Raw genomic sequence first — 185,420 nt, forward strand, 5'->3', positions numbered from 1 at the left:
TGAAACGGAACGCACAGGGATCGGCGGCGGCGACGCGCCTGTGCAATGAAGTGTCATAATTTGTGTGTTGGTTTTTCAGGCCCATGAGGACCAATTGAGCGTTCATGGCGACGATACGAATTCGGAGCGGCTCCCCTGACCCCTCTCACTCCCGGGAGATGCGGCGCGCGCTCGGCTTGAACGGGTTCGCCCCCCGCATCGCTGAAACCGGGAAGCGGAGGTTTCGGCCCTTTCCGGGGACGTTCGACCACCCGAACGCCCCGGATGTTTCCTCATCCTCCACACGTTGCCGGGCGGGGCCGGTCGGGATCGGAGAGTCAAAAGCCTTGCAATCCGGCCCGTCCATCCCGACAAACACCCCGGATCGATGAAGTCCTTCATCCGTCCCGAAGATTGCAGCACGAAGAACGAGCGGGCCTCAGGGACCCTCGCCCGGCGCGCTGCCCAAGCGAAACCTGGTAGCCATTCTCAATGCTGAAGATCGCCTTTCCCTATATCGCCCAACCCCATCAGACGTTGCATTCCCTCCCGATCGCTATGGAAATCGCCTCGCGGCACCCCGATACGGAAGTGCATGTCGCCTGCACGACGGAAGCTCATCTGGATTATGCCAAGACGCTGAGCGCGCTCTACCCCCAGGCGAAGGCGCGATTCGACCTCCTGCGCATGCCGGATTTCCTGCGTCGTGGCATCGAGCGGTCAGGACCGGGAGTGCTGGGCAAGATGGCGAGCCTGTTTTTCAACCGCGATTATTTCTCGCGCTTCGAAGCCATCGTCGTGCCTGAGCGGACTTCGCTCTATCTCCGCCGGATGGGCATTCGCAAGCCGCGTCTTATCTGGACCCGTCATGGAGCGGGCGATCGCGCGATCGGATTCGCCCGCGACGTCAAGGAATTCGATTTCGTGCTGCTTTCGGGCAAGAAGATCGAGGAACGCCTTCTGTCCCAGGGGGCGATCAGTCCCGGGCGCTACTATCGGGGATCCTACGCGAAATTCGACATCGTCCGACGCATGGCGCGCGCGCGTCCGGCTCTCTTCGACAACGACCGTCCGACTGTCCTCTATAATCCGCATTTTTCGCCCAAACTCTCCTCCTGGCCGGTCATGGGCGAACAAGTGCTCGATTATTTCGCGAAACAGGACCGCTACAACCTCATTTTCGCTCCTCATTATCGCCTTTTCGACAAGCATCGTCAGGAAGGCGAGCAGCTGGTCAGGCGTTTTTCGCATCTCGATCACATGCTGATCGATCCAGGCAGCCCGCGCAGCATCGACATGACCTATACGATGGCAGCCGATCTCTATCTTGGGGATGTCAGCTCACAGGTTGCGGAATTTCTCGTCCGCCCCCGTCCCTGCCTGTTCCTCAACGCCCATCACACAGCCTGGAAAAACGACCGGAACTATCATTTCTGGCATCTCGGGAACGTGCTCGACACGCTGGACGGCTTCGGATCGGCGCTCGATTCTGCTGTGACAAATCATGACGAATTTCTTGAGGCGCAGCGGCAATATATACTAGAGACCTTCGAATTCAGCGACGACGGTCCGACCGCCCCCGGGGCAGCCGATGCCATCGTCGATTATCTTCGCAATGCGGCCTAACAGTTTCACCCGCGAATTCCGCGGATCTTTCGAGACGGCATCCGGTTCGCCGCACACAGAAAAGCAGAGCAGACACACAGAAATGACGCCCGACCTTACGCCTGTTCCTACCGCATCGAACCAGAAGCGCCGCCATGGCGATTTCCCGACGTTCGCCGCTGCTCTGGATTACGCGGCGGAGGGAACGGCGGGATTCAACATCTATAACGGTCGCGGCCAGCTTCTGGAGGCCCTGCCCTATCGCACGCTGCGGGTTCAGGCGATCGAGACGGCACAGCGTCTCCTCGGCACCGGTCTGGAACGCGGCGATCGCGTCGCCATCGTTGCGGAAAGCGATGGCGATTTCGCCCGCATCTTTTTCGGCTGCCAGTATGCGGGGCTCGTTCCGGCACCTCTGCCTCTTCCCATCGCCTTCGGCGGACGGGATGCCTATATCGGCACGCTCAGGGGAATGATCTCGGCTTCCGGCGCGCGTGCTGTCGTCGTGCCCGATCTGATCAACTCCTGGACGCAGGATATCGTGGACGGCCTCGATCTGGCCTTCGGCGGTTCGCCCGCTTCCCTGCTCGCCTGCCCGCTCCTCGACCGCGCCCTTCCGCAGATCGACGAGAACGATCTTTCCTATCTCCAGTTCTCGTCCGGCAGCACGCGCTTCCCCATGGGCGTGGCCGTGACGCAGAAGGCCGGAATGGCGAATGCGCGCTCGATCGCCCGCGATGGTCTGCAGGTGACGGAAACCGGAGACCGCTGCGTGTCCTGGCTGCCGCTCTACCATGACATGGGGCTGGTCGGGTTCTTCCTGACCCCCATGACATGCCAGCTCACGGTAGATCTCCTCCCGACGCGGGAATTCGCCAGGCGTCCGCATGTCTGGCTGGACCTGATCAGCCGCAATCGCGGCACCATCGCCTACAGCCCGAGCTTCGGATACGAACTCTGCGCCCGGCGCCCTGTCACCGGGACGCTCGATCTGTCCTGCTGGCGGATCGCGGGGATCGGGGGCGACATGATCCGTCACCACATTCTCGAGACCTTCGCAGAGCGTTTCGGTGCCTTCGGCTTCGACGCAAGAGCCTTCGTGGCCAGCTACGGCATGGCCGAGGCCACGCTCGCCATCAGCTTCGCGCCGCTCGACACCGGCATCGTGACGGATACGATCGATCTGCGTCATCTCGAAACAGACGGCATTGCGCGCCCCTCCGACGATCCCTCTCACGCGCTGCGCACTTTCGTTCTCTGCGGCGCGGCACTCCCCGAGCACGAGATCCAGGTGCGCAGCCCGGACGGCGCGCTCCTCCCCGACCGTCATGTCGGCATGGTCTATGTGCGCGGACCGAGCCTCATGCGGGGCTATTTCGGACGCCCGGCCGAGACGGAAGAGGTTCTCGACAACGAAGGCTGGCTCAATACCGGCGATCTCGGCTATGTGCTCGACGGCCAGATCGTCATCACGGGGCGTGCGAAGGACCTGATCATCATCAACGGACGCAATATCTGGCCGCAGGACCTCGAATGGTCGGCCGAGCACGAAATTTCCACCCTGCGCTCGCGCGATGTCGCGGTTTTCGCGGTCGAGGAGGAAGCGGGCGAACGCGTTGTCGCGCTCATCCAGTGTCGCGCGTCGAATGACGAGGACAGATCCCGGCTGAAGGAGGAAACGATCGGCCTGTTCCGTCGTCAGCACGGGATCGAGGTGGACGTGATCCTCGTTCCCCCTCATACGCTGCCTCAGACATCCTCCGGCAAGCTGACCCGTGCGAAAGCCAAGGCGATGCTCCTCGCCGGTCAGTTCGAGATCGCCTCGAGCGATACCGCGGCCTGAGCCTCGTCGTCAGGCCGGACCCGGCTTTCCCGCGGGTCTGGCCATCCGGTTACAGCTATCGCATAAGCTGACATCATCTGCTCGCGCATCGCGCCCGAACGCAGTCTAAGCGGAGAGTTCCTATGACCGATACGGTCGAATCCATCTCGTCCATGATCGTGGAGAAATTGCTGGCCAACCCGAAAGTGCCGCGCGATATCGATGGAAACAGCAAGATCGTCGAAGACCTCGCCTTCGACTCCCTCGCCGTCATGAATTTCGTCATGGAGATCGAGGACGAGCTCGACGTCTCGGTTCCTCTCGACAAGCTGGCCGATATCCGGACGATCAACGATCTCGCCACCTGCCTTGCGGCACTCAAGTCGGGCGCTCACTGACCGTGACGGACATCTTTGCCAAATATGCGGGTCTCAAGGCCGCAGCGGCCGGGCTGACCGCCCACTCGCCGCGCAACCCCTTCGGCGTGGTCATCGACCATCCCGTCTCCGCGACGATCGGCGTCATCGAAGGGCGTGAAACCCTTCTGTTCGGCACGAACAACTATCTCGGTCTCAGCCAGTCGAAAGCGGCGGCAGAGGCCGCCATCGAGACCGTGCGCCGCGAAGGCGTCGGCACAACAGGCTCGCGTATCGCCAACGGGACCTTTGCGCTGCATCGTGCGCTCGAGACGCGTCTTGCGGAGATCTTCCGGCGTCGCCACTGCATGATCTTCTCGACCGGATACCAGGCCAATCTGGGGGCGATCTCCGCTCTGGCCGGGAAAGACGATGTGCTTCTTCTGGATGCGGACAGCCATGCCAGCATCTATGACGCCAGCCGTCTCGGCTACGCCCAGGTCATCCGGTTCCGGCATAACGACCCGGCGGATCTCGACCGGCGTCTCGCGCGTCTGAAGGACCATCAGGGTGCGAAGCTCGTCGTCGTCGAAGGGATCTATTCGATGACCGGCAACGTCGCTCCCATGCGCGAATTCGCCGAGGTCAAGAAGAAGCACGGCGCCTATCTCCTTGCTGACGAAGCCCATTCTTTCGGGGTTCTCGGCGAGCACGGCCGCGGCGTGGCCGAAAGAGACGGCTGCGAGGACGATGTCGATTTCGTGGTCGGCACGTTTTCCAAAAGCCTCGGCACGGTCGGGGGATATTGCGTTTCGAATCTCGACGGTCTCGAGCTCATCCGCCTTTGCTCACGCCCCTATATGTTCACCGCGTCTCTCCCTCCCGAGATCATCGCGGCGACCCTCGCGGCGCTGGACGAAATGCAGGCGCGGCCCGAGCTGCGCAAACAGCTCCAGGCCAATGCCGGACAGCTCAATCGCGGCCTCCATAAGCTCGGCCTCAAAACCAGCGCCCATGTCAGCCCGGTCGTCGCGGTTACGCTCGAAACGGTCGATCAGGCGCTCGCCTTCTGGAATCGCCTCCTGGAACTGGGCGTGTACGTAAATCTCTCCCTTCCTCCGGCGACCCCGGATCAGCACCCTCTCCTGCGCTGCTCCGTCATGGCCGTACATACGCCAGAGGAAATCGACCGCGCCCTTCAGGTCTTTGGTCAGGTAAAGGCCGAAATCCTGGGCTGACGCGCTCGCGTCATCCCGCTCGACCCCGTTTCTTCGCGTAAAACTGCCCTCCCCCCGGAACAGGTTTCCTTCCCGGGCGGAGGGAGAGGGACACGACGGATCGACGCTATTTCGGGCGGCCGGTCATTCCGGCACGAAGAATCGTACGCGCGCGCCACAGAAGACGCGGGAGACATACAAGCGGGTGCCGCGCCTCGAACGGAGAGAGCGCGAGCGAAAACCCGCTATGACGTTCGATCTTCCATGCCAGATAGGCAGCGCCGTTCCGGAACGTGAAAGCCGCCTTGATCAGTCGTGCGATGTTGCGCCAGCGTCCACGGCGCGCCATGCGCTCCCAGCGGCGGAGCGCGCGCGCCTTGCGGCCCGGATCCAGCAAGGGCACGAGAGTACCTGAAGAACCTTCCCGCGCGCGGATCCCTCCCGCCTGCCATGCGGGCAAGGTCAGGGCGGCATATCGCTGCTCGTATCCCGCCATGAGCACCGCATTCCGTCCGGCCGCTTCCACACGCAGCTCGGCGCGATAGGTGCGCTGGAACAGGGTGGTCCACCATGCCTCGGGAGGGGCCTCACCGGGACCGAGCCGCGCGGCCCAGCCTGCCGCCGTCACCACGCAGGCACGGACCACGCCGAGCACGGCATCGGCTGCGCGGGGACCATCGACCCAGACCAGCCGCACCGGCTGGCAGAACCGCGCCCAAAGGGTCGTATCGACAGAACGGGGAGAAGCCCCCGCCCTGAACTGCCCGAGCGTGAGAACGGCAATCTTGGCACGCAATGTAACGCCCTCGATTTCATGCTCGGCATAAAAGACATTGGGGGGAAGCAGGGCGTTCCCGAGCCTGGCCAGAGTGCTGGCCGGCCAGTCCGTCAACCGGTCGAGCACCACATAGAAATCGAACAGACCATCGGGATCGAAGCGACGCAGCCCCGAACCGTAGAAAAGCACGGCAAGCGGTCGGGCCGATCCCAGGATCCGCGTGACGAGGGCAGAAATCCGTGGATCGACAGGCGTCGAAAGCTCTTCGATCAGGATCGGATCCAGACCGGGATGGCCCCCTTCCCCATGCGAAGACGGGCCGCGCGAAGTCGGGTCTTGCGAGGACTGGCCATGCGAGGACGCATCATGTGCGCGCCCGGAGTCGTACCCGGTGTCGCGCCCGGAGTCGCGTCCGGTATAGCGCCCGCTATGCCGTGCATGGCTGCGACCGTCAGTCATGGATGAAACCGAATTCCGGCCCTTCCGAAAGGACGATCCTGCCATCGCCCCCCGGAGAGAAACGCTCGCCGTCGATAACGAAATCGCTGGCGCAGGTAAGGATCATCCGTCCGGCGCGACCGCTGGCATAATCGGGAGCCTCCCGCAGCCACTCCGGTGCCCGCCCGCGCAGAAGCGCGAGTGTCGCCCGGATCAGCCGTCTGGGGTGATCCGCCACATTGAGGAAATGCACGCCGTCGCTGCGCGCGGCCCCCGTATTCCAGAAGGGCCAGATTCCGAGATTGAGCTTCTGCAGCGCCGTCGAAAGAAAGAGGAAGCTGTTGCCCCCGATCGTCGAGCCGTCTTCCAGCTCGATCGTGAGCGCATCGCCGCGCAGCCAGGTTTCGCGCTGGCGCTTCCACAGAAGGCTGCCGAAAGCGCCGATCAGCGTCACGCCCACGGCGAGATTATGCGGCGCGTAACGCAGGACGTGAGGAGAATGGGCGATCGCGATTGCGCGCGCATAGCCGGTGCTGCCCTGGAACATCCCCAGACGTGGCGCGGACCCGGCATTCGGCCAGGTAACCTGCAACGGGCGACGACGGGTCCGGGGGAGCGTCTCTCCCTGCCGGTAGAGCTGGAGCAGGGCATCGATCCCGCGTCGGGAAAACCCGAGATCCTGCGCGATCAGGTTGGTATTTCCCGAAGGGAAGATCGCAAGTTCCGGCAGCGCATCGGGACGATAGGCATGCGCGATCGCCGTCATCACGTCGCTCACCGTTCCGTCTCCGCCATTGATGGCGATGACATGAACGTCGCGACGCGCGAGATCGGCGACCATGGCGCTCATCTGGTCATGCGAGGATGGAACGAGAAAGGCATCGCCCAGAAGCCGACGCGCCTGACGCGCGAACGTCCTGCCATCCCGCCTGTTCCTGCGACTGCGCGGATTATGAATCAGAGCGAAGCGCACGGCAGTATCATTTATGTTACGGTTGTCCCTAGAGCCTGACGGAACATCAGGGATCCGCCTTGCGCGGCGCCATAGCATGACTTAGGCAGCGGGACCAGAAACCGATTGGTCATTTTTCGACCGGTTCCGGTTTGCGGCCCGGCGCTCCATGAGGGTTCCGATCCGTCGTGAGGGAGTTTTGACAGAGTGATGACCCCGAATGCGCCTTTGAAACCGAGCGCTTCATCTCCGGTCGTTCTGGCCCATATCTCCGATGTGCATCTTCCCCCTCCCTCTCCGCTTCCGGGCTGGCGCTCCTTTTGCAACAAGCGCCTTCTCAGCCTCGCTTCCTGGAAGAGACACCGGAGCCATCGTCATCTCCGCACGCTCTCCGACGAGATCCTGGGCGATATCGCACGTCTTCATCCGGATCTGATTCTCAATACCGGAGATCTGACCAATTTCGGTCTCACCGAGGAATTCCAGCAGGGCGCGGCATGGCTGCGGCGCCTGCCGCGACCGGGGCTGATCGTTCCGGGCAATCACGATGCCATGGTCGGACAGAGCTGGCAGGACGGCGCCGGTCTCTGGTCGGAATGGATGGAACGATGCGGGGAAGACGACTTCCCCTATTGCAGGCGCTTTGGCGAGATTGCCGTCATCGGCGTCAACAGCGCCGTTTCCACCCCGCCTTTCATGGCCTGCGGTCGCGTCGGCGCGGAGCAGCGTGCACGGCTGGCCCGGTTGCTGGACGAGACCCGGTCTCTCTGCCGGATCGTCATGATCCATCATCCGCCACGGCGCGGCCTCGTGCCCTGGCGCAAATCCCTGCTCGATCATCGCAGAACCGCAGGCGTGATCGCGCGGCACGGGGCTGCCCTGGTGCTTCACGGTCACTCGCACGATGGGACAATCGCCGCGATCCCCGGCTCGGCCATCCCGCTCGTCGGGGTGGCGTCCGCGTCGCTTCGTTCCTCCAGATCCTGGCGCCAGGCGGGATGGAACCGTATCGCCGTGCGACGCGACATCGGGGGGAGCTGGGAAATCGATCTCGATCAGCGATGTTTCTCGCCTGACGATGGATGGCACATCCTGCGGCGCCGGCACTGGTCGATCCGGGCGGAAAGCTGACGATGCGCCGTTTTCGCCTGAGCACGCTGGACAGATATCTTCTGGCCCAGCTCATCCCTCCGTTTCTGGTTTCCCTGGCGGCTGTGCTGGCGGCCCTCCTGCTCGAGCGCCTGCTCGTCCTGTTCGACGATCTCGCGGCAGAGGGAAGCTCGCTCGCAACCTTCGTCGCGCTCCTGACCGATCTCCTTCCCCATTATCTCGGCCTCGCCCTGCCCGCGGCCCTGTGCGTCAGCGTCTTTCTGATCATACGGCGCATGAGCGACAATAACGAGATCGACGCTCTCATGGCGAGCGGGGTCTCCCTGCTCCGCATCGCCCGCCCCTATATGTGGACCGGACTTGCGGTCGGTTTCGCGAGCATCCTGCTCTATGGCTATATCCAGCCGGTCGCGCGATACGATTTTCGCTCCGGCTTCTATTATGCGGCGCATTCCGGATGGGCGCCCCATCTCCAGGCAGGCATGTTCGCGACCACGGCCGACGATTCCATGCTGACCGCCGACCGGGTGAGCCGGAACGGAACCATCCTGCACGACATCTTCATCCGTCAGAGAGAACCGGGCGGCGCGGTCAGGATCATCACGGCCCGCAGGGGACTGGTGACCGCCGTCCCCTCGCTCAAGCAGACACGGCTCGATCTGTGGGATGGCCTCATCGTGTACGATCCGCGCAACGGCAAGGGCAAGGCGACCCAGACACGGTTTACCCACAGCATGCGGGTTTTCGACCAGAGCCGCAGCACGGCAACCTTCCGTTCGCGCGGCATTGACGAGCGCGAGCTTACATTGTTCGAGCTGGCGACACGCCTCGAGGCGTCCCATCAGCGTCAGGGCGAGACCGGCACGCAAGGCGGCATCACCCGGTCGAGTCTGCGCGCGGAACTCGATTTCAGACTTGCCCGCGCGATCGCCATTCCTTTCATCCCTCCCCTGGCCGTGGCACTGGCCATCGGTGCGAAGCGTCGCCGTCCCATCATAGGGCTGATCGCCCTGGCGCTCGTGCTCGTAGGGTTCGATCACATGCTCCAGTTCGGTCACGGACTGGTGGCCACCGACAGCGTGCGCGGTCTCTATGCGATCTGGCTTCCGGAAATCGTGTTTTCGGCCACGTGCTTCGCCTCGATCTTCCGCCGATCCCGCGGGTCCTGGCGCAGGCGCAAGGCCATACCGCTGCAACGCAAGAGAGCCAGGAGACCCTCATGATATCCGGGCTCAGAGGCATAGTCCCGAAAAAGGCGCCAGGCCGGGGCAATTCGGGGGGCGATTCCGGAGGCGGTCCGGGGGGCAGTTTCGGGGGCAGTTTCGGGGGCAATTACGGGGGCGGCGTCCTCGTCCGGCACCTCACACGCTCGCTTCTCTCGCGCACCGCGCTTTGCGGGGCGATCCTGATCGGGCTGCTCGAGATCCTCGGATTGCTCGAGGTAACGACGCCGATTCTCGAGCGGCATCTCGGTCTGGGGGGGATCGTGCATTACGCCCTGCTGCGGCTTCCGGCCCTGTCGGTTCAGACCCTGCCCCTGAGCACGCTGATCGGGGCGCTCTTCATGCTCATGCAGATGACGCTGAACAGCGAGATGGCCAGCCTGCGTGCGGCGGGTCTCTCCACCCGGCGTCTCGTGATCCTGCTTCTGCCAGCCATCGCCGCGATCAGTGCCTTCGGTATCGGCATGCAGGAATTCGTTGCGCCGCGCAGCGAGATCGCGCTTACCTCATGGTGGAACCGCACCGATCCCGACCCCGCGACCGGAGGACGGGCCCTCTGGTTCCACGCCGCCGGCGACGTCGTGCATATCGACGGATTCAGCAAGGGCGGCGCGCGGCTCCTGAAACCCGCTCTCTATCACCGCGCGCCCAATGGCGATCTGATCTCGGCAGATACGGCGCCGGATGCGGTATACGACCCGGTAGCGGGATGGCAGGCTGCCACCACACGCACGCTGACGCGGCTCAGCGACAAGGTTCTGATCGGAACGAGAACCGATGTGATTCTCCTCCCGCCGAGCATTACGCCGGAAACGATCATTCAGCTTTCCCAGCCTTATCCCGCACTTTCGAGCTGGTCGATCTGGAAGATCCTCCATCGGGGCGGCGCCTCCAGCCTCCCGAAAGCGACGTACCGGATGGCGCTGTTCGCGCCCTTCGTCCTGCCCGTATCGCTCTGCGCGATGCTTCTCCTCGCCCTTCCCGTGATCTATATTCCTCCCCGGGCGGGTACGAAAAGCCTCCTGCCGATTGCGGCCCTTGCTGCGGGTTTCGGTTTCATAGTGCTTCAAGGCCTGATACAGGCACTCGGCAATGCAGGAACCCTGCCCGCGCCCGTCGCCATGGCGGCCCCACCCATTCTGGCTTTCCTTCTCGGAGGAGCCTGGATCGTGAAGATGGAAGAGACATGAGCCAGTCCAGTTCTGACCAACCCGAGGGATTCTGGCGCGCCTTCTGGGCAGCCCGGAGCAATCAGGGATCGCTGCGCACCGGACGGAGCTTCGATCTCGGCAAGATGAGTCTCCCCCATCTCTGGATGGCCTATCTCACCTACCCCACCATCCTTCTCTATTTCGCGCTCATCCTCGTTTCCTCCGCCATTGCCATTGCCTGCGGCCCCCGTTTCGGAACAACCCTCATTGCGGTGCTGCTCGTCATCGGCATCTATCCCTTCGCCTGGTACGCCATTCACCGTTTCATCCTGCACGGGCGCTGGCTCTACCGGAATCCTGTCACGGCCTCTCTCTGGAAACGCGTCCATTTCGATCATCACCAGGATCCGCATCTGCTGGATGTCCTGTTCGGATCGCCGCTCAACACCATTCCCACCATCGCCATCATCGTGATGCCCATCGGCTGGGCGATCGATGGCGTCAGCACCGCCTTTGCCGCTCTTGCGACCGGGCTGGTGATGACCTGCATCTATGAGTTCTTCCACTGCATCCAGCATCTGGCCTACAAACCGCGCTGGAAATGGGTCGCCCGCATCAAGCAGCTTCATGTTCTCCATCATTTCCATGACGAGGACGGCAATTATGGCATCACCAATTATGCCGCGGACCGTCTGTTCGGCAGTTTCTACCGCGAGGCCCGTGCGCGGCCCCGCAGCGCGCATGTCTTCGATCTGGGCTACGATCTCGAAGAGGCCCGGCGCTATCCCTGGGTCATGAACCGCACGGGTGCACCGCCCAAACAGCGTCCGGACGGAGCGCGGCGCAACGGGTAGAGACGACATGACCCTTCCCGTTCTGGTCCTTGCCGGATCACGCGACGGCGCGCAGGATCCTCTCGCGCGACATGGCGGCGTGCCGCACAAGGCCCTGCTCCCGGTCGCCGGTCGCCCGATGATCGACCGGGTGCTCCAGACCCTCTCGACCTGTCCGGAACTCGGGCCGATCCATGTCAGCATCGAAACCCCGGAGGCACTGGCGCATCTCGAAAGGCCTTTCGATTGCCTGCCGACGGCAAAGGGTCCGAGCGGCAGCGTGGCCCTCGCCCTCGAGCGTCTCGGCACGCCCCTCCTCATCACGACCGCCGATCATCCCCTTCTGCGGCGGGAATGGATCGCCGCCTTCATCGATGCGGCCGAGCGGACCGATTGCGATCTGGCCGTCGGCATCGCAACACGCGAGAGCATCGAGCGCGACGTTCCGGATACGAAGCGCACCTATATTCCGCTGAGCGACATGATGTTCTCGGGATGCAATCTCTTTCTTCTGCGCAACAGCCGCGCCGAAGCCGTCGTCAAACTGTGGCAGACTCTCGAGAGAGACCGCAAACATCCGCTCCGGATGGCCCGGACCCTCGGGGCGGGCATTCTGCTGCGCGCCCTGTGCAGGCGGCTCTCCAGCACGGTGCTGCTGTCGCGACTCCGCAAGCTGACGGGGGCCAGGGTCGCCCTCGTGCCGATCGATGACGGACGCGCGGCTGTCGATGTCGACAAACCCGAGGATCTTCGCCTCGTGATCGCGCTCATGGCGTCCGCCGGATGAAAATCGTCTATGTGATCAACTCGGTCGAGGGAGGCGGCGCTGCCCTGCCCGTGCCCGCCATCGCCTCCGTCATGCGGGCCCGCGGCCATGAGGTCACGATCCTGGCCCTGACGCGTCGCGACGGTCGTGCCATACGCCCCATGATCGAGGCCGGTCTGACCGTGCATGTCCGCGAGGGCGGGAGAAAGGATCATCCCGCTGCCCTGGCCTGGCTCGACCGGGTCATCGGCGAGCAGAAACCCGATCTCATCTGGACTTCGCTCACACGGGCCACGCTTCTCGGCCAGCTCGTCGGCCTGCGCCGACGCCTGCCGGTGGTGAGCTGGCAGCATTCCGCCCGCCTGAAGCCGGTCAATGCGCGCCTGCTGCGTCTGACCCGATGCCTGACGAAGCTCTGGATCGCGGATTCGGACTGCGTGCTTTCGGAGACGCGGCGCAAGCTCCGCCTGCCCGAAAACCGGATCGCCTGCTGGCCGATCTTCCGGGCCGATCCGACTTTTCCCGTCGCCCCTCCATGGGAGCCCGGCCAGATCATCAGGATCGGGACACTCGGTCGCCTTCACCCGGTCAAGGGTTATGACGTGCTTTGCAGGGCCGTGTCCCTGCTGACGAAAATGAAGGATCTGCCACCTTTCGAGGTCGTGATCGCAGGAGAGGGCGAGGAGCGCGACAGGCTGGCGGAACGGATCGCCCGGGACGCGCTTCCGGTTTCGCTGATCGGTTATTGCAGCGACCCCGCCACCTTCCTCCCGGGCCTTTCCCTCTATGTCCAGCCCTCTCACTGGGAGGGATTCTGCCTTGCGGCGCATGAGGCAATGCTTGCCCGCCTGCCGGTGATCGCCTCTGCCGCAGGCGAGCTTCCCCGCACGATCGACGAGAGCTGCGGGCGCATCGTGCCTCCGGGCGATCCCGAAGCCCTCGCCCTGGCCCTGGCGGACAGGCTTCGCCAGCCCGGGACTCTGGCGGCCATGGGCAGCCATGCCCGCGCACGGGTGCTCGCGCGCTTTGCAGCGGAGTCCTTCGACCGTTGCGGCGATGCGCTCATGGCCCGTGTCGAGCGCCTTGTCTGAAGAGACGTTCCCACCCGCGAACCGGAATCGTGAAGGAGGAATCGTGAGAGAGGAACGGGACGGAATTTCTCTTCCCGAAACGCAGCTCGCGATCCGGCGCGGGGTCCTCGCCCTGTGTCGCTCCCTCGGCTGGGCATGCATCAACGAATTCAGTCTTCCCGCTGCCGGACGCCGGGCCGACATCATGGCGCTCTCCCGCGACGGCCTGCTGCATTGCATCGAAATCAAGTCCGGAACGCGGGATTTCCTGACCGACCGGAAATGGCAGAGCTATCGCGACTGGTGCGATCATCTCTATTTCGCGTTCGACCAGAATTTCCCTGCCGGGTTGATCCCCGAGGATACGGGCGTCTTCATCGCGCATCTGGGCGAAACCCCCTCAACCATTCCGGCCGAATGTGCCATCATCCGCGAAAGCCCGCTGCGAAAACTGCCACCCGCCCGCAGAAAGACCCTCATGCAGCTCTTTGGCCATACCGCCGCGACCCGGCTCATGTCGCTCGAGGATCCGGCCATGACCGCCTCTCTGCGCGCTGCCCGGCGGGTCGACTGAGTCAACAAGGAGACATTTCATGAGTGACCATCGCCATATTGCCCGGCGCCTGGAAATTGCCCGTTCGGTCGTTTCCGATGCGGCGGCGCTCGCCATGGCGATGAGGCCCCCTCCGGGCGGTCCGACAGGGACGACGAAGGGTCTTCAGGATTATGTGACCGAGGCGGACACGGCCGTCGAGGCTCTGGTCTCTTCCCGCCTGAACGACCTCTTTCCGGAAGACGGATTCATGGGAGAGGAAGGCGGACGTCTCAGACAGGGTGCGCTCACCTGGGTGATCGACCCGATCGACGGAACCTCCAACTATGCCCGGGGTCGCGAACGCTGGTGCGTCTCGCTCGGCCTGCTGGAGAACGACCTGCCCGTGGCAGGCGTGATCCAGGCCCCCGCCCTCGGTGAAACCTACTGGGCCATGCGTGGCTGCGGCGCCTGGATGAACGGCTCCCGCCTCAAGGCCTCTCCGGTGACGGATACATGCAGTGCCATGGTCGAAATGGGCTGGAGTGCCAAGGTCGCCCCGGCTCTCTATGCCCGCCATGCACAATCCTTTCTCGAGCTGGGAATCGCACCGCGTACCGGCGCCTGCGGCGCGCTCGCCCTGGCCGATGTGGCATCGGGCCGGAGCGATGGCTATCTCGAGATCGCCATCAATCTCTGGGACGTCGCAGCGGGCCTCGTCCTGCTTCATGAGGCAGGCGCGCGCGTATCCCCCTTCCTTGCCGATGGCGGTCTGACCGGCTGCATTCCGATTCTCGCAACCGCGCCGGGCGTGGCCGAGCCGGTCGCACGCGCTGCGGGGATGCGTCTGTCATGACGGAACGTTCCCTCTCCCATCATCACGCCATATTTCCCGCTCAGGGCAGGATTTTTCCTGTCACGGCCACACAAAGCGAGGCTCACTCCTCATGACATCCCGCTCTTTCTTCCTCGCCCCCATGCGCCCGGGCCTGTTCGCCCTCACCTTGACGACACCGGTCCTGATGGCCGTCGCCACGCCCGCCGCCCGGGCGGCGACGGCGCAGCAGGCTCTGGTGGATCGCGCGACCCTGGCCGTACAGGACATCTTTCAGGGCACGACCCCGACATCGCGCGCGCAGCGTTATCTGGCCAAGGCACGCGCCGTCATGGTCTGTCCGTCCGTGTTTCGCATGTCGATCGTCTTCGGCGGTTCGGGTGGCGGTTGCCTGCTTCTGTCGCGCGATGCCCGCGGGTCCTGGTCGGACCCGGCCTTCTACACGCTGAGCTCTGCCTCGATGGGGCTTCAGCTCGGTGTGGAAAGCTCCCAGCTCATGTTCTTCGTCATGTCCGATCGCGGCCTGCAGGCGTTGCTCGACAGCCAGTTCAAGTTCAGCGCCAATGCCTCGGCCTCCTTCGCCAATATGGGCAGCGGTATCGAGAGCGGTTCGGCGGGCGCATCGAATACGGATATCCTCGCCCTGCAGAAGTCTCAGGGCCTGTTCGCCGGCGCTTCGCTCGGCGGCTCCAAACTGACGGTCGACAGCGCCGCGAACCGGGCATTCTACGGTCAGCCGGTCGGGCCGGAAGACATCGTCATCTCCATGAGGGTCAACAATACGGGTGCCGATCCCCTGAGACGGGTTCTCATGCAGGTGGTGCAGTCGCAGGCGACAGGAACGCCCACCTCCCTTACCGGAAACAGCCAGAGCGGTGCAGGAAGCCAGCCAGGCGGCGCTTACGCCAATCCATCGGCTACCGGAGCCGCAACGGGAGCTGCGCCGGGCCGGGCCGCGACAGTCGGAAACAGCCCCTACCCCGCGAATTATGATAGCCGACGCTCCTATACGAGCCAGAGCGGTGGGGCAGTCCGGAGCGAGACGCTCTCGTCTCCACGCTGATCGGAATACCGAGCGACGCCCCGTATCCCTGCCCCCCCGTGAGCCGGGATATCGGGAAGCGTGCCCCGAAAAGCGCGTCACGAGATGCGCGTCACGAAACGCACCTTATGAAACGCACGGCGCAGACCCCGTCAGGGCCGTTCCTTCGGTTCCGGCCCTGACGGGCGGTTCCCTCGTCTCAGGGCACGCAGGGCGCCGACCTTGCGGTTATGCGCGTCGAGGGTAGAGGAAAAACCGTGCCCCCCCCGGCCATCGGCCACGAAATAGAGCATATCGCCCGGAGCAGGATGAGCGACCGCCTCCAGCGCGGCCCGTCCCGGCGAGCAGATCGGCCCTGCGGGAAGTCCGGATATCGCATAGGTGTTGTGCGGCCCCGGTCTGTGCAGCTCCTCATGGGTGAGAGGATGGTCGAGCACGCCCAGACCGGCACTCAGATCGTAGATCGCAGTCGGGTCGGATTGCAGCTTCATGCCGCGCGCCAGTCTGTTGAGAAAGACGCGGGCAATGAGCGGTCGCTCCTGCGGCGCTGCGGTCTCCCTCTCGACGATCGAGGCCAAAGTGAGCATCTCTTCCGCATTCGCAAGACCCAGCCCGGGATCGCGCGCCGCCCATAGCGTATCGAGACTCCTTCTCATAAGGGTCTGGAGCCTGTGGACGATCTGCACGCGCGAGACGCCACGCTCGTAATCGATCGTCTGGGGAAAGACCGAGCCCTCGGCAAACTCCGGCACCGGCCCCGAAAGATACGGCGTATGAGCGATCAGTGCGGCGATCTGACGGGAGGTCAGCCCTTCGGGAATGGTGAGCTGATGCCGGACGGGCGCTGCGTGACGCAGGATCGCGAGCGTTCCGAGCATGGACACATGGGCGGGAAAATGGAGTTCGGCCGCATGGAGCGGCCCTTCGGACGCCGTGAGCCGCGTCACGATCCTGAAACCGAGACGCGCCATTCTGCCCCGGGGAAGAATGCCCGCCTCGCCGAGAGAGCGGGCGATCGACGACACGCCGCCGCGCGAGACGACATGGTCGGTTCCGGTCCGGAGCGGGCCGTCCCTGTGCGCGAGAGACCACAGGGATGCAGCGATACCGCCCGGGACGAGTATGCAGATCAGAACGAAGGCGGTCGCGAGCCGCCTCATGCCCGGCCGCAGGGTCTCAGAGTCCCCTGACGATCAGGCTCGCATTGGTGCCGCCGAACCCGAAGCTGTTCGAGAGTGCGACCGATATCTTACGCTGCTGGGCCTCATGGGCGACGCGGTCGATCACGCTCTCGCGGGCAGGGTTGTCGAGGTTGAGCGTGGGGGGCGCCACATTGTCGCGAATGGCCAGCATCGAGAACATCGCCTCGACCGAACCTGCGGCACCCAGAAGATGGCCCGTAGCCGATTTGGTGGAGGACATGGCCACATGGCGGGCATCGTCGCCGAAGAGGCGCTCGACCGCATCCAGCTCCAGATCGTCGGCCATCGTCGACGTTCCGTGGGCATTCACGTAGTCGATCTCGGCGGGGGTGATCCCGGCGGAGCGCAAAGCCGACTGCATCGCACGGAACGCGCCCTCATGACCCTCTGCCGGGGCCGTGATGTGATGCGCGTCGCCCGAGAGGCCATATCCGATGATCTCGCCGTAGATCTTCGCCCCGCGCGCCTTCGCATGCTCGTATTCCTCGAGCACGACGATACCGGATCCTTCGCCCATGACGAAACCGTCGCGGTCGCGGTCCCAGGGACGCGAAGCCTTTTCAGGCGTGTCGTTGAATCCCGTCGAAAGGGCACGGGCAGAGGAAAACCCGGCGATTCCGAGCGGGCAGACGGCAGCTTCGGCGCCGCCGGCAATCATCACATCGGCATCGCCGAGCATGATGAGACGCGTTGCATCGCCAATGGCATGCACACCCGTCGCACAGGCCGTCACCGCCGAATGATTGGGGCCCTTGAATCCATAGCGGATGGAAACGTGACCGGAGATCAGATTGATCAGGGCCGAAGGGATGAAGAAGGGCGAGAGACGGCGCGCCTTGCCGCTCGCGACCGTGAGAGAGGCGTCGTAGATCGTCTGGAGTCCGCCGATACCCGAGCCGATCATCACGCCGGTGGCGCAGCGATCTTCCTCGCTTTCAGGCTTCCATCCCGAATCCTCGACGGCCTGGATCGCGGCCGCCATGCCGAGATGGATGAAACGATCCATCTTCTTCTGGTCTTTCGTCGGCACCCAGTCCGAAAGGGTCAGGCCGCCTTCTGCAGTCGGGCCTTCGGGAACCTCGCCTGCCACATGCGCCGGCAGGTCGCTCGGATCGAAACACGAGATGCGACCGATTCCGGTCTGGCCTGCAATGAGACGTTTCCAGGTCTGCTCCACGCCCACCGCCAGAGGCGTGACAAGGCCCATACCGGTGACGACAACGCGTCTTTCCTTCATTGCCGACAGGTTTGCCATCATGGGCGGACGAAGCTCCAGTCAATAGCGCCTGCTCCCGGCCTTCGGGCCGAAGGGAGCGGCTTTCAATCTCGTCGTATTCGCCGGCTCCGCCGATCGGGGGGAGCCGGGACAGATCATTGCACCGGGCGCAGGCCCGGTGCGCCGGATCAGGCGGCCTTCTGCTTCTCGATGTAGTCGATGGCGTCCTTGACGGTCGCGATCTTCTCGGCGGCGTCTTCCGGGATCTCGACGCTGAAGGCTTCTTCGAACGCCATGACCAGCTCGACCGTATCGAGGCTGTCGGCACCGAGATCGTCGATGAAGGAAGCGTCAGGGGTCACCTTGCTCTCTTCGACGCCGAGATGCTCAACAACGATTTTCTTAACCTTATCGGCGATTTCGCTCATCTGTTCTGGCTTCCTGTCTGCCCGATGCTCGGGCGGTTCGATTCTGTTCATACCCGTCTGGTTTCCCATCCGGTCCCCGTCTTTGCTCCGGAGCTGGCAGAAGCTGCCATTCCCCGGATCGCGGACCGAAATTCGGGCCCCGGCAGGCATAGACGCCCACGCTCCGGACGAAGCAGCGGGCGCTTAGCATGGTTTTGCCCCGCACGCCAAGCTTTGCTTGCAAGGCAGGGTTCAGCCCCTCAGGGCATAGCCATACCGCCATTGACGTTCATTGTCATGCCGGTCACCCAGCCCGCCTCTTCGGAGGCGAGATAGACGACCGCCGCGGCGATGTCCTCCGGCTTTCCCATGCGTCCCAGCGGGATGGATCCGAGCAGCTTTTCGCGCTGTGCTTCCGGCAGGACCGCGGTCATGGCAGTCTCGACGAAACCCGGTGCGATGACGTTGACGGTGACGCCGCGCGAACCGGCCTCCTGAGCGAGCGACTTGGTCATGCCGATCATGCCGGATTTCGCCGCAGCGTAATTCGCCTGACCCGCATTGCCGGTCACGCCGACGATGGAGGCGATATTGACGATGCGCCCGGCCCTGCGACGCAGCATGCCCTTGAGCGCTGCACGACACAGCCGGAAGGGCGACTCCAGATCGACGGTCATGACCTTCTGCCAGTCCTCGTCCTTCATGCGGATGGCGAGGCCATCGCGCGTAAGCCCGGCATTATTGACCAGAATATCGAGCGGTCGCCCGAGCAGCGCCTCGGCCTTGCCGACCAGCGCATCCGCCTCGGGACCGTCTGAAAGATTGGCGACGCAGGGATGCGCCCGCGAGCCGAGCGAATCCGCCAGCTCCGCGAGGGCGGATTCGCGCGTGCCCGAAAGGACGAGCTCCGCGCCCTGTGCGTGCAATGCGCGCGCGATCGCGGCACCCAGGCCGCCCGACGCGCCTGTCACCAGCGCCGTCTTGCCTTCAAGACTGAACATGCGTTTTCTCTCCCTGATTTCAGAGGCTGCGAAGCAGCGCCTCGATCTCTTCCGGCGTTCCGGCATTCCGGGCCGTCATTTCCGGCTCTATGCGACGAACGAGACCGGTCAGAACCTTTCCGGCACCCAGCTCGATCTGCGAGGTCGCTCCCATGGCCGCCATCGCTTTCACGCTCTCGCGCCAGCGCACGGCGCCTGTGACCTGCTGCACGAGCAGTTCGGCAATACGCCCCGCATCCGTGTTCTTGGCTGCCGTCACATTGGCGATAACGGCCATCTGCGGCGTTCCGATCGTTTCGCCGGCCAGAGCCTCGGCCATACGCGCGGCGGCGGGCGCCATGAGGGAACAATGGAACGGCGCCGATACGGGCAGAAGGACGGCGCGGCGGATCCCCTTCTCCCTGGCAAGGGCAATCGCCCGTTCGACCGCGGACAGCGCGCCCGAAATCACGATCTGGCCGCCGCCATTATCGTTCGCGAGTTCGAGCGTCTCGATACGGACCGGCTCGCCCTCGACCGATACGCGCGCGGCCTCATCGCAGATCTCGCGCGCCTGGGCCTCCTCGACGCCGAGCAGCGCGGCCATGCCACCCTCTCCCGCCGGAACGGCTTCCTGCATCGCCCGACCGCGCAGACGCAGGAGACGTGCCGTCTGGGCAATGCCCAGCGCACCGGCAGCGGCGAGCGCGGAATATTCGCCGAGAGAATGCCCGGCCACCACACAGGCCTTGTCGCAAAGGCGGAACCGGCCTTCGGATTCCAGCGCGCGCACCGTTGCGAGCGAGACCGCCATCAGAGCGGGCTGCGCGTTCTCGGTCCGGGTCAGCTCTTCGGGCTCGCCTGAGAAAATGAGTTTGGAGAGATGCTCTCCCAGAGCGTCATCCACCTCCTGGAAGACTTCACGGGCCGCCGGGAAAGCCTCGTGAAGCTTCTGTCCCATCCCGACGGACTGACTGCCCTGACCGGGAAACACAAACGCATGTACTGACATCGGCTCTCTTTTTCACCCTGAACTTGAGCAATCCTGTCGCGCGTGATGGCGGAGGCCGCCTGTTCCTGTCAAATCGTTCCTGTCCCGGGGCAGCCCGCATCGCCGCCCCAGAATGCAAGGCGTCTCCTGTTGCGCTGTCAGACGCCGATCCGCTGCAGCACGATGAGGACCTGCGGCAGACGGGCCGGATCGTCGAGAAACTCGATGATGCGAAACAAATGCCCCCAGCGCTGGGCAATATAGGCTCTCGGTATGATCGCCTCGCCGTAATGGGCTCCGGGATGAGGCCTCTTGACGGGCGCGGCATGCAGAAAGCGACCCGCATCGTAGCGTGCGTGGGCGCGCGCCTCATCCGTGAAACTGTCCGCACAGACCTCGTACCACTCATGCCCGAGCCGTATTCCGGCTGCGCGGCGGGCACGTTGCTCGGCACAGAAATCGATGAAACGGCGGGGCTGGGTCGTGATGACGGCCAGACCGCCCGGCCTGAGCAGACGATGGATCTCGGCCATCCAGAGGCCCGAGATCAGCTCGTCGAGATGCGAAAAGACGGAGAAGGCCACCACGATATCGAACGAGCCCGGCATCAGGACCGTCGGCGGAGAGAGCGCGCCGGTAAGAAAACACAAGGCGGGATTGCATCTGCGCGCTTCCATCAGGAAACGTGAGGTGGGATCGATGCCGAAGATGTTTTCCGGACGGATATCCTTCATGAAAAGCCGCGCGATCCGCCCCCAGCCGCACCCGAAATCGAGCAGGCGCGTATCGGGGCCGAGCCCCTGACCGGCATACCGCGCATAGGCTTTCACTTCGCGCAGAAAGAGCCAGGCTTCATGCAGGGATATCTCGCCCGAATGGCCATGGATCTCGCGTTGCAGATTATCATCGGGGAAACGCGGCATGGCGACTCCGTCGATCACCTCGAGATCCAGAGAGGTGACGAGGAGACGCAGCCATTCCTCGTCGCTACAGGTCCGGAACCTGTCGAAAAGATCGGATGCCTGGATAGGAAGGGTCATGAACCGCCTTTTGGGACAGGGAAGACGGTTTTTATTAGTATAGTTCAGAGCATGCAGGAAATACCGGAAATACGCGCCGGTGAATACCTGCGCGCGCCGACAGGTTTATCTCGATACGAGACGCCCTCTCTGCCAGGCCTCGGCCGCTTCTTCCGGATCCATGCCATCGACCTGGATCGCACGATCCATGGCACTCATGACCTTGTTACCCAGCGTCATCTCCGACAGCTCGTCGAGCATGTCCTGATCCGCGCAGGCCGCCACGCTCTCCCGCACCATCATGCAGGCCTCCATCTCCTCGCCCAGACGCGGATCCGCAACGATGGCGAAGGCCTCATCCGCGAACAGCGCATGAGGCTGGGCCAGAAACACGAGAGCGGAGGTACCCTCGGCTCTGGCAGCCTGCACCGTCTCGAACAGCGCGTCCTCCTCGCAGATCGTCACGGGCACGGATGCGAGCGCCGGGCTGGCCTCCACGATGCTCCTCATCCGCGCCTCATCGGGTTTCGCGGTGATGATGCGCCCCACCTGTCCGGGGGTGAGCGCCTCTACCGGCGGCAGGGAATCGTAGGACGCCCAGACCCTCACGGGACGATAGAGCGTTCCCAGAACACGCATGCCGTGCTGGATCAGACCGGCATCCTCCGGGAGCCATGCCGAGACCAGAAGATCGATCGTACCGTCATCGAGAAGCGACGGCAGCTCATCGCGATCGGCATCGACGAATTCCACCTCGATCTCATGGGCATCGAGAACACGCGCCACGGCACTTGCGCAACCGGCATGAAGGGCGTTGCGCAGATGACCGAGAGAAAGGGTGGTCATGGATGATCCTTCCGGAAAACTGAAAACGAAAGCGCTGACAGGGCAGGCAAGATGGCGCGTGTTCGATCACTGCGCCCACGGATTGGCAAGAGGAGACCCCTTTACCGCAAAGGAGAGCCCTGTGTCTCGCCCGGAAGTTCCCCCCCCCCCGGAAGCTCCACCCGGAAGTTCCGCCCGCGAGCCCGGTCCGGGCGCGCCGTCCGGAGGGATGGCGACGCAGGAGAAAGAGGAGAGAAAAGGAAGCGCGAGGAAAACGAGGCCGCTTGATTCAGTTCTATTCAGTTCTCGCATGCCTGACGCAGCGGGATCGAGAACGTCGCATCGCATCCCGACTCGGGATAGCTCAGGACTGAACTGCCCTGATGACCGAAACCGGCACTGAGAAGTCTGGATCCGAAGCCGGAACCGGACGGCGCCTCTGGGCAAGGGCCGCCATGCTCGCTCCAGTGCAGGGTGAGCATTTCACGCTCTTTCGGCCCGGACACGTTCCATACGAGGCTTACGCGCCCTTCCTCGACGCTCAGCGCGCCATATTTCGCCGCATTCGTCCCCAGTTCGTGCAGCATCAGACTCAGCGTGGTCGCTGTATTCGGCCCGAGAGAAACCGCCTCACCGGCCAGCGAGAACCGCTCGATGGGTGCGATCCGCACGAGCACGTCCCGCGCCAGCGCCTCGAGATCGCCGCTGCGCCACGACTGGCGAATCAGAAGGTCATGGGCGGAACCGAGCGCGACGAGGCGTTTCTCGAAGGCGCGAACGGCTTCGCGGTTGCTGACGCCCCGGAGACTCTGATTGGCCAGCGCCTGGACCAGGGCGAGAGTGTTCTTGAGACGGTGAGCCAGCTCCTGATGAAGGGTCTCCTGCCGGATCCTGGCCTCGAGAGACGCTGCGGCTGCTTGCGCCCGGTCGGAAACGGCCCGCAGGAATGCCAGCTCCTGCTCGGTCCAGTCGCGCGGGGAAAAACACTGCACGAAGAGACAATGGGTCAGCTGCCCATGCATGGAACGACCCGGATCGGCGTGCCCGGGTCCAGAATGAGCTGGGCCAGAGTGAACTGGGCCAGAGTGAACTGGGGTCGTGATCGGCATGAGAAGCAGGGCGCGCACCATGTCCCCAGCCGGGTCTGCCGGATCCGGCGCAGGAATCCAGAGCGTCTCGCGCGCATCCCTTACGGCAACGAGCAGCCCCTGCTCGAGCACGCGCAAGGCAGAATCGTAGGTCCCGGCAGTGAACCTGCCGGTCACGAGAGGCGGCGAATCGGATTTCCAGTCGTGAAACAGGGTATAGCCCCCGCCAAGCGGGGCCTCGATCTCTGCCCAGCCGGCCCGATCGGCGCTGAGCGCCTCGCCCAGCGCCCGGGCGGCCGCCTGCCAGACTCCGCCCGGCGTCTCGACCCGACGCAATGCATCACCCAGCATCACCATGGAAGCGAGGCGGTTTGTGGCGATCCTGTCCCGTGTGATGTCCTCGAGCGTGCCGACGAGTCGCACGGGCTTCCCCTGTTCGTCATGCTCGATCTCGGCGCGGCGACGAACCCAGATCCGCTCGCCATCCGACATCTTCTCGACCACGAAATCGGTCTCGATGACCGAGAGATGATCGCTGTCGCCGCTCGCGAAATGGATGAGATCGATATCGGGTACGGGCATACAGCGCTGGAAGACAGCGATCGGACAGAGAATCCCGTGCGGCATCTCGGTTATCCGCCCGAGCTCGGCGGAGAGGAGAATGGCATGGCCTCCGTAACGGATCTCGAAGGTCCCGATCCCCGGCAGATCCTCGATGGCGGGTGCGCCCGTATTGCCGTCCTGCCCCGCGTTGCCGTTCTGCCCCGTATTGCCGTTCTGCAAACCATCTCCCCCGTCCTCGTCAGAGCCGACGAGCCGGGCGCACTGACGCCCGAGTGCCTCCAGCCCCCGCATGAGCGCAGGATCGCTCAGGGTATCGCCCAGGGTATCGCCCAGGGTATCGCCCAGGGTGATGCTTTCGCGCGCGAACAGATGGAGGCAGAGCCGGTTCGCTCCCGCAGCCGCAGGAATCGCCAGAGCGAACCGCTCGCGATACTGCCAGGGCGCATCGTAGAGAACATCGCCCGGCAACAGGGCGACCGGGTCCGGAGATGTGCAGGATGCCTCCACCTCCTGCCCCGCCACCGGGAAACGGAGCGCGTCGGGCAGCGGTCCGAAAGTCGCGACGATCCTGCCGTTTTCGGACCTGTCGTTTTCGCGCCTGCCGGTATCGGGAATATCAGGAGACGAACCATGTGGGCGTGTTGCGCGCGCGCCATCCGGCGGAGAAACCTCCGCGCCGGAAACGCCCTGACAGATCAGCAGCGCGGCCTGTGCCCGCGCGAGAGAGGCGGCAGCCGAAAGAAGATCTTCCAGCGCGAGACGAATCGTCATGACAGCGCGCGGCGCGCGCCCTCCCCGGTTGGAAAACCGTCACCCGGGAGGACAATACCCCGGACAGATCCGTTCCTGTTCATTGACCCAAAACCGCCCTTTCCGTCTCCGACCCCGACCGAAGACCGGCGGGATTCCTGCCGGCCGGATCATCGATCGGAACGGACCGGTTTTATCCGGTCACGATTTACGGAGTGTTATTCACCAGATTTTAACGCGATCCTCAGGGGAAAGATAGAGCTTGTCCCCCGGCTTGACCCCGAAGGCAGCATACCACGCATCGATATTATGCATCGGAATATTCACCCGCGCCTCGGGTGCCGAATGCGGATCCGTCACGGCGCGCTTGCGGATGGAGTCCTCACGCAGCTTCTGGCGCCAGACCTGAGCCCAGCCGAGGAAGACGCGCTGATCGCCCGTCAATCCGTGCACGACAGGCGCGGGCTTGCCGTGCAGCGAGGCATGATAGGCGTCCAGAGCCAGAGTCAGCCCGCCCAGATCGGCAATGTTCTCGCCCATGGTGAGCTTGCCGTTGAGATGGGTCCCCGGAAGCACTTCGAACGCGTCATACTGCTTTCCGAACTTGTCGGCCAGTGCCTGGAAGCGCTTGACATCGTCGGGAGTCCACCATTGGTGCAGACGGCCATGCTCGTCGTACTGACGCCCCTGATCGTCGAAGGAATGGGTCATCTCGTGACCGATCACGCCTCCGATGCCCCCGTAATTGACAGCCGTATCCCCCTTCGGATCGAAGAAAGGCGGCTGGAGGATTGCGGCCGGGAAGACGATCTCCACCTGGTTCGGATCGTTATAGGCATTGACCGTCTGCGGGGTCATGAACCACTCGTTGCGATCGACCGCCTTGTCGAGATGACCGAGCTGGTATTTCCACTCGAAGGCGAAGGCACGCGCACCGTTTCCGTACAGGTCGCCGGGCTTGACGACCAGACCGTCATAGCTGCGCCACTTGTTCGGATATCCGACCTGGATCTCGAAATTCTGCAGCTTGCGTTCCGCTGCCTTCCGCGTCTCCGGCGCCATCCATGCGACATGCGTCAGACGTCGGCCGAAAGCGGCCTTCACGTCCTGGGTAAGCGCCGTAATACGTGCCTTCGCCTCGGGCGGGAAATAGCGATGCACATAGATCTTGCCGATGGCCCATCCCATGGCATCCTCGGTGCGGCCGACAGCCTGCTTCCAGCGCGCCGGGAGTTCGGGCTGGCCCTCAAGTTCGTGATCGTTGAAATCGAAAGCGGCCTGCACGAAATCATGGCTCAGATACCGCGCCGCATTGTTGCCGAGATGGAACGCCAGCCAGGCCTTGACGACGGCCGGATCGGCCTCGACGATCACCTTCGCCATCCCTGCCAGGGCGGAGGGCTCGCCCACGACGATACGCCGTGCCCCGATATTGTCCGAAGGAATGCCGGCAGCCACCAGATAAGCGGTCCAGTCGATTCCGGGAACCCGCTTCGCGAGCTCGTCTACCGTCATGGGGTTATAGGTCTTGACCGGGTCGCGCAGCGCCGTGCGCGACCATTGCGCCTCGGCCAGTTTCGTCTCGAACGCCACGACCTTCCCTGCATTCACGGAAGGATTGGCCCATCCGGTCAGCGTCAGGATCCTGTCGACATAGGCCTGATAGGCCTTCTTCTTGGAGGCGAATTCGGGCTTCAGATAATAGTCCCGGTCCGGCAGGCCGAGATCGGCCTGGTGCAGCATGAGAGCGTAATGCGTCGGGTCCTTGTCGTCCGCATTGATCATGAGCATGAACGGGGAGAAATGAAAGCCGGACTGCGCTGCGGCGAAGATCCGCGCCAGCGACGCGGCATCGTGCTCGTTTCTTATCGTCTCGAGATCGGTCTTGAGAGGGGAAGCCCCCAGCTTGTCCGCACGCGCCGTGTCGAGGAAGGTGGAATAATACGCGCCCAGCTTTTCTTCCGTCGTCTTCGGGTCGGCCGAAGGATTCTTCCTCGCATCGCGCAGGATCGACTGGACCCGCTCGCGCGCGGTCTCGGCCAGGATGACGAACGGCCCGAAAGAAGAACGATCGGGCGGGATGACGATATTCTTGAGATAGGTGCCGTTGGCATAAAGGAAGAAGTTGTTTCCCGGCTTTATGGCCGTGTCCATGCCCGCCATGTTGAATCCCCAGCTGGGATCATAGGGCTTGACGCTGGCCGGACCGGCCTTGTCCTGGGCCAGAGCCGGCTGGGCAAGGAGCGCGAGACCGCTCACGGCCCCGAGCCACAGAGAAGAGAGACGCTTGTTTTTTCCGGTCACGCAGCAGCACTTTCCGATTATTGACCACAGCAGCCTGTCCGGTCGTTGCGACCGGAGGCAGAAAACATCATGAGTCCAAACGGACGGGAGAGGTCAACGCCGCGACCGCTGCCGTCCCGTCTTTTTTCCCGCATCCCGGGAGAAAGCCGCAAGAACGTCATAATCGAACACGACCGTTTTCTCGATGGACGGCCCTGCGAATTGCTTGAAGGCTTCGTGGGCGGGATCGAAGAAGGCGGGATCGGTCACGACCGGCTTGCCCACATAGAAATTCCGGTCCCCCTCGGAGTTGAACGTCACGAGAAAGGCCTGCTCCAGCCCGTCATCCACGCCCTCGCCGCTGTTCTGGACACCCGTCTCGATCGAACGCACGGGATGGGTGCCGTCCGGCCTGCGGGAATCCTCGACGAGGCGGAGAAACCGGCCCGTGATCTCCTGCTTCCTGACGGCACTCGTTCCAGGCCTGTAGCGGAACATCACGATATGACGCACGAGCCCTGGCCGCCAGTCCGGCGCCGTGAAGCGGGACAGCCCTACCTGTGCTGCGAGCTGTTGCGCCGCATGGGTGCCTGCATCGGCAACGGGCGGGAGCGCGACTGGCCCTTTCGAGGCGATCGGCAGGGAATAGGGATCGGCCGAGGCGGGAGGCGAAAGGATCGCGCCGAAACCTCCGGCGACAAGGACGGGGAAACCGAGACGCAGAAGACGGGACAGCACGGACAGGCTCCTTCCGGACGATGACGTTCTGGTTTGCCACTAAATCAGGAAAACAGCCCGAGCGGGTCTAAAATTCCCGTAGGACGGAAAACGCTTTCGTCAGCCGACGATCGGGCAGCTCCCGCGCCTCCCGCTCCGTCAGACCATTGCGGCCTGACGCCGGAAACGCTGCGCCTTGAAGCGGATCAGACGGAACATCGCCTTCGCCACCAGGGACTGGATGCGGGAATGCGGCGCAAATCCGATCGTCTTGAAGATCATGCTCGTGACGCGGTTGATATGCTTGAGCTGATAGCACCCCATGGCGCGCGCCATATAGGCGGCAATGCAGCTCTTGTGATCGTAGGGTGTCCCGGTGGGGAGATTGGTCGTGTAATAGGCCGTCGCCAGCTCATCGTCCTCGCTCTCGGTCACGCGACCGAGCGCGATTTTCGTGCGCTGCCACATGCTCAGCTTCTCCCGCTTGAGATAGCGGTGCATGTGATCGTAGAAGAGCTTGAAATGGCGGTATTCATCGGCGGCGATCTGCTTGCAGATGGCCTTGAGTACGGGCTCGTCGGTCGCATCGGCCAGGGCTGTATAGAAGGACGAGGTTCCCGTCTCGACCATACAGCGTGCGATGAGCTCGCCCGTACGCGAACCGCGGATCGACGCATCGACATCCTGCTCGATGTGATAGGTCGCGCGATAGCGCTCGAAAGCCGACATGTAGTCCCAGCCGGGATCGGCCATCATGGCCCATTTGCCGAGCGCGTCGCCATGCTGGACCTCTTCGACCGCCCAGTTATCCGCTGCCTGGCGAAAATCGGGATCGCCCACGAAGACGTTGCCGAGATAGACGGCATAGTCGAGGCCGTTCCGCTCGACGACTGCCGCTGCCTTGATGACCGGGATGATATCCGGATCCACGCGGGATGCATCGAAGGCATCCCAGTTCATCTGATCGATGCGCCAATGTTTCATGACGCAGTGATGACATGTCCCGGGGATTTTGGGTAGAGAGACCCGCAAGCAAGCGTGACAAAGGACCCCGTGCTGTGGCATCGCTGCCCGAGCTTTCCTCGCAATGATTTGGAGCCATGCCCGGCATGTCACTCGATACCCTGACACGCGACCCGGTCGTCCCTCGTGAGCTGCGCGCCGCGGCGCACTGGCAGCCCGAAATCAGACATGACTGGACCCGCGACGAAGTGGCGGCCCTGATCGACCTGCCTTTTCCGGACCTCATCTTCCGCGCGCAGCAGGCGCATCGCGCCTATTTCGATCCAACCCGCATCCAGATCTCGACCCTGCTCTCCATCAAGACCGGCGGCTGCCCCGAAGACTGCGCCTATTGTCCGCAAAGCGCGCTCCATGAAAAGAGCGTCAAGGCCGAACGCCTCATGGCCGTCGAGAAGGTTCTGACCGAAGCCCGCGCCGCCAAGGCGGCCGGTGCCGGACGCTTCTGCATGGGGGCTGCGTGGCGCTCTCCCAAGGAGCGCGATCTGGACACGGTCTGCGCGATGATCGAGGGGGTGAAGGCGCTCGGGCTGGAGACCTGCGTGACACTCGGTATGCTGGATGGCGAACAGTCCCGCCGCCTCAAGGAGGCCGGGCTCGATTACTACAATCACAATCTCGATACCTCGCCCGAATATTATGACCGGATCATCACCACCCGTACCTATCAGGATCGTCTCGACACGCTCTCCAATGTGCGCGATGCCGGAATCAATGTCTGCTGCGGCGGCATCGTAGGCATGGGAGAGGACGAGAACGACCGTGCCGGTCTGATCGCAACCCTCGCCTCCCTGCCCCAGCATCCCGAAAGCGTGCCGATCAACCTGCTCGTTCGCGTCGAGGGCACGCCTCTCGCCGAGGCCGAGGCGGTCGATCCGATCACCTTTGCGCGTATCGTGGCCGCCGCACGGATCACGATGCCTGCAAGCCATGTGCGCCTTGCTGCTGGCCGCGAACTCATGAGCGACGAGGCCCATGCCCTCGTCTTCCTCGCCGGAGCGAACTCGATCTTCTGCGGCGACAAGCTGCTCACCACGCCCAACCCGGCGGAACACCGCGACCGCAAGCTTCTGGCAAGCCTCGGCATGAAGCCCATGACCGAGGGGCACTGACGCGCCTCCATCCGGAATCGGAAAAAGGCCGGCTCCCGCGAGGGACCGGCCTTTTTTTGTCTGTACGATTCTCCGGGGGCTTCGTCTCACGCGTGCGGGGACGGTCGAATGCGGAGACATCGCAGGGCGGGGGGCGGCTCTCTCCTGCGGCAGGGGGACAGGGCTTCAGGGCTTCAGGGCTTCAGGGAAGCGCGCATCGCCCCTCCCCGCGCCGCGCCGCGATCAGAAATCGGCAGTTACCGAGAACTTGAAGGTACGCGGCAGGCCCTGAAGCAGATAGCCGCCGAATGCGCTCTCCCAGTAGCGGGAATTGGCGAGGTTATCGACACCCAGCCGCGTCGTGATGGCCTTGTGCTCGACCACGAAGCTGTACCGCGCACCCACATCGAAACGCGTCCAGCTCGGCACGCGCAGGGTGTTCAGATTATCCGCATATTGATGGCCGGTCTGGATCACGCGCCCCGTCAGCGTGGCGCCGCGAATGAACGGGACATCGTATTCCAGATTGCCGTTGATCGTATATCCCGGCACGCCTATGGCGCGATTGCCGTCATAGAGCCCGCCGGACGTGCGTCTCTGATCGGCATCGATGATCGAGGCTCCTCCATTGAACCGGAGGCCTTTCACGATCTCGCCATTGACCGTGAATTCCAGGCCACGATTGCGCTGGAGGCCATCGACCGAGAAGATGCTGGTGCCGGTGCCGGGAATGGCCACGCTATAGCCGTTCGGCCGGTCGATCTGGAACACGGCGACGGAGGTTGCAAAACGTCCGATATCGTATTTCGCACCGATCTCATATTGCACGGTCTGATAGGGCGGAAAGATCTGTCCGAGATTGACGACATTGCCCGTGGCCTCAGGCCCCGGGGCCAGACCCTCGATCCGGTTGAAATAGAGCGAGGTCCGCTGTGTGGGATGCACGACCAGACCGACCACCGGCGTGAAGACACCCTGATCGTACCCGGTCGGCGTGCCCTTGCCGTAATTATAGGCCACCGTCTTGATGGACTGGTACCGGAAGCCCGCCGTCAGGGCCACGCGATCGTGAAACGCCGAAACCGTGTCCGAGAAGAACAGGCTCCATAGTCGCGTCGTGTTGTTCTTCTGCGGATTGTCGATATTGCCGCCAATATAGGTCTCGGGCTGGGCGGCATTATACAGGGTCGGATCGTAAAGATTCGTCTGCTGCCGCGTCAGGGCCAGCGCATAGGCCGAGGCATTTTCCTCCCACAGGCCCGACCCTCCGGCATTGATCTCGTGCCCGAGTCCCCCAGTATGGAAATGGGCGCGCAGACCGGCCTGCGTGCTTTCGTTGGTCTGCACATAGGGCACATACATCGCCCCGTTATACGCGGCCCCGGTCTCGCTGTTGGTGACATAGGTGCTGCCGTAATTGCCCTTCTCGTTCCCTCCCAGTCCACCGAACTGGGCATAGGCCGTCAGATGCTTGCCGAAATCGTGCTCGACCTTGAGCTTGCCGTAGATGTAGTTCAGCTCGGTATAGGTCCAGGGTTGCCCGTAATTGGCCCCCGCGCGCGGCACATCGGGAACACGCGTCACCCCGCTGAGAAACACGCCGCCGCGACCGCCATTCACGCCCTGGTTCTCATAGGCCATATCCAGCGTGACCCGGGTGCGCCGCGACCGGTCGTGCCAGTCGAACCCGCCGCCTACAGCCACCTGATGGCGTCTCTCGCGATCGATGGCGGCGATGCCGCTGCGACCGGCGACGTTGATCCTCACGCCGAACTGCTTGTCCTGTCCGAAACGTCGCCCCACATCGAGCGCACCGCCTCCGATGGACGTCCCCGTGTAGTCTCCCGTGATCCGGGTCAGCGGCGTCTCGCCCGCATGTTTGAACTCGAGATTGATGTTGCCGCCCTGGGCGGTGCCGCCCGGCGCTGCGCCGTTCAGGAAGGCACTCGCACCATTGAGGACCTGCACCTGATCGTAGAGCTGCGGCGAGACGAGCTGACGCGGCGTGATGCCATAGAGGCCGTCGATCGCCACATCGTCACCATAGACAGGAAAGCCGCGGATGATGAACTGTTCAGAGAAATTGCCGTATCCGTAGGTGGTCCGCACCGTAGGATCGTTCATCAGCACATCGCCGAGGGTCTGGGATTGCTGGTTGAGAATCAGGGCCGAGGTATAACCACGAACATTGAAGGGTACGTCGAGGCCCTTCTTGTCGCCGAGAGCGCCGAGATTTCCCCCCTGCTTGACCTCCATGCGATTCTGTCTCTGGGCGCGCACCTCGATCCGCTCGTCGCGTCCTTCCGCTGAGGACGCAGTGCCGGACCCGGTGACGACTCCGGCGTCTCCCGGCCGTTTACGATCGCTTGACGGCTTCCGTGCTTGTGTCCCCCGCACCGGCTGTATCGTTTTGCTTTGTACCCCATCGTCTTCCGGCTCGGCTGCACGCGCTCCGGTCTGGATGCAGAGACCGGCAGACAGCGTAAGCAGCGCGGAAAAAGCAATGCGGTGACGGGTACCATGACGAGGAACGGATCTGGGCAAAACGGCAATCTCATTGACAAGAAGTAAAGCTCGGGGCCAAATAGACGCGATTGAGAAACGCTCGCAACTAAACTCTTGCCCGTTTCTGTCCCTTCCGCCAAGAAGCCCGGGGGCTGTTGCACAGGAAGCACATGCGAAAGAGTAGCAATAACAAGAGGCGGAAATCGCCCGTCCTTTTCTGGACCGTGCGCCTTCTCCTCGGTCTGGCGCTCGTCTATCTCTGCGGTATGGGCATGCTGGATGCCTTCCGGACCGGACATAAGGGGCCGGTTCCGATCGCCGGTTATCTCGGGGCCTTCGCGGTCATGCCGATCGTTCTTCTCGTCGTGTTTTCCCTTCCGGCACTGGGCCGTGGTCGTGTGCCTGCGCTCCTCCTGCCGGGCCTCCTGCCAAGCCTCCTGCTATGTGCCCGGATCGCAACGTCTGCCGGTTCCTTCCTCCATGCGTGACACCCTGCGGACCCGCATGGGCTGGCTTCACGAATGGATCGGTTTTCTGGGCGGTCTCGTTCTGGTCGTCTGCTTCACCGCAGGCTCACTCGCTCTTTTCGATATAGAGCTGACCCGATGGATGCAGCCGGAGCTCGCTCGCTATCATCCCGCACCGCTGAGCGATGCAGCACTGGACAAGGTCGGCGGGATCGTCGCGCAGATGAGGCAGAACGGTCGGAATGCTTTCATCACCCTGCCGACCCCGCGCGATCCCATCCTGCGTGTGCTTCATTTCAACGGTCATGCCTTTCTCGGCACTGCCTACAGCCCGACGGACGGCTTCCCGGTCCTGACCCGACCGACCGATGGCGGACAGCTCTTCTTCGATCTCCATCATTCCCTGTATCGCGGTCCGTTCTGGGGCAACATGGTGACCGAGATCGCCGCCATAGGGCTTCTGATCGCTGTGGGCTCAGGGCTGATCATCCATTTCAGAAGCATCATTCCCGATCTGCTCCTGTTCCGCCCGTTCGCGTCCCGCACAAGGGCATGGATGGATGCGCATATCCTGGCCGGTCTGCTCTTTCTGCCCTTCATGGTGATGATGGCCTATACGGGCGCAGTCATTCACGGCCCGCGCCTGTTCCCCATGTTCGGCGGCGGTCATCACGGACGACCGGGCCTTCATCGCCCGTCGGGCGACAGCCGGGCGACATACGCCCCTCTCTCGCCCATGCTGCACGAAGCCGAGAAGATCTTCGGTCCTGCAACGATCGGCCTCATCCTGTTCGAGAACGGAACCGTCTCGATGACCCGAGCCGATTCCTCCTCCTTCGTTCTGACGCGCGATCATGCGGTGTTCTCCGCGCAGGATGGCACGCTCGTCGATGTGGTGCGACAGAAGGACCCGTCCCGGCGGCTCGGTGGAATCCTGCGCGGGCTGCATTTCATCCGCTGGGCACCGCTTCCCTTGCGCTGGCTCTATTTCCTGTCGGGAATCGCGGGAAGCGCGCTCATGTCTGCCGGTCTGATCCTGTTCCTGATGAAGCATCGGGATCGCCGAGGAAGCCGGTTCCTGTTCCGTCTCGCCGAGACGCTCACGATGGGCGTCACCACCGCACTCCCCATAGCCTGTCTCGGTTATCTGTGGGCCAATCGTCTTTTCTGGTCCGATCTGCCGGAGAGGGCTCACTGGGAGATCGAGGCGTTTTTCCTGGTCTGGGCGGTTGGGCTCGTTCACGCGGCCTGGCGCAGCTTCGGGCCGACCCCGCTGCGGGGCTGGAACGAGCATTTCGTGCTGTTTGCGAGCTTCGCGCTCACCGTTCTGCCGCTGGATTTCCTGACGCGGACCTCCAACGGATATCTGAGCAGTTTCGACGTCTACAAGGCTGTGGATTTCACCGCGTTCGCCTTCGGCCTTCTCGCGCTTTTCATTCACCGGAGACTCGCAACCTCATGATCACGCTCCTGATCCTTGCTCTCTCCCTGATATGCTGGGGTATCGCCCTCGGGGCCCATGCGCTGCTTCAGCCCAAGATCCTGCGCGCCCTGACCCTGCCGGCGCCACGACGCGGGACGCTGCGTCTCCTCCGGCTCGTCATGCCGTTCTGCGCGCTCGCCCTGTGTCTGCAACTCGAGATCTGCTGCGCGGTTCTCTCATGGTTCGGCTGTTTCTCCCTGGCCGGAATAGGGGCCTCCGCGACGCTCACCCTCGCCTCCCTGCGTCAGCGGCGGGAGCACCCTGCCGGAACGCTCGCAGTCTGAGAGACTCCCGCTCCCGCATAACGGCAGGCCGGGTCCGGCAGAAACGGGAAAGAGAACGGACAGCGTCGCATCCGGTTTGCGGCGAAGCTGTCGTCTGGCGCGCAGCGCAGATCTGCCGGACGCGCTTCAGGGACTCCGGACCGCGCTTTCCGTTGCCTGTCCGGACGCTGAACCGCCCGGTCGGGACGCATCGGAGCCGGTCGTCTCCTGCGCCGGGCGATGCGTTCTCTCGCGCGCAAGCTGCTTTCGGGTCTCGGCCGCACGCGCCTCATAGGCGCTGGCCTGCGTCAGATCTCCTGCACCTTTGGCTGCCCGGGCCGCACAGTCCAGAGCACGGGCAAGACCCCGATAATCCAGATCGTTCCGCCGGGTCTCGATCGCCGTCCGCGCGGCCGCTCCGGCCTCCTTCCATGCGCCAGAGGCCAAGGCAAGCCGGGCTTCGAGTTCGGCCCGGTCGGCCTGTACGAGGAGGGAAGTGCCCGAGGCCGCAGGAAACGCAGCAACGATCGCCGCCAGAGCATCGTGGCGACCGAGCCCGTCCTCGGCCAGCCCCCTGAGGAAGAGCAGTCTTTCATCGAGCGCCGGATGCCCGACCTGCCCTTTTCCAGCCCCGCGCCCCGCGCCGCCATCTCCGGAAACGGCGCCTCCCGAAACAGAATCGGCCAGGGCGACGGCGTCGCCATAGCGTTGCGTGCGGACATAAGCCGCCATCGCAACCGCATCGAGGGCGACATTGGCCTGGGCGTTTCGCAAGGCGAGATCGCGCCGGACCTGCGCGATCGTGGCGAGTGCGTCCTCCGGGGCATCGGCGTCGAGTTGCGCCACCGCCCGGTTATACCCGGCATCGCGGATCGCAGAGGCATCGTCACCGAGAAGCGCCCGGCGATAGGCCGTCTGGAACTGTCCTTCTGCCTGTTCGGGATGGGACTGGTCGAAAACATCCCTGCCCACCTCCATCGCATTGACATAGGCCTGATCGACCTTCGGTCCTCCCGGGGCGCTCCCTCCGCATCCCGCCAGGGCGATCATAAACAGAACGGGCGTGAACAGGGCGGGCGTGAAGAGGGCGCGCGTGAAGAGGGCGGGCAGGCCGCAAGCCCGTCTCGGAACCGTCATGGCCGGATCTCCGAGGGGGGGAGCCGATGCGTTTTCGCCTTGCCGCCATTGCCGCTCCCTCCGAGAATCCACAATCCGCGCAGCTGGTCCGTCAGGCGCTTGAGACTGTTCGCCGTTGCCTGAGCCTGGGTCAGAAGCGCGGGCAGTTGCGCGCTGGCCTCGTCGAGATTGGTCATCGTGTCCTGCAACCGGGGCGTAGCCTTGCGCAGATCCTCAGAACTGTGCCGCACGTTGCGCATGGTCCCGTCGGCTTGCGCAAGCACGCCTGCGATCTGCCTTTCGATCGGCTTCAGCTGGTCGATCGAATGCTGGAGCGTGACGATCGTGGCATCCGCATGACGCAGGAGAGAATCATCCATCACCAGCCCGCCGACCGATCCCTTGCCGTCCCGGATGGTGCCGGTGACCTTGGCCAGATCCGCCATGATCTGATCCGCATTCCGCAAGGCAGGCATCAACCCGGCACGGATATCGCCGATCGTCTTCGTGATCATGTCTGCCGGGTTGGGCTCGACGGTTGCTGGAAGCTCGGCGAACTCCCAGTCGAGCTTCTGCCCGCGGCCGCGCTCGAGTTCGATATAGCTCGCTCCGGCCACGACGAAACGCCGCCGGATGACCGCATGGCTGTCCTTGCGGATATAGGGCTCGAATTGCGGATCGATATCGGCAACCGCATACATATTGCCATGAGGATTGATCTTGACCGAGCGGATCGAGCCGACGCGGATACCCATCAGCTCGATATCGTTCCCCACGGCAAGTCCGGCGATGCCGCTTTCCGGCAGATTGAAATGCAGCTTGCCCGCCGGTGTCAGCCAGTCGCGCAGGACACCCGCCTCGACGATCGCGAAGACGAACAGGCCGAACGTCGCCAGAACGAGAATCCCGACCCATTCATCGGCATATCGTATCCGCATGAGCGGCCGGGGCTGGGCATTGCCTTCCCGGCTGTGATGAATTCGAAACATCAATGCACCTGCTTTACTGGCAACAAGCCCTCATCGAGCAATCTGTAACGCTGGATGCCCTCACCGACATAGCCATGCCAGATCGAGGGCGTACGCGAGAACCAGATCACGCCGCAGCCCCGTTCGCGCGCGGCGGTGAGCTGGGCAAGAAACGGTGTCATCATGTCGGTCGTGTCCGGATCGACCGGCTCCTCCAGAAGAAGGAGGCGTGGCTCGCCCATGAAGGCGCGGACGCAGGCGGATTTCGCCCGGTCCGCATCGCTCAGACGATCGGGAGAGAGAGTCGGAAGTCCCGGCAGACCGAAAAGACGCGACAGTCTCACAGCCTCCGCAACAAGGGTGTCCGTGGGCGTTTTCGTATGATGAAGCTGCTGGATCAGGATATTGAGATCCGTCCCGAACAGATCGATCCATGCGCCTTTCTGCATGATCCGCCCGATACGCCCGCGCAGGGCCCATGCCCGCCGCTCGGGCAGCGTCATCCAGTCGAGACCGAGGCAGGAGATCCCCCCCGATACCAGCGGGATCAGACCGCTGCAGAGATCGGCGAAACGCGACGCACGCGTGGGATCGCGGCAGGCGATCAACGCGCAGTCCCCCGGCATGAGGCGCAGGGAGTAGGCGATCGCCGTCAGGCCGCTCTCCTCGAATACCGGCTGGGCATCGCGCAGCTCGAGCACGGATGAGAGATCCTCGTTCATGCGATTGTCACTCCGAGCACGACATTGATGATCATGATCACCATGATCCCCCGCGCGAAACCGCGCGGCAGAAGCGTTGCGAGCGTGTCCGAACGAGAGGCGTCGAGACCGGTCAGCTGTGTCGCAAGACTGAGATAGAAACCGCTCAGCACGAGCTTGAGCGGAATCCCGAGATAATCGATGGGTTTCATCGCCCCGACCACGTCATAGAGAAATGTCCAGATCGGCATGGTGATGACGGAATTCAGCCGGCAGACGCCATAGCCGACCGAGAGCGAGACAAGGCTGAAAACGACGCCGAGCGTGAAGGACGCGACCGTCATCGCAAGCGCGCGCGGAACGACCAGCGTCAGGAAGGGATCGATGCCCTGCGCCTGGAGCGCGCGCAGTTCCCCGCCCGTCGTGAGCTGCCCCAGCTGGGAGAGACTCAGCATCGCGCTTCGACCGAGCAGGATGATCCCCACCAGAACGGGGGCGATCTCACGCACGAGCACGGTCGCGAGAAGGGAGTCCGTACTATCGGCCATGCCCGCGATGCCGAGCCAGTAGATCGCCTGCGCCACGATGCCGAAACCGGTCAGCGCCGCTGTGAAAAGCGTGCTGAAAAGCCCTCCGCCAGCCGCTTGCCGCAGGGTGATCTTGAATTCGTGCAGAACGGTGCGCCGCCACGAGGTCGGCATCAGGGATTCGCGCGCGACCCCCCAGCTCGCCCCGACGAGCATGAGGGTAAAGCGCAACTGCCTGCGCGTGAGCGCACCGAGCGCGTCGAGCAGGGCACGGTGCCACGGAAGACCGTGACGGGGCCCGGCATGGCGTGAAGGACCATCGCCCTGGATCCGGGGAGAGCCGGACTCTCCGGAGGTCGCCTTTCCGGAAACCGCTTTTCCGGGAGCCGCTTTCGCCGGCGCAGTGCCGCTCATCGTCGCGCCGCCAGAACATAGGTGTTCGTGATCCCGAGCACCGGAAGATAGAACATCCCCCGGGGACGAAACAGGTAATAGTCGCGCAGAAGCGCATAGGCCGTCTCGGAAACCTGGATGGTGCCGGAATCGGGCGCGCTGACCGCGAGAAGCTCGGATGTCTGCGCGGCTTCTCCCCAGACATTGAAAAGCCCCGGATCGTCGCCGAGCACGGCGCCGAAGGCCCGCCCGACATCGAGGCCGATCCGGAAACTGGGCGTCAGCTCGGCATCGGAGAGGGTGATCAGGGCGATCTCGCGCAAGGCCAGAAGCGCGTCGGCAACCCGGCGCACCGCATCGATATCGGGCTCCTGCGCGCATTCCCCGATCAGCACGACCCGGTTGCCCAGTATCTGGGCCGAGAAGATATGATCCCGCCGGACCACCTCCTGGAATTTCGTTACCAGTGTCTGGACGACCGGAATGAGATCGACCGAGCTGTCGGCGGCAGTATCCTCGAACAATATCGTGGCGATCGACACCATCGCGTATTTTCCGGCGGCGAATGCGCCCGATCCGCTCTCGCCCGGCGCGGCGAGAAACCCTTCGTTCATCCGGGTCTCGACCGCCGAGCGGTCATCCGTGTGCCGGTTCTGCGGTTTCGCCGTTTCATTCTCCAGCCCCTGCAGCGCCGCAAAGCGGATAGCCGCAATCTCGGCGACGATCGCTATGACGTGAGAAACCGCATGCGGACGTCGCGCATCCTCGAGAACCACCATGCCGATGACGCTGCCGCGGGCCTGGATGGGCTGGATATAGACCGAGCGTGCATCGATCTGGGTCATCACGATGCGCTGGAAGGTACGCAGCCCCTCCTGCGTTCCGGCTTCATGGCTCTCGATCACATCGCCTTCGAGAAGAAGCGCGAAGAAAGCGCCGAGATCGTCGTGAGAGAGCTCCATCCCCGCACTATGGGTGTCGCTGTCACTGTCATAGGCGTCCTCGCACAGGAGGCGCTCATCGTTCCCGACGGTGCGCCAGAGGCTGACGCGCCGGCTCTCTGCCAGCTCGGCAAGGCGCTGTGTAAGAAGAGGCGCGTCATGGGTCGGATCGAGCAGATTGGTCGTCCCGGCGAGGGCATTGAGCGCATTGCTCTCGGCTCGGGTCTGCGCCTGCTGGCGATCCAGCCTGCGCTGGAGACGCTCGCTGCGACGGCTCTGACGCACGAGGAAACCGGCCAGAAGAGCCGCGAGGACGACGATCACGAGCGAGAACAGGAGCCCCTGCCGTCCGGCGGCCGCCGTGAACGCGGCGAAATCGTTCTCGGGTGCGTTCAGCATCAGGATCCAGCCCGGCCGGATATGATGCAGGGAGGCCATGATCGTGACGTACTGCGTGTCGTGCGCCTTGATGAGATGCACGCCCGATCCGTAGATATGGAAAAGCGCCAGCGCACGCGTGAAGACGGGTTGGGTCTTCGGATTGAGGAGCATCCGGTCGAAGCTCCAGTTGGCGGCTTTCGCAACGTCGAGGAGATGCGTCCCGGCCACGAGACGCCCCTTCTGGTCCACAACCACTGCCTGCCCGCTCCGGCCGATCTTCATGGCAGCGAGGAAATCGGTAAGACGGTTGAGCGAGATATTGATGGCGAAGACCGCCTGATGCCCGTCATCCGTATGCAGGACGCTCGCTGCGGTGACGATGAGCTGCTGGGTCGCAACCGTCGGATAGGGATCGGACCAGTTGAGATCGGGATGATCGAACGCCCCCTCGTACCAGGGCCTCTGGCGTGGGTCGTAATGCTTCGCCGGCGTATCGGTGGTGCGCACGAGCTTGCCCGATTTGTCGTAGTACCAGTGCCGGAAGACATCCTTCTTCCTGTCCAGATGCACCCATTCCATCCCGTCGGCGATATCGCGCGGCGCACGGTCGATGAACCAGAATTGCCCGCGATCGTCGGCAAGATAGAAACTCTCCACCTGACTGACATTGCGCAGCATGGAGGCGCCATATGCCAGAAAGATCCGGGGAGGCTCCTCCGTGACTGGATCGGTAAGGAGATCGCGCGCGACCGTGGCCGTAGCGGGCGCCGGCGCAAGATAATCCGAGACTTCCTGGGTGATGTGCTTCTGCTGCTCGCGCAGGAGATCCTGCGACAGGGCGATCACGCCCTTGCGGGTGGTGTGGTAGGAATGCAGGGCCACGACGAGAATGACGACCACAACGAGAATGACCCCGAGAATCGGGCCGACGACCTCGATGAAACGGCGGCGACGGTTTCCCGCATCCGAATCGGCCGGGTCGATGATCTCAGAGACAGGCAAGCAAACATTCCTTCAGGCTTGGCCCACATCGTGGGCCGGGCACGCTTGTCCCACATCGCGGGCCGGACACGCTTGACCCACATTGCAGGCCGGGCACGCCTGACCCATGCTTCAGGTCGGGCATGGCGGCGCCATCGCGGATCGCCTTCCCTCCATCCCCGACCATATTCCCTCTTGTGTCAAAGCGCTGCAACCCGCATCTCCAGACCGTTGCGTCCGGAATGGAGAATGAAGATGGCGAGAGCGTGGCTTGTGGATCGCAAGGTGATCTCCCTGAGCGGCGGCGACCGTGTCGGTTTCCTCCAGGGGCTCGTATCGAACGATGTTACCTGCGCCGATCGGACGAGGCTCGTATGGGCTGCGCTTCTGACCCCGCAGGGACGATATCTCTCCGATTTCTTCATCTGGCACGAGGAGGACCGGCTCCTGCTCGACGTTCCGGCGCCCCATGCCGAAACCCTGTGCCGGCGTCTCGCCCGTTTCCGGCTACGGGCCGATATCCGGATCGATATGACCGACGAGATCGTCGAAGCCTGCTGGGGTGAGACGGCGCAGGATGACGGCCGCCGCGACCCCCGGCTCGATGCCGCCGGGACGCGACGTATTCTCCCGCAGGACGCCGTAACGGAAGCGGAGGACGGGCTTTCGGCCTATCACGCCCATCGCATCGCTCTGGGCCTGCCATCGCCGGACGATTGCGAGAGCGAAAAGACGTTGCTGCTCGAGGCCAATTTCGACTGGCTCAACGGCATATCGTGGAAAAAAGGCTGTTACATGGGGCAGGAACTGACCGCCCGCACCCATTATCGCGGCCTGGTCAAGAAGCGCCTGGTCCCGCTATGCGCAGACGGTCCCCTCCCCGCGCCCGGAACGCTGCTCATGGACGGATCGCGCGAGATCGGTATGGTACGGACTTCATCGGGCCAGCGCGGTCTGGCCTTTCTGCGTCGCGAATACTGGGATCGAAGCGTGGCCTGTGGTGACATAATCCTGACCCCCGACCTGCCGGACTGGTTCCATCACGAGGCTTCGGGTGACGGCTCCGGGGATCCCGCCCCGTGATACGCTTCCCCTCTTCGGGACGACCGCCCTCCCCTGTTCTTGCGAGATCCATTCCATGAACTACGTTCCGCCGGATGACCGGACCTGTCAGACCCTGCTCGATGCGGTGAAATTCGACCGTGACGGGCTGATTGCCGCCATCGCCCAGTCGGCTTCAGCGCCGCACGACGTCCTCATGCTCGCCTGGATGAACCGTGCAGCGCTGGAGGAAACGCTCGCAACCGGACAGGTCTGCTACTATTCACGCAGCCGCAAGAGCCTGTGGCGCAAGGGAGAACAATCGGGACAGAGGCAGAAACTCTGCGCCGCCCGCCTCGATTGCGACGGCGATGCCGTTCTCCTTCTGGTCGAGCAGACCGGCGTTGCGTGCCATACCGGTCGGCGGAGCTGCTTCTATCACGAGGTCACGCCGACCGGCTATGTCGATACCACCCAGCCGGAGACGGACCCCTCCGTTCTCTATGCCGGAACGGCCTCACCGCAGGGCTGAGACCCGTCCGGGGTCCTGTCCGCTGGGGCTTCCGGATCTCCGGACTCCGCATCCGTTCCGTTCAGCAGACGCAGAACGGCCGCTGCCGCAGCATCGGCAGGCGTACCGTCGTGATCGTCCCCCTGAGGGGGGCGGAGCTGGTCGAGAATGACGTCGAACGCATCGCGCTGCTCCTGCGCAAGCTCGCGATCCGTCAGAAGATCGTAGGCGGCATCGGCGAGGTCGTCAGGGGTACAGCGCTCCTGGAGCAATTCGGGAACGACCTCCCGTCCTGCGAGAAGATTAACCATGGCGACATATTTCACCTTGATCATGCGTCGCGCCATGAAGGCCGTGAGCGGGTTGACGCGATAGGCAACCGCCATCGGGACATGGGCGAGCGCGAGTTCGAGCGTCGAGGTTCCCGATTTCGTCAGGGCGGCTCCGGCGGCGGCGAATGCATCGTGCTTGTCGTGCAGCTCGGTCACGATGACGGGTTTGACGGGCCATTTCGCTACGGCTCCCCGCACCGTCTGGGCAACCAGGGGCGAAAGCGGGAGAACGGGACAGATATCGGGCAGACGCTCCCTGAGCAGGGACAGCATCCTGCCATAGACGGGCAGAAGACGCGGAACCTCCGAACGTCGGCTGCCCGGCATGAGTATCAGGATCGGGGCCGTTTCGTCGATCCCGTGACGCAGGCGAAAGCGATGGGCGTCGCCCTGGTCCGCCCCCGACTGGAGGACCGGATGACCGACGAAATCGACGGCAACGCCGCGTTCTGCAAACCATTCCTGCTCGAAAGGGAGAAGACAGAGCAGGCGATCCCACAAGGCGGGAAAGCTGTGCACCCGTTTTTCATGCCATGCCCAGACCTGGGGACCGACATAATGGATCTTGGGCGTGCTGACATGACGCAGACGCTTGAGAAACCGGAGCGCGAAACCCGGAGAATCGATCGTGACGATCAGATCCGGCTGCCTCAGGACGACGTCGTTGACCGCCTCGTTGAGGCGCTGGGAAAGCTGACGGATACGCGGAAGCACCTCGACGAGGCCCATGACCGCCAGATCCCGCATGGGGAAGAGGCTGGCAAGTCCCAGCGCCTCCATGCGCGGCCCCCCGATTCCCACGAAAATCAGGTGCTGGTCCCGCGCCAGCAGCGCCTGCATGAGATGGGCGCCGAGAACATCGCCACTGGCTTCACCCGCCAGAAGCCAGATGACGCGCGGGACGATGGAGGACTGAGGCATGACCGTTCAGCGCCTCAGAACGGCGCCGGTTGCTTTCGCGACCGCGGAAACGATCTTTTCCGACACCGTTTCGATGTCCTCATCGGTGAGGCTCGCCTTCACGGGTTGCAGCACCACCTCGATACCGAGCGAACGATATCCGGGCTCGAGCGGCGCCCCTTCATACACGTCGAAGAGCCGCACATCGGCGATCAGGCTCCGCTCCGCTCCGCGCACCGCGCGCAGAACCGACTGGGCCTCGGTATCCGGCGCCACGATGAAGGCGAAATCGCGCAGTACCGGCTGAAATGCGGAGAGAACCGGCGGCTGGCGGCGGCGGTTTTTCGGCAGGGGGACAGAGTCCACCAGAACCTCGAAGGCAACGATCGTGCCATCGAGCCCCATCGCCCGCATCGTGGCGGGATGGATCTCGCCGAAATGACCGAGAATCGTCTTCGGGCCCTGCCGGACCACACCGGAACGCCCCGGATGGTAATATCCGGGAGCGTCGGCCGTAACGCTCAGCGCTTCCGCCGGAAGACGCAGGGACTCGAGCGCTGCCATCAGATCGGCTTTCGCATCCCAGACGGACATGCCACGCGCACGCACGCCCGGGCGCCGCTGCGTCTCTCCGCCACGCAGACCCGCCAGAACGAGGCTCTGCCCCTGTGCATCGAAGGCCGGACCGAGCTCGAACAGCGCCGCATCCGCATGGCCGCGCGCCGCATTGCGCTGCCAGGCCCGCAGGAGATTGACCAGCGGCGTCGGACGCATCTGGTCGAGGTCCGACGCGATCGGATTGAGCAGCCTCAGCCCGTCGGAAGGCGAGCCGAACAGCGCCGCATCTTCGTGCGAAACGAAAGAGAATCCGACCGTTTCCATCAGCCCGCGCTGGGCGCAGAGTCGGCGCAGCTCACCGAGACGCTTTCTGGATGGCGTAACCGCAGGCAGGGTGACGGACGAAGCCTGGGGGAGCGAGCGCGCAGGAATCGCATCGAGCCCGTAAATGCGCAGGACTTCCTCGATCAGATCGTTCTCGGCCTCGATTTCCGCAACGGCCTGTGCGGCACTGCGCGCCTCCTCGGGATCGAGATGAGGCGCCTGATCGAGAACCACCCCCGTCGCGATGTCGTTTCGCCAGGACGGAACGGCGAAGCGCGCCTCGCGCGCGTCACGCTGACGGACCTCGAAGCCCAGATGCTCGAGAATGCCGATGGCCTCCTCATCCCCGATCGCGGCACCGCCGAAGGATTCGAGACGCTCGAAACGCAGACCCGCCTCACGGTGCCAGTCCGGAATCTCCCCGGCGCTCGTCACTGCGCTCGCCTCTCCTCCGCAGAGGTCGAGGATGAGACGGGTTGCTGCCTCCAGACCGGAGAGCACGAGCGCCGGATCGATGCCGCGCTCGAAACGCTGGCGGGCATCCGTATGCACACCCAGACGACGTCCGGTCAGAGCAAGGCAGACGGGATCGAACAGGGCAGCCTCGATGAAGACATCGGTCGTCCCGTCGGAAACGCCGGTTCCCTCTCCGCCGATGAGCCCTGCAAGCGACTGCACGCCCGCGCTGTCGGCAATGACCAGATCGTCCGTGCCGAGCACGAGATCACGCCCGTCCAGAGCACGGAAGGTCTCGCATGCGGCCCGCGACAGGGTCAGGACGGAGCCCTGCACCTTCGCGGCATCGAAAACATGCAGAGGACGACCGATATCGTAGGTAAGAAAATTCGTGATATCGACGAGCGCGCTGATCGGCTTGAGGCCGATCGACTCGAGACGCTGCCTGAGCCAGGCAGGGCTGGGACCGTTCCTGACCCCGCGAACGAGCCGCCCTGCGACATAAGGGCAGGCCTGACCGTACTGGATGTCCCAGGAAATCGGCGAAGGGAAAGTCCCTTCCACCGTATCGACGAGCCAGGGCTTCAGATGGCCGAGTCCGGCAGCAGCAAGATCGCGGGCCACGCCGCGAACGCTCAGGGCATCGCCGCGATTGGGGGTGATCGAGATATCGATCACCGGATCGTCGAGTTTCGCGAAATCCGCATAAGCCTGCCCGAGAACGACGGTCTCCGGCAATTCCGCGATCCCGTCTGATTCCTCGCCGAGGCCGAGTTCACGCAGGGAGCACAGCATACCGCCGCTCTCCTGCCCCCGGATCTTCCCGGCCTTGATCGTGATGCCACTCCCGGGGATGTGGGTTCCCGGCGGCGCGAAGATCACATGCAGCCCGCTCCGTGCGTTGGGGGCACCGCACACCACCTGCACCTTTTCGTACCCGCCCCCGGCAGCGACGGTGCAGACCTGCAACCGGTCCGCATCCGGATGGCGATGCGCCTCGAGAATTTTCGCAACACGGAAACCGCGCAGGGAATCGGCGGGGTTCTCCACCTGCTCGACCTCGAGCCCGATCGCCGTGAGTTTCGCGACGATCTCGTCGAGCGACGCCGTGGTGTCGAGATGGGTGCGCAGCCAGGACAGGGTGAATTTCATGAGCTCAGACTCCTTCCGCGAGACTGACAGAGGCGAGAGAGGAGAAGCCGTAATGACGCAGCCATCTCAGATCGCTCTCATAGAAGGATCGCAGATCGGGGATGCCGTTCTTGAGCATGGTGAGACGCTCGATTCCCATACCGAAGGCAAAACCCTGCCAGCGCGAGGGATCCACGCCACAATTGGCGAGAACGCGCGGATGCACCATGCCCGAGCCCAGAACCTCGAGCCAGTCCCCACCGCCGCCGATCTCGCCCGTCTGGCGCGACCAGCCGATATCGACCTCCATGGAGGGCTCGGTGAAGGGGAAATACGACGCACGGAATCGCACCGGCAGATCGGGTTTGTCGAAGAAGATACGCAGGAACTCGGTCAGACATCCCTTGAGATGACCCAGAGTTATGCCTTGATCTATGACAAGTCCTTCACATTGATGAAACATCGGTGAGTGTGTCGCATCGTGATCGGCCCGATAGGTGCGCCCGGGGGCAATAATCCGGATCGGCGGCGTCCGGGTGAGCATGGAGCGGATCTGCACACCCGAGGTCTGGGTGCGCAGAACGCGCTGCGGCCCGTCCGCAGTGGCGGGCGGCAGATAGAACGTATCGTGCTCGGTGCGGGCCGGATGATGATCGGGCGTATTGAGGGCCGAGAAATTGTGCCACTGACTCTCGATATCCGGACCTTCCGCAACGGTGAAACCCATGGCGCCGAATATCGCGGTCATCTCGTCGATGGTGCGCGAAATCGGATGAAGCAGCCCCGGAGCCTCCAGCGGCGCCGGCATGGTGACATCCACGCGCTCGTCTCTCAGGCGGGCGTCGAGCGCTGCCTGCGCGATTTCCTGCCCGCGCGTCTCGACCGCCGCATTCAGCGCATCGCGCAGGCGGTTGAGCGCCTGCCCGCGCTCCTTCCGGATATCCGGGCTCATCTTGCCCAGCTCCTTGAGAAGACGCGTAAGCCTGCCGGACTTGCCCAGAGTCGCGACGCGAATCGCATCCCAACCGGCATGATCCTGTGCCTGAGCCAGCGCCTCGAGGGTTTCGCTTTTCAGCGCTTCCAGATCATCGCCCATTCTTTGCCAATCCCCATCCTTCGCCTGCGCCCGTTATCCGCCCGCGATCGTCAAAAAAGAAAACGGGCCGTCCTGATACAGGACGACCCGTTTTCTATCAAATCCGAAAAGAAGCCGGATCAGGCCTGGGCCGTCTGCTCCTGGGCAGGCTGCTCCAGCGCCATCTGCGCCAGCTTCACGATTTCGGCGAAGGTGGCTGCATCGTCGAATGCGATGGCGGCCAGAACCTTACGGTCGATTTCGATACCGGCCTTGGCGAGTCCGTTGATGAACTTGCTGTAGGTCAGCCCCTGCTCACGAACGGCAGCGTTGATACGCTGGATCCACAGAGCGCGGAAATCGCGCTTCTTGTTGCGACGGTCGCGATAGGCATAACGAAGCGCCTTTTCGACGCGCTCGAGAGCGATGCGATAGTTCGTGGAAGACCGGCCGCGATAGCCCTTGGCCAGATCCAGAACCTTCTTGTGACGGGCGTGCGTCGTTACGCCGCGCTTAACACGTGCCATTTATCTCTGCTCCTCAAGCCAGTCCGTAGGGGGCCCACTGCTTCACGGTCTTCGCATCCATGTCCGTCATGGTCTGCGGGCCGCGATTGGTGCGCTTCATTTTCTGCGGACGGTTGATGAGGCCGTGGCGCTTGTTGCCGGGACCGCACATCACCTTGCCGGTCGCGGTGATCTTGAACCGCTTCTTGACCGACGACTTGGTCTTCATCTTGGGCATTTCGTTCTCCTCTCGACATACCAGGCATGCGCCCCTTGCGAAGAAGCGCACACCAAGCGGCCAGGCATGCCCTGACATGGGCCTGGACGCGCGTTCGAAAGGGGGCACCTACAGGATCGGGGGACGGGATTCAACCCGTTTTAACGCGCATAAACATTTACTTTAGGTTAGACGGGACATTAACCATAATGTGGGACGTTCTTGACGCCTCACGGCATTTGGGCCTTTTTCCTCGCGGTCTTTTTTTCACAACGTTTCCGACCAAGACAATCACATAGGACGACGCATGAACACGGTTCACCGGCCGCGGTTCTGGGCTGGCCTCACCGCACTGATATTCGCCTTTTGTGGCCTTTATCTGACGATCGGCGGTGTCTGGCTCCTGAGCTATGGCGACACTCCCTATTATGCAGTCTGCGGTATCGCGCTGCTGGCAACCGGTTTTCTGGCCTGGAGAGGTCGGGCTGCCGCCTTCTGGCTGTACACCCTGGTCATTCTCGGGTCGCTGGTCTGGGCGATCAGCGAAGCCGGAATCGACTTCTGGTCTCTCGTTCCGCGCGGCGATATCATCGTGGTGCTGGGGATCTGGCTCCTGCTGCCCTTCGTCACCCGCCAGATCACGACGAGCCGACTCGCAACCCTGCCCCTCGCCGGCAGCGTGGCGCTCGCCATCGTGGTTGTCCTCGTGGCTTTCGTTCAGGATCCCGGCGACAAGGCCGGCTCGCTCCCGACCGAAAAGATCGCGGCGGCCGGAAGCGACGCACCGCAGGTGCCCGATGGCGACTGGCATGCCTATGGGCGCACGCAGTACGGCGATCGCTTCTCACCCCTCACCCAGATCAATTCCGGCAATGTCGACAAGCTCAAGGTTGCCTGGACGATGCAGACCGGCGACATGCCCGGTCCGAACGACCCGGGCGAGGCGACGAACGAGGCGACCCCTCTCGCCGTCGACGGCACGCTGTATTTCTGCTCGCTGCATCAGAAGCTGTTCGCGGTCGATGGCGCCACCGGCAAGACGAAATGGACGTTCGATCCGCATCTCTTCGTCGATCCCGGCTTCCAGCATCTGACCTGTCGCGGCCTGACCTATCACAAATCCGAACCCGCCGCCCTGACCTCCGACGGAACGCCCGCGCCCGACGAATGCCAGGAGCGCCTCTTCCTTCCGGTCAATGACGGTCGGATGTTCGCGATCGACGCCAAATCGGGCAAGGCCTGCACGAGCTTCGGCAATAACGGCGAAATCGATCTGCGCGTCCCTCACATGCCCTACACGACGGTCGGTGAGTACGAACCCACCTCTCCCCCGGTCGTGACCGACAAGGTCGTGATCATTTCGGGTGCGGTCACCGATAACGGCTCGATCAAGGAACCCTCGGGCGTGACCCGCGCCTTCGATCTGTTCACCGGCAAGCTGGTCTGGGTCTTCGATCCGTCCAACCCCGATCCGAACCAGATGCCGGGACCCGACCACAAATATGTGCCCAACTCCCCGAACTCCTGGATCACCTCGTCCTACGACGCGAATCTCGGGCTGATCTACATCCCGACGGGCGTGCAGACTCCCGACGAGTGGGGCGGCAATCGCAGCGCCGATGCGGAACGCTATGCCTCGGGCGTTCTCGCGCTGAACGCCGAGACGGGCAAGCTGGCCTGGTTCTACCAGACGGTTCACCACGATCTGTGGGATATGGATCTTCCTTCCCAGATGAGCCTCGTGGACATCACCCAGAAAGACGGCAGCGTCATTCCGGCAATCTACGCTCCGGCCAAGACGGGCAATATCTTCGTTCTCGACCGTCGCACCGGCAAGCTGATCGTCCCGGCTCCCGAGGAGCCCGTACCGCAGGGCGCCGCGAAGGGCGATCATGTCGCGCCGACGCAGCCCTTCTCCCAGCTTTCCCTGCGTCCCAAGCCGCTGCTGACGGGCAAGGACATGTGGGGCGGCACGGTCTTCGACCAGCTCATCTGCCGGATCGCTTTCCACCAGCTCGACTATCACGGCACGTTCACCCCGCCGTCGGAGCGTGGGACCCTGGTCTATCCGGGTAATCTCGGCATGTTCGAATGGGGCGGCCTTGCGGTCGATCCGCAACGTCAGGTTGCAGTTGCTAACCCGATCGCGCTCCCCTTCGTTTCCAAGCTGGTACCGCGCGGACCCGAGAATCCGCTCTGGCCCCAGAAGAACGAGAAGGGTGCCGGTGGCGAAACCGGTCTGCAGCACAATTACGGCGCGCCCTTCGCCGTCATGCTCAGCCCGTTCCTGAACCCCGTCACCACGAAGCTCGGCTTCCCCATCCCCTGCAAGCGTCCGCCCTGGGGTTACATGGCCGGTATCGACCTGCGCACCAACAAGGTCGTGTGGCAGCATCGCAACGGGACGCTGCGCGACAGTCTCTACAACAGCGCGCTTCCGGTTCAGCTTCCGCCGCTCAAGATCGGTGTTCCGAGCCTCGGTGGCCCGCTCACCACGGCAGGCAACGTCGCGTTCCTGACCTCGACGCTGGATTTCTACATCCGCGCCTATGACGTCACGACCGGCAAGACCCTGTGGCACGATCGACTCCCCGCGGGCGGTCAGTCCACCCCGATGACCTACAAGGCCAACGGCAAGCAGTACATCGTGACCTATGCTGGCGGTCACGGCTCTTTCGGCACGAAGATGGGCGACTATCTCATCGCCTACGCCCTGCCGGACTAAGCTCGCCCGGCATGGTCTCCCGGCGGTTCCGTCGGGAGAAACAAACGGAAAAACCCGCCTTTCGGCGGGTTTTTTCATGTCTGCTTCCGATGGAGCGCAGGAGCATATCCGCGCTTTACGATCGTTTCATCGTTCGGCGTGCATGATCTGCAAGGAAATGCTTGAAACGACTCACATCATGTCGGAGTATTTCTGCGTCAAACTGTTTCCGCGTTCAATCGCCTTACCCCCTGTTCCGGAGTGCCTGTTCATGGCCCGTGGTCTCATCGCTTTCGCCCTCGCCCTCATGCTCGGCACCACCATGATCCCGCTGGCCCAGGCCAAGCCCTGTCGTGATCCGCAGACCGGGAAATACGTGAAATGCGAGCCCCACAAACCGAAGAAGTGCCGGGACGAAAAAGGCAAGTTCATGAAGTGTCAGAACGACACCTCAGCGCAGGCCGATGGAAAAAATGCCTCCGGCTCCGGCGCGCCGTCAGGGACCGATCGGACCATGAAGGCGCAGGGCAGCGATGCGGCTTCCATGTCGGGCAAGCAGACCGCCGGATCCGCCACCGGACAGCACTGACCGGAACGGCTCAGCCGTTTTCGCAAACGGCACAAAACCGGCTCCCGACCGGGTCGGTTTCGAAAAGGAATCGCGAGGGCCGTTCAATCGCGTCCCTCGCGGTCACGTCTCAGCTTCGGGCACGGGCGCGTATGGCCTGCGCCATCGCTTCGACACCGTTCCCCCGGTTCGTCGAAAGCGCCTTGACCAGACCGAGATCGTGCAGAAAACCCGGGGGCGTTTCCTCTATCTCCTGCGCCGTACGCCCGGAATAAACACGCAGGAGCAGCGCGACGAGACCGCTTACGATCGTCGCATCAGAGGCCCCGGCAAAGAACAGGACGCCGTTTTCCTCCCTGGCCTCGAGCCAGACCTGACTCTGACATCCGGGCACACGATGCGCCTCGTCCTGCCAGGCAGGAGGAAACGAAGGAAGATTCCGGCCCAGCTCGATGATATATTCGTACCGGTCCATCCAGTCATCGAACATCGCGAGTTCCTCGCCGATCGCATCGATCGCCTCCCGGGCGGAGGCATCGACCGGCGCGACCCAGGGCGCGCCCTGGGCCGACCCGACCGAAGACGCCCCGCTCACAGGATGAACCTGCTGAGATCGCCCTTGCGCGCGAGGGGCGCCACACGCTCCTGAACGTCCTTGGCCGTGACGGTGATCGTCTCGCCTCCCCGGTCCGAGGCGCGAAACGATATATCCTCGAGCAGACGCTCCATCACCGTCGCCAGACGCCGCGCACCGATATTCTCGACCCGCTCGTTGATGTCGGAGGCGAGTTCCGCAAGCGCCTCGACGGCATCGTCCTCGAAGACCAGCGTCACCTTCTCCGTCCCGAGCAGGGAGATGTACTGCTTGAGGAGGGAGTGTTCAGGCTCGAGCAGGATCCGCTTGAGATCGTCCCGGGTCAGTCCGGCGAGTTCGACACGGATGGGAAGACGCCCCTGCAACTCCGGCAGGAGATCCGAGGGCTTGGCAAGATGAAACGCTCCCGACGCGATGAAAAGGATATGATCCGTTTTCACGGGGCCATGTTTCGTTGTGACGGTCGTCCCCTCGATCAGGGGCAGAAGGTCGCGCTGGACGCCCTCGCGCGAGACATCGCCCGAACGCCCTCCCCCTTCGCCCGAACGGGCGCAGACCTTGTCGATCTCGTCGAGGAAGACGATCCCGTGATCCTGGGTATGTCTGATCGCATCCTGGGTCAGGGCATCGTTATCGACAAGACGATCGGCCTCCTCACGCACGAGCAGGGCGCGCGCCGCTGCAACGCTCAGTTTCCTGCGCTGGGGCGCGCGGTTCATGAGGTTCTTCATCAGATCGCCGAAATTGGCGGTGTTGACGACGGTCCCGGAGGCGAAATCGGGCATCTCGCCCTGCATACCGCCATCGCGTCCGATCTGGATCTCGATTTCCTTGTCTTCCAGCTCGCCGTTGCGCAGCATCTGCCTGAACTTCAGCTTCGTATCGGCCGAAGCGAGTTCACCCGTGAGCGCATCGACAAGCCGGCTTTCCGCAGCGAGCTCGGCCTTGGCATTGACGTCCTTCCGGCGCGCCTCCCGGAGCATGGTGAGCGAGACCTCGACGAGATCGCGCACGATCGATTCCACATCGCGCCCGACATAGCCGACTTCGGTGAACTTGGTGGCCTCGACCTTGAGGAAGGGCGATTGCGCGAGCCGGGCCAGACGACGGGCGATTTCCGTCTTGCCGCAGCCCGTCGGCCCGATCATGAGGATGTTCTTGGGAACAACCTCGTCGCGCAGCGCATCGGGAAGCTGGGCGCGACGCCAGCGATTGCGCATGGCGATCGCAACGGCCCGCTTCGCCTCGTTCTGCCCGATAATGAACCGGTCCAGCTCGGACACGATCTCGCGTGGGGAATAATTGGGAATATCCATCAGCTTTCCTCCCCTCCGAGGGTTTCGACCCGGACGGCGTGATTCGTGTAGACGCAGATATCGCCCGCGATCTTCATGGCGCGGCGCGCCACGTCTTCGGCGCTCAATCCCTCGATATCGATCAGCGCGCGGGCTGCGGAGAGCGCGTAATTGCCTCCCGAGCCGATCGCGATGATCCCGTCCTCGGGTTCGAGCACATCGCCATTGCCGGTCAGGGTGAAGGAGCGGGTCGCATCGGCCACCGCCATCATGGCTTCGAGGCGCCGCAGATACCGGTCGGTCCGCCAGTCCTTGGCCAGATCGACACAGGCCCGCTCGAGCTTGGCCTCGAGCCGCTCGAGAAGCGTGAAGGCATCCGCCGTGGCTCCGGCGAAACCGGCAAGAATGGCGCCTTTGGGGCCGATCCTGCGTACCTTGCGGGCATTGCCCTTGATCACGGTCTGACCGAGCGTGACCTGACCGTCGCCCGCCATGGCAACCTGGCCGTCCCGGCGAACACAGAGAATGGTCGTACCGTGCCAGCCGACCGGATCATGCGGGGGAGAAGAATGAGTCTGCATGACATGTCACATAAGACGCCGACAATTCCAGACAAGCCCGTTTCGACATGCGACTCAGTGCCTTCCCCGTAACGTCGCCGCGATGGCCTCGCGAAGGTCCTGCGGCGTGAAGGGCTTGCCCAGAATGAATGCATCTGCGGGGAGATTGTCCGGATCGGCATAGCCGCTGACATAGAGCACCGGCAGACCGGGATGGGAAAGCGCCAGCGCCTGACCGCATTCCCGTCCCCCCATGCCGGGCATGAGAAGATCGAGCACGACCAGATCGAAACGCTCTCCACGCGACAGCGCAGCGATCACGTCTTTTCCGTCCGGGACACCGACCACTTCGTGTCCGCTCTGGGCGAGGAACTGTTCGGTCACGAGCCGCACCCCGGGCTCGTCATCAGCGAGCAATATCCTGAGTTTTCCGGTTCTGGCCTGCGTATCGGCCGGACCAGGCGCGTCTTCAGGCACGTCATTCCGGCAGGCGGGAAGGATGAGGGTCATCCGCGTACCGACGCCAGGCGCTGTCTCGACGCGGATATCGCCCCCGCTGCGCTTGAGAAAACCGTAGATCGTCGAGAGACCGAGCCCTGTACCGCTCCCGAGCCCCTTCGTGGTGAAAAACGGCTCGAATATGCGTCTCGCAATCTCGGGCGGCATCCCCGATCCGACATCTGCGACACTGAGCATGACGCAGCCTTCATCCGACGCCGCATCCCCCGCCGCGAGCGTGACGGTGATGGGACCGCCCTGCGGCATGGCATCGCGTGCGTTGATGCAGAGATTGAGCAGCGCCATCTCGAGCTGACCGGAATCGCTGAGGACGGGCGGAACGTCGAGATCGTGCGGGACCTGCGAAAGATCGAGAGTGCATCGCGCGGTCTCTCCCTTGAGATCGCTCGGACGGTTGAGGCTCTGATTGATCAGGTCCCTCATGCTCCAGACCAGATCCACGAGGGAAACAGGGCGCAGCGCGACGGGCTTCGGGCGCCCGAACTCGAGCAGACGTCGCGTGAGAACCGTGCCGCGCCGGGCCGAGTCGAGCGCATTGTCGAAAAGCCGGGAGACGGTCGGATCGCTCCTCGGCGTCATGTCCTGCAAAAGCTCGAGCGAGCCCAGCATGGCAGTCAGGAGATTGTTGAAGTCATGGGCAATTCCGCCCGCCAGCGTCCCGAGCGCGTGCATCTTGTCGTCCTGACGCAGATGCGCCTCCATCGCGATCCGCTCGGTCACATCGCGATCGAGACTGAGCTGCCATCGCTGCGCCACAGGAAGCGCTTCCCCCGCTGCCGTACAGGGCCAGGGCAGCGCGCGCCTGATGATATCGTGCCAGCGCGGACCGTCCTGCGTCTCTTCGCAGACGAGCCGGGTCGATTCACCCTCCTTTGCGGTCTCCTCCCGCATGGCGACGATCTGCGATGCGAGCGCCGCCGGATACAGACCGGCCTCGTCGCGGTAGCCTGTCGCGCCCGCAGCCGCGTCATGCGCCTCCTGACAGGAAAGATTGTGCCGCAGGACATGACCTTGCGGATCGGTGAAGACGAGTCCGAGCGGCAAGGCCTGCATCGCGCCGTGCAACAGGACGCGTTCCGTCTTGAGGGCACGCTCGAGACGGTGATGGGCAGCGACCTCGCGCACCATGGCCCTGAGGGAGTCGGACTCCCAGGGCTTGTGCGCGTAAAACTGGATACGCCCCTGATTCAGGGCCGCCACGACGGCTGCGAGATCTGCGTAACCCGTGAGCAGGATCCCGCGCGCGTCCGAAATCTCGCGTGCCTTGCTGAGCAGCACATCGCCCGTCATGTTCGGCATGCGCTGATCGGATACGATCACCGCGATATCGGGCGACTGACGCAGGAAATTCAGGGCCTCGAGAGGATCAGTGCTGGAGAGGATATCGAATTCGTCCTCGAGCAGATCGGTAAGAGCCACCAGGATTTCGGCCTCGTCATCGACAAGGAGAATCCGGCTGCGGGATACGGGTATCGTCATCTCGGTTCGCCTCATGCGCTGCGTCCTATCGTCACCGGCCCGGTGGGCGTAAGCCGGACCGGAACCGAAAGGGTGAAACAGGCCCCCACACCCCGGCCATCCGTCAGATTGGCATCTTCTATATCGATGCTGCCCCCATGGGCTTCGATCACCCCATAGGCGATGGCAAGCCCGAGCCCCGTCCCCATTCCTACCGGTTTCGTCGTGAAGAAAGGCTCAAAGACGCGCGCCCTCAGATCCGACGGGATACCCGGGCCGTCATCGGCGATGCTGATCACATAGCTCGCGCCGCTCTCGGTCTGCCGCAGAAGCGTCTCGATGACGATCCGCCCGAAGATCGCTCCCGGCTCGGGTGCATGGGCCTCGGCGCGCATATGAATGGCGTCGGCCGCATTGCTGACGATGTTCATGACCACCTGATGAAGCAGGGCGGGCTGGCAGACCAGCATACGCGGTGCAGCAAGATGACGCTCGACCACGATCTCGCGGCCGAATTTGTGAGCCAGCAGCGCCAGAGCCGTATCGATCGCCTCAACGACATCGACATCCTGGAACGCGCTCTCGTCCAGTCTTGAGAACCGGCGCAGGCTGAGCACGAGATTCTGGATGCGCTGAAGCCCGAGACGCATCGACCCGATCCGGCTGACGCATTTCTCCAGCAAGGCGAGCTGGGTGGGCTGGAGCGGCCCCTCCGATTCGGTAAGGCGCTTCAAGGCCCGCGCAACGGTCTCCTCATGCGCCAGCGTGAACGCCAGAGGATTGTTGATTTCATGGGCGATTCCGGCCACCAGCTCGCCCAGGGACGCCATCTTGGCCGTCTGGACCAGTTTTGCCTGGGTTTCGATCAGACGGGCATTGGCGTCGGCCAGTTCGGCATTGGCATGGGCAAGGGCTTCGGCCATCGCCGCCTTTGCCGCGATGGCCCGCGCCTCGCTCTGCGCGGTCTGGAGGGCCACCTCGCGCACCTGACGCTTGATTTCCTGCTGTCGGATCTCGTCCTGCGCCAGCTTGCGCCGCACGAGCACGCGGATACGCAGCGCAAGGACATCGGGCGCGATATCGCTCGGCACCAGGTCATCGAGACCGGCATCGAACAGATCGGCCGCAGAATGACGCCGGAAACGATCCGCATCCACGATTCCGAGAATGCGAAACGACGTCCCCCCTGCCTCGAGCACATCCTGACGCCGCGCATCGAGCCTGCGGCAGAAATTGACCCCGTCGAGCTGGCGCGAGGTCAGGTCGAGCACGAGACAATCCGGCCCGTCATCCCCGCCCAGCCAGGCCCCGTGGATGAGTTCGCTCGATGCCGAGACGGTCGTGACCGTATGCCCGTCCCGCCAGAGCAGCTCGCCCAGGGACGCACCCGATGCATCGCGTTCCCAGCTCGCATTATCGGGAAAATCCTCGTCCAGCTCCTCGTTCTTGGGGCTCGTCACGATCACGATCCGGGCGCGGCGGAACCGTCCGGCCTCCTCGGCCTGCAGAAAATCCGAGCCCTCGCGCAGGAGCGCCCTGATACGCAGGACCAGCAGATCGGGATGCGCCGATTTCGAGATATACGCATCGGCACCGCTCTCGAGCCCCTCACGCTCGAGACCGGGCGCCACATCCTCGGTCAGCATGAGAATCGGGATCGAACGCGTATGGGTGTTCATGCGGAACTGACGGGCCATCTGCCCGCCATTCATTCCGGGAAGATGATAATCCGCGACCACCAGATCGGGCAGTCCGTCATCGAGGCAGGAGAGCGCCTCCTCTCCGCTCGCGACCCGCCGGACAGCGAAACCGGAGGCCTCCAGAAGGGTATTGAGCGTACTCGCCTGCTCGTCCGATTCCTCGACGAGGAGTATCAGCGGAGGCGGGGATTCGCAGCTGGTCATACCGTCATCGCGACCGTCATGCGCATTCCTTGTTCCAGTGAGTTCGATCCGGTGAGTTCGATCTCACGCGATCATTGCATTTCATCGCCGCCGCAGCTACCTCAACGACTGTCACTCTGGCCAGCCCCGACCGGGACAGGTTCACCCTCCGATCCGCCAACGACAAGCCGAAAGCGTCTCATGGAAGTTCCGACCCGCCCGTCCCTGACACGGCTCGCCACCTCGAGCGAGGACCGTGCGACGCCACCGGCATCGGGCCTTACCCTGATACGCACGGCGTTCTGGGCCGTTTGCTATTTCGTGTTCTATTTCGCCCAGCAGGTCGCTGAAATCCTGGCCCCGCTCTGTCTCGTGATCGGGATCGGATGGATGGCCCTGCCGCGCGCCCTCGCTGCCATCACGACCGGACCGGCCGCATCGGACCCGCAGGCGATCGACGTCATGAACCACGTCGTGGGCAGCATTCCGCAGCGTATCGCCTTTGCCGGTCACGTCCTGACGCCGGGCGGCCTCGTATTCGATGGCGTCCTGCTGATGGCGCTCGCGGCTCTGGGCGCGACGATCGCCGCCGTGGCTTCGCGGAACATGTAGGTTCGCTTTCCGAGGCAGTCATGATCCGGTTTCGCGACGTCAGCTATGCCCATGGCCGGGCGCGTCACAACGCCCGCGGACAGCCGGTACTCCACGGGCTGAGCTTCGAGATCCCCCAGGGCGGTTTCTACTGGCTTACCGGCCCGTCCGGGGCGGGAAAATCGAGCCTGCTGCGGCTGATGCATCTGGAGACCCTGCCCCAGAGCGGATACGCCGAAATTCTCGGCATCGATATCGTCCGTGCCAAACGCAATCAGCGCGCGCATCTGAGACAGCGTATCGGCTTCGTCCCCCAGGATCCGGGACTCCTCGCCGAACTTTCCGTTTTCGACAATGTGGCCCTGCCCCTTCGCCTTGCCGGCGCCGACCGGGACAGGATCGCCTCCGAGGCCGCAGCGGTTCTCGACTGGCTCGGACTTCACGACAAGGCAGGCGTCTTTCCGGACCAGCTTTCGGGCGGCGAAAGACAGCGCGTTGCCGTCGCGCGCGCGCTCATCGTACGCCCGGCGCTGCTCCTTGCCGACGAGCCTACCAATGCCCTTGCGGAAGGTCAGAGCTGGCAGCTGATAGAGGCCTTTGCCACGCTGAGCCGACTCGGCACCACCGTCATCGTCGCAACGCATAACGAATCCCTGCTCCGGGGCTTTCCCATGCCGGCCATTGCCCTCGACCGTGGGCGCCAGACCGGCAACGGCGCCAGTGCCTCCCCCCGTCGGAGCGATCCGCACAGATGAGCCGGGCGCTTCCCGACGGACTGCATCTCGGACGCCGCGACCGGGGTCTCATCCCCGTTATCGCAGCGGTTGCCGCCATTGCCTCCCTCGCTCTCGGCGGATGGAATGCGGCCCGCTCCCTCTCGCGGGAATGGCGGACCGGAGCCGGTCAGCAGGTCACGATCGAGATCCCCGATTTCACGGGGGAGGCACATCGCAAGGCAGAGCGCCTCGTGAAGGTTCTCGGCGCCGATCCGGGGGTGGACTCCATATCCATCCTCTCCGAGGACGATCTCAGGACGGTATTGCGTCCCTGGCTGGGCACGATGCAGGCGCGCCTTTCGGACCTGCCGGAAATCCTGACCATGACCCGCAGACCCGGACACCCCCGCACGAATCTTCCCGCCGTTCTCGACACGCTGGCCCCGGGCGCGATCGTGGAAGAGAATGCGACCTGGGGCGCCCGGCTCTCCCTTCTGGGAGAGAGCCTCCAGGCCTGTGCCTGGCTTGCGGTGATGCTTGCGGGAATCGCCACCGCTGGCGTGACCACCCTCTCGGTACGCGTGACGCTGATCGCACGACGCCGCACCATAGAGATCCTGCACGGTCTGGGTGCCGCAGACAGTCTGATCGCCCGTCGCATTGCCTGGCGCAGCGCCAGCCTCGGTCTGGCGGGCGGGGCCATCGGCATGGTTCTGGGCTATGCCGCTCTGGCCATCCTTCACCGACTCGTTCTGCCCTTTCTGGATCATCAGGGCGGGGAGCACGCGCTCTGGCCGTCGGGCATCGCCGAATGGATCTCTGCGCTGCTGTCCATCCCGGCATCCCTGATCCAGTCCCTGCTCGGCGTCCCTGTCCTTGTCGCGCTTCTGAGCTTCGTCGTGGCGCAAGGCACCGTCAGGCTCTGGCTGAGGAGGCTTCCCTGAAACGCTGGGTCTTCCTCCCCCTCGCGCTGCTCCTTGCTGCAGGACTCTGGGGCGCGGGATTTGCCTGGTTCTGTATCGATGCGCTCAATCCCGTTCCGCCCTCCATCCCGTGCGGGGGCCGATGCGACGGTATCGTCGCGCTGACGGGAGGGCGCGACCGGATCGAGGCGTCTCTGGCTCTGCTCGCCCGGGGGGCCGGTCGGGAGCTCCTGATTTCGGGTGTCGACCCGCACGCGACACTGGCGCAGCTCACCGGGCGGTCGCCGGTAAGCCTCACACCGGAACTCGCCTCACGGATCACCCTCGGGCGCCGCGCCGTCTCGACGATCGGAAACGGTGTGGAAACCGCGACATGGGCGACCCGCAACCGGATCCACAGCCTCATCGTCGTCACAGCCGGATACCATATCCGCCGGGCGATGATCGAACTGCATCGCGCGGCCCCGACGCTCGCGCTGCATCCCTACCCCATCCGCTCGCCGGTATCGCGGCGCGCGCCGGACAGGGCGACCCTGCGGCTGCTGCTGCAGGAATACATGAAATGGATCGGCTCCCATCTCGGCCTTTCACGGGGCGTCAATCTCACGCCCAAAACCTGACTCCCTTTCCTCCCGCTTTCGGTCTAGTGATCGTGCCGAGCCTAGCCGAACAGGAAGGAAAGCATGATCCGGGTCCGCGCCCTTCTCTTCATCGTCTATTTCGTCACACTCACCCTGGTCATGGGTCTGGGGGCGCTGCCGATCCGCATCCTTCGCCGTCGTGATGCGGCGCTCCGCTATGCACAGCGCTGGTCCGCCCTGACGCTCTGGGGGCTGTCGGCCTTCTGCCGGATCCGGATCCGGGTCGTCGGCACGGATCACCTGCCGGATGGCCCCTGCCTGATCGCCGCTCAGCACCAGTCGTATTTCGACGGTTTCGTCTGGATGAATCTCGTCCGGAACCCCGCTTACGTCATCAAGCAGGAGCTCACCCGGATTCCGTTCGTCGGCCCCATGCTTCTGCTCTCCGGCATGATCCCGGTCGAACGCAGCGCGGGTGCCAGGGCCCTCCGCTCACTCATGAAAGCATCGCAGGATCATTTCGACAGGGATCGTCAGATCATCATCTTCCCCGAGGGCACCCGTACCGCCCCGGGCAAGCGCGTGGCTCTTCAGCCCGGGATCGTGGCGCTGGCCAAACAGGCCTCCGTACCGATCATCCCGGTCGCGACGAATTCAGGCCTCCACTGGCCGCGTCGGGGCTGGCTGATGCAGCCGGGAGAGATCGTCGTCGCCATCGGCGCACCCGTACCCGGCAGCGCCGGACGGGCATCGCTCATCGACTCCATCTATCGCTCATGGAATACACTCAGCGAGCGGGAGAATATCCCCCACCCTGTGGATAACTCTGTGGACCCAGAGTATTGACATCAGTATTTTCCAAGGGAGTTCGCTCCGCGGCCATGCCCGGCCCGATCGGACTCCGGACAATCCCGCGCGACGTTGCGCGAAAGACGACGTCAAGCAAAAAAATACGTCAAAACGCCCATTTTCCGGGATTTTACAGGACTCGCCCGCTCCGGGATTGGGGAAGGTCGCGCCGTCTAGCACAGAGTTTCCCCCTTTCCTAGTCTCCATGAGAACGGTTCCGCTTTTCCCCCCATCGGGACTGTGGGAGCTTTGGGGATAAAACGGGACAAACCTGCGGAAAGCCTTGATCGATGCACCTGTCAGATCACGTCGCGCCTCCTTCTGCCTCTTTCGGACAAGGCGCCCTGCCATGAGGAAAAACCGCAAGATGTCGCGTCCCGGCGCACGAATCCCGGCAGGAATCCGGACGACCGTCATAGCGACTCTCGTGGTGCTTCTGGCAGGACTTGCGATCGGGACGGCGGCACTGATCGCGCTTGCGCGCATGCCTCCACCCGCAGAGACGCTGGCGCTGCTGAGCAGGCGTGCCGAGCAGCAGGGGCTGCGTTTCGGCGCGTCCTCGGCGCACATCGCAGGCCGGTCGCTCATGCCCGTTCTGACGATCGAGCATCCGCGCCTGATGGACGGATCGCGCTGGGGGCTGACAGCGGATCGCCTCGTCCTGAGCCGTAATCCGCTTCACCCTCTCAGCGTCGTCTTTCATCTGGAGGGGGCGCGGTTTCTGAGGACCGGGGACGCCCTCGTCGTGACCGCCTCCCCCGTCGAAGGTCGCTTCGTACCCTCGTCGGGCCGGACCCTGTTCCGGACCCGCCAGATCGTCATCATGCCGGGCGATCCGGCGCTTCTGCGTCTGGCGATCCTCCAGAACGTCTCGGCAATCGCTCTCGTACCGCCAGTCGGCGCCAGAGCGGAAATCTCCTGGGCCATCGATCTCCGGGCCGAACGCGGACTCGTCCAGCCCGGCAGCGCGCTCTCCCGTGTCCTGGCCCCTTCCGTTCTGTCGGCTCTTCCGAAACCGACAGGGCTCCGCCTCGTTCTCACCAGACCGGGCGGTCGAACGCCGGATGCGAATTCCCGCCCCGGGCATGAGCTTTTTTTAATCCAGACCGCCGAGGCCTCCTTTGGTCCCCTTCGCTGTACATTAAGGGGACATGTCGAATCCGGAGGAAACCGGCATCTGTCGCTGCATCTCGACGGACTTCGAAAAGCGGCAAGTCTGTGGCTCGCGCAGGCGGAATCGTCTCATGACGATACCCCGGAACAGGCGCAGATCCGCGGCTTTCTGAATGAACATGCAGCAAGTTTTCCGGACCGTCTGGACCTTGCCCTGCCCGGCAAGCACGATAACATTTCATTGCAAAATCACATATTCGCGATATTATCCGCGCACTCCCGATGACCCGGGAAGCAAGCAGGTTCTTAACATCTCCACCCTAGAGTGCTGCTGTCTTCCCTACACAGGCCACTGGCCGCGGATCCCTGCAATGCCTGACATGAGTGCTCTCTTCCTTGCACGATTGCAATTCGCGTTTACCGTCGGATTCCATATCGTCTTCCCCGCTTTTTCCATCGGTCTGGCGGCCTTTCTGGCCGTGCTCGAGGGCCTCTGGCTCAAGACCGAAAAACCCGTCTATCTCGATTTGTTCAAATACTGGCTCCGGGTCTTCTCCGTCGTCTTCGCGATGGGTGTCGTCTCCGGACTGGTGATGTCTTACGAGTTCGGCACGAACTGGTCGCAATTCTCCCAGAAGGCCGGGCCGATCCTCGGTCCGATGCTCGCCTACGAGGTGATGACCGCCTTCTTCCTCGAGGCCGGCTTCCTCGGTGTGATGATGTTCGGCCTCAACCGCGTCGGCAAACGGCTGCATTTCGCGGCAACGTGCATGGTGTCTCTCGGCACCCTCATCTCCATGAGCTGGATCCTCGCGTCCAATTCCTGGATGCAGACGCCGCGAGGCTACAAGATCGACGCCGCGACCGGACGCTTCCTTCCCGCGGACTGGTGGGCGATCGTCTTCAATCCGTCCTTCCCCTTCCGCCTCGTGCATATGGCGCTGGCATGCTTTCTCTGCGTGGCCTTCATCGTCGGTGGCGTGGGCGCGTGGCATCTGCTCAAGGCGCGCCGCCAGCAGCGCAAGCCCACCGAGGCGGTCAAGGTCATGTTCTCCATGGCCATGTGGATGGCCGCCATCGTCGCGCCTCTCCAGATCCTTGCAGGTGACGCCCATGGCCTGAACACGCTGAAATACCAGCCAGCGAAGATCGCCGCGATGGAAGGCGACTGGGAATCCGAAAGCCGGGCTCCCGAGCTTCTGTTCGGCATTCCGGACATGAAGAACGAGACCACCCATTACAAGGTGGGTATCCCCCTTCTCGGCTCGCTCATCCTGACCCACAGCATCGACGGCAAGGTCCCCGGTCTCAAGGACTATCCAAAGGATCAGAGAGCGCCCTCTCCGATCGTCTTCTTCAGCTTCCGTATCATGATCGCCTTCGGTGTCCTGATGGCGGGCACGGGTCTCTACTCGCTGTTCCTCCGCTGGAGAGGCAAGCTCTACTCCAACGCGCTGCTCCATCGTCTGGCCCTCGTACTCACGCCTGCCGGATTCATCGCGCTGCTTTGCGGCTGGGTGACGACCGAGGTGGGACGACAGCCTTTCACGATCTACGGTCTCCTCCGTACCGTGGACAGTGTCTCGCCCGTGACGCTGCCGAACATGGCGGCCTCCATGACCGCGTTCGTGATCGTCTATTTCATCGTGTTCACGGCCGGTGTCGGCATCCTGATCCGCGATTTCTCCAAGGAACCCAGCTCCCACGAGCCGGAACCCCCGCGTGACGAACCGCATCGTGCAGCCGGCATCACGCAAGTCTCCCATCATCCGGCAGAGTGAGTCCCATCATGAGTACCGCAGCTTACTGGTTGCCCATTGTCTGGGCAGCGCTCGCCGCTGTCGCCATCTTCATCTATGTCTGCCTCGACGGCTTCGATCTGGGCATCGGAATTCTCTTCCTCGGCGAGCCGAGGAAGGAACACCGCGACGTGATGGTGAACACCATCGCCCCTGTCTGGGACGGTAACGAAACCTGGATGATCTTCGGCGGTGCCACGCTTTACGGCGTTTTCCCCGTAGCCTACGGCACTATCCTGCCCGCGCTCTATCTTCCCATCATCATGATGCTGCTCGCGCTGATCCTGCGCGGCGTCGCGTTCGAGTTCCGCGTCAAGGCGTCCGGCATCTTCGGCATGAAGTTCTGGGACGTCTCGTTCTGCCTCGGCTCCCTGGTCGCGGCCATGATGCAGGGGATCATTCTCGGCGGTCTGATCGAGGGCGTGAAGATCGAGAACAATGCCTTCGTCGGCAGTGCCTGGGACTGGCTTTCGCCCTTCCCGCTCTTCTGCGGTCTCGCCGTGGCGGTCGGTTATGCACTTCTTGGCGCGACCTGGCTCGTCTGGCGCACCGAGACCGATCTCAAATCCGTCATGCAGCGCCTGTCCATACCGCTCGGTCTGGCCATGCTCGCCCTGATCGCGATCGCCTCGCTCTGGACCCCCTATCTCCACGCGACCTACATGCATCGCTGGACGCACTGGCCCGAGATCCTCTGGGTCGCCCCGGTTCCGGTTGCCGTTCTCGCGCTTGCCGCCGTGTTCTTCGTCTCGCTGCGTCGCCCGGAAACCCGCGTCACGCCGTTCCTTTGCGCGCTCGGCTGGTTCTTCCTCTGCTTCTCGGGGCTCGGCATCAATATCTGGCCCTATATCGTGCCGCCCACGGTCACGATCTGGTCGGCATCGTCACCGCCCGAGAGCCAGATCTTCCTTCTGGTCGGCGCCGTCATTCTCCTGCCGATCATCTCCGCCTATACGATCTATTCGTACTGGGTGTTCCGCGGCACGGTCACCGCCGACCAGCACTATCACTGAGGAGATACGATCATGCCTGCCTCATCCTCCTTTCTGGCACGACTCGGCTGGTTCGTCGGATTATGGGCAGGCGGGGTCGTCGCACTCGGTATCGTGGCCACCCTCATCAAGATGATCATCTATCATCAGTGGTGAGGGGGCGCTCCGGCGTATAGGGCCGAACGTCGATCGCTTCCATCCCGGCGGCACGCGCCGCTTCCAGCCCCTCCGGACTGTCTTCGAAAACGAGACAGGAAGCGGGGGGCACCTCCAGTTTCGACGCGGCGAGAAGATAGAGATCGGGCGCGGGCTTCCCCCGTCGGACATCCTCGATCGTCACGACCGCATCGAACAGATCCACCAGACCGAGACGCCCGAGCGTCGCCCGAACGATTTCGCCCTGACCGGCAGAAGCAACCGCCATGGGAGATTTCCCCCGGCAGGCTCGCGCAATCCCGGCAGCAAACCCGTGCTCTTCCAGACGATCGAGATGGGTGCGATAGATCTCCCGACATCGTGCCAGCAGACCCTCCCGCATGAGAGCAACGCCGAAAGCCGCCTCATAGGCATCGAAGAGCTTTCCGCTGGAGAGGCCGGTCCGCTGCCCGTACCAGTCCGGTTCCAGAGGCAGGCCATGTTCCGCAAGCGCCTCGCGAAACGTCAGATAATGGACGGGCAAGGTGTTTGCGAGCGTTCCATCGCAATCGAAAATGAGGGCGTCATAGCGGTAATCCCGCAGATCGAACGGCTTCATGGACTGATCTCCTTCTCCGGACCGTTTACCGCATAGCCGATACTGGCGGGAACGATGCGCCCTCAGAACACGTCGCGTGCCTTGCGCAGCGCGGCGAATTGCGCGCAATCGCGCGCTCTCAAAAACGGATTGGTCTGCCGCTCGACCCCGAGCGTCACCGGTACGGTCGGCTTGCCCTGCGCGCGCAGGCGCTGCACCGATTCCACGCGCTGTCGCAGTGCCGCATCGTTGGGAGCGAGACCGAGGGCAAATGCCCCGTTCGTCAGCGTATATTCATGACCGCAGAAGATCAGCGTCTCGTCCGGCAGACTGCCGAAACGGGCCAGACTCGCAAAAAGCTCTTCCGCACTCCCCTCCAGAAGGCGCCCGCATCCCATGCTGAAGAGGGTGTCGCCACAGAAAAGCGCCGGTTTCGAAGGAAAATAGAAGGAGATATGCCCATCGGCATGTCCCGGCGTACCGATCACCGTGCCGGTCTCGTCACCGAGCGCGATACGATCGCCATCTTCCAGGGCAATATCGAGCCGCGGCAATCGATGCGCCTCGGAGCCTGGCCCCGCAATCGCCGCTCCGGATTGCGCGCGCAGAGCCTCCGCTCCTCCGATATGATCGGCATGATGATGGGTCAGCAGGATCAGATCGAGCCTCCCATTGTCCAGAGCCGCGGCCACGGGCTCCGCCTCGCCCGGATCCACCACCGCGACCATGCCCGTTCGGGTGTCTTTCAGAAGCCACGCATAATTGTCGCGCAGAACGGGAATGGATGTAATCTCGAGGCTCATGCGATACGGCCCTCCCTCTTGCGGTGGTGCGACGGCACTACGCCAACGCGCCATGTGGCTCTCATAACGACAGACATCCGCGAGATGTTGCGTTTTCCGCCGATGCGGCGAACCGCTCGCGCTTGCGGGATGACACCCCCCCGGTGGCATCGGGTCCGGCGGAGGTGAATGAGGCTGGCTTAGCGCTGGCACGCGGGTTAGCCTGCATCTCATGCCCAAGCATCCCAGCACGTCGACCACTCCCGATGCAGCCGCATTCTATGCCACCCGCCGTGGCGAACAGACGGCTGCGTTGCTCATGGCGCGACTCGCCCCCCTTCTGCCGGACCCGACCGGGTTGCGCGTGCTCGGCCTCGGACATGCCGATCCGCTCATGGCGCGCTGGCGGAATCTCGAAGCGGCGCGCTGGCGTGCCTCCGCGCATCTCGACACCGCCCTGACCAGAGGAGAAACCGGCCCCCGCCGCCAGAATGCCCCGCGCCAGCCCTCCCCGCGCCAGTCCCCCCCGCGTCAGACCGCTGCGCCGTCCTGCGTCGTACCGGCCGACTGCCTGCCCTTCCAGGATCTGAGCATCGACCTCCTGCTCCTCGTTCACGGTCTCGAACTCTCGGACCCCGCGCCCTTGCTGCGCACGATCTGGAAGGTTCTCTCGGATAATGGCCGTCTGATCCTCGTCGTGCCGAACCGGACCGGGCTCGCTGCCTCGGACGACTCCCTTCCTTTCGGCCACGGGAGTCCTTTCTCCGCCAGCCAGCTCGACCGCGCGCTGGCCGACGCCATGTTCCACCCCGAGCGCAAGAGTGCCGCCCTCTCCGCGCCACCGGCGCTTCTGCATCTCAACGAGCGGGCCTGTCGCACGGGAGACAGGATTTTTACCCTGATGGGCCGCCGTTTCGGCGGAGTCCATCTCGTCATGGCCTGCAAGGATCTCTATTCTGGCGTGCCCACGGAAACGGAGCGCGCAGCCCTGCCGTTTCCCCGCAGGATCGCCTCCCTGATGCGTCCTCGTGGAACGCTGACAGAACTTGACCCCTCCACCCGGTGTCGTAAAGGTAGCCCATGTCCCTGATTCAATCGATCAAGTCCGTTCTGGCACCGCCGCACCGCGCTGCCCTCCCTTTCCTTGCGCTGACGGGCGGGTTGACCGTGCTTGGTCGCGCGACGCCCTGGCGGATGACCCGCCTCGTGGGGAATCTCGCTCTGGGCGGGTTCGGATTCTGCCTCTATTTCTTCCGCGATCCCAAGCGTTTCCCCCCTGCGCGTACCGATCTGGCCCTGGCCCCGGCAGATGGACGGGTCGTCTCCGTGGAACTGGCCACGCCGCCTGCGTCGCTCGGCATGGGCAGCGAGCCGGTCTGGCGCGTTGCGACCTTTCTCTCGGTACTCAACGTTCATATCAACCGCATACCTGCCGCCGGCACGGTGACCAAGATCGCCTATCACGCCGGCCAGTTCCTGAATGCGAGCCTGGACAAGGCCTCGGATCTCAACGAGCGCAATGAGCTGCGTCTCACCCTCGAGGACGGTCGTCACATGGCCGTCGTCCAGATCGCAGGGCTCATCGCCCGGCGGATCGTCTGCTATGTCGAGGAAGGCAGCGCCGTCGAGCCGGGAGACCGGTTCGGTCTGATCCGGTTCGGCTCGCGCACCGATCTCTATCTTCCGCCCGGCGTGACGCCGCTCGTCAGCACCGGACAGACCATGGTCGGTGGCGAAACCGTCATCGCTCACCTCTGAGACGCGCCTTTCCGTGACGGAACCTCCCCTTTCCACCGCTCTCGTTCCGCAGCGTCCCCGGCGCAAGCGGCGCCTGCGACGTATCCGCCCGAGACGGGCCAGGGTGCGCGGACCGTCCTTCAACCGGCTGATCCCCAATCTGCTTACGATGCTGGGGCTTTGCGCCGGGCTGAGCGGCATGCGCTACGGCCTCGAAGGACAGTTCGCCCGTGCGGCAGGCGCCTTGCTGATCGCCGCCTGTATCGACGGTCTCGACGGGCGTATCGCACGTCTCCTGCACGGGACATCGCGTTTCGGCGCCGAATTCGACTCTCTTTCCGATTTCGTCTGCTTCGGGGTCGCCCCCCCTTTCCTGCTGTATCTCTGGACCCTCCAGGCGAGCGGGGGGCGTTTCGCCTTCGTCCCCTGCATCCTGTTCACCGTATGCATGGCGCTGCGTCTTGCGCGGTTCAATGCCGGTCTCGACGATGAGGAAAAGCCCGCCTATTCGTACAGCTTCTTTACGGGGGTTCCGGCGCCTGCCGGTGCCGGAGTGGTGCTGTTTCCCATCTTCCTCGGGCTCGAAGCCGAGAAGATGAACTGGCCCCTGCTCGATGGTCTGGCGCGCTCTCCCTTCATGGCGGCGGGGGCGCTCGTTCTCACGGCAGCGCTGCTGGTGTCCACGATCCCGGTCTGGTCGTTCAAGAACTTCAAGGTCCCGGCGCGGCTCGTACTCCCGCTCATGCTAGGCACCCTTCTCTATGCCGCGATCCTGCTCGCCGATCCCTGGGGGGCGCTTGCTGCGGCCGGTCTCATCTATCTCGTGATGTTGCCCTTCAGCAGACGGAGCTTCCACAGGCTCCGGGCGGAAGCAGAGGCCATGTCGGAGGACGTTCCGGAAGCCTGAGCGGGCTCCGGGACGGTTCGGCGAGAGCGAGAGGGAGGCTGTCGGCCTCTCCCCGCGAGCCTCGCTCAGAATTTGAGTTCGACCTGTCCGCCGAACTGGCGTGCCTCGTTGAAATATCCCTGGAGTCCGTTCGAGACGCCGAAATACTTGAAATAGACATGCTGTTCGGCAAACAGGTTGCGCGACCACAGCGATAGCGTCGCCTTGGCGCCTGTTCGGCCGAGCCTGAGACCCGCCATGGCGATACGTCCATTGACGATGAGTCCGCTATCGCCCCTGGGCTGATAGACATTCCGTGGGTTACCCACCCCCAGATAGACCGGATCCGTCGCGCTGGCGTAATATCCGGAGTCGATATTGCCATCGAGATGCGCGAGCAGGGTGAATCCCTCGAAAGGCCGTGTATAGTCGATCTGGAAACTGCCCGAATGCGCCGGGGTATAACTCTGATAGATGGGCACGAGAAGCGCGCTGACGATCCCGGCGGAGTTCGGATAGGGGTTGGCGGTCGGCGGGATCCGGACATGGTTATAGGCATAGGAAAAGCCGATCGTGACGTCGCGCAGCGGCATGATCTGCATATCGGCCTCCACCCCGCTCAGATCCCCTTTCCCGGGGGCATTGATGGTCGAGGTGGTGGTGCGCGTCGTGATCTGGTTGCCGATCTGGTAGGGCTTGCTGAAATCGACCTGGATATCCTTGTAGCTGCCCCAATAGCCCGCAAGATTGAACCGCGCGCGATGATCGAGGAATTCCGTCTTGGTCCCGACCTCGAACATCGACACGGATTCAGGACCGAAAGCCTCGTAATCCTGCGCGCGTGAATTGGCACCGCCCGCCTTGTACCCTGTGCTCCACTTGCCGTAGAGCATGATGTTCCGGCTGAGATCGCCGCTGATATTGAGCATCGGATCGACACGGGACCAGGCGGCATCGAAGCCGATCGGGCCGGAATCGCCATTCGTGTTCACGGGCGGTTTGTTGTTGACGACGGAGAGAACCCCCCGCTTGGCATCGCGCGACCAGCGCAGCCCGGCGGTGAGATGCACCGCGTCGTGCAGAACGGGCGGGGTATAGACGGCATGGCCGTACACGCCCCAGCTCGTCGTGGCGACGCGGCTGGCACGATCGATCGGCTGGAGACTCCAGTCGTCATAGGCTGGCCCCCCGATCAGCGTGTATCGACTGCCCTGCGGATCCAGAAAGCGGTTCGTATAGAATGCCTGCGCATTGTCGGAGGCGTTCTCGCGGTAATACATGAAGCCGCCGACATATTTCAGCCGTCGCGTGTGTCCGATCGCCTGCACCTCCTGGCTGACCTGGTCCTGCCAGAAACCGGCGAGAGAGTTCCGCGCGAATTTCCAGCCCGTGAAGTCGCCGGAGATGTTGGACATGCTGCCCGACGCCATCCCGTTATCGTACTGGCTCTGACTGAGCTCCCTGTAGGCCGTGATGGACTTCAGGGTGAGATATTTCGGGATGGCCCGGTATGCGAGGGTCATGCGATGGCCGCTGGTACGCCCGATGCTCGGGCGTTCGGGAACGCCGATATTGGCGCTCCTGGCCCGGCTGCGTTGCAGGGTGGCCACCTCCGCCCGCGGGTTCCGTCCGCCTTCGAGGAGCTGCATCCACAGCGTGGTGGTGCTGTCATAACTGTTGTCGTAAGCATAATCCGCCGTGAAATTCCTGACCGGCGTCCACAGGGCTTCGACATGCACGCCGTGCTTGTCGTACTGGTTGAACCCTCCGGTATCGTCGAGCAGATTGCGCACCAGAGGGTCGCGATGAGCGGTGACGGCATCGATCTTGATCGCGACATCGTGGAAGGCGGGAAGGTCGAGATGCAGCTCGCCCTTGTTGCTGGCAAAATTGCCGAAACCGCCGAGGAGACGCATGCCGAACCTGCCCGTCGGTCGCCGGGTCACGATATTCAGCGCCCCGCCTTCGGTATTGCGCCCGAACAGCGTCCCCTGCGGTCCCTTGAGCACCTCGATGCTCTGCACATCGAACAGGGCGGTACCCAGTGCCTGGGGCCGGGCGACATACACGCCATCGATATAGACGCCTACCCCCTGATCGCGGGCGGGCTGGTTGCTGTCCCCAAGCACGCCGACACCGCGGATATTGACGACGAGGGCCGAGTTCCGTCCCGCGAACTGGGCGATACGCAACGAGGGAATGGAGCCGTCCCCGAGATCGACAAGCGAGACGACATGACGGTTGGCCAGCTGCTTCGCCGTCATGACCGACATCGAGATAGGCGTTTTCTGCAGGTTTTCCGATCGTTTCTGCGCCGTGACGACGATGCTCTCGAGCCCGCCCTGATGCATCGGGGCTCTGGTGAGCATCCGGGTGGGAGAGGGCGGCAAGGCGGATACAGCCGCATCGCTTTTCGCGTTGCTGCGCGGAGCGGAGCCGCTACCGGCGTCGTGGCCGGCTGCCTTATCCCCGCCCGGAGAAGCCATTGCGCCCCCGGTACAGCACAGAACCGTCAGAATCGTACATAAACCCTTGCCACGCGCCACGAGGAATCTCCCGCCGGCGATGCGGCGAGACGACTCCCATCCACAGCTCCGGCCAATCGTTTCAGACTGGTGCCGGAATATTGCTTTTCATGTTCTATCCGGCAGAACCGGAATAATGACCCAGAGCGAGCGTTGTATAACGAAACATTGACGTATCATGAAGAAGATATGACACTGTCATAACATTGTAAAAAATAATGAATACCTGTCTTTCATGTCAGGAAGCATCCAGCTCTTCCTCGACTTCATGAAGCCGCCGGTAATCCACGAGATATCCGCCATCCGGTTCCCTGGCGATCATCTTCACGAACCGCCTCCCCTCGAGAACGGCCTCGAAATCGTAGCTCCTCTGCATGAGGACGGCCTGTCCGGTCGCTTCATCCGTACCTCGCACCGTGACCAGGATCTGCGCATGGGTCGCACCGAGTTCCACCGGGTCGCAATCGGCCAGCGGGCTTGCCGCATCGATCGGATGGACGAGACGCGCCGCAAAGCGCAAGGCAGGAATATGCGATTGCAGTAACTTGAGCGGGGTAAAGACATGGGTGGGATAACCGCCCTCCCCCGCGACATATTGCGAGAGCGACAACTCGACATCCATGGCCAGAACGGCGCTTCGGCGGACATTGGCCAGCCTTATGCACAGGGCGTGAGGATTGCTGGTCTGGCTGATGACCGCATTGCGGCTGAACAGGATCTGCGCCCTGGGACGGGAAAAGCGAGCGAACACGACGCCCGTTGCCAGCGCGTTGACCATCATGCCCAGAAGCGCCTCGATCGAGACGAGTGCGTTCGCCATATGGCCGGTGGGCGCCATGACGCCATAGCCCACGGTGGAGAGCGTCTGGACGCTGAAGAAAAAGAGCGAAAGCAGGTCATGATCGGGAGACCCGTTGATATGGGCATGACATACCCGATACATGACCGCGAAAGCGAGATTGACCACGATATAGGCCAGTGTCGACCACCCCATGAACCGGGGCCAGCTCGTGGTCAGCGCATGATGGTAGAGATCGGTCCAGAACTTGTCGCCCATTCCGACACGGCTCACGGTACGATGGCCATGATCCTGCAGGACTCTCCGGCGGTCCCCACCAGTCTGGTGAACCGTCTCCCCTTCCGACTCCAATGACATTACCGGCTTTCCGTCACGATCCTTCCCGATGCGGGCGCTTCAGGCGCGCGCCGCATCGCGCAGGCGCCTCAACACACGCTCACGCCCCATGAGCGGCATCAGCCCATGCAGCTCCGGCCCTGCCTCTTCTCCTGTCAATGCGAGACGGATCGGGAGGAACAGGGCCTTGCCCTTCCGGCCCGATCGCTGCTTCAGCGCCTCGATCCAGAGCTTCCAGCTTTCCCCGTTCCAGGGTTCGGGCGGCAGGGTCTCGCGCGCCTCCTCGAGGAATGCGGCCTCATGGCTCAGCGACGGAGAGGCGATCTCCCCCTGCACCACCTCCCACCAGAAAGCGATCTCGCCCGTCAGATCGACATTGCCGCGGATCGTCTCCCAGAATGCCTCGGTCGCTCCTTCGGGCAGGCGGGCGCGCACGTCCTCGAACGCGAGTCCATGCAGCAATCTGCGATTGAGACCGAGAAGATGGGTCATATCGAAACGCGCCGCCGAGCGGGACATGTGCGAGAGATCGTAGGAGGCGATGGACTGCTCGAGGGTCATCGGGACGGGATCGTCCGAGCTTCCGATGCGCGAGAGATAGGAGACGAGGGATTGCGGCTCCATGCCGTCATGGCGCAGCGCCCTGAGCGAAAGCGCATCGAAGCGCTTCGACAGCTTGCCGCCGCCCTCATCGAGAAGAAGCGGGAGATGGGCGAAGGAAAAATGCCCCGGGCGCCCGCCCAGAGCTTCGATGATGTCGAGCTGCACGCCCGTATTGGTGATATGATCCTCGCCGCGAATGATATGGCTCACCCCCATTTCCATGTCATCGACCACGGATGCAAGGGTATAGAGCACGGTTCCGTCCGCCCGGACGAGAACCGGATCGGAGATGGCGGTGAGCTTGACGGAGAGATCTCCCATCACGAGATCGTTCCAGCTCTTGTGCCCGTCCGAGAGGCGGAAGCGCCAGTACGGCGTCTTTCCATTGGCCTCCGCACGCTCGCGCTGCTCCGGAGTGAGACGCAGCATCGCCCGGTCATAGATGGGCGGCTTGCGCGCCTTGAGCCGTGCTTCACGCTTCGCCGCGAGCTCGTGCTCGCTTTCGAAACACGGATAGAGACGCCCCGACGCCTTCAGCGCCTCGATCGCTAGCGCATAGCGATCGAGGCGGTCGGATTGATGGGCGATCTCATCCCAGCCGAGCCCGAGCCATTCCAGATCGGTCTTGATCCCCTGCTCGTATTCGGGTTTCGAGCGCTCGCGATCCGTATCGTCGATGCGAAGCAGAAAGCGCGCCCCGTGCCGTCGGGCATAAAGGGCATTGGCGATGGCGAGCCGGGCATTGCCGACATGGAGATAGCCCGTGGGGCTCGGAGCGAAGCGCAGTTTCATGCTGTCTCTATGCCAAGCGAGGCAGGATTTATCCAGAGCGCAGTCGTTACCGCTCTGTCAGACATATGTGCGCAAGAGACGCGCCTGCCCTCCCCCTGCCCGGGCCTCGCTTTCCTCTCCTGCCTCCGTCGCTATGCGGCCTGCCGCCATGCTGACTGCCGCGATACTGCCTGCCGCGATACGGCCTGAAGGTCGATATTCCGACCCGCCATCGGGTCAGGACCCGATATCCTCGTCATCCTCCACGAGGCGGCGCGGATCGAGCATCCGCCAGTCCCGTTCCATCGGGGTGGCCGGAGCGGCTGCGAAATCCTCCAGCTCGTTGGCCGATTTCCATCCATCCTCGCCGGCCTCCACGACGATCGCATCCTCGCCGAAAGAAAACCAGCTCTCGAGGACCTCGCGCCCGACCGCACCGCCGGTGCGACAACGCTCCATCGAATCTCTTACATAGGCCCGCGCAAATGCATTCGCATGGGCGAGGTCCTGAAAATCCTTGACCTCCTCGACGATCCCTTCCTCGGCACCGCCGGAATTATCGAGAATGCGAACGAACCATCCGCGATCGGGTTCTGCTTCGGAACTGCTCATGACCTTGGCTCCCTGGTCTTGCTTCGGGCTTTCTGCAACAGGAACTCCCGTCCGATCTTTACCCGCTCGACCCCGTCATAGGCCACGATATCGGCCGTGGCATAGGTTTCGCTCCATTTGGCGGGAATGAAGGACCCGGTTCCGACCACATCGAGCGGCGCATGGGCGTCGCGCATCGCCATGCATTTCTCGATACCGAATCCCGACGAGACGATGATCTTCACCTCGGTGAAACCGGCTGCATTCAGACATTCGCGCATCCACCAGATGGCCGCGGCGGATACGCCGGTCCCGACCAGATCCTTGAGCTCGTGATCGGAACGGTAGCGCCGTATGGTTCCCGGCGTGTGCCGCTCCAGAACCCCGTAGGAGGATTGCGGATCGAGCCCCTCGATGAAACGCCCGCCATGGGTGTCGAGACGGACGCTGATACGCCCCTGCGCCGCAAGATCGGGAAAGCGACGGCATACGGCGAGCGCATCCGTGATTTCCTGACCGAAATAATCGACGAGAACGACAAGCGGGTCCTGCGGATAGACCTCGTGATACATCTCGGCGGCCCGCAAGGTCGAGCCCGCATAGCCGATGAGCGCATGCGGCATCGTCCCCAGACCGCGCGTCTGGCCGAAAAACGCTGCCGTCGCGTCATTGGCGCAGCCGACGAACCCTTTCGCCCCCTCCTTGCGTGCCGCACGGGATCCGACAGAGGCGGCGTATCCCATCATCTCCTGCATCTCGAAACCCGCGCAGTGACGTGCCTCCATCGCCATGAACGCGGCATCCGGAAGGGCCAGGGCCATCTGATAGGCGTTATGTGCCGCCACACAGGGCGCGCCCAGTTTCTGGAGCAGCAGCGTCTCGAGCGGCGCCATGCGGCTGAACGGCCCCGTAAGATAGAGCAGGGGCTCTCCCGCCCCCACCCAGCTTCCTTCCGGAAAGACCCGTTCGATCCCGACCTCGAAGCCCTGTTCCCTGGCCACGTTCCCGAGCCAGGTCACCATGAGGCCATGCGCCGCGATCACGGGGCGGCGGACGAAAAGCGCGTATGTGACCCGACACTCGCCGAAATGCTGCACGATGGCCTGCGTCCGGTTGAAGTAAGCATCGGTACGGGCGCCGATTTCTTCCGGCGTGAGCGCAAGATCCGGGCAGGTCGCTGCGTCTAGGGCCGTCCTGCCCTCTTCGGGGCCCGGCGGGGTCATCCCCTCACCGCGCCGTGATCGCGAAAATGTCCGGTCAGCTCCTCGGCGAGAAGAAACGCCATTTCGAGAGACTGCTCGGCATTGAGACGCGGATCGCAGAAGGTTTCGTAGCGACCGGCCAGATCCGCCTCGGTCAGGCAATGGGCGCCGCCCACGCATTCCGTCACATCCTGGCCCGTCATCTCGACATGGATGCCGCCCGGACGCAGACCCGCCTGCTGGAAAACGGAGAAGAACCCCTTCACCTCGGCGAGGATGGAGTCGAAAGACCGTGTCTTGACCTTCTCTGCCGTGGTGATGGTGTTGCCATGCATCGGATCGCACAGCCAGGTGACCGTGCGGCCGCTGCCGCGCACCTTGTCGAGAAGCGGGGGGAGGAAATCGCCCACCTTGCCCGCCCCCATGCGCGAGATCAGGGTGATGCGTCCTGCCTCATCGGTGGGGTTGAGGATATCGAGAAGCCTCTCCAGATCCTCGAGCGTCGTGGTCGGTCCGACCTTGATTCCGATCGGGTTTCCGACACCGCGAAGGAACTCGACATGGGCGCCATCGGGCTGACGGGTCCGGTCGCCGATCCAGAGGAAATGGGCCGAGCAGTCGTACCATTCGTCGCTCGTGCTGTCGACGCGCGTCAGGGCCTGTTCGTAAGGAAGCAGCAAGGCCTCATGAGAGGTATAGAACTCGGTCTCGTTGATCTGGGGCGCGCTCTGGTTGAAGCCGCAGGCCCCCATGAAGGAGAGCGTTTCATCGATACGCTGCGCCAGATCCTGATAGCGTTCGGCAAGCGGCGAACGCTTGACGAAACCGAGATTCCACCGATGCACCTCGTGCAGATTGGCATAGCCGCCCGAGGCGAAGGCCCGGAGCAGGTTCATCACACCGACAGACTGGAAATATCCTGTCTCCATGCGGGCCGGGTCGGGGAGACGCGCAGCCTGCGTGAATTCCGGGCCGTTGATGATATCGCCGCGATAGCAGGGCAAGGTGACGCCATCCTGCGTCTCGGTATCGGAAGAACGCGGCTTGGCATATTGCCCGGCCATCCGCCCGATCTTGATGACGGGCACCTTGGCGCCGAAGGTCAGAACGACCGCCATCTGAAGCAGGACCCGGAACGTATCGCGCACGACATCTGCCGTGAACTCGTTGAAGCTCTCCGCGCAGGCACCCCCCTGAAGGACGAAGGCCTCGCCGCGCGCCGCCTTGGCGAGCTGGCTCTTCAGGCGCCGCGTCTCGCCCGCAAACACCAGGGGCGGATATCGCCGCAGACGGGCTTCGACGGCGTCGAGCGCGGCTGCATCCAGATATTGCGGTGCCTGACGAATGGGGTGCGACCGCCAGCTCGACGGCGTCCAGCCGGCGTGCAGGGCGGATTCGCGGTTCGGGTGCATGAGGGATCGTCCTCCGATATCGAAAAAAAGGGAATTCACTATGGCCCCTATCGCGGCCCGCGCCTAGGGGCCTTGCCGATGCGTCACCCGACGGAAGGTCAGATTCCAGCGAAGCGGCCCTGTCAGACTGTGCGTGCGGCGCGGCAGAGGGGCAACCCCGTGATAGGCAAGACGGGATGGCCCGCCCCAGACCAGAACGTCTCCGCTCTCGACCGCCAGCTTCCGTACCGGGTCGTGGCGCTCCGCACCGCCGAACAGGAAAGCAGCCGTCACGCCGAAAGAGACGGAAACGACCGGACTCGTCAGATCGTCCTCGTCGCAATCGCGATGCAGCCCCATTCGGGCGCCGGTATCGTAGCGATTGACGAGGCAGGATTGCGGCTCGAAACCGGGATACCCCGCACGTTCTGCCGCCTCCCGCGCGAGGTCGCGCCACGACCGGGGCATCGCCGGCCAGGGGCGGCCCGAGACCGGATCGCGCGAAACATAGCGATACCCCGCGCGGTCCGAATGCCAGCCGAACGCGCCGCATCCCGTCATGGCGACCGATAATCTCCTGCCCCCCGGCGTCAGCAGATGATGGGGCGGTGCCAGCGCACAGATCGCCGCGATCCCGCGCAGCGCCTCGCGCTCGATCGATGCGGCATATCCCGGAAGAAAAAGAGCGCCCGGCGCGACACGCTCGGGCATGCGCAGACCGCTCAGGAGATCGTCCATCATTATGACCCTTGCCGCCCGTGCGCGCAGCAACTACTTGCAGAGAGGAAACGTGTAGAGAACCGAAACCGTCTTCATCCGGATCGACTTCCGATCGGGAGCGGCTTCGGAATGACACTCCTGGTCCCCTCCGAGACTTACAGGCGCGGGACGAAACTGCAAGGGATCGCTTTGATGACAAAGCTCCGCCGCGGCACTGTCCTCGCCGCTGTTCTGTTCATCCTGCCCACCAGCACTGCCTGGGCGCAGTTCACCGGTCAGAACGCACCGAACGAAGCGCATGCGCCCCAGAAGAGCGCGGATGGCGGCGTGGAATATCGCGGCAAAGGCGAACACCTGACCGCCAGAGGGCGTCACTCCCTCCCGCCGGGCTATCAGGAAACGCCCAGCACCGAGTTCAAGCACGGGCCGGATCCGGATCATGCCGACAACGTGCAGCGCGACGCCGTGACGGGGGCCGATCTCAGCCATTTCGGCTCTGCCTACTCCAACAGCAGCCCGGTCCAGAGCGGCCAGCTCGGCGATGCGACCGGCAATGGCTGGGTGGCGCCACGCTGATGTGACTGCGTGAAAGGGCCGGTCCGGGGAACTCCCTTGCATGGGGGAGGTTCACGACTCCGCCCTGCGGCGAAGACCCCGGGATGATACGGTCGAGGACAGCACGATGCCTTTTCTGACACTGCGCGACGGAAACAGCCTGCATTACAAGGATATGGGGATCGGTCGCCCCGTGCTCCTGATCCATGGCTGGCCCTTCACCGGGGATATGTGGGAATATCAGACGCTTGCCTTGCTGGAGGCAGGGTATCGTGTCGTGACCTACGACCGGCGCGGTTTCGGTCAGTCGAGCCATCCTTATGGCGGTTACGATTACGACACGCTGACAGCCGATCTCGCCGAACTCATCGCCTATCTCGATCTGACGGATCTGACGCTTGTCGGGTTCTCCATGGGCGGTGGAGAAATCGCGCGCTATCTGTCGCGCAACGGAACGGCACGGCTCAGCGGCGTCGCCCTCATCGCCTCGGTCGTTCCCGGGCTTCTCCAGACGGAGGACAATCCGGACGGCGTGCCGCTCGATGTCTTCGCCGATTTCAAGGCACAGATCCGGCGCGACCGCTTCCTGTTCCTCTCGGAATTCCTCAAGGGGTTCTACGGCGTCACCATGATCCGCAAACCCGTCAGTCAGGCCCTGATCGACTGGAGCTTCACGCTCGGCATCATGGCGAGCCCGAACGCCACGCTGGATTGCATAGACAGTTTCAGCCGGACCGATTTCCGCGACGATCTTCCGGCTTTCACGCTCCCGACCCTGATCGTCCACGGCACAGGCGACAAGGCCGCGCCCTACGAGATTACGGGCAAGCGGGTCAGCGAGCTGATCCCTCATGCGCGCTATGTAGAATATGACAGCGCCCCGCACGGACTTTTCGCGACCGATGCCGAGGCTCTCAATCGCGATCTTCTGGCCTTTCTGCGCGACACGGCAAACGCTGCCTGACGCGTCGTAACAGTTCGCGGCGCGGGAGGAGCCGGCCATCCTCCCCCGCCATACCGATCCCTGCCCCGGGCTTCTTTTCGCTCCCTGTCCTTTCCAGGCGTCTGCCCGATCGCGCCTCTTTCGAGAGGAGGCCGGGACAAGAAAGCGGGAAAAGAGCCGGAGAGAGCGATCAGCCCTCTTCCCTGCGCGATACCTGCCGTGTGGGGCTGCGCATGGTCACGAATTCCTCGGCCGTCGTCGGATGAATGCCGATCGTGCGGTCGAAATCACGCTTCGTCAGCCCGGCGGTGACCGCGATCGCCATACCCTGCATGATTTCTGCAGCCGCCTCGCCCATCATGTGAACGCCGACGACTTTCTGGCTCTCCCGCTCGACCACGAGCTTCATGAACGCCTTGCGATGCCGCCCTGTCAGGGTCTGGCGCAATGGCCGGAACGATGCGCTATAGATATCGATATCCCCTTCGGAGGCCGCTTCTTCCTCGGTCTTTCCGACGCTTGCCAGCGGCTCGGAAAAGAATACGGCCTTGGGTGTCGTATCGAATGACCATGAGCGCGCATGATCCGCGAAGAGATGTTCGGCCAGCACATGGCCTTCCGCGATGGCGACTGGGGTCAGGTTGATCCGGTCGGTCACATCGCCGATCGCATAGATCCCCGGATCCGTCGTCTCGTTTGCCTGATCGACGACCACGGCGCCCCCGGCGATCTTGACGCGGGTCGCCTCGAGGCCGAGACCGTCGATATTGGGCTTCCTCCCCGTCGCGAAGAACACGCAATCGGTCTCGATGGTCTCGCCATTATCGAGCACCACCTGCCGGCGCCCGTCGGAAAGCGGAAGGATCCGCTCGGGCGAAGTCGCCGCATGAACCGCAATTCCGTGCTCTGGCAACGCGTCGCCGAGCTTCTCGCGCAGCTCGTTGTCGAATCCCCGCAGCGGCAGCGACTGCCGGAAGACGAGATCGACCTTCGAGCCCAGCCCGGCAAAGATACCGGCAAACTCGACACCGATATAACCGCCCCCGATGATGCAGATGGAGGCAGGACGTGTGTCCAGATGGAAGGCATCGTCGGAAACGATGCCAAGCTCCGCCCCTTCGATGGGAGGACGAACGGGACGCCCCCCCGTGGCGATCACGATCCGGCGTGCCGTCACGCGCTGGGGCTCCCGGGTCTCGTCCAGCGGGCCCGGCCCGATCTCGATCGTCTGGGAATCCACGAGACGCGCGCGTCCGGTGAACAGCGCCACACCGGCCTTGTCGAGCATCGACCGATAGATCCCGTCGAGCCGGTCGATTTCGCGGTCCTTCGCATCGATCAGGGTTCGCCAGTCATGCCCCTTGTCCTGCATGTCCCAGCCATAGGCCCGGGCATCGGCGGCCAGCTCTGCGCCTTCGGAGGCATAGACCATGAGCTTCTTGGGAACGCAGCCGAGATTGACGCAGGTTCCGCCCCAGTGCCGGGCCTCGGCCACCCCCACCCGCGCCCCGTTCTGGGCTGCGATACGCGCGCAGCGCACACCGCCCGATCCGGCACCAATCACGAAAAGATCGAAATCCGGCATGGTCTTCCTCTCCGAAAAAAGAAACGCGGCCCGGAAGAACCGGACCGCGCATATTCCCTGTCATGCATCCTGTATGCGCCCGTCGAGAACGAGCGGGATGGCCTCAGCGTTCCGCAAATGCCTTCTCGACCACATAGGATCCCTGGTTGCTCATATTGCCCTCGTCGAAACCCAAGGAGAGCAGGAGCTTCTCGGTGTCGGCGAGCATCTCGGGCGAGCCGCAGATCATGACCCGGTCGTGCTCGGGATCGAGCTTCGGCAGACCGAGATCCTCGAAGATCTTGCCGTTCTGGATCAGGGTGGTGATACGATCGGTGACTTCGAAATCCTCGCGGGTGACCGCGGGGTAGTATTTGAGCTGCTGCTTCACGAAATCGCCGAGGAATTCGTGGTTCGGCAGGTCGTGACGGATGTGGTTCATATAAGCCAGCTCGCCGGAGATACGGACGGTATGGCTCAGGATCACATTGTCATAACGCTCGTAGCATTCCGGGTCCTCGATCAGGCTCATGAACGGTGCAAGCCCCGTCCCGGTCGAGAGGAAATAGAGATTGCGGCCCGGACGCAGATTGTCGAGAAGCAGGGTTCCCACCGGCTTGCGACCGACAAGGACGGTATCCCCGACCTTGACATGACGCAGCCGGGAGGTCAGCGGTCCGTCTTCCACCGCAATCGAGAGAAACTCCAGCTCTTCCTCGTAATTGGCCGAAGCGATGGAGTAGGCCCGCAGGAGCGGCTTGCCCTCGATCTCGATGCCGATCATCGTGAACTGCCCGTTTTCGAAACGCAGCCCCGGATCGCGCGTGCAGGTGAAGGTGAAGAGCCTGTCGGTCCAGTGATGGACGCTCAGCACCTCGCAGGCATGCAGATGACCGTATTCCTTGCTCGGCGGGGCGAGATGATACTGCCCCGGATGCCCCTCGACGGGCAGAAGACCCGTAAGCGGTTCGGATATGGTGGGCATCGGCAGGGAAACGGGCGCGTTCATCGGAATTCTCTCTATCGGGAGCCGGCGCATGCGCCGGGGCGGAAGCCGGGGGCGGGCGACCCTTCTGCCGCCCGAAGTGGCGAATTTTCTAGATCATCCGCGCGCCTTTTGAAAACCCCACATCCCCGCCTGTGCAGAATTATTACGACGATTTTGGATGCGTCCTTGCAATAAACTGCGCAACGTTATCGTGCATCTCGTGCAGGGCCGGGAGATGCGCATAGACCATATGCCCCGAGGCGTATTGTCTGATCTCCACGTTTTTGGCGAGCGCACGCGGAATCGGCAGATGACGCATCTCGTAGACGCCTTCGAAATACGGCGTGCCGAGATCGTAATACCCCTGGTTCAGCATCACCTGCAGGGCGGGATTCGCCTTCATGGCCGCAGCGAGATCGGGCAGGACATTGGGTTCGCCGCGCGCGGGCCCGCGCTGATCGGGCTGCTTGTGCAGGAAACTCCACTTCCCGATGCTGTGCGCGCTGACGCGATATTCCATATATCCGTCATTGAAAGACGGGTCGGCCCCGTAATGCAGCGTCTGGCGGGCATAGTCGTTGAACGCCGCAACATAGGCGGATTCCATGGCGGCGGATTGCGGATCGTAGGAGGGACGCTGAGCGAGCGGGTCCATGCTCGGGCCGGAGAACCGGCTGTCGAGGCGACCCGTATCCCTGCCTTCATCCCCCAGAAGGGTCTTCTCGAACTCTCCGCCATTCACACGCAGATTGGCCTTGATGATGTAGGGGACCGGCAAGCCCGTATAGCGATGCAATCTCTCGGCGGTGGCCTTGAGACGCTCATCGGTGATGCTCGTACCGTCCTGCAATGCGGCCGTGTACTCCGTCAGGGCAAAATGCTCGACCTCGGCCAGGAACGCCTTGAGATCGGCAGGCCGGTCGGGGAGCCTGTTATGATACCAGGCCGTGGCCGCAAAACTGGGAAGAGCGAGAACATAAGGCTGATCGTTGCTCGGATTGAGCTGCGGCCTGTCGATGCTGTTCCCGTAATTCAGGATCTGGGAGAGGAGAATGACACCGTTGAGGTCGATCCCCTTCTCGCTGGCGAGAGCATTCGCGACGATGGCAGAGCGGGTCGTGCCGTAGCTCTCTCCGAACAGATATTTCGGCGAGTTGAACCGGTTGTGCCGCGCGAGGAACTGGGCGATGAAATCCGTGAACGCTGCGGCATCGGGATCCGTCCCGTAGAACGCCTTTTCCCGATCCTTGCCCATGATACGGCCGAATCCGGTCCCGGGCGCATCGATGAAAACGAGATCGGTCGCATCGAGAAGGGAATCATCGTTGTTGACGAGCTGATAGGGAGCAGCGGGGGTATGCACGTCGTCGGCGGTCTCGACACGCTTCGGCCCGAGCGCGCCCATATGCAACCACACCGTGGACGACCCCGGACCGCCATTATAGACGAAGGTGATCGGCCTGTTCCGGGCATGTGCGCCCTTCTTGAAATAGGCAACATAGAAGACCGAAGCCACGGCCTGCGGCGCCTTCGGGTCCGGATTGGCATCGTCCCAGTGTTCGGGATGGACGATCAGGGTGCCGCTCTCGGCCTGGTACGGAATCGCCTGGCCACGAATGGTGACGCTGCCTTCGCTCGTCACACGCTGCGGTTTGGTCAGGAAAGCGGGAGCGGGAGGCGAGGCATCGGGGGTCTCGCCCGGCGGCGGCGGAGAAGGAGGAAGCGGCGGCGGGGCTGCGAGGGCCGAGCTGCCGAGAAGGGACGCAAGTCCCAGAATCAGGGGTAATTTGCGTGTAACGTTACTGCGCACGCCGCGCTCCTCTATTTCGTTCCGTCTTCGTAGTGTCTCCAGAAACGTCATCCCTCGCAAGTCTCCCATTGCAGCAATCTGTGTCATCCCGCACAAACGGCTTCATGGATTCCTCACGCTCTTCCTCCGACCGGGCCTCTCCCGATCAGGCCCCGGCCGAACAGGCACTCGCCTCCGCCATCGAGGCAACCGGACTTTCACCGAGCCTCAAGGAAGAGGCGCGCCTCGTGAAACTCGTGGCGCGCAGCCTTCTGCCGGGCGCCAGTACGATCCCGGTCGCGGAATACGAGCGCCTGCTCTGCGAGGTCCGGCGCAAGGACTGGGCGGCTGCCCTCATGAACCAGTCCCGCAGGGCGGGAGAACTCTGGATCAGCAAGGCCGACATCCAGGAGGCCGTCAGTCACGTCCATGATCCGAGCGCAGAGGCGAGCGACCTGCGCGCGGCGCTGGACGAGCGCCTCGCGCTTCGCTTTCGCGATATGGGCCACACGCCGCGAGACGTGCTCGAGGCCGTTCAGGCCGATCTGACCGATGCGGGGCAGTTTCTGTCGGGCGGACAGATCGACCGCCTCGCGCAGGTCATTGCCGCGTCCTTCGGCGTCGAGGATACCGGGTTCGAGGCCGAGCTGATCGCGCAGGAAAAGGCGCGCAAGGCGGAAGAGGAACGTATCGAGGCACGCGCCGAGGCCCGGAGACGCCGCGAAAACGAACGGCTCCGTGCATGGGAAGAGAGCCTCGTCGGTTTCGATCGCGTTCCCGCCCTCCTGCATTGCTCCCCGCGTGAGGCCTTGCGCTGGATGGCGGAGAACCGCCTGCCCGTCGCGCGCCGCACACCGCAGCCCGATGGAACGGAGCTGTTCGAATTCGACCCGGAAGTCCTGCGGCGCCTGCGTCCGCAGCTTGTCGAGTGGCGTGGTGGATCCCGCGAGACGGCAGTGCCGCAGACCGGGCGCAAGGTCGGCAATGCCGTCATCGCCCGTGTCGCGGCGCTCGATCGTTATGTCGCCCATTTCAAGACGGCGCGTGCGCTCAAGCGGCGCATCACCCTCGTGACGGGACCCACGAACTCGGGCAAATCCTATACGGCACTCAACGCACTGGCGAATGCGGAGAGCGGACTCGCCCTCGCCCCTCTTCGTCTTCTGGCACATGAATTCCGCGAGTCGCTGCTGTCGCGCGGCGTCCCGGCATCGCTCGCAACCGGCGAGGAACGGATCGTGTTCCCGGGCGCCCGCCATCTGGCCGCCACGGTCGAGATGTGTCCGTTCCACAACCCGGTCGAGGTCGCGCTCATCGACGAGGCACAGATGCTGATGGACCCCGATCGCGGTGCTGCCTGGACTGCGGCGATCATGGGGGTTCCGGCCCGTCATCTCTATATTCTCGGTGCGCCCGATTGCATTCCGCTCATCCGTCGCATCGCGGAACTATGCGACGACCCGCTCGACGAGATCAGCCTCGAACGCAAATCCCCCCTTCGCGCTGCAGGCGCTCCTTTGCGTCTGCGCGATCTCGAGGCGGGAGACGCCCTGATCGCCTTCTCGCGGCGCGAGGTTCTCGATCTCCGTGCGGAGCTTCTCACCCTCGGCAAACGGGTGGCGGTCGTTTACGGGGCGCTGAGTCCCGAAGTCCGCCGTGCCGAGGCCGCGCGTTTCAACAATGGCGAGGCCGATATCCTGGTTGCGACCGATGCGATCGGCATGGGGCTGAACCTCTCGATCAGGCGCGTGGTGTTCAGCGCGCTGCGCAAATTCGACGGCAAGCAGACGCGCGACCTGACGGCGCAGGAAATCAAGCAGATCGGCGGGCGCGCGGGACGCTACGGCCATCATGAAAACGGCATCGTCGCGGTGCTCGGAGAAGCGGGCACCCCCGCCCATATCCGCAAGATGCTGGCCGCCCCGCCCGAACCGGTCACGGAGCTGCGTCCGCTCGTCCAGCCGGATGCCGATATCGTGCGCGCCGTCGCGGAGGAAATCGAAACGGACAGTCTTTACGGCGTGCTGGTGCGTATCAAGCGCGCCGTGCTGCGCGCCGACGATCCGAACTACCGGCTGGCAGACATGGAGCAGGCATTCGAGATCGCTTCGGCGCTCGAGGGCGTCGAGGGTCTCGGCCTGACCCAGCGCTGGACCTATGCCATGTGCCCGATCGACGAGCGCGATAACGGGATTGCCCGCCTGATCCACTGGGCCAGCGACCATGCAGCCGGTCGGAACGTTCCTCCACCCGGCACGGGGCGCCTCGTGCAGCCCGCCCAGGCCGGGCGCGAGGAGCTCGAACGCGCGGAAAAACGCCACAAGCGACTCGTGGCGTGGCGATGGCTCTCCCTTCGCTTTGCCGATGCCTATCCCGATCGCGAAATGGCCGAGCGGAACACGACGACTCTCAATGACTGGATCGAAGCCGTCCTGCGCCAGCAAAGCCGGGAGCGCGGCCACCAGAAGCGCGGCGGCCGACAGAATGACAATCGCAGCAGGACGCGCGCACCGGCAGGAGACGACACGCGGCGCCCGGTGGGACCACGCAAGGGGATGAAAAAACAGGGAAAATCGAGGCGATGAGATCCGCGTGATTTTTTTCGCGGAATCGACGCAAAAAGTTCTTCCATTCTTCACAAAAAGCGCGCTAGCGTTCTCTTGCGGCAACCGAAGTCGTCTCAAGTAAAGCCCAGGAAATACTTCCGGGGAAGATGCTACACTTCGGCCAACGCAAAATAGTGCGCATCTCGCGCCATGTGAAGAAGGAATACAGATATGTCGTCTGGTTTTTCCGTAAGCACATTCTCCGCAAAAACCCGGACTACGTTCCAGGTTTCCCACGCAGATGCCAAATATAAAGGGGTCGGCCCGCCGTAAGGATGTCCGATGGCCCGCCCGATCCAGCCTGAGGCGGATTTTCGCGCGGGCCTGTTCTCTGCAGGACAGAGACGCTCAGACGCCTTCGGCCTTCCAGTTTTTCCTTTTGGTTGTTTTTCCAATACCGGGATTGAGACAGTTGCAGGGGTCGAGATCCCGGTAGTGGTCAGCCATCGCGGCATCTGCCGTGTAGATATGACCGAGATTATGTTCCGCAGGGTAGCGGGCCCCTCGCGCATCGAGCAGGGCAAGCATCTCGTGCTCGGTCTCCTCAGCCGATATTCCCGGCTTCAGGATATAATCCTGATGCAGGACGTGGCACAGGAAGTGCCCGTAATACAGCTTCTCGATAATCTTCCCGTCCAGCGCATCCGGCAGGGTCTCGAACCATGAGCGGTCGTTTCGCCGCAGGGCGATATCGAGCGCGACGATCGGACCTGACGTCTTCCCGTTGACGGCGCGATACCGCAAGGCAGCTCCGGCTGCCGCGAAACGGTGCAGGAAGGCGCGCGTCCCTTCCTCCTGCGTGCAGGCAAACCAGTCTCCTGCCTCGCCATCGAGGATCGCCCCGAGATCGGCCTCGACCTGCGCCGCGATCCGGGACGAGACGCGCAGGATGAGATGATGGGCGAAGCGCGTCTCGAAAACCCGCATTTTCTCGGGGATCTGATGCGGCAGGAAACGCCCGATGAGCTGGAGCACACGATCGGTGAGATGCTCGGGCAGCAGGGGGATACGCCTGCAGAGATCGTCCAGCCACGCCTTTGCCGCGAACAGACGGGGAATATTGCGCGTCCCGGCATAGCGGATCAGCGCCACCGTATCGCGTCCATAGGCCTCAGCAATGCGAAACGCATCGCGATGCATGTATTCTCCCGCGATCGGAACCTCGTCATACGCCGTCAGAAGATGGCGCCGCAGATCCTCGAGCGTTCCGGTCCCGCTGGTGCCCACATAAAAGACGCGGCTCTCCTTTTCGGCAGGAAAGCTGTCGACCCGCACGGCAAAGACGATCAGCTTGCCCGCGCATCCGGAGGCTTCGAACCAGCGTCGTTCGTCCTGATTGAAACGCGCCGGCGTCTGCGCGTCGATGGCACGCACATGGTCGATATAGGTCGAATCGTGACCCTGCGCGTCCGGCCAGTGGATCTCCCCTGCGGAGAAGGCGCCGCGCTCCAGCCTCTCGAGTGCCCTGACCGGATCCGGATCGAGGACCACGCCCAGATGATTGACGAGCTCGAGACGCCGGTCGGGGGTCACGCGAGCGAACAGCGCCATCTCGGTATAGGCCGGACCACGCTGCACCAGAGCGCCGCCCGAATTGTTGCTGATGCCACCGAGAACCGATGCACCGATGCAGGAGGACCCGATGACCGAATGCGGCTCGCGTCCGTGACGGGCCAGAACCGTCTCGAGCTTGTGCAGCGTCGTCCCGGGAAGGCAGATCGCCTGCCTGCCTCCTCCAAGAAGATGCACCCCGCGCAGACGACGCGTGCTGACGAGAATGACGGGCCGGTCATAGGTCTCGCCATCCGGCGTCGAACCGCCGGTAAGCCCCGTATTCGCAGCCTGAACGATCAGGATCTGATCGGCGGCGACACAGAGCTCCGCCACGCGCCAGAACTCGACAAGCGTGCGCGGACGCACGACCGCGCGGACTTTCCCCGCACCGAAACGATATCCCCTCGTGTAGCGCGCCGTCGCGTGAGGGGCGACGAGCACGTGAGGCGTCCCGACGATCTGGCGCAGCAGAACCAGAAGGCGATCCGCATGGAGGGTCGGTTCGGTCAGACGCATGAGCGTGTTTCTCCTGTGCGGGGCGGAATGACCGGCACGCACGCGCAAGCCGGATTCGGGACCGGATTCGGGGGCTAGCGCGGGTCGAGCCGTGTCAGACCGCCCATATAGGGATGGAGCACGGCGGGAATCTCGATCGCGCCCTCGGCCGTCTGTCCGTTTTCCATGACCGCAATGAGCGTACGCCCGACGGCCAGACCCGATCCGTTGAGCGTATGCACGAAGGCCGGACCGTTTTCCCCGCGATAGCGGGCATTCATACGACGCGCCTGGAAGTCGCGCGTATTGGAGCAGGACGAGATTTCACGCCATGCCTTCTGCCCCGGAAGCCAGCCTTCGAGATCGTAGGTTCTGGATGCGCCGAAACCGGTGTCCCCGGCGCAGAGCAACATGCGTCGATAGGGGATCTCGAGGCGCTCGAGTATCGTCTCGGCACAGCGGGTCATGCGTTCGTGCTCGGCCTCGCTCTCTTCGGGAAGCGTGACCGAGACCAGCTCGACCTTGCTGAACTGGTGCTGACGCAGCATGCCGCGCACGTCGCGACCGGCAGAGCCTGCCTCGGACCGGAAACAGGCAGAGAGCGCGGTCATGCGCAGCGGCAGCGTTCCTGCATCGAGGATCTCACCCGCCACGCTCGCCGTGAGAGGAACCTCCGCCGTCGGGATCAGCCATCGGCCGTCGGTCGTCCGGAACGAATCCTCGGCGAATTTCGGAAGCTTGTCCGTTCCATACATGGCGGCATCGTTCACGAGGAGCGGGACAATCGTCTCGCTATAGCCGAACTCGCCGGTATGCACGTCGAGCATGAATTGCCCCAGCGCGCGCTCGAGCCGCGCCAGCCCGCCCCGCAGGATGGTGAAACGGGCGCCGGACAGTTTCGAGGCCGTCGGGAAATCCATCAGACCGAGGCCTTCGCCGAGCTCGAAATGCTGCTTCGGCTCGAAATCGAACGCCGGCACGCTGCCCCGCTGATGCACGATGCGGTTATCGGCCTCATCCCTGCCATCGGGCACGGAGTCGTCCAGCCGGTTGGGCAAGGTCGCGAGAATGCCGACGATCTCGTCATCGATCGCCGAGGCCGTCGTCTCGAGTGCGGCGATCCGGTCGCGCAAGGCAACGGCCTGCTGCTCGAGTTCGGTCGTATCCGCGCCGCTCCGCTTGCCCTGGCCTATATCCCTGGCAAGGATCTTGCGCTGCGCCTGCTGCTCCTGCAACGCCTGAAGGGCCGCACGACGCTCCTCGTCGCGACGCACCAGATCCTCTGCGACAGGCGACACCCCCCGGCGGGCGAGAGCGGCGTCGAAGCGGGCGGGGTCGGCGCGAAGGGCGCGCAAATCGTGCATGTCGGTCGGGTTCCCTACCAGATCAGTCGAGGCTCGCAGGGCGCGGTTCCGCGAACCGGGCCGTGACGATCGAGATCTCATACAGAAAGATCAGCGGCACGGCGAGACCCACCTGGGTAATCACATCCGGTGGCGCCAGTACGGCGGCGATCACGAAAGCTCCGACAATGGCATAGCGACGGAACTTCCGAAGCCCTGCGGATGTGACGATGCCGACCCTGGCCAGCAGGGTCAGGACCACGGGCAGTTCGAAAGCGACACCGAAGGCCAGGATGAGCTTCATGACCAGAGAGAGATAATCGGAGACTTTCGCCTGCAGCTCGATATGCATGCCGTGGCTGCCGGCCGGCGCGGTCTGGAAAGAGAGAAAGAACCGCCACGCGATCGGAAAGATGAAATAATAGGCGAGCGTCGCCCCGACGAGAAACAGGATGGGGGTTGCGATCAGAAACGGCGCGAAAGCCCGTTTCTCGTTCCGGTACAGCCCCGGCGCGATGAAGATCCAGGCCTGCATCGCGATGATCGGGAAGGACAGGAAGGCGGCGCCGAAGAACGCGACCCGCACATAGGTGAAAAACGCCTCCGAAAGAGCCGTGTAGATGAGATGCGGCTCTTCTCCCTGCTGGCGCATGATCCGCGCCAGAGGATCGGCAAGGAAGAGATAGATCTGTTCCGAGAAATGATAGCAGACGAGAAAGGCGACGATGAAAGCCGCAAGAGACCAGATCAGGCGCTTGCGCAGTTCGATCAGATGATCGAGCAGCGGCATGGCCTTGTCGTCGATGGAATTGTCGTTGCTCATGGCGTTTCGATGTCAGTCCGGCTCGGAGAAGCGGCCGCGCGCGTTTCCACGGGAAGATCGATCCCGACGCGACGCCCGTGATGGATGACCCTTAGGGGCGGGATGATGGCGGGTGCATGCCAGCTGCTCCGCTCCCGCTCGAGACGGCGGGCGCTTGTCGGGGGCAGGATTGCAGGCCCCCTGGCGGCCTCCTCTTGCGCATGGAGGTCCGGATCTCCACCCATCTCCTCGCCCTGCCCGGAAGGAGCGCGCGGATCGTGGGATATGCCCGGCCCGTGATGCGGCAGGATGGGGGCCGTTCCGTGCGCAGGGGAGGAAAGCGAGGGAGGCGGCGAGAAATCGAGACTCCGGCTGATCGTCTGGTCCGAGTCGATCGTGCGCGCTATGCGATCGCGGAAGTCGAAACGCTTGAGGTCGCGCAGATGCTCGCGCGCCTCTCCCAGATCCGCCTCACGCACCATCTCGTCCACATGGCCCTGGAACTCGCTCGCCATGCGTCTCACGGCTTTGATCGCGCGGCTCACGCCGCGTATGGCCATGGGCATGTCTTTCGGCCCGATGAAAATCAGGGCCACGACGACGATCAGCGCGATCTCCGACCAGCTCAGGTCAAACATGATCGCTCTCCGGCTCGGGTCTGGCAGGATCCTGCGGCATGGTGCCTCTCTGCTGCGTTGTTATGCGCCTGTCGCCCCCTGCCCCATCCGGATCGAGAAGAAGCTCGTCGCGCCGCGGCAGGGACTGGAGATCGCGCAGGCCGAACCGCGCGAGAAAGGCCGGAGACGTTCCCCACAGAACCGGACGACCCGGAACCTCCTTTCGGCCTTTCGGAACGATCAGGGCGTCCTCAATCAGGGCATCGAGGACGGTCTGGCTCAGCGAGACGCCCCGGATGCTCTCGATATCGGCACGGGTGCAGGGCTGATGATAGGCCACGATCGCAAGGGTTTCCATAGCGGAACGACTGAGACGGCGGGGCTTTTCGATCACCCGCGTCAGAGCAGGGGCGAATTCGGCACGTGTCCGGAACTGCCATCCTCTGGCGACATTGACGAGTTCCACGGCATGTCCCTCGTAACGGGCCTCGATACGCCCGAGCATGACCTCGAGCTCGTGCTCCTCGCCGCCCTGTCCGACCAGGAACTGCCTGAGTGCGTTGTCTCCCACGGGTTCGGTACTGGCAAAGATCAGGCCTTCGACGAGATGCGACAGATCGTTCATCATTCCTCTTCTTTTTGCGATGCCCGAAGGAGGATATCGGCAAAACATGCGTCCTGACGGAGCTCGACGACGCCGGTTTTCGCCATTTCGAGACCGGCCACGAGCGCGCTCGCCATTGCGGCAGCCCGCGCCCGGGGCGATTCCGCATCGCGCGCGGGCAGCAGGATGGCCAGACGCTGCCACCCCGCCACCTCGCTCGTGTTGAGAAGGCGCTGCAATGCCGAGACCGCCTCGCTGACCGTCCAGTATCGTGGCCGGGGTGGCGCGTAGAAGCGCCGTCGTCCCTTGCGGCGCATCATGGCGAGATAGGCCCCGATCAGACCGGGCAGATCGACCCTGAGTCCCGTCCGGTCGATACGGGTCATATCCTCTGCGCATCCCCGCGCAAAGACATCCGCACCGAGGCACGGCCTGTCATCGAGCCAGGCGGCAAGCGCGCGGATCGCGTCGAGCTCCCTCAGGCGTTCCTGCAGAAGTCCGGCCGCCTGTTCCGCCTCGTTATCCGGTTCGGCCTCGGCCGGGAGAAGCAACCGGGATTTGAGCCAGGTCAGCCATGCCGCCATCACGAGCCAGTCGGCAGCCAGTTCGAGCCGCACCCGATGGGCGCGCTCGACGAAGGCGAGATACTGCTCGACGATCTGCAGGATAGAAATCCGGGCGAGATCGACCTTCTGGGCTCTGGCGAGATCCAGAAGCAGATCGAGCGGCCCCTCGAAACCCGACAGCGTGAGATGCGGGACGACGATCCCGTCATCCGCGCCTGTCATCATCGAATCGGCCGGACCAGCCCCGTCCCCCATATCGGTCAGAAAACAGCCGGTGTGCAGGCGATCGAGCGTGCATGCAGTCGCACGCAGAACGCTCTGGCGGCCTGAAGACTGTCGAAACCGCCCAGACGCAGACGATAGAAGTTCCTGCCATTGATGACCTTGTGCTCGATCACCGGAGAGCGGCCGGACAGGAGATCGCCAGCCTGTCTGGACAGACGCGACCATGTCGCCCTGGCATCCGCTTCGCTTCCCAGCGCGGCGAGCTGGATCATATGCCCGCCGGACTGGCCCGCGGGAGACTGGGCCCGTGAAGTCTGGGCCTGAGACGACCGATCCTGAGACGACCGATCCTGAGAAGATCGGGGCGCGGCGCGCGAAGCCGCATCCGGATCCGTCATCCGTGACGGAGCCTTGCCGCCGGATGTCGAGCCGTCCGGTCCTGCTGCACCGGAATGCGGCTCCTCCGGATCGGCCTCTCTTGCGGGCGCCGGGGGCGTTGTAACGCCGGAAGACTGGCGTCCGGAAGACATCTCCGCAGTGGGTGCGTCCGATACGGGACCGGTTCCGGCCTCCCCGGCAGTCCCGGAACCAGCGCCGGGCGTTCCGGCGGGCTGAGGACCGGAAGACGGCATATCGGGCGCTGCCGTTTCTCCCGCACGCGAAGGCGCGCCCTGCGCGGGCTGGCCATTCGCCGCCTGCCGTGCGGCCAGCGCTTCCGGACGCGGCTGTTCCGGCGCAGGGGCGAGATGCGCCTCGCCATGGCCTGTGACATCGAGATCCGTCCCATCGGCCATGATCTGCATCCCGCCCGGATCGGCCGGACGATCCCGGACTGCACCGGGCGGCGGCCCTATGACCGGAATGCCGTGCGACCGCGCGCCGAACAGCGACCAGCCACCCACCCCGAGAACCAGCACGGCACCCAGCCCGGCGGCACCATAGACGAGCTTGCGGGTCATGGCATCCGAACCGAGCAGGGCGGAAAGACCCGCGCTTTCCTTGCGGCGACGGAACACGGGCTCGTCGTCGTAATCCGCGCTCATGCGTTCACGGGCGCGAGAGGCGCGCGGCGGCGCCTCGCCTCCCCCCGGACCGGGCGACAGGCGGGTATCCGTAAAGCGCGGATCCGCCGATCTGCGGTCGCTTCCGCGTGCCGTCGAACGCTCCCGGTCCCGGGCGTCGTCCGTCGGCTGTCCGTCGCGCCAGTCAGGCGTGTCGTCGTTCATCGCATCTCCTCAACCGGTTCGACGCCGAGAATGGCCAGCCCGCAGCGCAACACGCTGGCGACAGACGCCACCAGCGCGAGTTTGGCCAGGCTCGCGGCGCGGTCGTTCTCATGCAGGAAGCGCAGCGTCGTCTCTTCGCGTCCCCGGTTCCACAAGGCGTGGAAATCTGCCGCCAGCTCGCCGCAGTAATAGGCGATCCGGTGCGGCTCGCGCGCCTGGGCCGCCCCCTCGACCACACGCGGAAAGGTGGAGAGACGACGCAGCACCGCAAGCTCGATATCCGAGTCCAGACGGGACAGATCGGCGCCGAGCAACGTCGCCTCGTCGGTCGCATCGGCGCCGAACAGCGCCTCGGCGCTCCGCATGACCGAACGGCAACGGGCATGCGCATACTGGACGTAGAAGACCGGATTATCGCGCGTCTGGGCGACCACGGCATCCAGATCGAAATCCATTTGCGCATCGGCCTTGCGGGTGAGCATCGTGAACCGCACGGCATCGCGCCCGACTTCGTCCAGCAGATCGCGCAGGGTCACGAAAGTCCCCGCGCGCTTGGACATGCGCACGGGCTCGCCGCCCTTCATGATACGCACGATCTGGCACATGACGACCTCGAACCCGGTCTTGCCGTCGGTCAGCGCGCTGACCGCCGCCCGCATACGCGACACATAGCCGCCGTGATCGGCACCGAGCACATCGATCAGCACATCGGCCTTTTCGGCCTTCCTGGCGTGATAGCCGATATCGTTGGCGAAATAGGTGTTGCTTCCATCCGACTTGCGCAGGGCGCGATCGACATCGTCCCCGAATGCGGTGGAACGGAACAGGGTCTGCGGACGCGGCTCCCAGTCCTCCGGGGTTTTCCCCTTGGGCGGCTCGAGCACGCCTTCGTAGAGCAGCCCTCTGGCTTCGAGCGCCTCGATCGCATCGTTCACGCGCCCGCTGGCCAAAGTCTCGGCCTCGGACGCGAAAACCTCGTGATGGATGCCCAGAGCCGCGAGATCGGTCCGGATCTCTTCCATCATCGCCCTGAGCGTGGCGCTGCGCACGATTTCGAACCAGACGGAAGGATCGGTGGCCTGCCCGTCCGGACCGGCCAGCGTCCTGCCGTGCTCCGCCGCGAGCGCCTGACCGATGGGGATGAGATAATCGCCCTGGTATTGCAGCCCGGTCGGCGTCAGCGCGGCGAAAGCCTCTGTATCCACCTCCGTACCGATGGCCTGCAGATATCGCCAGTAAGCGGCCCAGGTCAGGGCGATGACCTGCGCCCCGGCATCGTTGATGTAATATTCCTTCGTGACCGCGTGGCCCGTCTTCGCCAGAAGATTGGCCAGAGCATCTCCGACGACGGCGCCGCGGCAATGCCCGACATGCATCGGCCCCGTCGGATTGGCCGAGACATACTCCACATTGACCCGTCTGCCCGCCCCCATGAGCGACTCGCCATAGCGCGGCCCCGCAGCGATGGCGGCTCGTGCGACGGATTGCAGCACGTCGGGGCTCAGGGTGATGTTCACGAAACCGGGCCCGGCTGCTTCCGCCCGGTCGACACCGGGCAGAGCCGAGAGGAGCGGCACGAGATCCGCTGCGATATCGGCCGGGCGACGGCGCGCGAATTTCGAGGCGAGGAGCGCCGCATTCGTAGCCATGTCGCCATGGGCAGGATCGCGGGCGGGAGTCACTTCGACACGCGCAGCGATCTCGTCGGGAAGATCGGCCACGACAGCGCGCAACGCATCGCGTACCCGGGCCTGGTAGCGGGCGAAAAGGCAGTCTGTGGTGGGCTCGGTGGTATCGGACATTGAAAGCCTTGCGTTCGTGACGTGATTCCTGCTGCCTGTATCAACCGAGCATGGAGAGTTCCGTCAACCGCCGATGTTCATCCATGGCGAAACGATCGGTCATTCCCGCGATGTAATCGGCCACCACGCGACGACGTTCCCTGTCATCGGCCGCTTTCGCCCGCTCGCGCCAGCCATCGGGCAGCAGGCTCGGATCCTCCGACAATATTCCGAAAACCTCGCTCGTCGCCAAGCGTGCCTTCCGGGTCATGCGGTTCACCTTCCAGTGACGATACATCCGGGCATAGAGGAACTTGCGGATTTCCTTGTTGTCGCGCGCGATCGTCTCGCTGAACGCCACCACGGGCCGGGGGGCATGACGGATATCGTCCGCAGATTTGGGGCGAAGTGCCTCGATATTGGCGCGCGTCTGGCGGGTGAGATCGGTGACGAGCACATTGATCACCTGACGGATGGTTTCATGCCGGATCCGTCGCTCCCGGTCGTATCGCTCGCCCAGCCCCGCATTCGCTCCCTCTCCGCCCCCCTTCGCGCTTTCCGTTGGGCCTCCCCTTCGGGCACCTTCCATGGCCCGGCGCAGCGCCTCGCCGACGATGGGCAGCCCTGCGATATCGTCGAATTCGAGCAGCCCCGCACGCAACCCGTCATCCAGATCGTGGCCGTGATAGGCGATATCGTCCGAAAGCGCCGCCACCTGGGCCTCGGCCGAGGCGTAGCTCTCGAGCGCAAGTGGGTGGCGTGCATCGTATTCGAGCAGATAGGGGGTCGGACGCCTGACGGGGCCATTATGCTTGGCAAGCCCCTCGAGTGTCTCCCAGGTGAGATTGAGCCCGTCGAAATCGTGGTAACGCCCCTCCAGATGGGTCACGAGACGGAGCGACTGGGTATTATGGTCGAATCCGCCCCAGTCCTTCATGCACAGTTTCAGCGCATCCTCACCCGCATGTCCGAAGGGCGTGTGACCGAGATCGTGCGCAAGCGCGAGCGCCTCGGTCAGATCCTCGTCGAGACGGAGCTGACGGGCCACGGAGCGCGCGATCTGGGCGACCTCCAGAGAATGCGTAAGGCGGGTCCGGAAAAAATCGCCTTCATGATTGATGAAGACCTGCGTCTTGTACTGAAGCGTACGAAATCCGGCCGAATGGATGACGCGATCGCGGTCGCGCTGCCAGGGCGAACGGGACGGCGCGTCGTCTTCGGCATGAAGGCGGCCTCTCGCCGTCTCCAGGCGTACGGCATAAGGGGCGACATCCTGGCTGATCATCGGGTTTCTCCACTTCGCACGCTTTGAGAGCCTGCCTTCGCGCATTATATGGAAAAACATGAGCCAGACCACGCCCCCTTCCGTCGCAGCGCCCGGGATGCCTGTCCCGGGACGCTTCTCCGTTTCCTCCGGTGCCGCCGCGCGAATCGCCGAGATCGTCGCGCAGCAACCGCAGCCGGAAGGGCTGGCCCTGCGGGTCTCGGTGCTCGCTGGCGGATGCAACGGCTTTCAGTACCAGTTCAAGCTGGAGACGGAACGCGCCGATGACGACACGATCATCGAGCGCGACGGGGCGACCGTACTCGTCGATCCCGTGAGCCTCGATCTGCTCGAAGGCGCGGAGCTGGAATTCGTCGACAAGCTGATGGGCGCGCATTTCACGGTCAGCAACCCCAATGCTGCCTCGTCCTGCGGGTGCGGTACGAGCTTCTCCCTCGCATGAGCTTCACTTTCGCGAGCTGGAACGTCAATTCCATCCGCCAGCGCGAACGGCATGTTCTGGACTGGCTCGACCGCAAGAAGCCGGACCTGCTCTGTTTGCAGGAACTCAAATGCGAGACGGCCCTCTTTCCCCGGAGCTTCGCCGATGCGGGCTATCATCCGGTGGTGGTGGGACAGAAAGCCTATAACGGCGTCGCCATGCTCTCGCGCGATCCGGTCGAGCTCCGCTGCGACAAGCTTCCCGGCTTTGCGCATGACGCGGCGCGCTATGTCGAGATCGGGGTGGCCGGGATGGTGATCGGCAATCTCTATCTGCCCAACGGCAATTCCGGCGGCGCAACCGGCTTTGCCACCAAGCGCGCATTTCTCGACGCTCTCGCCGGTCGGGCACGGTCGCTTCTCGATGAGGAGGAAGACTTCCTGTTCACGGGGGATTTCAATGTCTGCCCCACGGATGAGGATTACGCCCCGGGTGCATTGAGCCCCGACGATGCTCTTCTCCGCCCCGAAAGCCGCGCCGGATGGCGTCGTCTTCTCTGGCTCGGCCTGACCGATGCCCTGCGTGCGGTTGCGCCGTCAGGCCGACATTATACCTATTACGATTACCAGAACGCGGCCTTCCAGCGTAATGCCGGTTTGCGTATCGACCATGCGCTGCTCTCGCCACGCCTTGCCGAGCGTCTCGTCTCGGTCACCCCGGACCGGGACGAACGCGCGAAGGAACAGCCTTCGGATCATGTCCCGCTGGTGGTCACGCTGAGCTGAGAAAAGGTCTCCCTCAACGACCGGGGCGCTTTTTGCGTCCGAGCATGGCCCTCCCTCCGGTTACTGCAAGCGCGAGACCGCTTGCGGTAAGAGGGTAGATTTTCGAGGATCCGGTCGCAAACAGGACGATCAGGATCACGATCAGGGCCAGCGCCGAAACAGCGACCCCGATCACGTCTTGCGCCGAAACCAGCAGGGCAATGGCGCACAGGCCGTAGATAAACAGGAAATTCATACCGGCAGAGGAAATCAACCGGGCGATGTCGATCGAGAAGAACGTTGCTGCTGCAACGATCGTCACCATGATCGCGCCTGTCAGGCTCACCGCCATGACCGGGATGCCATTTCGCTCGTGACGAAGCGCTGCGAGCGGTACGCTGCGCAATATCATGCGCGACACCCCCCACAGAGCGGCAAAGAGATTGGCCCAGACGATGATGACGGCACCCAGGGCCACGACGCGGCTGGCGAAGACCCGATCGCCGACAATATGCGACAGGATGTCGAGAAAAGGATGCGCATTCCAGAAGCCCGGCCCGTTCCCGATCACGACAAAAGCGCAAAGGAGATAGAAAACCGCTGCCAGCCCCCAGGACAGGCCGATGGCCAGCGGGATGTTCCGCGCCGGACTCCGGAACTCCTCCGACATACCGAGGGCGATCTCCCACCCCGCAAAAGAAAAGAATACAAGCGCAAAGGGTGCGAAAGACTGCCGGTCGGGCAGGGATGGCAGAGCAACGAATGCATGATCCAGGCCTGCCAGACCGCACGCCAGCAGGACGATCAGAAAGATCACGACCCCCAGGGAAACCCATGCCCCTATCCGCGCTGCGCCACGCGCCGAGATCATATTGGCGCCGGTCGCCGTTGCAAGAATGACGCAGGCACCGATCCAGGCCGGCAACCCGAAGGCGCCCTGAGCATAATACCCGCCGGTCAGCGCGATCGAGGGCAGACCCAGAATGACCGCGCTGAAGAGAAGGGCCATAGTGACGTTCCCACCCCAGCATCCGAGATTATCCCGGGCGATATGAATCACCCCCCCGCCATGCGGCGACCGCACAGCGAGGAGCGCGAAAACACCCAGAAGCGGCACGACGACGAGCGCCGCGAGAATCCAGCTCCAGATCGACTGTGCCCCGGCGCTTCGCGCGGCAAGACCGGGAATGGACAGCATTCCCGCTCCAAGCACGTTGTTGAGCATCATGCCCGTCCCGCTTACGGGGCCAAGCGTTGGTAGCAGTCTGGTCGAAATAGGGCTCATGCCTCCTCTTTTACATGGAACGGACACTTGTCATATCGTTCTTCATTTACGTCCGACAGACTGTACTGCCACCATTCGATCTCACCCGACTGATAGTGCCCCAACTGATGCGAATAGGGATAGTTGTCATAAGTGTCGATACGCTCCCGAACCACCTCGCGCAGCCTGTGACCCGTAGCGTCGTTTCCTGCCACCACATCGAAACGTTCACGCGGGTTGACGACGAACATGAAATGCGGGCCGAGATTCCGGCTCTTGCGCCGCGTATAGGCCGGTGCGCTCATATTGACGAAAAGCTGCATGCCACCGAAACACCAGCTCCAGTAAGCATTATGCGGGTCACGCGGTATCCCTTCGGGCCATGCGACGCGGTCACGTTCATGCAAAGTCTGCAAGATCCGCCAACCGAGCGCGTGATAGGCCTCGAGCGACGTGCATCCCTCCGTAGCCTCGAGGCTGAAAGCCACGATCAGCGGATGAGCCGTGCTCACATTGCCATCCCAGCCCTTCGAAAGCGCCACGAATTCATAGAGGTCCTCTGCCAGCGCATCGAGAGAGGCTTCGGAAAGATCTTCGACGAAAGCGAATTTGATGAGCTTCCGGCTGAAAGATTTCAGCGAGAAGAGACATGGAAAATCCGAGGGTTCCGACAATCTTTCTGCCAGAGACTGCATGACGACATTGCGCCATCCCGGAAAAGAAACGGACGATTCCAGTACAGATTGATCTATAAGTCCCATTTTAATGCGAATCCACTTCTATAGTTACGATTTTTATTTGTTTTTTAACTGATGATTTGTCAATTACCGAAGAAGATGTTTAACGGTTTTATTTATTAAATGAATTTAATGGGCGTATTACGATAAAAAGTGGCGGCTTACGCGATTTTACCTATAATCTCTGCGTTATTAGGTATTTATAAAAGTAAAGATCAGATCGATTCCTTCTCGATCCAGATCGGAAGAGCGAGAATGCGTCCTCCCGAGGATCCGGACAGAGCCGTCTTACGGGCCGTACGGACCGGAACATCCCAGAACAGCAGATCGTACTCCGCCCAAATCCGGGCCGATCTGCCCATGAAAACCCCGCACGCCGGGGAAATCAGACGATCCCGTCCCGATCCGCTCCCCCGCGTCCCTCGATAACGCCGGCGATGATCTGCAACGCCGCAGCGAGCTCATCACGGCTTCCGGGCGCACCCAGACACAGACGAAGCCCGGTATCGGCCTCGCGCGATACGGCAGACGCTTCCGGCGGGGTCACCTCCACCCCGGCGCGCAGCAGCCGCGCCCTGACACGTTCCGCCTCGAGCGCAGCCATGGGCAGGAAGGCATGAGGCGCACGCGCCGCACCGGGTACGGCCATGAAATCGCCGAGCGCCGCATGCGTCATGGCCCAGCGCATGGAAGCCTCCTCCTGGATTGCGCCTGCCATTGCGCCGATCCTGCCATCCTCGACCCATTGCATGAAGATCAGCGCGCCGAGCGCGGGCGGGCAATAGCCCAAAGCCCTGATCCCGCGAATCAGACGATCTTTCGGCAATGCGGGAGGCAGCGCCAGAAAGGCGAGACGTAATCCGGGACATATCCCCTTGGACAAACTGACGAGATAGAGCGTCCGCTCCGGCGCGAAACACACGATCTGCGGAGGGCGCAGGGAGTAGGCATAATACGCATCGTCCTCGACAATCAGCAGATCCCGCCTGCGGGCGACGTGCGCGATCGCCTCCCGTCTCGCGGGCGACATCGTTCGCGTGGTCGGGTTGTGAATCGTCGGCAGCGTGAACAGCATCCGGCTGCCCGTTTCGAGCGCAGCACGATCGAGCGCTTCGGGACGGATGCCTTCCGCATCCATCTCCAGCCCATGAAGCCTGAGCCCCAGATGATCGGCCGCCACATGCGCGCCGTAAAAAGTGGTCGATTCGCACAGGATCGTATCGCCCGGAGCGCAAAACGACGAAAACGCCAGGGCAATGCCGTGCTGCCCCCCATTGCACTGGATCAGGTTTTCCGCAGCCACTTCCAGGCCATAGCTCTCCCTTATCCAGCGCGCCGCTGCCTCTCTCACGGGCATCAGACCGGTGCCCTGGACATAATGCAACGCCGGATCGAGCGCGCCGCGCTGCTGGAGCTGTATCAGGGCCCGATCGAGTTCCTGCATGAGAGGGACGGGCGGCGGTGTATTGCAACGCAGATCGATCATACCGGGCCTGCCCTGCTGAACGCCCCGCTCCCGCGCCGGTATATCGGGCACCGGGTGAGACACCCCGCGCAGAAAGGTTCCCCGCCCCACATGCGCCACCACCAGACCGCGCCGCTCGGCTTCGACATAGGCCCGCGAGATACTCCCGACGCTGACACCGAGACGGAATGCCAGATCGCGCTGGGGTGGCAGGCGCGTACCCGGGGCGAGGATCCCGCGCCTTGCATCGGACGCGATGGCATGGACGAGACGTTCGTAAAACGGCGCCGGACCGGCTTCGATTTCTGGCTGCCACATGCGCGCTCACACATCCCTGCATTGTAATGGTTCAATATAATGATTGAGATCCATAAATCAGCAGTCAATATAAAACAATCGAATCGACTAGCGTAAATTGAACCAGTACAATCGAGGAAATCATGAGACAGCCCTGTCGAGCGTCCAGCCTGCGACGCTGCGCCCGTAATGCCGTCCGCCCGCGCGCCGGCACTGCATCGACGCTCTGCGTCGTCATCGCCTTTCTGGTCGCAGGGGCGGGCTTCGACACGCGTTGCCACGCGGCTCCCGAGGACGAGGAGGAAGGCGCCGAAGCTCTGACGGTCGCTTATGAGGCAGCCGATCTGACGGATCCTGCACGCGCACGAAAGCTTCTCCGGCGTCTGGACGCGGCGGTACTTCGCGCATGCGGTGCCATGAACGGGATAGGCTTGCCCGTGCGGGACGCCATCGAACGCTCGGAATGCCATCGCATCGGTCTTGCGCGCAGCACCACGTCACTCGAAAGCCCCATACTCACCCGCCTCGCGCAGGATCTGGCCGGGTATTACGGCCTGAAACAGGAAGCTCCCTGATCATGAAACTGTCTTTCCATATGGTCGATGTCTTCGCCACGGATGCGTTCACCGGCAATCCGCTGGCTGTCGTCGCGTGCGCCGACGCACTTTCCGATGGCCAGATGGCGGCCATCGCCAACTGGACCAATCTCAGCGAGACCACCTTTCTGCTCGCTCCGCTCTCCGGGGAGGCCGATTATCGCGTACGTATCTTCACCCCGCAGGAGGAACTGCCTTTTGCAGGCCATCCGACAATCGGGAGCGCCCATGTCTGGCAGACGCTCAATGGCACCGGGAATGGCCCCGGGAATGGCAGCGGGAATGGCGAATATCTCGTGCAGGAGTGCATGTCCGGACTGGTTTCCCTGCGTCGGACGCCCGAGGGGCTGGCGTTTGCGGCGCCACCCAGGCGTCGTTCCGGCCCACCGGACGCTATCGAGCTCGCGCGGGCATGCACCGCCCTGAGGCTACGGCCCGAGGACATAGTGGAGGCACGATGGGCCGATAACGGTCCCGGCTGGCTGGCCCTGCGCCTGAACAGCGGTGCCGACGTTCTTTCCGTTCAACCGGACTGGGCAGCGCTGAGGGGTCAGAAGCTGGGCATCGTCGGGGCGTGGGAAAAAGGGAGCCATCCCTATGGTGCCGCATTCGAGATCAGGGCGTTCATCGGCGAGAATCCCGGCTACGAGGATCCCGTCACGGGGAGCCTGAATGCAAGCATTGCGCAATGGCTGATCGAGGAGGGTCTCGCCCCTGATGCCTATATCGCCGCGCAGGGCAAGGTACTGGGCAGGGCCGGTGCAGTTTCGGTCGAACGGTCGGGCGGTGCGATCTGGATCGGAGGGCGTGCGACGATCCGGGTCACGGGCACGATCGGAATCTGACGAGAGAACGGAACGCTCCCGATCCGTTGCACCCTGTCCCGTTTTGGCGTGTTCCGTTTTGGCGTGCCCCGTTTTGGCCTTCCCCGGGTCGCGGCCTGACTTGGCCTGCACGGAAAACACGCTTTGGGGACTTCCTGCGGGTCACGCGACCGTATTGCTCCGATGCGTTCTCTCAGCGTCCGTCCGGACAGGGGATCGTACGGAGCGAGGTCAGGCTTTCGATCTGTCCCGAAAGGACATAATCGCCGAAATCGATCGTCAGCCGGTCTTCCACCCCGTTGGTCCAGAGACGATCGCCATAGGTCGAATCGGGAAGGAGCGAGTCACCGGCCCCGCTGAAACTCGCAACGGAGACCGGCACGGCGCGCGCTCCGCGGAATAACGGGCTGTCGAAATCCGGCTTCGCCGGTTGAAGCCGTCCGAGCGTCGCGTAGCTGATCGTCGCGCCATCGATGGAAGCGCCGTCGAAGATCTCTGCCCGGACGTGGAGCTTTCCCTTGCGTGCCGCAGAGAGTAACAGGCCGGCGAACTGTAAGGGGAACAGAACCTGAGCCGGAAGGGCGAGAACCCGGGTGTCCGGCAGGGTGAGATGCACGGCGATCCGACCGTCTCTACCGCGCCTGGCCTCCCCGCCAGTCTCGCTGATCGTCTCGTCATTCTCGGTCTGGAGCGTCCGGAACCGGAAGAAGCGGCCTGCCTTGTCCTCGAGCGTGGCCGACTGGAACACGACATGACGCGGAGCGCCATCGCTCCCCGTCACGTCCAGATCGAGTTTCTGGCTGACGGACCAGGACCGGCACAGATCGCGGATCCGGTAGGTGGCCCGCCCACCGGCAGCGGTAAGGACTCCGGCTTTCAGACGTGTCAGATCGAGCCTGTATGTGACCTTGTGGGACAGCAATCCCGGCATGGGGGCCGCTTCCGCCCGCGTCGGCACCGGGGCGGGCGGTGCCGGAACAGTCTGTGCCGGGGCGGTCGGTGCCACGCCCTCCGCATGGGCCATCCGCATCGACAACGCACCGAGCGACGGCGCGCCGACTGGCAACGCGCCCAGCGGCAACATGCCCAATGACAACACGCCCAGCGACATTACGCCGGGCAGGAAAACGCGCTGGCGACCGGGCCCGGAGGCCTCCTCCCTGCGCTTTCCGCCCCGACTGCGTGACACGCCGACCGCGCCGGTCAGAGCCTCATGCGTCCGTCTTGTCATCCTTCTGGCTGCCATCCTTCGCACCCACGGGCCGCGGTTTGGGCGGCAGAACGGCAAGGGACAGCTCCTTCAGACGGGCGGCCTCGACAGGCGCGGGTGCCTCCATCATCAGATCCTCACCGCTCTGGTTGAGCGGGAACAGGATGACCTCCCGGATATTGGGTTCGTCGGCCAGCAGCATGACGATACGATCCACGCCGGGGGCCGATCCGCCATGGGGAGGAGCGCCGTAGCGGAACGCGTTCAGCATGCCGCCGAAACGCGCCTCCACCACATCTTCCCCATAACCGGCAATGGCGAAGGCCTTGATCATGACATCGGGCAGATGGTTGCGGATCGCTCCCGAAGACAGTTCGATTCCGTTACAGACGATATCGTACTGGAACGCCTTGATGGTGAGCGGATCCTGGGTTTCGAGCGCCTCGAGCCCGCCTTGCGGCATGGAGAACGGATTATGGGAGAAATCGATCTGCCCCGTCTCCTCGTTACGCTCGAACATCGGGAAATCGACGATCCAGCAGAAACGGAAGGCATCCTGCTCGATCAGATCGAGCTCCTGCGCGATGCGCGTGCGCACCTGGCCCGAGAATTTCGCGACCGCCTCGCCTTCGCCTGCGGCAAAGAACACGGCATCGCCCGCCTTCAGGCCGCATGCCTCCCGGATCGCCTCGACGCGGTCGGCTTCGAGATTCTTGGCGATCGGCCCCTTGCCGCCATCTTCCTCGAAGATGATGTAGCCAAGCCCGCCAGCACCGGCATCGCGCGCCCAGCTGTTGAGCTTGTCGAAGAAACCGCGCGGACGCGTACCCGCGCCGGGTGCCGGGATGGCACGCACCTCGCCGCCATTGGCGGCGATACGGGCGAACAGGCTAAAGCCGGAACCGGCAAAGGCTTCTGTGACCGTGCTGATCAGCAGCGGGTTGCGCAGATCGGGCTTGTCCGACCCGTAAAGGCGCATCGCCTCGTCATAGGGAATACGACGGAACGGCGCGGTATCGACCTTGCGCCCCTGACCGAACTCGGCGAACAGACCGCTGAGCACGTCCTCGAGCACCGCGAACACGTCCTCCTGCGTGGCGAAGGCCATTTCGAAATCGAGCTGATAGAACTCGCCCGGGCTGCGGTCGGCGCGCGAAGCCTCGTCACGGAAGCACGGCGCGATCTGGAAATAGCGGTCGAACCCCGCCACCATGGCCAGCTGCTTGAACTGCTGCGGTGCCTGGGGCAATGCGTAGAACTTGCCGGGATGCAGACGTGCCGGGACGAGGAAGTCACGCGCGCCTTCCGGAGAGGATGCGGTCAGGATGGGCGTCTGGAATTCGGTAAAGCCATGCCCGATCATGCGCGAACGCATGGACGCGATCACCGCCGAACGCAGGCGGATATTGGCTGCCATCTTCTCGCGTCGCAGATCGAGATAGCGATATTTGAGACGCAGATCCTCGGGATAGTTCTCGCTGCCCGCGACCTGAAAGGGCAGGACGGCCGCATGAGAGCGCACGTCGATGTCTTTCGCGCGCAGCTCGATGGCACCGGTCGGGAGATGCGGGTTGCGCTGCCCCTCCTCGCGCACCACGACCTCGCCCGTGACCGTGATCACGCTCTCGACACGCAGACGCTCGACCGTTTCGAGAAGCGGCGTGCCCGAGGGGATGACGATCTGGGTGATACCCGTCTGATCGCGCAGGTCGATGAAGAGGAGCCCGCCATGATCGCGCTTGCTGTGAACCCAGCCCGACAGACGTGCGGTCTGGCCGGCGTCGCTCTCGCGCAGGGCGCTACAGCTGTGCGTGCGATAGGGATGCATGGGCGTCTTCCTGATTCGTGACTTGCGGGGAGCAGGGGCGAGACCCCCTGCTGATGGAGCGCAGGAAGCCGCTCCACCCCCCTTGTGTCAAGCGTCGTCGAAGGTGACGGCCGCTTTCCCCATTTCCTGCGGCCGCCCGGCTGTCGCGAGAGCGAGGGTTTTCCCCTCGCGGACGAACCGTGCCGTGAAATCGAACCGGTCGAGCGCACCTTCGATCACGACACTCTCATAGGGCTGGGGCCAGCCGAGATATTCGAGCTTGCGATCGTATTGCTGTGTCCAGAACCAGGGCGTGGGCTGCGTCCCTCCCGGGAGGCCGAGCATCGTTCGCGCGGCGATACGGGCCTGACACTGGGCCTGACGCCAATGCTCGATCCGATAACGCTGCCCGTCATGTTCGACGCTCGCGATATCGCCCGCCGCATAGATATCCGGAGCGACACACATGCTCGCATCGACATCGATCCCGCCATTTTCGCTGCGCGGATAGCTGCCGAGATAATCGAGCACCGGTTCCGCGCCCACGCCCACCAGAACGAGCGATGCGCCGATCTCGCTCCCGTCGTCGAGGAGCACCGTGCTGACCTGTCCCTCCCCCCGGAATGCCTCGACACTGGCATCCGGGATGAACGCAACCCCCTTGCTCTCGTGCAGGCTCCGCATCTCGGATCCGATTTCCCTTCCGAGCTGCTTTTCGAAGGGCATTTCGCTCTGGGAAACGACGGTCACGCCCACGCCGCGTTTACGCAGGGCCGCCGCCGCCTCCATGCCGATGAAGCCGGACCCGACCACCACCGCGGTGGCGTTCTCGCTCAGCCCCGCAATGATACCGTGGACATCGGCTGCGCTGCGCAGCACATGCACACCCTCAAGATCCGCGCCCGGTATCGCAAGCGTTTTCGCGCGCGATCCCGAGGCGAGAAGAACATGATCGGCCTGGATCGGCTCGTGGGCGGCAAGGGTGAGAACCCGCTCATCCATGTCGAGTCTGACTACCCGGTCGCGCAGCAATTCCACCCGGTTGCGCTCGTACCATGAAGCCTCTCTCAGCGCGGGCGGAGCCTGATCCTTATCGCCCGAAGCGAGGGTCATCTTGCTCAGGGCCGTGCGGTCGTAGGGTGCCTCTTCCTCAGGGCCGATCAGGACGATCCGCCCTGCATATCCTTCCTCCCGCAACGTGACGGCCGCCGCAATCGCGGCAGCGCCAGCCCCCACCACCGCGACGGTTTCGTATTCGCGCATCGGGAGCGGCGCATCCGCCTTCATCTTCGCATTACCGACGAGAATACGGCCATCGAGGATCTCGACCGGATAACGCGCCAGAGGATCGAGGGCAGGCGGCTCGATCAGACGGCCGCTCTCGGCGGAAAACGTCGCCTTGTGCCAGGGACAGACGAGCTGGACATCGCCATGGCGGGATTTGCAGGCAACACCCTGCTCCATCGGCGCCCCCTTATGGGGACATTTCCCATCGAAGGCCCGGATCGAGGCACCCTGACGATACAGGACCAGCGCCCTGTCTCCGACCGTGACCGGCGTGATGACCTCTTCCTTGAGATCGTCGCATGCCATGACATCGGCCCAGTCGAGATTTTCGTCCCTCATCACCTTTTCCCTCACATCTGGAGTCGGACTGCAATGCAGGAAGCAACGTGAGGGAGAGGCGCGGGTTGTCGCGCCGCACCGGTTTTCATCGGCCTTTTCATCGGCGTTTCCATCGGCATCCGCCAGCAGCGAGAGGAAAAACGGGTCGTTTCCGGCGATTCTGTTTCCGGTTTCCCTGTTCCCGGTGTCCTGGTTTCCGGTGTCTTGCAGTGCCGGTCTTCCTGGGTTTCCCGCAGAGCCCAAGCGCGCGTCACGCGCGGACGTCTTGCCCGAAGCCTGATTCGATACGGCGTCGCAATGTCTCATCCGTACGCCCGAAGGAAAGCGGCGTCACGCTGATACACCCCTGCGCCAGGGCATGGGTTTCCGTGCCGGGGCGATCGGATGACGCATCATGCACGAGAGTCAGCCAGCTATAGGCGAGACCTCTCGCATCCTCCCGTTCCAGAACCGCGACATCCGTCAGCTTGCCCTGGCCCTGCTCCGTCAGACGTACGCCCCGGACATGCTCGGGCGCGATGGCTGGAAAATTCACGTTCAGACAGGAGGGTTCTTCGTCCATGAAGGGCAGAAGGCGGCTCAGAACATCGGGAGCCAGACCGCGCGACGTGGCCCAGGGCACGCTGGACCGGTCGGCGAACGCCTGACTGAGCGCCATTGCCGGAATGCCGAGCAGTTTTGCGGTCATCGCTGCGCCGACCGTTCCGGAAAAGAACGTCTCGACACCCAGATTGGCCCCCTGATTCACACCGGAAAGCAGGAGATCGGGCGAGGACTCCCGCAGGATCTGCCTCACAGCGATAGCAACACAGTCACCCGGCGTGCCCGTGACGGAAAAGCGCCTGGGTCCAAGCTGGCGGATACGCAGCGGATCGTGCAGGCTCAGCGCGTGGGAAATGCCGCTCCGGTCCTGCGAGGGAGCGACAACCCAGACATCGTCGGTGAAGGACCGGGCGATCTCCTCGAGTACCGCCAAACCGGGAGCGTCGATCCCGTCATCATTCGTGAGCAGAATACGCCGCGGGATGCGGATGTCTCGCATGGGTTCCTCCCTTCCTGCCTTTTACGCGCCGCGTTCCTGACAGGATCGGACCTCCCACCGGAACCGGAACCGCGATACGGATCACGACAGGGAAACCGGATTCCCGGACCGGGGCACCGCCACCGGCCTCCTCTTTCTTTCTGCCGTCCCGACATGCGGAAAACATGTCTGGGGCCGCGCGGCCGGAAACGGCGCGGCAAGCCCCTGACCGGGCAGGCGTCGCTCGCCGGGGAGCACCTGCCGCGCCGGTTTTCAGGCAGGTTTCTAGAAGGAGTCGTCGCCCCAACCGCCGCCGGAATCGCCCCAGCCGCCGGCATCGCCGCCGCCGCCCCAGTTATCGGCATCGTAGGACTGGCCGGCATCCTGACCGCCCCCGGCGAAAGGATCGTTTCCGGCCGCATCGCCATAATTGTTGTTGATGACGGTCTCGCCGCTGCCGAATCCGCCAGCCCCGGCACCATGATGACCGGAAAACAGGCTTTCGATCGCATTGGCCGCCAGCATGCCTCCGGCCACACCGGTGGCCGTGGTCAGTGCCGAGCCGAGAAAGCCGGTGCCGCGCTGCTGGAACATGCCGGTGGAATAACCGGGCGGCAGGGTTGCTTGCGGAGGAGGTGCGTAACCGTATCCCTGCTGGGGCTGACCGCCCCATCCCGGTGGTGGAGCCGCCTGCTGCTGCCGGTTTCCGCCGCCGAACAGACCGCCGAAGAGGCCGCCGCTGCCCTGGGGGCGCTGCTGCTGCGCCTGCTGCAACTGGGCCTGTGCCTGCTGAAGCTGGAACTCGAGCTGGCGGATGCGGTTCTGCGCCTCTGCCAGAGCCACTTCCTGCACGACCGCCATCTGTGTCACGCGATAGCGGGCTTCGGGATATTTCTGGAAGTTCTCTGCGATCCAGCGATCGGCTTCCGGGTCGATGGGCGGCAGATTGGCCGGGGCCTGGGAGCCACCGAACCCGCTGCTCGGCGCCCCGCCGACACGGGCGACGAATTGCGAAATGAGATCACGCTCTTGCTGGTTCATGGGGATGACACTCCATCCGGTCGGTATCGATTACAGTGCGTAATGTGGCGAGCGCGGCATGGGCTTGCAAGAGCTTCCTGCAACGCAGCCGGGGCCGGGCCATGCCTGCGAATGGCGGAAACCGGCCCGGCCCGCCCGGGGACGGTTTTTCCCGGGCGGTTTTCTTGTGAGCGGCTGCACGATAGACTGTCGGGATCGAACAAGACCGGAGCCTCGATTCTTGACCCCCTTGCCCGCTGACGGCGACCGTCCCCTTTCCTTCCAGGATCTGATCCTGCGTCTGCACCAGTTCTGGTCGGCTCAGGGCTGCGCCCTGCTCCAGCCCTATGACACCGAACTCGGCGCAGGCACGCTCTCGCCGCACACCACCCTGCGTGCGCTGGGACGCAAGCCCTGGAAGGCCGCCTATGTGCAGCCCTGTCGCCGTCCGTCCGACGGGCGCTATGGCGAGAACCCGAACCGGCTTCAGCACTATTATCAGTATCAGGTGCTGCTGAAGCCGACACCGGAAGACAGCCAGCGCCTCCTTCTGGACAGCTATCGCGCGATCGGCATCGATCCCGGGAAACACGACATACGCTTCGTCGAGGATGACTGGGAGAACCCCACCATCGGCGCATGGGGGCTTGGCTGGGAGGTCTGGTGCGATGGCATGGAAGTCACGCAGTTCACCTATTTCCAGCAGGTCGGCGGCATACCCACCGTCGTCCCCTCCACCGAGCTGACCTATGGTCTGGAACGTCTGGCCATGTATGTCCAGGGCGTCGAGAATGTCTATGACCTCGATTTCAACGGTCAGGGCCTGACCTATGGCGACGTCTTCCTGCGCGCCGAGAGAGATTATTCCCGTCATAATTTCGAGCTGGCCGATACCGAGATGCTGATGCGCCATTTTCGCGATGCAGAGGCGGAATCGGTGCGTCTGGCCGAAGCCGGCGTTGCGCAGCCCGCCTACGACCAATGCGTCAAGGCGAGCCATCTCTTCAATCTGCTCGATTCCCGCGGCGTGATCTCGGTGTCCGAGCGCGCCTCCTATATCGGCCGTGTCCGCACGCTCGCGAAACTCTGCTGCGAAACCTGGCTCGCCGGCGACGAGGAGTCGAACTGATGGCCGAATTCCTTCTCGTCCTCGATTGCGAGGAAATCCCGGCCAGAATGCAGGAGAGTGCCGGGCAGGATCTCGCGCGTCTTGCAAGCGACGCCCTGGCACCCCTCTCCCCCCAGGCCGTTACCGCCTTCTGGGGCGCACGCCGGATCGGCGTGACCATGCAGATCTCGGAAGGGATCGCGGAATCGACGCAAACCGAGCGCGGCCCGCGCGAGAGCGCGCCCGAACAGGCCCTTGCAGGGTTCCTGCGCAAACACGGGGCCGAACGCGAGGCCCTGGTGCTGGAAAACGGTTTCTGGGTGCTCAATCGTACCGTACCGGCAATCGGCGCGGCGCAGCAGATCGCGGCCACCATTCCCGCCCTTCTCTGGCGGTTTCCCTGGCCGAAATCCATGCGCTGGGGCGAGGGAAGCGCGTTCACCTGGGTGAGGCCGCTGCGGCGCGTGATCTGTCTGCTCGACGGGGCTCTCGTGCCGTTCGGTCTCGCCACGGAAAACGACGACGCTCACGGTCTTTGCGCCGGCACGCAGACCGAGGGCCATCGGTTCATGGCTCCGGGCGCTTTCGACGTGACCTCCTATGCGCAGCTCAGAGAGGCGCTGTTTGCACGCAAGGTCGTACTCGACCCGGCGCAACGCCTGTCGATCATCCGCGAGGGTCTTCAGGCCCAGGCCGACAGGGCGGGCCTGACACTCGTTCAGGACGAGAAGCTCGTGGAGGAAGTCTCGGGGCTTGCCGAATGGCCCGTGGCGCTTCTGGGACGGATCGACGACGCCTATATGGATCTGCCGCCCGAGGTGATGCAGGTCTCGATGCGGATCAACCAGCGTTACTTTGCCCTGCGCATGGCAGACGGAAAGGCAGCCCCGCATTTCGCCTTCATCGCCAACATGGAGTTCGCCGATGGCGGCGCGCTCACCATTGCGGGCAATGAGCGCGTCCTGCGGGCGCGATTTGCCGATGCGCGTCATTTCTGGGATCTCGACCGCAAGACGAAACTGGCCGATCGTGTCGGCGCTCTCGACGCCGTGACGTTCCATGCCCGCCTGGGAAGCCAGGGCGCACGGGTGCAGCGCATCGTCGCACTGGCCGGGATCGTGGCCGGGGCGATGGGGCTGGACGCAGCCGCACGGACGCAGGCGCAGCGCGCCGCCTGTCTCGCAAAGGCCGATCTCACCACCGGCATGGTCGGCGAGTTTCCCGAGCTTCAGGGGGTGATGGGGGGATATTATGCCCGTCACGACCATGAAGACGCGGCCGTCTCGGCTGCGGTGGCCGAACATTACATGCCGCGTGGCCTCGGCGACGAAACGCCCCGCGCCCCTGTCTCGGTCGCGGTGGCGCTCGCCGATCGTCTCGATCTGCTTACGGCTTTCTTCGCCATGGGCGAGACGCCCAGCGGCTCGGGCGATCCCTATGCCCTGCGTCGGGCGGCCCTCGGGATCATCCGTATCGTCCGCGACAACGGGCTTCGTCTCGATCTGACGGCGCTGATCGACAGCGCCGCCGAAAACCTGCCCGGAGACCTGTCCGACCAGAAACGCGAGGGCAGCGCCCTTGCAGCCCTGCCGGGCTTCATTGCCGAACGTCTGCGTGTGCAGCTTCGTACCGAGGGCGAACGTCACGACGTTCTGGCGGCCACGCTGGCGGGCGGACTCGATGGCGATCTGGTTCGTCTTCTGGCGCGCACCGCCGCACTGGCGGAGATGATCGATACGGATGACGGGCGCAATCTGCTTGCGGCCAGCAAGCGCGCCGCGAATATACTGCGCATCGAAAATCGCAAGGATGGTCCTCATCAGGGCGAGCCCGATGCCGCGCTCTACACGCAGGAGGAGGAGCATGCCCTCGGTACGGCGCTCGCATCCGCCCGGCGCGAGATCCATGCAGCCCTGATCGAGGAACGCTTTGCCGACGCCATGCGGTCGGCATCCGGTCTGCGCCCGAGCCTCGACGAGTTCTTCGCCGAGGTCACGGTCAACGATCCCGATCCGGCACGACGCCTCAATCGCCTGCGCCTGCTGGCACAAATCGGCGAGACCCTCGCCGAGATCGCGGAGTTCGGCCAGATCGAAGGCTGATCGCACGGTCCGGGATGCTCCCGCCCCACCGTTGCTCCCGGTGGGGCGCGTTTGCGCCCGGAGAATCTGCTCTTCGGGAACGCCGCGCCGGATGCGTCGGCCGGGGCGCCGCCGGTGACAATCGCCGGTGACAATGACATGGGCATCATGTCCATCCCGGGGGGCCTGGAAGGACAGGAAGCCCCCGATACCTGCCCTCGATACCTGCCACCCTGCGGGCAGTCCCGCCAGTCCCCCGCTCCGGCCTCGCCGGATCGCAGGAACACAGGAGCACAGGAGCACAGGAGCACGGGGAAAGACCCATCGTCGAAACGACGCGATCCGCCCGGAGATCCCACGCAACGCCCCGGCAGAACGATCTGTTTTTTCGATCGGTTTCATTCACAGGATCAATTGGATCGATCGATTTCCGCCGATCATACTTCCCCGACACAGAGGAAGATCGATGCCATGAACAATCCGTCCGGAATCGTCATCATTGGAGGGGGCGCCAGTGCGACCCTGCTCGCTCATGCCTTGCGGCGCACGCAAGGTCGCGACTGCCTGATCGTCGATCCCTCCCCCCGTTTCGCACTGGGCGCGGCTTACGGCACGCGCTGTATCGGGCATCTTCTGAACGTCCCGGCATCGGGCATGAGCGGTCTGGCCGAGGCGCCCGATCATTTCGTCCGGTGGCTGCACCGGCAGATCGATCCCGGCATCGCCCCGGGCGCCTTCATACCGCGCGCGCTGTACGGCCTCTATATCGAGCAGCTTCTGCAGGAGAGCGGTGCCACTCTCCTCCGGGACGAGGTCGTCTCCTGCCGCATGTCCCGAACCGCGGCCGGAAGCGGAGGCTACCGGCTCCGGCTCGGCTCGGGTCGGGAGATCGACGCCAGCACGGTCGTACTGGCGCTCGGACATTTTCCTCCCGCACCGATACCGGGCCTTAGCGCGGGAATTCTCGCCGATCCGCGCTATGTCAACGATGTGTGGCGGGAGGGAGCCCGAATAAGCGGGCCGGATGAGCCCCTGGTACTGATCGGAAGCGGCCTGACAGCCATCGACATGGTCATGAAAGCCCGGCTCGAGGGACATAGGGGAACGATATGCCTCCTCTCCCGTCATGCGCGCCTCCCGGAAGCACATCGACCGGAAGCGCATAGGCCAAAAGCGCAACGGCCAGAAGCGCATCGATCGGAGCCTCTTCCGGATGTCCCCGTCATCGACATGGCGGGCGGCGATGCGCGTCTCGGGGTCTGCGTTCGCCAGTTCCATGACGCGATCCGAAGCGGTGTGCCGTGGCGCGCGGCCGTCGACAGCCTGCGATCCGTGAGCAATTCCCTCTGGCAGGGTTTCTCCGCGGCGGAGAGAGCGCGTTTCGATCGCCATCTCCGGAGACGCTGGGATATCGCCCGGCACCGGATCGCCCCGCAGATCGCCTCCTTTCTGCATAATGAGCAGCAGGCCGGGACGCTCGAACTCCATGCCGGACGCGTGACCGGCATTACCGCCGATCAGGCAGGCCTGACGGTCACTGCCATCCACAACGGGAGACAGAGCGTTCTACGGGCCGGGCGGGTGCTGAACTGTACCGGTCCCGATCTGCGCTACGACCGCGTCGGCTCCCCCTTGCTGGACGATCTTTTTTCGTCCGGTCTGGCCCGACCCGGCCATAACGGAATGGGACTGGACACGGACGAAACGGGTCGCCTGACCGCCCGACCGACCGGCAAGGGCGACCGGTCCGGGTCTGCGCTCTATACGCTCGGTCCGGCACGCCTCGGCACCATGTTCGAATCCATCGCCATTCCCGAAATACGCCAGCAGGCCTATGATCTGGCTGCCGAACTCGCTGCCCGCCTCCGGACTGCCTCTTCTCGCCTATGACCTCCGGACGCGCTCTTGCGCATCCGACCTGCCCTGTCATCCGGCCAACGATATCGCCCGTTCCTGCACTCTCCTTTCCTCCGCCTCCCTTCCGCTTCCTTCCTGTTTTCCCTTCCTCTTTCCCTTCCCCTTCAATTCAAGCGTGAAAGTCAGCCGATGATCGCCCGCTATACCGACCATGCCGCGAACGAGCGGACCTTTCTCGCCTGGGTGCGCACGGCACTGGCCATGGTCGCCATCGGATGCATGTTGGCAAAGCTCAATATTTTCCTGCGCCTGATCGGCAGCGAGCGGCACGTCGCGATGCCTTCCCACCCGGGCGCATCGGCCTGGATCGGCGTTGCGACGATCTGCGCCGGTCTGGCCCTGCTCCCGGCGAGCTGGTGGCGGTTTCGTCAGGTAAAGGCGGCGCTCTCGGCAGAAGAACCGCGAAAGATCGCGCTGAGCGGCCTCGAAGGGGTGTTCTGCCTGTTTCTCTGCGCGCTCATCGCAGCCATTCTGCTCTCGCTGCTCGGCTGGCTGCCGTCGTGACGCTCGAGCAACTCCGCCTGTTCGTCGCTGTCGCGGAGCGCGAGCACATGACGCGCGCGGCCGAGGCGCTCTGTCTCACGCAATCCGCGGTCAGCCATGCCATCACGACGCTCGAGCAGGAATTCGGCCTGCGCTTCTTCGACCGTGTCGGACGACGCATCGCGCTGACCGATACGGGCCGACTGTTCCTCCCGGAAGCCCGTGCCGTGCTCGCACGCGCCGAAGCCGCCCGGCAGCGCATGATGGATCTGACTTCGCTCGAAACGGGGATGCTGCATCTCTGGGCGAGCCAGACCGTCGCGAGCTACTGGCTGCCTGCTCGGATCAATCGTTTCCATGCCCGTCACCCGTCCATCGGGCTTGCCCTGACCATCAGCAACACCGAGGAGATATGCCGTCATCTCTCGGACGATGCTCTCTCCTTCGGACTGATCGAAGGCGAAGCATCGGCGCCTGGCCTCGAAACGCGCAGGATCGCCCGTGACAGGCTCCTGCTCGTGGTGGCCCCGTCCCATCCCTGGGCCACGCGCCCGCCACTCCCCCGTGACCTGTCCGGCAGCCCGTGGATCCTGCGGGAACGGGGCTCGGGCACGCGGGCCAGTTTCGAAAAGGCGCTCAGAACGTGGGGGACCGATCCCGACCGGCTGGATGTGATCATGGAACTCACCTCGAACGAGGCTGTCGCCAATGCGGTTGCGACGGGTCATGCGGCAACCGTGCTCTCCGCCAGTGTCGTGGCCGGACCGATCGAGAGCGGCATCCTGCATCATGTCGGGATCGCGTTTCCCGAGCGCAGCTTCTCGCTCGTGCGCAATGCGCGCTCGCTCTCTCCGGCAGAAGCCGCCTTCGTCGCCCTGCTCTGAGGCTCAGGCGCGCGCTGCCGCGCCGCTATCGCCCGGATGCACGCTCGACACGGTCGGGTTCATTGCGGTGGACCCAGGCCGACAGGAGCAGACCGAAACCGAACATCATCGTGAGCATTGCCGAGCCGCCATAGGAAATGAGCGGCAACGGAACGCCACCAACGGGTATGACGCCCATCACCATCGAGAGATTGACCGCGCAGTAGAGAAAGAAATCGACCGAAATGCCCAGCGCCAGAAGGCGTCCGAACTGGTTCCGGCTGCGCAGCGCCATGAGCATCCCACCGATCACGAGCAGCGAGAGAAGACCGATGACCGAGATCGCGCCCACATAGCCCCATTCCTCCCCGATCATGGTGAAGATGAAATCGGTCTGCTTCTCCGGCAGGAAGTTCAGCTGCCCCTGCGTACCGCGCAGATAGCCCTCGCCCCACATTCCTCCCGAACCGAGGGCGATCTTCGACTGGATGATGTTGTACCCCGCACCGAGCGGATCGTGCTCCGGATGCAGGAAAGTATCGATCCGCGCCTTCTGGTAGTCATGCAGATGGGCATAGACGAACTTGCCGAGAAAAGGGATCGGCGCCACGAGGATCAGGATCTGCCAGAGCCGCATGCCGGCAGCGAAGAACATACTCGCACCGATGACCCCGATGATGACCGCCGTCCCGAGATTCGGTTCCTTGAGGACGAGGACCACCGGCAAGAGGGTAAGCAGTGCGGGCGCCACCAGCCTGAGCGGATTACCCATGCGCCTGATATCGATGCGATGAAACCAGCTCGCCAGAGCCAGAACGAGCGCGATCTTCGCAAACTCGGAGGGCTGGAACTGGATGCCCGCCAGATTGATCCAGCGCTCGGCCCCCTTGCCGACATGCCCCATGCGCAGGACGAGCGTCAGCAGCGTGATCGCAGCCAGATAGACCGGTATCGAGAGCAGCCGGAGCAAACGGGGGCTGGTGAGCGCCACCACGATCATCATGACGAGCCCGAATGCGAAACGCACCATCTGGGGGCGCGCGAAGGGACGAGCCGCCCCCCCGCCCGCAGAATAGAGCGCCAGATATCCCACACCGGCGAGAACACAGATGAGCAGGACATAGAACCAGTTGATCTGGAGCAGCTTGCCCAGAAGCCGGAAACTCGGCTCAGGACGCCACAGGCGTTTCTGCCACTTCATCAATCGGCATCCGCGACGGCCTGGCCGGGAACGTGATCGTGATTGACGGGGTCGCGGGTGAGCGTATCCGTCATGATATCGCGTGCCAGCGGTGCCGCCGCATCCGCTCCGCCATTGCCATGCTCGATCACGACCGCAATCGCGTAGCGCGGCGCGTCGAACGGCGCAAAGCAGATGAAGAGCGCATGGGGTCGCTCCTCCCAGGGGAGATTCATCGAGTTGAAATGCCCGCTCTCGCGCAAGGCGCGCGAGACGCGCCGCACCTGCGCAGATCCGGTCTTTCCGGCCATATACACGTCCGGGATGGAGAGCCGCGCCTTGGGCGCCGTTCCATGGGGCGCGTTCACGACATCGTACATCCCCTGACGGATCACGCCGAGATGCGCCTCGTCGACCCCCATATCGGGCGCGGCATCGAGCGGCGTATGCGCCGAATCCCGGTCGTTGATGCGACGGACGAGATGCGGGGTGACGTTGCGCCCCGAGGCGATGCGCGAGACATAGGTGGCAAGCTCGAGCGGCGTCACCTGAACGAAGCCCTGACCGATCCCGGCATTGACCGTATCGCCGCCGTTCCAGTGATGACCGTGCTTCTGCCGCCATTCCGGCGTCGGAATCACACCCGAGCGGATATGGGAGAGCTCGATATCGAGTTTCGTCCCGAGACCGAAACTGTTCGCCATGGTCTTGATCGGCTCCATGCCGATCTTGCGCGCTGCGAGATAGAAATAGACGTCGCAGGAATACATGAGCGCCTGCTGCATGGTGATGTTGCCATGCCCCCAGCGCGACCAGCAATGAAAGCGCACCCCGCCCATGTCGTAATAGCCGGGACAGTTGAAGCGATCCTGCGGAGAGATCTGGCCGGTTTGCAGGGCCGCCAGAGCCACTGCCGGCTTGAAGGTCGATCCCGGAGGATAGACACCGGCGACCGTCTTGTTGATGAGCGGCGTCCGGACATTGTTCGTCCATTCGATCCACTGCGCATGGCTGACGCCGGAATCGAAGAGCGACGGATCGAAAGAAGGCGTGCTGACCATGGCCAGCACCTCGCCATTGCGGCAATCCATCACCACGACGCTGGCGGCCTGATCGCCCACGCGGTTCAGAACCATCTGCTGCAACCCGGCATCGATGGTCAGAACGATCTCGTCGCCCTGCTGGCCGTCGACCCGGTCGATCTCGCCCATGACGCGCCCGCGTGAATTGACTTCCATCTCGACCGAGCCGGGCTCCCCGCGCAGCAGGGTGTCCTGGGTCTGCTCGATTCCGGCACGACCGGCACGCATGCCCGGAAGCGCCATCATCGGCGACGCCGCCACATCGCGTTCGTTGGGCGGGGCCACGTAACCCACGATATGGGCGAGCTGTGCACCGTAAGGATAGAGACGGGTCGAACCCACATCGATCAGCACGCCGGGCAGGCTCGGGGCGTTCAGCTCGATCCGGGCCATATCGTCCCAGCTCAGGAAGTCCTTGAGCGCAACGGGAACATATTTGCGGATATGCCGCAGATCGCGCGCGATCCGCGCCTGATCGCGATCGTCGAGGGCGATGATCTGACCGAAGCGCGCGATGGTCGCCCTGACATCGGTCGTCTCCTCCGGCATGAGCAATGCGCGCCAGTTCACCTTGTTGCCCGCGAGCTGGATCCCGAAACGGTCGTTGATCTGGCCGCGCGCAGGCGCCAGAAGGCGCTTGCTGGTGCGATTGCGCGCGGCCAGATCGCGCAGATGATCGCCCTCATGCACCTGGAGATCGTAGAGTTTCTTTCCCAGAACCCCGAGCACCCCGGCCTGCGTCGCCAGAACGACCAGCGCACGACGCGTGAAAACCCCACGCGATGGCGGGATCTCCTCGCGCTTGCCGCGCGACCGGTCTTTCGGGGAGCGCCTGAATTTCATCGCACGCACTCTAGACGATCGGCACCGCCGGATACAACGACGGCCCCACCGGGTTCGGAACCGGCGCAGGAGGCGATGCGGCATCGGGACGTCATGCTCAAAACCGGGCCCTCAGGCTTGCTCAGGATCAGCCACCGTGCGTCGCGCCCAGCTGAACAACGCGCTCAATGTCGGATACACACCAATCGTCACCGCCATCTGGAAAAGACTCGGAACCGGCGACAGGAAAGTCAACGATCCGATACACGCGATGGCCCAGCCGAACAACGACAAAACAAGCGACAGCGCTCCGAGAAGCGCCCAGGCAAACAGAAAGCTGATACGACTGAGGCCGTAGCGCCAGAGATGGGCCACGCCATGCATGACGAGCAGGGAAAAAAGCAATACGCCCGGAGGACCGAAGCCGAGAAGCTCGCCGATCAGACCGATGCAGAACGTCATGACAGCAGTCATCGAGGCAGGACGATGGGCCGACCAGAAAAAGACCGTGCCGGTTGCCAGCGCGAAAGACAGTTCTGCCTGTCCCGGAAGGCCCAGATCCGCCGACAGGATCACCATGCTCACCACGACGAAGAGAGACGGCATCAGGGCGCGCATTGCCATGTCGAGGCGTCGTCTCAGCGTCGGACGCGGTGCGATGCCGGGATGAATCTCCGGGTTGAGGCGATGGGTCACCATGATGTCACCCCTGCCCCCGCATCGGCTTCTGGAACGGGATGAACGGAAGGGCCGGCGCGACCGGCATAGGAGGCGTCAGCGGCACACGCCCGGGTGCCTGCGGACCGTCATGATCCGCGTTCATGTAGTTGAAGACGCGAATGATGTCCGGGTGATCGAGAGAGGCTTCCGGCACCACGACCGGCGAGCCCGGATGGAGGTAATGAACCGTCCCGACCACGAGGCCGCCCGGCATTCCGGCAAAACCGCCATGCGCCCGCCCGCCCGGTGCGGGCTGCTCGGCCGTGATCACGCGCTCGCCCTCCACGGGGCGGTTGTCCTGGGCGTAATAGATCAGACGGGGATAGGGAGAGCCGTCGCCTGCCATGATCGCATTGCCGTGCGACGCGGTGAGCATCACGGGAATACGGCTCGCCTCGTCATTGATGAGGAGGATGCGGACCGTGCGGTCGCCCGTCTCCGTGACACGCCCCAGCAGACCGGCGGCGTCCAGCGCGACATCCCCCGGCAGAAGCGTGTGCCCCTCGCCCACGGCAAGCAGAACCGAGCGTCCGTAAAGCCCCCCTGCATCCCGCAGGACGTGACCGCTCACGAAACTCGGTGCGTTATCGGGGATCCAGTGCAGATTGGCCTTGAGCTGCGCATTCTCGTTGGCGAGCGCGACGGCGACGTCATACCAGCGACGCAGTTTCGCATTTTCGGCACGCAGACGGGCATTTTCTCCGGCAAGCGCGGTCAGCCCGACGAGATCGCGGCGCAGATCGGCCAGTGCGCTTCCCGGGGCTGCCATGAGACGATAGGCGGGCGAAAGGGCATCCGCCACATCCATGCGCAGCCGGTCGACCACCGGGCGTCGCGTGAGACCGAGCATCACGAGCCCGATCGACAGCACGAAAAAGAGCGGAAGCATCAGCTTCGCGAGTGCTTGTCGTCCCTGAATCGACAGCATCGGCGGGATGCTCCCCTCGTGTTCAGTACATCGAGATCAGGACATTGCGCAGACGACGCATTTCCTCGAGCGCGCGCCCGGTGCCGAGCGCGACACAGGACAGGGGCGACTCTCCCACCGTCACGGGCAGACCCGTCACATTGCGCAGCACGTCATCCAGCCGGTAGAGCATCGCACCGCCCCCCGTGAGCACGATCCCCTTGTCCACGATATCGGCAGCCAGTTCCGGCGGCGTGTTCTCGAGCGCCATCGTCACCGCATCCACGATCTGCATCACCGGCTCTGCAAGGCTCTCAGCCAGCTGTGCCTGGCTGACGAGAACCTCACGCGGCACGCCATTGACCAGATCGCGGCCCTTGACTTCCTTGACCGGTCCCGGATCTCTGGGGTCGTCCGGAAAACAGGCAGAACCGATCTCGATCTTGAGCCGCTCGGCCGAGCTTTCGCCGATCAGGAGATTGAAGGTCTTGCGGATATAGGAGATGATCGCGTCATCCATCTTGTCGCCGCCCACACGCACCGAGCGCGCATAGACGATCCCGCCCAGGGAGATGACGGCCACCTCGGTGGTGCCCCCTCCGATATCCACGATCATGCTGCCCGAAGGCTCGGTCACGGGGAGACCGGCGCCGATCGCTGCGGCCATCGGCTCCTCGATCAGAAGCACCTTGCGCGCGCCCGCACTCTCGGCGCTCTCCTGGATCGCGCGCCGCTCGACAGCGGTCGAGCCCGAAGGCACGCAGACGATGATCTGCGGGCTGGCGAAGGCGCGGCGATTGTGAACCTTGCGGATGAAATGCTTGATCATTTCCTCCGCCACCTCGAAATCGGCGATCACCCCGTCGCGCAGGGGGCGGATGGCCGTGATGTTCCCGGGGGTACGACCGACCATGAGCTTGGCCTCGTCCCCCACGGCCAGAACCTGTTTCTTGCCGCGCACTTCGGCAATGGCAACGACGGAGGGTTCATCGAGGACGATACCCCGTCCCTTGACATAGACGAGCGTATTGGCGGTGCCGAGGTCAATTGCCATGTCTGCCGACATGAGACCCAGCAGACGTGAGAACATTCAAGCCTCCTGGCCGAAGAGTTTGCGCGCGCGGCTCACGCCAGGAATGCCGGTTCCGAAGTCGCCAACCACCGGGATCGGAGGGCTATCGTTCTGCAGGTCCAGACCATGACGCGAGATATTCTGCGGCAGGGCTTACCGGGGCTAAACCCGGCTAGCAAGTGCCGATCGGGGAAAATTACAGTTTCGGGACAGGGGGGCCACCCCTGGGCGCAGAGTCAGTTACATTCAGTTACAACTGACCTTCACCTCGCCTCAAATCGGCCATCCTCAGACCGCCGCGCACGCCGATTTCATCATGAAGGCCGAAGGGATCGCGACCGGACCGGGAAACCCGAACCTCCGGGCGCCGTTTTCCCTTCCCTCATAACTGGCCTGGATGGCGGAACCGCTATGACAAAGACTGCACTCTCTCCCCGTAGATGCCTCTCCGTTCTCGGCCTGGCCGCGATGACCGCGCTCGGTGCATGCGGCAATCCCTACGACCCCGGCGCACGTGCCGGTTCCGGTGCCCTTGTCGGTGCCGGGGGCGGGGCCGCTATCGGCGCCATTGCAGGCGGAGGCGGCGGAGCCGCAGTCGGCGCTCTTGCCGGAGGAGCGGTCGGTGCCGCCGGCGGCGCTGCCACGACACCCAGTCGGCCGCAATAGGGACCACGATCCCCGACGCGTTGATCGAGAAACGAGAAAGCCATGACCACATATCCAGTTTCCTCTTCCCGCCGCACCATGCGATTCGGCACGCTTCTGGGCGCAGCCGGGATCTGCGCCCTGCTGAGCGGATGCGGCAGCCCCTATGATTCCGGCGCACGCGCGGGATCGGGTGCGCTGATCGGCGGCGGCGCCGGAGCGGCGATCGGCGCGCTGGCCGGCGGTGGCCGGGGTGCCGCGATCGGCGCACTCGCAGGCGGTGCGCTCGGCGCCGCTGGCGGGGCCGCCACAACGCCCAACAGACCGCGCAACACGCAGGGCGGCTACTACAATCAGCAACCCGGGTATCCGAATGGATACAACAACCAGAATGGCTACAATAACGGCTATGCGCAGCCGAATTATCCGCCCCCGCAAGGCTATGGATACGGCAACGGCTACTGATAGAAAAAACCCCGCCTATTGCGGGGTTTTTTTTCGTTCGATCGGATGCCCGGCGACCGGGCGATCTGGCAACGAGACGGCCGGGCGATGAAACGGCCGGGCGGACGCCTCCCCTCCCGGCCAGGCGCATCTCTCAGGCGCTCAGCGCTTCGGGTTCTCCCCGCTCGCGCTTGACGAGAAGCTTGTTCAGCGCGTGGACATAGGCGCGCACGGCAGAGACCACCGTATCGGCATCGGCGCCCTGCCCGTCCACCATCTTGCCGGCCTCCTGCAGACGCACCGTCGTCCTGGCCTGGGCATCCGTTCCTTCCGTCACCGCGCCGATGGAAAACAGGGCGAGGGTCGCCTCATGGGGGAAGATGGTGCCGATTGCGGTGAACGCGGCATCGACAGGGCCGTTGCCCGTCACCTCGGCCTTGCGGATTTCGCCATCGACAAGCAGCTCCAGCGCCGCCTCGGCCGGGCGTCTGGACCCGGCCCGCACGTCCAGAGAAACGAAACGGATGCGTTCGTGGTCGCGGGTCTCGTCATCGACCAGCGCCCGGATATCGTCATCGAACACGGTCTTCTTCTGATCGGCCAGAACCTTGAAGCGCTCGAACGCATCCTGCACCTTGTTATCGCCCAGCGCGTAACCCAGCGCCCGCAGCTTGTCGCGAAACGCCGCACGACCGGAATGCTTGCCCAGAACCAGGGAGGTCTTGCTCCAGCCCACGCTCTCCGGCGTCATGATCTCATAGGTGGCTGCATTCTTCAGGATCCCGTCCTGATGGATGCCGCTCTCATGGGCGAAGGCATTGCGTCCGACGATCGCCTTGTTGGGCTGCACGTCGAAGCCGGTGATCGTGGCGAGAAGCCGCGAGACGCTCAGGAGCTGAGGGGTATCGATCCGGTTTACAAAGGGGATCCGGTCGCGACGCGTGCGGATCGCCATCACGATCTCTTCCAGCGCCGCATTGCCTGCGCGCTCTCCGATCCCGTTGATCGTGCATTCGATCTGCCGGGCCCCGCCTGCAACCGCCGCCAGCGTGTTGGCGACACCGAGTCCGAGATCGTTATGGTTATGCGTGGAGAAAATGACGCCATCGGCACCGGGCACGCGCTCGCGCAACATCGCGAAGATCGCCTGAAGCTCCTCGGGTGTCGTGAACCCCACCGTATCCGGAATATTGATGGTGGTCGCCCCGTGACGGATCGCCGTCTCGACGCAACGACACAGGAAATCCGGCTCCGTGCGCGACCCGTCCTCCGCAGACCACTGAACGTCATCCGTATACCGGCGGGACGCACGATTGCCCTCGGCGATCAGTTCCAGAACCGTCTCGGGCTCCATACGCAGCTTGTATTTCATGTGCAGCGGCGACGTGGAGATGAAATTATGGATACGCCGCCGCGGTGCCCTGGCGATGGCCTCTCCCGCTGCCTCGATGTCGCGCTTGCCGCCACTTCGCGCCAGACCGCATACCACGGACTCCCGCACGACTTCTGCGATCTTCTGCACGCTCTCGAAATCTCCCGGCGATGCCACGGGGAATCCCGCCTCGATGACATCCACGCCGAGCGCCTCGAGGGCCTTCGCCATCCGGATCTTTTCCTCGAGATTCATCGAGAAGCCGGGGGACTGCTCTCCATCGCGCAAGGTGGTATCGAAGATGATGACGCGATCGTCAGCGACCGGGCCGAAAGACGGATGATTGATTGTCATGGAAAACTCTCTTCGTGACGTGAAACAACTCGATCGCAATCCCCTGAACGCGCCGGAAAACCCGGTCGCATGAAGCGCTCAGGGGCAGATAAGTCGAAGCGAACGAAGAAGAAGACCCGGGCACAGCTCGGCGCGTGCGTCTGCACGGTGCCATAGGCGCAAAGAGGGGGTCCGGTTGTCCATGGATGTTCCCTAACGCATCATCGCGCATCTTTCCAGCGCGCAGACGCATTTTTCTTGCTTGTCTCAGCCTGCGCGGGCAACGAGCGTCGTCTTCGTCTCGAAATAGCGATCGATTGCATGGGTCATGGCGAGCGCGACCTGACGGCGATACGCCCCATGCCGCAATGCCGCCTCGTCCTGACGGTTGGACATGAATCCCATCTCGACGAGAACCGAGGGAATATCCGCCGATTTCAGCACGGCGAATGCAGCGTGGCGCGAGGGATGACGAAGCAGACCTATTTTGGGCTGGAATGCCGAGACGACGCTTGCGGCCATATGGGCCGAGCCCCGGCGCGTTTCCTCGCTGACGAGGCTGGAGAGAATGGACTGGACCTCGTGGGACATGCCGTGAAAAGCCGGCCCAGCGAAACGGTCGGCACTGTTCTCACGCTGTGCGAGTGCTGCGGTCTGGGCATCCGAAGCCCCGTGAGACAGCGTATAGACGCTGGCGCCGCGCACACCGGGATCGTGAAGCGCATCGGCATGCATCGAGATGAACAGATGCGCCTTGTGCTTGTGAGCCAGCTCCACACGCCCGTGAAGCGGGATGAAACGGTCGCTCGAGCGCGTCAGGACGACGTCGTATTTGCCCGCCTTGCGAATCTGCCGACACAGCTCCGCCGCCGCAGCCGAGGCGATATGCTTCTCGTAGGTGCCGCTGACCCCGATCGCTCCGGGATCTTTCCCGCCATGCCCCGGATCGAGCATGATCACCGGCTTTGGCGCCGAAGCGCCACGCGCGATTGCAGGCGCATGAAGAGCGTGATGCCCTTTGTTGTGAAGCCCCTGATGGTGATGTGCGGCATGGTGGGTCGTGCGACGAGGGGCCGACCGCGTTGCGGCGATTGCGGCAAGAGGCTCCGCGAGAAACGAACCTCCGAGCAGTCCGAGGAGATGACGGCGGGCCGTTGGCGGAACAGGCATGGAGCGACCTCGGGCTGGAACGGGGAAGGCCCCATTCTGTGACATGGAATTGCGGTGTCAACATGGCGGGACACGGAGTCTTGCACCGAACGCCGATTTCGGTCATCTTTCCGGGGAAGGATCAGGAAACGGTCGATCCGGCGTCTCATGCGGGTTTCAAAACCGCTCATGCGCCGCGTCCCGTGACTGCCGGACTTCGCGCGCAACCAAGGTTTCAGAGGTCCCCTCGCTTCGCAAGGCACATGCCTGCAACAAAGAGCAGAGGGGGAAATCTCCCGACCCGTGGCGCAGGTGACAACTCGCAGGGGCCGCATGATATCTGCCAGTCTCTTTTCGTGGAAAACGGCCGGATCGGGATCACGCCCGCATCCGGAGCTGTTTCGCGGAGACCGGCATCGCAGCCCCTCTTCCCCAGCAATCCATCGACATTCTGCCACGCGCCCGGGCGCAAACGCTGCGAATTCGCAAGCAAGACGCCTCGCCGCAACAAGGGCCGACCGGAGTTTCCCGTTTTATGAGCAAGCGTATGCTGATCGACACCACCCACGCGGAAGAAACCCGCGTTGTGGTCATGGATGGTGATCGTCTCGAAGATTATGATATCGAAACATCGTCCAAGAAGCAGATCAAGGGCAATATCTATCTCGCCAAGGTAATCCGGGTCGAACCGAGCCTTCAGGCCGCTTTCGTCGATTACGGCGGCAACCGCCACGGTTTCCTCGCCTTCAGCGAGATCCACCCCGATTATTTCCAGATCCCCGTTGCCGACCGCGAGAAGCTGCTCGCGCTCCAGGAAGAGGATGTCCGCACGGATGAACGCGCGGACGAGGAGAACGAAGCTCTCTCGCCCGAAGACAACGATTCCGGCGAGACCGCCGAAGCCGATCATCGTGAAGCCGATCATCGTCCGGAGACGGTCGGCGGCGAGCACGATACGGGCGATGAAGGTGCCGCCGCGCGCCGTACCGCGCGCTTCCTGCGCAACTACAAGATCCAGGAAGTCATCCGCCGCCGGCAGATCCTGCTCGTGCAGGTGGTCAAGGAGGAGCGCGGCAACAAGGGCGCTGCCCTGACCACCTATATCTCGCTCGCCGGGCGCTATTGCGTGCTGATGCCCAACGCCCTGCGTGGCGGTGGCGTCTCGCGCAAGATCACCTCCGACAGCGATCGCAAGCGGCTCCGTGACATTGTCGGCGAGCTGGATCTGCCACGCGGCATGGCCATGATCGTGCGTACCGCCGGCGCCCAGCGCCCCGGTCCGGAAATCACGCGCGATTGCGAATATCTGCTCCAGCTCTGGGACGATATCCGCAGCCACACGCTGTCTTCCGTCGCGCCCACGCTGATCTACGAGGAAGCCAACCTGATCAAGCGCGCGATCCGCGACCTGTTCAGCAAGGATATCGAGGAAGTCATCATCGATGGCGAGCCCGCGTGGAAGAACGCACGCGAATTCATGCGGCTTCTGATGCCGCATAATGCCAACAAGGTGAAACTCTGGCGCGACCAGAGCCAGAGCCTCTTCGGGCGTTACCATGTCGAGGGCCATCTGGACGCGATCTTCTCGCCCACGGCCCAGCTGAAATCCGGCGGCTATCTCGTGATCAACCAGACCGAGGCCCTGGTCTCGATCGACGTGAACTCGGGCCGTTCGACCGGCCAGCGCAATATCGAGGACACGGCGGTCCGCACCAATCTGGAAGCGGCCGAGGAAGTGGCCCGCCAGCTGCGTCTGCGCGATCTCGCGGGGCTCGTCGTGATCGATTTCATCGACATGGAAAGCCGCAAGCACAACCACATGGTCGAGAAGCGTCTCAAGGATGCGCTGCGCTCCGACCGTGCGCGTATCCAGATCGGACAGATCTCGCATTTCGGCCTGCTGGAAATGTCGCGCCAGCGCCTGCGCCCCTCGATTTCCGAGGCGGTTCTGGTTCCCTGCCCCCATTGCCAGGGCACGGGCCATGTCCGCGGGACCGAGAGCGCGGCTTTGCATGTGCTGCGCGCGCTGGAGGAAGAGGGTCTCAAGCAGAAGGCTGCCGAGATCAGCGTTCATATCACCTCGGGAATTGCGCTCTATATCCTCAACAACAAGCGCGACTGGCTCAGTGAGATCGAGCTGCGTCACCGTATGCGCGTGTCGTTCCAGCCCGATGACAGCCTCACCCCCGCCGATCTGAAGATCGAGCGTCTCCGTCCCCAGACCCCGGCCGAAATCCACCCGGTCGCGGCGCCGGACATGCCCGAGGCCATCGAACAGGAGGACGCTGCCCCCGTCTCCGACGACGCCGTTGCAGAGGAAAGCCGCGAGGACGGCACCCGGGAAGAAAGCCGCGACGAGGGCGGGCGCCGCCGTCGTCGCCGCCGTCGTCGCGGCGGCCGGCGTGGCGACGAGTCCCGTGAGACCGAGATGCGCGAGCATCGCGAGGAAACGGACGAGGCTCCGGCGGGAGAAGACGCGCCCGCGAACGAGGCCGCACGAGGCGGCAGGAAGCGGGACGATGCCTCGGAGGACCGTGCGACCGCGAGCGCCTCATCCATCCGGCCACATGGCGGATCGGACGAGAACGAAGCGGATGGAAACGAGGCTCTGATCGTACCGGGACGCCGTCGTATGCGGACCCGCCGTGTCTCGCGCGAGGAGCGGAACGAGAGCACCGAAGGCGCACGCGCTGCTGAAGACCGTCGCAGCACCGGCGAACAGAAGGGCAAGCGCTGGCAGGGTCCGACGCCGGCCAATCCGTTCGGCGGCGCTTCGTTCGACATTTTCGATATGATCGAACAGGCAGAGTCCCGTCTCGGATCGCCTTCCGCGCTCAATACGGAGCCCGCCCCGACCCGTTCGGAGGTCGTGCCTGCCGAGACGGCGCAGATTGCGGAACATGACGCAACGACGCAGGAGCCGACCGGCTCCCTGCCGGAAACGTCCCGCAACGGCGCCGAAACCCGTGAGCGCAAGGGACGCGCCCGCCCGCGTCGTCGCCCTGCGGCGGCGGAGCGGAACGAGCCGACCCCGGACGAGGTGACAGCAGCGGATGCGGTCCCTGTAGCGGAGCCGGTTTCCGTGGCCGAGCCGGTCGCAAAATCCGAAGCATCTGGCGAAACGGATTCGGACAAGGCGGCACCGCGTCGTCGCGGGCGCCCGCGCAAGACTGCGGCGGCAGCCGTGATCGGCGAGACCGCGTCGGTTCCGGGTCCGGCCGAACCCGCAGCCGCATCCGCACCGGACGCGGCGCCGGAGGAGGCACCACCGGAAAGCGCTCCCAAGCCACGTCGCGGCCGCCCCGCGAAGAAGGCCGAAGCTGCGGCGGAAAAGCCGGCCAAGGCACCGGCCAAACCACCGGCCAAGCCGCGCACACGACGTGCCAAGGCGACGACCGAAGAGGCAACGCCTGTCGTGCAGCCCATCAATGTCGATGAGGTCGCACCTGCCAGGCCGCGCACCGGCTGGTGGAAGCGCTGATCCTCGCCGGCATGTCAGAGCAGGAGAAACGGGGCGGTTCACACCGCCCCGTTTCTTCGTTCCAGGCCCGGATCGGCGAGATACGCATTCCGGACGAGCCGGAGCCTTCTCTCCCCGAGAGCCACGGCGGGCTGCGTGTCGATCCTCGATGCCTCGTCAGCGCACTCCCCATCGCAAGCCGTCACCCGGCACGTTCTGCCGCTGAGCCCTGGATCCGGCTTCCGGTTCGCTCACATGCGCTTTCCACGTCGGATACCCCCTCATCCCCGCGCTCCGCCTCCAGCCAGCCAGCCTCACGCAACCGGGCGACCTGCGCGCGAGCGACCGGCACGGTCAGGCCGTTACGCAGATGCAGCCGCAGGGAACGCGGGGTACCGTCCCAACGGGACACCGCACGGCGCGCGACCCACCAGCTTCGATGCACCTGCAAACCATCGCAGCCCGATTGCCGGGCCAACGCATCGCGAAAGACGCCGTGAACCAGACGGGACCCCGCTATCAGATGGCAGCGAATGTAATGATCCTCCATCTGCAAGGCGTCGATACGCTCCGGAGGAGGATAGGCGGCTCCGGGATGCGCCGCCGCATAACCCACTCCCGCAGACCGGCTGGCTTCCGGGGTGGCTTCCGGGGTAGCCTCCGGGAGAGTGCTCGGATCGGATCGCACGATCCGGCGCACCGGAAGGCGCGGGTCCGTTCCGTGACCGATACGGTCGGATCCGGGATTCGTGTCCTTTCGCCCCGATTGCTGCCGGAGCATCACCACCAGCACGCATGGCAGGGCGATCGCCAGTACCTGTGCATACCAGGTCCACCATCCCGGTAGATGCAAGGCGATCCGGGGCCAGATCGACAGGGCCAGCCCTCGCGTGATCAGGGTCTGGAACAGACTGAGAAACGCGGTCCCTGCCACGACTCCGGACCAGTAAGGCAGTCCCGTTCGACCGCTATACACTCTGCGCAGCAGCAGGAGCGGGCCTGCATAAAGCCCCAGCCCCACCATGATCGAGGCGACCCAGTAGGCCACCCGCTCGAGAGTGCCGGGATTCTGATAGCTGCCATAGGGACCCAGTATCCCCAGAAACAGACCGCCCCCTGTCGACAGAAGCAGACCGCGCAGAAACATGTCGGAGCGTAGCACGAATCCGTCACGCGCCGAGATCCTGCCTGCCCGGTCAGGATATTCCGGGTCGCTCCCGATACCCGACGGCTCCATGTCCTTCATCTCATCGTGCCTCACCCGTTTCGCCCCCCATAAGGGCCGCCTGCTCTCAGGATGACGTGCCCGACCCGGATTGCAAACCCTGCCCGTCGGGTCATTCGCCCAGTCGCCCATTCACGAAAACGCGCTGGTGCGCGGCAAAAATCGGGGATTTCTGGCCCTGTTTTCACAGGAGCCTTTCTTTCATGCCCGCATGGTGTCGCCTTCCCCTCACCTCCCTGATTCTCGCCTGCTGTTTCGGCCCTGCAATGGCCCGTACGCCCGATCCGGGAGATCCGGCGCGCCCGTCGGTGGGATGCCAGCATCTCGTCACCCCTGAGGGGCTGGAGCTGGGGATATGGTATCCGAGCACCGGCAAGCCGGACCTTCAGGCACTCGGCCCCTATGCAGAGAAATGCGTGGTGGATGGCCCCATACGCCAGGAGAACCACGCTCTTATCGTGATCTCGCATGGTACCGGCGGCTCCTGGACGAGCCATCTCGACAGCGCGGCTTTCCTGGCACAGGCGGGCTATATCGTCATGGCCCTGACCGAGCCGGGCGATAACTGGCGCGACACGACACATGCGACCGATCTGGCAGGCCGGACACGGGCCATGAGTGCCGCCCTGACCTATATGCTCACCGCCTGGCCATCCCACCGGCATATCGACCGCCATAGCATCGGGGCATACGGCTTTTCCGCAGGGGGACTGACCGTCCTGCTCGCAGCCGGGGCAATGCCCGATCTGACGCGCACGGGACCCTGGTGCGCCCGGTACCCCGCCAGCTTCACCTGCGCCCTGATCGCCGGGCGCAGAAATCCGGCGGGCCTCCGCATCTCCTCCCTGAGAGACCGTCGGTTCAGGGCGATAGCGATCGCGGCGCCCGCTCTGGGTTTCACCATGACACGCGACTCTCTCGCCCCGGTCACCCTGCCGGTGCAGCTCTGGCAGGCACTGGACGACGCCATTCTGCCATCACCCGGCTCCGTCGAACCCGTACGCGATCATCTGCCTTTGCCTTCCGAGTTTCACGCGGTCGAAAAGGCCGGTCATTTCGACTTTCTCGCACCCTGCCGCCCTGGCTACGACGCGATGGCACTCTGCCGGAGTGCCCCCGGTTTCGACCGGATCGCCTTTCACGACAGGTTCAATCGCGCGCTCATGCGCTTCTACGATCGTACAGTGCTCGGAGAAGACGCGTCCGCCCGACCGCATCGCTGATGCGCGGGGCGAAACGCTCCCTTCGCTTCTCTCCCGGAACAGGCCCGAAACATCCAGGGGCCGCCCGGGTGCATCCGACCGCATTTGCAATCCGGCTGCCGGGCCGAGGCACCGATCGGGGCGTGGCAGGCAGCAGGTCGCCGGACGGGACCGGTAATTTCAGCGGCAGACGCCCGGCGCACCTGTCGCGGTGATATATGTGCCGGTCAGCGGGTTGAAACAGGCATTTCTGGAGCAGGCGCTGCCGGATGCAACGGCATCGTCGAAGACCTGAGCGCCGATACGATTCGTCTCGTGCTGCACGGCTCCGCAAAGCGGCGTATCGAGCGGTGCGGAAGGATCGTTCGTCAACTGGGCCTCGTTCGCGGGAGGCGGCGTCTCACCCGTCATGCCGGGTGGGAAGTTCTGCGGCGGAATACGTGCCGACTGCTGGGCGCCGCCTGCGGGAGCATTGCCAGCGGGCGTCTGGGCACAGCCTGCGAGCGCAGCCAGAACGACGACAATGCCGCCCCAACGGCGCCCTGCGATGTTGGTCATAATCCGAGATCCCCCTGTTCTTCCTTGTCCGAGCCCAGAGGATCGAGCCGTCCGGAACGTGTGCCATCGGCGAAACGCAGGGAAATCGTTCCACCGCGCGGACGTCCGGAAGCCGTCGTCACGGGTCTTCCGCGACCATCCTGCACCAGTGCATAGCCCCGCGCCAAGACAGCCTCGGGAGAAACCGCTTCCAGACGGCCCGCAATACCGGTCAGTCGCGCCCGGTCGAGCCCGATCCGGGCCGTCAGGGTCTCGGTGCCGAGACGCGCATGGACGAATCCCGCCCGCTCCTGCTGCATTCTGTGCCGCATGCCGCCGGTCAGGGCCGCGCCCGCCAGTTGCAGGCGCGACCGTTTCTGCCCCAGAAAATACGCAACCGAGGGCATCCGTCCCTCGACGGCCATCAATCTCTGCCGTGCATGCGAGGCGACCATCGGGAGCGCGAGTTCCAGCCGGTCACCCCGCTCATCGAGACGAAACCGTGCAGTCTCGAGCAGGGCGGGCAGATCCGGCAGCCGGGCGCTCACCTGATCCAGACCGGCTCTGGCCCTTTGCAGCTGGCTCGAAAGAGCGCCGGCCAGGCGGGCGGCGCGATGGGCGAGATCTGCCACCATCTCGGAGCGCAACGGCACGGCGAGTTCGGCGGCTGCGGTCGGTGTGGGCGCGCGCCGGTCGGAAACGAAATCGATCAGCGTCGTATCCGTCTCGTGACCGACCGCCGAAATCAGCGGGATGGGACAGGCTGCGACTGCGCGGAGAACCTGCTCTTCATTGAAGGCCATCAGATCCTCGAGCGAACCGCCACCCCGTGCGACGATCAGCAGATCGGGTCTCAGCGCCTCCGGAAAGCCGGGAGCCGAAAACCCCGTGATGGCCGCTGCGATCTGGGACGCGGCCCCCTCCCCCTGAACCGCGACGGGCCAGACCAGCACCGGACGCGGAAAACGCCGGGAGAGGGTCGTGACGATATCGTGCAGGACAGCGCCACGGCTCGATGTCACGAGACCGATGCAACGGGGGAGAAACGGCAACGCCTTCTTGCGTTCGGCGTCGAACAATCCCTCGGCCAGAAGCTTCTGGCGCAAGCGCTCGATCCTCGCGAGGAGAGCCCCCTCCCCGGCGAAGCTCATGCGCTCGATCACAAGCTGGTAGCTGGACCGGTCGCCATAGGCCGAGACACGTCCCGTCGCGATAACCTCGACCCCGTTTTCGGGAACCATGCCCAGACGCGACACGGCACCGCGCCATATGACACCGGCAATCTTCCCACCCGTATCCTTGAGGGAGAGATAGACATGACCGGACGGATAGCGCTTGAGTTCGGTGATTTCGCCGCGCACCCGCACCCGCCCGAAGCGGCCCTCGAGCGTACGTTTGATGGCGCCTGAAATCTCGCTGACCGAATATTCGGGAAGATTCCCGCCCGGGGTCTCGTCGTTTTCGCTCATTCGCCCAGTCTATGCTACGGAACGCGGGCTACGACCAGTCAGAACAGGAAGAATGACGATGCGGGTGTTACTTGTCGGATCCGGTGGACGCGAACATGCTCTTGCAGCCTGTCTGTCCCGCTCCCCCGAGCTCGAGACCCTGTTCATCGCCCCGGGCAATCCCGGCATGGCTCCCCTCGGTACTCTGGTGCCCATCGACGCAGGCGACGTGACCGCACTCGTGGCCTTTGCGAAGGAGCAGGGGATCGATCTCGTGGTGCCGGGACCCGAAGCCCCTCTCGTGGCCGGGCTTGCGGATCTCTGCGCCGGGGCTGGCATTGCCTGTGCGGGTCCGAGCCAGGCGGCCAGCGCTCTCGAGGGAAGCAAGAGCTTCACCAAGGACGTCGCCGATGCGGCCTGCATCCCGACGGCACGCTGGGAGCGTTTCGAGAATGCCGATGAGGCGCTCGCTTTCGTGAGGCGACGCGGCGCACCCATCGTGATCAAGGCTGACGGACTTGCTGCGGGCAAAGGCGTGATCGTCGCCCAGACGCTCGAGGAAGCGGAGCGCGCCATCGTCGATATCCTGACCGACCGGAGCTTCGGCGAGGCTGGCGCGAGTATCGTGATCGAGGAATGTCTGGTCGGTCAGGAGGTTTCGCTCTTCGCCTTCTGCTCCGACGGCGAGGCCGTGCTGATCGGCGCGGCGAGAGATCACAAGAGAATCGGCGAAGGCGATACAGGCCCCAATACCGGCGGCATGGGCGCCATCTCTCCCCCGCCTGCCTTCGACCGCGCGGCACAGGAAAAGGCCCTGGATCTCATGGTCCGCCCCATGCTGGCTGAAATGGTCAGGCGTGGGACCCCTTTCCGGGGGATCATCTTCGCCGGATTGATGCTGACGGAAACCGGGCCGAAACTGATCGAATACAATGTCCGCTTCGGCGATCCGGAAGCGCAGGCATTGCTGATCAGACTTCAGTCCGATCTCCTGCCGGTGCTCAAGGCACTGGCCGAAGGCCGTCTGGAGGATGCCGCGATCCGCTTCTCGGACGATGCCTCCGTGTCCGTTGTGCTTGCCGCCCGCGGATATCCGGGCACACCGAGCCGGGGTGGGGTCATCAAGGGACTAGACCGGGCCGAAGCGATACCCGGGGTTTCCGTATTTCATGCCGGTACCGCAGTCGAGAACGATCGCCTGGTGGCCGCAGGGGGACGCGTGCTGACCGTTTGCGCTACAGGAGCCGACCCGGAGGAAGCACGGCGCCGCGCCTATGAGGGCGTATCGGCCATCGAATGGGCGGACGGGGTCTATCGTCGCGATATCGGCCTCTGATCCGCATCCCAGGGGATCCCCCATCCGGCATGAACCCGGCCAGACTGCATGCCAGATGGGATTTCTCAGGCGAATTCGGTCATTTCGACAGGCGTTTCGGTCTGGAAAGCCGACGGGTCCAGACGATTTTCCGTCTTGCGTGACGCCGTTTCATCGATCCGTCCTCCCGGTGCCAGAATTTCGCGTGGTGCGTGATCGGCGAGGATCCGCAGGATCCTGCGGCGAAGGCCGCCCTCCGGGTCGTCGCGACCGGCCCGGATCGTGACCACGGCGCTGTCGTTCCGCAAGCGACACTGCTCGAACATCATCGCCTGTCTCGTCTTGACGTCCTCGGGCGGCGGATGGTCGTTGATCAGCCATGTCCAGGCACCCATCGGCCGATGATAGGCATTGTCCTCACGAATGGCCGCGACCGGATCGGCACCGAGCGGCAGGCAATATTGCTGAATGAGACCGGATGGGACATCGCAGACCAGAAGGTCATCGACTGCGGTCTGGGCATGAGAGACGGTGTCGAACACCGCGATAATCATATCCTGCATTTTCATGCACTCCATGAACGTCGTCGAAGACCGACGACCTACAGATCATAACATCCTATCCGTTATCTATCTCTTGTTTCACGTTATATTGATGATGGAAACACCATTCCGGTTTCTGTCGTCATGCGTCCATCAGTATGCCGGGGGCTTGCTCCGCGCTGCTTTGCGAAGGCCGAGACCAGGATCCGCCCCCGGGTCCGGCATGGAGGCCGGACCCGGGGGGCCGGGAGGCGCGTTTCGCTCACTCCCGTTCCTGCTGACGCACCCAGACCTGTGACAGAAGCATGTGGTTGAGGAGGGAATAATGATAATTCCCCAGACGGGCCGAAACGAAATCCACGTAGCGCATCTGGATCAGCGGGATCAGTGCGCTCTGCTCCATTGCAAGGGCGCCGGCCCGTTTCCACAAAGCCTCTCTCCGGGCCGTGTCGCGGCTCTTTCGGGCATCTCTCATCAGGGACTGAAGGCCCGGATGACAGAAACGGCTCGCATTCGTTGCAGCATCGGAGTGTTCTCTTGCATTCTCGCAGCCGAGAAGCGCGTCGAGAAAGGTCGAGGGGGAAGGATAATCGGCATACCAGTAGGAAAGGCTGATCTGGACGTGATTGTCCGAATTGCGCGCGTATCCTTCGGCCCGGGCAGGCGCCATCGGCCGGACGGAAGCCTCGAAGCCAAGCTGCTGCAGCATGTTGCGCAGATATACGCCCATCCCGAGCCCCACGGCCTGATTAGGGACGACCAGCGTGACCTTCTGACCCGCACGACCGCTGCGACGAATGAGCGCCCGCGCCCGGTCGAGATCCGGTCCCGTCCAGTCTCCCGCATCCGACACGCGGCCGAAGCGACAGGGAATATCGGCACCGGCGATGCCGTGCGGAACGATCTGGCAGAGAGGCTCTGCAATGGCGCCGCCGCCATAGAGAATGGTCATGGCGTGACGATCGACCGCATGATTGAGCGCCTGCCTGACCTCGAGAGAATCGAACGGGGGCTCATGTACGTTCAGGGCAAGGTAATACAGCCCGAGAAGCGGTTGCAGATGCACCTGCGCGGCGTAGCGTGACCCGAGCTCCCCCAGACGGTCCTGCGGCTTCGCATCGAGCATGGAATCGTACTGGCCACGCTCTACCGCGGTGACTTCGGCCTCGTCCGAAAGGCCGAAATCGTAAACGATGCGATCCACATAGCCCTCGCTCTGCGCCTCGGGATTGCCGACCCGGAAGAACGGATTGCGTTCGGCCACGAGCTGGCGCGCCGGATCGTAGGAGACGATGCGATAGGGACCGGTTCCGGGTATGGGCGTGCCGCCGGTATCGTGGGGCGGTGTCTGCGCCGGCAGGATCACGGCATGCGGGAAAGCGAGTTTCTGCAGGAACTCGCCATCCGGATGGTTGAGCATGATCACGATTTCACCGGTCGCCGCATCGACCCGGACGCCGTCGAGCCGACATGTATCGGGCGAGGAAAGACAAGCCTGAGCCCCGACGATATTGCCGTAGAAGGACTGCGCGGTCGGGCTTCCGGCAAGGAAGATGCGCCTGAATGACGCGCGAACGTCCTCTACCGTCACCGGAGCGCCGTTGGAGAAACGCATCCCCGGACGAAGATGGAATACCCAGCGCAATCCATCCTCGCTGACCTCGGGCAGGGACGTTGCCAGATCCGGCACCACATCGAGGCCCAGCCTGCCATCCGCCTGTCTGTAGGTCACGAGACCATCGTACATGGTGACGAAAAGCTGGATGAATTCGCTCGTGTAATTGATCTGCGGATCGAGCGTTCCGCCTGAGGCATCGGCGGTGAGCCGCAATGTGCCCCCGCGATGCGGATCGTTGCGCGTGATCCCGGCGGCCCTTGTCCGACCGCCGGTGGACGATGCCGTTTCTCCGCCCGTGTTTCCCGGGGCGTCTACGGGAGCGTCCCCTGAAGCGCCTACCAGGGCGTCCGCGGGCGCCGCCGCGGCCAGCGCAACGGGAAACCCCGATATCGCGGCTGTGAGAACCGCCGTCGCGACGGCGGTCGCGGGGAAGAGCGCCATAAGGGCCGCCGATAGAGCCGCCCCCAGAGCCGTCCCCGCCGCCGCCGGGCGGCGCGGAACGCCGGTACCGCGCCCGGGCGGAAAGGCGTCGGGCCTCATTCAGCCTCTATGGGCGAGCTGATGGATACGGGTCACGATCGCCTCGGTTCCGGCCCCGGCCTCGACGGTACCGGCATAGCGGCCACGCGGATCCATGATGACGATACGCGGCGCAGGAAGATGATAGCTCTCCCCATGATCGGGATGGACCATTTCCATAGGAGCATGGAATTCCCGTGCGACACGCTCGATCATGCTCGGGGCGCCCGTCAGGGGCACGACATGATCTCCCAGCGGGAGGACATAGGTTTTCAGCTCGGCCGATTCGTCATGCACCGGATCCAGCGTGATCGCAAGCGGCGCGAGCTGGATGCCTTCGCGGCTCAGCACGAGCTTTGCATCGCTCATGGTCCTGAAGACCGGACCGCACAGGGTCCTGGGGCAATGCGTGTCGAAGAACCACACCAGCACCCAGCTGCCATGGAAATCGCCCTCGGTGACGTTTCCTTCCCCGAGGGCCACGAGGCGATAGCTGCCCCCGATCTCGTTCCCCTGTGTCGAGACCGAGCCGCCGAAGCGCTCGGAAAGGCGATATCCCGTCCAGCTCAGGGCCAGAGCGAGGATGACCACGACGATGGCAAGGCGCGGTCCGGTCCAGCGTATCCGGCGTTGAGAGTTCTTTTTCATTGATTAATGTGCTTCCGCCCAGTTCGAACCTGTACCTGTTTCCACGACCAGCGGCACAGAGAGTGACGCGGCCTGTTCCATTTCGGCACGCACGAAAGCCGCCAGATCCGCGGCCTGATCCGCCCTGACCTCGAACAGCAATTCGTCATGCACCTGAAGCAGCATTCTGGCGTCCAGCCCGCTTTGTGGCAAGCGCCGACCCAGACGCACCATGGCACGCTTGATGATATCGGCAGCGCCTCCCTGAAGCGGCGCGTTGATGGCCTGACGCTCCGCATAGCCTCTGCGGGCACCGTTCTTCTCGTTGATTCCCGGCACGTAGCAGCGACGACCGAGCGGCGTGGTCACATAGCCGTCCCGCTTCGCGTCCTCTTTAGTCCGGTCCATATAATCGCGAATGCCGGGATAACGCGCGAAATAGGCGTCGATATAGCGGCGTGCCTCCCCTGCGGAAATGCCGAGCTGTCGCGCCAGACCGAAAGCCGAGATCCCGTAGATAATCCCGAAATTGATGGCCTTGGCGCGGCGACGCGTGAGGGAATCCATCCCTTCGAGCGGAATATTGAACACTTCCGACGCCGTACGGGCATGAATATCCTGTCCGAGCCTGAACGCCTCCTTCAGCGGACCGATATCGGCCACCTCTGCCAGAAGGCGCAGCTCGATCTGCGAATAATCGGCCGAGACGAGAACATAGCCGTCCTCGGCGATGAAGGCGCGCCGGATGCGCCCCCCCTCCTCCGTGCGGATCGGGATGTTCTGCAGATTGGGATCGTTGGAAGACAGACGACCCGTGGTGGTGATGGCCATCTGGAACGAGGTATGCACACGATGAGAGCGTGCATCCATCTGCTGCACCAGCGCATCGGCATAGGTCGATTTGAGCTTGGCCAGCTGACGCCAGGCCAGGATGCGCGCGGGAAGTTCATGCCCGGCATCGGCAAGTTCCTGCAGAACCGAGGAATCCGTGCCCCAGGCGCCTGCCTTGGTGCGCTTGCCCCCGGGCAGGCTCATCTCATCGAACAGGATTTCTCCGAGCTGCTTGGGCGAGCCCGGATTGAAGCTGCGGCCGGCAAGCGCGTGGATCCCGATTTCCATCTCCCCCATGCGGCTGCCGAAATCGGCCGACATGCGCCGCAACTCGGCGGCGTCGAGCTTGACCCCGGCCTGTTCCATCGCGGCCAGTATGCCGATCAGCGGGCGCTCCATCGTCTCGTAGAGCGCCACGGCCTGACGCTCGCGCAATTGCGGTTTGAGCACCTGCCACAGACGCAGCGTTACATCGGCATCTTCCGCAGCGTATTCCGTGGCGCGCGCAACAGGCACCTGTGCGAAGGGCACGCGATTGCGGCCCGTGCCGGTCACGCTGTCATAGCTGATCGGATCATGACCCAGATGCAGACGTGACAGCTCATCCATGCCCTGACCGTGCTCACCCGCAGACTGGGCGTAGGAAATCAGCATGGTGTCATCGACGGGAGTGACCGTCGTGATGCCCGCATGATCCAGCACGAGCAGATCGTATTTGGCGTTCTGGAAGATCTTCAGCACCGAGTCGTCGGCCAGAAGCGGTCGCAGCGCATCGAGCACGCCCTCGACCTCGAGCTGACCGCTCGCGGGGTGTTCCAGCGTGCCCTCATGGCGCAGCGGCACATAGGCCGCCTCCCCCGGTGCCACGGCCAGGGAGAGACCGATCAGTGTGGCCTGACGCGCATTCAGGCTGTCGGTCTCGGTGTCGAAGGCGAGATATCCGGTGTCGCGCGCCCTGCCGATCCAGGTTTCGAGCGCCTCCATGGAGAGAATGGTTTCGTAGGGGCCGTAAGGCTTGTCCCCTCCGGCTGTCTCCGTTGTCTCGTCGCGGCTGTTCCGGGAGGCGCCGACCGGGCGCCCGGCGGCAAGCGCGCCCAGCCCCATACGCTGTATGACGGAATGAAACCCCATACGCTCGAGAAAATCACGCAGCACCGGAGCGTCCGGCTCGCGGCAACCGAGCGCATCGACCGGCTCGGGCAGAGGGATGTCACGGGCCAGCGTGACCAGCCTGAGCGAGATCCGCGCAGCTTCTGCATGGTCGATCAGGGATTGCTGACGCTTGGATTTCTTCATTTCCGGCGCGGCGGCAAGGATGGCCTCCAGTTCGCCGAATTCCTGCACGAGCTGCGCCGCCCCCTTGGGACCGATACCGGGCACGCCGGGGACATTGTCGGTCGGATCGCCCATCAGCGCCTGCACGTCGATCACCCGGTCGGGTGCAACGCCGAATTTCGCCTCGACCTCCGCGCGCCCGATCGGCTTCTGCCTGATCGGATCGAGCAGCGAAACCGACTCGCTCACAAGCTGCATCAGATCCTTGTCGGAAGAGACGATGGTGCAGCGCCCGCCGCTACGCTCGACGGCCTCGGCATAAGAGGCGATGAGGTCATCGGCCTCATAGCCCGGCAATTCGATCATCGGGACGTTGAAGGCTCTGGTGGCGTCGCGGATAAGCGGGAACTGGGGACGGAGATCCTCCGGCGCCTCGGGCCTGTGCGCCTTGTACTGCGGATAGATCTCGTTTCTGAATGTCTGGCGTCCCGCATCGAAAACAACCGCAAGATGCGTTCCCACATGATCACGCAAAAGGCGTTGCAGCATGTTGGTGAAGCCGAAAACGGCATTGACCGGCACCCCTTCGGGGCTGCTCATGGGCGGCAGGGCGTGAAAGGCCCGGAAGATGAATCCGGATCCGTCTACGAGGACAAGATGAGGGGTAGTGCTCATGCAAAGGCCGATCGGAATGATGAAAGCATGGAAGGCGTCTCCCTGGCGGGGCTTTTGCGGGTCCGGCATACGGGATACCTCTCCCGTCCGGCGCGCCCCCAGGGACGCAATACTCCGACAATGATACGGGAGTTCCGTCCGGTTTCAAACCGCTTCGCGTGGCTGTGCCCGCACCGCAGGCGCGCTTTCGCGCTTGGCCTCCTGGTTTGCCTGCTCGCAGGATGTGCCGGCCCCTCCCGCCATGAGAAGCGAACCGGACTTCGTGCGGGCCCCTCCGCAGGACAGACGCTGCAGATCCGTCCACGCGGCGGGGAAGCCGCGCTCATCCCGGCCAACCACCACTTCCTGCTTGCGGACGGGACGACGATACCCGCCCGCGTCTGGCCGGTGACAGGTCGCGCGCGCGCGCGAATTCTCGCCTTGCACGGCTTTGGAGACAGTCGCGATGCCTGGGAGTTTTCCGCCCCCTGTCTCGCCCGTCAGGGGATCGAGGTCATCGCACCGGATCAGCGCGGTTTCGGAGAGACCGCGCATCGCGGCGCGTGGAGCGGCACGGCTCGCATGGTGCAGGATATCCGGGAGGAAGCGCGTCAGCTTCATGCCGAAGCCCCCGATATTCCTCTTTTCGTCATGGGAGAAAGCATGGGCGGCGCGCTCGCGGCACTTCTCGCGACGGACCGGCCCGATGGCACGACACGCGGTTTCATCCTCGTCTCTCCGGCAATCTGGAAACTCGACCCTGTCTCCCGTCTCGTGGTGGACATGCTCGATCTGATCGCGCCCGAGTGGATCTTCACCGGGGCGCACGCTCCGGGCGAGCACATCGCGACCGACAATATCGCCGCCCTGCGGCGGCTCTATTTCGATCCGCTTACCCTGCACGGATTCAGGCTCGATCTTCTTCGCGGCCTGATCGATCTGATGGCTGCGGGACAGAAGGCCGCCCCCCATGTGCGCGCGCCCCTTCTCGTGCTGTACGGGGATCGTGACCAGATGATCCCGGCACCGCCGATGGCACGATTCTGGGCGGATCTGCCACAGGACAGCCGCAAGGACCTGATTCCCGGAGGGCATCATCTGCTGCTGCGCGACCGCGATGGCGCGCGCGCCGTTGCGGATATCGCAAGCTGGATCCTTGCGCCCGACCGTCTTCTTCCCTCCGGTGGCGATGCCGCCGCTGCCGCCTGGCGCGCGGGGGACCCTGCAGACTGAACGTCTCCTTCCTGTCGACCGGGTCTGAATTAGGGGCTGGCGCAGGGCTTAAACTTTGGCTATTGAGGGTTCAGCGGGACCCGTAGCTCAGCTGGATAGAGCGTCGCCCTCCGAAGGCGAAGGTCGAAGGTTCGAATCCTTTCGGGTCCGCCATTTCCGATACATTGCCCATCCGACCGGTCACGCGCTGCCAGCCGCAGCGTTGCAGGCGTCCGGCCCACTGCGCTCGGGGCGTTTCGTTTCGAACCGGGCGCGTTACAAACCCCGTTCCCGGATGTTCCTCTTGCCGGGCGTTGTCATCCGGAAGCCCGTTCTGCGGGATAACCTTTCCCGGGAATGCTTTTACCGAAAGATCAGCCCCCGAGGTCTGGCCTTCGGTATCTGCCTCCCCCCAGGGGGCTGGGTCAGTGTGCGGTGAATCCTCCATCGACCGGCAGCGCAACGCCGATCACGAAGCTTGCTGCCGGACTGCACAGCCAGAGTACGGCTTCGGCGATTTCCTCCGCCGTTCCCAGACGACCGATCGGCTGCTGCTTCCTGATCTCGACCATGGCCTCGGGCTGGCTTTCGAGCATGTCCTGCACCATGGGGGTGTCGATCGTACCCGGGCAGATGGCATTGATGCGGATATTGCGTGGGGCATATTCGACCCCTGCGCTCCGTGTCATCCCGATCACGGCATGTTTCGTCCCGTGATAGGCGGCCCGCCCGGGCAGACCGACCAGTCCGCCAAGGGAGGAACAGTTGACGATCGCGCCGCTCCCCTGACGCCGCATGAGACGCAGTTCATGCTTCATACACGCCCAGACCCCGCGCTGATTGACCGCCGTTACCCGCTCGAAGGAAGAAAGCGGTTCATCCGCGGCATCGGAGGGCGGCACCTGTATGCCGGCGTTGTTGAACGCCATGTCGAGCCTGCCGAAGCGCGCATCGATCTCCCCGAGCAGAGTCGCAACATCGTCCTCGTCAGCGACATCGCAAGCCAGGGCCAGAGCCTCTCCCCCTCCCGCGACAATGCGTTCGGCCTCCTCTCCTGCCAGATCGCCGTCGTGGTCCGACAGCACCACGACGGCGCCATTGCGGGCAAAGGCGCGGGATGTGGCCAGTCCTATGCCTCTGGCCGCCCCCGTGACGAGTGCGACCTGACCGCGAAAATCGTAGACCGGCCTCATTTCCCGTCTCCTTCTCCACTCCCGTCACCCCTGTTCCGGTCGCTGCCGGATGCGGGCTCGCGCCTGATTCCGAAAACCGGAAATGCCTGGGCCTCGCCATAATCGGTGTCGCCCCCGCTTCGTTGCAGCAGGGCCATATCCGCGTCCGAAATCTCGAAATCGACAGCGAAATTCTCGCGCAGATGCTCCGCGCTGGTCGATTTCGGCAGAGGCAGCAGACCGAGTTGCAGACAGAAGCGGATGCAGAGCTGTGCGACTCCGACCCCGTACTTCCCGGCCATGGCCTGCATTCTCTCGTTCTTCAGCACGGCACCATGCGCAACGGGCGAGTATGCCTCGACGAGCATCCCCCGCCGACGCGATTCGGCAATGAGATCGTCCGGAATATTGCCGATATGTGCAAGGATCTGGTTCACCTGGGGGCGGATGCGCCCATGTGCGAAGAGATTGTCGAGATCGACAGCTTCGAAGTTCGAGACCCCGATGGCGCGGATCTTCCCGGCTTCGACGGCCTCCTCGAGCGCGCGCCAGGCCTCGAGATTGCCTTCGAAGTAGCGCTCTTGCTGTCTGAATGCCGACCAGGGCTGTGGGCTGTGGATGAGCATCAGATCGATATGATCCATCTGCAGCGCGGCAAGGGACGCATCGATCCGGGCCCGGGCGTCGTCATGGGATTTGCTTTCGGCAGCGAGCTTGGTCGTGATGAAGACCGAATCCCGGGGGAGACCGCTCGCCCGGACTCCCTCGCCCACGCCGGCCTCGTTTCCGTAGGCCTGCGCCGTATCGATATGCCGATAGCCGATTTCGAGAGCCTCGCGCACCACGCGCGCCGTATCGGCGGCATCGATACGCCAGGTTCCCAGTCCCGGTGCCGGGATCGTTACATCGTCGGACAGTCTGAATGCATTCTGCGTTGCCATGATGTGTTCCTCGATCTTTATTTCTTGCTGTATTCTTCGCTGTATTTTTGGGGCTGTCTTCGTCGGGCTTCATGTTCGTGCCGGAATGAGCGGCCATGCGTCGCTTCCGGCCGCTCCCTTGCGCCGATCCGGCCGAAAAACGGATCAGCGCCGATCGGCAGGCGCCAGATAGGTTCCGTCAGAGACCTTCTCCATCCATTTCACCGCCGAGCCATCGACCGTTTCCTGAATCGCGACATGCGTCATGGCCGTATGCGCGGTTGCGCCATGCCAGTGGCGTTTTCCCGGTGGGCACCAGAGAATGTCTCCGGCCCGGATCACGCGTTTGGGTTCGCCTTCGACCTGGGTCCAGCCTTCCCCTTGCGTCACGATCAGCGTCTGACCGGCGGGATGGCTGTGCCAGGCGGTGCGCGCACCCGGCTCGAAACGGACGATCGCGCCACCCACGCGTGAAGGAGCGGGGCGCGTGAACGGACCGATAATCGTCGCCTTGCCATCGAAATAGGCAGCAGGTCCCTCGATACGCCTCATTTCCGCCGCGCGCACGAGACCGGGCGAGGTCGCGCTATCCGCCATTCCTTGCGGCATGGTCCCAGCCGGGGAACCGTCACGCGGCGTCGCACCGGCAACAGCGTCCGGGGCGGCTTTGGCCGGTGTCCGGCCCGACACCATCATGCCCGCAAACAGGACAAAACCCGCCGAGATCGCGGCACGCGCAGCGAGACGATATGAGTGACGACCCATTCCCTCTTCTCCCGTTTCGGGCTTTGCGCCCGGTTCGATCCGGATTCCGTGCGATCCGGATGCCTGAACCGGACGTTAGCGTCGGATACCGCACGGGATTAGCCATTGCCGCCGCGATGTGCTGATGATTGTCATTCATCAATGATGAGGAAGGAGGGGGAGGTCAGACCATGCAACCCAGCCGCGCCGATCTTGCTGATTTCCTGTATTTCCTGGCGATCGCGCGCCACAGGAGCTTCCGCAAGGCCGCCATTGAGCTGAACGTCTCGACCTCCGCTCTGAGCCACGCCATGAGCAGCCTCGAGGCGCGCCGGGGAATCAGATTGCTCAACCGGAGCACGCGCGCCGTCACCCTGACCGCCGCAGGCGAGGATCTGCGTGCGACCATCGAGGAGCCGATCGGCATCATTCGCGGCGCCATCGAGCGTCTGGACCGGCTCAGGGATGCGCCGGCCGGACGCATACGGATCAGCGTGCCGGGCGATGCCGTTCCTCTCCTGATCGAGCCGGTCCTGCCCGTCTTCATCGCCCGCTATCCGGGCGTGGAAATCGACATCAGCGTCAGCAACCGGATGATCGACGTGATCGAGAGCGGATTCGACGCCGGGATCCGCTACGGCGGCACTGTGCCGGAGGATATGATCGCCCTGCGCCTTTCTCCCGACATATGCTGGATGTCAGCCGCCGCACCGGACTATCTCGCGCGGGAGGGCATACCCGAAACGCCACAGGCGCTCGCCGGACATCGCTGCATCCGCATCCGTCTGGGAAACAGCCAGATCTATGACTGGGAATTCGAGCGCGATGGCGCGTGCTGCACGATCGCCGCCGCGGGGCCGATCACCGTCGATGACAGCCTGACGGCAATATCCCTGGCCCGTCAGGGGGCAGGTATCCTCTACGGCGCGGAACCGGTCCTGCGGCCCAGTATCGAGGCGGGAACGCTGATCCCCGTTCTCGCGCCCTGGTCGTCCATGGGGGGAGGATTTCATATCTATTATTCGGGACGCAGACAGGTGCCCAATGCGCTCAGGCTCCTTATCGCCCTGTTCCGGGAACTGGACCCGATGGGACAAGGACGCGGTTGCAATCCCGACCTCATGCGCGAGGCCGATCCGGACTCCGGCCCCGGCTTGGATACTGGCTCTGACTCTGACTCTGGCCCCGGCTCTGGCGCGACGACGTCGGCATGAAGGCTGCGAAAAACACGAGTGCCAGGATCGCGATGGCCGTCAGGAACAAGAACCCCGTACGATATCCCTCGAGCTGAACGACATATCCCCCGACCAGATTGCTCGCACCGCCGCCAATGCCCACGGCGAGCGCAACCATCCCCTGCAGGACGTTGAAGCGCCCGGTTCCCCGGGTCAGATCGGCGGCAATCACGATGGCGATCACACCGAATATTCCCGCAGCGATTCCATCGAGAATCTGGATCGCTACGATGGCAAGTGGCGCCTCGACCCACGAAAACAGAATGCCCCGGACCGGAAGGATCGCGAACGCGATCATGAAAATGGCCTTGTTTCCGACGCCCTGACGCATCGCCAGCCCGACCGCCCAGGCAACGAGCATCATCGTGAACTGCGCGACGATCACGCAGGCGCTCAGTGTAACGGTTCCCTTTCCGGGGTGACTCAGCGCCATGACCTGACCGGCGAAAGGAAGCATCGCCGCGTTGCCGAAATGAAAGAGCGCGATCGAGGCAAGAAACACCCAGACCGGTCGACATGTGAGCAAAGATATCAACCCGAGAGGCGGGCCGTCGCTTCCGTCCTCGCTGCCTCGCGCGACATTCTGATCGATTTCTCCCGGGCGGATCAGAAGCAGAGCCAGCGCACTCACGACAGCCGATCCGCAGACGAAATAGAAGATCCAGTGCAGTCCCCAGTACTGGCCGAACACGCCCGCCAGTGCCGCCGCAGTGAACGAGCCGCAATGGTTGATCGTCTGGTTTCGGCTGATACGCCCCGGCAGGCGCTTTCTGCCGACCAGACCGAGCGAGATGGCGGACAATGCGGGAGGAATGACAGCCGAGGCGGCCCCGAGCATGATCTGCGCGGCAAGGACCGGGGCAACCCCCTCAAAGGACACGATCAGGAGGCAGCTGACAGCGGTGATCAGCGCCGCCGCTGCAATGAGAAGGCGCTTCCAGCGCGTCGCATCCACCAGAAGCCCCGCAGGAATCTGGCACAGAGCCGCAGCGAACCCCGCAACGGCCATGGCAAGACCGACAGGGCCTGCCTGCCAGTGACGCGCGCTCGTGAGAAAGACGGTAAGATAGGGACCGACACCTCCCTGCACATCTGCAAGAAAGAAATTCGTCGCATCGAGACCGCCCGACGATGCGGGGGACGGAGCTGAACGTCGGAAAGACGATGCCTCTGTGTCTCGTGCTGTCACGCGCCTGATCCGTTGAAAGGGGAGGACTGGAAAGGATGTGAAGTGAAGGACACTTCCCGGATGTCCCAGGCCGGAGGACACCCGACAGCGATCGTTCCGGAGCGATGGAGAACGCACTCCGACTGCTCCACGTTCCCCTCTTCCCGGGTTCTGTCCTCCCGGGCTCCTGTCTTTCGGGTTCGGTCCTGCGCCGCATGGACCGGGATACCTGCATACAGCAATAGCTGGATATGCCATGCTGGCTGTCTGCATACGGGACCGGGAACCCGGGACACCCTGCACATGAAAGTAGAAGCGACGATGCGAACAGCCATGCGGGTCCTGCAATTTCCTTGTCTCTGCCTGTCCTTTCTTCTCATGCTGATCGGTATCGCGCATGACGCATTCGGGATTCCCGCAGGCATGTTCCTGTACCCGGACGGTCGTCTCGCCATCGGTGCGATAGCCGATACGGCACAGGCAACCGAGCTGCTCGGGGCGTACAGCAACGCGTTTTTCCTCGGCGTGGCTGCTCTCCTGTATCTCGCCGGGGAAAATGCCCATACGCACCGTTAGAGCCCGGACCCGATCGGGAGACGGCCCGGTCATCTTTATATCCGGTCAGCCCTGTATCCGGTCAGCCCTGTATCCGGTCAGCCCTTTATCCGGTCAGCCCGATATCCGGTCAGCCATGACCCCCCGGAGACGGGTCTCCCGGATCAGGGACGGGACCTCCGGTTCCGATCCAGCGCGGCACGAGGCCGAGACAGGCGATCAGGATGAACGCGGAGCAAAGCAGGCTGGCCAGAGCGGCACCGGTGATGCCGCAGGTCATGAGCAATCCGCCCAGAACGGGAAAATAGCCCGCTATCGTCAGCATCCGGTAGCGCAGAACGGATGCAAGACGCCCGAGCACGGTCAGCAATGTCTCGAGCGGGACGATACAGATCTCCATCAGGGCACTGCCCACCATCAGAAGGATGATCGCAAGCTCGCCGGGATAGGTCTGGTGCAGCATCAGACTGACGATCGTCCTGCCGCCGAACACGGCCACCAGCACGGCAAGACAGGAAAAACCCCCGATGATCAGGGCGAGTCTTCTGATGACATGACGCAGCATGGTCCAGTCCCGGTTGTCCCGGAACCGGACGAATTCCGGATACAGGCTCGGGATCATCATCTGCGCAGGTTTGGCAAGGCCGTCGCAGATCTGCTTCGTGACCCGGTATATGGCCACCTCGCGAACGCCGAGAATGGCCCCGATGACGAGGGTCCCCCCCTGACGGAAGATCGCATCGAGAATCTGGTTCGAGCTGACCCTCAGGGTGAACCCCCAGAACCCGGCAATGCCACGCTCGGCAAGAACGGCACGGAAAAGGGGCAGTATCGGCCCCATGGCCCGACGATAGAGCACGAGACCGCAACCGGTGGTGAGCACAAAGAGCACCAGCTGATGCAGGAACCAGGCGAAAAGAAAATATCCCAGGGAGAGATGCAGGAGATATCCCACGAGATATCCGGCCGTGCGTGTGCAGGTTGCGGCGAAATCGAACAGGGCGGCAAGTCCGAAGCGATTGCACAGGCGGATCAGCCCGACCGACCAGCCCGTATTCATGACGAGCACGGTGGCCATCATCCACATGCCATCGAGCCGGACCGCGTCCGACCAGCCCATGATCGCGGTTCCCGTCACGAACACGATGGCGATGCCGGCAAGACAGCCCGTCAGCGCGCTGAGCAGGTCCGCCCTGATACACAGGGCAAGGATCGATCTGAAAACGGGACGATCGCCGCACGCGAAAGGCGCGGCACCGAAATGAAGCAAGGCCTGCCAGGACTGGAGATGGCTCATATCGGAAACGAGCGTGACGAAGGCGGTCACGAGCAGCAATATGCCGAACGGGCCGATCCCCAGCGCATGCACCGCCCAGGCGACATAGGCGAAACTGAAGAGCGCATTCAGTATGCGGCTGCATACGAGAAACCCGGTATTGCTGGCAATTCGATGCAGGGCCGAACCGTTGTGATCCCGATTCTCCCTGCCCGGAGTCATGCTCATGCCTTGCCCATCAGTTCGAGATAATGTCGCCCGCCGCGGGAGACATGATAGGGCCTGGAACAGGACGACAGGAGAGCGGCATCGGGGGCATCCGTTTCCAGAATCGCGATGAGCGCCTCGGCCAGGGCCGACGGGTCGGCCGGAGGAACGATGCGCCCCGTATCGTCACAGGCGATCAGATCCGTAACCGCAGGCGAACAGCGTGTCGAGACGACCTGTCGTCCGGCCGCCAGAGCCTCGAGAAGAACCGCCCCGAAACTCTCGCAATGCGAACTGAGCGCGAACACCCGGCAGATCTCGAGATAGGGGCCGATACAGGGGACGAAACCCGTCAGGACGACGCTGTCGCCCAGACCGAGCCGGTCGATCTCGCGCTCGAGACGCGCCCGCTCCGGCCCTTCGCCGCAAAGCGTGAGGGTGGCATCGGGACATTGCGCGCGCACCCGGTCGAAGGCCTGAAGCAGAACATCGAATCCCTTGACCGGGACGAGGCGCCCTGCGGCGAGGATGTTCTGTCCGGATGCCCGGCGCAGATTCCGGGGTTCGGTATCGCAAAGAGCCGGAAGAGGAACGACCGTGATATCGTCACGGCGTGTCATCGCGGCGACATCGCGCGCAAGCGGGCCGGACAGGGTCGTCACATGATCGGCCCCGCGCAGCAGGAAGCGCGTTCTCAGGGCATAGAAACGCTGGCTCCATTTGCACCGTCCCGGGCGCCGCACGGGAGAGCTCACCTGGGCGACCAGAACCGGGCGGAGCGAGACAGGCAGAACGGACAGAAACGGCACGACCGGCCAGTGGCTGTTGCCGGGAATATAGAACGCATCGAACGATCGGCCTCTCTGACGGATCAGCCGCCAGATCCGTAAAGCCAGCCCCCATGGCAGGAGGCTCTCCCCCAGCCAGGCAGGCAGCCCGAGATCAACGATCTCGACCGGCTCGCGCAGGAGTTCCCGCAACGGCCCCTGCCCTCGCCCCGCGAGAACGATGACGCGAAACCCCAGAGACGCCCAGAAATTGGCGAGGAGCAGGGCGATCCTCTCGCTCCCCCCGAGTCTGAAATCCCTGAGCGCGAGGGCAATGACCGCAGGAGACGGTCCCGCCCCCGCCTTCTGGCCGACATCTGCAACTGACATGAACGTGACACGATTTCGCTGGATCTGATCTCGGGTCGAGTCATGACATGGTTTGACACACGTTACAATGCGTCACGTTGAGAGACGTTCCGCAAGACGCGCGGGACATCGGCCTGTGCGACCGACTCCCGCGCCGCACAGGTCGCCCGGGAGATTCTGCCCGGGAGATTCTGTGCGGGACATCTTGCCCGGGCCATCCTGTCCCGGGGGCGCCTCCTCAGGATTTGCCGGACGTGTCGCCTCCCTGCGTCGCCTCTGGCGCCGTTTTTCCAGGCTGGGTCGAATGCTCGACATCGTAAGCCGTCGCCTTCTCTACATAGCTGCCCTTCGCGCCCGGATGCTCCTTGTCGTAGAGGGCGGCTTTCTCGCGCGCCTCCTTGCGATATTCGTGGCGCTTGTACATGCCCGTTGCGCATCCTCCCATGGCGCCGAGCACGCCATGCTTGACCAGATGCCCGCCGACTGCGCCTGCGGCACCATATTTGAGACATCCGCCCGGTTCCGCCTGCGCGGCAGGAGAGAGAGCGAAGGGAGCCAGTACGAGCGCACACAGGGCGGGCGCTGCCAGACTTGCGCGAAGACGCATCGAAAAAATCCTCAATCGTGTAGAAATTCCCGCCCGACGGGCGGGTAGAGCAGAGCGACCGTCGCATCGACGGCGCGGGCGCCGTCAGATCTCGACCTGATGCCCGACCTCGATCAGTCGCTCGCGCGGCAGTGTAAACCGATCCGAAGCCCGCACCGCATTACGATACAGAAAGCCGAAAAGAATACGTCGCGGGCCAAACATTTTCGGCCTCTTGAGGTCCTTGACGACATCGTCATTCCCGGAGACGAACACGACCTTGTCGAGATCCACAGAGCATCCTTTTTCGCGGGCCTCGCTCAGAACGTAATAGAGATTGGGCACCTCGACGAACCCGAAACGCACATTGATCTGCCATAACCCGTCTCCGGTTTCCTTGACGGTCATCCTGTGTTCGGGCGCGACCCGGGGTACGGTTTCGAAACGGACATTCAGCGCGACCACCCGCTCGGGCAGGCAGTTGAAATCGGCGGCATGACGCATGACGATCGGTGGAAGCGCACTCTCGTAGCGGGAGAGAAAGACCGCTTCTCCCGGCGTGCGGGTGAGCGTCTTGTCCCGGAGCCTCTGACGCAGCTTCTCGGATCCCTCTCCAAGGGGCGCGAGACCGGCCCTCAGAAGGATCGTCCCCCGCCGCCACGTGGTCATGACGATATAGAGAAACAATCCGATCAGGAGCGGAACATATCCGCCCTTGCCGATCTTCATGAGATTGGCGACGAAAAATGCGAGATCGATCGCCCCGAAAAAGAGAGCGACAGGGAGCGCTTTCCACAGGGGCCAGGCCCATCGCGCGCGCATGACGTCGAAGATCAGCAGCGTCGTCATCAGCATCGTCGTGGAGACCGCCGTCCCGTAGGCGCCGGACAACGCATCCGAACTGCGGAAGGTGAGAGCGATCAGAAGCGTGACGACCATAAGCAGCCAGTTGACCACGGAAACATAGATCTGACCGTATTCGGCGTCGGAGGTCTGACGGATATTGAGGCTCGGAAACCAGCCGAGCTGGATAGCCTGACGGGTCAGGGTGAAGGCGCCGGTGATGATCGCCTGGCTTGCAATGATGGTGGCAAAGGTCGCGAGAATCACCATCGGCAGAACCAGAGCATGGGGCATGGCGGCAAAGAACGGATTATCCCTCACCCCGGGATGACTCATCAGAAAGGCCGTCTGTCCGGCATAGCTCAGGATAAGCATGGGGAGCACGACGAGACCGAGCGCGAGACGCACGCTGGGCCGGCCGACATGGCTCATATCGGCATAGAGCGCCTCCGCCCCGGTGACGGAGAGGAAGACGGCACCGAGAATCACGAGGCTCCTGCCGCCATGCTCGTAGAGAAACCGCAGGGCGAATACCGGGTCCAGCCCGACCAGAACGCCCGGATGTCCGAGAAGGGACGCAGCACCCAGCCCGCCCATGCACAGGAACCACAGAAGCATGACCGGCCCGAACACACGGCTTATCCGTGCCGTCCCCAGAGGCTGAACCATGAAGATCCCGAGAAGGATGATCGTGGCGATCGGCAGGATATAATCGTCGAGGGAATGGGTAACGACACCGATCCCCTCGACGGCACTGAGAACCGAGATGGCCGGCGTAATGGCGCCATCGCCATAGAGCAGGGCTGCACCGAAGAGCCCGGCAGCCGAGAGCAAGGTGCCCCGGCTGTACCAGTGCTTGCCGAAAACGCCACCGACGAGAGAGAAGAGGGCGAGGATACCCCCCTCGCCCTTGTTGTCCGCACGCATCACCACCATGGCGTATTTCACGGCCACCACGAGAATCATGGTCCACACCAGAAGGGAAAAACTGCCGAGCAGCGTGGCGCGATCCGATGTGCCCGTATCGGTGAGAACGGTCTGCAACGTATAGAGCGGACTCGTGCCGATATCGCCGAAGACGATCCCGAGTGCTGCCAGCGCTCCCGGCAGCATGTTCCCCTTCTCTTCAGCCATTCTCTTTTTCCGTCGATGTGTGGATTTATGGATCTGTTTTCGCTCGAGTTTCGCTCGAGGGTCGGGTCTGCTGTTCTCAGACGTACCGGTTTCGGCCGCGCCCGTCCCCTGCGCGGGGCGCGGCACGACGCCGGGGTTTTCCTCCCGGGCTTTTACCCCGCGACTCTCATATCTGGTGCCTACTTACAGGATTACGGTCCTGTGACGCTTCGGTTCTCTCCCGGACGCTGCATTATGTGCGCCCGGAAAACCGATCCCGGAAACCGCAGCCGGAGGAACCGCAGCCGGAGGAACCGCAATCGGGAGCCGCGCGGCCTGGCTCAGTGGCGGTCCGGATTATCCGCATCGAGGAGTTTCACATCGATGATCATCGCGCCGGAAAAGAAAATCGGCTTGACGAGATGCTTGATGATGAAATGACCGTCCCCACCCTGGATATGTACCGGAACCGTGATGTCGTATCCCGAAAGGCGGGCGTCATAGGTCGCTTCGTTACCGTTCACTGCCACGAGCGCAATCAATTCATCGTTTGTCACATTATTCTCCGCAACTTTTTTCGGACATGAGAGCAAACGACTGAAGAGGTGTCAGGGTTCCGAGGTTCAGGCGGTCTGCCATCCGAGCCCGATAAACGCGATCCGTCGTGTCGAGGCCATCTCCTGAACCACGATGACCTGACGTTCCTCCAGATAGGCCAGCTGCCGCCGGGCACGGCCCAGGGAATGGGTCCCGTAGGCCTGGGCGATCGCATCGTCATCCGGACATGGCGCATGGTCCAGAGCCGCGCGCGCAAGCAGAAGCACGACCCCCTGCACGTCTTCGGGAAGGCTGCGCGCGACATCCAGTGCCTGCTGCCAGTCCGGTTCGACCGACTGGGCATAGCCCGTGCCCGAGCGCACGCTTGCAAGCAGGATGCGGAAGGCCGCCAGATCGAGCACGTCGCGACTCAGCTTCTCGATCCGCGCCCGGAGCTGGAAATCCTGATAGAGCGTCGCAAGAGGGCGATAGGCGGAATCGGTCTCCGACACGACGGCCTCCACGAGGGACCAGAGCCGCTCCGGATCCGCCTCGCAGGGAGTTTCCGGCTCCTCGACCGGAATGGTCGCATTATAGGCATCGAGCTGCGCGAGCAGATCGGGCGCAGCCGCCCGACGTTCGCGCGGGCGGGGGGGCGGTTCGACCACCGGCTCGAGAATGAGGCTGTAGCTGTCTTCCGCCGGGCGGGCTTCGAACGGGGTCAGAACAGGCCCGCCCGCATGGCTGGCCGTTTCGACTTCGCCGATCGTGACCATCAGGGGGCGACGGCTGAGCGCCGGCCCCAGAGCCATGAACTGGCCACGGGCAAGATCGCGAAACCCTTCCGCAGTGCGCCTCTCCATCCCGAGCAGATCTGCCGCGCGCAGCATGTCGATATCGAGGAAGGTACGTCCCATCAGGAAATTCGAGGCTTCGGCCGCGACATTCTTGGCGAGTTTCGCCAGACGCTGGGTGGCGATCACGCCGGCCAGCCCCCTCTTTCGACCGCGACACATGAGATTGGTCATGGCACCGAGAGAGAGACGACGCGCCTCATCCGACGTGTCTCCTCCCGCGACCGGCGCGAAAAGCTGCGCCTCATCGACGACGACGAGAACCGGATACCAGAAGGTACGCGGCGCCTCGAACATACCGTTCAGAAAGGATCCGGCCGCACGCAGCTGCATCTCGGCCTCGACCGATTCGAGATTGAGCACGACGGAGGCGCGATGCATTCGCGCGCGCTCGCCCGCTGCACGCAAGGTCGCCTCGGTCTGCTCCGCCGCATCGATGACGAGATGTCCGTATTTCTCCGCAAGAGTGACGAAATCGCCTTCCGGATCGACGATGACCTGCTGAACGAGCGTCGCCGTCTGCTCGAGAAGACGACGCAGCAGATGCGACTTTCCCGAGCCCGAATTGCCCTGGACGAGCAGACGGGTCGAAAGGAGTTCGGTCAGGTCTAGGGGGATATCCGCGCCATCCCGGCCACGGCCCATCACGATGGAAACGCTCATGACCGGTGTCCCTACCCCAACTCGGGAGGCAAGTCAGCCTTCGGCGAGACGGTCCCCCCCTCGATCGCAGAAGCGCCCGCTCCGTCCTGCCGGGCGGCCAGCCAGGCTTTCATGCCCTCTCCGGCGGCGCGTCCGGTCGCAAAACAGGCCTGCAGAAGATATCCCCCCGTCGGGGCTTCCCAGTCGAGCATCTCGCCCGCAACGAAAACCCCGGGGCGATCCCGCAGCATGAAGGCATCGTCGAGCACCGCGCGCCGCACGCCCCCTGCCGTGGAAATGGCCCGGGAGAGGGAATCGGGCGCCGTCAGGATCACCGGACAGGATTTGATCGTATCCGCCAGAGAGGAGAACCGCCCCCCTTCCTGCGCGCGGGCCGCCTCACCGCCTCCCTGCGCCTGCGCTTCATGCAGAAGGAACCGCGCCGCCGGCGCAAGACCGATGCGACGCAATCGGTTGGACAGGCTCTCCCGCGCGCGTCCCCGCTCGAGACGCGTCGCGAGTTCCCCGGCTTCCATGCCGGGACGCAGATCGACGAGCAGGCGAGCCGAGCCCGACCCGGCGATTCGCGCACGCAGCGCGGCAGCCAGACGATAGACCGGCGCCCCTTCGAGACCGGAGCGCGTGATCGTGACATCGCCCCGGGCGCGTTGCCCCTCCGCACAGAGCGTGACCGCATGAAGGATCGTGCCCTCGAAACGCTGATGAAACGCCATTGGCAGGGCCGTACGGAAACCGCAATTGGCAGGCTGCAAGGGCGAGACGGAACCCGGAGGCAGCAGGTCTGTCCAGCCTCCATCGCTGCCCAGTCTCGGCCAGGATGCACCCCCGAGGGCCAGAACGACGTTTCTGCCAGGATGGCTATATGCGCCCGCAGGCGTCTCGAAGCACGGCCCCCCCCCTTCGCTCCATCCGATCCAGCGATGACGCAGGGCGAAGACGACCCCCCGGGCGGCGAGACGGGCAAGCCAGGCGCGAAGAAGCGGCGATGCTTTCATGGCCTCGGGAAAGACGCGGCCGCTGCTGCCGGTGAAACACGGTTGACCGAGCGCCTCGGCCCAGCGCCTCAACGCAGAGGGCGGGAAGGCCGTCACACACGGCGCAAGCCAGTCCTTCGCCGCGCCATAGCGCGTGAGGAAACCGGCGAGAGGTTCCGCATGGGTCAGATTGAGACCGCTCCTCCCGGCCATGAGGAATTTCCGGGCCGGGCTCGGCATCTGGTCGTACACGACAACGGCATGACCCGCCTCTGACAATATCTCGGCAGCGCTCAACCCTGCGGGCCCTGCACCGATCACAGCGATATCGTTCGTCTCTTTCTGCATGGACCGCGTTTAGGCCCGTTCACCGAATAGTGCCAGAGAGCGCGATGTTTCCGCTTGAGCCATGCCGGGAAACCGGCTCATGATCCGGCGCACCGGACCAGACCGGACAGAAAAGCGGCACCGGGCAGGGCGTGACCCGCCGGGTACGACTCGACAGACATGATCAGCCGGACATGGCTGGTCGGACCAGGCCCGCCGGACATGGCCCGCTTCACAGGACCCACGTCAATCAGGACATCTCATGATTGCTCTTTCGACCAGAACCCTGCCCGAGATCCCAGCAGGGGTCGAGGTTTTCTCCTATGACCGGGAGAGGCTCGAGCCGGGCATCGTCCATCTCAGCGTCGGCAATTTCCATCGCGCGCATCAATGCTGGTATATCGACCGCCTCCTCCACGAGCCGAGCAACAGCCACTGGGCCCTGTGCGGTGTCGGGCTGATCGACGATGCGACCGAGCGGCTGAAGCTCGAGGCGTTTCCTGCCCAGAACGACCTCTATACCCTGACCCGCTATGCCCCGGACGGATCGTGCAGCCACCAGGTGATCGGCGCGATCGTCGCCTATCTCTTCGCGCCGGCCGATCCGGAAGCGGTGCTCGAGCGGATGGCGGATCCGAACACGCGTATCGTGTCGATGACGATCACCGAAGGCGGTTACAACCAGGATCATGCGACCGGCACCTATCGCCTCGACGATACCACCACGCGCGCCGAGCTGGCCGATCCGGCACGTCCCCGGACGGCGTTCGGTTATATCGTCGAGGCGCTGAGACGACGTCGCGCTGCCGGTACCGCACCGTTTACGGTCATGTCCTGCGACAATCTTCGCGATAACGGTCTGGTCACCCGCCATTCCGTCCTCAGCCATGCGCGGGCGCTCGATCCGGATCTGGCCGCCTGGATCGAGGCCCATGTGAGTTTCCCGAGCACCATGGTGGACCGGATCACGCCCGCCGTGCTGAAGGAGGATGCCGAGCGGATCAACGCGGCCTGCGGCGTCGTCGATCGTCTGCCGGTCGTTTCCGAAGAATTCGCGCAATGGGTCATCGAGGACAATTTCGTCAACGGTCGTCCCGCCCTCGAAACCGTGGGCGCGCAGCTCGTACCCGATGTGCATCCCTACGAGCTGGCAAAAACGCGCATGCTCAACGCCTCGCATTCCATGCTCGCCTATCCCGGCCAGCTCGCGGGGCTGCAGACCGTACGGGACGCGATCACGCAGGAGGACATCGCGCAGCTCGTCGAGATGTTCATGAGCCGGGACGTCATTCCCTATCTCACCGCACCGCCCGGCATGGAGCTGGAGGCCTATCGCGACCTGATCATCGCGCGTTTCGGCAATCCAGCGGTTGGCGACCGGCTTGCGCGGATCACCGGAGACGGCGCGAGCAAGCTTCCGACATTCATCGCGCCCAGCTGGAACGCTCTGGTCGAGGCCGGCAAGGACGTGCACCGGATCGCCTTCGTTCTCGCCTGCTTCATACGGTATCTCCGCGGTCGCACGGATCAGGATCTCGCATTCACGCCGTTCGAGCCGGCACTTCCCGAGACGCAGCGCCATCTCGCCCAGTCCTGGGAGACTGTCTTCTCCATGCCGGTCTTCGCGAGCTTCTCCCTCGAAGACGTGCATCGTTCCCTCATCCGCTCCCTGGCCGAGGCGATGGAACGCGAAGGCACGATCGCCGTTCTGCAAGACGTACTCGAGAAAAGCCTGCCACACGTCTGAAACCCTGCCACATGCGGGGGGCTGGCTGCTCCGATTTCCGAAAGAAGGCGAAGACAGCATCATGCCCGTTCACTCCCTCCGCCCGCGTGTGGCTCTCCCCGCCATCATGTGTCTTTTCGCGCTCTCGGCCTCACCCACCCCTCTCGTTTCCGAAGCGTCGGCACAGAGCGGCACGCCGCTCTCGTCGCTCACCGGGGCGACGGCCTGGCTCAACTCCCCTCCCCTGACTGCGGCCGGGCTCAGGGGGAAGGTCGTTCTGGTGGATTTCTGGACCTATTCCTGCATCAATTGTCTGCGCGAGATGCCGTATATCGAGGCATGGGCACAGAAATACCGCCCGTACGGCCTCGTGGTGATCGGCGTTCACGCGCCGGAATTCGCGTTCGAGAAAAACATCGACAATATCCGTCGCGCGATCGACCGGTTCCATATCACCTTCCCGGTCGCGGTCGATAACGACCGGGCGATATGGAACGGCTTCGGCAATGAATACTGGCCTGCCGCCTATTTCATCGGCGGCGACGGTCATGTACGCGCCCATCACTTCGGTGAAGGGGATTACGACCGGTCCGAGCATTTCCTGCAATCCCTCCTGCTGGAAAACGGCGCGCGGAACGTTCCGACCGATCTCGTCCATCCCAAAGGAACCGGCGAGCAGGAAGAGGCCGATCTCGGAGCGATCGGCTCGCCCGAGACCTATATCGGCTATGCCCGGACCCAGCATTTCGCCTCGACAGGGGGCGCCGTTCAGGACTCGCCGAACGATTACGTCATCGAGCGCACCCTCGCCCTGAACGACTGGGGACTGACCGGAAACTGGACGGTCGGCGAGGAATCGGCCCGTCTCAACAAGGGAGGAGGCAGCATCAGCTTCCGTTTCCACGCGCGCGATCTGCATATGGTGCTCGGAACTGGCAAAAGCGCAAAACCCGTGGCCTTTCACGTGACAATCGACGGCCATGCACCGGGCGCGATGCATGGAACCGACTGCGATGCGGATGGCAACGGCACGGTAAGCGGCCAGCGCCTCTACCAGCTCGTGCGCCAGCCGGGACATGATATCGGCGACCATGTCTTCAGGATCGAGTTCAAGGCCCCTGGTGTGGAGGCCTATTCCTTTACCTTCGGCTGAGCTGGACGCCGGGAACCTGCCATTTGCAGGGGGGCGTCAGAATTGCGTGGACACCGTGCCCGTCATCGAGAAGCGGGCATTGGTCATGAACGAGTTTCCATAACCGGTATAGGGCGCGAGGCTGCCGCTATAGACGGTGCTCGGGTCCCTCGCACTGTAGATCGCCCCCATTGCGCCAGTCCGGACGATGGAGCCGGTCACGTTGGCAAAATTGAGCTTGAACGTCGGAGACTGGGCGATCCCTACAGGGTGGAAGCGATAGCCGAGGGAGATCGTGTTGGTTACGAAACCGGGAATACGCTGATCTCCCGCAACGCTGACCGATTGGGGGCCGGTGTAATGCAGGCTCGCATTGCTGAAGAACCCGGCATATTTATAGGTCACGCCGAAATTCGCGAGCACGCGTGGCGCCATGATCGCCTGCGTTCCACGCGAGGGGAGAAGCGCGCCGGAATAGGGATCCAGAACGTCGCTATCCTGCACTGCGTGGAGATACTCGACGGATGCATAAGGGCTGATCCCGTGATAGGAGCGCCCCGAGAGCATGACGTCGAAACCGCGCATATGCTGGTTTCCGATCGAGAAGGGCCGGAACTGGTTCATCCCCAGATACTGGTTCACGATCCGGTTGGTGACGTTGTAGTTGAAGAACGATGCGTCGAAGATCACGTAGCGATCGTGATACCGGTATCCGATCTCCTCCTTGATCGAATACTGGTTCTTCGGAATCGGCATACTGGTATAGAGCCATCCGAGATCGACCGCACTCGGCTGGCGATAATCCCCTTCCGCGTTCATGTAGATCTGGCTATGGCTGTCGATCGTGTATCCCACCGAGAGCTGCGGCAAGGGCTCCGTCCGGTTGTTGGACATGCGCCCGTACAGATCCTTGTTCCACGTATTCGCCATGACGAACTTGAACCCGGCCTCGATCTCGAGCCGGTCCTGGAGATAGCGTGCGCGATCTTCCACGAACAGGGAATGGATCTCGTATCCTGCGTTCTGCTGATCTCCCGCATCGATGCGATAGGCCGCAGCATTCGGGCTCGGTGCCGCGCCATTCGCCATGGTGTAGCTCGTCGGATAGGACTGGGCCGTGTAGTTGTTCTCGTACCAGTAGCCGAGCGCGACATGATTATGCCTGTCGAGATCGTAGCCGAGCTTGGCGACCGCGCCGCGACGCTCGGTCGCCCCCTGGAGGAAGTAACTCGTGACGTTGCGCGATGCGCCATCGGGCTGGGTCTCGACGCCCCCCGGAGAGGCATCCCAGCCACGACCGAGATTGTAATAGGCCTGGATATCAAAGGTGAAGCGGTGCGGCAGGACGATATGCACCGGCGCCGAAAGGAAAACCTGATTCCAGTAATCGGTGTTGTTCTTCCAGTAGTTGATATTTCCGGAATCGGCGGATCGCCCGTATCCCTGCCCCGTATGCTTGTACAGATAGAATTCCTGCGCAGTCGGATAATTGTCGATCGTGAAATCTTCCCAGTTCCACGAAACGAAGGTCCTGGCGTACGATCCGTTATCCCAGGTCTTGTTCAGACCGAAATCGATATGCCGACGCTCGTTGATCCCGGCGCCCATCCAGCTTCGCGCATGCGTGTTGGAAAACGAGAAAAAGCCGCGCACCCCCGTATGGCCGATCTCTCCGGTATCCACACGCATGAATTCGCGTGAGAGATTGTTGGTCCCGTAGGAGAAATCGACCAGCCCGCCGAAATGTCTGGCAGGCGTATGCGACTGTTCGTTCATCGTTCCGGCGGCAGCAGACATGACCGGCAGAGCCGTTTCGGAACTCCCGGGCGTCAGCGATACGGATTCGAGATTCTCCGTGTCGATATTCTCGGTAATGTATTTCGCAGCCGCGGCGGGCGCGCCATCCAGCAGAAGCGCCATATCAAGATCGGTCAGGCCACGGGTCTGGATCTGCCCTCCCTGCATCCCGTAGGGATCCGGCGTGCTGATGCTGACGCTGGGGAGATTCTGGATGAGATCGAGCGCGGTGCTCGATGGATTGCGCATCGCGATATATTCCCGATCCACCGTCTGCACCGAACGCGGCGCATGTTCGATACGCATCATGCCTCCTCCGCCATTGAGGACGCGACGCGACGTTCTGATCGATATCTCCTCCGCCCGGACCGGACGCGATGGCGTAACGGCAGCAGAAGCCGGGCGCGCCGCGTTACGGGTCGTATGCCGGGCCGGGGGCGCCCCGTGGGGCCGATGCTCCAGGGGGGTAGCACCATGGGCGGATGAAACCGCCCCGACCGTCACGACGATCAGGAGGACGGCGCGGGCCTCCGCGGTCTCGAGCAAGGTAAAGCGATGCGCCATCGAGGATCCTCTGACAGGAAAACAAGCCGTCGATTCTACCGTCTTTCCACCGTAATATTACGATAGCGGTTCGAAATGACAAAGCCTTCTCCTACGCGCGCAGCAAATTACCCCGCAAGATAAATTTGTGTCATACTATGTCTTGCCCTCCCCTCCGTTCACGCGCCCGCCACGCCCTGGACGTTTGCGGCCGGTCAGGGAAAGGGAGCAGCGAGGAGGCCCGCATCGGGGCTCAGACGTCGATATCGAGACCGATATCGAGGGCAGTCACGCTATGGGTCAACCATCCCAGAGAGAGGACATCGACCCCGGATGCCGCAATCGCAGGGGCGGTTTGCGGCGTAATGCCTCCGGAGGCTTCCGTAACGGCCCGTCCCCCCACCATCGCGACACCCTGACGGAGAAGATCGGGCGACATATTGTCGAGAAGATAGGCATCGGCTCCCCCGCAAGCCAGCGCCTCGGCGAGCTGGTCCAGCGTATCGACCTCGAGCGCCACGGACATCAGATGACCTGCCCTTCGCCGCGCCGCCTCGAGCGCTTCGCGAACACCGCCGCACAGGGCGATGTGATTGTCCTTGATGAGGATCGCATCGTCCAGACGATAGCGATGATTGCTTCCTCCGCCCGCGGCGACAGCATATTTCTGGATCATTCGCAAACCCGGCAGGGTCTTGCGGGTGCAGCAGACCCGCGCATGCGTCCCTTGCACCGCATCCACGACCCCGCGCGTCGCCGTCGCGATCCCGCTGAGATGGGAAAGCAGATTGAGCGCCGTACGCTCCCCCCCGAGAACGGTCAGTGCGTCCCCCTCGACTTCCGCCACGATATCACCCGGGTCGAGACGGTCTCCGTCCTGTCTGAACGCGTCGAAGCGGGTCGAGCCGTCGATCAGCGTGAAGGAGAGCCGGGCCGCACTCAACCCGGCCAGAACGCCCGGATGCCGCGCCCGGAATCTGGCGCGCAGGGTCTGGCCGGGCCGCGCGATGGCCTGGGTCGTTGCATCGCCCCCGATTCCGAAATCCTCCATCAGGCCGGCGCGAACGATCGGCTCCCACAGAAGATCGGGCAAGATATGATGAGAAGTCGTCATGTGCCTGCGAGGCTCCGTTCTTTAGGGGGCAGCTCTTTCGGGGCCGTATCTTTCCTGCCCGGTTCTTTCCGGATCGGTCCTCCGGATGCCGGTTCCCCGCATGCCGGTTCGTCCGGATGCCGCATCTCGACGGGCATACATTCCGGCTGCGCAGCATCGGTACCGTGCGCCTGCAATCCGATATCCGCCAGCGTGAACCGTATCCGGAAGGCCTCTCCCTGTGCGGGATAGTCGCTGCGCCAATGGCTGCCACGACTTTCCCGACGTCTGAGAGCGGCGGTCGCGATCGCCGTACCGATCAGGGCATGATCGTCGCGTCCTGCAAGGGGGGTCAGCCCCGAGATCAGGGCCTGCAATCCGTCGGCATCGCGCAGGATACCCGCGCCACGATCCATTTGCGGCCCGAAACTGGCCGCGGTTCTGACACGCGGCATGACCGGATTCTGGCATGAATGCCTTCGTCTCGGTGCGTTGTTCACATCCCATGCTGCGGCACGGCCCATCACGAAGGCCTCGAGCAGGGAATTGCTGGCAAGCCGGTTGGCTCCGTGAAGCCCGGTGCATGCCACCTCACCGCAAGCCCATAACCCTGCAAGACTCGTCCGTCCGTGGAGATCGGTCTCGACGCCGCCCATATGATAATGAACCGCCGGACGCACCGGAATCAGCTCCCGGTCCGGGTCGATTCCGTGCGCCGCACATAGACGCGCAATACCCGGGAACTGTGCCGAGAAGATCCTGCGTGTCGCGCCGTTGGGGGCCGCTCCCCTTCCGGAGCCGGAGAGGGAGCGCGCATCGAGAAAGACTTTGTGTCCCGCGTCGCGATGCGCGGCGATGGCGCGCGCGACCCGGTCGCGGGACTGGAGGGGATCGGTGAACCATGCCCCTTTCTCATCGACGAGCTTCGCTCCTGCGCCGCGCACCGCCTCGCTGATCAGCGGGGCACGGCCTTCCCCGGTCTCGACATCCAGCGCCGTGGGATGGAACTGGACGAATTCCATATCGGCAAGAACCGCCCCTGCCCGCGCGGCCGCTGCAAGCCCGCCCCCGCTATTGGTCCTCGGGCTGGTGGCATTGGCATAAAGCGCCCCGGCGCCACCCGAGGCGAGAATACAGATATTCGTCGGCAGGAACTGTCCGGTATTGAGCCAAACCCCGACCACACGCCCCTCGCAGGTTTCGACATGGGCGAGAGATACCCCTTCCAGCACGACGATGCGCGGCGTCTTGCGCAGCTGCGCGATGAGCGCCCGCATGATTCCCGCACCGCTTGCGTCGCCATCGACATGAGCGATGCGCGCCCGGGAATGCGCCGCCTCGAGATGAAGATCCAGTCCTGTCTCCCCCCTGCGCGCAAAGGAGACACCCCAGTCGAGAAGCTGCCCGATAGCCGACGGCCCCGCCTCGACGATGGCCTGCACCGCCTCGGGCACACAGAGCCCGTCTCCTGCCGCAAGCGTGTCACGCACATGCAGGGCGATGCTGTCATCCTGACCGATCGCCGCAGCCAGCCCCCCCTGGGCGAGCATGCTCGCAGCCTCCTCCCCCAGAGGGGATGGCGTGAGCACCACGCAGGGGCGATCGAGATGCAGGGCCGCGGTCAACCCGGCGAGCCCGGCGCCTGCAATCACCGGCCATCCGGCGAAACGGGTAAGGGTCATCACGAGCGCGCCCTCAGACGGCCAGCATCCGTTCGACAGACAGGCGCGCTCTGGCAAAGAGCGCCTCGGGGATCGTGACTTCTTCCTGCATGGTCTCGAGAGCGTGACGAATGGAAGCGAGGGTGATGCGCTTCATATGCGGGCAGAGATTGCACGGCCGCACGAATTCGACGGCTGGATTGAGTGCGGCGAGATTGTCGCTCATGGAACATTCCGTAACGAGCAGCACCTTGCGAGGCTGTTGTACGGCGACGAACTCCATCATGCCTGCGGTCGATCCCGAATAATCTGCCTCGGCGACCACCTCCGGCGGACATTCCGGATGGGCGAGCACCACGACACCGGGATGCATCCGGCGATACTGGCGTATCTCGAGCGGCGTGAAACGCTCGTGCACCTCGCAGTGACCGGGCCAGGTGATCATCTCGATCCCGGTTTCCTTCTGGATGTTCCGGGCAAGGAATTCGTCCGGGATCATGATCACCCGCGATACGCCGAGGCTTTCCACGATCTTCCTGGCATTGCCCGAGGTGCAGCAGATATCCGTCTCCGCCTTGACCGCCACCGAGCTGTTTACATAGGTGACGACCGGCACGCCGGGATATGCGGCCTTGAGCGCCCGGACATTCTCCGCCGTGATGGATTCCGCAAGGGAGCATCCGGCCCGGGAATCGGGAATGAGGACCGTCTTGTCGGGATTCATGAGCTTGGCGGTCTCGGCCATGAAATGCACGCCCGCCATGACGATGACCCGCTCTTCCGTACGCTGCGCCTCGCGGGCGAGGGCAAGGCTGTCGCCACGGATATCCGAGATGCAGTGGAAGATTTCCGGCGTCTGGTAGTTATGCGCGAGTATGACCGCATTGCGCTCCTGCTTGAGGCGCAGGATGGCGGCGATGTCGTCGGCGTAATTGCGCGCCCAGTCTTCCCGGCTCATCAACCGTGACACGGGTTCGTACAGGGCGTCGACGCGGTCTCTGACCGGGGTGATCTGGTCCATGGTCCCCTCCTTCAACTTATGCTCTCATTGAGCATAATAAGGACAACACAATGCGGACATCAATAATGGGGAGTGCCGCAGGGATTTCAAAGCCACGATCTCGTGACCGCCCCCCCGCGCCGATCATGCCCTCCCGAAGATCGCGGCTTGTCCATCCCGGGTGACCGCCATTGCTGACGACCGTGATGCCGGATCGCGGCCGGGTCGACCCGCCCCATGTCCCGATGTTCGTCCGGGCCTGTGCCCGGTCGTCAAACGGAGCGCGCGATGGGAAGTTTCGAGCCCATGAGCTGACGCCCGCCGATGACATCCCCCCTGAAGCGGTAGAGGCGGGCCGGACGCCCCTGGGGAAGAGGCTCGAACCCGCCGGTTTCCTCGACGAGATCCTGCTGGAGAATGAGACGACGGAAATTCTGTTTGTGCAGGGGCCGCCCTGCAATCGCCTCGACCGTGCGCTGGAGCTGCCAGAGCGTGAAGGTCTCGGGCATCAGTTCGAACACGACGGGACGATACCGTATCTTGGCGCGCAGACGGGCGAGCGCGGTTGCGAGAATACGACGTCTGTCCTGGGGCATGGGACGACCCGGCACGGTCCACGCTCCCGGCCGGGTCGATTCCGGCAGAAGGCCCGCTTCCCAGAGGAGTTCGTAGCGATGAAGCACGAGTTCGTCGTTCCAGGGCTGTCCTGCGAGGCCGAAATTCTGCTCGCAGCGCCACCGTCTCGCCGCATCCTTGCCGGCCCAGCGCATCAATGCGCGCGCGATTGCCGTATCGGCCCCCTGTCGGGTTTCGGCCCCGTCGCCCGGGCTCCCCGCCTCCCCGGTTGCGCTTCCGGTCTCCCCTCCGGTCTCTCTTCCGGTTTCGCCTCTGGCCTCGCTGCCGCAGTCCCGCCTGTTCTCCCAGGGGAAATATTCATAGAGATTGCGCCAGTCGGCCTGCATGTTCCCGAGGCGCGTCAGGCCCATATAGGAGATGCGGATCAGCCGGGGATGATCCTGGGCGGAGGCCTCTGCAAATGTGTAGAGCTGTTCGATATGCCCCAGATGACACTGCGTCTGTCTCTCGACCCAGAGCCGCATTCCGCGCTGGAGGGAGCTGTGAGCGGTCTCCAGAGGGCCGGAAGGCAGGTTGCGCCCCTGATCGAGCGTGAGCACGAGCGGCACTTCGTCCTGAACCGCAAGAAGCACGGCCACGAGTTCCGACCGGATGGCGTTCATGCCGAAACGACTCTCCCCGTGGTGAGCAAAAGCAGTCCCCTCAGGATCTCGACCGGCGCGGGCGGACAACCGCGCAAGGCCACATCGCATTGCCGCATCCCCGAGAGGCCGGCTTCCATCACCCCGCCGAGCGTCGCGTAATTCGTGGGGAACGGCCCTTGCCCCAGGGCGCAATCCCCGATCGCGACAACGCCTTTCGGCGACGGCATCGCGGCCCAGCGCGCCTGCAGGGCCGGAAGAGAGGCGCGGGTCACCACACCTGTCACGAAGAGAAGCTCCGCATCACAGGGGCTTTCGACGAATCTGATGGCATGACGCGCAATATCGTAGGCGGCGCCCTGAAGGGCGCGTGTCTCGACGAGACATCCGTCGCATCCGCCGCAGGCAACGACGTGAAGCGAAAGGGGACGCGGTGCCGCAGGAAGATCGCTGCGCGGCCGCCAGCGATGGGCATCCAGCAGGGCGCGCAGGAAAATCATGGGCAGTCGGGCTCGATCCGGAACAGTTCAGACGAGCCCCGATATCACCACAACTTCACCGGACGAAACACCCCTTTTCCCGAAGCCCCTCGCCCGGCATCCTTGTTTCCCGGTCTCTCTTTTCAGGGGATCCTTTCCCGCACCCTTTCTCCCCACCGGGCGGATGCTCCCCCGTGGATACCCTGCCGGATGCACGACCGAATACCCGGGCGAATACCCGGCCATCTACCCGGTGCAGAACATTCCCCCGCTTTTTGCCCATGACGATTCCTCCGACTTGGGGTAAGGCGGAACGATGAACCGGTCCGCTCCCCTTCCTTTCGATCCCGTTGCGCTTCTCGATCTCGCCGCTCGACTGGCTGACGAGGCGGCGGATCTCATCAACACCATCCGCGCGCGCGGTTTCGAAACGATCGTCAAGGCGGACAAATCCCCCGTAACCGAGGCGGACAGGGAGGCCGAGCGCCATATCCTGTCCGGTCTGCGCAAAAGCGCGCCCTCGATCCCCGCGATCGGTGAGGAGGAAATCGCCGCAGGCGTGATGACCGAGCCCGGAGACACCTACTGGCTGGTGGACCCGCTCGACGGCACGCGCGAATTCGCTGCCGGACGTGACGATTTCACGGTCAATATCGGTCTCGTTCACCGGAACCGTGTCCTTCTGGGGGCGGTGGCGCTTCCTGCCTATGGCCAGCTCTATACGGGATTCGTCGGAACGGGCGCATGGCGCACGATGGCGGGAGAAAAATGCAGGATCGAGGCTGCCGTCCCTTCCGGATCCGGGTTGCGCGTCCTCGCATCGCGTCATTACGCCGACGACCCGCGACTGGCCGAATGGCTGGCCGGTCGCAAGGTCGCGTCTCTCGGCAATATCGGTTCGGCAGCGAAATTCGTGCGCGTGGCGGAAGGCGCGGCGGATTTCTATCCGCGCCTCGGTCCGACCATGGAATGGGATACCGCAGCCCCCCAGGCCGTTGTCGAGGCCGCAGGAGGACATGTGCGCCTGCCGGAGGGCGGCGCGCTCACCTACGGAAAGCCCGGATGGCTCAACCCGCCCTTCCTGTGCACGGGCCGCATGGCCGAGGGAGACATCGCGTCGTGACCGAGATTCTCAAGGCCGATCCGCAAACCATCGCGCAGGCAGCCAGTCTGATCCGCGAAGGCGGGCTCGTCGCTTTCGGCACGGAAACAGTCTACGGGCTGGGCGCTCTGGCCACGTCAGACGCAGCCGTGGCACGGATCTTCGCGGCCAAGCAGCGTCCGCGTTTCAACCCGCTGATCAGCCATTTCGCCTCGGCCGAGGCGGCCTTCGCCCATGTCGAGACGACTCCTCTCGCACAGCGTCTGGCAGACGCCTTCTGGCCCGGCCCGCTGACGATGATCCTGCCGCGCAACGCGCATTCCGATATCTGCGACCTCGCCACGGCGGGCCTGCCGACCATTGCCCTGCGCGTGCCGCGCGGAAAGACCGCACTGGCCCTGCTGCGTGAAGTGGGTCAGCCGGTCGCGGCGCCATCGGCCAATCCTTCCGGACGGGTCAGCCCTTCGGATGCCTTCCATGTCCTGCGCAACATGCATGGCCATATCGATGCCATTCTCGATTCCGGCCCCTGCTCGGTCGGTCTCGAGAGCACCGTGATCGACCTCTCGCGCGAAGTGCCCTTCCTGCTGCGTCCGGGCGGCGTAACGCTCGAGCAGCTTGAGGCGGTATGCGGGACGATCCGCAATCCGGATGATTATGCGACGAAGCTGCCCGCGTCTCCCGGCATGCTGGCATCGCATTACGCGCCCGCCCTTCCGGTGCGCCTGAATGCCGAGACGGCCGCGCCCGATGAAGCGCTGCTCGCCTTCGGCCCCGCTCCGGCGGGGGCCGGACTCGTCTATAATCTGAGCGAGAACGCCGATCTCGAAGAGGCCGCCGCACGACTCTTCGCCGGCCTGCGCTTTCTCGATAGCGAGGGACATCGCCGCGGCCTCCGCGCGATTGCGGTCATGGCTGTGCCGCGCCACGGGCTCGGCCTCGCCATACGCGACCGGCTCCGTCGCGCCGCCAGCCCGCGCCCCATGTCCGGCGGCGACGGAGACGACGAGGTGGAGAGCATGATCGGCTGATGTCGGGCGCTTTCGACCCCAGGGAACTGAAGGTTCTCTCCGATATTCTTGCGCTCGTCCTGGAGGATCAGGAGGGACAGTCGGCGGCTGCCCTGAATGCCTTGCGCGCCCGCGCCAAGAAAAACGGCACGACAGGTGGCGCGCTCAAGAATCTGTTCGTCGCCATCGCCCCGAACCCGCCGCAGCGCAGCCGGGCGAAACCCCGCGCGCCCAGAAACGAGACGAATGGCGATCTGCAGGTGGCACGCCAGCAGGTCGTGACCCTGACGAACAATCTGCGCCAGATGGACCTCGAGATGCGCAATGCGCGCGCGCGTCTGGAAGCCGTCAGGGCCGAGCTGTACCAGACCCAGCAATCACGGGCGGAAATCCAGGCCCGGCTTGTGGCGCGCGATGCGAGGAAACCCTGGCTGAGCGTGCTCATCTGGTGCGGGTTTGCCGTCGGCATCCTGATCGGGATCGCCGGAACGCAATTCGTGCACTCGGCCTTCGATACCCCGCATATCGACCGCTCGATCTATCTGCACTAGCCTCTCTCTGCCCTGCCCCCCGATACGCCTTAAATTCGCAGGCGCCGGGATCTGCCCGCGCCGGAACGCTGCGCTCAGTTCTCGAGCCCGCCTGCGATGGGTGTCAGTACGGTGCGCCCTCTTTCCGCCCGGCTCCGGCTCGTCCGGCGCATGGGCGGACGTGGCTGGCAGGAAATGAGATAGAGTCCGAGCACGAAGACGAGATCCGACATCGTCATGAACCAGGCCGAAAGAACGAGCGGACTGGTCGTGGTCGCGCTCTGCCATGCCGCAAAAAGCAGAAACGGGATCGAGAGCGGGCGCATCCCGGCAAGCATCGGCCGCAGCGGATTTGGCCGACCGGGTTGCACGAGCGCACGCATGCGGGTGATCCCGATAAAAAAGGCCACCCCCACCAGCCAGACCAGCAGATTGAACACGGAATCGCCAAGGGACAGATGCCCCATGACGATCATCAATGCGACCGAGGCGAAATAGAAAAGAATGGCGCCCAGCTGGAAGCTCATGCCGAGCTCCAGCGCAGGCAGTTTTTCAGGCAACCGGTCCGCGACAGGCTGGAACACGGAGTCAAGCAACCAGGCATCCGCCTGATTCACGCGATCGACAAAAGACATGGAGCAGATCTACCGCGCCTGCACCGCGAACGCATCCCTTTTTCGCGACAGCGGCGACTATGCCCCGCCCCGCCTGCCCCGCCTGCCTCGTCTCGACTCGTCTCGTCTCGCCTCTGGAAGACGCGGACTCGCCATGCATCTCCATGCACCTCCATACACAGGAGAGAGCGAACGAATGCAGAAGGAAATCCGGAAGCACATGACGAAGTTAGAATATCCTGCCCGGGACGCGAACAGCAGGGCATTTTCGTCCGATATGGACTACGGATTTACCGGAAATTTTACTTGCCTTCTCTTTTCTCTTCACGAACCATATTTCGGAGTTGAAATAAAAAGGTCATGTTCATGAGAGATGCGGTCTCTATCCTGAATCTCACGAAAATTCTCGACGGTCGCCCCATCCTCAACGATGTAAGCTTTGCGCTCCGGACCGGGACGATCACCGCGCTTCTCGGGCCGAACGGAGCAGGCAAGACCACGCTGCTCGGCTGTCTGCTCGGTCTTCTTGCGCCCGACGCGGGAGACATGACCCTGCTGGGAGAGCCGACCGAGCGCCTCTCTCCGGCGACGCGAAGCCGGATCGGCTTCGTACCGCAAAGCCTGACGGGTCTCGGCTGGTTCCACGTGCAGGAATTGCTGACCTATGTCGCGTCATATCGGGACAGGCCGGAAGACCGGGAAGATCCCGTCTGGATGCAATGGGCCGCCCTCGCTCCGCAGGCACGGATCCGCTCCCTTTCCGGAGGAGAGCGGCAGCGCCTGGCCATCGTGCTCGCCATGCGCTTCTCGCCCGATCTCATCTTTCTCGACGAACCGATCGCCAGCCTCGACCCTCAGGCGCGCTACGATTTCATGAGGCTCCTGCCCGGCTATGTGCGCCGACGCAACGCGACCGTTCTCATCTCCTCGCATATCCTGTCCGATCTCGAGGCCTTCTGCGACCGCTATCTCATCCTCGATCGGGGAACGCTGCTGATGGATGTCGAGGCCGAGGCTCTGGGCACGCGCTACCGCCGCTTGCCCGCCCATGCGGCGGCGGCATCCGGTGGCAGGGAGGTAATCGCTGCCGCTGACGGGAGCGTCTGGATAGACGGTCATGCGGGGGACACGGAGGCAGAGCCCTCTCTTCCCGCCTCGATCGAGCATCTCTTTCTGGCGCTCACCCGATGAAAGATACAGTCCGGGCCCTGCGCCTTTATGCCTCCCCGGTCGGTCTGCGGGAAAATCCGCAAGCCGCGTATTTCCTGTTGCTGGGCCCACTCCTGCTCCTTCTCGGGGTCCTGCCACACAAGGCCCGGATCGGTCCCGCAATGGCCGGTTCCGCCAGCGATCCGATGGGAATCTCCTTGTGGATTCTGACCCTCTGCCTCTTCGGCGCGCTGAACACCCAGCTCTGGCGCCAGCTCCGCACGCCCGTATTCGCCCTGCAACCGAGAATCGTCGGGGCCGAGTTCCGGGCTTTCGGCGTATTGGCGACTGTCTCGTTCCTGTGCCTTCTTGCAATACTCGTCCGGCACGGCCTGACCGTTCCCAATGCGTTGGCGCTTCTCCTTCTCGGGCTGCTCGTCTCTGCCGGTCCGGACAGGGTCGGCCCCCGCAGCGCGCGCGCCCCGATCCGCCCGGTCAGCTACGCTGTTCTGAACGCTCTGGCCCTGAGTGTCTTGTTCCCCCCTGTCTTTCGCACGATCACGACCCTGCCCACCCCGATTGCCTGCGCGATCGCGGTGCTGTCTCTCGGGCTGAGCCTGGGAGACTATCTCGGCTTCAGGAAATGGCTGAGCCCGGAGCGGCACACGCGGAACGCGTCGATCCGCCCGTTTCTCCCTGCCTCCACTCCACGGATTTTCTTGCGCCTTTCGCGCTTCGATCTGCGCCTTCCCGCTCTGAGACGCCCGGCCCTGCCCATGCCCTATCTTGTGGACACCGTGCCGGGTGCAACCGCGGCGCTTTTCCTCATGATCGGCGCTATCGTCCTGCTCGCTTCCCTGCCTGCATTGCTGGACTCTCCGCATTGGGAAACCCTGCTTCGCAAAAAGGACAGCACCGTCATGGCGGTGCTCCAGGCCCTGATCCTCGCCGAGTTCGTGGGGATGCGCTGGACGCAAACCCGCAGGGACTGGCCTTATCTCCTGACGCTCGGACGATGGGGCAGCAAGAGGGATTTCTCCCGTGCGATCATCGGGACCCATGGCTGGCGCGCCGGACAAGGCTGCGCCATCGCGAGCGTGCCCGTCTTCTGTACTCTGCATTTCGTGCTGCGCTGCCCGTTTCCCGAAGCCATCATCAAGGCGATCGCCGCGGGCTGCCTTCTTTTCGGCACCTCCTTCCTGCCTTGTCTGCGCTTCTTTTCGGACCTGCTCGACCGACCGGTCGTGGCAGGACTTACCGCTGCGACGGGCATTTTACTTTTCTGCGTGTCGGGGTTCGCTTTCCTGCTCTTCGTGCCGGGCCTCTCGTTCTGGATCGCCGCTCCGGCCCTGCTGGGGCTCGGGGTCGCATGGCTGCTGGCTCGGCTCGCCCCACGCTTCATGGCCAGGCGGGACTGGCCGCTCGAACCGCAAAAATGATGTCGTCGCCAGCTGGCTGCCCCCGCCATGCGGCCCGGCGGCCGAAGCCGCTGCCCGGGATAGAGCGGCCCCGGATAGAGCGGCCCCGGATAGAGCTGCCCCGGATAGAGCTGCCCCGGATAGAGCTACCCCGGATAGACAGGGCATGATGAGGTGCTACCCTGCCACGATCGTCGTACTTCCTTTCATCCATCTTCAACCGGGAATGATCCATGTCCGTGCTGCCACGCTTCCGTAAGGCACTTCTGGCCTCCAGCCTGCTTTTCACGCCCGTTCTCTCCTGCGTTCCCGCGCATGCCGCCGATGCGGCCCCTCCGGGAAAGACGATCGCGAAAACGGCCATGGAAAATGCCGTGCGTGAAACCCTGCCCAACGGACTTCAGGTGGTCGTCGTTCCCGACCGTCTCGCGCCGGTCGTCCAGACCCAGATCATCTATCGCGTCGGCTCGGCGTCTTCCCCGTCGGGCTTTCCCGGCACGGCGCATGCCCTCGAGCACATGATGTTCAACGGATCCAGGGCGCTCGATCGCGATCAGCTCTCGACCCTCAGCGCCCGTATCGGCAACGTCAACAACGCGTTCACGAACGAGGATACGACCCAGTTCTATTTCCAGGCCCCGTCTCACAATCTCGATCTGCTTCTCCGGATCGAGGCCGATCGCATGCGCAATATCACGCTGAGCGAACAGGACTGGACCCATGAACGCGGAGCGATCGAACAGGAGGTCGCCCGCGACCTCTCCTCGCCCTATGAGCGTTTCACCATCGCCCTGAATCGCGCACTCTTTGCCGATACGCCTTATGAACACGATGCGCTCGGGACGCGCGAGTCCTTCGACAGGACGGATTCGAAGCTGCTGCGACAGTTCTACGATCACTGGTATCGTCCGAACAACGCGATCCTGCTGATCGTGGGAGATGTCGATCCGGATGCCGTCCTGCAACAGGTCAGGACCCGGTTCGGCTCCATACCCTCCGCGCCGCTTCCTCCACGGCCGGTCGTCGATCCCGCTCCTGCCAAGCCACGCACCATCGCCATCGACAGCGATTATGCGACCGGCATTCTCAGCATTTCGTTCCGGATGCCCGGTGCGCGCAGCGCCGATTTCGCGGCGGCGCAGATCCTCTCCGACGTTCTGGCCAGCCAGCGCGGTGCGTTGTTCGCTCTCGTGCCCCAGGGCAAGGCACTGGCCACCGAATTCTCGTACAACGCAAAGAGCCAGGCCGGTATCGGCAATGCGCTCGCGGCGTTTCCGAAAGGGCAGGATCCCGAGGCCCTGCTGAACGAGGTGAGACAGGTTCTGGCAACGATACGCAGCAAGGGCGTTCCGGCCGAACTGGTCGAGGCGGCAAAACGCGCTGAAATCGCCGGGCTCGAATTCGATGCGAACGGCATAACGGCCCTGACGCAAAGCTGGGCCGACGCCCTGGCCTATAATGGCGTTTCCTCACCGTCGGATCTCGTCAAGGCCTATCGCGCCGTCACGGTCGAACAGGTCGATGCGCTCGCGTCACGACTGCTCGATCCGGCCCATGCCATTACGGGAATCCTGACGCCCTCGGGCAAAAAGGCGCCCGATATCAGCAGCGGCAAGGCCTCCGAAAGCCTCCTTCCGCCGCCGGACAAGGCCATTACCCTTCCGGACTGGGCCCGGTCCGCTCTGGCCGAACTCCCCACGCCGACGCCACTCGTCCAACCCACCCGCTTCGTCCTCCCGAACGGTCTGACCTTGCTGGTCCAGCCCGAGCATGTCAGCCATACGATACGTCTCTACGGCACCATCCGGCACAACAATGATCTCCAGCAACCCAAAGGCAAGGAAGGGGTCGCCGGACTGACCAGCGGATTGTTCCTTTTCGGCAGCGAGACGCATGACCGGCTCGCTCTTGCCGCAGCGCTCGACTCCCTGGCATCGGAGGCCAGCGGCGGAATCTCTTTCTCTCTCGGCACCCTGACCGCCAATTTCGACAAGACCCTCGCGCTTCTGGCCGAGAACGAGCTTCATCCTGCCTTTCCGGAGAAAGCCTTCTCCGTCCTGAAACAACAGGCCATCGCGGCACAGGCCGGGGTCCTGCAATCTCCGGGATATCGTTTCCAGCGCGCCGTGACGAAGGCCCTCTCCCCGGCGGGCGACCCGACTTTGCGCGAAACCACGCCGCAATCGCTCTCCTCGATCACCCGCGCCGACGTTCAGGCCTATTACAAGGCCGTCTACAGGCCCGATCTCACGACGATCGTAGTGATCGGGGATATCACGCCCGAACGCGCCCGACAGGCCGTGCTCCACGCCTTCGGAGACTGGAAGGCCTCCGGCCCCAGACCTGCCGTCACCCTGCCCGCGCGCCCGCCAAGCCGTTCGTCGCGCGCCGTCATCGACGATCCCGGACGCGTGCAGGATGAAGTCTATCTTGCCGAGACCGTGGATAGCGGTGTCAGGAATCCGGATCGCTATGCGCTCGAGCTGGGCAACCAGATCCTCGGCTCGGGCTTCTCCTCGCGCCTGCTGCAGGATCTGCGTGTCCGGACCGGCATGGTCTATACTGCCGGGAGCGATTTCGCATGGTCGGCCAACCGGGGCGCTTTCGTGATCACCTACGGTTCCGATCCCGACAAGGCGCTGAACGCGCGGCATGCGGCCTTGCGCAATCTCGTCACCATGCAGAAAACGCCGGTCTCGGATGAGGAGCTGGTCAACGCCAAGGCTGCCATACTCCGCTCCATGCCCATGGAACGGGCAAGTTTCGGCGGTATCGCCGGTCAGTACCTGTCGCTGGTCGATCTCGATCTGCCGCTTACCGAGCCCTATGAGCGCGCAAAGGCGGTCTATGCCATGACGTCCGCCCATGTGCAGAACGCCTTCGCAAAATGGCTGCGCCCGGATGAGATGGCGCAGATCGTCAGGGGACCGGCACCGACGAAATAGGCAATCCGGTCCTCAGGGACCGGCATGACGCGGGAGGGAGGCATCGGAGCGCCCCCTTCCTCTCGCATTTCTTCCATCGCGCGATGCGCCTTCGTGATGGATAGGCTTGCAGTCCGGTCGGCTCAGAAACGGCCCGACTGCCTTATCGCTTCGGCTTCTTCCTCGAGATAGGCGGCGAGATCGCCTCCGGCAGCCGCAAGAAGACCCCGCTCGGGAATATCGTCCCGGGACGCCGCATCGAGACACAGCCGGGCCGCCTCGTCCCTGTCGGTCAGGGCGGCATAATGCGTCTCGACCCAGCTATCGAGCCATTCCTCGATATCCTCCGCACGCATGTTCAGCGCGTCCCGAACAGACGATCGCCCGCATCGCCCAGACCGGGGCGGATATAGCCCTTCTCGTCCAGTCCGCGATCGATGGAGCAGGTGACGATCTGTACGTCGGGATGGCGCGCAGAGAGACACGCGACGCCCTCCGGTGCCGCGAGCAGACAGACGAAGATAATGGTCCGGACGCCGCTTGCCTTGATGCGATCGATCGCCGCAGCGGCGCTGTGGCCGGTCGCAAGCATCGGATCGACGACGATGCAATCGCGTTCGGCGACATCGTCGGGGAGCTTCATGTAGTATTCGACCGCCTCGAGCGTGTCGTGATCCCGGTAGAGACCGACATGACCGACACGTGCCGCAGGAACGAGGTCGAGCATCCCGTCCAGAATCCCGTTCCCCGCACGCAGGATCGAAACGAAACACAGTTTCTTGCCCGAAAGCTGACGCCCCTCCATACGCTCCAGGGGCGTCTCGATCCCGACCGGCTCGGTGCTGAGGGAGCGCGTCGCCTCATAGCACATGAGCAGGCTCAGCTCGCGGGTCAGGCGCCGGAACCCCGCTGTCGAGGTCGAGGCCTGACGCAACCGCGTCAGCTTGTGTTGCACGAGCGGATGATCGAGGACGATCGGAGGCAGGGGGGAAGCAGTCATGCCCACACCTTAGCCGGGATTGCCGGGGGCTGTCAGCTCGGTTCGAAGCGCAATGCAACGCCGTTCATGCAGAAACGCAATCCGGTGGGCGGCGGCCCGTCCGGAAAGACATGCCCCAGATGGCCCTTGCACCCCGCACAATGGATCTCGATGCGGGTCATGCCGAGGCTCTTGTCGACCGTCGTTTCGGTCATGCCCTCACGAGGACGGAAGAAAGACGGCCACCCGCTGCCGCTCTCGTATTTCGCATCGGAATCGAAAAGCGGCGCGTCGCAGCCTGCGCAGTGATACACGCCCTCGCGCTTCTCGTCATTGAGCGGGCTCGATCCGGGACGTTCCGTTCCGTGTTCGCGCAGGACGCGATGCTGCTCGGGCGTGAGCGGCAGGCCGCAGGCCGGCATCGGGGTCGTATCGTCCATGACAGAATCTCCTCGCTTTTCTGAGCCAGAGATGGCCCCTGCCCGTCGGGGCTTCAAGCCGTCAAGCCGAGGAGAGAGAAGAGAAGAGAAGAGAAGAGAAGAGAGCGCATCGCGACACTCCACCCTGCCGCCATGCCCTGTCAGGCACGACCGCCGGGTCAGACATGATCCCCGGGCTGGTTTTCCCCCGGAGTGGCGGGCATTGCGGCGGGCATTGCGGCAGACTGGCGCCCCTGATCGAGACGATCGGCCGCCTTGCGGGCCAGATCGCGCGTGCGCAGCGCGGCGGTGTCACCCAGACGCCTGACGGTCTGTTTGAGGAGCGCGCCGTCATCGGTCTGGAACGAGAGCGGCGTCTCGAGTCCCTCCTCGTCGGTCTCGAAATAGGGGGCTGCGGGAAAGCCGAGCGCCTCGGCGACGAAAACGGTCGGGAAACTCGCCCGGGCGGTGTTATATCGCTCGACGGTCTGATTGTAGATCTCCCTCTTCGTCTGCAGCTCGCTCTCGACGGCCTGGAGCTGGTCCATCAGCTTTTCATAGGTCGTACTGGCCTTGAGATCGGGAAAGCTGGCCGCAATCGCCGCCACGCGGTTCAAGGCGGAATGCGTCTGGACGGCCATCGTCAGACCGTCGGTGAGACTGGTCATGTTTTCGGCAACGGTCAGATGGGTGAGCTTTTCGTGCTCGCCATATCCCTTGCACACATCGATGAGCTGATTGACCAGAGTAATGCGCTTGCGGAGCATCCCCATCAGATCGGAGCGCGCCCGCTTGACCCGTTCGGACGTCCGTCTGAGGTCGTTATAGGTCTTGATGGCGAAGGCGGCTGTGCCGACGAGCATCAATACCAGAAGAAAGAAGCTCATATTTCCTTACCTTTATTTCTGTTTTTCGGAATTATACTTCATTCTCTTCCATCTGGTGTTTCTTATTGTTTTCGTTTTCCCGCCTTCCTCACCCCACCCTCACCGATCGGGGCCGGGGCGCATCGGCGGCCACCTTCTCCCGTCCCGTCATCCTCCGCCGCGTTCTTCACCCCATTTCCCGCCTCGTTCTCCTTCATCCGCGCATGCGCCGGCCCGCTCTTCGTCCTCACGCGCTTCTCAGCCGGAATCTGCCCGGAAATCCTCCATGTGCGGTTCGCATCCGCCTCGAAATACGGCATTGTGCCTTCATCATTGCTGGAGGCCTCTCATGTCCGAATCTCCCCAGGGTGCACCGCGCCCCGTCATGCTCGTCATTCTCGACGGGTTCGGCGACAGCCCGAACCGGGAAGACAATGCCGTAGCGCTCGCCCGCACGCCGTCTTTCGACCGGCTGTGGAAGCAAGGACCCCATGCCTATCTCAGGACCTGCGGCGAAGATGTCGGTCTGCCCGAGGGGCAGATGGGCAACTCCGAAGTCGGGCATCTCAATATCGGCGCCGGACGCGTGGTGATGCAGGATCTCCCGCGCATCTCACGCGCCGCGCGCGACGGCTCCCTTGCCCGGAACCCCGCGCTCAACAGCTTCATCGACGCCCTGAAAAAAAGCGGCGGCACCTGTCATCTCATGGGTCTCGTCTCCCCGGGCGGCGTACACGCCCATCAGGATCATATGGCCGCCCTTGCGAAGATCGTTGCGGCAGAGGGCATTCCGGTCGCCGTGCATGTCTTCTCGGACGGGCGCGACACCCCTCCCGATTCCGGAGACGGCTATATCCGCACCCTCGCCTCCGCGCTGCCGCAGACCGCGACGATCGCGACGATCAGCGGGCGGTATTACGCGATGGATCGCGACAATCGCTGGGAGCGCGTCAGCCTGGCCTATAATGCGATCGTCTCGGGTGAGGGAGACCGTGCCGCGGACGCGCTCTCCGTGCTCCCCGATCATCAGGCCAGGGGCGTGACGGATGAGTTCGTCGTACCGACCGTGATCGGCCCCTATGCCGGGATGAAGGATGGCGATGGCATTCTCTCGACCAATTTCCGTGCAGACCGCATCCGCGAGTTGCTGGACGCCATGCTCCTGCCCGGGTTCGAGGGGTTCAGCAGAACGAAGACCGTGCAATTCGCCTCGGTCTGTTCCATGTCGCTCTACAGCAAGACGCTTGCCCCCTATCTCGAGGTCATGTTCCCGAAGCAGTCGATGGACGATCTGCTCGGCGATGTCGTCTCGCGCGCCGGGCGCACGCAGCTCCGCATGGCGGAAACCGAGAAATATCCCCATGTGACCTATTTCCTCAATGGCGGCAGGGAAGCCGTTCTCGAGGGAGAGGAACGCATTCTGGTCCCGTCGCCGAAAGTGGCGACCTACGACCTCCAGCCCGAAATGTCCGCTCCGGAACTGACCGACCGTGCGGTCGAAGCCATCGAAAGCGGCGCGTTCGACCTCATCGTTCTCAACTTCGCCAATCCTGACATGGTCGGTCATACCGGCGTGCTCGAGGCCGCGATCAAGGCCTGCGAGACGGTCGATACGGGCCTCGGGCGGATCGCCGATGCGATCGACCGCGCGGGAGGGGCGCTGGTCGTGACAGCCGATCACGGCAATTGCGAGACGATGCGCGACCCGGAAACGGGCGGCGCCCATACCGCGCACACGCTGAACCGCGTTCCCGTGATCGTGCACGGTGCAGGGGCCGGGCGCGGCATCCATGACGGACGCCTCGCCGATCTGGCCCCGACCCTCCTCGCCCTGATGGGCCTCGCCCAGCCCGAGGCCATGACCGGGCAATCGCTCCTCGACGCTGCGCCCGTCGGCGCCGAACCGGCTTACGCCTGATCCCTTCATGCCGGTCAAGACTCCGACCCTGACCGGCATGATCCTGCTTGCCGGATGTCTGGCGATGCTGACACCGGAAACCGCCCGGGCACGGCACGAAGCCGTATCGGCGCATCATGGCAAGACGGCACATGTCTCCCGCAATGCCCTTGCGGCAGCCCGTCGGAAAAAGGCCGCTCTGGTCAAGCGGCGCGCTGCACAGAGCGCCGTCATCGCAGCCAGGAAAAAGACGCGGGACGAAGCCGCGAAGGACGCTGCGGCTTCGGCACAGAAAGCCCGTCATTTCTCGGCCCTGACCGAGCAGGCCGAAAGCGAGCTTTCCTCGACCGAGGCACAGATCGCGCTCCTGACAGAGGACATTGCCGCCCTGACGGCTCGCCAGAAAGCGCAGGCCGAGGCACTCGCACGCGGCCGGGCGCGCCTGCAGGCTCTGCTTCCGGTCGCGGTACGTCTCTCCCGTTATCCGGGCACATCCTTCATCTCGCTTTCCGGTCAGGCCTCCGAGGCGGTGCAGGGGCTCAGCATCATCGCAGGGCTGGCGCGCGCCACTGCCCGACAGACCCGCGATCTCGCGGCGCAGCAAGTCCTGCTGGACAAGACGGCGCAGACCCTTGCCGAACGCAACGAGGCCCTCCAGGCTGCACGCGGCAAACTCGCGACATTGCGGGACCGCAATGCCCGACTGAGCCGCGAAGCCACCCGGGCGCAGGAGGAGGCTCAGGCGCGCGCCAGCGCCGCCCAGAGGGAAATCGCCTCCGCCACGGAGAAGGCGGGCAATCTGGAAGAAGCCATCGCGGCCATCGAGAAGACGCAGGCGGATATCCAGGCACGGCTCGCGCAGCAGGCCGAGGCGCTGGCCCGCAGGCATCAGGCCGAAAAGGCGAAGGATGTGAGCCGACAGGCCGAGAGCCTCGGCGCAGGAGACGGGGTATCGCGCGGCGGGGGGCAGGGTCCCGTTTCCGGCACCGTTCTGACCGGGTGGCACCAGCATACGGAAAGCGGCCCGGCCACGGGAATAACCTATACCGCCCATGCTTCGGCCATCGTCCGGGCTCCCTGCGCCGGTCAGATCGATTTCGCAGGGCCCTTCCGCAGTTTCGGGAACATGATCATTCTCGATTGCGGCCATCACTACCGCTTCGTCCTGGCCGGATTCGGCAAGCTCTCGGCCAGCAGCGGTCAGCATGTCGGCAGGAAGGCGGTTCTCGGCGCCATGAGCGCCGAAGGCGGACGCCTTTTCGTACAGCTCCGCGCCGGAAGCAAAGCCGTCGATCCTCGGCCCTATCTCTAGGCTCAGGACCCTTTACGAGACTGGGATGATGTGATTCGACGGTCAACGGAAGGAGAACCCGATGTCTGATCTGCCGATGCTGCCTGTGAGCAAGATGCGCGCGTTACGGCCATATTTTCCGAAAACGCGCGGCCTGAAACGCGTAGATGATCGCCGCGTGCTGAGCGGCATCGTCTACGTGATCCGGCATGGCTTGCAATGGAAGGACGCGCCGTCGGGCTACGGTCCGCATAAGACGCTGTATAATCGCTTCATCCGTTGGAGCCGTCTTGGCGTATTTGCCCGGATCTTTTCCGCCCTGACGGGTAATGCTGGCGTTCCGGAGGAGTTGATGATCGACAGCACACATCTGAAGGCGCATCGCACTGCCGCAAGTCTGCTCAAAAAGGGGGTGCTGCGCGTCGGATCGGACGCACAAGAGGCGGCCTGAACTCGAAACTGCACGCCGTCTGCGACGGGCATGGCCGTCCAGTGGCGATGCTGCTCACCGAAGGTCAGATGAGTGACCACAAGGGCGCAGCCCTGCTGCTGCCACGCTTGCCCTCCGCTCGCCACCTGGTCGGCGATCGCGGTTACGACAGCAATTGTTTCCGGCGCAATCTGACCGAAAGAGGCATCGAGCCATGCATCCCGCCCACGAAGAGCCGGAAAGTGCCGATCCCGCACGACAAGTCCCGATATCGCCGGCGGCACAAGGTCGAGAACATGTTCGGCCGCCTCAAGGACTGGCGCCGCATTGCCACGCGCTACGACCGCTGCGCCCACACCTTCTTCTCGGCAATCTGCCTCGCCGCAACAGTCATCTACTGGACGCCGTAATGAGTCCTGAGCCTAGGCTTCGTCTCCCGGATCGCCGGGATACGGGGCCGCGGGGCGATGCCCCGGCACGATCGCGTCGCGCACGACTCTGCGTTCCTTCGACAGAGCGCGAGAAGCCCGCTATAGCTTTCTCTTCTCGTGCGGTCCCGGAAAGCCTCGGCGCCTTCCCGGTTCATCGCGAAACGCATAACAGGATCGGCTCCGCGCCGGTTTCAGGGGAAGAATTGCATGAAGCTCCGCACCGGTCTGCTGCTCGGAACGGCATTCCTGGCCGGAATCACCGCCGGTCCGACACTGGAAACCATGATGGCGCCGAGCCTCGGTCAGATGATCAGCAGCCGGGCCTTTGCCCGCGAGGTCGCTGCCGACAAGAACAACCACAGTGAGACGCTTCGTCTGCTGACGCTGTTCGGCACGGTTCTCGATCTCGTCCGTGCCGAATATGTCGAGCCGGTCAGCGACAAGGATCTCATCAACAACGCGCTCGACGGCATGGTCGGCGGACTGGATCCGCACAGCTCCTACATGAACGAAAAGCAGTTCAAGGAGATGCAGATCCAGATCAGCGGCAAGTTCGGAGGGCTCGGAGTCCAGGTCCAGCAGCAGAACGGCCATATCAGGGTCGTCTCGCCGATCGATGGCACACCAGCCGCGCGTGCGGGCATGAAACCGGGCGATTACATCACCGAGGTGGACGGGAAATCGCTTGCAGGCCTGACCCTCGATCAGGCCGTTACCAGGATGCGTGGCGATCCGGGCACGAAAATCACCCTGACGATCGTGCGGGCGAAGGAACCCAAGCCGATCAAGCTCACGATGACGCGCGAAATCGTTCACGTTCAGGTGGTCCGCTCGGCGCTTTACGGCAAGATCGGCTATATCCGCATCTCGGAATTCGACGACGATACCGAAACCGCCCTGCATGAAGCCTTCGACAAGCTCAAGAAGAAGGCGGGCGGATCGCTTCAGGGGCTCGTGCTCGACCTGCGCCTCAACCCGGGCGGCAAGCTCGATCAGGCCATCGCGGTGAGCAATGATTTCATCCATGAGGGCGAGATCGTCTCGATCCGCGGCCGCCATGCCGAGAACAACCGGCGCTGGGATGCGAAGGGCAATGATTTTGCCGGCAAGCTGCCTGTCGTCGTTCTGATCGATGGCGGTTCGGCTTCGGCCTCCGAAATCGTGGCAGGAGCCCTGCAGGATCACCGGCGCGCTGTGATCGTGGGAGAGAAATCCTTCGGCAAGGGATCGGTACAATCCCTGATTCCCGTACCGGGCAATGGCGCCGTGCGCCTGACCACCGCGCGGTACTATACCCCTTCGGGGCGTTCCATCCAGGCTCTTGGCATCTCCCCGGACATCGTCGTCAAGGAAAGCAAGGACGATGACGGCTACGGCTATCGTGAAGCCGATCTCGCCCATATCATTTCCAATAGCGGCGGGAACAAGAGCAAGGCCCCGGCCCGCACGGACCTGCCTGCGATCTCGGGCAGCATTCCCCATGCACCACCGGAAAACTGGCCCCGTTTCGAACTGGCGAAACCGGCGACGGATTTCCAGCTGCAACAGGGGCTGCGTGTCGTAAGGGCCATGGCTTCGCTCCCCGATGAGGCGCTGCCGCTCGGTCAGCCTCCCGCAGACAAGCCCGCTGACAAATCTGGCGACAAATCCGCCGACAAGAAGGCAGCGACGACGCCCGCCCCCTCATCCGCCAGGCCTGTGCCGAAATCGGCGCCAGCTCCGGCACCGGGCGCGGCCCCGTCTCATCACTGAATTCCCCTTCCCGGCTTCGTTTTCGAAAGACGAAGCCGGTTTTCTGAAATGGCCGCGCAATGATCGATCCCGACAGCCTCCCCTACCGCCCGAATGTCGGGGTCATGCTTTTCGACCGGCGCGGCGCCCTCTTCCTCGCGCGCAGGGCGGATCTGCCGGAAATCTGGCAATGCCCGCAGGGTGGGATCGATGAGGGTGAGACACCCGAACAGGCGGCCCTGCGCGAGCTTCGCGAGGAAACGGGCCTCGAAACAGCCAGACTCCTCGGTGCCTATCCGGGCTGGCTACCCTATGACCTGCCCGCCCATCTGATCGGCAAGGCGCTCGGCGGCCGCTATCGCGGTCAGACCCAGCGCTGGTTCGCCCTGCGCATGACGATGTCCGATGACGCGATCGATCTCGCGGGCGACGGCACTGAGCCTCCTGAGTTCGTGGAGTGGCGCTGGGTGATGCCGGATGACGTCCCCGGCTACGATCTGGGCTTCAAACAGGCACTCTATGCCCGCATCCTGCCCGTACTGAGCGAGATGGCCCCCGCCGAGATCTGACGGACGGGCCGTGCAAACGACAATCGTCCCCCATCGTCGCTAGCCGCTCCAGAGCAACGACCTTTTATCGGCCTTCGTCAGGCACATCGCCCCGCAGGGAAAATGCCCGGAGCGGAGCGACGGGACACTCTCTCGCCCCCTCCTTCGCACCTCCTTCGCATACGTCATGCTCGACCGAGAGCCGCGCCGCGGCGTCTTGCCCGAAGCGTTCGCGCGGCGACCCTGCCGGACTCCCGTCCTGCCTTATACGCGGCCTGTCACTCCGGGGCGCAGGCAGGCTCGGCAAGATCCAGGGACTGGGTGCGCACGAGACGGGCACAGAGACCCTCACGCGCCTGCAATTCCCTGTGCGTCCCGATCTCGACCGCCGCCAATCTGACAGATTTTGCGATTTGCCAAGATCCGTATTGCCGCTAACGCTCTGTGCAGTAAAACCACCGACTTCAGGATTGCAGACATCGCATGAGCACCGTCATTCCCTCCTGGCAGATCCCCACACGCTATGCTCAGGTCATCCGCACCAGAAAATATGTGGCCGTGATCTGTCTGGAAACCTGGGGCGGGATGCATTTCTCGCGCTCTGGCTGGTCCACCTTCATCCCT

At 63.7% G+C, this 185,420-nt stretch carries 161 protein-coding genes and 1 tRNA gene; 67 read left to right on the forward strand and 95 right to left on the reverse strand.

Annotated features, from left to right (window positions below; translation table 11 throughout):
* The first annotated feature begins 474 nt into the window (after positions 1-474).
* The 4 genes from SSA02_RS11125 (at position 475) to spt (ending at position 5,000) form a co-directional block, all read left to right on the forward strand.
* A complete protein-coding gene (locus SSA02_RS11125; RefSeq protein WP_186807784.1) occupies positions 475-1,605 on the forward strand; it encodes a sensor domain-containing protein in 1,131 nt (376 codons plus the stop codon).
* Between the two features lie 82 nt (positions 1,606-1,687).
* Positions 1,688-3,427: a fatty acyl-AMP ligase gene (locus SSA02_RS11130; protein WP_147094163.1), complete on the forward strand. Its 1,740-nt coding sequence runs from the start codon at positions 1,688-1,690 to the stop codon at positions 3,425-3,427.
* A 122-nt stretch (positions 3,428-3,549) separates the two neighbouring features.
* Positions 3,550-3,804 carry an acyl carrier protein gene (locus tag SSA02_RS11135; protein ID WP_147094164.1) on the forward strand — a complete coding sequence of 85 codons (255 nt, stop codon included), beginning with the start codon at positions 3,550-3,552 and terminating at the stop codon, positions 3,802-3,804.
* 2 nt (positions 3,805-3,806) lie between these two features.
* On the forward strand, positions 3,807-5,000 hold the full coding sequence (gene spt / locus SSA02_RS11140) for a serine palmitoyltransferase (RefSeq protein ID WP_147094165.1): 1,194 nt from the start codon (positions 3,807-3,809) through the stop codon (positions 4,998-5,000).
* Positions 5,001-5,106: 106 nt separating this feature from the next.
* On the opposite strand, the gene SSA02_RS11145 is transcribed toward spt, so the two are convergent.
* Entirely contained in the window at positions 5,107-6,216 is a 1,110-nt protein-coding gene (locus SSA02_RS11145) for a hypothetical protein (protein ID WP_246103873.1), read from the reverse strand.
* Complete coding sequence (locus tag SSA02_RS11150) at positions 6,209-7,168, reverse strand: diacylglycerol/lipid kinase family protein (protein ID WP_147094166.1); 960 nt, start codon at positions 7,166-7,168, stop codon at positions 6,209-6,211. Before SSA02_RS11150 ends, SSA02_RS11145 begins: the two co-directional genes overlap by 8 nt.
* Positions 7,169-7,357: 189 nt before the next feature.
* Here SSA02_RS11150 and SSA02_RS11155 point away from each other — a divergent pair, with 189 nt between their 5' ends.
* The 9 genes from SSA02_RS11155 to SSA02_RS11195 all read left to right on the forward strand — a co-directional run bounded on the left by SSA02_RS11155 (position 7,358) and on the right by SSA02_RS11195 (position 15,730).
* A complete protein-coding gene (locus SSA02_RS11155) occupies positions 7,358-8,278 on the forward strand; it encodes a metallophosphoesterase family protein (protein ID WP_246103891.1) in 921 nt (306 codons plus the stop codon).
* A gap of 2 nt (positions 8,279-8,280) precedes the next feature.
* Positions 8,281-9,480, forward strand: a complete 1,200-nt coding sequence (locus tag SSA02_RS11160) for an LptF/LptG family permease (RefSeq protein ID WP_147094299.1) — start codon at positions 8,281-8,283, stop codon at positions 9,478-9,480.
* Entirely contained in the window at positions 9,477-10,670 is a 1,194-nt protein-coding gene (locus SSA02_RS11165; protein WP_147094168.1) for an LptF/LptG family permease, read from the forward strand. The genes SSA02_RS11160 and SSA02_RS11165 overlap by 4 nt, the downstream gene beginning before the upstream one ends.
* A 104-nt stretch (positions 10,671-10,774) precedes the next feature.
* A complete protein-coding gene (locus SSA02_RS11170; protein ID WP_246103892.1) occupies positions 10,775-11,485 on the forward strand; it encodes a sterol desaturase family protein in 711 nt (236 codons plus the stop codon).
* Positions 11,486-11,492: 7 nt separating this feature from the next.
* Positions 11,493-12,251, forward strand: a complete 759-nt coding sequence (locus tag SSA02_RS11175) for a nucleotidyltransferase family protein (RefSeq protein ID WP_147094170.1) — start codon at positions 11,493-11,495, stop codon at positions 12,249-12,251.
* Positions 12,248-13,321, forward strand: coding sequence for a glycosyltransferase family 4 protein (locus SSA02_RS11180; protein WP_147094171.1), 1,074 nt, complete (start codon positions 12,248-12,250; stop codon positions 13,319-13,321). The genes SSA02_RS11175 and SSA02_RS11180 overlap by 4 nt, the downstream gene beginning before the upstream one ends.
* A gap of 43 nt (positions 13,322-13,364) precedes the next feature.
* On the forward strand, positions 13,365-13,874 hold the full coding sequence (locus SSA02_RS11185) for an MmcB family DNA repair protein (RefSeq protein WP_246103875.1): 510 nt from the start codon (positions 13,365-13,367) through the stop codon (positions 13,872-13,874).
* Positions 13,875-13,893: 19 nt separating this feature from the next.
* On the forward strand, positions 13,894-14,688 hold the full coding sequence (locus SSA02_RS11190) for an inositol monophosphatase family protein (protein WP_147094173.1): 795 nt from the start codon (positions 13,894-13,896) through the stop codon (positions 14,686-14,688).
* A 166-nt stretch (positions 14,689-14,854) separates the two neighbouring features.
* Positions 14,855-15,730 carry a lipid-binding SYLF domain-containing protein gene (locus SSA02_RS11195; RefSeq protein WP_246103893.1) on the forward strand — a complete coding sequence of 292 codons (876 nt, stop codon included), beginning with the start codon at positions 14,855-14,857 and terminating at the stop codon, positions 15,728-15,730.
* Between the two features lie 131 nt (positions 15,731-15,861).
* On the opposite strand, the gene mltG is transcribed toward SSA02_RS11195, so the two are convergent.
* The 11 genes from mltG to SSA02_RS11250 form a co-directional block, all read right to left on the reverse strand.
* Positions 15,862-16,869, reverse strand: a complete 1,008-nt coding sequence (mltG, locus tag SSA02_RS11200; protein WP_147094174.1) for an endolytic transglycosylase MltG — start codon at positions 16,867-16,869, stop codon at positions 15,862-15,864.
* A gap of 16 nt (positions 16,870-16,885) precedes the next feature.
* A complete protein-coding gene (fabF, locus tag SSA02_RS11205) occupies positions 16,886-18,169 on the reverse strand; it encodes a beta-ketoacyl-ACP synthase II (RefSeq protein WP_147094175.1) in 1,284 nt (427 codons plus the stop codon).
* A 146-nt stretch (positions 18,170-18,315) separates the two neighbouring features.
* Positions 18,316-18,555 (reverse strand): acyl carrier protein, encoded by a 240-nt coding sequence (locus SSA02_RS11210; protein ID WP_023978090.1) that lies wholly within the window; start codon positions 18,553-18,555, stop codon positions 18,316-18,318.
* A gap of 239 nt (positions 18,556-18,794) precedes the next feature.
* The gene (gene fabG, locus SSA02_RS11215) at positions 18,795-19,535 is read right to left on the reverse strand and encodes a 3-oxoacyl-[acyl-carrier-protein] reductase (protein ID WP_147094176.1); all 741 of its coding nucleotides are present in this window, start codon (positions 19,533-19,535) and stop codon (positions 18,795-18,797) included.
* A gap of 19 nt (positions 19,536-19,554) precedes the next feature.
* Positions 19,555-20,526: an ACP S-malonyltransferase gene (gene fabD / locus SSA02_RS11220; protein WP_147094177.1), complete on the reverse strand. Its 972-nt coding sequence runs from the start codon at positions 20,524-20,526 to the stop codon at positions 19,555-19,557.
* A 137-nt stretch (positions 20,527-20,663) separates the two neighbouring features.
* The gene (locus SSA02_RS11225; protein WP_147094178.1) at positions 20,664-21,545 is read right to left on the reverse strand and encodes a class I SAM-dependent methyltransferase; all 882 of its coding nucleotides are present in this window, start codon (positions 21,543-21,545) and stop codon (positions 20,664-20,666) included.
* A 105-nt stretch (positions 21,546-21,650) separates the two neighbouring features.
* The gene (locus SSA02_RS11230) at positions 21,651-22,370 is read right to left on the reverse strand and encodes a glycine betaine ABC transporter substrate-binding protein (RefSeq protein ID WP_147094179.1); all 720 of its coding nucleotides are present in this window, start codon (positions 22,368-22,370) and stop codon (positions 21,651-21,653) included.
* A 278-nt stretch (positions 22,371-22,648) separates the two neighbouring features.
* The gene (locus SSA02_RS11235; RefSeq protein WP_147094180.1) at positions 22,649-24,772 is read right to left on the reverse strand and encodes a sensor histidine kinase; all 2,124 of its coding nucleotides are present in this window, start codon (positions 24,770-24,772) and stop codon (positions 22,649-22,651) included.
* Between the two features lie 201 nt (positions 24,773-24,973).
* The gene (locus SSA02_RS11240) at positions 24,974-27,055 is read right to left on the reverse strand and encodes a M13 family metallopeptidase (protein ID WP_147094181.1); all 2,082 of its coding nucleotides are present in this window, start codon (positions 27,053-27,055) and stop codon (positions 24,974-24,976) included.
* Between the two features lie 93 nt (positions 27,056-27,148).
* The gene (locus tag SSA02_RS11245; protein WP_306345087.1) at positions 27,149-27,772 is read right to left on the reverse strand and encodes a Dabb family protein; all 624 of its coding nucleotides are present in this window, start codon (positions 27,770-27,772) and stop codon (positions 27,149-27,151) included.
* Positions 27,773-27,910: 138 nt separating this feature from the next.
* Complete coding sequence (locus SSA02_RS11250; protein ID WP_147094183.1) at positions 27,911-28,735, reverse strand: acyl-ACP desaturase; 825 nt, start codon at positions 28,733-28,735, stop codon at positions 27,911-27,913.
* Positions 28,736-28,851: 116 nt separating this feature from the next.
* On the opposite strand from SSA02_RS11250, the gene bioB reads away from it, so the two are divergent.
* Positions 28,852-29,883 (forward strand): biotin synthase BioB, encoded by a 1,032-nt coding sequence (bioB, locus tag SSA02_RS11255; RefSeq protein ID WP_147094184.1) that lies wholly within the window; start codon positions 28,852-28,854, stop codon positions 29,881-29,883.
* 222 nt (positions 29,884-30,105) lie between these two features.
* Here bioB and SSA02_RS11260 read toward each other — a convergent pair whose 3' ends face one another.
* The gene (locus SSA02_RS11260) at positions 30,106-32,118 is read right to left on the reverse strand and encodes a TonB-dependent receptor (RefSeq protein ID WP_147094301.1); all 2,013 of its coding nucleotides are present in this window, start codon (positions 32,116-32,118) and stop codon (positions 30,106-30,108) included.
* Between the two features lie 419 nt (positions 32,119-32,537).
* Here SSA02_RS11260 and SSA02_RS12765 point away from each other — a divergent pair, with 419 nt between their 5' ends.
* From SSA02_RS12765 to SSA02_RS11270, 3 genes are read left to right on the forward strand one after another with little or no spacing between them, the layout of a single operon-like run.
* Positions 32,538-32,855 (forward strand): hypothetical protein, encoded by a 318-nt coding sequence (locus SSA02_RS12765; RefSeq protein WP_186807773.1) that lies wholly within the window; start codon positions 32,538-32,540, stop codon positions 32,853-32,855.
* The gene (locus SSA02_RS11265; RefSeq protein ID WP_186807774.1) at positions 32,848-34,296 is read left to right on the forward strand and encodes a PepSY-associated TM helix domain-containing protein; all 1,449 of its coding nucleotides are present in this window, start codon (positions 32,848-32,850) and stop codon (positions 34,294-34,296) included. The genes SSA02_RS12765 and SSA02_RS11265 overlap by 8 nt, the downstream gene beginning before the upstream one ends.
* The gene (locus SSA02_RS11270; protein ID WP_147094186.1) at positions 34,293-34,601 is read left to right on the forward strand and encodes a hypothetical protein; all 309 of its coding nucleotides are present in this window, start codon (positions 34,293-34,295) and stop codon (positions 34,599-34,601) included. Before SSA02_RS11265 ends, SSA02_RS11270 begins: the two co-directional genes overlap by 4 nt.
* Before the next feature lie 126 nt (positions 34,602-34,727).
* Here the strand turns inward: SSA02_RS11270 and SSA02_RS11275 are convergent, their stop codons facing one another.
* Genes SSA02_RS11275 through SSA02_RS11295 form a run of 5 tightly spaced genes read right to left on the reverse strand, consistent with a single transcriptional unit; the run spans position 34,728 to position 40,609 of the window.
* Positions 34,728-35,717: a hypothetical protein gene (locus SSA02_RS11275; RefSeq protein WP_147094187.1), complete on the reverse strand. Its 990-nt coding sequence runs from the start codon at positions 35,715-35,717 to the stop codon at positions 34,728-34,730.
* On the reverse strand, positions 35,714-36,685 hold the full coding sequence (locus SSA02_RS11280; protein ID WP_147094188.1) for an MlaD family protein: 972 nt from the start codon (positions 36,683-36,685) through the stop codon (positions 35,714-35,716). The genes SSA02_RS11275 and SSA02_RS11280 overlap by 4 nt, the downstream gene beginning before the upstream one ends.
* Positions 36,685-37,386 (reverse strand): P-loop NTPase family protein, encoded by a 702-nt coding sequence (locus SSA02_RS11285; RefSeq protein ID WP_147094189.1) that lies wholly within the window; start codon positions 37,384-37,386, stop codon positions 36,685-36,687. Before SSA02_RS11285 ends, SSA02_RS11280 begins: the two co-directional genes overlap by 1 nt.
* The gene (locus tag SSA02_RS11290; protein WP_147094190.1) at positions 37,383-38,306 is read right to left on the reverse strand and encodes an MlaE family ABC transporter permease; all 924 of its coding nucleotides are present in this window, start codon (positions 38,304-38,306) and stop codon (positions 37,383-37,385) included. The genes SSA02_RS11285 and SSA02_RS11290 overlap by 4 nt, the downstream gene beginning before the upstream one ends.
* The gene (locus tag SSA02_RS11295) at positions 38,303-40,609 is read right to left on the reverse strand and encodes a cache domain-containing protein (RefSeq protein ID WP_147094191.1); all 2,307 of its coding nucleotides are present in this window, start codon (positions 40,607-40,609) and stop codon (positions 38,303-38,305) included. The genes SSA02_RS11290 and SSA02_RS11295 overlap by 4 nt, the downstream gene beginning before the upstream one ends.
* A 228-nt stretch (positions 40,610-40,837) precedes the next feature.
* On the opposite strand from SSA02_RS11295, the gene ygfZ reads away from it, so the two are divergent.
* Entirely contained in the window at positions 40,838-41,671 is an 834-nt protein-coding gene (gene ygfZ, locus SSA02_RS11300; RefSeq protein ID WP_246103877.1) for a CAF17-like 4Fe-4S cluster assembly/insertion protein YgfZ, read from the forward strand.
* Between the two features lie 55 nt (positions 41,672-41,726).
* Positions 41,727-42,161, forward strand: a complete 435-nt coding sequence (hisI, locus tag SSA02_RS11305; RefSeq protein WP_147094192.1) for a phosphoribosyl-AMP cyclohydrolase — start codon at positions 41,727-41,729, stop codon at positions 42,159-42,161.
* On the opposite strand, the gene lpxB is transcribed toward hisI, so the two are convergent.
* From lpxB to rpmI, 5 genes are all read right to left on the reverse strand, one after another.
* On the reverse strand, positions 42,131-43,393 hold the full coding sequence (gene lpxB, locus SSA02_RS11310) for a lipid-A-disaccharide synthase (protein ID WP_147094193.1): 1,263 nt from the start codon (positions 43,391-43,393) through the stop codon (positions 42,131-42,133). The genes hisI and lpxB overlap by 31 nt on opposite strands.
* Before the next feature lie 6 nt (positions 43,394-43,399).
* Positions 43,400-45,862 carry a phenylalanine--tRNA ligase subunit beta gene (pheT, locus tag SSA02_RS11315; RefSeq protein WP_147094194.1) on the reverse strand — a complete coding sequence of 821 codons (2,463 nt, stop codon included), beginning with the start codon at positions 45,860-45,862 and terminating at the stop codon, positions 43,400-43,402.
* Between the two features lie 4 nt (positions 45,863-45,866).
* Positions 45,867-46,937: a phenylalanine--tRNA ligase subunit alpha gene (gene pheS / locus SSA02_RS11320; protein ID WP_147094195.1), complete on the reverse strand. Its 1,071-nt coding sequence runs from the start codon at positions 46,935-46,937 to the stop codon at positions 45,867-45,869.
* 119 nt (positions 46,938-47,056) lie between these two features.
* The gene (rplT, locus tag SSA02_RS11325; protein ID WP_147094196.1) at positions 47,057-47,443 is read right to left on the reverse strand and encodes a 50S ribosomal protein L20; all 387 of its coding nucleotides are present in this window, start codon (positions 47,441-47,443) and stop codon (positions 47,057-47,059) included.
* Between the two features lie 13 nt (positions 47,444-47,456).
* Complete coding sequence (rpmI, locus tag SSA02_RS11330; RefSeq protein ID WP_023978115.1) at positions 47,457-47,660, reverse strand: 50S ribosomal protein L35; 204 nt, start codon at positions 47,658-47,660, stop codon at positions 47,457-47,459.
* Between the two features lie 286 nt (positions 47,661-47,946).
* On the opposite strand from rpmI, the gene SSA02_RS11335 reads away from it, so the two are divergent.
* Together SSA02_RS11335 and SSA02_RS11340 are read left to right on the forward strand one after the other, a co-directional pair.
* Positions 47,947-50,364 carry a glucose/quinate/shikimate family membrane-bound PQQ-dependent dehydrogenase gene (locus tag SSA02_RS11335; RefSeq protein ID WP_147094197.1) on the forward strand — a complete coding sequence of 806 codons (2,418 nt, stop codon included), beginning with the start codon at positions 47,947-47,949 and terminating at the stop codon, positions 50,362-50,364.
* 142 nt (positions 50,365-50,506) lie between these two features.
* Positions 50,507-50,932: a hypothetical protein gene (locus SSA02_RS11340; RefSeq protein ID WP_147094198.1), complete on the forward strand. Its 426-nt coding sequence runs from the start codon at positions 50,507-50,509 to the stop codon at positions 50,930-50,932.
* Positions 50,933-51,041: 109 nt separating this feature from the next.
* Here the strand turns inward: SSA02_RS11340 and SSA02_RS11345 are convergent, their stop codons facing one another.
* Genes SSA02_RS11345 through SSA02_RS11365 form a run of 5 tightly spaced genes read right to left on the reverse strand, consistent with a single transcriptional unit; the run spans position 51,042 to position 57,242 of the window.
* Entirely contained in the window at positions 51,042-51,506 is a 465-nt protein-coding gene (locus tag SSA02_RS11345; RefSeq protein WP_246103878.1) for a SufE family protein, read from the reverse strand.
* Positions 51,503-52,822: an ATP-dependent protease ATPase subunit HslU gene (gene hslU, locus SSA02_RS11350; RefSeq protein ID WP_147094199.1), complete on the reverse strand. Its 1,320-nt coding sequence runs from the start codon at positions 52,820-52,822 to the stop codon at positions 51,503-51,505. Before hslU ends, SSA02_RS11345 begins: the two co-directional genes overlap by 4 nt.
* Complete coding sequence (gene hslV / locus SSA02_RS11355) at positions 52,822-53,382, reverse strand: ATP-dependent protease subunit HslV (protein WP_147094200.1); 561 nt, start codon at positions 53,380-53,382, stop codon at positions 52,822-52,824. The genes hslU and hslV overlap by 1 nt, the downstream gene beginning before the upstream one ends.
* Before the next feature lie 54 nt (positions 53,383-53,436).
* The gene (locus tag SSA02_RS11360) at positions 53,437-55,374 is read right to left on the reverse strand and encodes a response regulator (RefSeq protein WP_246103879.1); all 1,938 of its coding nucleotides are present in this window, start codon (positions 55,372-55,374) and stop codon (positions 53,437-53,439) included.
* Positions 55,371-57,242 (reverse strand): response regulator, encoded by a 1,872-nt coding sequence (locus tag SSA02_RS11365; protein ID WP_147094201.1) that lies wholly within the window; start codon positions 57,240-57,242, stop codon positions 55,371-55,373. The genes SSA02_RS11360 and SSA02_RS11365 overlap by 4 nt, the downstream gene beginning before the upstream one ends.
* Positions 57,243-57,422: 180 nt before the next feature.
* Between SSA02_RS11365 and SSA02_RS11370 the strand changes: the two genes are divergently transcribed.
* The 9 genes from SSA02_RS11370 (at position 57,423) to SSA02_RS11410 (ending at position 64,941) form a co-directional block, all read left to right on the forward strand.
* Positions 57,423-57,833 carry a hypothetical protein gene (locus SSA02_RS11370; RefSeq protein WP_147094202.1) on the forward strand — a complete coding sequence of 137 codons (411 nt, stop codon included), beginning with the start codon at positions 57,423-57,425 and terminating at the stop codon, positions 57,831-57,833.
* A gap of 20 nt (positions 57,834-57,853) precedes the next feature.
* Positions 57,854-58,567 (forward strand): cell division ATP-binding protein FtsE, encoded by a 714-nt coding sequence (locus SSA02_RS11375; protein WP_147094203.1) that lies wholly within the window; start codon positions 57,854-57,856, stop codon positions 58,565-58,567.
* Complete coding sequence (locus tag SSA02_RS12945) at positions 58,564-59,472, forward strand: cell division protein FtsX (protein ID WP_147094204.1); 909 nt, start codon at positions 58,564-58,566, stop codon at positions 59,470-59,472. The genes SSA02_RS11375 and SSA02_RS12945 overlap by 4 nt, the downstream gene beginning before the upstream one ends.
* 26 nt (positions 59,473-59,498) lie before the next feature.
* Positions 59,499-60,071 (forward strand): YdcF family protein, encoded by a 573-nt coding sequence (locus SSA02_RS11385; RefSeq protein WP_246103897.1) that lies wholly within the window; start codon positions 59,499-59,501, stop codon positions 60,069-60,071.
* 63 nt (positions 60,072-60,134) lie between these two features.
* Positions 60,135-60,878 carry a lysophospholipid acyltransferase family protein gene (locus tag SSA02_RS11390; protein ID WP_147094206.1) on the forward strand — a complete coding sequence of 248 codons (744 nt, stop codon included), beginning with the start codon at positions 60,135-60,137 and terminating at the stop codon, positions 60,876-60,878.
* A gap of 370 nt (positions 60,879-61,248) precedes the next feature.
* Positions 61,249-62,280, forward strand: a complete 1,032-nt coding sequence (locus SSA02_RS11395; protein ID WP_147094207.1) for a hypothetical protein — start codon at positions 61,249-61,251, stop codon at positions 62,278-62,280.
* 85 nt (positions 62,281-62,365) lie between these two features.
* On the forward strand, positions 62,366-63,775 hold the full coding sequence (locus SSA02_RS11400) for a cytochrome ubiquinol oxidase subunit I (RefSeq protein WP_147094208.1): 1,410 nt from the start codon (positions 62,366-62,368) through the stop codon (positions 63,773-63,775).
* Between the two features lie 8 nt (positions 63,776-63,783).
* The gene (gene cydB, locus SSA02_RS11405) at positions 63,784-64,806 is read left to right on the forward strand and encodes a cytochrome d ubiquinol oxidase subunit II (protein WP_147094209.1); all 1,023 of its coding nucleotides are present in this window, start codon (positions 63,784-63,786) and stop codon (positions 64,804-64,806) included.
* Positions 64,807-64,818: 12 nt separating this feature from the next.
* Positions 64,819-64,941, forward strand: a complete 123-nt coding sequence (locus SSA02_RS11410; RefSeq protein ID WP_147094210.1) for a DUF2474 family protein — start codon at positions 64,819-64,821, stop codon at positions 64,939-64,941.
* Here the strand turns inward: SSA02_RS11410 and SSA02_RS11415 are convergent.
* Together SSA02_RS11415 and gloB are read right to left on the reverse strand one after the other, a co-directional pair.
* Positions 64,922-65,539 carry an HAD family hydrolase gene (locus SSA02_RS11415; protein WP_147094211.1) on the reverse strand — a complete coding sequence of 206 codons (618 nt, stop codon included), beginning with the start codon at positions 65,537-65,539 and terminating at the stop codon, positions 64,922-64,924. The genes SSA02_RS11410 and SSA02_RS11415 overlap by 20 nt on opposite strands.
* 62 nt (positions 65,540-65,601) lie before the next feature.
* A complete protein-coding gene (gene gloB, locus SSA02_RS11420) occupies positions 65,602-66,321 on the reverse strand; it encodes a hydroxyacylglutathione hydrolase (RefSeq protein WP_147094212.1) in 720 nt (239 codons plus the stop codon).
* A 211-nt stretch (positions 66,322-66,532) separates the two neighbouring features.
* Here gloB and SSA02_RS11425 point away from each other — a divergent pair, with 211 nt between their 5' ends.
* Genes SSA02_RS11425 through SSA02_RS11435 form a run of 3 tightly spaced genes read left to right on the forward strand, consistent with a single transcriptional unit; the run spans position 66,533 to position 68,944 of the window.
* Positions 66,533-67,390 carry a class I SAM-dependent methyltransferase gene (locus SSA02_RS11425; RefSeq protein ID WP_147094213.1) on the forward strand — a complete coding sequence of 286 codons (858 nt, stop codon included), beginning with the start codon at positions 66,533-66,535 and terminating at the stop codon, positions 67,388-67,390.
* Entirely contained in the window at positions 67,381-68,058 is a 678-nt protein-coding gene (locus SSA02_RS11430) for a phosphatidylserine decarboxylase (protein ID WP_147094214.1), read from the forward strand. The genes SSA02_RS11425 and SSA02_RS11430 overlap by 10 nt, the downstream gene beginning before the upstream one ends.
* A 13-nt stretch (positions 68,059-68,071) precedes the next feature.
* Positions 68,072-68,944: a CDP-alcohol phosphatidyltransferase family protein gene (locus tag SSA02_RS11435; RefSeq protein WP_264884112.1), complete on the forward strand. Its 873-nt coding sequence runs from the start codon at positions 68,072-68,074 to the stop codon at positions 68,942-68,944.
* 65 nt (positions 68,945-69,009) lie between these two features.
* Here SSA02_RS11435 and SSA02_RS11440 read toward each other — a convergent pair whose 3' ends face one another.
* The 7 genes from SSA02_RS11440 to alkB all read right to left on the reverse strand — a co-directional run bounded on the left by SSA02_RS11440 (position 69,010) and on the right by alkB (position 77,882).
* The gene (locus tag SSA02_RS11440; RefSeq protein WP_222591079.1) at positions 69,010-71,469 is read right to left on the reverse strand and encodes a TonB-dependent receptor; all 2,460 of its coding nucleotides are present in this window, start codon (positions 71,467-71,469) and stop codon (positions 69,010-69,012) included.
* Positions 71,470-71,686: 217 nt separating this feature from the next.
* Entirely contained in the window at positions 71,687-72,604 is a 918-nt protein-coding gene (locus tag SSA02_RS11445; protein WP_147094215.1) for an ion channel, read from the reverse strand.
* 39 nt (positions 72,605-72,643) lie between these two features.
* Positions 72,644-73,978 (reverse strand): glutamate--tRNA ligase, encoded by a 1,335-nt coding sequence (gene gltX / locus SSA02_RS11450; RefSeq protein WP_147094216.1) that lies wholly within the window; start codon positions 73,976-73,978, stop codon positions 72,644-72,646.
* A 216-nt stretch (positions 73,979-74,194) separates the two neighbouring features.
* Positions 74,195-74,569, reverse strand: coding sequence for a hypothetical protein (locus SSA02_RS11455; RefSeq protein ID WP_147094217.1), 375 nt, complete (start codon positions 74,567-74,569; stop codon positions 74,195-74,197).
* Positions 74,566-75,771 carry a beta/alpha barrel domain-containing protein gene (locus tag SSA02_RS11460; protein ID WP_147094218.1) on the reverse strand — a complete coding sequence of 402 codons (1,206 nt, stop codon included), beginning with the start codon at positions 75,769-75,771 and terminating at the stop codon, positions 74,566-74,568. Before SSA02_RS11460 ends, SSA02_RS11455 begins: the two co-directional genes overlap by 4 nt.
* On the reverse strand, positions 75,768-77,162 hold the full coding sequence (locus SSA02_RS11465) for a class II 3-deoxy-7-phosphoheptulonate synthase (RefSeq protein ID WP_147094219.1): 1,395 nt from the start codon (positions 77,160-77,162) through the stop codon (positions 75,768-75,770). The genes SSA02_RS11460 and SSA02_RS11465 overlap by 4 nt, the downstream gene beginning before the upstream one ends.
* A gap of 63 nt (positions 77,163-77,225) precedes the next feature.
* Positions 77,226-77,882, reverse strand: a complete 657-nt coding sequence (alkB, locus tag SSA02_RS11470; protein ID WP_306345088.1) for a DNA oxidative demethylase AlkB — start codon at positions 77,880-77,882, stop codon at positions 77,226-77,228.
* A gap of 171 nt (positions 77,883-78,053) precedes the next feature.
* Between alkB and SSA02_RS11475 the strand changes: the two genes are divergently transcribed.
* Together SSA02_RS11475 and SSA02_RS11480 are read left to right on the forward strand one after the other, a co-directional pair.
* Positions 78,054-78,437: a hypothetical protein gene (locus SSA02_RS11475; RefSeq protein WP_147094220.1), complete on the forward strand. Its 384-nt coding sequence runs from the start codon at positions 78,054-78,056 to the stop codon at positions 78,435-78,437.
* Between the two features lie 106 nt (positions 78,438-78,543).
* A complete protein-coding gene (locus tag SSA02_RS11480; protein WP_147094221.1) occupies positions 78,544-79,380 on the forward strand; it encodes an alpha/beta fold hydrolase in 837 nt (278 codons plus the stop codon).
* Between the two features lie 169 nt (positions 79,381-79,549).
* Here SSA02_RS11480 and gorA read toward each other — a convergent pair whose 3' ends face one another.
* The 3 genes from gorA to SSA02_RS11495 form a co-directional block, all read right to left on the reverse strand.
* The gene (gorA, locus tag SSA02_RS11485; protein WP_147094222.1) at positions 79,550-80,944 is read right to left on the reverse strand and encodes a glutathione-disulfide reductase; all 1,395 of its coding nucleotides are present in this window, start codon (positions 80,942-80,944) and stop codon (positions 79,550-79,552) included.
* Between the two features lie 103 nt (positions 80,945-81,047).
* On the reverse strand, positions 81,048-81,932 hold the full coding sequence (locus SSA02_RS11490; protein WP_147094223.1) for a ferredoxin--NADP reductase: 885 nt from the start codon (positions 81,930-81,932) through the stop codon (positions 81,048-81,050).
* A 142-nt stretch (positions 81,933-82,074) separates the two neighbouring features.
* Entirely contained in the window at positions 82,075-83,721 is a 1,647-nt protein-coding gene (locus tag SSA02_RS11495) for a S10 family peptidase (RefSeq protein WP_371859221.1), read from the reverse strand.
* Between the two features lie 104 nt (positions 83,722-83,825).
* Between SSA02_RS11495 and SSA02_RS11500 the strand changes: the two genes are divergently transcribed.
* Entirely contained in the window at positions 83,826-86,285 is a 2,460-nt protein-coding gene (locus SSA02_RS11500; protein WP_147094225.1) for a helicase-related protein, read from the forward strand.
* A gap of 369 nt (positions 86,286-86,654) precedes the next feature.
* Here SSA02_RS11500 and dld read toward each other — a convergent pair whose 3' ends face one another.
* The 9 genes from dld to SSA02_RS11545 form a co-directional block, all read right to left on the reverse strand.
* Positions 86,655-88,370, reverse strand: a complete 1,716-nt coding sequence (dld, locus tag SSA02_RS11505; RefSeq protein ID WP_456316337.1) for a D-lactate dehydrogenase — start codon at positions 88,368-88,370, stop codon at positions 86,655-86,657.
* A gap of 80 nt (positions 88,371-88,450) precedes the next feature.
* Complete coding sequence (gene serS, locus SSA02_RS11510; RefSeq protein ID WP_147094227.1) at positions 88,451-89,719, reverse strand: serine--tRNA ligase; 1,269 nt, start codon at positions 89,717-89,719, stop codon at positions 88,451-88,453.
* Between the two features lie 22 nt (positions 89,720-89,741).
* Positions 89,742-90,521: a twin-arginine translocase subunit TatC gene (gene tatC, locus SSA02_RS11515; RefSeq protein WP_147094228.1), complete on the reverse strand. Its 780-nt coding sequence runs from the start codon at positions 90,519-90,521 to the stop codon at positions 89,742-89,744.
* The gene (gene tatB / locus SSA02_RS11520; protein ID WP_147094229.1) at positions 90,518-91,138 is read right to left on the reverse strand and encodes a Sec-independent protein translocase protein TatB; all 621 of its coding nucleotides are present in this window, start codon (positions 91,136-91,138) and stop codon (positions 90,518-90,520) included. Before tatB ends, tatC begins: the two co-directional genes overlap by 4 nt.
* Positions 91,131-91,745, reverse strand: a complete 615-nt coding sequence (gene scpB, locus SSA02_RS11525) for an SMC-Scp complex subunit ScpB (protein WP_246103880.1) — start codon at positions 91,743-91,745, stop codon at positions 91,131-91,133. Before scpB ends, tatB begins: the two co-directional genes overlap by 8 nt.
* The gene (locus SSA02_RS11530; protein WP_246103881.1) at positions 91,742-92,512 is read right to left on the reverse strand and encodes a segregation and condensation protein A; all 771 of its coding nucleotides are present in this window, start codon (positions 92,510-92,512) and stop codon (positions 91,742-91,744) included. Before SSA02_RS11530 ends, scpB begins: the two co-directional genes overlap by 4 nt.
* Positions 92,513-92,547: 35 nt before the next feature.
* Positions 92,548-93,738: an SPOR domain-containing protein gene (locus tag SSA02_RS11535; RefSeq protein WP_147094231.1), complete on the reverse strand. Its 1,191-nt coding sequence runs from the start codon at positions 93,736-93,738 to the stop codon at positions 92,548-92,550.
* Positions 93,735-95,540: an arginine--tRNA ligase gene (gene argS / locus SSA02_RS11540; RefSeq protein ID WP_147094232.1), complete on the reverse strand. Its 1,806-nt coding sequence runs from the start codon at positions 95,538-95,540 to the stop codon at positions 93,735-93,737. Before argS ends, SSA02_RS11535 begins: the two co-directional genes overlap by 4 nt.
* A gap of 40 nt (positions 95,541-95,580) precedes the next feature.
* Positions 95,581-96,804: a deoxyguanosinetriphosphate triphosphohydrolase gene (locus tag SSA02_RS11545; RefSeq protein ID WP_147094233.1), complete on the reverse strand. Its 1,224-nt coding sequence runs from the start codon at positions 96,802-96,804 to the stop codon at positions 95,581-95,583.
* A gap of 58 nt (positions 96,805-96,862) precedes the next feature.
* Here SSA02_RS11545 and SSA02_RS11550 point away from each other — a divergent pair, with 58 nt between their 5' ends.
* Both SSA02_RS11550 and xth read left to right on the forward strand, forming a co-directional pair.
* Positions 96,863-97,246: a HesB/IscA family protein gene (locus SSA02_RS11550; RefSeq protein WP_246103882.1), complete on the forward strand. Its 384-nt coding sequence runs from the start codon at positions 96,863-96,865 to the stop codon at positions 97,244-97,246.
* Positions 97,243-98,010, forward strand: a complete 768-nt coding sequence (gene xth / locus SSA02_RS11555; protein WP_147094234.1) for an exodeoxyribonuclease III — start codon at positions 97,243-97,245, stop codon at positions 98,008-98,010. Before SSA02_RS11550 ends, xth begins: the two co-directional genes overlap by 4 nt.
* A gap of 13 nt (positions 98,011-98,023) precedes the next feature.
* Here the strand turns inward: xth and SSA02_RS11560 are convergent, their stop codons facing one another.
* From SSA02_RS11560 to SSA02_RS11570, 4 genes are all read right to left on the reverse strand, one after another.
* Positions 98,024-99,274 (reverse strand): APC family permease, encoded by a 1,251-nt coding sequence (locus SSA02_RS11560; RefSeq protein WP_147094235.1) that lies wholly within the window; start codon positions 99,272-99,274, stop codon positions 98,024-98,026.
* A complete protein-coding gene (locus SSA02_RS11565) occupies positions 99,271-100,014 on the reverse strand; it encodes a YqcI/YcgG family protein (RefSeq protein WP_147094236.1) in 744 nt (247 codons plus the stop codon). The genes SSA02_RS11560 and SSA02_RS11565 overlap by 4 nt, the downstream gene beginning before the upstream one ends.
* Before the next feature lie 191 nt (positions 100,015-100,205).
* Complete coding sequence (locus tag SSA02_RS12770; protein ID WP_186807776.1) at positions 100,206-100,352, reverse strand: hypothetical protein; 147 nt, start codon at positions 100,350-100,352, stop codon at positions 100,206-100,208.
* A gap of 23 nt (positions 100,353-100,375) precedes the next feature.
* Positions 100,376-101,773: an aminotransferase-like domain-containing protein gene (locus tag SSA02_RS11570; protein WP_147094237.1), complete on the reverse strand. Its 1,398-nt coding sequence runs from the start codon at positions 101,771-101,773 to the stop codon at positions 100,376-100,378.
* A 122-nt stretch (positions 101,774-101,895) separates the two neighbouring features.
* Between SSA02_RS11570 and SSA02_RS11575 the strand changes: the two genes are divergently transcribed.
* Together SSA02_RS11575 and SSA02_RS11580 are read left to right on the forward strand one after the other, a co-directional pair.
* Positions 101,896-102,327, forward strand: coding sequence for a UrcA family protein (locus SSA02_RS11575; protein WP_147094238.1), 432 nt, complete (start codon positions 101,896-101,898; stop codon positions 102,325-102,327).
* 2 nt (positions 102,328-102,329) lie between these two features.
* Positions 102,330-103,193: a PhzF family phenazine biosynthesis protein gene (locus SSA02_RS11580; RefSeq protein WP_147094239.1), complete on the forward strand. Its 864-nt coding sequence runs from the start codon at positions 102,330-102,332 to the stop codon at positions 103,191-103,193.
* A 172-nt stretch (positions 103,194-103,365) separates the two neighbouring features.
* Here the strand turns inward: SSA02_RS11580 and SSA02_RS11585 are convergent, their stop codons facing one another.
* The 5 genes from SSA02_RS11585 to SSA02_RS11605 form a co-directional block, all read right to left on the reverse strand.
* A complete protein-coding gene (locus SSA02_RS11585) occupies positions 103,366-104,403 on the reverse strand; it encodes an EipB family protein (protein WP_147094240.1) in 1,038 nt (345 codons plus the stop codon).
* Positions 104,384-106,210 carry an aspartate--tRNA ligase gene (gene aspS, locus SSA02_RS11590; RefSeq protein WP_147094241.1) on the reverse strand — a complete coding sequence of 609 codons (1,827 nt, stop codon included), beginning with the start codon at positions 106,208-106,210 and terminating at the stop codon, positions 104,384-104,386. The genes SSA02_RS11585 and aspS overlap by 20 nt, the downstream gene beginning before the upstream one ends.
* Positions 106,211-106,297: 87 nt before the next feature.
* Positions 106,298-107,815 (reverse strand): FAD-dependent oxidoreductase, encoded by a 1,518-nt coding sequence (locus SSA02_RS11595; RefSeq protein ID WP_186807777.1) that lies wholly within the window; start codon positions 107,813-107,815, stop codon positions 106,298-106,300.
* Positions 107,816-108,065: 250 nt separating this feature from the next.
* Positions 108,066-108,857 (reverse strand): 5'/3'-nucleotidase SurE, encoded by a 792-nt coding sequence (gene surE, locus SSA02_RS11600; protein ID WP_147094243.1) that lies wholly within the window; start codon positions 108,855-108,857, stop codon positions 108,066-108,068.
* Positions 108,858-109,121: 264 nt separating this feature from the next.
* Entirely contained in the window at positions 109,122-109,877 is a 756-nt protein-coding gene (locus tag SSA02_RS11605; protein ID WP_147094244.1) for a DUF2076 domain-containing protein, read from the reverse strand.
* A gap of 220 nt (positions 109,878-110,097) precedes the next feature.
* Here SSA02_RS11605 and SSA02_RS11610 point away from each other — a divergent pair, with 220 nt between their 5' ends.
* From SSA02_RS11610 to SSA02_RS11630, 5 genes are all read left to right on the forward strand, one after another.
* Complete coding sequence (locus SSA02_RS11610) at positions 110,098-110,985, forward strand: glycine--tRNA ligase subunit alpha (RefSeq protein WP_147094245.1); 888 nt, start codon at positions 110,098-110,100, stop codon at positions 110,983-110,985.
* On the forward strand, positions 110,985-113,066 hold the full coding sequence (gene glyS / locus SSA02_RS11615) for a glycine--tRNA ligase subunit beta (protein ID WP_147094246.1): 2,082 nt from the start codon (positions 110,985-110,987) through the stop codon (positions 113,064-113,066). Before SSA02_RS11610 ends, glyS begins: the two co-directional genes overlap by 1 nt.
* Positions 113,067-113,516: 450 nt before the next feature.
* Positions 113,517-114,935, forward strand: coding sequence for an FAD/NAD(P)-binding protein (locus SSA02_RS11620; RefSeq protein WP_186807778.1), 1,419 nt, complete (start codon positions 113,517-113,519; stop codon positions 114,933-114,935).
* Positions 114,936-115,091: 156 nt separating this feature from the next.
* Complete coding sequence (locus tag SSA02_RS11625; RefSeq protein ID WP_147094248.1) at positions 115,092-115,466, forward strand: YidH family protein; 375 nt, start codon at positions 115,092-115,094, stop codon at positions 115,464-115,466.
* Positions 115,463-116,329, forward strand: coding sequence for a LysR substrate-binding domain-containing protein (locus SSA02_RS11630; RefSeq protein ID WP_147094249.1), 867 nt, complete (start codon positions 115,463-115,465; stop codon positions 116,327-116,329). The genes SSA02_RS11625 and SSA02_RS11630 overlap by 4 nt, the downstream gene beginning before the upstream one ends.
* A gap of 25 nt (positions 116,330-116,354) precedes the next feature.
* Here SSA02_RS11630 and rodA read toward each other — a convergent pair whose 3' ends face one another.
* The 5 genes from rodA to SSA02_RS11655 all read right to left on the reverse strand — a co-directional run bounded on the left by rodA (position 116,355) and on the right by SSA02_RS11655 (position 122,109).
* On the reverse strand, positions 116,355-117,509 hold the full coding sequence (rodA, locus tag SSA02_RS11635) for a rod shape-determining protein RodA (protein WP_147094250.1): 1,155 nt from the start codon (positions 117,507-117,509) through the stop codon (positions 116,355-116,357).
* A complete protein-coding gene (gene mrdA, locus SSA02_RS11640; RefSeq protein ID WP_147094251.1) occupies positions 117,509-119,413 on the reverse strand; it encodes a penicillin-binding protein 2 in 1,905 nt (634 codons plus the stop codon). Before mrdA ends, rodA begins: the two co-directional genes overlap by 1 nt.
* Before the next feature lie 111 nt (positions 119,414-119,524).
* On the reverse strand, positions 119,525-120,091 hold the full coding sequence (locus SSA02_RS11645) for a hypothetical protein (RefSeq protein WP_147094252.1): 567 nt from the start codon (positions 120,089-120,091) through the stop codon (positions 119,525-119,527).
* A gap of 4 nt (positions 120,092-120,095) precedes the next feature.
* Positions 120,096-121,040 carry a rod shape-determining protein MreC gene (gene mreC / locus SSA02_RS11650; protein WP_147094253.1) on the reverse strand — a complete coding sequence of 315 codons (945 nt, stop codon included), beginning with the start codon at positions 121,038-121,040 and terminating at the stop codon, positions 120,096-120,098.
* Positions 121,041-121,062: 22 nt separating this feature from the next.
* Positions 121,063-122,109: a rod shape-determining protein gene (locus SSA02_RS11655; protein ID WP_147094254.1), complete on the reverse strand. Its 1,047-nt coding sequence runs from the start codon at positions 122,107-122,109 to the stop codon at positions 121,063-121,065.
* Positions 122,110-122,502: 393 nt separating this feature from the next.
* On the opposite strand from SSA02_RS11655, the gene SSA02_RS11660 reads away from it, so the two are divergent.
* Both SSA02_RS11660 and SSA02_RS12950 read left to right on the forward strand, forming a co-directional pair.
* Positions 122,503-122,757, forward strand: coding sequence for a cell envelope biogenesis protein OmpA (locus SSA02_RS11660; protein ID WP_246103883.1), 255 nt, complete (start codon positions 122,503-122,505; stop codon positions 122,755-122,757).
* A 42-nt stretch (positions 122,758-122,799) separates the two neighbouring features.
* Positions 122,800-123,201 (forward strand): hypothetical protein, encoded by a 402-nt coding sequence (locus tag SSA02_RS12950; protein WP_147094255.1) that lies wholly within the window; start codon positions 122,800-122,802, stop codon positions 123,199-123,201.
* Between the two features lie 133 nt (positions 123,202-123,334).
* On the opposite strand, the gene SSA02_RS11670 is transcribed toward SSA02_RS12950, so the two are convergent.
* The gene (locus SSA02_RS11670; RefSeq protein WP_147094256.1) at positions 123,335-124,906 is read right to left on the reverse strand and encodes a 2-isopropylmalate synthase; all 1,572 of its coding nucleotides are present in this window, start codon (positions 124,904-124,906) and stop codon (positions 123,335-123,337) included.
* 246 nt (positions 124,907-125,152) lie between these two features.
* Positions 125,153-126,055 carry an N-acetylmuramoyl-L-alanine amidase family protein gene (locus SSA02_RS11675; RefSeq protein ID WP_246103884.1) on the reverse strand — a complete coding sequence of 301 codons (903 nt, stop codon included), beginning with the start codon at positions 126,053-126,055 and terminating at the stop codon, positions 125,153-125,155.
* A 514-nt stretch (positions 126,056-126,569) separates the two neighbouring features.
* Here SSA02_RS11675 and SSA02_RS11680 point away from each other — a divergent pair.
* On the forward strand, positions 126,570-129,515 hold the full coding sequence (locus SSA02_RS11680; RefSeq protein WP_147094258.1) for an Rne/Rng family ribonuclease: 2,946 nt from the start codon (positions 126,570-126,572) through the stop codon (positions 129,513-129,515).
* A gap of 181 nt (positions 129,516-129,696) precedes the next feature.
* Here the strand turns inward: SSA02_RS11680 and SSA02_RS11685 are convergent, their stop codons facing one another.
* Positions 129,697-130,740: a LytTR family DNA-binding domain-containing protein gene (locus SSA02_RS11685; protein WP_186807779.1), complete on the reverse strand. Its 1,044-nt coding sequence runs from the start codon at positions 130,738-130,740 to the stop codon at positions 129,697-129,699.
* 182 nt (positions 130,741-130,922) lie between these two features.
* On the opposite strand from SSA02_RS11685, the gene SSA02_RS11690 reads away from it, so the two are divergent.
* A complete protein-coding gene (locus SSA02_RS11690; protein ID WP_222591080.1) occupies positions 130,923-131,942 on the forward strand; it encodes an alpha/beta hydrolase family protein in 1,020 nt (339 codons plus the stop codon).
* Between the two features lie 159 nt (positions 131,943-132,101).
* Here SSA02_RS11690 and SSA02_RS11695 read toward each other — a convergent pair whose 3' ends face one another.
* On the reverse strand, positions 132,102-132,479 hold the full coding sequence (locus SSA02_RS11695; protein WP_246103885.1) for a hypothetical protein: 378 nt from the start codon (positions 132,477-132,479) through the stop codon (positions 132,102-132,104).
* Complete coding sequence (gene xseA / locus SSA02_RS11700; protein WP_147094260.1) at positions 132,476-133,927, reverse strand: exodeoxyribonuclease VII large subunit; 1,452 nt, start codon at positions 133,925-133,927, stop codon at positions 132,476-132,478. The genes SSA02_RS11695 and xseA overlap by 4 nt, the downstream gene beginning before the upstream one ends.
* 58 nt (positions 133,928-133,985) lie before the next feature.
* Between xseA and purD the strand changes: the two genes are divergently transcribed.
* Complete coding sequence (gene purD / locus SSA02_RS11705; protein ID WP_147094261.1) at positions 133,986-135,242, forward strand: phosphoribosylamine--glycine ligase; 1,257 nt, start codon at positions 133,986-133,988, stop codon at positions 135,240-135,242.
* A 65-nt stretch (positions 135,243-135,307) separates the two neighbouring features.
* Here the strand turns inward: purD and SSA02_RS11710 are convergent, their stop codons facing one another.
* The 4 genes from SSA02_RS11710 to polA all read right to left on the reverse strand — a co-directional run bounded on the left by SSA02_RS11710 (position 135,308) and on the right by polA (position 141,308).
* On the reverse strand, positions 135,308-135,784 hold the full coding sequence (locus SSA02_RS11710) for a hypothetical protein (protein WP_147094262.1): 477 nt from the start codon (positions 135,782-135,784) through the stop codon (positions 135,308-135,310).
* 241 nt (positions 135,785-136,025) lie between these two features.
* Entirely contained in the window at positions 136,026-137,921 is a 1,896-nt protein-coding gene (locus tag SSA02_RS11715; RefSeq protein ID WP_246103886.1) for an ABC transporter substrate-binding protein, read from the reverse strand.
* Positions 137,922-138,548 (reverse strand): SCO family protein, encoded by a 627-nt coding sequence (locus tag SSA02_RS11720; protein WP_147094263.1) that lies wholly within the window; start codon positions 138,546-138,548, stop codon positions 137,922-137,924.
* 3 nt (positions 138,549-138,551) lie between these two features.
* Entirely contained in the window at positions 138,552-141,308 is a 2,757-nt protein-coding gene (polA, locus tag SSA02_RS11725) for a DNA polymerase I (RefSeq protein ID WP_147094264.1), read from the reverse strand.
* Between the two features lie 27 nt (positions 141,309-141,335).
* Here polA and SSA02_RS11730 point away from each other — a divergent pair, with 27 nt between their 5' ends.
* Positions 141,336-142,520: an alpha/beta fold hydrolase gene (locus tag SSA02_RS11730; RefSeq protein ID WP_246103887.1), complete on the forward strand. Its 1,185-nt coding sequence runs from the start codon at positions 141,336-141,338 to the stop codon at positions 142,518-142,520.
* Between the two features lie 76 nt (positions 142,521-142,596).
* Positions 142,597-142,673: transfer RNA gene (locus tag SSA02_RS11735), tRNA-Arg, on the forward strand.
* Positions 142,674-142,924: 251 nt separating this feature from the next.
* Here the strand turns inward: SSA02_RS11735 and SSA02_RS11740 are convergent.
* The 3 genes from SSA02_RS11740 to SSA02_RS12955 all read right to left on the reverse strand — a co-directional run bounded on the left by SSA02_RS11740 (position 142,925) and on the right by SSA02_RS12955 (position 145,356).
* Entirely contained in the window at positions 142,925-143,692 is a 768-nt protein-coding gene (locus SSA02_RS11740) for an SDR family oxidoreductase (RefSeq protein WP_147094265.1), read from the reverse strand.
* Entirely contained in the window at positions 143,689-144,612 is a 924-nt protein-coding gene (locus tag SSA02_RS11745; protein WP_147094266.1) for an aldo/keto reductase, read from the reverse strand. The genes SSA02_RS11740 and SSA02_RS11745 overlap by 4 nt, the downstream gene beginning before the upstream one ends.
* A gap of 144 nt (positions 144,613-144,756) precedes the next feature.
* Entirely contained in the window at positions 144,757-145,356 is a 600-nt protein-coding gene (locus SSA02_RS12955; protein ID WP_246103888.1) for a (R)-mandelonitrile lyase, read from the reverse strand.
* A 170-nt stretch (positions 145,357-145,526) separates the two neighbouring features.
* Here SSA02_RS12955 and SSA02_RS11755 point away from each other — a divergent pair, with 170 nt between their 5' ends.
* Positions 145,527-146,549 (forward strand): LysR family transcriptional regulator, encoded by a 1,023-nt coding sequence (locus tag SSA02_RS11755; protein WP_147094267.1) that lies wholly within the window; start codon positions 145,527-145,529, stop codon positions 146,547-146,549.
* On the opposite strand, the gene SSA02_RS11760 is transcribed toward SSA02_RS11755, so the two are convergent.
* The gene (locus SSA02_RS11760; RefSeq protein WP_186807780.1) at positions 146,455-147,759 is read right to left on the reverse strand and encodes an MFS transporter; all 1,305 of its coding nucleotides are present in this window, start codon (positions 147,757-147,759) and stop codon (positions 146,455-146,457) included. The genes SSA02_RS11755 and SSA02_RS11760 overlap by 95 nt on opposite strands.
* Before the next feature lie 282 nt (positions 147,760-148,041).
* On the opposite strand from SSA02_RS11760, the gene SSA02_RS12780 reads away from it, so the two are divergent.
* A complete protein-coding gene (locus tag SSA02_RS12780; RefSeq protein WP_186807781.1) occupies positions 148,042-148,314 on the forward strand; it encodes a hypothetical protein in 273 nt (90 codons plus the stop codon).
* A 109-nt stretch (positions 148,315-148,423) separates the two neighbouring features.
* Here SSA02_RS12780 and SSA02_RS11765 read toward each other — a convergent pair whose 3' ends face one another.
* From SSA02_RS11765 to SSA02_RS11795, 7 genes are all read right to left on the reverse strand, one after another.
* The gene (locus tag SSA02_RS11765; RefSeq protein WP_147094269.1) at positions 148,424-149,797 is read right to left on the reverse strand and encodes a lipopolysaccharide biosynthesis protein; all 1,374 of its coding nucleotides are present in this window, start codon (positions 149,795-149,797) and stop codon (positions 148,424-148,426) included.
* Entirely contained in the window at positions 149,794-150,933 is a 1,140-nt protein-coding gene (locus SSA02_RS11770) for a glycosyltransferase (RefSeq protein WP_147094270.1), read from the reverse strand. Before SSA02_RS11770 ends, SSA02_RS11765 begins: the two co-directional genes overlap by 4 nt.
* Before the next feature lie 217 nt (positions 150,934-151,150).
* Positions 151,151-151,519: a hypothetical protein gene (locus SSA02_RS11775; protein WP_186807782.1), complete on the reverse strand. Its 369-nt coding sequence runs from the start codon at positions 151,517-151,519 to the stop codon at positions 151,151-151,153.
* An 84-nt stretch (positions 151,520-151,603) separates the two neighbouring features.
* Complete coding sequence (locus SSA02_RS11780; RefSeq protein WP_147094271.1) at positions 151,604-153,475, reverse strand: potassium transporter Kup; 1,872 nt, start codon at positions 153,473-153,475, stop codon at positions 151,604-151,606.
* A gap of 320 nt (positions 153,476-153,795) precedes the next feature.
* Complete coding sequence (locus SSA02_RS11785) at positions 153,796-154,011, reverse strand: hypothetical protein (RefSeq protein WP_147094272.1); 216 nt, start codon at positions 154,009-154,011, stop codon at positions 153,796-153,798.
* Positions 154,012-154,077: 66 nt separating this feature from the next.
* The gene (locus tag SSA02_RS11790) at positions 154,078-155,508 is read right to left on the reverse strand and encodes an ATP-binding protein (RefSeq protein ID WP_147094273.1); all 1,431 of its coding nucleotides are present in this window, start codon (positions 155,506-155,508) and stop codon (positions 154,078-154,080) included.
* 11 nt (positions 155,509-155,519) lie between these two features.
* Entirely contained in the window at positions 155,520-156,830 is a 1,311-nt protein-coding gene (locus SSA02_RS11795; RefSeq protein ID WP_147094274.1) for a TIGR03862 family flavoprotein, read from the reverse strand.
* Between the two features lie 241 nt (positions 156,831-157,071).
* Between SSA02_RS11795 and SSA02_RS11800 the strand changes: the two genes are divergently transcribed.
* Together SSA02_RS11800 and SSA02_RS11805 are read left to right on the forward strand one after the other, a co-directional pair.
* On the forward strand, positions 157,072-158,556 hold the full coding sequence (locus SSA02_RS11800; protein ID WP_147094275.1) for a mannitol dehydrogenase family protein: 1,485 nt from the start codon (positions 157,072-157,074) through the stop codon (positions 158,554-158,556).
* 61 nt (positions 158,557-158,617) lie between these two features.
* Positions 158,618-159,688 carry a thioredoxin family protein gene (locus tag SSA02_RS11805; RefSeq protein WP_147094276.1) on the forward strand — a complete coding sequence of 357 codons (1,071 nt, stop codon included), beginning with the start codon at positions 158,618-158,620 and terminating at the stop codon, positions 159,686-159,688.
* A 36-nt stretch (positions 159,689-159,724) separates the two neighbouring features.
* Here the strand turns inward: SSA02_RS11805 and SSA02_RS11810 are convergent, their stop codons facing one another.
* The 6 genes from SSA02_RS11810 to SSA02_RS11835 form a co-directional block, all read right to left on the reverse strand.
* Entirely contained in the window at positions 159,725-162,028 is a 2,304-nt protein-coding gene (locus SSA02_RS11810) for a TonB-dependent receptor (RefSeq protein ID WP_147094277.1), read from the reverse strand.
* 232 nt (positions 162,029-162,260) lie between these two features.
* Positions 162,261-163,121, reverse strand: coding sequence for a carboxylating nicotinate-nucleotide diphosphorylase (gene nadC / locus SSA02_RS11815; RefSeq protein ID WP_147094278.1), 861 nt, complete (start codon positions 163,119-163,121; stop codon positions 162,261-162,263).
* Positions 163,118-164,782, reverse strand: a complete 1,665-nt coding sequence (locus SSA02_RS11820) for an L-aspartate oxidase (protein ID WP_147094279.1) — start codon at positions 164,780-164,782, stop codon at positions 163,118-163,120. Before SSA02_RS11820 ends, nadC begins: the two co-directional genes overlap by 4 nt.
* 13 nt (positions 164,783-164,795) lie before the next feature.
* Positions 164,796-165,782, reverse strand: coding sequence for a quinolinate synthase NadA (gene nadA, locus SSA02_RS11825; RefSeq protein ID WP_147094280.1), 987 nt, complete (start codon positions 165,780-165,782; stop codon positions 164,796-164,798).
* A gap of 251 nt (positions 165,783-166,033) precedes the next feature.
* Positions 166,034-166,999, reverse strand: coding sequence for an NUDIX hydrolase (locus SSA02_RS11830; protein WP_147094281.1), 966 nt, complete (start codon positions 166,997-166,999; stop codon positions 166,034-166,036).
* Positions 166,996-167,478, reverse strand: a complete 483-nt coding sequence (locus tag SSA02_RS11835; protein WP_147094282.1) for an NADH-quinone oxidoreductase subunit B family protein — start codon at positions 167,476-167,478, stop codon at positions 166,996-166,998. Before SSA02_RS11835 ends, SSA02_RS11830 begins: the two co-directional genes overlap by 4 nt.
* 295 nt (positions 167,479-167,773) lie before the next feature.
* Between SSA02_RS11835 and SSA02_RS12960 the strand changes: the two genes are divergently transcribed.
* Genes SSA02_RS12960 through SSA02_RS11850 form a run of 3 tightly spaced genes read left to right on the forward strand, consistent with a single transcriptional unit; the run spans position 167,774 to position 170,120 of the window.
* Complete coding sequence (locus SSA02_RS12960; RefSeq protein ID WP_147094283.1) at positions 167,774-168,580, forward strand: 3'(2'),5'-bisphosphate nucleotidase CysQ family protein; 807 nt, start codon at positions 167,774-167,776, stop codon at positions 168,578-168,580.
* Entirely contained in the window at positions 168,520-169,590 is a 1,071-nt protein-coding gene (locus tag SSA02_RS11845) for an L-threonylcarbamoyladenylate synthase (protein WP_147094284.1), read from the forward strand. The genes SSA02_RS12960 and SSA02_RS11845 overlap by 61 nt, the downstream gene beginning before the upstream one ends.
* Positions 169,590-170,120 (forward strand): hypothetical protein, encoded by a 531-nt coding sequence (locus SSA02_RS11850; protein WP_147094285.1) that lies wholly within the window; start codon positions 169,590-169,592, stop codon positions 170,118-170,120. Before SSA02_RS11845 ends, SSA02_RS11850 begins: the two co-directional genes overlap by 1 nt.
* A 74-nt stretch (positions 170,121-170,194) precedes the next feature.
* Here SSA02_RS11850 and SSA02_RS11855 read toward each other — a convergent pair whose 3' ends face one another.
* Positions 170,195-170,734: a hypothetical protein gene (locus SSA02_RS11855; protein ID WP_147094286.1), complete on the reverse strand. Its 540-nt coding sequence runs from the start codon at positions 170,732-170,734 to the stop codon at positions 170,195-170,197.
* Between the two features lie 345 nt (positions 170,735-171,079).
* On the opposite strand from SSA02_RS11855, the gene SSA02_RS11860 reads away from it, so the two are divergent.
* From SSA02_RS11860 to SSA02_RS11870, 3 genes are all read left to right on the forward strand, one after another.
* Positions 171,080-171,904 carry an ABC transporter ATP-binding protein gene (locus SSA02_RS11860; protein ID WP_246103889.1) on the forward strand — a complete coding sequence of 275 codons (825 nt, stop codon included), beginning with the start codon at positions 171,080-171,082 and terminating at the stop codon, positions 171,902-171,904.
* Positions 171,901-173,301 carry a hypothetical protein gene (locus SSA02_RS12965; RefSeq protein WP_147094288.1) on the forward strand — a complete coding sequence of 467 codons (1,401 nt, stop codon included), beginning with the start codon at positions 171,901-171,903 and terminating at the stop codon, positions 173,299-173,301. Before SSA02_RS11860 ends, SSA02_RS12965 begins: the two co-directional genes overlap by 4 nt.
* Before the next feature lie 212 nt (positions 173,302-173,513).
* Positions 173,514-176,225, forward strand: coding sequence for a M16 family metallopeptidase (locus tag SSA02_RS11870; RefSeq protein ID WP_147094289.1), 2,712 nt, complete (start codon positions 173,514-173,516; stop codon positions 176,223-176,225).
* A gap of 122 nt (positions 176,226-176,347) precedes the next feature.
* Here the strand turns inward: SSA02_RS11870 and SSA02_RS11875 are convergent, their stop codons facing one another.
* The 4 genes from SSA02_RS11875 to SSA02_RS11890 all read right to left on the reverse strand — a co-directional run bounded on the left by SSA02_RS11875 (position 176,348) and on the right by SSA02_RS11890 (position 178,489).
* Complete coding sequence (locus SSA02_RS11875) at positions 176,348-176,560, reverse strand: hypothetical protein (RefSeq protein ID WP_147094290.1); 213 nt, start codon at positions 176,558-176,560, stop codon at positions 176,348-176,350.
* A gap of 2 nt (positions 176,561-176,562) precedes the next feature.
* Entirely contained in the window at positions 176,563-177,204 is a 642-nt protein-coding gene (upp, locus tag SSA02_RS11880) for a uracil phosphoribosyltransferase (protein ID WP_147094291.1), read from the reverse strand.
* A gap of 32 nt (positions 177,205-177,236) precedes the next feature.
* The gene (gene msrB / locus SSA02_RS11885; protein WP_147094292.1) at positions 177,237-177,623 is read right to left on the reverse strand and encodes a peptide-methionine (R)-S-oxide reductase MsrB; all 387 of its coding nucleotides are present in this window, start codon (positions 177,621-177,623) and stop codon (positions 177,237-177,239) included.
* A 158-nt stretch (positions 177,624-177,781) separates the two neighbouring features.
* Positions 177,782-178,489, reverse strand: a complete 708-nt coding sequence (locus SSA02_RS11890) for a LemA family protein (protein ID WP_147094293.1) — start codon at positions 178,487-178,489, stop codon at positions 177,782-177,784.
* A 328-nt stretch (positions 178,490-178,817) separates the two neighbouring features.
* Between SSA02_RS11890 and gpmI the strand changes: the two genes are divergently transcribed.
* From gpmI to SSA02_RS11915, 5 genes are all read left to right on the forward strand, one after another.
* Positions 178,818-180,386, forward strand: a complete 1,569-nt coding sequence (gpmI, locus tag SSA02_RS11895) for a 2,3-bisphosphoglycerate-independent phosphoglycerate mutase (protein ID WP_147094294.1) — start codon at positions 178,818-178,820, stop codon at positions 180,384-180,386.
* A gap of 7 nt (positions 180,387-180,393) precedes the next feature.
* Positions 180,394-181,677 (forward strand): murein hydrolase activator EnvC family protein, encoded by a 1,284-nt coding sequence (locus SSA02_RS11900; RefSeq protein ID WP_147094295.1) that lies wholly within the window; start codon positions 180,394-180,396, stop codon positions 181,675-181,677.
* A gap of 61 nt (positions 181,678-181,738) precedes the next feature.
* A protein-coding gene (locus SSA02_RS11905) for an IS5 family transposase (RefSeq protein ID WP_246103890.1) occupies positions 181,739-182,496 on the forward strand; the annotation gives its coding sequence in 2 pieces (ribosomal slippage) (positions 181,739-182,072 and positions 182,072-182,496; 759 coding nt in all).
* Between the two features lie 228 nt (positions 182,497-182,724).
* Positions 182,725-184,269 (forward strand): S41 family peptidase, encoded by a 1,545-nt coding sequence (locus SSA02_RS11910; protein WP_147094296.1) that lies wholly within the window; start codon positions 182,725-182,727, stop codon positions 184,267-184,269.
* A 59-nt stretch (positions 184,270-184,328) separates the two neighbouring features.
* A complete protein-coding gene (locus tag SSA02_RS11915) occupies positions 184,329-184,817 on the forward strand; it encodes an RNA pyrophosphohydrolase (protein ID WP_147094297.1) in 489 nt (162 codons plus the stop codon).
* Positions 184,818-185,420: the final 603 nt, after the last annotated feature.

Source organism: Swaminathania salitolerans (assembly GCF_007988945.1).
GTDB classification, from domain to species: Bacteria; Pseudomonadota; Alphaproteobacteria; order Acetobacterales; family Acetobacteraceae; genus Swaminathania; species Swaminathania salitolerans.

What these genes read in the sequence shown, in the direction of transcription:
- SSA02_RS11455 (WP_147094217.1), bottom strand. Translation starts at nt 74,569, where the DNA reads ATGAGCAGTTCCGAAGCAGAACCCGATCGCGGATGGTTCGTTCGCATT.
- SSA02_RS11250 (WP_147094183.1), bottom strand. Translation starts at nt 28,735, where the DNA reads ATGAAACATTGGCGCATCGATCAGATGAACTGGGATGCCTTCGATGCA.
- SSA02_RS11490 (WP_147094223.1), bottom strand. Translation starts at nt 81,932, where the DNA reads ATGAACGCGCCCGTTTCCCTGCCGATGCCCACCATATCCGAACCGCTT.
- SSA02_RS11820 (WP_147094279.1), bottom strand. Translation starts at nt 164,782, where the DNA reads ATGACCCTTACCCGTTTCGCCGGATGGCCGGTGATTGCAGGCGCCGGG.
- SSA02_RS11690 (WP_222591080.1), top strand. Translation starts at nt 130,923, where the DNA reads ATGCCCGCATGGTGTCGCCTTCCCCTCACCTCCCTGATTCTCGCCTGC.
- SSA02_RS11745 (WP_147094266.1), bottom strand. Translation starts at nt 144,612, where the DNA reads ATGGCAACGCAGAATGCATTCAGACTGTCCGACGATGTAACGATCCCG.
- SSA02_RS11625 (WP_147094248.1), top strand. Translation starts at nt 115,092, where the DNA reads ATGATCGCCCGCTATACCGACCATGCCGCGAACGAGCGGACCTTTCTC.
- SSA02_RS11870 (WP_147094289.1), top strand. Translation starts at nt 173,514, where the DNA reads ATGTCCGTGCTGCCACGCTTCCGTAAGGCACTTCTGGCCTCCAGCCTG.
- SSA02_RS11830 (WP_147094281.1), bottom strand. Translation starts at nt 166,999, where the DNA reads ATGAACGCCATCCGGTCGGAACTCGTGGCCGTGCTTCTTGCGGTTCAG.
- SSA02_RS11845 (WP_147094284.1), top strand. Translation starts at nt 168,520, where the DNA reads ATGGCTCAACCCGCCCTTCCTGTGCACGGGCCGCATGGCCGAGGGAGA.
- SSA02_RS11850 (WP_147094285.1), top strand. Translation starts at nt 169,590, where the DNA reads ATGTCGGGCGCTTTCGACCCCAGGGAACTGAAGGTTCTCTCCGATATT.
- SSA02_RS11550 (WP_246103882.1), top strand. Translation starts at nt 96,863, where the DNA reads ATGAGCCAGACCACGCCCCCTTCCGTCGCAGCGCCCGGGATGCCTGTC.
- SSA02_RS11620 (WP_186807778.1), top strand. Translation starts at nt 113,517, where the DNA reads ATGAACAATCCGTCCGGAATCGTCATCATTGGAGGGGGCGCCAGTGCG.
- ygfZ (WP_246103877.1), top strand. Translation starts at nt 40,838, where the DNA reads ATGAAGATGGCGAGAGCGTGGCTTGTGGATCGCAAGGTGATCTCCCTG.
- SSA02_RS11165 (WP_147094168.1), top strand. Translation starts at nt 9,477, where the DNA reads ATGATATCCGGGCTCAGAGGCATAGTCCCGAAAAAGGCGCCAGGCCGG.
- SSA02_RS11585 (WP_147094240.1), bottom strand. Translation starts at nt 104,403, where the DNA reads ATGACAAGACGGACGCATGAGGCTCTGACCGGCGCGGTCGGCGTGTCA.
- SSA02_RS11680 (WP_147094258.1), top strand. Translation starts at nt 126,570, where the DNA reads ATGAGCAAGCGTATGCTGATCGACACCACCCACGCGGAAGAAACCCGC.
- gltX (WP_147094216.1), bottom strand. Translation starts at nt 73,978, where the DNA reads ATGAAACTGCGCTTCGCTCCGAGCCCCACGGGCTATCTCCATGTCGGC.
- rpmI (WP_023978115.1), bottom strand. Translation starts at nt 47,660, where the DNA reads ATGCCCAAGATGAAGACCAAGTCGTCGGTCAAGAAGCGGTTCAAGATC.
- SSA02_RS11335 (WP_147094197.1), top strand. Translation starts at nt 47,947, where the DNA reads ATGAACACGGTTCACCGGCCGCGGTTCTGGGCTGGCCTCACCGCACTG.
- scpB (WP_246103880.1), bottom strand. Translation starts at nt 91,745, where the DNA reads ATGATGAACGATCTGTCGCATCTCGTCGAAGGCCTGATCTTTGCCAGT.
- hslV (WP_147094200.1), bottom strand. Translation starts at nt 53,382, where the DNA reads ATGCAGACTCATTCTTCTCCCCCGCATGATCCGGTCGGCTGGCACGGT.
- SSA02_RS11155 (WP_246103891.1), top strand. Translation starts at nt 7,358, where the DNA reads ATGACCCCGAATGCGCCTTTGAAACCGAGCGCTTCATCTCCGGTCGTT.
- SSA02_RS11225 (WP_147094178.1), bottom strand. Translation starts at nt 21,545, where the DNA reads ATGACCCTTCCTATCCAGGCATCCGATCTTTTCGACAGGTTCCGGACC.
- SSA02_RS11710 (WP_147094262.1), bottom strand. Translation starts at nt 135,784, where the DNA reads ATGCAGGATATGATTATCGCGGTGTTCGACACCGTCTCTCATGCCCAG.
- SSA02_RS11675 (WP_246103884.1), bottom strand. Translation starts at nt 126,055, where the DNA reads ATGCCTGTTCCGCCAACGGCCCGCCGTCATCTCCTCGGACTGCTCGGA.
- hisI (WP_147094192.1), top strand. Translation starts at nt 41,727, where the DNA reads ATGAACTACGTTCCGCCGGATGACCGGACCTGTCAGACCCTGCTCGAT.
- SSA02_RS12965 (WP_147094288.1), top strand. Translation starts at nt 171,901, where the DNA reads ATGAAAGATACAGTCCGGGCCCTGCGCCTTTATGCCTCCCCGGTCGGT.
- glyS (WP_147094246.1), top strand. Translation starts at nt 110,985, where the DNA reads ATGGCCGAATTCCTTCTCGTCCTCGATTGCGAGGAAATCCCGGCCAGA.
- SSA02_RS11160 (WP_147094299.1), top strand. Translation starts at nt 8,281, where the DNA reads ATGCGCCGTTTTCGCCTGAGCACGCTGGACAGATATCTTCTGGCCCAG.
- SSA02_RS11795 (WP_147094274.1), bottom strand. Translation starts at nt 156,830, where the DNA reads ATGCAGAAAGAGACGAACGATATCGCTGTGATCGGTGCAGGGCCCGCA.
- mrdA (WP_147094251.1), bottom strand. Translation starts at nt 119,413, where the DNA reads ATGAAATTCAGGCGCTCCCCGAAAGACCGGTCGCGCGGCAAGCGCGAG.
- SSA02_RS11720 (WP_147094263.1), bottom strand. Translation starts at nt 138,548, where the DNA reads ATGAAAAAGAACTCTCAACGCCGGATACGCTGGACCGGACCGCGCCTT.
- fabF (WP_147094175.1), bottom strand. Translation starts at nt 18,169, where the DNA reads ATGATGGCAAACCTGTCGGCAATGAAGGAAAGACGCGTTGTCGTCACC.
- SSA02_RS11275 (WP_147094187.1), bottom strand. Translation starts at nt 35,717, where the DNA reads ATGACGGTTCCGAGACGGGCTTGCGGCCTGCCCGCCCTCTTCACGCGC.
- SSA02_RS12765 (WP_186807773.1), top strand. Translation starts at nt 32,538, where the DNA reads ATGCGAAAGAGTAGCAATAACAAGAGGCGGAAATCGCCCGTCCTTTTC.
- SSA02_RS11270 (WP_147094186.1), top strand. Translation starts at nt 34,293, where the DNA reads ATGATCACGCTCCTGATCCTTGCTCTCTCCCTGATATGCTGGGGTATC.
- SSA02_RS11365 (WP_147094201.1), bottom strand. Translation starts at nt 57,242, where the DNA reads ATGACCAGCTGCGAATCCCCGCCTCCGCTGATACTCCTCGTCGAGGAA.
- SSA02_RS11580 (WP_147094239.1), top strand. Translation starts at nt 102,330, where the DNA reads ATGAAACTGTCTTTCCATATGGTCGATGTCTTCGCCACGGATGCGTTC.
- SSA02_RS11810 (WP_147094277.1), bottom strand. Translation starts at nt 162,028, where the DNA reads ATGGCGCATCGCTTTACCTTGCTCGAGACCGCGGAGGCCCGCGCCGTC.
- SSA02_RS11575 (WP_147094238.1), top strand. Translation starts at nt 101,896, where the DNA reads ATGAGACAGCCCTGTCGAGCGTCCAGCCTGCGACGCTGCGCCCGTAAT.
- SSA02_RS11655 (WP_147094254.1), bottom strand. Translation starts at nt 122,109, where the DNA reads ATGTTCTCACGTCTGCTGGGTCTCATGTCGGCAGACATGGCAATTGAC.
- SSA02_RS11755 (WP_147094267.1), top strand. Translation starts at nt 145,527, where the DNA reads ATGCAACCCAGCCGCGCCGATCTTGCTGATTTCCTGTATTTCCTGGCG.
- SSA02_RS11500 (WP_147094225.1), top strand. Translation starts at nt 83,826, where the DNA reads ATGGATTCCTCACGCTCTTCCTCCGACCGGGCCTCTCCCGATCAGGCC.
- hslU (WP_147094199.1), bottom strand. Translation starts at nt 52,822, where the DNA reads ATGGATATTCCCAATTATTCCCCACGCGAGATCGTGTCCGAGCTGGAC.
- SSA02_RS11915 (WP_147094297.1), top strand. Translation starts at nt 184,329, where the DNA reads ATGATCGATCCCGACAGCCTCCCCTACCGCCCGAATGTCGGGGTCATG.
- SSA02_RS11530 (WP_246103881.1), bottom strand. Translation starts at nt 92,512, where the DNA reads ATGATGACAGGCGCGGATGACGGGATCGTCGTCCCGCATCTCACGCTG.
- SSA02_RS12780 (WP_186807781.1), top strand. Translation starts at nt 148,042, where the DNA reads ATGAAAGTAGAAGCGACGATGCGAACAGCCATGCGGGTCCTGCAATTT.
- bioB (WP_147094184.1), top strand. Translation starts at nt 28,852, where the DNA reads ATGCCCGGCATGTCACTCGATACCCTGACACGCGACCCGGTCGTCCCT.
- SSA02_RS11230 (WP_147094179.1), bottom strand. Translation starts at nt 22,370, where the DNA reads ATGACCACCCTTTCTCTCGGTCATCTGCGCAACGCCCTTCATGCCGGT.
- mreC (WP_147094253.1), bottom strand. Translation starts at nt 121,040, where the DNA reads ATGCTGTCGATTCAGGGACGACAAGCACTCGCGAAGCTGATGCTTCCG.
- argS (WP_147094232.1), bottom strand. Translation starts at nt 95,540, where the DNA reads ATGTCCGATACCACCGAGCCCACCACAGACTGCCTTTTCGCCCGCTAC.
- SSA02_RS11765 (WP_147094269.1), bottom strand. Translation starts at nt 149,797, where the DNA reads ATGAGCATGACTCCGGGCAGGGAGAATCGGGATCACAACGGTTCGGCC.
- purD (WP_147094261.1), top strand. Translation starts at nt 133,986, where the DNA reads ATGCGGGTGTTACTTGTCGGATCCGGTGGACGCGAACATGCTCTTGCA.
- SSA02_RS11400 (WP_147094208.1), top strand. Translation starts at nt 62,366, where the DNA reads ATGCCTGACATGAGTGCTCTCTTCCTTGCACGATTGCAATTCGCGTTT.
- SSA02_RS11670 (WP_147094256.1), bottom strand. Translation starts at nt 124,906, where the DNA reads ATGACAATCAATCATCCGTCTTTCGGCCCGGTCGCTGACGATCGCGTC.
- SSA02_RS11145 (WP_246103873.1), bottom strand. Translation starts at nt 6,216, where the DNA reads ATGACTGACGGTCGCAGCCATGCACGGCATAGCGGGCGCTATACCGGA.
- SSA02_RS11340 (WP_147094198.1), top strand. Translation starts at nt 50,507, where the DNA reads ATGATCTGCAAGGAAATGCTTGAAACGACTCACATCATGTCGGAGTAT.
- SSA02_RS11855 (WP_147094286.1), bottom strand. Translation starts at nt 170,734, where the DNA reads ATGTCTTTTGTCGATCGCGTGAATCAGGCGGATGCCTGGTTGCTTGAC.
- SSA02_RS11860 (WP_246103889.1), top strand. Translation starts at nt 171,080, where the DNA reads ATGAGAGATGCGGTCTCTATCCTGAATCTCACGAAAATTCTCGACGGT.
- SSA02_RS11170 (WP_246103892.1), top strand. Translation starts at nt 10,775, where the DNA reads ATGAGTCTCCCCCATCTCTGGATGGCCTATCTCACCTACCCCACCATC.
- SSA02_RS11280 (WP_147094188.1), bottom strand. Translation starts at nt 36,685, where the DNA reads ATGTTTCGAATTCATCACAGCCGGGAAGGCAATGCCCAGCCCCGGCCG.
- SSA02_RS11775 (WP_186807782.1), bottom strand. Translation starts at nt 151,519, where the DNA reads ATGCGTCTTCGCGCAAGTCTGGCAGCGCCCGCCCTGTGTGCGCTCGTA.
- SSA02_RS11570 (WP_147094237.1), bottom strand. Translation starts at nt 101,773, where the DNA reads ATGTGGCAGCCAGAAATCGAAGCCGGTCCGGCGCCGTTTTACGAACGT.
- SSA02_RS11460 (WP_147094218.1), bottom strand. Translation starts at nt 75,771, where the DNA reads ATGACCCCGCCGGGCCCCGAAGAGGGCAGGACGGCCCTAGACGCAGCG.
- gorA (WP_147094222.1), bottom strand. Translation starts at nt 80,944, where the DNA reads ATGCCGGATTTCGATCTTTTCGTGATTGGTGCCGGATCGGGCGGTGTG.
- rplT (WP_147094196.1), bottom strand. Translation starts at nt 47,443, where the DNA reads ATGGCACGTGTTAAGCGCGGCGTAACGACGCACGCCCGTCACAAGAAG.
- surE (WP_147094243.1), bottom strand. Translation starts at nt 108,857, where the DNA reads ATGCGAGACATCCGCATCCCGCGGCGTATTCTGCTCACGAATGATGAC.
- SSA02_RS11910 (WP_147094296.1), top strand. Translation starts at nt 182,725, where the DNA reads ATGAAGCTCCGCACCGGTCTGCTGCTCGGAACGGCATTCCTGGCCGGA.
- SSA02_RS11370 (WP_147094202.1), top strand. Translation starts at nt 57,423, where the DNA reads ATGGAAGTTCCGACCCGCCCGTCCCTGACACGGCTCGCCACCTCGAGC.
- SSA02_RS11770 (WP_147094270.1), bottom strand. Translation starts at nt 150,933, where the DNA reads ATGTCAGTTGCAGATGTCGGCCAGAAGGCGGGGGCGGGACCGTCTCCT.
- SSA02_RS11780 (WP_147094271.1), bottom strand. Translation starts at nt 153,475, where the DNA reads ATGGCTGAAGAGAAGGGGAACATGCTGCCGGGAGCGCTGGCAGCACTC.
- msrB (WP_147094292.1), bottom strand. Translation starts at nt 177,623, where the DNA reads ATGGACGATACGACCCCGATGCCGGCCTGCGGCCTGCCGCTCACGCCC.
- SSA02_RS11410 (WP_147094210.1), top strand. Translation starts at nt 64,819, where the DNA reads ATGCCTGCCTCATCCTCCTTTCTGGCACGACTCGGCTGGTTCGTCGGA.
- SSA02_RS11890 (WP_147094293.1), bottom strand. Translation starts at nt 178,489, where the DNA reads ATGAGCTTCTTTCTTCTGGTATTGATGCTCGTCGGCACAGCCGCCTTC.
- xseA (WP_147094260.1), bottom strand. Translation starts at nt 133,927, where the DNA reads ATGAGCGAAAACGACGAGACCCCGGGCGGGAATCTTCCCGAATATTCG.
- SSA02_RS11805 (WP_147094276.1), top strand. Translation starts at nt 158,618, where the DNA reads ATGCCCGTTCACTCCCTCCGCCCGCGTGTGGCTCTCCCCGCCATCATG.
- rodA (WP_147094250.1), bottom strand. Translation starts at nt 117,509, where the DNA reads ATGAAGTGGCAGAAACGCCTGTGGCGTCCTGAGCCGAGTTTCCGGCTT.
- SSA02_RS11900 (WP_147094295.1), top strand. Translation starts at nt 180,394, where the DNA reads ATGCCGGTCAAGACTCCGACCCTGACCGGCATGATCCTGCTTGCCGGA.
- SSA02_RS11565 (WP_147094236.1), bottom strand. Translation starts at nt 100,014, where the DNA reads ATGGGACTTATAGATCAATCTGTACTGGAATCGTCCGTTTCTTTTCCG.
- SSA02_RS11130 (WP_147094163.1), top strand. Translation starts at nt 1,688, where the DNA reads ATGACGCCCGACCTTACGCCTGTTCCTACCGCATCGAACCAGAAGCGC.
- SSA02_RS11595 (WP_186807777.1), bottom strand. Translation starts at nt 107,815, where the DNA reads ATGAGGGACGAAAATCTCGACTGGGCCGATGTCATGGCATGCGACGAT.
- aspS (WP_147094241.1), bottom strand. Translation starts at nt 106,210, where the DNA reads ATGCATCCCTATCGCACGCACAGCTGTAGCGCCCTGCGCGAGAGCGAC.
- pheS (WP_147094195.1), bottom strand. Translation starts at nt 46,937, where the DNA reads ATGGGCGATGATCTGGAAGCGCTGAAAAGCGAAACCCTCGAGGCGCTG.
- SSA02_RS11210 (WP_023978090.1), bottom strand. Translation starts at nt 18,555, where the DNA reads ATGAGCGAAATCGCCGATAAGGTTAAGAAAATCGTTGTTGAGCATCTC.
- SSA02_RS12960 (WP_147094283.1), top strand. Translation starts at nt 167,774, where the DNA reads ATGAACCGGTCCGCTCCCCTTCCTTTCGATCCCGTTGCGCTTCTCGAT.
- SSA02_RS11605 (WP_147094244.1), bottom strand. Translation starts at nt 109,877, where the DNA reads ATGAACCAGCAAGAGCGTGATCTCATTTCGCAATTCGTCGCCCGTGTC.
- SSA02_RS11445 (WP_147094215.1), bottom strand. Translation starts at nt 72,604, where the DNA reads ATGTCATTGGAGTCGGAAGGGGAGACGGTTCACCAGACTGGTGGGGAC.
- alkB (WP_306345088.1), bottom strand. Translation starts at nt 77,882, where the DNA reads ATGATGGACGATCTCCTGAGCGGTCTGCGCATGCCCGAGCGTGTCGCG.
- SSA02_RS11790 (WP_147094273.1), bottom strand. Translation starts at nt 155,508, where the DNA reads ATGAGCGTTTCCATCGTGATGGGCCGTGGCCGGGATGGCGCGGATATC.
- SSA02_RS11175 (WP_147094170.1), top strand. Translation starts at nt 11,493, where the DNA reads ATGACCCTTCCCGTTCTGGTCCTTGCCGGATCACGCGACGGCGCGCAG.
- SSA02_RS11415 (WP_147094211.1), bottom strand. Translation starts at nt 65,539, where the DNA reads ATGAAGCCGTTCGATCTGCGGGATTACCGCTATGACGCCCTCATTTTC.
- SSA02_RS11545 (WP_147094233.1), bottom strand. Translation starts at nt 96,804, where the DNA reads ATGATCAGCCAGGATGTCGCCCCTTATGCCGTACGCCTGGAGACGGCG.
- SSA02_RS11800 (WP_147094275.1), top strand. Translation starts at nt 157,072, where the DNA reads ATGATTGCTCTTTCGACCAGAACCCTGCCCGAGATCCCAGCAGGGGTC.
- SSA02_RS11535 (WP_147094231.1), bottom strand. Translation starts at nt 93,738, where the DNA reads ATGAACGACGACACGCCTGACTGGCGCGACGGACAGCCGACGGACGAC.
- SSA02_RS11425 (WP_147094213.1), top strand. Translation starts at nt 66,533, where the DNA reads ATGCCCAAGCATCCCAGCACGTCGACCACTCCCGATGCAGCCGCATTC.
- SSA02_RS11375 (WP_147094203.1), top strand. Translation starts at nt 57,854, where the DNA reads ATGATCCGGTTTCGCGACGTCAGCTATGCCCATGGCCGGGCGCGTCAC.
- SSA02_RS12950 (WP_147094255.1), top strand. Translation starts at nt 122,800, where the DNA reads ATGACCACATATCCAGTTTCCTCTTCCCGCCGCACCATGCGATTCGGC.
- SSA02_RS11235 (WP_147094180.1), bottom strand. Translation starts at nt 24,772, where the DNA reads ATGACGATTCGTCTCGCGCTGGAAGATCTTCTTTCGGCTGCCGCCTCT.
- SSA02_RS11695 (WP_246103885.1), bottom strand. Translation starts at nt 132,479, where the DNA reads ATGACCAACATCGCAGGGCGCCGTTGGGGCGGCATTGTCGTCGTTCTG.
- gpmI (WP_147094294.1), top strand. Translation starts at nt 178,818, where the DNA reads ATGTCCGAATCTCCCCAGGGTGCACCGCGCCCCGTCATGCTCGTCATT.
- mltG (WP_147094174.1), bottom strand. Translation starts at nt 16,869, where the DNA reads ATGAGGCGGCTCGCGACCGCCTTCGTTCTGATCTGCATACTCGTCCCG.
- SSA02_RS11645 (WP_147094252.1), bottom strand. Translation starts at nt 120,091, where the DNA reads ATGGTGACCCATCGCCTCAACCCGGAGATTCATCCCGGCATCGCACCG.
- fabD (WP_147094177.1), bottom strand. Translation starts at nt 20,526, where the DNA reads ATGTCAGTACATGCGTTTGTGTTTCCCGGTCAGGGCAGTCAGTCCGTC.
- SSA02_RS11395 (WP_147094207.1), top strand. Translation starts at nt 61,249, where the DNA reads ATGTCGCGTCCCGGCGCACGAATCCCGGCAGGAATCCGGACGACCGTC.
- SSA02_RS11715 (WP_246103886.1), bottom strand. Translation starts at nt 137,921, where the DNA reads ATGAGGCCCGACGCCTTTCCGCCCGGGCGCGGTACCGGCGTTCCGCGC.
- cydB (WP_147094209.1), top strand. Translation starts at nt 63,784, where the DNA reads ATGAGTACCGCAGCTTACTGGTTGCCCATTGTCTGGGCAGCGCTCGCC.
- nadC (WP_147094278.1), bottom strand. Translation starts at nt 163,121, where the DNA reads ATGACGACTTCTCATCATATCTTGCCCGATCTTCTGTGGGAGCCGATC.
- gloB (WP_147094212.1), bottom strand. Translation starts at nt 66,321, where the DNA reads ATGAGCCTCGAGATTACATCCATTCCCGTTCTGCGCGACAATTATGCG.
- serS (WP_147094227.1), bottom strand. Translation starts at nt 89,719, where the DNA reads ATGCACGATTTGCGCGCCCTTCGCGCCGACCCCGCCCGCTTCGACGCC.
- fabG (WP_147094176.1), bottom strand. Translation starts at nt 19,535, where the DNA reads ATGTTCAGTCTTGAAGGCAAGACGGCGCTGGTGACAGGCGCGTCGGGC.
- SSA02_RS11390 (WP_147094206.1), top strand. Translation starts at nt 60,135, where the DNA reads ATGATCCGGGTCCGCGCCCTTCTCTTCATCGTCTATTTCGTCACACTC.
- pheT (WP_147094194.1), bottom strand. Translation starts at nt 45,862, where the DNA reads ATGAAATTCACCCTGTCCTGGCTGCGCACCCATCTCGACACCACGGCG.
- SSA02_RS11875 (WP_147094290.1), bottom strand. Translation starts at nt 176,560, where the DNA reads ATGCGTGCGGAGGATATCGAGGAATGGCTCGATAGCTGGGTCGAGACG.
- SSA02_RS11360 (WP_246103879.1), bottom strand. Translation starts at nt 55,374, where the DNA reads ATGAGGCGAACCGAGATGACGATACCCGTATCCCGCAGCCGGATTCTC.
- SSA02_RS11740 (WP_147094265.1), bottom strand. Translation starts at nt 143,692, where the DNA reads ATGAGGCCGGTCTACGATTTTCGCGGTCAGGTCGCACTCGTCACGGGG.
- SSA02_RS11135 (WP_147094164.1), top strand. Translation starts at nt 3,550, where the DNA reads ATGACCGATACGGTCGAATCCATCTCGTCCATGATCGTGGAGAAATTG.
- SSA02_RS11660 (WP_246103883.1), top strand. Translation starts at nt 122,503, where the DNA reads ATGACAAAGACTGCACTCTCTCCCCGTAGATGCCTCTCCGTTCTCGGC.
- xth (WP_147094234.1), top strand. Translation starts at nt 97,243, where the DNA reads ATGAGCTTCACTTTCGCGAGCTGGAACGTCAATTCCATCCGCCAGCGC.
- SSA02_RS11835 (WP_147094282.1), bottom strand. Translation starts at nt 167,478, where the DNA reads ATGATTTTCCTGCGCGCCCTGCTGGATGCCCATCGCTGGCGGCCGCGC.
- SSA02_RS11285 (WP_147094189.1), bottom strand. Translation starts at nt 37,386, where the DNA reads ATGAACGAGGATCTCTCATCCGTGCTCGAGCTGCGCGATGCCCAGCCG.
- SSA02_RS11180 (WP_147094171.1), top strand. Translation starts at nt 12,248, where the DNA reads ATGAAAATCGTCTATGTGATCAACTCGGTCGAGGGAGGCGGCGCTGCC.
- tatB (WP_147094229.1), bottom strand. Translation starts at nt 91,138, where the DNA reads ATGTTTGACCTGAGCTGGTCGGAGATCGCGCTGATCGTCGTCGTGGCC.
- nadA (WP_147094280.1), bottom strand. Translation starts at nt 165,782, where the DNA reads ATGGACCAGATCACCCCGGTCAGAGACCGCGTCGACGCCCTGTACGAA.
- polA (WP_147094264.1), bottom strand. Translation starts at nt 141,308, where the DNA reads ATGAGCACTACCCCTCATCTTGTCCTCGTAGACGGATCCGGATTCATC.
- SSA02_RS11730 (WP_246103887.1), top strand. Translation starts at nt 141,336, where the DNA reads ATGGAAGGCGTCTCCCTGGCGGGGCTTTTGCGGGTCCGGCATACGGGA.
- lpxB (WP_147094193.1), bottom strand. Translation starts at nt 43,393, where the DNA reads ATGCCTCAGTCCTCCATCGTCCCGCGCGTCATCTGGCTTCTGGCGGGT.
- upp (WP_147094291.1), bottom strand. Translation starts at nt 177,204, where the DNA reads ATGACTGCTTCCCCCCTGCCTCCGATCGTCCTCGATCATCCGCTCGTG.
- SSA02_RS11480 (WP_147094221.1), top strand. Translation starts at nt 78,544, where the DNA reads ATGCCTTTTCTGACACTGCGCGACGGAAACAGCCTGCATTACAAGGAT.
- SSA02_RS11465 (WP_147094219.1), bottom strand. Translation starts at nt 77,162, where the DNA reads ATGCACCCGAACCGCGAATCCGCCCTGCACGCCGGCTGGACGCCGTCG.
- SSA02_RS11260 (WP_147094301.1), bottom strand. Translation starts at nt 32,118, where the DNA reads ATGGAGGTCAAGCAGGGGGGAAATCTCGGCGCTCTCGGCGACAAGAAG.
- tatC (WP_147094228.1), bottom strand. Translation starts at nt 90,521, where the DNA reads ATGAGCAACGACAATTCCATCGACGACAAGGCCATGCCGCTGCTCGAT.
- SSA02_RS11290 (WP_147094190.1), bottom strand. Translation starts at nt 38,306, where the DNA reads ATGAGCGGCACTGCGCCGGCGAAAGCGGCTCCCGGAAAAGCGGTTTCC.
- SSA02_RS12945 (WP_147094204.1), top strand. Translation starts at nt 58,564, where the DNA reads ATGAGCCGGGCGCTTCCCGACGGACTGCATCTCGGACGCCGCGACCGG.
- SSA02_RS11560 (WP_147094235.1), bottom strand. Translation starts at nt 99,274, where the DNA reads ATGAGCCCTATTTCGACCAGACTGCTACCAACGCTTGGCCCCGTAAGC.
- SSA02_RS11190 (WP_147094173.1), top strand. Translation starts at nt 13,894, where the DNA reads ATGAGTGACCATCGCCATATTGCCCGGCGCCTGGAAATTGCCCGTTCG.
- SSA02_RS11475 (WP_147094220.1), top strand. Translation starts at nt 78,054, where the DNA reads ATGACAAAGCTCCGCCGCGGCACTGTCCTCGCCGCTGTTCTGTTCATC.
- SSA02_RS11685 (WP_186807779.1), bottom strand. Translation starts at nt 130,740, where the DNA reads ATGAAGGACATGGAGCCGTCGGGTATCGGGAGCGACCCGGAATATCCT.
- SSA02_RS12770 (WP_186807776.1), bottom strand. Translation starts at nt 100,352, where the DNA reads ATGGGCAGATCGGCCCGGATTTGGGCGGAGTACGATCTGCTGTTCTGG.
- SSA02_RS11195 (WP_246103893.1), top strand. Translation starts at nt 14,855, where the DNA reads ATGGCCGTCGCCACGCCCGCCGCCCGGGCGGCGACGGCGCAGCAGGCT.
- SSA02_RS11430 (WP_147094214.1), top strand. Translation starts at nt 67,381, where the DNA reads ATGTCCCTGATTCAATCGATCAAGTCCGTTCTGGCACCGCCGCACCGC.
- SSA02_RS12955 (WP_246103888.1), bottom strand. Translation starts at nt 145,356, where the DNA reads ATGGGTCGTCACTCATATCGTCTCGCTGCGCGTGCCGCGATCTCGGCG.
- SSA02_RS11265 (WP_186807774.1), top strand. Translation starts at nt 32,848, where the DNA reads ATGCGTGACACCCTGCGGACCCGCATGGGCTGGCTTCACGAATGGATC.